187 protein-coding genes and 1 pseudogene (1 of these 188 cut by a window edge) are annotated in these 230,686 nt (G+C 64.0%); 92 read left to right on the plus strand and 96 right to left on the minus strand.

The annotated features are described in order from the left end of the window. The first annotated feature begins 1,256 nt into the window (after positions 1 to 1,256). The gene (locus QXZ85_RS12340) at positions 1,257 to 2,747 is read left to right on the plus strand and encodes a hypothetical protein (protein ID WP_315741869.1); all 1,491 of its coding nucleotides are present in this window, start codon (positions 1,257 to 1,259) and stop codon (positions 2,745 to 2,747) included. 706 nt (positions 2,748 to 3,453) lie between these two features. Here the strand turns inward: QXZ85_RS12340 and QXZ85_RS12345 are convergent. From QXZ85_RS12345 to QXZ85_RS12365, 5 genes are all read right to left on the minus strand, one after another. Further along, positions 3,454 to 4,260 carry an FkbM family methyltransferase gene (locus QXZ85_RS12345; protein WP_315727774.1) on the minus strand — a complete coding sequence of 269 codons (807 nt, stop codon included), beginning with the start codon at positions 4,258 to 4,260 and terminating at the stop codon, positions 3,454 to 3,456. Positions 4,261 to 4,515: 255 nt separating this feature from the next. Beyond that, positions 4,516 to 5,934 carry a pyruvate kinase gene (gene pyk / locus QXZ85_RS12350; RefSeq protein ID WP_315704319.1) on the minus strand — a complete coding sequence of 473 codons (1,419 nt, stop codon included), beginning with the start codon at positions 5,932 to 5,934 and terminating at the stop codon, positions 4,516 to 4,518. Then, positions 5,912 to 7,228, minus strand: coding sequence for a glycerate kinase (locus QXZ85_RS12355; protein ID WP_316174244.1), 1,317 nt, complete (start codon positions 7,226 to 7,228; stop codon positions 5,912 to 5,914). The genes pyk and QXZ85_RS12355 overlap by 23 nt, the downstream gene beginning before the upstream one ends. Positions 7,229 to 7,239: 11 nt before the next feature. Further along, a complete protein-coding gene (locus tag QXZ85_RS12360; protein ID WP_315727772.1) occupies positions 7,240 to 8,313 on the minus strand; it encodes a tartrate dehydrogenase in 1,074 nt (357 codons plus the stop codon). A 23-nt stretch (positions 8,314 to 8,336) separates the two neighbouring features. After that, a complete protein-coding gene (locus tag QXZ85_RS12365) occupies positions 8,337 to 9,635 on the minus strand; it encodes an MFS transporter (RefSeq protein WP_315704322.1) in 1,299 nt (432 codons plus the stop codon). Between the two features lie 144 nt (positions 9,636 to 9,779). Between QXZ85_RS12365 and QXZ85_RS12370 the strand changes: the two genes are divergently transcribed. From QXZ85_RS12370 to QXZ85_RS12390, 5 genes are all read left to right on the plus strand, one after another. Further along, complete coding sequence (locus tag QXZ85_RS12370) at positions 9,780 to 10,697, plus strand: LysR family transcriptional regulator (protein ID WP_315704323.1); 918 nt, start codon at positions 9,780 to 9,782, stop codon at positions 10,695 to 10,697. A gap of 113 nt (positions 10,698 to 10,810) precedes the next feature. After that, a complete protein-coding gene (locus QXZ85_RS12375; RefSeq protein ID WP_409977716.1) occupies positions 10,811 to 11,590 on the plus strand; it encodes a formate/nitrite transporter family protein in 780 nt (259 codons plus the stop codon). Positions 11,591 to 11,904: 314 nt separating this feature from the next. Then, the gene (locus tag QXZ85_RS12380) at positions 11,905 to 13,737 is read left to right on the plus strand and encodes an adenylate/guanylate cyclase domain-containing protein (protein ID WP_315727770.1); all 1,833 of its coding nucleotides are present in this window, start codon (positions 11,905 to 11,907) and stop codon (positions 13,735 to 13,737) included. Between the two features lie 27 nt (positions 13,738 to 13,764). Further along, a complete protein-coding gene (locus QXZ85_RS12385; RefSeq protein WP_315729567.1) occupies positions 13,765 to 14,739 on the plus strand; it encodes a hypothetical protein in 975 nt (324 codons plus the stop codon). 2 nt (positions 14,740 to 14,741) lie between these two features. After that, positions 14,742 to 16,151: a S8 family serine peptidase gene (locus QXZ85_RS12390; protein ID WP_315727768.1), complete on the plus strand. Its 1,410-nt coding sequence runs from the start codon at positions 14,742 to 14,744 to the stop codon at positions 16,149 to 16,151. A gap of 49 nt (positions 16,152 to 16,200) precedes the next feature. Here the strand turns inward: QXZ85_RS12390 and QXZ85_RS12395 are convergent, their stop codons facing one another. Further along, positions 16,201 to 17,136 carry a helix-turn-helix domain-containing protein gene (locus tag QXZ85_RS12395; protein ID WP_315727766.1) on the minus strand — a complete coding sequence of 312 codons (936 nt, stop codon included), beginning with the start codon at positions 17,134 to 17,136 and terminating at the stop codon, positions 16,201 to 16,203. Positions 17,137 to 17,312: 176 nt separating this feature from the next. Here QXZ85_RS12395 and QXZ85_RS12400 point away from each other — a divergent pair, with 176 nt between their 5' ends. The 5 genes from QXZ85_RS12400 to QXZ85_RS12420 are packed head-to-tail and all read left to right on the plus strand — an operon-like array spanning position 17,313 to position 23,332. Continuing rightward, complete coding sequence (locus QXZ85_RS12400) at positions 17,313 to 18,533, plus strand: amino acid ABC transporter substrate-binding protein (protein ID WP_315704328.1); 1,221 nt, start codon at positions 17,313 to 17,315, stop codon at positions 18,531 to 18,533. Between the two features lie 57 nt (positions 18,534 to 18,590). Continuing rightward, positions 18,591 to 19,466: a branched-chain amino acid ABC transporter permease gene (locus QXZ85_RS12405; RefSeq protein ID WP_315704329.1), complete on the plus strand. Its 876-nt coding sequence runs from the start codon at positions 18,591 to 18,593 to the stop codon at positions 19,464 to 19,466. Then, positions 19,463 to 21,130: a branched-chain amino acid ABC transporter ATP-binding protein/permease gene (locus tag QXZ85_RS12410; protein ID WP_315704330.1), complete on the plus strand. Its 1,668-nt coding sequence runs from the start codon at positions 19,463 to 19,465 to the stop codon at positions 21,128 to 21,130. The genes QXZ85_RS12405 and QXZ85_RS12410 overlap by 4 nt, the downstream gene beginning before the upstream one ends. Continuing rightward, the gene (locus tag QXZ85_RS12415; RefSeq protein ID WP_315704331.1) at positions 21,123 to 21,857 is read left to right on the plus strand and encodes an ABC transporter ATP-binding protein; all 735 of its coding nucleotides are present in this window, start codon (positions 21,123 to 21,125) and stop codon (positions 21,855 to 21,857) included. The genes QXZ85_RS12410 and QXZ85_RS12415 overlap by 8 nt, the downstream gene beginning before the upstream one ends. Positions 21,858 to 21,880: 23 nt before the next feature. Beyond that, entirely contained in the window at positions 21,881 to 23,332 is a 1,452-nt protein-coding gene (locus tag QXZ85_RS12420; protein ID WP_315704332.1) for an aldehyde dehydrogenase, read from the plus strand. Positions 23,333 to 23,460: 128 nt separating this feature from the next. Here the strand turns inward: QXZ85_RS12420 and glgX are convergent, their stop codons facing one another. From glgX to QXZ85_RS12505, 17 genes are all read right to left on the minus strand, one after another. Next, positions 23,461 to 25,698 (minus strand): glycogen debranching protein GlgX, encoded by a 2,238-nt coding sequence (glgX, locus tag QXZ85_RS12425; protein WP_316174247.1) that lies wholly within the window; start codon positions 25,696 to 25,698, stop codon positions 23,461 to 23,463. A gap of 28 nt (positions 25,699 to 25,726) precedes the next feature. Next, positions 25,727 to 26,011 (minus strand): DUF3606 domain-containing protein, encoded by a 285-nt coding sequence (locus QXZ85_RS12430; protein ID WP_315727760.1) that lies wholly within the window; start codon positions 26,009 to 26,011, stop codon positions 25,727 to 25,729. A gap of 54 nt (positions 26,012 to 26,065) precedes the next feature. Beyond that, positions 26,066 to 26,896, minus strand: coding sequence for a carbohydrate ABC transporter permease (locus QXZ85_RS12435; protein ID WP_315768500.1), 831 nt, complete (start codon positions 26,894 to 26,896; stop codon positions 26,066 to 26,068). After that, positions 26,893 to 27,786 carry a sugar ABC transporter permease gene (locus QXZ85_RS12440; protein WP_316168895.1) on the minus strand — a complete coding sequence of 298 codons (894 nt, stop codon included), beginning with the start codon at positions 27,784 to 27,786 and terminating at the stop codon, positions 26,893 to 26,895. The genes QXZ85_RS12435 and QXZ85_RS12440 overlap by 4 nt, the downstream gene beginning before the upstream one ends. Before the next feature lie 106 nt (positions 27,787 to 27,892). Next, a complete protein-coding gene (locus QXZ85_RS12445; RefSeq protein ID WP_316168865.1) occupies positions 27,893 to 29,179 on the minus strand; it encodes an ABC transporter substrate-binding protein in 1,287 nt (428 codons plus the stop codon). Further along, on the minus strand, positions 29,176 to 30,297 hold the full coding sequence (locus tag QXZ85_RS12450; RefSeq protein ID WP_315806693.1) for an ABC transporter ATP-binding protein: 1,122 nt from the start codon (positions 30,295 to 30,297) through the stop codon (positions 29,176 to 29,178). The genes QXZ85_RS12445 and QXZ85_RS12450 overlap by 4 nt, the downstream gene beginning before the upstream one ends. Positions 30,298 to 30,440: 143 nt before the next feature. Further along, on the minus strand, positions 30,441 to 31,136 hold the full coding sequence (locus QXZ85_RS12455; protein WP_315727755.1) for a VIT1/CCC1 transporter family protein: 696 nt from the start codon (positions 31,134 to 31,136) through the stop codon (positions 30,441 to 30,443). Between the two features lie 80 nt (positions 31,137 to 31,216). Then, the gene (locus QXZ85_RS12460; RefSeq protein ID WP_315704339.1) at positions 31,217 to 31,780 is read right to left on the minus strand and encodes a cytochrome b; all 564 of its coding nucleotides are present in this window, start codon (positions 31,778 to 31,780) and stop codon (positions 31,217 to 31,219) included. A 138-nt stretch (positions 31,781 to 31,918) separates the two neighbouring features. Then, positions 31,919 to 33,322, minus strand: a complete 1,404-nt coding sequence (locus tag QXZ85_RS12465; RefSeq protein ID WP_315806694.1) for a HAMP domain-containing sensor histidine kinase — start codon at positions 33,320 to 33,322, stop codon at positions 31,919 to 31,921. Next, positions 33,319 to 33,984: a response regulator transcription factor gene (locus QXZ85_RS12470; RefSeq protein ID WP_315768507.1), complete on the minus strand. Its 666-nt coding sequence runs from the start codon at positions 33,982 to 33,984 to the stop codon at positions 33,319 to 33,321. The genes QXZ85_RS12465 and QXZ85_RS12470 overlap by 4 nt, the downstream gene beginning before the upstream one ends. After that, positions 33,984 to 34,430: a PepSY domain-containing protein gene (locus tag QXZ85_RS12475; RefSeq protein WP_315704342.1), complete on the minus strand. Its 447-nt coding sequence runs from the start codon at positions 34,428 to 34,430 to the stop codon at positions 33,984 to 33,986. The genes QXZ85_RS12470 and QXZ85_RS12475 overlap by 1 nt, the downstream gene beginning before the upstream one ends. 22 nt (positions 34,431 to 34,452) lie before the next feature. After that, positions 34,453 to 34,854 (minus strand): arsenate reductase (glutaredoxin), encoded by a 402-nt coding sequence (gene arsC, locus QXZ85_RS12480; RefSeq protein ID WP_315704343.1) that lies wholly within the window; start codon positions 34,852 to 34,854, stop codon positions 34,453 to 34,455. Next, positions 34,851 to 35,906: an ACR3 family arsenite efflux transporter gene (gene arsB / locus QXZ85_RS12485; protein WP_315704344.1), complete on the minus strand. Its 1,056-nt coding sequence runs from the start codon at positions 35,904 to 35,906 to the stop codon at positions 34,851 to 34,853. The genes arsC and arsB overlap by 4 nt, the downstream gene beginning before the upstream one ends. Positions 35,907 to 35,909: 3 nt before the next feature. Next, positions 35,910 to 36,437, minus strand: coding sequence for an arsenate reductase ArsC (locus tag QXZ85_RS12490; protein ID WP_315704345.1), 528 nt, complete (start codon positions 36,435 to 36,437; stop codon positions 35,910 to 35,912). Beyond that, positions 36,430 to 36,792 carry a metalloregulator ArsR/SmtB family transcription factor gene (locus QXZ85_RS12495; RefSeq protein ID WP_315704346.1) on the minus strand — a complete coding sequence of 121 codons (363 nt, stop codon included), beginning with the start codon at positions 36,790 to 36,792 and terminating at the stop codon, positions 36,430 to 36,432. The genes QXZ85_RS12490 and QXZ85_RS12495 overlap by 8 nt, the downstream gene beginning before the upstream one ends. Before the next feature lie 183 nt (positions 36,793 to 36,975). Continuing rightward, the gene (locus tag QXZ85_RS12500) at positions 36,976 to 37,320 is read right to left on the minus strand and encodes a cytochrome c (RefSeq protein ID WP_315704347.1); all 345 of its coding nucleotides are present in this window, start codon (positions 37,318 to 37,320) and stop codon (positions 36,976 to 36,978) included. Between the two features lie 10 nt (positions 37,321 to 37,330). Beyond that, positions 37,331 to 38,563 carry a molybdopterin-dependent oxidoreductase gene (locus QXZ85_RS12505; RefSeq protein WP_315741877.1) on the minus strand — a complete coding sequence of 411 codons (1,233 nt, stop codon included), beginning with the start codon at positions 38,561 to 38,563 and terminating at the stop codon, positions 37,331 to 37,333. 258 nt (positions 38,564 to 38,821) lie between these two features. Between QXZ85_RS12505 and QXZ85_RS12510 the strand changes: the two genes are divergently transcribed. The 4 genes from QXZ85_RS12510 (at position 38,822) to QXZ85_RS12525 (ending at position 42,676) form a co-directional block, all read left to right on the plus strand. Continuing rightward, complete coding sequence (locus QXZ85_RS12510) at positions 38,822 to 39,139, plus strand: metalloregulator ArsR/SmtB family transcription factor (RefSeq protein ID WP_315704349.1); 318 nt, start codon at positions 38,822 to 38,824, stop codon at positions 39,137 to 39,139. Between the two features lie 47 nt (positions 39,140 to 39,186). Further along, the gene (locus QXZ85_RS12515; protein ID WP_315741878.1) at positions 39,187 to 40,557 is read left to right on the plus strand and encodes an NAD(P)-binding domain-containing protein; all 1,371 of its coding nucleotides are present in this window, start codon (positions 39,187 to 39,189) and stop codon (positions 40,555 to 40,557) included. A gap of 15 nt (positions 40,558 to 40,572) precedes the next feature. Further along, on the plus strand, positions 40,573 to 41,760 hold the full coding sequence (locus QXZ85_RS12520) for an MFS transporter (RefSeq protein WP_315741879.1): 1,188 nt from the start codon (positions 40,573 to 40,575) through the stop codon (positions 41,758 to 41,760). 259 nt (positions 41,761 to 42,019) lie between these two features. Next, the gene (locus QXZ85_RS12525; RefSeq protein ID WP_315704352.1) at positions 42,020 to 42,676 is read left to right on the plus strand and encodes a TetR/AcrR family transcriptional regulator; all 657 of its coding nucleotides are present in this window, start codon (positions 42,020 to 42,022) and stop codon (positions 42,674 to 42,676) included. An 11-nt stretch (positions 42,677 to 42,687) separates the two neighbouring features. Here the strand turns inward: QXZ85_RS12525 and QXZ85_RS12530 are convergent, their stop codons facing one another. Next, complete coding sequence (locus QXZ85_RS12530) at positions 42,688 to 43,410, minus strand: GntR family transcriptional regulator (protein WP_315768511.1); 723 nt, start codon at positions 43,408 to 43,410, stop codon at positions 42,688 to 42,690. Between the two features lie 191 nt (positions 43,411 to 43,601). Here QXZ85_RS12530 and QXZ85_RS12535 point away from each other — a divergent pair, with 191 nt between their 5' ends. From QXZ85_RS12535 to QXZ85_RS12550, 4 genes are read left to right on the plus strand one after another with little or no spacing between them, the layout of a single operon-like run. Beyond that, a complete protein-coding gene (locus QXZ85_RS12535; protein ID WP_316174251.1) occupies positions 43,602 to 44,495 on the plus strand; it encodes a VOC family protein in 894 nt (297 codons plus the stop codon). A 42-nt stretch (positions 44,496 to 44,537) separates the two neighbouring features. Next, the gene (locus QXZ85_RS12540; protein WP_315704355.1) at positions 44,538 to 46,088 is read left to right on the plus strand and encodes a bifunctional 3-(3-hydroxy-phenyl)propionate/3-hydroxycinnamic acid hydroxylase; all 1,551 of its coding nucleotides are present in this window, start codon (positions 44,538 to 44,540) and stop codon (positions 46,086 to 46,088) included. A 31-nt stretch (positions 46,089 to 46,119) separates the two neighbouring features. Further along, on the plus strand, positions 46,120 to 47,445 hold the full coding sequence (locus tag QXZ85_RS12545; RefSeq protein WP_315741881.1) for an MFS transporter: 1,326 nt from the start codon (positions 46,120 to 46,122) through the stop codon (positions 47,443 to 47,445). A gap of 31 nt (positions 47,446 to 47,476) precedes the next feature. After that, on the plus strand, positions 47,477 to 48,328 hold the full coding sequence (locus QXZ85_RS12550; protein ID WP_315704357.1) for a fumarylacetoacetate hydrolase family protein: 852 nt from the start codon (positions 47,477 to 47,479) through the stop codon (positions 48,326 to 48,328). 65 nt (positions 48,329 to 48,393) lie between these two features. Here the strand turns inward: QXZ85_RS12550 and QXZ85_RS12555 are convergent, their stop codons facing one another. From QXZ85_RS12555 to thiD, 4 genes are all read right to left on the minus strand, one after another. Continuing rightward, complete coding sequence (locus tag QXZ85_RS12555; RefSeq protein WP_315704358.1) at positions 48,394 to 49,989, minus strand: DHA2 family efflux MFS transporter permease subunit; 1,596 nt, start codon at positions 49,987 to 49,989, stop codon at positions 48,394 to 48,396. After that, the gene (locus QXZ85_RS12560) at positions 49,986 to 51,275 is read right to left on the minus strand and encodes an HlyD family secretion protein (RefSeq protein ID WP_315741882.1); all 1,290 of its coding nucleotides are present in this window, start codon (positions 51,273 to 51,275) and stop codon (positions 49,986 to 49,988) included. Before QXZ85_RS12560 ends, QXZ85_RS12555 begins: the two co-directional genes overlap by 4 nt. 244 nt (positions 51,276 to 51,519) lie before the next feature. Then, positions 51,520 to 51,975, minus strand: coding sequence for an ester cyclase (locus tag QXZ85_RS12565; RefSeq protein ID WP_315704360.1), 456 nt, complete (start codon positions 51,973 to 51,975; stop codon positions 51,520 to 51,522). Positions 51,976 to 52,075: 100 nt separating this feature from the next. Further along, positions 52,076 to 52,876: a bifunctional hydroxymethylpyrimidine kinase/phosphomethylpyrimidine kinase gene (thiD, locus tag QXZ85_RS12570; protein WP_315729571.1), complete on the minus strand. Its 801-nt coding sequence runs from the start codon at positions 52,874 to 52,876 to the stop codon at positions 52,076 to 52,078. A 119-nt stretch (positions 52,877 to 52,995) separates the two neighbouring features. Between thiD and QXZ85_RS12575 the strand changes: the two genes are divergently transcribed. Continuing rightward, complete coding sequence (locus tag QXZ85_RS12575) at positions 52,996 to 53,241, plus strand: Lrp/AsnC ligand binding domain-containing protein (RefSeq protein WP_315704362.1); 246 nt, start codon at positions 52,996 to 52,998, stop codon at positions 53,239 to 53,241. Between the two features lie 541 nt (positions 53,242 to 53,782). Continuing rightward, entirely contained in the window at positions 53,783 to 54,895 is a 1,113-nt protein-coding gene (locus tag QXZ85_RS12580) for a helix-turn-helix domain-containing protein (RefSeq protein ID WP_315704363.1), read from the plus strand. On the opposite strand, the gene QXZ85_RS12585 is transcribed toward QXZ85_RS12580, so the two are convergent. Beyond that, positions 54,852 to 57,344, minus strand: coding sequence for an EAL domain-containing protein (locus QXZ85_RS12585; RefSeq protein ID WP_315742000.1), 2,493 nt, complete (start codon positions 57,342 to 57,344; stop codon positions 54,852 to 54,854). The genes QXZ85_RS12580 and QXZ85_RS12585 overlap by 44 nt on opposite strands. Before the next feature lie 264 nt (positions 57,345 to 57,608). Between QXZ85_RS12585 and QXZ85_RS12590 the strand changes: the two genes are divergently transcribed. After that, positions 57,609 to 58,775: an ABC transporter substrate-binding protein gene (locus QXZ85_RS12590; RefSeq protein WP_409977717.1), complete on the plus strand. Its 1,167-nt coding sequence runs from the start codon at positions 57,609 to 57,611 to the stop codon at positions 58,773 to 58,775. Between the two features lie 27 nt (positions 58,776 to 58,802). On the opposite strand, the gene QXZ85_RS12595 is transcribed toward QXZ85_RS12590, so the two are convergent. From QXZ85_RS12595 to QXZ85_RS12640, 10 genes are all read right to left on the minus strand, one after another. After that, the gene (locus QXZ85_RS12595; protein WP_315741883.1) at positions 58,803 to 59,723 is read right to left on the minus strand and encodes a cytochrome c; all 921 of its coding nucleotides are present in this window, start codon (positions 59,721 to 59,723) and stop codon (positions 58,803 to 58,805) included. A gap of 135 nt (positions 59,724 to 59,858) precedes the next feature. Then, on the minus strand, positions 59,859 to 60,308 hold the full coding sequence (locus QXZ85_RS12600) for a c-type cytochrome (protein WP_315704365.1): 450 nt from the start codon (positions 60,306 to 60,308) through the stop codon (positions 59,859 to 59,861). Between the two features lie 117 nt (positions 60,309 to 60,425). Further along, the gene (locus QXZ85_RS12605; protein ID WP_315704366.1) at positions 60,426 to 62,735 is read right to left on the minus strand and encodes a xanthine dehydrogenase family protein molybdopterin-binding subunit; all 2,310 of its coding nucleotides are present in this window, start codon (positions 62,733 to 62,735) and stop codon (positions 60,426 to 60,428) included. 151 nt (positions 62,736 to 62,886) lie between these two features. Continuing rightward, a complete protein-coding gene (locus QXZ85_RS12610; protein ID WP_315741884.1) occupies positions 62,887 to 63,870 on the minus strand; it encodes a DUF1775 domain-containing protein in 984 nt (327 codons plus the stop codon). 13 nt (positions 63,871 to 63,883) lie between these two features. Then, entirely contained in the window at positions 63,884 to 64,306 is a 423-nt protein-coding gene (locus QXZ85_RS12615; protein WP_315729572.1) for a copper uptake system-associated protein, read from the minus strand. 2 nt (positions 64,307 to 64,308) lie between these two features. After that, complete coding sequence (locus QXZ85_RS12620; protein ID WP_315768598.1) at positions 64,309 to 66,498, minus strand: TonB-dependent receptor family protein; 2,190 nt, start codon at positions 66,496 to 66,498, stop codon at positions 64,309 to 64,311. A gap of 38 nt (positions 66,499 to 66,536) precedes the next feature. Next, positions 66,537 to 66,917, minus strand: coding sequence for a hypothetical protein (locus QXZ85_RS12625; RefSeq protein ID WP_315729574.1), 381 nt, complete (start codon positions 66,915 to 66,917; stop codon positions 66,537 to 66,539). A gap of 182 nt (positions 66,918 to 67,099) precedes the next feature. After that, on the minus strand, positions 67,100 to 68,632 hold the full coding sequence (gene murJ, locus QXZ85_RS12630; protein ID WP_315768513.1) for a murein biosynthesis integral membrane protein MurJ: 1,533 nt from the start codon (positions 68,630 to 68,632) through the stop codon (positions 67,100 to 67,102). Positions 68,633 to 68,721: 89 nt separating this feature from the next. Further along, entirely contained in the window at positions 68,722 to 69,873 is a 1,152-nt protein-coding gene (locus QXZ85_RS12635; protein ID WP_315729576.1) for a DegT/DnrJ/EryC1/StrS family aminotransferase, read from the minus strand. Positions 69,874 to 69,925: 52 nt separating this feature from the next. After that, positions 69,926 to 70,936 (minus strand): Gfo/Idh/MocA family oxidoreductase, encoded by a 1,011-nt coding sequence (locus tag QXZ85_RS12640; RefSeq protein WP_315704373.1) that lies wholly within the window; start codon positions 70,934 to 70,936, stop codon positions 69,926 to 69,928. 402 nt (positions 70,937 to 71,338) lie between these two features. Here QXZ85_RS12640 and QXZ85_RS12645 point away from each other — a divergent pair, with 402 nt between their 5' ends. The 6 genes from QXZ85_RS12645 (at position 71,339) to QXZ85_RS12670 (ending at position 76,542) form a co-directional block, all read left to right on the plus strand. Further along, positions 71,339 to 72,472, plus strand: a complete 1,134-nt coding sequence (locus tag QXZ85_RS12645; protein WP_316174255.1) for an 8-amino-7-oxononanoate synthase — start codon at positions 71,339 to 71,341, stop codon at positions 72,470 to 72,472. Further along, positions 72,469 to 73,107, plus strand: coding sequence for a dethiobiotin synthase (bioD, locus tag QXZ85_RS12650; protein ID WP_316174258.1), 639 nt, complete (start codon positions 72,469 to 72,471; stop codon positions 73,105 to 73,107). The genes QXZ85_RS12645 and bioD overlap by 4 nt, the downstream gene beginning before the upstream one ends. After that, positions 73,104 to 74,354: an adenosylmethionine--8-amino-7-oxononanoate transaminase gene (locus QXZ85_RS12655; RefSeq protein ID WP_316174260.1), complete on the plus strand. Its 1,251-nt coding sequence runs from the start codon at positions 73,104 to 73,106 to the stop codon at positions 74,352 to 74,354. The genes bioD and QXZ85_RS12655 overlap by 4 nt, the downstream gene beginning before the upstream one ends. 114 nt (positions 74,355 to 74,468) lie before the next feature. Next, a complete protein-coding gene (locus tag QXZ85_RS12660) occupies positions 74,469 to 75,155 on the plus strand; it encodes a DUF1223 domain-containing protein (protein ID WP_316174262.1) in 687 nt (228 codons plus the stop codon). An 800-nt stretch (positions 75,156 to 75,955) separates the two neighbouring features. Continuing rightward, complete coding sequence (locus QXZ85_RS12665; protein WP_315704378.1) at positions 75,956 to 76,258, plus strand: CopG family ribbon-helix-helix protein; 303 nt, start codon at positions 75,956 to 75,958, stop codon at positions 76,256 to 76,258. Then, a complete protein-coding gene (locus tag QXZ85_RS12670) occupies positions 76,255 to 76,542 on the plus strand; it encodes a type II toxin-antitoxin system RelE/ParE family toxin (protein ID WP_315704379.1) in 288 nt (95 codons plus the stop codon). Before QXZ85_RS12665 ends, QXZ85_RS12670 begins: the two co-directional genes overlap by 4 nt. Positions 76,543 to 76,773: 231 nt before the next feature. On the opposite strand, the gene QXZ85_RS12675 is transcribed toward QXZ85_RS12670, so the two are convergent. The 6 genes from QXZ85_RS12675 to QXZ85_RS12700 all read right to left on the minus strand — a co-directional run bounded on the left by QXZ85_RS12675 (position 76,774) and on the right by QXZ85_RS12700 (position 87,546). Continuing rightward, positions 76,774 to 78,999 (minus strand): tetratricopeptide repeat protein, encoded by a 2,226-nt coding sequence (locus QXZ85_RS12675; RefSeq protein ID WP_315704380.1) that lies wholly within the window; start codon positions 78,997 to 78,999, stop codon positions 76,774 to 76,776. Between the two features lie 56 nt (positions 79,000 to 79,055). Further along, a complete protein-coding gene (locus tag QXZ85_RS12680; protein ID WP_315741889.1) occupies positions 79,056 to 81,281 on the minus strand; it encodes a tetratricopeptide repeat protein in 2,226 nt (741 codons plus the stop codon). Positions 81,282 to 81,384: 103 nt separating this feature from the next. Beyond that, complete coding sequence (locus QXZ85_RS12685; protein WP_315741890.1) at positions 81,385 to 83,607, minus strand: tetratricopeptide repeat protein; 2,223 nt, start codon at positions 83,605 to 83,607, stop codon at positions 81,385 to 81,387. A gap of 72 nt (positions 83,608 to 83,679) precedes the next feature. Further along, entirely contained in the window at positions 83,680 to 85,092 is a 1,413-nt protein-coding gene (locus tag QXZ85_RS12690) for a mannose-1-phosphate guanylyltransferase/mannose-6-phosphate isomerase (RefSeq protein ID WP_315729583.1), read from the minus strand. A 27-nt stretch (positions 85,093 to 85,119) separates the two neighbouring features. Further along, positions 85,120 to 86,136, minus strand: coding sequence for an NAD-dependent epimerase (locus tag QXZ85_RS12695; protein WP_315704384.1), 1,017 nt, complete (start codon positions 86,134 to 86,136; stop codon positions 85,120 to 85,122). 126 nt (positions 86,137 to 86,262) lie between these two features. Further along, positions 86,263 to 87,546, minus strand: a complete 1,284-nt coding sequence (locus QXZ85_RS12700; RefSeq protein WP_315729584.1) for a nucleotide sugar dehydrogenase — start codon at positions 87,544 to 87,546, stop codon at positions 86,263 to 86,265. Between the two features lie 209 nt (positions 87,547 to 87,755). On the opposite strand from QXZ85_RS12700, the gene QXZ85_RS12705 reads away from it, so the two are divergent. Continuing rightward, entirely contained in the window at positions 87,756 to 88,718 is a 963-nt protein-coding gene (locus QXZ85_RS12705; RefSeq protein ID WP_315704386.1) for a lysylphosphatidylglycerol synthase transmembrane domain-containing protein, read from the plus strand. Between the two features lie 19 nt (positions 88,719 to 88,737). Here the strand turns inward: QXZ85_RS12705 and asnB are convergent, their stop codons facing one another. The 3 genes from asnB to QXZ85_RS12720 all read right to left on the minus strand — a co-directional run bounded on the left by asnB (position 88,738) and on the right by QXZ85_RS12720 (position 94,199). Further along, entirely contained in the window at positions 88,738 to 90,708 is a 1,971-nt protein-coding gene (asnB, locus tag QXZ85_RS12710) for an asparagine synthase (glutamine-hydrolyzing) (protein ID WP_315704387.1), read from the minus strand. Positions 90,709 to 90,746: 38 nt separating this feature from the next. After that, the gene (locus tag QXZ85_RS12715; protein WP_315704388.1) at positions 90,747 to 92,711 is read right to left on the minus strand and encodes a TIGR04372 family glycosyltransferase; all 1,965 of its coding nucleotides are present in this window, start codon (positions 92,709 to 92,711) and stop codon (positions 90,747 to 90,749) included. Positions 92,712 to 93,131: 420 nt separating this feature from the next. After that, the gene (locus QXZ85_RS12720) at positions 93,132 to 94,199 is read right to left on the minus strand and encodes a hypothetical protein (RefSeq protein ID WP_315704389.1); all 1,068 of its coding nucleotides are present in this window, start codon (positions 94,197 to 94,199) and stop codon (positions 93,132 to 93,134) included. A gap of 595 nt (positions 94,200 to 94,794) precedes the next feature. Here QXZ85_RS12720 and QXZ85_RS12725 point away from each other — a divergent pair. Beyond that, positions 94,795 to 96,297, plus strand: a complete 1,503-nt coding sequence (locus QXZ85_RS12725; RefSeq protein ID WP_315704390.1) for an MBOAT family protein — start codon at positions 94,795 to 94,797, stop codon at positions 96,295 to 96,297. Between the two features lie 356 nt (positions 96,298 to 96,653). After that, positions 96,654 to 97,790: a hypothetical protein gene (locus tag QXZ85_RS12730; RefSeq protein ID WP_315704391.1), complete on the plus strand. Its 1,137-nt coding sequence runs from the start codon at positions 96,654 to 96,656 to the stop codon at positions 97,788 to 97,790. Between the two features lie 49 nt (positions 97,791 to 97,839). On the opposite strand, the gene QXZ85_RS12735 is transcribed toward QXZ85_RS12730, so the two are convergent. Then, positions 97,840 to 98,949 carry a hypothetical protein gene (locus QXZ85_RS12735; protein WP_315704392.1) on the minus strand — a complete coding sequence of 370 codons (1,110 nt, stop codon included), beginning with the start codon at positions 98,947 to 98,949 and terminating at the stop codon, positions 97,840 to 97,842. Next, positions 98,871 to 100,073 carry an acyltransferase gene (locus QXZ85_RS12740; RefSeq protein WP_315704393.1) on the minus strand — a complete coding sequence of 401 codons (1,203 nt, stop codon included), beginning with the start codon at positions 100,071 to 100,073 and terminating at the stop codon, positions 98,871 to 98,873. The genes QXZ85_RS12735 and QXZ85_RS12740 overlap by 79 nt, the downstream gene beginning before the upstream one ends. A 308-nt stretch (positions 100,074 to 100,381) precedes the next feature. Here QXZ85_RS12740 and QXZ85_RS12745 point away from each other — a divergent pair, with 308 nt between their 5' ends. The 17 genes from QXZ85_RS12745 to QXZ85_RS12825 all read left to right on the plus strand — a co-directional run bounded on the left by QXZ85_RS12745 (position 100,382) and on the right by QXZ85_RS12825 (position 116,694). After that, positions 100,382 to 101,923, plus strand: coding sequence for a PfkB family carbohydrate kinase (locus QXZ85_RS12745; RefSeq protein ID WP_409977718.1), 1,542 nt, complete (start codon positions 100,382 to 100,384; stop codon positions 101,921 to 101,923). Between the two features lie 11 nt (positions 101,924 to 101,934). Further along, positions 101,935 to 102,657, plus strand: a complete 723-nt coding sequence (locus QXZ85_RS12750; protein WP_315704395.1) for a nucleotidyltransferase family protein — start codon at positions 101,935 to 101,937, stop codon at positions 102,655 to 102,657. Positions 102,658 to 102,761: 104 nt separating this feature from the next. Continuing rightward, complete coding sequence (locus QXZ85_RS12755; protein WP_315704396.1) at positions 102,762 to 103,700, plus strand: SDR family oxidoreductase; 939 nt, start codon at positions 102,762 to 102,764, stop codon at positions 103,698 to 103,700. Further along, the gene (locus QXZ85_RS12760; protein ID WP_315704397.1) at positions 103,697 to 104,305 is read left to right on the plus strand and encodes an SIS domain-containing protein; all 609 of its coding nucleotides are present in this window, start codon (positions 103,697 to 103,699) and stop codon (positions 104,303 to 104,305) included. Before QXZ85_RS12755 ends, QXZ85_RS12760 begins: the two co-directional genes overlap by 4 nt. An 11-nt stretch (positions 104,306 to 104,316) precedes the next feature. After that, the gene (locus QXZ85_RS12765; RefSeq protein ID WP_315704398.1) at positions 104,317 to 105,315 is read left to right on the plus strand and encodes an NAD-dependent epimerase/dehydratase family protein; all 999 of its coding nucleotides are present in this window, start codon (positions 104,317 to 104,319) and stop codon (positions 105,313 to 105,315) included. 50 nt (positions 105,316 to 105,365) lie between these two features. Further along, positions 105,366 to 106,214: a transketolase gene (locus QXZ85_RS12770; protein WP_315727746.1), complete on the plus strand. Its 849-nt coding sequence runs from the start codon at positions 105,366 to 105,368 to the stop codon at positions 106,212 to 106,214. Continuing rightward, complete coding sequence (locus QXZ85_RS12775; RefSeq protein WP_315704400.1) at positions 106,211 to 107,134, plus strand: transketolase family protein; 924 nt, start codon at positions 106,211 to 106,213, stop codon at positions 107,132 to 107,134. The genes QXZ85_RS12770 and QXZ85_RS12775 overlap by 4 nt, the downstream gene beginning before the upstream one ends. An 8-nt stretch (positions 107,135 to 107,142) precedes the next feature. Further along, positions 107,143 to 108,180 carry a zinc-binding dehydrogenase gene (locus tag QXZ85_RS12780; protein ID WP_315768526.1) on the plus strand — a complete coding sequence of 346 codons (1,038 nt, stop codon included), beginning with the start codon at positions 107,143 to 107,145 and terminating at the stop codon, positions 108,178 to 108,180. A 9-nt stretch (positions 108,181 to 108,189) separates the two neighbouring features. Then, positions 108,190 to 108,807, plus strand: a complete 618-nt coding sequence (locus tag QXZ85_RS12785) for a hypothetical protein (RefSeq protein WP_315704402.1) — start codon at positions 108,190 to 108,192, stop codon at positions 108,805 to 108,807. Further along, positions 108,794 to 109,840 carry an aminoglycoside phosphotransferase family protein gene (locus QXZ85_RS12790; protein WP_315704403.1) on the plus strand — a complete coding sequence of 349 codons (1,047 nt, stop codon included), beginning with the start codon at positions 108,794 to 108,796 and terminating at the stop codon, positions 109,838 to 109,840. Before QXZ85_RS12785 ends, QXZ85_RS12790 begins: the two co-directional genes overlap by 14 nt. A 30-nt stretch (positions 109,841 to 109,870) precedes the next feature. Then, positions 109,871 to 110,533, plus strand: coding sequence for a class I SAM-dependent methyltransferase (locus tag QXZ85_RS12795; RefSeq protein ID WP_315704404.1), 663 nt, complete (start codon positions 109,871 to 109,873; stop codon positions 110,531 to 110,533). Positions 110,534 to 110,846: 313 nt separating this feature from the next. Then, complete coding sequence (locus QXZ85_RS12800) at positions 110,847 to 111,113, plus strand: hypothetical protein (RefSeq protein WP_315732584.1); 267 nt, start codon at positions 110,847 to 110,849, stop codon at positions 111,111 to 111,113. 455 nt (positions 111,114 to 111,568) lie between these two features. Beyond that, complete coding sequence (locus QXZ85_RS12805; protein ID WP_315704406.1) at positions 111,569 to 112,528, plus strand: TylF/MycF/NovP-related O-methyltransferase; 960 nt, start codon at positions 111,569 to 111,571, stop codon at positions 112,526 to 112,528. Positions 112,529 to 112,588: 60 nt separating this feature from the next. Then, positions 112,589 to 113,674 carry a GSCFA domain-containing protein gene (locus QXZ85_RS12810; RefSeq protein ID WP_315704407.1) on the plus strand — a complete coding sequence of 362 codons (1,086 nt, stop codon included), beginning with the start codon at positions 112,589 to 112,591 and terminating at the stop codon, positions 113,672 to 113,674. A 39-nt stretch (positions 113,675 to 113,713) separates the two neighbouring features. After that, positions 113,714 to 114,607 carry a hypothetical protein gene (locus tag QXZ85_RS12815; RefSeq protein WP_315704408.1) on the plus strand — a complete coding sequence of 298 codons (894 nt, stop codon included), beginning with the start codon at positions 113,714 to 113,716 and terminating at the stop codon, positions 114,605 to 114,607. A 12-nt stretch (positions 114,608 to 114,619) separates the two neighbouring features. Then, positions 114,620 to 115,600, plus strand: coding sequence for a hypothetical protein (locus tag QXZ85_RS12820; protein ID WP_315704409.1), 981 nt, complete (start codon positions 114,620 to 114,622; stop codon positions 115,598 to 115,600). A 128-nt stretch (positions 115,601 to 115,728) separates the two neighbouring features. After that, on the plus strand, positions 115,729 to 116,694 hold the full coding sequence (locus QXZ85_RS12825; RefSeq protein ID WP_315704410.1) for a TylF/MycF/NovP-related O-methyltransferase: 966 nt from the start codon (positions 115,729 to 115,731) through the stop codon (positions 116,692 to 116,694). Here the strand turns inward: QXZ85_RS12825 and QXZ85_RS12830 are convergent. The 4 genes from QXZ85_RS12830 to QXZ85_RS12845 all read right to left on the minus strand — a co-directional run bounded on the left by QXZ85_RS12830 (position 116,664) and on the right by QXZ85_RS12845 (position 124,009). Beyond that, positions 116,664 to 118,661: an acyltransferase family protein gene (locus QXZ85_RS12830; RefSeq protein ID WP_315704411.1), complete on the minus strand. Its 1,998-nt coding sequence runs from the start codon at positions 118,659 to 118,661 to the stop codon at positions 116,664 to 116,666. The genes QXZ85_RS12825 and QXZ85_RS12830 overlap by 31 nt on opposite strands. After that, on the minus strand, positions 118,645 to 119,592 hold the full coding sequence (locus QXZ85_RS12835; protein ID WP_315727742.1) for a hypothetical protein: 948 nt from the start codon (positions 119,590 to 119,592) through the stop codon (positions 118,645 to 118,647). Before QXZ85_RS12835 ends, QXZ85_RS12830 begins: the two co-directional genes overlap by 17 nt. Before the next feature lie 341 nt (positions 119,593 to 119,933). After that, positions 119,934 to 121,892, minus strand: coding sequence for an acyltransferase family protein (locus QXZ85_RS12840; protein ID WP_316174267.1), 1,959 nt, complete (start codon positions 121,890 to 121,892; stop codon positions 119,934 to 119,936). Between the two features lie 14 nt (positions 121,893 to 121,906). Continuing rightward, positions 121,907 to 124,009: a TIGR04372 family glycosyltransferase gene (locus QXZ85_RS12845; RefSeq protein ID WP_315704414.1), complete on the minus strand. Its 2,103-nt coding sequence runs from the start codon at positions 124,007 to 124,009 to the stop codon at positions 121,907 to 121,909. A gap of 752 nt (positions 124,010 to 124,761) precedes the next feature. Here QXZ85_RS12845 and QXZ85_RS12850 point away from each other — a divergent pair. Beyond that, entirely contained in the window at positions 124,762 to 126,804 is a 2,043-nt protein-coding gene (locus QXZ85_RS12850) for a TIGR04372 family glycosyltransferase (protein ID WP_315704415.1), read from the plus strand. Between the two features lie 140 nt (positions 126,805 to 126,944). On the opposite strand, the gene QXZ85_RS12855 is transcribed toward QXZ85_RS12850, so the two are convergent. Both QXZ85_RS12855 and QXZ85_RS12860 read right to left on the minus strand, forming a co-directional pair. Beyond that, entirely contained in the window at positions 126,945 to 128,999 is a 2,055-nt protein-coding gene (locus QXZ85_RS12855) for a TIGR04372 family glycosyltransferase (protein ID WP_315729590.1), read from the minus strand. Positions 129,000 to 129,187: 188 nt separating this feature from the next. Further along, positions 129,188 to 129,418 carry a hypothetical protein gene (locus tag QXZ85_RS12860; RefSeq protein ID WP_315704417.1) on the minus strand — a complete coding sequence of 77 codons (231 nt, stop codon included), beginning with the start codon at positions 129,416 to 129,418 and terminating at the stop codon, positions 129,188 to 129,190. A gap of 610 nt (positions 129,419 to 130,028) precedes the next feature. Between QXZ85_RS12860 and QXZ85_RS12865 the strand changes: the two genes are divergently transcribed. The 11 genes from QXZ85_RS12865 (at position 130,029) to QXZ85_RS12915 (ending at position 144,014) form a co-directional block, all read left to right on the plus strand. Then, positions 130,029 to 131,234 carry a class I SAM-dependent methyltransferase gene (locus QXZ85_RS12865; RefSeq protein WP_315704418.1) on the plus strand — a complete coding sequence of 402 codons (1,206 nt, stop codon included), beginning with the start codon at positions 130,029 to 130,031 and terminating at the stop codon, positions 131,232 to 131,234. Next, entirely contained in the window at positions 131,231 to 131,767 is a 537-nt protein-coding gene (locus QXZ85_RS12870; protein WP_315704419.1) for a WbuC family cupin fold metalloprotein, read from the plus strand. Before QXZ85_RS12865 ends, QXZ85_RS12870 begins: the two co-directional genes overlap by 4 nt. Further along, the gene (locus tag QXZ85_RS12875; protein ID WP_315704420.1) at positions 131,764 to 132,504 is read left to right on the plus strand and encodes an SDR family oxidoreductase; all 741 of its coding nucleotides are present in this window, start codon (positions 131,764 to 131,766) and stop codon (positions 132,502 to 132,504) included. The genes QXZ85_RS12870 and QXZ85_RS12875 overlap by 4 nt, the downstream gene beginning before the upstream one ends. A 69-nt stretch (positions 132,505 to 132,573) precedes the next feature. After that, entirely contained in the window at positions 132,574 to 133,839 is a 1,266-nt protein-coding gene (locus QXZ85_RS12880; protein WP_315704421.1) for a class I SAM-dependent methyltransferase, read from the plus strand. A gap of 178 nt (positions 133,840 to 134,017) precedes the next feature. Then, complete coding sequence (locus QXZ85_RS12885) at positions 134,018 to 134,860, plus strand: ABC transporter permease (RefSeq protein WP_315704422.1); 843 nt, start codon at positions 134,018 to 134,020, stop codon at positions 134,858 to 134,860. Positions 134,861 to 134,892: 32 nt separating this feature from the next. Continuing rightward, positions 134,893 to 135,642: an ABC transporter ATP-binding protein gene (locus QXZ85_RS12890; protein WP_315704423.1), complete on the plus strand. Its 750-nt coding sequence runs from the start codon at positions 134,893 to 134,895 to the stop codon at positions 135,640 to 135,642. A gap of 39 nt (positions 135,643 to 135,681) precedes the next feature. Next, complete coding sequence (locus QXZ85_RS12895; protein WP_315768528.1) at positions 135,682 to 136,749, plus strand: glycosyltransferase family A protein; 1,068 nt, start codon at positions 135,682 to 135,684, stop codon at positions 136,747 to 136,749. Between the two features lie 242 nt (positions 136,750 to 136,991). Further along, complete coding sequence (locus QXZ85_RS12900) at positions 136,992 to 138,875, plus strand: TIGR04372 family glycosyltransferase (RefSeq protein WP_316174270.1); 1,884 nt, start codon at positions 136,992 to 136,994, stop codon at positions 138,873 to 138,875. 179 nt (positions 138,876 to 139,054) lie between these two features. Continuing rightward, positions 139,055 to 141,763, plus strand: coding sequence for an NF038122 family metalloprotease (locus QXZ85_RS12905; RefSeq protein WP_315704426.1), 2,709 nt, complete (start codon positions 139,055 to 139,057; stop codon positions 141,761 to 141,763). 74 nt (positions 141,764 to 141,837) lie between these two features. After that, positions 141,838 to 142,995 (plus strand): glycosyltransferase family 4 protein, encoded by a 1,158-nt coding sequence (locus tag QXZ85_RS12910; protein WP_315704427.1) that lies wholly within the window; start codon positions 141,838 to 141,840, stop codon positions 142,993 to 142,995. Next, positions 142,992 to 144,014, plus strand: coding sequence for a glycosyltransferase family 4 protein (locus QXZ85_RS12915; protein ID WP_316174272.1), 1,023 nt, complete (start codon positions 142,992 to 142,994; stop codon positions 144,012 to 144,014). Before QXZ85_RS12910 ends, QXZ85_RS12915 begins: the two co-directional genes overlap by 4 nt. Here QXZ85_RS12915 and QXZ85_RS12920 read toward each other — a convergent pair. The 4 genes from QXZ85_RS12920 to rfaD are packed head-to-tail and all read right to left on the minus strand — an operon-like array spanning position 144,000 to position 149,699. Then, a complete protein-coding gene (locus QXZ85_RS12920; protein ID WP_316174273.1) occupies positions 144,000 to 145,913 on the minus strand; it encodes an SDR family NAD(P)-dependent oxidoreductase in 1,914 nt (637 codons plus the stop codon). The two genes, QXZ85_RS12915 and QXZ85_RS12920, sit on opposite strands and share 15 nt — an antisense overlap. A gap of 31 nt (positions 145,914 to 145,944) precedes the next feature. Continuing rightward, the gene (locus QXZ85_RS12925) at positions 145,945 to 147,225 is read right to left on the minus strand and encodes an O-antigen ligase family protein (protein WP_315704430.1); all 1,281 of its coding nucleotides are present in this window, start codon (positions 147,223 to 147,225) and stop codon (positions 145,945 to 145,947) included. Continuing rightward, positions 147,222 to 148,694 (minus strand): D-glycero-beta-D-manno-heptose-7-phosphate kinase, encoded by a 1,473-nt coding sequence (rfaE1, locus tag QXZ85_RS12930; RefSeq protein ID WP_316174275.1) that lies wholly within the window; start codon positions 148,692 to 148,694, stop codon positions 147,222 to 147,224. Before rfaE1 ends, QXZ85_RS12925 begins: the two co-directional genes overlap by 4 nt. Before the next feature lie 24 nt (positions 148,695 to 148,718). After that, a complete protein-coding gene (rfaD, locus tag QXZ85_RS12935; protein WP_315704432.1) occupies positions 148,719 to 149,699 on the minus strand; it encodes an ADP-glyceromanno-heptose 6-epimerase in 981 nt (326 codons plus the stop codon). Positions 149,700 to 149,843: 144 nt separating this feature from the next. Here rfaD and waaF point away from each other — a divergent pair, with 144 nt between their 5' ends. Further along, positions 149,844 to 150,914, plus strand: a complete 1,071-nt coding sequence (gene waaF / locus QXZ85_RS12940; RefSeq protein WP_315763308.1) for a lipopolysaccharide heptosyltransferase II — start codon at positions 149,844 to 149,846, stop codon at positions 150,912 to 150,914. A gap of 36 nt (positions 150,915 to 150,950) precedes the next feature. Beyond that, on the plus strand, positions 150,951 to 151,484 hold the full coding sequence (locus tag QXZ85_RS12945) for an HAD family hydrolase (protein ID WP_315704434.1): 534 nt from the start codon (positions 150,951 to 150,953) through the stop codon (positions 151,482 to 151,484). On the opposite strand, the gene QXZ85_RS12950 is transcribed toward QXZ85_RS12945, so the two are convergent. Beyond that, a complete protein-coding gene (locus QXZ85_RS12950) occupies positions 151,466 to 152,512 on the minus strand; it encodes a glycosyltransferase family 4 protein (RefSeq protein ID WP_315704435.1) in 1,047 nt (348 codons plus the stop codon). The genes QXZ85_RS12945 and QXZ85_RS12950 overlap by 19 nt on opposite strands. 128 nt (positions 152,513 to 152,640) lie before the next feature. Here QXZ85_RS12950 and galE point away from each other — a divergent pair, with 128 nt between their 5' ends. The 3 genes from galE to QXZ85_RS12965 all read left to right on the plus strand — a co-directional run bounded on the left by galE (position 152,641) and on the right by QXZ85_RS12965 (position 156,294). Beyond that, the gene (galE, locus tag QXZ85_RS12955) at positions 152,641 to 153,654 is read left to right on the plus strand and encodes a UDP-glucose 4-epimerase GalE (protein ID WP_315704436.1); all 1,014 of its coding nucleotides are present in this window, start codon (positions 152,641 to 152,643) and stop codon (positions 153,652 to 153,654) included. A gap of 105 nt (positions 153,655 to 153,759) precedes the next feature. After that, positions 153,760 to 155,565, plus strand: coding sequence for an ABC transporter ATP-binding protein (locus QXZ85_RS12960; RefSeq protein ID WP_315704437.1), 1,806 nt, complete (start codon positions 153,760 to 153,762; stop codon positions 155,563 to 155,565). A gap of 30 nt (positions 155,566 to 155,595) precedes the next feature. After that, positions 155,596 to 156,294: a fumarylacetoacetate hydrolase family protein gene (locus QXZ85_RS12965; RefSeq protein WP_315704438.1), complete on the plus strand. Its 699-nt coding sequence runs from the start codon at positions 155,596 to 155,598 to the stop codon at positions 156,292 to 156,294. Between the two features lie 75 nt (positions 156,295 to 156,369). On the opposite strand, the gene QXZ85_RS12970 is transcribed toward QXZ85_RS12965, so the two are convergent. From QXZ85_RS12970 to QXZ85_RS12980, 3 genes are all read right to left on the minus strand, one after another. Continuing rightward, a complete protein-coding gene (locus tag QXZ85_RS12970; RefSeq protein WP_315704439.1) occupies positions 156,370 to 157,299 on the minus strand; it encodes an aspartyl/asparaginyl beta-hydroxylase domain-containing protein in 930 nt (309 codons plus the stop codon). A gap of 220 nt (positions 157,300 to 157,519) precedes the next feature. After that, the gene (locus QXZ85_RS12975; protein WP_315704440.1) at positions 157,520 to 157,675 is read right to left on the minus strand and encodes a hypothetical protein; all 156 of its coding nucleotides are present in this window, start codon (positions 157,673 to 157,675) and stop codon (positions 157,520 to 157,522) included. Positions 157,676 to 157,769: 94 nt separating this feature from the next. Then, a complete protein-coding gene (locus QXZ85_RS12980) occupies positions 157,770 to 158,459 on the minus strand; it encodes a PilZ domain-containing protein (RefSeq protein ID WP_315704946.1) in 690 nt (229 codons plus the stop codon). Between the two features lie 680 nt (positions 158,460 to 159,139). On the opposite strand from QXZ85_RS12980, the gene cpaB reads away from it, so the two are divergent. From cpaB to QXZ85_RS13000, 4 genes are read left to right on the plus strand one after another with little or no spacing between them, the layout of a single operon-like run. Then, positions 159,140 to 159,934: a Flp pilus assembly protein CpaB gene (gene cpaB / locus QXZ85_RS12985; protein ID WP_315704441.1), complete on the plus strand. Its 795-nt coding sequence runs from the start codon at positions 159,140 to 159,142 to the stop codon at positions 159,932 to 159,934. 17 nt (positions 159,935 to 159,951) lie between these two features. Then, on the plus strand, positions 159,952 to 161,421 hold the full coding sequence (locus tag QXZ85_RS12990) for a type II and III secretion system protein family protein (protein ID WP_315704442.1): 1,470 nt from the start codon (positions 159,952 to 159,954) through the stop codon (positions 161,419 to 161,421). Between the two features lie 32 nt (positions 161,422 to 161,453). Then, entirely contained in the window at positions 161,454 to 162,191 is a 738-nt protein-coding gene (locus tag QXZ85_RS12995) for a CpaD family pilus assembly protein (protein ID WP_315704443.1), read from the plus strand. Further along, positions 162,188 to 163,456, plus strand: coding sequence for a CpaE family protein (locus QXZ85_RS13000; protein WP_315704444.1), 1,269 nt, complete (start codon positions 162,188 to 162,190; stop codon positions 163,454 to 163,456). Before QXZ85_RS12995 ends, QXZ85_RS13000 begins: the two co-directional genes overlap by 4 nt. A gap of 1 nt (position 163,457) precedes the next feature. Here the strand turns inward: QXZ85_RS13000 and QXZ85_RS13005 are convergent, their stop codons facing one another. The 3 genes from QXZ85_RS13005 to QXZ85_RS13015 all read right to left on the minus strand — a co-directional run bounded on the left by QXZ85_RS13005 (position 163,458) and on the right by QXZ85_RS13015 (position 166,702). After that, positions 163,458 to 164,309 (minus strand): tetratricopeptide repeat protein, encoded by an 852-nt coding sequence (locus QXZ85_RS13005; protein WP_315704445.1) that lies wholly within the window; start codon positions 164,307 to 164,309, stop codon positions 163,458 to 163,460. A gap of 95 nt (positions 164,310 to 164,404) precedes the next feature. Further along, positions 164,405 to 164,650, minus strand: coding sequence for a PilZ domain-containing protein (locus QXZ85_RS13010; protein WP_315704446.1), 246 nt, complete (start codon positions 164,648 to 164,650; stop codon positions 164,405 to 164,407). Between the two features lie 138 nt (positions 164,651 to 164,788). After that, positions 164,789 to 166,702, minus strand: coding sequence for an FAD-binding monooxygenase (locus tag QXZ85_RS13015; RefSeq protein ID WP_315729593.1), 1,914 nt, complete (start codon positions 166,700 to 166,702; stop codon positions 164,789 to 164,791). Between the two features lie 99 nt (positions 166,703 to 166,801). Between QXZ85_RS13015 and QXZ85_RS13020 the strand changes: the two genes are divergently transcribed. Then, entirely contained in the window at positions 166,802 to 167,257 is a 456-nt protein-coding gene (locus QXZ85_RS13020) for a MarR family winged helix-turn-helix transcriptional regulator (RefSeq protein WP_409977584.1), read from the plus strand. 51 nt (positions 167,258 to 167,308) lie between these two features. Here QXZ85_RS13020 and QXZ85_RS13025 read toward each other — a convergent pair whose 3' ends face one another. Then, the gene (locus QXZ85_RS13025; RefSeq protein WP_315729594.1) at positions 167,309 to 168,769 is read right to left on the minus strand and encodes an NAD(P)/FAD-dependent oxidoreductase; all 1,461 of its coding nucleotides are present in this window, start codon (positions 168,767 to 168,769) and stop codon (positions 167,309 to 167,311) included. A gap of 176 nt (positions 168,770 to 168,945) precedes the next feature. On the opposite strand from QXZ85_RS13025, the gene QXZ85_RS13030 reads away from it, so the two are divergent. Further along, complete coding sequence (locus tag QXZ85_RS13030; RefSeq protein ID WP_315704450.1) at positions 168,946 to 169,668, plus strand: hypothetical protein; 723 nt, start codon at positions 168,946 to 168,948, stop codon at positions 169,666 to 169,668. A gap of 140 nt (positions 169,669 to 169,808) precedes the next feature. Here the strand turns inward: QXZ85_RS13030 and QXZ85_RS13035 are convergent, their stop codons facing one another. Next, positions 169,809 to 170,690, minus strand: a complete 882-nt coding sequence (locus tag QXZ85_RS13035) for an AraC family transcriptional regulator (RefSeq protein ID WP_315729595.1) — start codon at positions 170,688 to 170,690, stop codon at positions 169,809 to 169,811. 710 nt (positions 170,691 to 171,400) lie between these two features. Between QXZ85_RS13035 and QXZ85_RS13040 the strand changes: the two genes are divergently transcribed. Next, positions 171,401 to 172,414 carry a hypothetical protein gene (locus QXZ85_RS13040; RefSeq protein WP_315704947.1) on the plus strand — a complete coding sequence of 338 codons (1,014 nt, stop codon included), beginning with the start codon at positions 171,401 to 171,403 and terminating at the stop codon, positions 172,412 to 172,414. Positions 172,415 to 172,435: 21 nt separating this feature from the next. Here the strand turns inward: QXZ85_RS13040 and QXZ85_RS13045 are convergent, their stop codons facing one another. Together QXZ85_RS13045 and QXZ85_RS13050 are read right to left on the minus strand one after the other, a co-directional pair. Further along, positions 172,436 to 173,701, minus strand: a complete 1,266-nt coding sequence (locus QXZ85_RS13045; RefSeq protein ID WP_315729596.1) for a glycosyltransferase family 87 protein — start codon at positions 173,699 to 173,701, stop codon at positions 172,436 to 172,438. A 111-nt stretch (positions 173,702 to 173,812) separates the two neighbouring features. Beyond that, positions 173,813 to 175,129: a trypsin-like serine protease gene (locus QXZ85_RS13050; protein ID WP_315729597.1), complete on the minus strand. Its 1,317-nt coding sequence runs from the start codon at positions 175,127 to 175,129 to the stop codon at positions 173,813 to 173,815. A 598-nt stretch (positions 175,130 to 175,727) separates the two neighbouring features. Between QXZ85_RS13050 and QXZ85_RS13055 the strand changes: the two genes are divergently transcribed. Together QXZ85_RS13055 and QXZ85_RS13060 are read left to right on the plus strand one after the other, a co-directional pair. After that, on the plus strand, positions 175,728 to 176,060 hold the full coding sequence (locus QXZ85_RS13055; RefSeq protein ID WP_315704454.1) for a DUF2946 family protein: 333 nt from the start codon (positions 175,728 to 175,730) through the stop codon (positions 176,058 to 176,060). 182 nt (positions 176,061 to 176,242) lie between these two features. After that, positions 176,243 to 178,753 (plus strand): TonB-dependent receptor, encoded by a 2,511-nt coding sequence (locus QXZ85_RS13060; protein ID WP_315704455.1) that lies wholly within the window; start codon positions 176,243 to 176,245, stop codon positions 178,751 to 178,753. A gap of 150 nt (positions 178,754 to 178,903) precedes the next feature. Here QXZ85_RS13060 and ahcY read toward each other — a convergent pair whose 3' ends face one another. From ahcY to QXZ85_RS13105, 9 genes are all read right to left on the minus strand, one after another. Then, positions 178,904 to 180,310 (minus strand): adenosylhomocysteinase, encoded by a 1,407-nt coding sequence (gene ahcY, locus QXZ85_RS13065; RefSeq protein WP_315727725.1) that lies wholly within the window; start codon positions 180,308 to 180,310, stop codon positions 178,904 to 178,906. 241 nt (positions 180,311 to 180,551) lie between these two features. Next, complete coding sequence (gene metK / locus QXZ85_RS13070; RefSeq protein WP_315704457.1) at positions 180,552 to 181,748, minus strand: methionine adenosyltransferase; 1,197 nt, start codon at positions 181,746 to 181,748, stop codon at positions 180,552 to 180,554. Between the two features lie 54 nt (positions 181,749 to 181,802). Further along, positions 181,803 to 183,152, minus strand: a complete 1,350-nt coding sequence (locus QXZ85_RS13075) for a hypothetical protein (RefSeq protein WP_315704458.1) — start codon at positions 183,150 to 183,152, stop codon at positions 181,803 to 181,805. A 251-nt stretch (positions 183,153 to 183,403) separates the two neighbouring features. Beyond that, positions 183,404 to 184,522: a cobalamin-independent methionine synthase II family protein gene (locus tag QXZ85_RS13080; protein ID WP_315704459.1), complete on the minus strand. Its 1,119-nt coding sequence runs from the start codon at positions 184,520 to 184,522 to the stop codon at positions 183,404 to 183,406. Positions 184,523 to 184,880: 358 nt separating this feature from the next. Next, the gene (locus QXZ85_RS13085; RefSeq protein ID WP_315704460.1) at positions 184,881 to 185,597 is read right to left on the minus strand and encodes an ABC transporter ATP-binding protein; all 717 of its coding nucleotides are present in this window, start codon (positions 185,595 to 185,597) and stop codon (positions 184,881 to 184,883) included. Then, a complete protein-coding gene (locus QXZ85_RS13090) occupies positions 185,598 to 186,344 on the minus strand; it encodes an ABC transporter ATP-binding protein (RefSeq protein ID WP_315704461.1) in 747 nt (248 codons plus the stop codon). Continuing rightward, on the minus strand, positions 186,341 to 187,372 hold the full coding sequence (locus QXZ85_RS13095; protein ID WP_315704462.1) for a branched-chain amino acid ABC transporter permease: 1,032 nt from the start codon (positions 187,370 to 187,372) through the stop codon (positions 186,341 to 186,343). Before QXZ85_RS13095 ends, QXZ85_RS13090 begins: the two co-directional genes overlap by 4 nt. A 6-nt stretch (positions 187,373 to 187,378) precedes the next feature. Next, entirely contained in the window at positions 187,379 to 188,248 is an 870-nt protein-coding gene (locus tag QXZ85_RS13100; RefSeq protein ID WP_315729601.1) for a branched-chain amino acid ABC transporter permease, read from the minus strand. A gap of 237 nt (positions 188,249 to 188,485) precedes the next feature. Next, positions 188,486 to 189,664 (minus strand): ABC transporter substrate-binding protein, encoded by a 1,179-nt coding sequence (locus QXZ85_RS13105; RefSeq protein WP_315704464.1) that lies wholly within the window; start codon positions 189,662 to 189,664, stop codon positions 188,486 to 188,488. Between the two features lie 280 nt (positions 189,665 to 189,944). Here QXZ85_RS13105 and QXZ85_RS13110 point away from each other — a divergent pair, with 280 nt between their 5' ends. Next, on the plus strand, positions 189,945 to 190,229 hold the full coding sequence (locus QXZ85_RS13110) for a hypothetical protein (RefSeq protein WP_315704465.1): 285 nt from the start codon (positions 189,945 to 189,947) through the stop codon (positions 190,227 to 190,229). Positions 190,230 to 190,422: 193 nt separating this feature from the next. Then, entirely contained in the window at positions 190,423 to 191,205 is a 783-nt protein-coding gene (locus tag QXZ85_RS13115) for an NAD-dependent epimerase/dehydratase family protein (protein WP_315768543.1), read from the plus strand. Here QXZ85_RS13115 and purU read toward each other — a convergent pair. Further along, positions 191,202 to 192,065 (minus strand): formyltetrahydrofolate deformylase, encoded by an 864-nt coding sequence (purU, locus tag QXZ85_RS13120; RefSeq protein ID WP_315704467.1) that lies wholly within the window; start codon positions 192,063 to 192,065, stop codon positions 191,202 to 191,204. The genes QXZ85_RS13115 and purU overlap by 4 nt on opposite strands. 151 nt (positions 192,066 to 192,216) lie before the next feature. Between purU and QXZ85_RS13125 the strand changes: the two genes are divergently transcribed. Continuing rightward, the gene (locus QXZ85_RS13125) at positions 192,217 to 193,062 is read left to right on the plus strand and encodes a uroporphyrinogen-III synthase (protein WP_315747648.1); all 846 of its coding nucleotides are present in this window, start codon (positions 192,217 to 192,219) and stop codon (positions 193,060 to 193,062) included. An 86-nt stretch (positions 193,063 to 193,148) separates the two neighbouring features. Here the strand turns inward: QXZ85_RS13125 and QXZ85_RS13130 are convergent, their stop codons facing one another. The 3 genes from QXZ85_RS13130 to QXZ85_RS13140 form a co-directional block, all read right to left on the minus strand. Continuing rightward, on the minus strand, positions 193,149 to 194,105 hold the full coding sequence (locus tag QXZ85_RS13130) for a GDP-L-fucose synthase (protein WP_315747647.1): 957 nt from the start codon (positions 194,103 to 194,105) through the stop codon (positions 193,149 to 193,151). Next, positions 194,086 to 195,183: a GDP-mannose 4,6-dehydratase gene (gmd, locus tag QXZ85_RS13135; protein WP_315729605.1), complete on the minus strand. Its 1,098-nt coding sequence runs from the start codon at positions 195,181 to 195,183 to the stop codon at positions 194,086 to 194,088. Before gmd ends, QXZ85_RS13130 begins: the two co-directional genes overlap by 20 nt. Before the next feature lie 133 nt (positions 195,184 to 195,316). Further along, entirely contained in the window at positions 195,317 to 195,991 is a 675-nt protein-coding gene (locus QXZ85_RS13140) for a Crp/Fnr family transcriptional regulator (RefSeq protein WP_315704471.1), read from the minus strand. Positions 195,992 to 196,265: 274 nt separating this feature from the next. Here QXZ85_RS13140 and QXZ85_RS13145 point away from each other — a divergent pair, with 274 nt between their 5' ends. The 9 genes from QXZ85_RS13145 (at position 196,266) to QXZ85_RS13185 (ending at position 206,583) form a co-directional block, all read left to right on the plus strand. Beyond that, the gene (locus tag QXZ85_RS13145; protein ID WP_315729606.1) at positions 196,266 to 197,087 is read left to right on the plus strand and encodes an ABC transporter ATP-binding protein; all 822 of its coding nucleotides are present in this window, start codon (positions 196,266 to 196,268) and stop codon (positions 197,085 to 197,087) included. Beyond that, positions 197,084 to 199,015, plus strand: a complete 1,932-nt coding sequence (locus QXZ85_RS13150; protein ID WP_315729607.1) for a long-chain fatty acid--CoA ligase — start codon at positions 197,084 to 197,086, stop codon at positions 199,013 to 199,015. The genes QXZ85_RS13145 and QXZ85_RS13150 overlap by 4 nt, the downstream gene beginning before the upstream one ends. 202 nt (positions 199,016 to 199,217) lie before the next feature. Next, on the plus strand, positions 199,218 to 200,111 hold the full coding sequence (locus QXZ85_RS13155) for a branched-chain amino acid ABC transporter permease (RefSeq protein ID WP_315704474.1): 894 nt from the start codon (positions 199,218 to 199,220) through the stop codon (positions 200,109 to 200,111). A gap of 3 nt (positions 200,112 to 200,114) precedes the next feature. Beyond that, entirely contained in the window at positions 200,115 to 201,188 is a 1,074-nt protein-coding gene (locus QXZ85_RS13160) for a branched-chain amino acid ABC transporter permease (RefSeq protein WP_315704475.1), read from the plus strand. A 45-nt stretch (positions 201,189 to 201,233) separates the two neighbouring features. After that, positions 201,234 to 202,526: an ABC transporter substrate-binding protein gene (locus QXZ85_RS13165; protein ID WP_315768546.1), complete on the plus strand. Its 1,293-nt coding sequence runs from the start codon at positions 201,234 to 201,236 to the stop codon at positions 202,524 to 202,526. 158 nt (positions 202,527 to 202,684) lie between these two features. Then, positions 202,685 to 203,521, plus strand: a complete 837-nt coding sequence (locus QXZ85_RS13170; protein ID WP_315729608.1) for an ABC transporter ATP-binding protein — start codon at positions 202,685 to 202,687, stop codon at positions 203,519 to 203,521. 124 nt (positions 203,522 to 203,645) lie between these two features. Next, positions 203,646 to 204,869: a phenylacetate--CoA ligase family protein gene (locus QXZ85_RS13175; protein ID WP_316174281.1), complete on the plus strand. Its 1,224-nt coding sequence runs from the start codon at positions 203,646 to 203,648 to the stop codon at positions 204,867 to 204,869. A gap of 199 nt (positions 204,870 to 205,068) precedes the next feature. Then, positions 205,069 to 206,259 carry a CoA transferase gene (locus QXZ85_RS13180; RefSeq protein WP_315704479.1) on the plus strand — a complete coding sequence of 397 codons (1,191 nt, stop codon included), beginning with the start codon at positions 205,069 to 205,071 and terminating at the stop codon, positions 206,257 to 206,259. A 168-nt stretch (positions 206,260 to 206,427) separates the two neighbouring features. Then, entirely contained in the window at positions 206,428 to 206,583 is a 156-nt protein-coding gene (locus QXZ85_RS13185) for a hypothetical protein (RefSeq protein ID WP_315704480.1), read from the plus strand. Between the two features lie 57 nt (positions 206,584 to 206,640). On the opposite strand, the gene QXZ85_RS13190 is transcribed toward QXZ85_RS13185, so the two are convergent. The 7 genes from QXZ85_RS13190 to QXZ85_RS13220 form a co-directional block, all read right to left on the minus strand. Continuing rightward, a complete protein-coding gene (locus QXZ85_RS13190; protein ID WP_316174283.1) occupies positions 206,641 to 208,158 on the minus strand; it encodes a tripartite tricarboxylate transporter permease in 1,518 nt (505 codons plus the stop codon). A 120-nt stretch (positions 208,159 to 208,278) separates the two neighbouring features. Beyond that, the gene (locus tag QXZ85_RS13195) at positions 208,279 to 208,827 is read right to left on the minus strand and encodes a tripartite tricarboxylate transporter TctB family protein (protein ID WP_315704482.1); all 549 of its coding nucleotides are present in this window, start codon (positions 208,825 to 208,827) and stop codon (positions 208,279 to 208,281) included. 49 nt (positions 208,828 to 208,876) lie between these two features. Next, positions 208,877 to 209,872, minus strand: coding sequence for a Bug family tripartite tricarboxylate transporter substrate binding protein (locus QXZ85_RS13200; RefSeq protein WP_316174285.1), 996 nt, complete (start codon positions 209,870 to 209,872; stop codon positions 208,877 to 208,879). 119 nt (positions 209,873 to 209,991) lie between these two features. After that, on the minus strand, positions 209,992 to 210,789 hold the full coding sequence (locus QXZ85_RS13205) for an enoyl-CoA hydratase/isomerase family protein (protein ID WP_315729611.1): 798 nt from the start codon (positions 210,787 to 210,789) through the stop codon (positions 209,992 to 209,994). A 94-nt stretch (positions 210,790 to 210,883) separates the two neighbouring features. Then, positions 210,884 to 212,077, minus strand: coding sequence for a pyridoxal-phosphate-dependent aminotransferase family protein (locus QXZ85_RS13210; RefSeq protein ID WP_315727718.1), 1,194 nt, complete (start codon positions 212,075 to 212,077; stop codon positions 210,884 to 210,886). A 124-nt stretch (positions 212,078 to 212,201) separates the two neighbouring features. Then, positions 212,202 to 213,485, minus strand: coding sequence for an MFS transporter (locus tag QXZ85_RS13215; protein ID WP_315727716.1), 1,284 nt, complete (start codon positions 213,483 to 213,485; stop codon positions 212,202 to 212,204). An 80-nt stretch (positions 213,486 to 213,565) separates the two neighbouring features. After that, complete coding sequence (locus QXZ85_RS13220) at positions 213,566 to 214,774, minus strand: alanine--glyoxylate aminotransferase family protein (RefSeq protein WP_315727714.1); 1,209 nt, start codon at positions 214,772 to 214,774, stop codon at positions 213,566 to 213,568. A 128-nt stretch (positions 214,775 to 214,902) separates the two neighbouring features. On the opposite strand from QXZ85_RS13220, the gene QXZ85_RS13225 reads away from it, so the two are divergent. From QXZ85_RS13225 to QXZ85_RS13245, 5 genes are all read left to right on the plus strand, one after another. Then, entirely contained in the window at positions 214,903 to 215,676 is a 774-nt protein-coding gene (locus tag QXZ85_RS13225) for a GntR family transcriptional regulator (RefSeq protein WP_315704487.1), read from the plus strand. A gap of 132 nt (positions 215,677 to 215,808) precedes the next feature. Beyond that, entirely contained in the window at positions 215,809 to 218,763 is a 2,955-nt protein-coding gene (locus QXZ85_RS13230) for an FAD-binding and (Fe-S)-binding domain-containing protein (protein WP_316174287.1), read from the plus strand. A 161-nt stretch (positions 218,764 to 218,924) separates the two neighbouring features. After that, positions 218,925 to 219,353: a GlcG/HbpS family heme-binding protein gene (locus QXZ85_RS13235; protein WP_315704489.1), complete on the plus strand. Its 429-nt coding sequence runs from the start codon at positions 218,925 to 218,927 to the stop codon at positions 219,351 to 219,353. Between the two features lie 82 nt (positions 219,354 to 219,435). Then, positions 219,436 to 219,606, plus strand: a complete 171-nt coding sequence (locus QXZ85_RS13240; RefSeq protein WP_315704490.1) for a hypothetical protein — start codon at positions 219,436 to 219,438, stop codon at positions 219,604 to 219,606. A gap of 194 nt (positions 219,607 to 219,800) precedes the next feature. Continuing rightward, entirely contained in the window at positions 219,801 to 220,865 is a 1,065-nt protein-coding gene (locus tag QXZ85_RS13245; protein WP_315768550.1) for an SDR family oxidoreductase, read from the plus strand. Here the strand turns inward: QXZ85_RS13245 and QXZ85_RS13250 are convergent. Both QXZ85_RS13250 and QXZ85_RS13255 read right to left on the minus strand, forming a co-directional pair. Beyond that, positions 220,843 to 221,661 (minus strand): GNAT family N-acetyltransferase, encoded by an 819-nt coding sequence (locus tag QXZ85_RS13250; RefSeq protein ID WP_315768600.1) that lies wholly within the window; start codon positions 221,659 to 221,661, stop codon positions 220,843 to 220,845. The two genes, QXZ85_RS13245 and QXZ85_RS13250, sit on opposite strands and share 23 nt — an antisense overlap. Positions 221,662 to 221,769: 108 nt before the next feature. After that, a complete protein-coding gene (locus tag QXZ85_RS13255) occupies positions 221,770 to 225,093 on the minus strand; it encodes an autotransporter domain-containing protein (RefSeq protein ID WP_316174289.1) in 3,324 nt (1,107 codons plus the stop codon). Between the two features lie 295 nt (positions 225,094 to 225,388). Between QXZ85_RS13255 and QXZ85_RS13260 the strand changes: the two genes are divergently transcribed. Then, complete coding sequence (locus tag QXZ85_RS13260; RefSeq protein ID WP_315729617.1) at positions 225,389 to 226,426, plus strand: TIGR03032 family protein; 1,038 nt, start codon at positions 225,389 to 225,391, stop codon at positions 226,424 to 226,426. 745 nt (positions 226,427 to 227,171) lie between these two features. Here the strand turns inward: QXZ85_RS13260 and QXZ85_RS13265 are convergent. The 3 genes and pseudogenes from QXZ85_RS13265 to QXZ85_RS13275 form a co-directional block, all read right to left on the minus strand. Beyond that, positions 227,172 to 227,954 carry an enoyl-CoA hydratase/isomerase family protein gene (locus QXZ85_RS13265; RefSeq protein ID WP_315741911.1) on the minus strand — a complete coding sequence of 261 codons (783 nt, stop codon included), beginning with the start codon at positions 227,952 to 227,954 and terminating at the stop codon, positions 227,172 to 227,174. A gap of 76 nt (positions 227,955 to 228,030) precedes the next feature. Continuing rightward, a pseudogene (locus QXZ85_RS13270) lies at positions 228,031 to 228,765 on the minus strand (esterase/lipase family protein); the annotation flags it as partial. 8 nt (positions 228,766 to 228,773) lie between these two features. Then, positions 228,774 to 230,686: the 3' portion of an acyl-[ACP]--phospholipid O-acyltransferase gene (locus tag QXZ85_RS13275; protein ID WP_316174292.1), read on the minus strand. Its footprint extends 1,507 nt past the window's final position; the window shows 1,913 of its 3,420 coding nt (coding positions 1,508-3,420); its start codon lies off the right edge, out of view — the gene reads right to left on this strand; its stop codon occupies positions 228,774 to 228,776.

The raw sequence follows: 230,686 nt of genomic DNA on the forward strand, positions 1-230,686 counted from the left end.
ACCACACCGCGCCAATTCGTCCTCGAAACAGCTGGCGTTCACGACGAAACTACTGCCGACTTTTTCAACGGAATCGGTCACGCTCGGAAGAACTCAGGTTGAGCATATGGAATCCGCTTCACCCCCAAGGAGCCGACACCTTGCAGACATGCCGGGTCAGCCGCTTGGGCCCAGAAGCAAACATCCTGCTGGTGCGCTGCGAGGCACACGTTAGTGGCGAGGCGCCGGATATTGGTGCTCTGACCTGCCGCCCCAACATGAGCAAAGGAATCCCGCCGCTGCGCCGGGCAAGCTTCCAAGGAAGAGCCCGGGATCGTGAAGACCAAAGGGCAGCGGCCAAAGCTGAAACGCCACCGTCGAGAGCAGGCCTCCGACAAATAGACATCCTAAAGTTCTTGCGTGGAAGGGCACCAATCGTTTGATCAACGCCTGATCAGCGCGGTATGTAACGACTGCAATGGGCAATCCAAATAGATAGACAAATGGCCACCCGAAGAACGGGCCGACTATCAATAGACCGCCTTCTCTTTCCATCACGCAAAAGACCACGAAACCGATCCACGGTCCCGCAAAGGCAAAAATGTACTGTCGGCGGACCTGCGCAGCTTCCATGTATCGACTGTGGTCTTATGGAATTTATATTGTATTAGCAGTCGCCGAAGTCTTTATCTGATAAAAATCAACTGGGTTGCGCTTGGTCGCTTCGGGTCAACAGGCGCCCTTTCGTTCGGGGTGCGCTGACTTCCGGTCGAACCCGGCGAGCGGACATCTTCGGCGCAGACCGGAAGGTCGCAGACGGACCAATAGCGAAAGTCGTCGCTTCGATTCTCACGATCCGTACCGCGCCATGCCTTGCCGGCATAGCTGCGGGTGACATTGGAAAGCTCGCGTTCGAAGGTACCGGCGGGGGAAACAGCGGATCAAGGAAATCTGCGCGACGTCCGTACAGCTCCCGGCGCGTTCATGTGCTGTTGCGCCGTGAAGCCTGGGCGGGCTTTGCTATGTAGGCAAGGAATCCGCTACTGCTCCTTGCACGATCAAGTAGAGTTGGCATTGACATTAATCAAAAGACGTCCACCCCGTCGGAGCTTTTTTTGTTCGTGCGCGAGCGCACGCTGGCTTGAAACCTGAAAAATTCTCTTCACCTACATAGTTCGTTCTATTGTCGATCGCTGGGCGCCGCCTTCGCGGCCAGGAGGTAACTTAGGCGAGGTCCGGAGCTTGGCGCATCGATTTGCGCAAAGGAGGACCTCATCATGAAAATCAATCGTATAGCGCCTCTTACGAGGACAGAAAGCTCCATCATCTCGGCATCTATCGCCGAGGAACATAGGTCGAGCTTCATCGGTGGAAAAATCTCTACAGGTCCGCCGGATTCCCGCTTCAACATAATCGACCAAGAGGAGTTCGGCTTTGAGACCCGAAGCGAGCAGCTTCGGACAGCCGCGCCGGCTCATGAAACCACAATCGTACCGCGGCGAGGAAACGGCTGGCGACCGTTGTTATACTGGTTGGCTGCGTTTGCCGCGATCGCAGCTCCGGTACCGGCCGTTGGTCAATCCGACGCGCAACCGGGATCGAGACTGGTCGGCACTGGCGCGGTTGGCCCCAGCGAGCAGGGCTGGTCTGTAGCACTGTCCGCCGATGGCAACACCGCCATTGTAGGGGGTAGTGTCGACAACAAGCTCACCGGCGCAGCGTGGGTCTTCACGCGCAGCGACGATGTCTGGACCCAACAGGGCAGCAAGCTGGTGGGCACCAGCGTGGTCGGACAAGCTGGACAAGGCGTCTCCGTCGCGCTGTCCGCTGACGGTGACACCGCCTTGGTCGGTGGGCCTTATGACAACTCACGCACCGGGGCGGCGTGGGTGTTCACGCGCAGCGGCGGTGCCTGGACCCAACAAGGTAGCAAGCTGATCGGAGCTGGCGCGGTTGGAAATGCCGCTCAAGGCGCCGCCATCGCGCTGTCAGCCGACGGCAACACCGCCATTGTGGGTGGGAGTCAGGACAGCTTGAGGGCCGGCGCGGCGTGGGTCTTCACGCGCAGCGGCGGTATTTGGACCCAACAGGGTAGCAAGCTGGTTGGCACCGGCGCGGTTGGAAACGCCGCTCAAGGCGCCGCTGTCGCGCTGTCCGCCGACGGCAACACCGCCATCGTGGGTGGCCCCCTGGACGACTCCTACGCCGGGGCAGCCTGGGTCTTTGCCCGCAGCGACGGCGTCTGGAAGCAACTCGGCAGCAAGCTGATTGGCACCGGCGCAGTCGGAAAGGCTGGACAAGGATTCTCCGTTGCGTTGTCCGCTGACGGCAACACCGCAATCGTAGGAGGACTCGGCGACAACAAATACACCGGTGCGGCGTGGGTCTACAGCCGCAGCGGAGCTACGTGGAGCCAGCAGGGCAGCAAGCTGGTCGGCAGCCGCGCGGTTGGAGAAGCCAGGCAAGGCCACTCGGTAGCGATGTCCGCCGATGGCAACACCGCAATCGTAGGAGGGCTCGGCGACAACTCATACAGTGGGGCCGCGTGGATCTACAGCCGCAGCGGAGCTACGTGGAGCCAGCAGGGCGATAAGCTGGTTGGCGTTGGCGCAATGGGACACGCCGAGCAGGGTTTTTCCGCTGCGCTGTCCGCCGACGGCAACACCGCCGTCGTAGGCGGCATTGCCGACAACCGGGTCACCGGTGCGGCGTGGATCCACAACCGCCGCAAAGGTACCTGGACCCAAGGACCATTCCTTGGGTACTGAGCATCATTCGGCCGCTGGCGCCTGGAATGGGTCCAGGCGCCCGGTCTTTCGCCTGGATAGAAAACCAGTGAACTCCGGAACGGCCCAAGGGCAGACCTTGCAGGAGGTCTGCCCTGGGTCAAACGCTACAGGCTAAGTTCAATCGCAGCGCGGGGCGCGGCCTCACCAACCATGATGATGGCCTCGCCCCCGTCCATGACCCCATCCATAATGATGCCCTCGACCACCGCGATGGCCCCAACTTGGGTGGCCGCCGCCGTGCCCGTAGCCCCTTACTTGGATGATTGAGCTGTCAGTATCGGTAAGTGCATGGGAGCTTGCGACCGGCATTGCCGACGCAGACAGGATCGGAGCAAGCGCAAAAGTGCAGGCTGCAAATCCTGTTAACAAAAGCCGTTTCATAACGTACTTGCTCCTTGGATCGCGTCATCGCGAAAATGAATAACGTGTCGTCACGCGGATTGTTCCATAGTGGAACGCGAGCAGATCGCGCGATTTGCTGGAGCCTATGTCGCAGATGGCTCAAAAAGCGGCGATCAGGCGCCGCGCTGTGAAAGTCTGCATTACCGCCGGCAGTGGACGGCGGAGCAAGTGTCGCAGTCGAAAATGGCCGATGCACAAAAGACCAAAGAGCGGCTTTGGTCTGAGCGATTCCCCGATACGCTTGCTTCGCGCAGGTCGCACCCGCACCGTGCCTCGCGGCGCCTCAGCCCGGCGTGAAGATGAAGTTGTTGCAGTAGTCCTTGCGCTTCCAGAACCACTCGCCGTCGCGCCGCTGATGGATGGCCACGTCGAACGCCGACAACGGCACGAGGCCCGTGGGCGAGACGAAGCTGCCGCGATACCCGAGCGCAGCGAGATAGGCGAAGACGTCGTCGATTGTCCGGCCGACCATATGCCGGGCTTCGCATTCGAAGACCAGCGCCGGCATGTCCCTTTCGAGCATCCGCCTCGCGCCATGAAAGACATTCAGCTCGCCGCCCTCGACGTCGACCTTGAGGAGAGCCACGCGCTCGTGCGGCTTGAAATAGTCGTCTAAGGCGACCACCGGGACCGTCACTCTGTCGGACCTGCCTGCCGACGACGACGGATTGAGCGAGGCGCCCGGCGCATGCCCGATCGGAATGTGGAGCTCACGCCGGCCCGACGAGGCGTCAACAGCCTTCGCTTCAACGGTCACATTGCGCAATCCGGCCGCGGCGCAGACGGCGGCCAATCGAGCCGCCAGTTCTCGCTGCGGCTCGAACGCGACGACGCGCCCCTGCTCGCCGCACCAGCGCGAAAGCCAGGAGGTGAAGCTGCCCTTGTTGGCGCCGATGTCACACACGATGTCGCCCGGCCGCAGCCGGTGCCTGATCGCGGCAAACTCCGTCTTGTGATCGCGGAAACGCGCCTTCAGGGAGCGAATGTGAAAGCGGGCTATTTCACTGACCGAGACGGCCCCCTGATCGCGGCTTCGGCTCGCCTGCGATCGACCGAGTTCTTCGCCAACTGCAATGTCGCCGTCGTGCATCCGCAAGAGTCTCCGTCCGGCCGTTCGGCTGGTTGAGGGAGATGATCTCACCCGAGATTTGCGACCGCGGTGGGGCGGCAAAAGATGCAGACGATCGTCTCGGCGACAAAATGCGGCGCCATTGCGCGATCACGATGACCGGAGAACGGATCGACTGGCGCCGATCGACAGCGACACGCCACGCGAACAGTCGCGCGGAGTGACGGCGACGCGCAGTCTCTCCACCGCCAGTCCGGGGCCTATTCGCATCCGCTCTCAGCGCGGTATCGCCACCACGCGCAGGTTGTTGGTGGTGCCGGCCTGCGCGAAGGGGATGCCGGCGACCACGACCAGAAGATCGCCGCCTTGCGCGAACTCCTCGGAGACCGCGATCGTGGTGGCGCGATCGACCATCTCCTCGTAGCTGCCGACATCCGGCGAGAGCACGCTGTGCGCGCCCCACAACAGGCACATGCGGCGAGAGGTGTCCTCGCTCGGGGTGATGGCCAGGATCGGCAGGCTCGGCCGCTTGCGCGCGACGCGCGAGGCCGTGGTGCCGCTCGAGGTATAGGCCACGATGGTCTTGGCGTGGATCGCGGACGCCAGATCGGCGGCGGCGGTGGCCACCGCATGCGGCGGGGTCTGCTCCTCGCCGGGCTGCGTCGCCTCGATGATCGAGCGGTACATCTTGTGGCCTTCGGTCGCCTTGATGATGCTGTCCATCATCGCGACCGCCTCGCGCGGATATTGTCCGCTCGCCGATTCCGCCGACAGCATCACCGCGTCGGCGCCGTCATAGATCGCGGTGGCGACGTCGGAGACCTCGGCACGGGTCGGCGTCGGCGCCGCCACCATCGAATCCAGCATCTGCGTCGCCACGATCACCGGCTTCACCGCGAGGCGGCAGGCGCGCACCAGCTCCTTCTGCCTGCCCGGCACGTCCTCATGCGGGATTTCCACGCCGAGATCGCCGCGCGCCACCATGATGGCGTCGCAGAGCTGGATGATGTCGTCGATCCGCTCCAGCGCCGCCGGCTTCTCGATCTTGGCCATCACGCCGGCGCGGCCGTTGATCAGGCCCCGCGCCTCGATCACGTCGGAGGGCTTCTGCACGAACGACAGCGCCACCCAATCGACGCCGAGCTTGAGGCCGAAATCGAGATCGGAGCGGTCCTTCGCCGTCAGCGGCGACAGGTCCAGGACCGTGCCCGGCAGGTTGACGCCCTTGTGATTGGAGATCGCGCCGGCGACGATCACCTTGGCCTCGATCCAATCGTCGCCGAGCCCGACGACACGGACCCGAACGCGGCCGTCATCGATCAAGAGATCGTGTCCCGGGGCGACCGCGGCGAAAATCTCCGGATGCGGCAGCGGGATCGACGATTTGTCGCCTTCGGTGCCGTTCAGGACGAAGCGAATGGTCTCGCCGGTCTCGACCGTGATCTTCTTGTCGCGCAAGGTACCGACGCGGATCTTCGGGCCCTGCAGATCCATCAGGATGCCGATCGGACGTCCGACTTCCTTCTCCAGCGCGCGGATGGCGGCATGGACCTTGGCGTGATCGGCCTGCGTGCCGTGGCTGAAATTGAGGCGGAACGTGTCGACGCCGGCCAGGAACAGAGTTTTCAGCATCTCCGGCGAGTTGCTGGCGGGGCCGACGGTCGCGACGATCTTAGCTCGACGATGACGACGCATGAATATGTTGCCCTTTCCGTCCCCCGATCAGGATCGCCCTGATATCGTTGACATTGGTCAGCGTCGGTCCTGTGACAAGGAGATCGCCGACTCGCGCGAACAACGAATAACTGTCGTGCGCGGCAATGCAAGCCAGAGCATCCATGCCACAATCACGGGCACGCGACAGCGTGTCCGTACCGATCACGGCGCCGGCGGCATCTTCGGTTCCATCGATACCGTCGCTGTCGCCGGCGAGCGCCCATATAGCCGCATGACCCGACAATGCAACCGCCAGCGCCAGCAGAAATTCGGTGTTGCGCCCGCCGCGTCCCGCAGCACCGCGCCCGATCGTGACCGTCGTTTCACCGCCCGAGAGCAGCACGGCCGGCGGCGCAACGGGATGACCATGTGCCGCGACAGAGCGGGCGATGCCGGCCATCACGGTGCCGAGCTCGCGCGCTTCGCCCTCGAGCGCATCGCCGAGAATGAGCGGCGTCAGCCCCTCCTCGCGCGCGACCTTCGCCGCGGCTTCCAGCGCAAGTTGCGGGGTTGCGACCAGGCGGACATCGGCCTCGAACTCACCCGGCTTCGGGGTCTCGTCCGCGCTCGCCAGCACAGTCTGCGCCGCGGCCGGCAACGCGATCGCATGGCGCGCAGCGACGGCGCGCGCTTCGGCCAAGCTGCTCGAATCCGGCAAGGTGGGACCGGAGGCGATCGCGGCCGGATCGTCGCCCGGAATGTCCGAGATAACCAGCGTGACGACACGCGCCGGCCGTGCGGCGCGCGCGAGCCGCCCGCCCTTGATCGCCGACAGATGCTTGCGGACGACGTTCATCTCCGCAATCGTCGCACCGCTCGCCAGCAACGCGCGATTCACCGCCTGCTTGTCCGCAAGCGTCATCGGCGGGGCGGGCGCGACCATCAGCGATGAGCCGCCGCCCGACATCAGCGCGATGACGAGATCGTCGGCCGTGAGCCCCTGCACGGCCTGCAGCATGCGCTGCGCGGCGGCCTCGCTGCGAGCGTCCGGCACCGGATGCGACGCCTCCAACACGTCGATCCGGCCGGCCGGCACGGCATGACCGTCGCGCGTGACCACCACGCCGGAGAGCGCGACATCGGGCCAAGCGGCATCGAGGCCGGCCGCCATCGCCGCCGACGCCTTGCCGGCGCCGACGACGATGCAGCGCCCCTTCGGCCTGTCGGGAAGCACGCGCATGATCGAGCGCCGCGGATCGGCGCTCGCCACGGCCGCGTCAAATATCCGCCGCAAGGCGGCGCGCGCTCGCCCGTCGGTCCATTCGGCGGTCATGGCCCGGGGGATCAGACGTTGGAGCCGTGGATCGCCTCGATCACGGCATCGGTCACCTCCTTGGTGGTGGCCTTGCCGCCGACATCGGGCGTGAGAATGCCGGCCGCGCAGACCTTCTCCACCGCCGCCATCAACCGTGCCGCGGCGTCCTTCTCGCCGAGATGATCCAGCATCTGCGCACCGGTCCAGAAGGTCGCGACGGGATTGGCGATGCCCTTGCCGGTGATGTCGAAGGCCGAGCCATGGATCGGCTCGAACATCGACGGGAAGCGGCGCTGCGGATCGATGTTGGCGGTCGGCGCCACGCCGAGACTGCCGGCCAGCGCGCCGGCGAGATCGGAGAGGATGTCGGCGTGCAGATTGGTCGCCACGATGGTGTCGAGGCTCTTCGGGTGCAGCGTCATCCGCACCGTCATCGCGTCGACCAGCATCTTGTCCCAGGTGACATCGGGGAATTCGGCGGCCACCTCGGCGGCAATCTCGTCCCACATCACCATGCCGTGGCGTTGCGCGTTCGACTTGGTCACCACGGTGAGGAATTTGCGCGGCCGCGACTGCGCGAGCTGAAAGGCAAAGCGCATGATTCTGACGACGCCGACGCGGGTGAAGATCGCCACTTCGGTGCCGACCTCCTCCGGCAGGCCCTTATGCACGCGACCGCCGCAGCCGGCATATTCGCCTTCGGAGTTCTCGCGCACGATCACCCAGTCGAGATCGCCGACGCCGACATTGCGCAGCGGCGAGGCCACGCCGGGCAGGATCTTGGTCGGACGCACATTGGCATATTGATCGAACCCCTGGCAGATCGGCAGCCGCAGGCCCCACAGCGTGATGTGATCGGGCACGTCGGGCGCGCCGACCGCACCGAAATAGATCGCGTCGAATGTCTTCAGCTCGGTGAGGCCGTCCGCCGGCATCATCACGCCGTGCTTCTTGTAATAGTCCGAGCCCCAGTCGAAAGTCTTGACGTTGAAGCTGATGTCGCCGCTGCGCTTGGCCAGCGCCTCCAGGACACGGACGCCGGCCGAGATCACCTCGGGCCCGATCCCGTCAGCGGGAATGGCGGCGATGGAATAGTTGCGCATGAGAAAACTCCGTTGACGAGGGATCAGTGGGTTTGCGGGGCCGGCTCGGCCTTCGCACGCTGTGAACGGGACAGCAGCAAGGTGAGCACTGCGGAGATGACGAGCAGCCCCGCGACGAAATAAAGCCCGCCATCGAAGCTGCCGGTCCGATCCTTGATCCAACCGATCACCGCCGGGCCGACGAAGCCGCCAAGATTGCCGATCGAATTGATGGTGGCAATCCCGGCCGCCGCCGCCGAGCCTGACAGGAACATCGTGGGCATGCTCCACAGTGGCGGCTTCGAGGAGGAAATGCCGACGTTGACCAGTGTGAGGGCGGCCAGCACGGCAATCACGCCGGTTGCGAGGCCGGCAAACGCAAGACCCGCGGCTGACAACAGGCAGGCCAGCACCACGTGCCAGGTGCGCTCGCCGGTGCGGTCGGAATGCCGCGCCCACAGGATCATGACGACGACTGCAACGGTCGCTGGCACCGCATTGAGGAAGCCGACCGCGAACGAAGACAGGCCGAACTGCTTGATGATCTGCGGCGCCCACACCCCGAGCGTATAGAGCCCGGCCGAGGTGCCGAAATAGACCAGTGACAGCGCCAGCACCCGGATGTCGGCGAGACCGCGCCAGATGCTGTGGCTGGCGACCGCCGCCTTGCCGGTCCTCTCGGCATTCATCGCCTGCACCAGCCAGTTGCGCTCCTCATCGGCCAGCCAGCGCGCCTGCTCCGGCCGGTCGGTCATATAGCCGAGCACGACGAATCCGAGCAGCACCGCCGGCAAGGCTTCGACCAGGAACAGCCACTGCCACCCCTTCAGGCCGAGCAAACCGTGCATCTGCAGCAAGGCGCCGGAGACCGGCGAGCCCAGCACGGTCGAGAGCGGCGCCGCCGCCATGAACAGCGCCGTGACGGCGGCGCGCTGCCGCGCCGGAAACCAGTAGGACAGGTAGAGGATGATGCCGGGGAAGAACCCGGCCTCGGCGACGCCGAGCAGGAAACGCAGCGCATAGAAGCTGACGGCCCCCTGCACGAACGCCATCGCGCCGGACACGAGGCCCCAGGAGATCATGACCCGCGCGATCCAGATCCGCGCCCCGAATCTGTCGAGCGCGAGGTTGGACGGCACCTCGAACAGGAAATAGCCCCAAAAGAAGATGCCGGCGCCGAAACCGAACACGGAGGGCGACAGGCCGAGATCCTTGTTCATGGTCAGCGCCGCGAAGCCGATATTGACGCGGTCGATGAAGGCCACGAAGTACAGCAGCATGATAAAGGGGACGATGCGCAAGGCGACCTTGCGCAACACACGCGTTTCGAGCTCCGCCGCCATCGTCACCTCCCTGCCCGGTCTTGTTGGTTGTCGGGCAACGCTATGCGGCCGGCGCGCGGCGGGTTCAATGGACCACCATTTATACAAAAAATCGATATAATCCGCGCGCCTCGTCACAGGGATCGCCTCACAGGATCTGCCCCCATGGAATTGCACCAGCTCCGCTGCTTCGTCGCCGCCGCCGAGGAGCTGCATTTCGGCAAGGCCGCGCAACGCCTGCAGATGCTGCCCTCGGCGCTCGGCCGCCACATCAAGCTGCTGGAAGAGGACCTGGCGACACAGCTGTTCGCCCGGACGACGCGCGCGGTCTCGCTCACCGAGCAAGGCGCGGCCCTGCTGCGCGACGCCCGGGCGATCCTGTCCCGGATCGAGGCGGTGGAGGAGAGCTTCCGCCGCCGCACGCGCACCGCCACGGCGCGGCGGCTGCGGGTCGGCGCGATCGACAGTGCGGCAGCCGGATTGCTGCCGGCGCTGCTGCACGATTTTCGTCGCCGGCATCCCGGCATCGCGGTGCAGCTTTCGGAAGAGAAGACGATCCGGCTGTTGCCGAAGATTTTGTCCGGCGCACTCGACCTCGCATTCGTGCGGCCGCCGGAGCGGACCGACAAGCGGCTCGAATTCCGTCCCCTGCTCGATGAGAGCGCGGTGGTGGCGCTGCCGCAGCGGCATGCACTGGCCAGGCGCAAGCTGATTTCGCTCGCGGAGCTAGCCGACCAGCCGCTGATCGTGCCGGACCGCCGCTCGCGGCCGCACAGCCACGACCTCACGATGAAGCTGTTCGAGCAGGCCGGCCTCACGCCGCGCGTGGCCCAGCTCGCCGACGAGAAGCAGACGATCGTCAATCTGGTCGCAGCCCGTCTTGGCATTGCCATCGTGCCGCGCTGGACCTCGAGGCTCGCGATCTCGGGCGTGCGCTTCGTCCCGCTCAAGCTGAAACGTGACAGTGCGGTCGGCCGGTTGCCGCTCGCTGCGGTCTGGCTGCGCGGCTCGCGCGATCCGGCGCGCGAGGCCATGCTCGCCGTCCTCGACGCCAGACTCGGCGCTTACGCGCGAGGGGCATGAGCCGATCCCCACGCCGGCTCAGCTTTGGTCCCTCTGAAGCAGAGGAACCCTTGAACGTCCTTGCGGTTGGCTGTCGAAGCGGCCGGCTGGCGCGGCCCGCAGGAATGCATCGCGTGGACAGCAAGAGCGACAGCCCTACCTTCAACCCGGCCTCGGAGGTCGCCGGCCTGTCTGACCAACAACGGCGCGAGATCCAGTCCCAGAGCCGGCCGAGCGCCGCGCTGATCCACGAGACCATACGCGCCGAAGGCGTGAGCGAGCTCGAGCGGCGCTGGTGGGCGATCCTGATTTCCGCCTTCGCGCCGCTGGGCTACACGGCCGGCTTCCTGGTGGTAGTGCTGGGACGGCAGCAGCTCTTCACAGAGAACACCTTGACGCCGATCCTGCCGCTGCTGCACCACCGCGATCTCGCCACCTTGCTTCGCGTCCTGCGGCTGTGGTCGCTGGTGCTCGTGGCCAATGTCGTCGGCACCTGGGCCGTCGCCTCCGTATTGGCCCACACCGAGATCTTCGAGCCGCGGATCGTCGATGCCTTCCTCGAGCTCAGCCATCGCACCATCGAGGGCAGCTTCGCCTCGACATTCGTGCGGGCGGTGTTCGCCGGCTGGATCATCGCGCTGATGATGTGGTTGTTGCCGGCGCTCAGGGGCGCGGGAGCACATATCATCGTGGCGATGACCTATCTGGTCGCGCTCGGCGAGTTCTCGCATATCATCGCCGACTCGGTGGATTGCGCGTTCCTGATCCAGAGCGGCAAGGCGTCGCTGCAGGACTATGTCGGGACCTTTTTCGTGCCGACGCTGCTCGGCAATGTCGTCGGCGGCACCACCCTGGTCGCGCTGCTCAACTATGGCCAGGTCGCCGCCGAGCTCGAAGGCGGCGGTGCACCATAACGTCACCGGCGCGCCCGGCTCCGGCGTGGAGCGGAACCCGCCTGCGTGCCCAGGAACTGCACCGCCGGATTGCGGGAATGTGATCGGCGATCATCGATTTGCGTGAACTACGCCGACATCCGCCGACACTCAACGATGAAGACGTCGAGGGATACGTCGCGCCGGTCGACGACCCCTGCCCTGCGCCTGGTACCGCGGACTAATCAGCGACGAGGGCGCAACGAGCGCATGCCGTCTTGACGCAACCGGTTGCCCGGTTGGGTGAAAGCTGTCAGTCTACAAGCGGTTGGTGTGCTCGTATGGCCGGAGCAGTAATGTCGCTTCTGGGGTCGGCGCAACAAGAGGTAACAGCGTCCTCCGACCTACTGTTTCGACGGCGCGACGGCGCCGCTCGAACCGGTCGGCGGCTTGCAGCGGTCGCATTTCTCGACATCGTTGGCTACACCACCCTGATGGCGAGCGATGAGACTCGCACTCACCGCCGCTGGATGAAGATCCTTGACGAGATCGTGCAGCCTCGCACGACGGAGTATCATGGCCGGATCGTCAAGTTCACCGGAGATGGCATCCTCGCCGAGTTTACCTGCGCGCTCGACGCGGTGGAATGGGCGCAGGACATTCAGCGAATGGTGCCGTCTGCCCAGGTCGAGGACGGCGAAACATCCCCGACGATCGCGCTGCGGATTGCCATCAATCTCGGCGATATTATTGCAACCGAATTCGACATCTTCGGACATGGCGTCAATGTCGCGGCGCGACTGCAGGAGCACGCGGAGCCAGGCGGCGTGCTGCTGTCGGAATCGGTATACGACGTCGTGCGCGGCGCCCTCGGAAAACTCGTGCGAGAGCTCGGCTACTTCCAGCTCAAGAATGTCGATAAGCCGGTCCGGGCCTATTCCTTGAGCGCCGACGTTCCGGTCGCGGTGGCGCCAAGCGCCGCGCATCGCGAGCGACTGCCCTCCATCGCCGTGCTCCCGCTGCAGAATTTGGGCGGCGATCCGGCCGACGATTATTTTGCGGACGGGATCGTCGAAGACATCATTGTCTCCCTCGCCGGACTACGTGAGCTCTTCGTCATCTCGCGCGCATCGACGATCAAGTACCGCGATCGCTCGCCCGATCCGGCCGAGGTTGGGCGCGCGCTCGGCGCACGGTACGTCGTGTTCGGCACGGTGCGCAGATCCAGTCGCCTGGCGCGAGTATCGACACAGGCATGCGATTCCGAGACCGGCGAGATCCTTTGGGCCGATGCCGTCGAGGTCGCCCCGGGCGAACTGTTCGACCTTCAAGACGAGATCGTTCGAAAGATCGTCACAGGCATTGCGCCCAATGTTCGAAAGTCAGAGCTGCGCGAAGCCCTGAGGAAACGACCCGACAGTTTTACCGCCTATGATCACACCTTGAGGGCGATTCAGCTCATCAACAGTCTCGACAAGCACATCTTTCTGCAGGCCCGCGACTTTCTGAACAGGGCGATGGCGGAGGACCCGAACTTCGCCATGCCGGTGGCATGGGCAGCGCGTTGGCACAGCCTCTATGTGGGTCAGGGCTGGTCTGCCAACCCGAGCGAAGATGCCGTCCGCGCCGTCGAGTTCGCGTCCAGGGCGATCGAGCTCGACGGTCAGAACGCACTTGCACTGGCGACCTTCGGTCATCTCAAGTCGTTTCTGTTTCACGAGTATGACGGCGCTCTGATCTATTTCGATCGTGCGCTCTCGGCCTGCCCCAATCATTCGCTTGCCTGGCTGCTTTCCAGCGCCACCTTGAGCTACATCGGGGATACCGAGCAGGCGGTCAGCAGAGCCGAACACGCCCTCCGCCTGTCGCCTTTCGACCAGAGCCTTTTCAGCTACTACATGTTTCTCAACCTCGCCTACTACGCCAAGGGCGACTATGAGCGCGCGGTGAAATGGGGACGGATGTCCGCAGGCGAGAACGCTCTCTACACGGCAAACCATAGGATCTTGATTGCAGGCCTCGCGGCACTGGGACGTTTCAACGAAGCCCGGGACGTCGCTGCCAAGATGATGAAGCTCGAGCCCGAATTTCGACTGGAAGCCTATGAGCGGACCCGGCAGCCGTTTCGGCATCCGGAGATCCGAGACCGGTACATGAAGCATTTGAGGTTGGCCGGCCTTCCGGAATAGACGCGGAAGCATTCCGGCCTGGGGGCAGTGTCTGTTATTGCCAAAGGGAGGATTGCCATGAGTGGTTTTGGTCTGGCGGACGGAGCAGATGGTGCTGACGGGGCAGATGGCGCAGACGGCGCCGATGGTGCAGCAACCTCGGGAGTAGTCGCCGGCCGCATTTCGCCATTGATCCGGCCGATCGGTATCTCTCCAGCCCTGGAAAAACGTACCAACGAGGATTGGTTCAGGGGTACGCGATGGCCGCCGTTCGATGTTTCGGCAGGCTTTCCCAGGACCACATGCAACAGCTTTCCCGATGGTGCATGGAGCTCATACCACTTCTCGATCGTGGTGCTCGGTGAGTTCGTGAAGGTGCAGGGCTGGGACACGATCGATCTGCAGGCCGTGGCACCTATACCCACGGGCGCCGGCCTAAAGGCAGAACTCGACGAACTGCAGGAACTGGTGGACTACCGAGCCGGCGTCATGGCCGAGGCGCTTGCTCAGATGAACAAGATCGATCTCTATTTCAGCGGCCTTTTGATGTTCAACAGGTCATCGCATCCCGCCACTTACCGTCTCGTCCAGAGCGCGCTCCGCGTCGCCCAGTTTGTGGCCATGCATTACAAGTTCAATCCGGGGCGACAACCCGGTTCAACGTCGCCGATGCCCCCGCGGCCGCGCGCTTCGCAGCTCTCACTCGCACTGATGCCGCCGATCGACGTACCAGGGCATGCGTCATACCCGAGCGGCCATTCCACCGAAGCTAACATGCTTGCAAGCATACTTGCGCAGGTGATGCCGCAGGCTGCTTCGACACCGATCGATGCCGCCGATCCCGAGAGCACGCCGCTGCGGCGTGTCGCGCAAAGGATCGCGCGCAACCGTGAAGTGCTCGGCCTCCATTATCCTTCCGACAGCAAGGCCGGGAAGCACCTGGGCGAGACCGCGGCCACGCTTCTGCTTCCATGCCCGACCGTGACCAAGCTCGTCGCGGCGGCAAAGAGCGAATGGAGCTGAGGATGATTAGACAGTTGATCGTCATGCAGTCCGAAGGGGCTGGCGACATCAGCGACGGACCTCGCCTCCCGACAGCGGGTTTGACCGCCATAGAGGCCCGTCTGCGCGCGTTGCTCGCGGAAGACGATGCGGGCCGATGGCGTGTGCTCAGCGTCCCGGACGAGAGCTGGCGCGTCCGTCTGACACAAAGGCTGCCCGAGCCTCCGCCTCCATTGAATGAACTGGTCGTCTCGATCGAATGCACCGACAGCGCCGATGTGGAGTTGTTCCGCCGCGCAGTCGATCATGCGAACGCCCGTGCGAGGGCGCAAGACAAGACCCAGCCGTTCAAGGCGGTCGGCGCCGACATTGCGCTTTCCCAGTCCGAGTTCTTTTGCCCCACCAATCCGGACCAGCTCTTGTTCGGCGACCGGGATATTGCGAGACGGCTGACGGGTGCCGACGCACTCGGTGAGCAAGGGCTGACCGGACGCGGTGTCAATGTCGTCGTCATCGACCAGGGCTTTGATGCGAGGTTGGTCAAGAATTTCGGCGGCGGCCTTGCCAACGGCGACGTTGAGCCCGGCAGCACGAGGCGAGGTCACGGACCGATGATGGTTCGCAACATCGCCGATGCGGCTCCCGACGCGATGTTCTACGACGTCCCACTGCTCCCAGCCCGCATTGGCGACGTCACGGGCTTCATCAGCACCGCCCTTCATGTATTCTATCTTCTCGATGCCTTGATTGCTTACCTGCGGCAGCTTCCTGTGCCGCAGTGGAAAGGCCCCTGGGTCTTGGTCAATGCGTGGTCGATCTTTGATCGTTCAAGCGAGCACCCGCGCGGCGACTACACCGAACGGCGCGATCATCCGCTCAACGCAATCGTAGGGACCATCGGGGCGGCAGCCGACATCGTTTTCGCCGCCGGCAATTGCGGCCAGTTCTGTCCCGATCGCCGCTGCGGGAAAGCCGACGTGGGACCAGGCAGCAGCATCTTCGGCGCCAATTCGCACCCGGACGTCCTGACCGTAGGAGCGGTCAGAACCGACGCGCGTTGGGCAGGCCGTTCGTCGCAAGGTCCGGGCCAACCACAGCTCTCGAGACACAAGCCAGATCTATGCGCACCCAGCTATTTCCGGGAGGTCGGCGCCGATGCCTTCGCCGGTAATGTCGACGGCGCCTTCCTGAGCAACGACGGCCCACCCTACCTTGCGAGCACGGGAACGTCGGCTGCATGCGGACTCGCGGCGGGCATAGTCGCGGCCATCCGCAGCGGATGCGATCAGACATCGGTGTCACCCGGCCAATTGCGACAGCTCCTGAACGATCACGCCCGCAAGGTGGAGGGCCCGAGTTGGAATGGGCAGCTCGGCCACGGCATCATCAATGTCGAGGATGCGCTTGCAGCGTTGAGCGATACAAGCGCATGAGCAGAGCAGACACGCGTTCGCTTGCGCGCAGGACGAGTCCGACGCGGTTTCACGGCCAGTCGGCGAAATCGAGCGACGGCCGCAGCCGGCCGCTCCGGGCGCGCGCCGCGACGCTGCGCCGCCACGCCCCGGGCGCCTCGCCGGTGTGCCTGGTGAAGAAGCGGCTGAAATAGGCGGTGTCCTTGAAGCCGAGCGCAAAGGCGATCTGTTTCACGGTTGCGCTGCTGGTCTCCAGTCGGCGCGCCGCCTCCTGCACGATGCGCTGCTGGATCAGCTCACTCGGCGAGCGCTGCAAGGCGCGGCTGCACAGCGCATGCAGCCGGTCCGGCGTGACGCCCAACAGCTGCGCATAATCGGCGACGCGCAACTGCTGATGATGCCGCTCCTCCACCAGCCTGCGGAAACGGCGCAGAACGTCGGCGCTGTTGCCTGGCGCAGCGCCATCGGCCTCATCGGCAAACAGCCGCCAGAAGCGCAGCACGCAGAGCGAGAGCTCAGCCGACAGGATCGCAGCGCTCGCGCTGCGCGCGGGAGCGGCGAGCTCGGCGGCGATCGAGGCGATCGAGCGTCCAACCGCTGCAGCCAGATCGGCGTCGACCGGAAAGGCAAGGATGCCGGCCACGCCGGCCAGGTCGAGATAGGCGGTTTCCGCCGATGGCGGCAAATAGCGATGCCAGCTGTCCGCGCGCAACCGCAACAGATGCGCACGCGCTCCCGCCGAAATCTCGAGCCGCTCCGCCGATCCGGCCGGCAACCAGATCAGCGCCGGTCCGGACCAATCGCTGACCTCGCCATTCTCGTGTGCCGCTGCCCTGCCCGAAGCGAGCGACAACAGGTGGATCGAAGGCTGCGCGGCCCGCGAAGTCAGTGCCCATTGCCGCTCGGCTAAATGGGAGGCGATCGCTTCGGCGGCGACGGGATGGACAACCTCGGGGGCGAGCGGCGGCCGCTCCCGGCGGCCCGGGCCGGGCTCCGCAAGGGGCAACCGGGCGCCGGATAAGTGCAATTTTTTGCCGGATCGGTCCATTGCGGGAGGGAACCCCACAGTGCTTGCTTGGTCAAGACCCGGCGGCCGCGACGACAATGCGGACAAGGAGACCGGGAAAGGGAAACGCACATCGGCACGCGGCAAGCCCGCCTGCCCAAGGGAGGAGGCTCGACATGGTTTCGGCACAGCGTCGGACATGGCTGCGCATGGCCAGCCTGACAGCATTGGCCGCGGCACTGGGGACGTTCGCATCCCCTGCCGCCGCGCAGGACAAGATCCGCATCGGCTACACGATCTCGAAGACCGGGCCCTATGCCGGCGGCGCCGGGATCACGACCTTGCCCAACTACCAGCTCTGGGTGAAGGACGTGAACGCGGCGGGCGGCATCAAGCTCGGCGACAAGCGGCTTCCGGTCGAGATCGTCGAATATGACGACCGCAGCTCATCCGAAGAGGCCGTGAAGGCGATCGAGCGCCTGGCCAATCAGGACAAGGTCGATTTCATCCTGCCGCCCTGGGGCACCGGCCTCAATCTCGCGGTCGGCCCGACCTTGAACCGGCTCGGCTATCCGCACCTCGCGGTCACCTCGGTGACCGACAAGGCGCCGGAGCTTGCCAAGCGCTGGTCCAATGCCACCTTCTGGCTCGGGACCTCGGCGCAGATCTCGCAAGGCCTGGCCGACCTGCTCGGCAAGCTGAAGAGCGAGGGCAAGATCGAGGGCACCGTCGCGATGGTCAGCGTGGCCGACCAGTTCGGCATCGAGCTCGCCGCCGCCGGCCGCAACGCCTTCAAGAAGGCCGGCTTGAAGATCGCCTATGACAAGACCTATCCGCTCGGCTCGCAGGACATCCAGCCGCTGCTCAAGGATGCGATCGCTTCCAACGCCGACACCTTCGTCGCCTTCAGCTATCCGCCGGATACGCTGGCGCTGACCGAGCAGGCGCAGCTCCTGAAGTTCAACCCGAAGGTCTTCTATGTCGGCGTCGGCACCGCGTTTCCGCTGTTCAAGGACAAGTTCGCCGGCAACGCCGACGGCGTCATCGGGATCGGTGGCTGGGACGCGGATTCACCGCTGCTGAAGGACTACCTCGCCCGCCACAAGGCCGCGACCGGCCAGGAGCCGGACCGCTGGGCCAGCCCGATCACCTATGCGAGCCTTCAGGTGCTGCAGCAAGCGATCGAAAAGGTCGGCAAGGTCGATCGCGCGGCGGTCGCCAAGGAAATCCGCACCGGCACCTTCGACACGATCATCGGCAAGATCAAACTGAAGGACGGGCTGCTGCAGGAGGTCTGGGCCGTCGGCCAATGGCAGAACGGCGAGTTCTATGGGCTCGCGCCGGCGACGCTGGCCGGCGCCCGCGCCGCCGTGGTTCCGAAGCCCGCGTGGAAGTAAGAGGCGGCTAGGCAGGCGGCCACCGGCCGCCTGCTCCGCCGGCGATGAGGCGCCGCCATGTTGCTGTTCGACATTCTCCTGCCCGGCCTTGTGCTTGGCGGCATGTATGCGCTCATCGCGCTCGGGCTGACGCTGCAATATGGCGTGGCGCGCATCATGAACCTCTCCTATGGCGAGGCGCTGGTGGCCGCGAGCTTTGTAGCGTTCGCGCTCTACAGCGGGCTGTCGCTGAGCCCGCTGCTCGCGCTGCTGCTCGCCGTGCCTGTCGCAGCGGTGCTGAACTGGCTGCTCTACCGGCTGCTGCTGGTGCGGCTGATCCGCCGCAACAAGGACGCCGGCGCCCAGGAGATCGACAGCATCCTCGTCACTTTCGGCGTGCTGTTCGTGATCCAGGGCCTGATGCTGGTCGCGTTCGGCGGCCAATATTACAGCTACAGCTATCTCTCGATCCCGGTCGTCATTCTCGGCTCGACACTGGCGGTGAACCGGCTGGTGGCGCTGGCGTTCGCGGCCGTGATCGGCACCGCCGTCTATCTCGCGCTCACGCGCACGCGGCTCGGCACGGCGATGCGCGCGGTTGCGGTCGATGCCAGAGCGGCCAGCCTGGTCGGCATCGACGTCGCTGCGCTCGCAGGACTCGCCTTCGCCTTCGGCGGCGGACTGGTCGCTGCCGGCGGCGTGCTGGTCAGCATGTTCCTGACCTTCAACGCCGCCATGGGCGTCGTCTTCACCATGAAGGCGCTGGTGGTCGTGATCATGGGCGGCGTCGGCAACGTCATGGGCGCCTTGATCGCGGGCCTGCTGCTCGGCATCGTCGAGACCGCGGTGGCGCGTCTGGTCGATCCGGGTCTCACTCTGGCTGCCACCTATGCGCTGTTCCTCGCCGTGCTGCTGGTGCGGCCGACCGGCCTGTTCGGAAAGGCCGCGCGATGACCGGCCGCAACGCGATCCTCATTGTCGTCGGCCTGCTGACCGGCGCTGCGATCCTCGCCTTCCCGCTCTATGCCAACGGCTATTATCTCGCACTCGGCATCAGCATCCTCTATTTCACGGTGCTTGCGACCGCCTGGGCGATGTTCTCCGGCCCGACCCGCTACATCTCGCTTGCCACTGCTGCATTCTTCGGCATCGGCGCCTACAGCGCGGCTGTTACAGCGGACACCCTGTCCTGGCCGCTGCAGCTCGTGGTCGCAGCCGCCGCCGGCGCGGTGGTCGCCGCGGTCACCGGGCTGTCGACCCTGCGCCTGTCCGGCATCTACTTCGTGATCTTCTCCTTCGGCCTCGCCGAGCTGATCCGGCAGCTCGTGATCTGGTATGAGGTCAACATCTCCAAATCGGTGGGGCGCTATCTGTTCAGCGACATCACCCAGGAGATGCTGTACTGGCAGCTCCTCGCACTTGCCGCCGCCGTCCTGCTCACCGGTTATCTGCTCAGCCGCTCGCGCTATGGACTGGCGATGCGCGCGATCGGGGCGGACGAGACCGCGGCGCGGCACGCCGGCATCAACGCGACGCGCGTGAAGCTCGGGGTCTTCGTAATAAGCGCCGTGTTCATGTCGGTGACCGGCGCGATGATGGCGCCGCGCTGGACCTATATCGATCCGGCGATCGCCTTCAACCCGATGATCTCGTTCCAGGTCGTGATCATGGCCCTGCTCGGCGGCGCCGGCCATCTGCTCGGCCCGCTGCTCGGCGTCGTGCCGCTGGTGCTGCTGTTCGAGGTGCTGACCGCCACACTGCCGAACCATTTCAGCATCGTGGTCGGCCTGATCTTCATCGCGATCGTGATGGCGCTGCCGCAAGGCGTGATCGGGCTGATCGCGCCGCTGCTGCCGCGCTCGCATCCCAAACCGAAAACGGCGCCCCCGATCGTCGATGGCGAGCTGCTTGCGGTCGAGGCCGTGAGCAAATCCTTCGGCGGCCTGCGCGCCGTCGACGCCGTGAGCCTCACCGTCCGGCCGGGCGACATCCTCGGCGTGATCGGTCCGAACGGATCGGGCAAGACCACCCTGCTCAACATGCTCTCGGGCGCGCTGGCCCCCACCGCCGGCACGATCCGGCTCGGTGGTACGGTCATCACCGGCCTGCCCGCGCATAAAATCGCGCGGCTCGGTCTGGCCCGCACCTTCCAGCTCGTGCGGGTGATGCCGGAGCTCTCGATCGCGGAGAATGTTGCCGCGGCCGCGCTGTTCCGTGCCGGTGCAAGCGCGGGCGGCGTGACGGAGATCCACGATCTGCTGCAGCTGGTCGGGCTCGACCGGCCCTCGGACACGCCCGCGGGCGAGCTGACCTATATCGATCAGAAGCGGCTGGAGCTCGCCCGCGCACTCGCACTGAACCCACGGGTCCTCTTGCTCGACGAATGGCTGGCCGGGCTCAATCCAAGCGAACTCGAGACCGGCATCGCACTGATCGCGCGCTTGCGCGATCGCGGAGTGACGATCGTCATGGTGGAGCATGTGATGGACGCGATCCGCGCCCTCTGCAATCGCTGCCTGGTGATGAGCGCGGGCAAGGCGATTGCCAGCGGCACGCCCGCCGACGTGCTCGCCGATCGTGCCGTCATCGCGGCCTATCTGGGAGAAGCCGATGCTTGAGGTCTCGCGTCTGTCGCATTCCTACGGCAAGCATCAGGCGCTCGCCGATATCGCCCTTCGGATCGAGCGTGGCGAAATCGTCGCCATTCTCGGCGCCAACGGCGCCGGCAAGTCGACCTTGCTTCAGGCCATCACCGGGCTGATCAAGCCTGCCGCAGGCTCAGCCATCCAGTTCGACGGCGCGGACATCGCAGGCCTGCCGCCGTATGTGATCGTCGAGCGCGGCATTGCGCTGGTGCCGGAGGGACGCGGCGTGTTCGGCGAGCTGACGGTGGCCGAAAACCTGCAGCTCGGCGCCTTCCCGGCGCGCGCCCGCGAGGGCGAAGCGCAGCGGCGCGCGCATGTCATGCAGTTGTTTCCGCGGCTGGCCGAACGCATGGGCCAGGTGGTGCGGACCATGAGCGGCGGCGAGCAGCAGATGGTCGCAATCGGCCGCGCCCTGATGTCCAATCCGGCGCTCTTGCTGCTCGATGAGCCGTCGCTCGGGCTGTCGCCGCTGCTGAGCCGCGAGGTGTTTCGCGCGCTGGAGCGCATCCGCGCCGACGGTGTCGCCATTCTCCTGGTCGAGCAGAATGCCCGCGCGAGCCTCGACATCGCCGATCGGGTCTATCTGATCGAATCCGGCCGCAACGCCGGACACGGCCCGGCGAACGACATGAAGAACAATCCCGACGTCCAGCGCGCCTATCTCGGCGGAGCGCGCACGGCGTCCGCTGCCCCCCTTTGAATCATGAAACGATGGAGAGACCGATGAATGCGATCAACCTTCTGATCGGCGGCAAGGATCAGGCCGCAGCCAACCAGCGCACCTATCAGCGCCTCAATCCGATCAGCGGTGAGATCGCGAGCATCGTCGCGGCGGCCTCGGTCGAGGACGCGGTGCGCGCAGCCGATGCCGCAGCCGCCGCCTTTCCGGCCTGGTCGCAGCTTGGACCCGGCGAGCGCCGCAAGCGCCTCAGTGCCGCCGCCGACGCGCTGGCCCGCCATGCCGCCGAGTTCACCGCACTGATGATGGCAGAGACCGGCGCGACCGCCGGCTGGGCCGGCTTCAACGTGCATCTCGCCGAAGCCATGCTGCGCGAAGCCGCCGCCATGACCACGCAAATCGCGGGCGAAGTGATCCCGACCGATGTGCCGGACAACCTCGCGCTCGCCTTCCGGCAACCGGTCGGCGTGGTGCTCGGCATCGCACCATGGAACGCGCCGGTCATTCTCGGCGTGCGCTCGGTGGCAATGCCGCTCGCCTGCGGCAACACCGTCGTGCTCAAGGCCTCCGAGATGAGCCCGGGCGTGCACCGCCTGATCGGCAGCTGCCTGGCGGAGGCCGGCCTCGGCGATGGCGTGGTCAATGTCGTCACCAACGCGCCGGAAGATGCGGAAGCCGTGGTCGAGGCGCTGATCGCGCACCCCGCGGTGCGCCGGGTCAACTTCACCGGCTCGACCCGCGTCGGCCGGCTGATTGCGGTTGCCTGCGCCAAGCATCTGAAACGTGCGCTGCTCGAGCTCGGCGGCAAGGCGCCGCTCGTCATTCTTGATGATGCCGATCTCGATGCCGCGGTGGATGCGGCCGCCTTCGGCGCCTTCATGAACCAGGGCCAGATCTGCATGTCGACCGAGCGCATCGTGGTCGACGACAAGGTAGCGGATGCGTTCGTCGCGAAGTTCGCGGCCAAGGCCAACAGCCTGCCCTACGGCGATCCCCGCACGGGCAATGTCGTACTCGGCTCGCTGGTGTCAGGCGCGGCCTGCGACCGGGTCGGTGCGCTGATCGATGACGCGCTCGCCAAGGGCGCGACGCTGGCCGCCGGCGGCCGCGGCACCGGAACGATCATGCCGGCGACCATCGTCGATCACGTCACGCCGGCGATGCGTATCTATGGCGAAGAGAGCTTCGGCCCCGTCGTCACGGTGGTGCGCGTCAGCGGTGTCGACGAAGCCGTACGCGTCGCCAACGACACCGAATACGGGCTCTCCTCCGCCGTGTTCGGCCGCGACATCGCCCGCGCGCTGGGCGTGGCCAAGCGGATCGAGGCAGGCATCTGCCACATCAATGCGCCGACGGTACATGACGAACCGCAGGTTCCGTTCGGCGGCGTCAAGGCGTCGGGTTATGGCCGCTTCGGCGGCAAGGCTGCGATCGACGAATTCACCGAACTGCGCTGGATCACGGTGCAGACCGGCCCCCGGCATTATCCGTTTTGAGAATGAGATCATGATGCGATTGGAAGGAATCGGATCATGATCCCATCATTGATTGAGCATGATCTCCGCGCAAACGCCTATGGCGTTTGTCGCGAGGGAAAAACGGTTCCACTTTTCCGGATCATGCTCTAAGGCGGCAGCGGTGTCTCGGCGATGTCGAGCAGCGCGCCGAGACCGTGGCGCAGGCTGCGCATCCGCACCTGCTCCGAGGACAGGCCGAACGCCAGCAGCGAGCGGCCCGTCGCCTCATAGACATGGCCGAACGGGAACGACGGCAGCGTCGCGTCCGGCTGGTTGGTGTCGATCAGGCCGAGCCAGTTGCGCCCCTCCGGCACCTCCGGCAGCGTGAAGTTCACGACGTCATAATGGGCGTTGTAGATCAGCAGAAGCGTCGCGTCCGAGCCGCGGCGCTTGACGCCGGTCTCCTGCGCCCGGCCGTCGAGCAGCATGCCGAAGCAGCGCGCATTGCCGTCGGTCCACTGCTCCACCGTCATCTCCTCGCCTGATGGCGACAGCCAGGTGACGTCCTTGACGCCGAGCTCCTCGTTGAGCGAACCGACCAGGAAGCGGCTGCGATAGAGGATCGGAAACGCCTTGCGCATCGCGATCAGCTTGCGGGTGAACTCGCGCAAGCTGCGTCCCTGCGGCGTGATCGCCATCCAGTCGAGCCAGGTGGTCGCGTTGTCCTGGGCATAGGCATTGTTGCTGCCGTGCTGGGTGTGGCCGAACTCGTCGCCGGCGAGCAGCATCGGCGTGCCGTGCGCCAGCAGAAGCGTCGCCAGCAGATTGCGCTTCTGCCGCTCGCGCAGTTCGATGATCCCGGGATCGTCGGTCGGCCCCTCGGCACCGCAATTCCAAGAATGATTGTTATCGTGGCCGTCGCGATTGTCCTCCCCATTCGCCTCATTGTGCTTGTCGTTGTAGGAGACGAGGTCGTTCAAGTTGAAGCCGTCATGGGCGGTGATGAAGTTCACGCTCGCCCACGGCCGGCGGCCGCGCTTATTGAAGAGATCGCCCGAGCCCGAGATGCGCTTGGCGAAATCGGCCAAGGTGCCTGGATTGCCCTTCCAGAACGCGCGCACGGTGTCGCGGAACTTATCATTCCACTCGGCCCAACCCGGCGGAAACTGCCCGACCTGATAACCGCCGGGACCGATGTCCCAGGGCTCGGCGATCAGCTTGACGCTGGAGAGCACGGGATCCTGCCGGCAGGCATCGAGGAAGCTGCCGCCCTCGTCGAAGCCGTAGGGCTCGCGCGCCAGGATGGTGGCGAGGTCGAAACGGAAGCCGTCGACCCGCATCTCGGTCGCCCAATAGCGGAGCGAATCCGCAACCAGCTGCAGCACACGCTGATGCGACAGGTTCACGGTGTTGCCGGTACCGGTGTCGTTGATGTAGTAGCGCTTGTCGTCGGGCAGCAGCCGGTAATAGCTCGCGTTGTCGATGCCCTTGAACGACAGCGTCGGCCCGAGCTCGTTGCCTTCGGCGGTGTGGTTGTAGACCACGTCGAGGATCACCTCGATGCCGTTGGCATGGAACTGGTTGACCATGGTCTTGAATTCGGTCGCGAGGGGCGTCTTCAGGTAGCGCGGCTCGGGCGCGAAGAAGCCGATCGTGTTGTAGCCCCAGTAATTGCGCAGGCCCTTCTCGACCAGATAGCTGTCGTCGATGAAGGCGTGGATCGGCAACAGCTCGGCGGAGGTGATGCCGAGCGAGCGCAGATAGGCCGGGATGTCGTGACGGGCGAGGCCGGCAAAGGTGCCGCGATCGGCGTCCGGCACCATCGGATGCAGCTTGGTGAAGCCCTTCACATGCATCTCATAAGTGACGGTGCGCTCCCACGGAATCTCCGCCTTGCGCGGCACGCCCCAGGTGAAGGCCGGATCGATTACGCGGCACTTCAGCATCAAGGGCGCGCTGTCACGCTCGTCGAAGGAGAGATCCTTGTCGGGATGGTCGAGCTGATGGCCGAACAATTCCGGTCCCCAGCGCAAGCTGCCGACCAGCTGCTTGGCATAGGGATCGATGACGAGCTTGTTCGGATTGAACCTGTGGCCGGCGTCGGGCTCATACGGACCGTACACCCGATAGCCATACACCGTACCGGGACGCGCGGTCGGCAGATAGCCGTGCCAGACTTCGTCAGTATATTCGGGCAGCTCGATGCGCTCGAGCTCGGTTTCGCCGCCGTCGTCGAACAGGCAGAGCTCCACCTTGGTCGCGTGCGCGGAGAAGATCGCAAAATTGACGCCGAGCCCATCCCAGGTGGCGCCGAGCGGAAACGGCCTGCCTTCGCTGATCGGGGCTCTTCTCAAGGTGAACACAGCCTGAGCCAGAGCATCGCTCGGCGCGGTCGGTTGATCCATGATCGCCCCTGCCCGGTTTGGGTCGTCGTTAAGATGATGCCTCAGCCGGCGTGATGACCTCCGCCGCCACGCTCTCGGTCGCGGTGACCGATGCAATCACGGCGGCCGGCGGCACGTCTGCGGGCGCCGACAGCTTGCCGGTGCGCTGCGAATGCACTTCCTTGGAAATAGCAGCGAGGGAATTGCCGATCCGGCCGACCATCTCGGTCAATTCGGCCTGCGATAACCCGAGCCGTCGTGTCACGATACGGACCTGGACCGGATCGGCAAGATCGAGCTTGTTGCGGATCGGTTGGATTTTGGGACGGCGCATCGGTTTCCTCCTGCGGGAAGCTAACCGCCGGTTGTGCGATTGGTTCCCCGCCGGCTATCTGATCCCGGCACGCAGAAAGCTCTGGATGAAGGCGCGCTGGAAGACGAGGAAGGCGAGCATCAGCGGCGCCGACGTCATCAGCGCAGCGGCCGAGATCACCGACCAGTCGACGCCCTGGTCCACCGAGGCGAACACCTGCAGGCCCACCGTCAAAGGCCGCGTCTCGACCGAATTGGTCACGATCAAGGGCCACAGGAAGTTGTTCCAGTGATAGCTGACTGAGACGAGGCCATAGGCGACATAGACCGGCCGCGCCAGCGGCAGGTAGACCCGCCAGATCGTCTGCAGCGTGGTCGCGCCTTCCATGCGCGCGGCATCGTCGAGCTCTTTCGGGATCGACTTGAAGGTCTGGCGCAACAGGAAGATGCCGAACGCCGACGCCACATAGGGCAGCCCGATGCCGGTCAGGGTATCGATCAGGCCGAGCGTCTGCAGGCTGCGATAGTTCTCCATGATCAGCACGTCCGGCGTGACCATGAGCTGCACCAGGATCAGGCCGAACAGCACCTCGCTTCCGACGAAGCGCCAGCGCGCCAGCCCGAAAGCCGCCAGCGTGCAGATCACGAACTGCGCGGCCATGATGCCGAGCACCAGCACCACCGTGTTGAGGAAATAGCGGGCGAACGGCGCAGCGACCCAGGCGTGGCTAAAATTCTCCCACGTCAGCGGCGCGAGCGGATCGAAATGCGTGGCGAAGGCGGAGGGATGGATCGCGGCCCAGATCGCGTAAAGCAAGGGCAGCGCCCAGATCAGGCCGAACAGCCAGGCGGCCGCGATCATACCCGATCTGATCAGCCGCGCGGAGGATGCCGGCCCTTGCGTCATCGGTAATGGATCCTGCGATCGAGGGCAAAGACCTGCACCAGCGCGACCAGCGCCAAGGCGGCGAGCAGCACCACCGTGAGCGCGGCCGCATAGCCGGTGTCCCAGAAACTGAACGCGACCTGATAGATGTAGAACAGGAGCATCGTGCTGGCGTTGTTGGGTCCGCCGCCGGTCATCGCGATCACCTGATCGACGACGCGGAAGGCGTTGATCAGCGCGTTGACCGCGACGAATAACGTGGTGGGCATCACCAGCGGCCAGGTGATCCGGCGAAACACCAGCCAAGCGCTGGCATTCTCCATCCGTGCCGCCTCATAGAGCACCGGCGGCACCTGCTGCAGCGCCGCCAGATAGAAGATCATGAAGAAGCCGGCCTCCTTCCACACCGTCACCGCCATCAGGGCCGGCAGCGCGGTGGCGGGATCGCCGAGGAAATTGACGCTGGAGAGCCCAAGCCCGTGCAGGAACTGGTTCAGCAGGCCGTAATCCGGCGTGTAGAAGAACAGCCAGATGTTGGCGGCGGCGACCATCGGCAGGATGGTCGGGGTGAAGAAAGCGAGCCGCAATGCTGCACGGCCCGCGATGCGTTCCTTGATCCAGAGTGCCATGGCAAGCGCGAGCGCAATCGACAGTGGCACCGTGATCAGCGCGTAGATCAGATTGTTCTTCAGCGCGAACCAGAAGATCGGATCGTCCAGCATGTGCCGGTACTGATCGAAGCCGAGAAAGGCCGGCGGCCGCTTGCCGCGGGGCGTCGCGTAGAAACTGTCGACGATGGTGAGCACCGCCGGCACGTGGGTGAAGGCGGCGAGCAGCACGACGGCCGGCAGGGCCAAGAGCCAGCCTTGCACGTGGATGTTGAAATGCGGTGTGCGGCGCTGCTGCTTCATCGACCAGACCGTAGGGCGGGCAAAGGCGCCCAGCGCCGTGCCCACCATCTTTTCTCTACGACGAGCGGTGGGCACGCTTCGCTTTGCCCACCCTACGCTCTAACGATCAGTGCTTATAGGCGGCGAGGATGCGGTCGGCCTCGGCCTGGGCCTGGTCGAACGCGGGCTTGGCCTCCTTGGCTCCGGTCAGGACTGCCTGCAGCGCATCATTGAGCGCCTTGGTGACGCGCTGATTGTCGTGGGTGGAGAGTTCGGCCACGGCATCCTTGAGCTGATCGCGGGCCACCGCAGCGGCCGGGAATTCCGCGACATACTTCTTCATCGCCTCGGTCTCCCAGGCGTCAGGCCGCGTCGCGACATAGCCGGTGGCGATGCCCCAGTCCGCGGCGCGCTCGGGCGTCGACAGGAAGCGGGCAAACTCCAGCGCCGCGGCCTGCTTGGCCTTGTCCGAGGTCTTGAAGATGTAGATGTTGCCGCCGCCGGTCGGCGAGCCGCCGCGCACCTTCGACGGCATCGGCGCCACGCCGAAGGCGAACTTGGCGTTGTTGCGGACGTTGGTCAGGTTGCCGGTGGTGGTCCACATCATCGCCGTCTTGCCTTCGAAGAAGTCCTTCGGCGTCGTGCCCCAATCGATAATGCCCTTCGGCATCACCTCGTCCTTGCGGCTGAGATCGGCGAAGAACTGCGCGGCCTCGATCACCTTGGGATCGTTATAGGCAACCTTGGTGCCGTCCTGGTTGGCGAGGATGGCACCGTTCTGCGTGGTCAGGGCCTGGAACAGCCAATAGGGAAAGCCGGAGGACGGAATCTCGAGACCCCATTGCGTCGTCGTGCCGGAGGCATCGCGCTTGGTCAGCTTCTTGGCCATGGCGACCATCTCGTCCCAGGTCTTGGGCGGCGTCTCGGGATCGAGGCCGGCGGCCTTGAACGCATCCTTGTTCCAGTACTGCACGATCGTGGAGCGCTGGAACGGAATGCCCCAGGTGTGACCGCCCGACTGGCTGTTCTCCATGAAGGCCGGGTAGAACGACTTGAGCCAGGCCGCATCGGCCGCCGACGTCGCGATCGCGTCGTACGGTTCGATCATGTCGTCGTCGATCAAGGTGAACATGTCGGTCGAGAGCAGCACGGCCACATCAGGCGCGTTGCCGGCCTTGGCTGCGGTGATCGCCTTGACGATCGAATCCTGGTAGCTGCCAGTGTAGACCGGCTTCACCGTGATGTCCGGATGCGCCTTGTGGAAGTCCGCGGCATAGCCGTCGACGATCTTGGTGATCGGGCCGCCGACTGCAATCGGATAATAGAACGTGATCTCGGTAGCGGACGCAGATGCGGCGCCGAGAAGAGCGGCCGACAGCATGGCAGCGCTGGTGAGCCGTGCGACAAAATTCATGAAATCCCCCGGTTAGACAAAGCTCGATGAGGTGGTGAAAGCGGTTCGACAATGGGTTCAAGTGCGAGACGATCGCCCGTCGTTGCGTCGAAGACGTGGGCGGCCGAGTTCTCCCAGGCGAGGCCGACGGCCGCGCCAAGTCCCGGCACCTGATCGCCGCGCGTGCGGGCGACGAGCGGGCGTTCGCCGATCATGCAGGTGACGAGCGCTTCGGCGCCGAGATATTCGACCGCGGTGACAGGTGCATGAAAATGACCGCGGCCGTCTGACGCATCCAGGGCAATGTCCTCCGGACGCAATCCAAGCACCCGCCCTCGCCCTGTGCCGGCGAACAGCGCCGGCCCGGCAGTGCCCGCAATCACGGCCGCACCGTTCGGGCCGTCGTCGAGATCGAGGAAATTCATCTGCGCACCGCCGATGAAGCGCGCGGCGAACAATGTCGCTGGCCGCTGATAGAGATCGGCGGGCCGGCCGTTCTGCTCGATCCGACCCTGGCGCATGAGGATCACCCGATCGGCCATGCTCATGGCCTCGGTCTGGTCATGCGTCACATAGATCATGGTGATGCCGAGCCGCTGCTGCAGGGCGCGGATCTCGCGGCGCAGTTCCTGACGAAGCTGCGCATCCAGATTCGACAGCGGCTCGTCGAGCAGGCAGACCGGAGCATGAGCGATCAAGGCGCGACCGAGTGCGACGCGCTGCTGCTGGCCGCCGGACAGCTGCGCCGGCTTGCGCTTGAGCAACGGCTCCAGACCCAGCAATGCCGCGACCTCACCGAGGCGCCGGGCCCGCTCCTCCTTCGCGACGCCTCGCACCGAGAGCCCGAAGGTAATATTGTCGGCGACCGAAAGGTGCGGAAACAGCGCGTAGGACTGGAACACCATCGCGACGCCACGCGCCGCTCCGGCAAGGCCGCGCACGTCGCGGCCATCGATCAGGATCGCTCCCGCCGTCGGTTCGTCGAGGCCGGCGATCAGCCGCAGCATGGTCGACTTGCCGCAGCCGGATGGCCCGAGCAGCACGACGAGATCGCCCTGCGCGACCGCAAAGGAAACATCGTCGAGCGCGACGGCGTCGCCAAACGCCCTGCTCACCGCGCGCACGTCGACACTGGTCATGATGCTAGGCGTCCAAAAGCTCCGGAACATGCGGCTTATGCCGCGTGGTCCCGCTTAAGAAGCTCTGATGAAGGTTATATGACACGCGCTCCGGCTGCAATCGGCCCGCCATGCGCCGCCGAAGCCGGAGGGAGCCCTATCGGCTAGCCGAACAAATGCGCGAGCCAGAATGCTGCACCGGCGGCGAGGCCACCGACCAGCAGCGTCTGCAGCGCCGACTTGATCTTATTGACGCCGGTGAAATGGCCCTTGATCGCGCCGAACGCGACCAGGGCAACGCCGGTCGAGACCACGGAAATACGCAACGCCGTGGTGATGTCGTGAGCCAGCATGTAGGGGATCAAGGGAATCAATCCGCCGACGATATAGGAGCCGCCGATGGTCGCTGCGCTGATCGGCGCGCGCTTCGGATCCGGGCGTTCGAGACCGAGCTCAAAGCGCATCATGAAATCGACCCAGCGCTTGCGATCGGAGGCGATGGCATTGACGACGGAGGTCAAGGTGTCGCCCTGAAGGCCATAGTCCCGGAAGATCGCCGCGACCTCCGCGATCTCCCGCTCGCGCAGATGCTCGATCTCGGCATGTTCGCGCGTCTCTTCCGCCGCATAGTGCTCGGCATCGGTCCGGGCCGCGAGAAAGCCGCCGAGGCCCATCGCGATCGCACCCGCGACGACCTCGGCGAGGCCGGCGGTGACGATCACGTCGGTACTGACGACCGCGGCGGACAAGCCTGCGGCAAGGGCAAACGGCACCGTCAAGCCATCGGCCATGCCGATCACGACGTCACGAACGCTCTCCGATGCCGTGAAATGCTTTTCGATATGCGGCGTCGCGGGCATGCGAACCTCCAGCTCTGATTGAGCGCGGCTTTCGAGTTTGAAGTTCCTGACGAGGTTCTATTCCGCCTGCATGACAATAACTAGGACTGCGCGCCCGGCATCATCCGGAGCAGAGTGCGATCGCGCAGCACGTAGTGATGCACCAGTGCGGCGGCCGCATGCAGGCCGACGATGACCATCAATCCGTTGGCGAGCGTCTCATGCAGCTCCTTCATGTTATGCATGAAGGCGCGATCGCCGATCCAGGGCGATGGGATCTCGAACAGCCCGAATACCGGCAAGGGAAAGCCGCGCGCGAATTGGGTCACGATGCCGAGCACGGGAATGGCGAACATCAGCGCGTAAGTCAGGAGATGGACCATCTCGACGACGCGTCCGGCCCAAGCTCCGAATCGTCCACCGAGCTTGCTCGGTTCGAGCGCCGGCGGCGGATCGAAGAGACGCCAGCCGAGGCGCACGAAAGCCGTGCCAAACAGCGCAAGCCCGAGCGAGATGTGAATGAACAGGCCGACCTCATGGGAGGCGCGTGGCATGGAATCGCCGAGCTCGCCGGTGAACCAGGCCGCGAGCACCAGCACGGCCACCAGCCAATGCAGCGCGATTGCGACCGCGCCATAGCCCTTGGCAGAGTTCCGCATGCGCACCGCCAATCCCCCCTTTTGCCAATGTCGATGTATGAGCCGGTGCACGCAGCGATGCAGCTCAAGCATTCCCAGCCGGATAGGCTGCCGGGATAATACGAAGCCCGCGTCGGGGGGCTGACGGCCGATGTCAGCGAATTGTCAGGATATCGGGCGCTGCCGCGAACCAATGCCCACCCCTCCCCCGGGCCGAGGGCATTTCTCGGCAGGCGCGATCTCCACCCTCGCGCCGCCAAGCTCGGAGCGGCCGATCCGAAGCTGCCAGCCATAGGCTTCGAGAACGTCTTGTACGATGGCGAGCCCCAATCCGCTGCCCGGCGCCTGCTGGTCGAGCCGGCCCCCCCGTTCCAGGACGCGAGCGATCTTTCGTTCCGGAATGCCCTGGCCGTCATCCTCGACGATGACGGCCAACGGAGCTGCGCTCGCCACGATGCGCACGGTGCTCTCGGCATGACGCGCGGCGTTCTCCAGCAGATTGCCGAGCACCTCCGCCAGATCGGTGCGGTCCATCGCGATCATCACCTCGTCGCGCACCTGGCTCTCGAAGGCGACACGCCCACCCGCCGGCGTCCGTGCCAACGTCGCGATCAGTGAAGCCAGCAGCGGCCTCAATTCGGTCGTGGGATTACCGGTCGCGCGTGCCGTGCCGCGCAGGCGCGCCAGCGCGAGTTCACGGTCGACCTGGCGGCTCATGGCTTCGGCAACCGCCTCGATATTCTCTGCAAGCTCCGTTTGGCCGAGCTCCTTCAGGCGCGTCGCATCGGCCGCGAGCGCGGTGAGCGGCGTCTTGAAGCCATGGGCGAGATCGGCGGCGCGGCTCCGCGAGCGCACCATCTCCCGCTCCTGCGCGTCGAGCAGCGCATTGACCTCCTCGACCAAAGGCGCGACTTCCGTCGGCACCGCGACCGGCAGATGTCTGCGCTTTCCGGCGCGGATCTCCGCGATGCCGCGCTGGAGCACCGCCAAGGGGCGCAGGCCGAGGCTGACCTGAACCGATGTCGCCAGCGCCAGGACCAGCGCGAGCACGGCCAGCGCAATCGACAAATCCTTGGCGAAGGCCCGGACCGCATCGGTGGAGCGCGCCAGATCCGAGGCAACGGCCGCGCGCACGCGGATGCGGCTCTCGGGATTCATCACCACGCTGCGTTCGGCGACCAGCACGCGGGCGTCGCCGGGGCCGACGATTTCGTGCTGGTGCACTTCGCTCGGTCCTGGCTGGTCGACCGGCAGGACAAGGATCGTGTCCCAGAGCGACCGTGAGCGCAGGAACTGACCGCGATCGTCGCTCACCTGCCAATACAGGCCGGACAGCGGCTCGGCGAAGCGGGGATCCGCCGGCGGCCGTGCCACGATGATGCGGCCGTCAGAGCCGACTTCGAGACCGGTCAACAATTGCCGCAGATGGACGTCCAGGTCGGCCGCAAGCGTGCGCGCGACATGGCGCTGGAACAGCACCACCAAGCCGGCGCCGGCGACACCCAGCGCGAGCAGAATGGCGACCGTGCCGGCGGTCACCAGCCGCAGCCGCAGCGAGCCCCATCTCATTCCGATGGCCCCTGGATCAGGTAGCCGAAGCCGCGCCGGGTCTCGATGATCTCGCTGCCGAGCTTCTTGCGAACACGGCGGACCAGCACCTCGAGCGCGTTGGAATCATGCTCGTGCCCCAGCCCATAGACGTTCTCCTCGAGTTCGTGCTGGGGCACCACGCGGCCGCTCTGCCGCAACAGATACGCGACCAGACGGTATTCGAGCTGCGACAGCGCCACCGGCACGCCGCGCATGGTGACTTTCATCTGGCGTTCGTCCAACGCCAGATCGCCCGAGGTCAGCACCGACGAGGCATGGCCGGAGGAGCGACGCACGATCGCCCGTAGCCGCGCAAGCAGCTCCTCGTTGCGGAACGGTTTTGGCAGATAGTCATCGGCGCCCGCATCGATGCCGTCGACGCGCTCGGCCCAGCTCGCCCGCGCCGTCAGGATCAGCACCGGCATATGCCGGCCGGCGCTGCGCCAGCGCTTGAGCACCGAAAGCCCATCCATTCCAGGCAGGCCGAGATCGAGGATGACGGCGCCATAGTCTTCGGTATCTCCGCGAAACCAAGCCTCCTCGCCGTCAGCGACGGTTTCGACCAGGTAGCCGGCAGCCTGCAGCGTTCGCGTCACATCGGACGCCAGCCGCGAATCGTCCTCGACCAGCATCACACGCATCACTTTTCCACAATCCACTCGATCTCGCCGCTATGCGGATCGACATGAACCGCAAGCACGCGACCATCACGACCGATGACCCGGAATTCATAGACCCACCGGCCGCGCTCATGCTCGATGTCGATGCCGGTCACGTCGCCGCCCAACCGGCCGCGCAGCTTCGACAGAATCTGCGCCAACGGCAAGGCATCGCCGGACTCGACGGCGCGGCGCATGGCGTCCCAGCGCTCGCGATCGCCGTCGCGCGGAGCGGCCGACGCCACGCTCGCAAGCGAGATCAGCGCGACAAGCAGCGCTGGACGCGTGAGACGTAAAAGACAATGCAGGCGCATGATCATCCCAGCCAGATTAGCACAATGCCAAATCCCGGCTGACAGATCGCTGACAGGGATCAAACCGCGCCCGAAACCAGTGCGGTGGCGGTCTACCTCGCCCGGCCGAAGCATCGCCGCGCTGAGGCGAGCAGCGTTAACGAGGTTCCACCACCTCGCCGTCTTCCTTGACGAAGCGGCCGACCGGCCTGTCCAGGAGATCGATGACCAGCTCCGACGGCCGGCAGAGCCGTACGCCTTTCGGCGTCACCACAATCGGCCGATTGATCAGGATCGGATGCTGCATCATGAACGCTATCAGTTCGTCGTCGGTCCATTTGGGATCGTCCAGCCCGAGCTCCTTGAACGGCGTGCCCTTCTCGCGCAGCAGGGCCCGGACCGGAATGCCCATCGCCGTGATCAACTCGCGCAGCCGCTCCGATGACGGCGGAGTTTTCAGATATTCGATGACGGTCGGTTCGACCCCGCTCTGGCGGATCATCGCCAGCGTATTGCGCGAAGTACCGCAATTGGGGTTGTGATAGATCGTGACGGTCATTGCCGCGCCTCCATGGCCGGTTTCGACTCGGCCGCTCCGGCTTCGTACCAGGCGCGCGTCGCCTTGACGATGCGGACCACTGACAGCATCACCGGCACCTCCACCAAGACCCCCACGACGGTCGCAAGCGCCGCGCCGGACTCGAGGCCGAACAGGCTGATCGCGGCGGCCACCGCAAGTTCGAAGAAATTGCTGGCCCCGATCAGCGCAGCCGGAGCCGCAACGCACCACGCCACACCGAAACGCCGGCTCAGCCAGTAGGCCAGGCCTGCATTGAGGTAGACCTGGATGAGGATCGGCACGGCAAGGATCGCGATGACGGCCGGCTGCCTGACAATCTGCTCGCCTTGGAAGCCGAACAGGAGCACCAAGGTCGCAAGCAGCGCGACGAGAGAGAGCGGTTGTAGCGTCCGCATCGTCCGCTCGAAGGCGCCGCCGCCGGCGTGGAGCAGCATGCTTCGCCAGACCTGAGCCACCGCCACCGGCACCACGATGTACAGGACCACCGAGAGCAGCAGAGTATCCCAGGGAACGGTGATCGAGGCCACGCCGAGCAGGAGGCCCACCAGCGGGGCGAACAAAAACACCATGATGACGTCGTTCAGTGCGACCTGGCTCAGCGTGTAGTGAGGCTCGCCTTCGCAGAGATTGGACCACACAAAGACCATCGCGGTGCAAGGCGCTGCTGCAAGCAGGATCAAGCCGGCGATGTAGGAGGAGATCTGCCCTGCGGGGAGCATCGGCGCGAAGACATGGCCGATGAAGAACGATCCGAGCAGCGCCATCGAGAACGGCTTGACCGCCCAATTGATAAAGAGCGTCACGCCGACGCCGCGCCAGTGTTCGCGCACCTGGCCCAGCGCTCCGAAGTCGATCTTGAGCAGCATCGGCACGATCATGAGCCAGATCAAGACCGCGACCGGCAGATTGACCTTGGCGACCTCGGCCGCAGCGATCGCGCCGAAAAAGCCGGGCATGACGTGCCCCAGCGCGACACCTGCCACGATGCAAAGTGCGACCCAAAGAGTAAGATAACGTTCAAAAATGCTCATGATTCAAGCCACGTCGTTACGGGAAGATGTCGCTCCTTCGGAGCGGCCGATCTCGCGCAGCCTGGTTCCTAGCGCGAGCTTGTCGATGCTCCTGAGCGGCAGGCTGGCGAAGCTGCCGATCCGATTCTTCAGATAGCGGAACGCGGTCGCAAACGCCGCCTGCTTTTCCAGCTCCGTGCCTTGGACTGCGGCCGGATCCTCGATGCCCCAATGTGCCGTCATCGGCTGACCTGGCCAGACAGGACAGGCCTCGCCCGCTGCGTTGTCACAGACGGTAAAGACAAAATCCATCATCGGCGCATCAGCAGCGGCAAACTCCAGCCAGCTCTTCGAACGCAAGCCATCGGTCGGATATTCCAGGCTTTTGAGGGTGTGCAATGTCAACGGATGCACCGTCCCTTTCGGCGCGCTGCCCGCAGAAAAGACTCGGAATCGGCCGGCTCCATCCTTTCGCAGGATCGATTCCGCCAGGATCGAGCGGGCCGAGTTGCCCGTGCACAAGAACAGAACGTTGTAGACATGCTCAGCCACGGCTTCGCTCCCTTCGCTTCGGCGGACAGCAAGGTTGCAAGCTCTCGACGACAGGCGCGCAGACCTCCGGTTTTCCGCCGCAGCAGTCCTGCAGCAGAAACAGCGCGACCTTCTGGAATTCCGCGAGATTGACGCGATAGACGATCGAGCGGCTGCGCCGCTCCGACACGACCAGGGCAGCGCGCGCAAGCACCGCCAGATGGGAGGACAGGGTGTTTTGCGGCACTTCGAGCAGGCGCGCGAGCTCGCCGGCCGGCAGCCCTTCGGGTTCGTGCTGCACGAGGGTGCGAAATGCCTGCAGGCGGGTCGGCTGCGCCAGCGCAGCCAGTGCCAGGACGGCGTCTTCGTTTTCCATATATCCAGAATTATGGATATACTGATCGATGTCAAGCGCTTCCGCGCCTCTCGACCCGAAAGCAGGTTGTCTGCAAGCAGGGAATTCAGGCGCCCGGGATCACGGCGGACCTGACGTTCGCTTCAGCATCGCCGCGATGCGCGGAAGCGAACATCAAGCTCAAGACGCCATCGGGAGACCGCCCTATTCGTGCTCCGTCCCCTTGGTGTGCACGAGATAGTCGACGATCGAGGCGACATCTGCGTCTGCCACCGGTGCCTTGTAAGCGTTCCGCATCTTGTCGACGATGGCGGTCCAGGCCTTGCGCGACATCGGCGGCTGCCGCAGCACCATCCCGACCGAATGGCAGGCCAGGCAATTGTTGTTGATCGCGTCCGCGCTCGCACCGCCGGGGAACGTACGATCCCCGAACGGCAGATCGACGGTCACCGACTTGAACGCCATCCCCGGCGAGGCCGCATCGATGGACGACGTAAGGGCCAGGATGGCGACCGGCGCGACCATGGCGACGATGAAGGATTTCGACATGGCTTGTTCCTCAGACCGCGTTGATACGGATGGTTTCTATGACGTTGCGCATGAAGCCGGAGCCGTTCCAATAGCTCTCCGTCGGCTGCACCTCGCCTTTCTCACTGGTGCAGCGCGCCATGATCCGATGCTGCCCCCGCCCGGGAGTGAATGATGTTGTCCAGCGGCGGAAGCTGTATCTGCCTTCGTCCTTGCCGAGCACTGCAGGCTGCCAGGTCACGCCATCATCGGCGGAGACCTCGACGCTGCGCACGCCGGCATCACCACCGAACGCGATCCCTCGCAATTCGAACGGCGCACCCGCGGCCACCTGCTCGCCATCGCGACGATTGGTGACGAACGAGCGCGGCAGCATGCGGTTGATCGGAATGGACTTGTAGCCGCTCTCGCCGGGCTTCACGGCCGCAAACGGCGTGTCGGGAATGAGATAGGCCTTGGTCATCCAGAAGCCGTCATCGGGCTGCGCCAGCACCTCGATGTCGTTCAGCATCTTGACCCAATAGGTCGAGTACCAGCCGGGCACGATGAGCCGCAGCGGGAAGCCGTTGAGGAGCGGGAGCTGCTCGCCGTTCATCGCATAGGCGATCATCACCTCGCCGTCCCGGGCGTGATCGATGCTGAGCGATTTCATGAAATCCGGCGCTTCCGGCACGACCTGCTGATCGAGGCCATTGAAGCGGACCGACACCGCGCCGGCCTTGACGCCGGTACGATCAAGTACGTCCTTCAACCGGACGCCGGTCCAGCGGGCATTGCCCATCGCGCCGTTTCCCCACTGCGCGCCTGCCACCCGCGGCTGAAACAGGCCGCGCGAATTGCCCGAGCATTGGTTCACCGCGATGATCTCGTAGGGCGGCATCGCCAATAGATCGTTCAGCGACAGGTCGAGGCCAGTAGTGACCTCGCCACGAACCTTGAGGCGGAACGCCGCCGCGTCGATCTCGGTCGGGATATTGGCCCAGTGCCAGCGCACGAAGAACCTGTCGTTGGGCGTCAGCACGCCCTGATCGAACACCTCGAACGGCGTTTCGAGCAGCGGCGGCCGCGTGCGCTGCAGGATCATCCTGCCCTTTTGCGGAAATGCGGCGGTCAGGCTGCGCTCGCCGCCGCCGCCGGGCAGGCCGAGATCGACGCTCTCCTCGGCCAGGGCCGGTGCCGCAAGCAGGGCAAGCCCGGCCGCGCCGATGCCGCTCATGAACTGCCGGCGGCTCTTGAGCATCGGTGTGCGATATTGAACGGACATGGTCATTCCTCCTGAATGTCCTTTTTGGGCTTCAAGAGGGAAGACGCCGGGCATCCGAACCTATTCCATCGTCGCGGCCGATCGATCCGATCGGCCCTGCCGAACAGCATCTGCATGGCAGAACAAAAGGCGCAGTACGCAGCTTCAAAAGGGACGAGGACCCGAACGCATTCGGCGGGCGCCAGCGCGTCCTTATATTTCGAATGTTTTCGAATTAGTGTTGACATCGCTGCTCCGCGAGCGCATCGTACTCCCGCCATGAAAATCGATGACGCCGCCGCCCGACTGGAAGCCCTCGGCAACACCACCCGGCTGAAGATCTACCGGTCGCTGGTGCGCGCCGGGCAAGCCGGCATGCCGGTCGGCCGCCTGCAGGAACGGCTCAAGATCCCCGCCTCGACCCTCTCGCATCACGTCAAGACGCTGGTCGCCGTCGGACTGATCTCGCAGCAGCGCGAAGGCACAAGTCTGGTCTGTCATGCGGAATACGACACGATGCGGGGGCTGGTGGATTTCCTGGTCGCGGAATGTTGCGCCGACGAGACCGGATGTGGAAACGCCAAGACCGCGGCGTAACCTATTTGGCCATTAATTCGATTATTCTAGAATAATAGGAGAAAACAATGTCAACCAACAAGACTGTCGCAATCATCGGCGCCGGCCCCGTCGGACTCGCCGCGGCGGCGCACGTTCTGGAGCGCGGGATGACGCCGATCGTGCTGGAGGCAGGACCTGAAGCAGCACACGCGGTCCGGCAATGGCAGCACGTGCAGCTGTTCTCGCCCTGGCGCTATAACATCGACCGCGCGGCCGCGCGGTTGCTGGCCGACACTGGCTGGAATTCACCGGATCCGGACGTCTATCCGACCGGCGGCGAGCTGATCGAACATTATCTCGACCCGCTCGCGACCAAGACGAAGCTATCCGGCGTCATCCGCGCCGACAATCGCGTCACCGCGATCAGCAGGCGTGGCGTCGACAAGGCCAAGTCGCGAGGACGCGAGCGCGCGCCGTTCGAGATCAGATATCGCAACGGCAAAGGCGAGGAGACATTGCATGCCGATGCCGTGATCGACATCTCCGGCACATGGTTCTCGCCCAACCCGGCCGGCAGCAACGGCCTGCCGGCGCTCGGTGAACAGGCATTTGCCGACCGCATTGCCTACGCCATGCCGGACGTGCGCGGCAGCCGGCGCAGCCGCTATGCCGGCAAGACCGTCGCCGTGCTCGGCGCCGGTCACTCCGCGGTCGGCACGCTGATCGACCTCGTCGCACTTGCCAAGGACGTGCCGGCGACCCAGGCGATCTGGCTGTTGCGCGGCAACGACCCGGCAAGAGCCTTCGGCGGCGGCAGCAGCGACCAGCTTGCCGCGCGCGGCGAGCTCGGCCTCGCCTTTGCTGCGCTGGTGCGTTCCGGACAGATCCGGGTGGAGGCGGAATTCGGCGTAGCGCAGATCACGGAGGCCGATGGCCGTCTTCGGATCAGCACCGGCTCTTCGCCGGATCGCCACGTCATCGCAGATGAGCTGATCGTCGCAACCGGCTTCCGGCCGGACCTGTCTTTCCTGCGCGAGGTCCGGCTGCAGCTCGATCCGGCCATCGAAGCGCCGGTCGCGCTGGCGCCGCTGATCGATCCCAACGAGCACTCCTGCGGCACGGTGCGCCCGCACGGTGCGCGCGAACTCGCGCAAGCCCACGAGCCCGGCTTCTATCTCGCGGGCATGAAGAGCTATGGTCGCGCGCCGACCTTCCTGATGATGACCGGCTATGAGCAGGTACGCTCGATTGCGGCCGATATCGCCGGCGACAAAGAGGCTGCGGCACGGGTCGAGCTGGAGCTGCCCGAGACCGGCGTATGTACGCGTGGCGGTGTGGAGAGCATTGCTGCCCTGCCCGGCTGCTGTGGCGGTCCGGCGCCTGCGCGCGTAGACAGTTGCTGTGCCGATGACGCGAACGCGAAGGCGGCCGGCAAGCCAGGCTGCGGATGTGCGTGAAGGAGATAACGGGGAATGCAGGCCAGGAGACTGGGCGTCGTCGTCGCCCTGGGGACAGCCCAGACGCTGGCTTGGGGATCGAGCTATTATCTTCCCGCCATCCTCGCCGACCCGATCGCGCATGATCTTGGCCTGTCCCGCAACTGGTTCTTCGCGGCATTCTCCGCATCGCTCGTGATCTCCGGCCTGCTCGGTCCTCGGATCGGCCGGCAGATCGACCGCGTCGGTGGTCGCCAGGTGCTCTGCGCCTCCAATCTGGTGCTGGCCGGCGGCCTTGCTACGCTTGGCGCATCGCATTCGCTTTGGATGATGGCGCTGGCCTGGCTGCTGCTCGGCGTCGGCATGGGATTGGGGCTCTACGATGCAGCTTTCGGCGCGCTCGGCCGCATCTACGGCCGCGACGCCCGCGGCGCGATCACCGGCATCACCCTGCTCGCGGGTTTTGCCAGCACCGTCGGCTGGCCGCTGAGTTCGTGGGGATTGGAGACGATCGGCTGGCGCGACACCTGCTTGGCCTGGGCACTCGCGCATCTCGTGATCGGTCTGCCGCTGAACCTCTCGCTGCCGCGCGCGGCGCAGGGCAACGTCGGCGACACCACCGCGGCGAAACCATCGATCCCAATGGATCGTACCATGATGCTGCTCGCCTTCGCGCTGGCGGCCGCCTGGACGGTGACGGCGGCGATGGCCGCGCACCTGCCCCGTATCGTGGAGGCGTTCGGCGCGACGCCGGCGCAGGCCGTATTTGCCGGCATGATGATCGGTCCGGCGCAGGTGGCCGCGCGGGTGTTCGAGGCCGGCTTCCTGAGCCGCTTTCATCCCCTCACCTCGGCGCGGCTCGCCTGCATCACGCATCCGCTCGGCGCCTGCGCCATCGGCCTGTTCGGCGGCGGCGCGGCCGCAGCGTTCGCGCTGCTGCACGGCGCCGGCAACGGCATCCTGACGATCGCGCGCGGCACCTTGCCGCTCGCGATCTTCGGGCCGGACAACTACGCCTATCGCCTCGGGCTGCTCGGCGCTCCCTCGCGGATCTGCCAGGCCATGGCGCCGCTCGCCTTCGGGCTTCTGATCGATTCGCTCGGGCGCGGCGTCGTCATCGTGTCCGCCGGGCTCAGCCTGTCGGCGCTGATCGCGCTGCTGCTGATCTCGGCCTCGTCCGCGGCCGAGCGCGTCAAGAAAGCGCCTGCCAGCGAAGCGGCTTGAGGTCGTCACATTTCGCTAGCGACAACGGCATCGCAGCCGCAACACCGATCAGGGCCAGATATTCAGGCCTCCAGGACAAGTTTCTTTGATCGTTTTTCACAAATCGACGGACACCGAATAAAGGCAGGTATTCCCGGAGATCGCACTGCGACCAACAAACAGTTCTGTCGGTTGTATTGATTGAAGACTCGCGGCCGCTGTGCCAAACAGGTACGAATATGGTTAGTCGCGTTCTCATTTCAAAAACATGGCTGGTCGAATGGTTGCTTCCAAGACAGCGCGCGGCAAGGTCGGCAGACCTCCCCTGGAGCGGGCCGGCGAGGTCGAAGAGCGGATCCTGGACGCAGCGAAGAAGATCTTTCTCGCGCAGGGCTTTGAAGGCGCCAGCGTCGACGAAATCGCGCAACAGGCACGGGCCGGCAAGCCGACGATCTATGCGCGCTTTCCAAACAAGGCTGCCTTGTTTGCCGCGGTGATTGGCCGGCAAGCCGCACGGAATACGCAGTACGAGAACCTCGTCCCCGAGGGCCGCAGCTTTCGCGCCAAGTTGATCAGCGTCGGAACAGCCCTGATCGAGCGCGCTTTTGCCCAGGAGACCGTCGGCCTGATGCGGACCACCATCGCCGAAAGCCCGCGCTTTCCGGAGCTGACGCGCGAGATCAGCGACAAGGCGCGCAAGCGCGCGGCGTTCAACCTGACAAAGATCATGGTCGAACTCGCAAGCCTGGAAGGCCTCGCCGGCGAGGGCGCCTTCAGCCCCGACAGGATCGAGGACACCGCGCAGATATTCCTCGACATGATCCTGTTCCCGATGCTGGTGCGCTGCCTGCTCGGCGAGGATCTCCGCACGCTGAAGAAGGAGCTTCCCGAACACGTCGAGAAGCGAGTCGATTTCTTTATCGACGCGACCACCTGAGCCGGCGCGCGCTACTCGTGCACGGCGTTCGCGTGCCGCAACTCCGGAAAGATCGTCTCGTCCTGCAGGATCACGTCCGCGGTCCGCTGATAATGCGCGGTCAGCAGCTTCACCGCGAGCTCGACATCACCGTTCAGGACAGCCGTCACGATCATGGCGTGCTCATCGCCAACCGCGCGCGACGGAAACGCCTTGCGGATCGAGAGTCGGCGGTAGCGATAAAGCTGGTCGGCGAGCTGTCCGCAGAACCCGATCAAGGATTGCGAGCCGCAGTTCGAAATCAGGACCCGATGATAGATCCGGTGCAGCCGCTCCCACTCCGGATTGTCCTCGAAGGTGGTGGCATTCAGCGAACGCGGCGCGCGGCTCAGCCGGTGCTGCGCCAGCACCAGCTGTTCCTCCCATTGCGGCGTTGCCGCCGCCATTGACTCGCGCAACGCCAGCGCCTCCACCCAACACCGCGTCTTGGTCAGTTCGGCGAGTTCGGCCCGACTGATATCCTTCACGTAGAAGCCGCGCTGCTCGCGCACCTCGACCAGTCCATCGGCCGTCAGGCGGTTGAGCGCCTCTCGGAGCGGCGTCTGCCCGGTCTGATAGGCCTCGGTCAGGAAGCGCATCTGCAGCTTGCGCGACGGCGCAAGCCGGCCGGACAGCAGGTCCTCGCGCAGCCGGTCATAGACATGGCTGGCCTGAGTCGAAGGACCCTGTCCCTCGGCCTCCGTCGATGCATCCACTTCCAATCCCCTCAGAATCTCTGGGAAGTAAATATAGACCACAGCAATGAAATCCAATAATTTATAAATTATGTTTGATATTCTGTATTTTTGTAATAAGAGACCGACAGCCGGTCTGGACGCCGGCATCAAAAACGATGCGCTGTCTCCTTCCCTGCCACCGGGATCGAGAGCGGCTGGAGGATGCGTTCATGACCCGGTTCCCGGTTACAGCTCTGCGCAGTGTCGATCTCGGCACGCCGGATCTCGCCCGTTCAGAGGCGTTTTATTGCGAGACCTGGGGCCTGGAGCGCGTCAGCATGGCCGATGGCGTCGTCTATCTGCGCGCGACCGGCAGCGATCATCACGTCGTCGCGCTGCACCGTAGCGAACGCACCGAGCTGAAGGCGGTGACCTTCCGCCTCGCGAGCAGCGACGATTTCGACGCGATCTCCCGAAATGCCATCCGCGAGGGCGCCGTGCTGCTCTCCGCACCTGGGCCAAACATGGCGCCCGACGGCGGCGTGATGATGAGCCTACACGGCCCCGAAGGCGGAGTGCTGCGCTTCGTTCATGGCGACGCGCGTCACGTGCCGAAGCCGCCACGACCGGCCCTTCCTGAGCGCCTCGCCCATGTCAACCTCAACAGCACCGACGTCGACCGCTCCGCCGCCTTCTATGAGAAGGCGCTCGGCTTCCGCCTGACGGACCGCTCCGCAGCGATGGCCTTCGTCCGTTGCAACAGCGACCACCACGCGGTCGTGATCGCCGATGCCAAGGTCAATGGCCTGAACCACGTCGCCTTTCTGATGCCGACCTGGGAAGGCGTGATGCGCGGCGCCGGACGGATGATCGACGCCGGCTATCCGATCGCCTGGGGCGTTGGGCGCCACGGCCCTGGCGACAACGTCTTCGCCTACTTCATCGATCCAGTGGGCACCGTCATCGAATACACGGCCGAGGTGCTGCAGGTCGACGACAGCTATGTCGTGCACGGTCCTGATCATTGGGTCTGGCCGCCCGGCCGCACCGATCAGTGGGGCATCGCGCCACCGAAGGCCGATCACGTGAAAGCCGCGCAGCTCGCGGTCCGCTACGCCGCCTGACCGACTGCAGTTTCTTTGTTCCACAAGCGGGTTTCGACATCCATGTCCGGCAGATCTGGCGCAAACGAATTCGAGGTCGTGGTCATCGGCTTTGGGCCGACCGGCGCAGTCGCAGCGAGCCTGCTCGGAGCACATGGGATCGCGACGCTTGCGATCGACCGTGCGCGCGAGATCTACGACAAGCCGCGCGCGATCGCGCTCGACCACGAGATCATGCGGCTGTTCGACAATCTCGGGATCGCCGACCAGGTCAGTCGCTACGTCGCCCCATTTCCCGCCTCCGAACATTTCGGCGCGCAAGGCCAATTGATCCGCCGCATCGACATGGTGCCCGAGCCCTACCCGCTCGGCTACACGCCGAGCATGGTGTTCACGCAGCCCCCGGTGGAAGAGGTGCTGCGGACCCATGTCCACACCTACCCATCAGTCACGGTCGAGCTCGGCACCACGCTGGTCGACATATGGCAGGACGCCTCGACGGTAACCCTCGTCCTCGCGCGCGAGGATGGCACCACACGCGAGGTCACGGCCGATCATGTGATCGCCTGTGACGGCGCCTCGAGCACGGTACGTCAGCGGCTCGGCATCGCATTCGAGGATCTGGAATTCGACGAGCCGTGGCTCGTCGTCGACCTCCTCGTCAACGAGGCCGCCGCGACGAAACTGCCGGCTACCGCGGCACAGTTCTGCGATCCCGCACGTCCGACGACCTACATCATCGGCCCGGGCAACCACCGCCGTTTCGAGATCATGCTGCGGCCATCCGAAGATCCGCGCGCCATGGAAGAGCCCCAGCAGGTCTGGCGGCTGCTTGCCCCCTGGCTCGCGCCGGACGAAGCCACGCTGTGGCGGGCGGCGAGCTACCGCTTCCACGCGCTGGTCGCGAGCCGCTGGCGGGAGGGGCGCGTTTTCCTGGCCGGTGATGCCGCGCATCAGCAGCCGCCCTTCATCGGCCAAGGCATGTGTCAGGGGCTGCGCGACGCCTGCAATCTGACCTGGAAACTCGTGCGCGTACTGCGTGGACAATCCGGCGAGCGGTTGCTCGACAGCTACGACATCGAGCGCAGCACTCATGTCCGTGAACTCACGACGCGCATCAAGGCGATCGGCCGCGTCATCTGCGAGCAGAACCCGGACGCAGCGTCAGTACGAGATGCCCGGATTCTCGCCGAAGGCGGCGGCGCACCGCGAACCATCACGCGCCAGGAGATCGTGCCGCCGCTCACGCAGGGCCTGCTCGCCGCCCAACCCAGCGACGCAAAGGGCACGTTGTTTCCTCAACCATGGATCCTGCGCGCCGGCGAGCGCGTGCTGCTCGATAGAGCCGCCGGCACGGGATGGCGGCTGGTGCTCGACGGAAGCGGCCCGCCCATTGCGGAGCCGACCGAGGCCCGCGCGCGCGAGGCCGGGATCAGCGTGATCCGAATCGGCGGCGATGGCTGGCACGAGGAAAGCGGGGTCGTTGCGCGCTGGTTCGAGCGACACGGCTGCAGCGCAGCTCTCGTCCGGCCCGATCACTACGTTTACGGCGTCGCCCGCGACGAGACCGAACTCGCGGCGCTACTGTCAGAGCTGAACGAACGACTGCAATAACCACAACAACAACATTCACGGGGAAAACGCCATGCCAACTTCGTCGGCCGAGACGAGCAGGAATGCAGGAGCCCGCGCCATCGCGGTTCTGATTATGCTGTTCCTGTTCCAGACGCTCAACTTCTTCGACAAGCTGGTGTTCGGCCTGTCGGCCGTACCGATGATGAAAGAGCTGGCCTTGAGCCCGAAGGATTTCGGACTGATCGGCAGCAGCTTCTTCCTGTTGTTCTCGCTGTCGGGCATGGCGGTCGGCATGTTCGTGGTCGGCCGCTTTCCGGTAAAATGGCTGCTGCTCATCTTGGCAGGCATCTGGTCGGCGACGCAGATCCCGATCTTCTTCTCCAGCTCGGTCGCGGTGCTCGTCCTCTGTCGCATCATCCTCGGCGCCGGCGAGGGACCGGGGCTGCCGACCGCGCTGCATGCCTGCTACAACTGGTTTCCGGCCGACAAGCGCAGCGTGCCGAGCGCGGTCGTGCTGCAGGGCATCAGTGTCGGGCTTCTCGCCGGTGGCCCGATCCTGACAGCCGTCATCGTCAATTATGGCTGGCGCACCGGCTTCCTCGCCTGCGGCCTGCTCGGCCTGGCCTGGATGCTGGCCTGGGCCGTGATCGGCGCCGAGGGGCCGTACGCCGCAACTCATCAGCCCGATGATGCAACGTCGGCAAGCAGGCTCTTGCCTGTGCGCGTGTTGTGGGGCGATCCGACCGTGGTCGGCGTCATCATCATGTCGACCGCGTCCTACTGGATCGTCGGGATGTCCGCGACATGGCTGCCGCCCTTTCTCCAGCTCGGGCTCGGCTACAGGCAGGTCGACGTCGGCTGGATCATCTCGGGCATCTATCTGTTCCAGTCGCCGCTGCTGCTCGGCGGCTCGTGGCTGACGCAATCTCTGCAGCGCCGCGGCTTCAGCCTGCGCGCCTGTCTCGGCCACGCTTCGGGGCTTGCCCTGCTCGCGGCCGGCAGCGCGCTGCTGCTGAGCATCGTGACCTCAGGCCCTCTTCAGCTCGCCTGCGTCGCGATCGCGTTCGCCGCACCGAGCCTCACCACGATCTTCGGGCCGGTCGCTCTCGGCGCGGTTGCGCCTGCGGCCCAGCGCGGCCGCCTGATCGTCGTGATCTATTCCGCAAACGCGGCGTCCGCACTGGTGTCGAACGCGCTCACCGGATGGATCGTGGGCGAGGCTGGCAGCAACGTCCCGCTGGGCTATGCGCACGCGATGACCTTCACGGCCGGCGTGCTGATCGCCGGCGCCGTCTCGGCCTTTGCCATGATCTTCCCTGAACGCACGATCGCGCGCTTCGCGAAATCAGCGCCAGAACAAGCCTCTCCTTCCGCCGTGCCGGCGGTCTCGACCTGACCAGCCGGCTCTTCCTGCTCGAGGACATCAGATGAAATTTGCAAGCTTCACGATCGACAACACGCCGTCCTGGGGACTGGTCGAGGGCGACGGTGTCGCCGATCTCGGGGCCGTCCTGCACGACCGCTTCCCCGACCTGAAATCGGCGATCGCCGCCGACGCGCTGAAGCAGGCGGCCGCTGCTGCGCCCGGCGCGCCGCGGCATCCGCTTGCCGCGATCGGCTTTCTGCCGGTCATTCCCAATCCGGACAAGATCCTCTGCATCGGGCTCAACTACGAGACGCACCGCAAGGAGACCGGCCGCACGGAAGTCGAGAACCCGACCGTGTTCGGACGGTTTGCCAACAGCCAGACGGGACACCTCACGAACATCGTCCGCCCGCGGGTCTCGACCGACCTCGACTTCGAGGGTGAGCTCGCCGTCATCATCGGAAAGCCCGGACGTTACATCACACGCGAAGATGCGTGGCAGCACATCGCAGGCTACGCCTGCTACAATGAAGGCAGCGTGCGCGACTTCCAGCGCCATACCCATCAATTCACGCCGGGCAAGAATTTTCCCGCGACGGGCGCTTTCGGTCCGTGGCTCGTGACATCAGACGAAATCGATGATCTCGGTCCGCTCAAGCTGCAGACCCGGCTCAACGGCCAGATCGTGCAGGAGGCGACGATCAGCCAGATGATCTTCGACATTCCGCGTCAGATCGAATACTGCTCGTCGTTCACGCGGTTGGAGCCTGGCGATGTGATCGCGACGGGTACACCGGGCGGCGTCGGGTCGCGCCGCACGCCCCCGCTCTGGATGAAGCCCGGCGACATTGTCGAGGTCGAGATCGACCGCATCGGGTTGTTGTGCAACGGCATCGCGGACGAGGCGATTTAGCCTAGCGGCTGCGTTCGGCCAGACATCGACGGCGCAGGCAAGCGCTCGCGCCGTCTTCATTCTGCTCAATGCGCCATCGGCGCGGCACCGCCGAGCTTGACGTTGCGAAGGACGAGCGCCAGCGGAATCGCTGCCAGCGAGATCAGCATCAAGGTCCAGTAGACGTCGATATAGGCGAGCAGCGAAGCCTGCGCCTGCACCGTCTGCCCGATCCAGGCGATCGCCTGCTGCTGCGCCTGCAACAGCGAGCTGCCATGGGCGCTGAAATAGTTGGTCACCTGATGCAACGTGTCCTGATAGACTGGGTTCGAAGGAATGGCGGTCTCGACCAGCCGGCTCTGGTGGAACTGCTCGCGATGCGCCAGCACGTTGGCCGCAAGCGAGACGCCGATCGAGCCGCCGGTGTTGCGGGCCGCGTTGATCAGGGCCGAGGCCTGGTCGGTCTTGTCGGGAGGAATGCCGTTATAGGAGGCGGCCGTGATCGACAGAAAGAGCAAGGGCAGGCCGACACCGAGCAGCATGCGTGAGCTTGCGAAGAACCAGAACCCGACATCGGCATAGACCCGCGTCAGATCATACATCGCGAACGCCACGATCGTGGCTCCCGCCATGATCATGTATTTCGGCTGCACCCGGCCGGACAGCCGGCCGACCACGAACATCATCACCATGGTGACGAGGCCGCCCGGCGACAGCACGAGGCCGGCCCAGGTCGCGGTGTAGCCGAAATCCTGCTGCACCATCTGCGGCAGCATCTGCGTGGTGCCGAGCAGGATCGCGCCGGTCGCCAGCATCACCAGGAAGCTGGCGCCGAATTGGCGCGTGCCCACCATCCGCACATCGATCGTCGGATTGCTCCGGCTCATCTCCCAGGGGATCATCAGCACGAACGCCGCGGCGCAGATCGTCGCCGTCGCCACGATGAAGCGGGAATCGAACCAGTCGTCCTCCAGGCCGCGATCCAGCATCAGTTCGAGCGAGCCGAGGAACGTCGCGACCAGCACGAAGCCCACGACATCGAAGCTGTGCCCCTGCGCAAGCAGCTTCCGCCGCTCCGCCACGGCCGAGGCCGGCTCGTGCAGGATCAGCCCGATCAACAGCATCGCCATCAGCCCGACCGGACCATTGATCAGGAAGCACCAGTGCCAGGAGAGGTTGTCGGACAGGTAGCCGCCGAGCGTCGGCCCGACCACTGGGGCAACGACGACCGCTACTCCGAACAGCGCGAAGGCCTGGCCGCGCTTGGCCGGCGGAAACGAGTCGGCCAGAATCGACTGGGACACCGGCACCATGCCGCCGCCACCGATCCCTTGCAGGATACGGAACAGCAGCAGCGATTGCAGATTCCATGCGAAGCCGCACAGCACCGAGCTCAAGGTGAACAGCCCCAGGCAAATCAGGAAGAAGGTCTTGCGGCCGAAGCGCTTGGCGAGAAAGCTCGAGGCGGTGAGGATGATGGCGTTCGAGACCAGATAGGTCGTCACCACCCAGGAGGACTCGTCCTGGCTCACGCCCATGCCGCCGGCAATGTACGGCAGGGCGACGTTGGCGATGGTGGTGTCGAGCACCTCCATGAAGGTCGCAAGCGCGACCAGGATGGCAATCAGCCACGGATTCGTGGCTGGCTGCGGCGCAGCTATGAGGGTGGAGGCATCGCTCATAGCACAGCCCTCAGGCGCTCATACAGCGAGGGATGCGGATCGATCCGCACAGTCGGCACCACCGACATGCCCGGACCGAGCGCGACATCGGCCGGCGGATCGTCCATCACGATCTTGACCGGCACGCGCTGTACGATCTTCACATAATTGCCGGTGGCATTCTGCGCCGGCAGCAGCGAAAAGGCCGTGCCTGAGCCGGGCTGCACGCTGGCCACATGGCCGCGGATCTCACGCTCGGGATAGGCGTCGATCTGCAGCGTCACCGGCTGGCCGGATCGCATGTGGTCGAGCTGGGTCTCCTTGAAGTTGGCGGCGACCCACACGTCGTCCGGCACGAACATGGTCAGCGCCGTGCCTTGCGCGGCGAACTGGCCCTCGGCCGCCCCGAGGTTCACGACACGGCCGGGCTGCGCTGCGGTCACGGTCGTGTAGGACAGGTTGAGCGTGGCCTGGTCGCGCTGCGCCTCGGCCTGCGCGAGATTGGCATCCGCGCTTTCACGTTGGGCCTTGAGCGATTCGAGTTGCCGCTGGGCGACCTGAAGATTGGCCTGCGCACTGGTGAGCGCCGCCTTCTGCTGGCGCAGTTGCGAGCTATATTGCTGCTCGTTCTGCACCGTGCCCGAGCCCATCCGGGCGAGATCCTGGTAGCGTTGGGCCTGCTGCTCGGCGAAGGTGAGTCCCGCCTGCGCCTGCTCGACCTGCGCCTGCCCCGCCGTGATCTGCGCCTGCTGCACCTCGACCTGGGCATCGATGTTGCGGATCGCAGCCTGCGCGGCCTTCACCTGCGCCTCGGCCTGCGCCAGCGCGATTCTATAATCGCGATCGTCGATGCGCGCGATCACGTCGCCGGCCTTGACATGCTGGTTGTCGGTGACAGGAACCGCGGTGATATAGCCTGAGACCTTCGGCGCGATGGAGAATTGCCGGGCCGCGATAAACGCGTCATCGGTGGTCTCGAAATGCGCGGCGGCGTCGTAATAGACGTAACCGGCGGCGCCCGCCGCCAGCAGCAAGGCGAGACCGACGGTTGCGCCGAGCGGGTGGCGCCGCAACAGCCCGCCGCGGGGCTTCTCCTTCGCTGGATCCTGCGGATCGGCGGGCGGCGCTTCCGGTTCCAAGGGGTGCGGAGCCCGCGCCAGATCTCCCCTCGCCTCATCGGAAGGCTGATCTCCGCGCCACTGCTTCAGCGCCCGCTCCCGGGCGGGAACGGACTGATCCGCGCCGCCCCGCGATGCGGGCGCCTCAGTGCCGGGCGCCTTTGTGGTGGTGAATGCTTGATTTGCCATAATCAGGGGTCCATATAAATAGAACGGAACCGTTTCGTTCCATACGTAAGCGGGCCGTGCTTGCGACGCAATGGCAGCGGCTGGACCTGAGACCTAAAATTTCTGTTATCGTGGGAGTTGGTGCCGCAGGCGGAATGGCGGCCCCGGTATTCAGCACCGGGATGCTACCCAGGGCAAATCGTTAACGTCATCTCGGGGCAGGCGCCGAAGCCGGTGCCCCCGGAGATATTCCGCGGCCGAAGCGTCAGAACATGCCGTTCTGATTGGCCGACTGTTCCGGGATCGGCTGCACCGAATCCCAGTGCTCTTCGATCTTGCCATCCTTCAGACGGAAGATGTCGACGATCGCATTGCCGCGGGTGCCGGGCTCGCGAATGGCGTGAACGCGGAGAATGACGAAATCGCCGTCGACCAGCACCTTCGTGATCTCGCTATGCGATTGCGGATACTTGGCCTTGAGGAATTCGATGAACTTGCGGAATCCCTCGGGGCCGTCCTCGGCGTTCGGATTATGCTGAACGTAGCTGCCGAGATATTTCGAGGCTGCCGCAAAGTCCTTGCGGTTCAGGCCCTGCTCATAGAAATCGAGCACGACCGCCTTGTTGCGCTCCTCCTGCGGCGAATAGGCCCGCTGCGCCAGCGCCGGGGCGGAAATCGTCACGACCATCGCCATCATCAGGGGGATCAGGGAGCGCCGCATTAGGTTACGTCCTTCTGCTGGAGGGATAGCGGTCATCACCATCTGCCCGCACTGCATGTCATGGATGTGTCGGCACCATCGTCAAACGCCGGCGATGCCGTCAATAGAACCGATACAGATGATGCACAGGACCGTGGCCGTGACCGACGGTGAAGCGGTCGGCAGCCGCGATGGCGTTGCTGATGAAGGCCTTGGCGTTGCGCACCGCTGTTTGGAGATCTTCTCCCTTCGCAAGCCCCGCCGCGACCGCCGAGGACAGCGAGCAGCCGGTGCCATGGGTATTGCGGGTCGCCGCGCGCGGCGCGGTCAGCCTGAGGCTCGCCTGCCCTGTGACGAGATAGTCCGTGCTCTCGGGTCCCTGGCCGTGGCCGCCCTTGATCAGCACGGCCGGACAGCCGAGCGCGAGCAACCGCCGGCCCTGGGCTTCGATCGCGGCCGCATCGGTCGCCACGGCCTCGTCCAGCAGCGCGGCCGCCTCCGGCAGGTTCGGCGTGATCAAGGTGACCAGCGGGATCAGGAGCCGCCGCAGCGCCGCGACGGCGTCTTCAGGCAGCAGCCGATCGCCCGAGGTTGCGACCATCACCGGGTCGAGCACGACATGGGCAGGCTTCCAGCGGCCCAGACTTGCGGCGATGGCCTCGACGACCGACGCCTGGGCCACCATCCCGATCTTGACCGCGGCAACGTCGAGATCGTCGAACACCGCATCGATCTGAGCGGTCACGAACTCCGGCGGCACCAGATGGACGCTGCTCACGCCGCGCGTATTCTGGGCCGTCAGCGCGGTCAGCACCGAGGCGCCGTAGACGCCGAGCGCGGCAAAGGTCTTCAGGTCGGCCTGGATGCCGGCCCCGCCTGAGGAATCCGAGCCGGCAATGGTGAGCACAACGGGCGTGGTCATAATCCGTCCTAGCGCGGGCTCCCCGCCCTCGGCAAGCGCCGCCGTGGTCCGGATTGCGTCTCGACTCCCCTGCAAAACCCTATATTTAGGTCCGACAAGCCTTTCGGAGACAGCCTGCGATGGTTCCTTTCTTCGTCCAGATCAAGTGCAAGCTCGGCCAGTCCTACGCGGTTGCGAACGCGCTCGCCGAAGCCGAGATCGCCTCCGAGATCTATTCGACCGCGGGCGACTACGACCTGCTGGTGAAGTTCTACGTCGACAGGGACACCGACATCGGCCACTTCATCAACGAGAAGGTCCAGGTGATCCCAGGCATTCAGGACACCCACACGATCATCACCTTCAAGGCCTTCGGCACCGTCTAAGCGGCGCGATGTTCGCAGCGGCCTCTCTCGCAGCCAAGTGCGGCGTCGGACATTTGCGCATCCTGCGCTGGGCGCGCATCCTGGCAGGTTGACGCCAATCCCGTGCGACCTGCTCTTATCGCCCAAATGTACCAGAGGCTCTTGCAAAAGCGCCCGCCGTTTCCGGCGGGCGCATCCTATTGAAAAGGTATGGACTGGATTTTGGTGCTAAAAAAACCGAACCGACACGCCCGCGTGTCCCGGCCGGGTCGCTTCGCGCGCGCCTGACGGCTGCCGAAGGACCCGGCCGTTTCCGGCAACTTGGGTATGAGCGTCTTTAGGCGGGCGCACGCGCCTCCGGTCAAGCCGATTGCGCATGACGGGACAGCCGATCAAGAGATTGAGACAGAAGCGCAAATAGGCTAGCGGTCGGACGCCAGAACTCGCATCCTGCCTGGGGAAAACCTTTGCGACGGCTGGCGCCGGAGCACCGCTCGCCAATTCGTGGTTGCTCGGGATTCTCTTAAGGGGCGGCTCGGAAATCGCACGATGGACGCGGCCCATGAAACGGAAGCGAATTTCGGAACCGCCGCAGCAGCAGGACGTCGTGGAGACTGAGATCAAGACGGTATCGTCGCTAGTGCCGAGCTTCGGCTTTTCGTCCGAGGGGATGGAGACCGAGGCGAACATCGCGGCCTGGCGCGCAGCCGTCTCCACCTTTTTCGAGGTCGACGAACTGGCGGCGAACGAGCCTGGCCCGTTTCGGGCCGACGTCCGCTCTTTCGCGATGGGCTCAGTGCTGTTCGGCCTTGCGCGGGCGAGCGGCCAGCATTTTCGCCGCGATACCCACACCATTGCCCGTAGCGGCGTCGACCACGTCATCATTCAGGCCTATGTCCGTGGCGGCTATCACGGCACGGCGGGCGAGCGCCCAATCCGCGTCACCGCGGGCGACATCTGCGTCCTCGACCTCGCCCAGACGTTCGAGACCTGGGCGAGCCCGTTCGAAAACCTTACCCTGGTGATACCGCGCCCGATGTTCGACGCGCGTCTGCTGCAGATGCAAGGGCTCCATGGCCTTGTGCTGGCCGCGAATAGCCCTCTGACAGCGCTGCTCGCAAGGCATCTCGAAGCCCTGCTCGACTACGCACCGCGCATGAGCTTCGAGGAGTGCCAAGCCGTCGTCGAAGGCACCGTTTCGCTGGTGTCGGCTTGCATCAGGGGCGAAATCGAGCGCCGGGACGCCGAGCGCATCGCGCCCGAGGAAACCTCCTTGTTTCGCATCCGGCAGTACATCGAGACGCAGCTCTCGAGCGCCGATCTCAACACCGAGTCCGTCGCAGCGCATTTTGGCCTGTCGCGCGCATCGCTCTACCGCCTGTTCGCGCCGCTCGGCGGCATCGCGGAATACATCCGCAGCCGCCGCCTGCATCGGGCCTTTTTCGATCTGGTCGGTTCGCGGAATACCCGGATCAGCGAAGTGGCACGGCGCTGGCAGCTCGGGACAGACGCGCATTTCGCGCGCTCATTCAAGGCTGCGTATGGGATCACGCCGCGCGCCGCACGCGAGGCCGCGCTGCTTGGCTCACAGCAACACGCATCCGAGCAGGCCGACGCAGGACTGTCCACCCTCACGCGCTGGATGCGCGGGATAGCGCCGCCACGCGAGGAATGAGCGTCACCACCGAACCGGCGCTGCTCGCTTCGGCGAATACGTCCGCGTCCTGGCCCGGCTCGGGCTGAGGCTCCTCGGCAGGCGGGCTGTCGATCGACCGCACGAATTGCAGATGGTCTTCGAGCTGACTGATCGGCATCGGACGCCCGAGCAGATAGCCTTGCGCAAAGTTGACGCCAAGCAGCTCCAGGCGCGCGAGCTGCTCCTCGGTTTCCACACCCTCGGCGGTGATCTGCATGCCGAGCCCACGCGCCAAGGTCACCACCGAGGAAATGACGGCGACGCTTTCATCGCCCTCGCTCAGTTTGGCAACAAATGATTTGTCGATCTTGATCTTGTCGAACGGGAAGGCCGTGAGCGAGCGCAGCGACGAATAACCAGTGCCGAAATCATCGAGTGCCAGAGAGATCCCGATCCCCTTGAGCTTGTCGATGAAGTTCTCGTTCTCGGCCGCACGCTCCAGGAGCACGGATTCGGTGATCTCGATTTCGAGCCGCTCGGCAGCAAGCCCGGTCCGCGCCAGCGCCGACTGGATGACATCGAACAGTTCCGCCTGCTTGAACTGCACAGGCGAAAGATTGACGGCGACCTTGACGTCATCGGGCCACGATGTCGCATCGTCACAGACACGGCCGATGATCCACTCGCCGAGCGGCACGATCAATCCGGTCGACTCCGCCAGCGGGATGAACTGATCGGGCGGCACGAGACCCTTGACCGGATGTCGCCAGCGGACCAGCGCCTCGACGCCGCATCGCTCGCGGGTCTCGACATCGTAGAAGGGTTGATAGTACACCTCGAACTGGCATTGGGCGATGGCGTCGCGCAGGTCGCCCTCGAGCGTATTGCGCGCCTCGAATTCGGCGTGCATCACGTCGTCATAGACGGTGAAGCAGCTCCGTCCGGCCGACTTCGAACGATAGAGCGCAAGGTCCGCCTTCCTCAGCAGATCTTCGTGGCCGCGGCCATGCTCCGGCGCCAGCGCAATGCCGATGCTGGTGCCGATCTCGACCCGTTGGCCGGACAGCTGGAACGGCTCGGCAATCAGCTTGGTGATGCGCTGCGCCAGGTCGGTCGCCGCGCCCCGCTGCTCGGAACAATTGGCCTGGATCAGCGCGAACTCGTCGCCGCCAAGCCGCGCCAGCACATCGTCGGCGCGCAGTTGCGATCTGAGCCGTTGCGCGACCTGCACGAGCAGGGCGTCGCCGGCCCCGTGGCCGAGCGAATCGTTGACGTTCTTGAAGCGATCGAGGTCGCACAGGAACACCGTGAACCGACCTCCGCTCGCCGCGTTGATGCGCTCCATCTGTTCCAGGAAGAACGCCCGGTTGGCGAGGCCCGTCAGCGCGTCCGTCTGCGCCAATTCCAGCACGCGGCGGTTGGCGAGCGCCAGCTGCAAGGCATTGCGGCTGGAGAGTGCGAGATAGACGGCGAGGAAGATCGTGGTGGCGATTCCGGCGGCATAGATCGCAAGCGCACGGTTGTGGGTTGCGATCAAGCCGCCGTTGCCGGCGGGAGCTGCCTGAAACGCCCAATCCGAATCGCCGATGCGCAACGTCGTCGACCATACGTTTGGGTCGGCCGGCCAGCGCTGCGGATCCACGCCCGACGATTCCAGGCCCTTCTCGGGCGGCAGCACGTTGATGGCGAGCGCCGGGCTGTTGGGGTTGTTCGCACGGATCGACTGCAGCAAGAGCGGCAGGTCGAACAGGCCGACGATGAAGCCGGTCAGATTGCGCCGTCGATCGGCGACCGTGGTCCGCGACGTGCCTTTGACATAAACCGGCACGGCAACCATGACCGCGGCGGAACGGCTGCTCGGTTGTTCCTCGAACAGGCGCGTGCGCAGCGCCGTGATCATGTCATAGTCGCGCGCCTGTTCCAGGACGAAGCGACGGTCGGGAAAGGTCCAGTAGTCGAGCCCGTAGACAATCGAGGTCTTGGGCTCGGTGGAGAAATACACCGGGAAGTACTCATCATGCTCCGGCGCAACCGCCCCATCGGGGTAGGATTTGATGCGATAAGCGGGCACGCCATCGGTGATGGCTGCGGCTTCGTATTCGCCGCGCTCCTTGCGATAGATCCGGGGGAGCCAAGCGATCCGCGTGATACCCGGATGGGCTTCGAACAGCCGGGCGCTGAAGGTCTGGTACTCGCTGCGAGTGATGTCGTCGTTCGCGGTCTCGAACCGCGTCCGCAGCGCGGTCAAGCGGCTCACATATTCGTTGAGGCCGTTCTGGATCAGAATGGCCTGCGCCTCGGCAACGCCTTCCAACTCGGCGCGCGCAAGACGGTTTTCCCAACGGCCAACCGCAACGGTGCCGACCAGCGACAGCACCGTGCCGAGACAGGCGGCTATCAGGGCCGGACGATAAAGACGGTATTTGGATGAGGCGCGCAAAGTCTCGCGCGCGCCGCCCGCACGATCATCGCCGGGCTTCTTCAGCATCCGTCCGCTGCGCACTTCCACCTGCAAATCCCGGCCCCCGTCCACACGGCTGTCCATGTTTACATGCGCTATCGGACACGCCACGGAGTTAAGGACGGTGAAAGAATGCCTGCGACTCCGCGGCGCAGCGGCGGCTTGGTTAACACGCGGCTTTCGCAGGTAGCGAAATACGTCATCATCCTTGCCCGGCCGTCTTAGCGCGGTCTTCACTCGGCCGACCTATGGTCGATGCGGACCATGCTGCAACTCATAAGACGAATGAAAATGGCGCTCTCGGGTTTGCGAACTCCCTTTTGTCTTGCCTTGCTCGGCTGCAGTCTATTCGCCGGCGTCGCAGACGCTGACGAACTGGGCGTGACCAACGACACCATCGTGTTCGGCCAGGTGGCCGCGCTCGAGGGGCCATCTGCCGCGATCGGACAGGCAACCCGGCAAGGCCTGCTCGCAGCCTTCAACGAGATCAACGACAAGGGTGGCGTGCATGGCCGCAAGCTCAAGTTGATCAGCCGCAACGACGGCTACGACCCGGACCGTTCCGTGGTCGAAACCGTGAAGCTGATCTATGAGGACAAGGTGTTCGCATTGATCGGAGCGGTCGGCACACCGACCGTGATGGCGACCGTGCCGATCGCCACCTCCAACGATGTGCCTTTCATCGGCCCGGTATCCGGCGCCGCGTCCTTGCGCGATACCGAGTTTCAGAACGTCATCAACATCCGCGCCAGCCACGCGGCAGAGGCCGAGGTCTGGATCAAATACCTGACCGAGAATCTACACCTGACCCGGATCGGCATCTTCTACCAGGATGATGCCTTCGGCCGCGATGTGCTGAATGGGGTCAAGACCTATCTGGACCGACGCGGGCTGGAGCTCGCCGCTGAAGGCACGTTCGAGCGCAACACGCGCGCGGTCGGCGTCGCGTTCAAGGTCATCAGGCGCGCTGAACCGGAGGCGGTCATCCTGGTCGGGACCTACGGCCCGTGCGCGGAATTCATCAAGATGGCGCACCGCAGCGGCTTCACCCCGACCTTCGTCGCGATATCCTTCGTCGGCGCCAACGCTCTCGCCAAGGAGCTCGGGCCCGACGGCCGCGGCGTGATCGTGTCAGAGGTCGTGCCGTTCCCATGGGACACGCAGAAGAAGCTCGTGGCCGATTATCAGATGGCGCAAAGGGCACTGGACCCGAACCAGCCGCCGGACTTCATCGCCCTCGAAGGCTACCTGACCGGACGACTGGTCGGACAAGCCCTGGAGATGGCCGGCCCCAATCCGACGCGAGCAGACCTGGTGCGGGTCATCAACGAGACCGGCCAGTTCGACATCGGCGGAACGGTCGTCGCATTCGGCGCCGCGCGCCGATCCAATCCGCCCCACGTATCGCTGACCGTCATTCAGGGCGACGGCAGCTTCCAGCTGATCGAAGGCTTCTGATTGAAGCCCGCGCTGACCGCCTGCCGTTCAGCCGGCCGGCTTCGCTGGCTTCGGCGGCCCCTCCACCGGCGGCAGTGACTTCAGATAGATCGCCATCGCGGCGCGATCTTCCGCACTGAGCTGCGAGGTGTTGCGGATCACACGCGTCATTGCGCCCCCGACGCTGTCGCCGTCGGGCAATTGTCCGCTTTCGAGGAAATAGCCGAAGTCGCTTTCGCTCCAGTCGGCCAGGCTTTTCTGAGTGATGTTCGGTACGAAGCCATGCCCTTCAGGATCCGGGCCGCCGGCAAAACGCTGCGCTGCGATGAGGCCGCCCAGCAGATTGCGCGGGCTGTGGCACTCGGCGCAATGACCGAACGTGTTGACAAGATAGGCGCCGCGATTCCACTGCGCCGAGCGTGATGGATCGGGCGTGAAGGGCTTGTCGTCGAAGAACAAGAGCTTCCAAACGCCGAGATTGCGGCCGAGGTTGAACGGAAAGGGAAGCTCGTGATCGCGCGATTTGCCGGACACCGGCGGCAGCGTCTTCATATAGGCGAAGAGATCGCGGACGTCCTCCACCTTGGCGTGCGCGTAGGACGTGTAGGGAAATGCCGGGAAATAGTGAGTGCCGGCGGGCGAGACGCCACGGAGCAGCGCATTGACAAAATCGGCTTCGCTCCAGCGCCCGATTCCGTCGGTCGGATCTGGCGAGATGTTCGGCGCATAGAAAGTGCCAAAGGGCGATGCGAGCGGCAGTCCGCCACCAAGCTTCAGCCGGTCGGGCTGGTTCGGCACCGCGTGACAGGACGTGCAACCGCCGGCGTTGAACACCTCCTGGCCATTGGCGAGATCAGGCGTGCGTGGCGCGAGTGCCAGCGACATGGCCCTTGGCAGCGTGAGCCACCAAAAGGCCATGAGCGCGGCAATACCGAGTGTACAGAGCGAAATGAGAACGCGTCGCAGCATCGCTGGTCCGTATTCAGCATGTCCTGGCAGCGTGGCCGCGAGGCGATGTCGGGGCGAGCCAGACCGGACATCGCCCCGACACGAGAAGATAGGCAGGCCGATGCAGATGCATCCGCCCGTCCTGCAGACTGCCCATCAGCTGTTCTTGAGACGGAAGGTCTCGTGGCAGCCGCCGCATTCCTTGCCGATCGCAGGCGCGACCGCCTTCAGGCTGTCGAGGTCTTTCACCTTGGCCTTGGCTTCGGTGACGACCTTGGCGAAGCTGTCGATCTTGGCTTGGAAGCCGGCCTTGTCTTCCCAGATCTTCGGCGAGGGGCTGTAATCGCCTCCGAATTTCGCCGCCTTCAGGCTGTCCGGAAACATCGTCGGCAGCTTCTTGGCGGTCTCGTCGAGCTGCGCGAGCGCGGCATTGACCGCGGTCTGGTCGTAAGGCTTCTCGCCCTTGACCATCGCGATCATCACGCCGCCAAGATTCTTCGCATTGGCTTTCATGGTCTCCTGGTCATGCTTGACCAGATCCTGCTGTGCCATCACAGCGCCTGCCCCCAGCAGCAATGCTGCAACGGCTACCACAGTCCGCTTCATCAATTCGCTCCATTGTTGTCGCAATCCCACCCAGCCTTCCTGGGCGGGGCAAACCTGTCGTTCAACCCCAGTGCCGGCGGCTTATTCCGGAATTGAGGCGGATGTCGGGGAAGCTACCTACAGACTATGACGCCGATGTTGCTCGCGAATGGCGATCCAGATCCGCTCGGGCGTGGCCGGCATATCGACATGGTCGACCTTGCACTCGCGCCACAGCGCATCGATGATCGCGTTGACCACCGCCGGACATGATCCGATCGCACCGGCTTCACCGGCGCCCTTCACCCCCATCGGGTTGGTCTTGCACGGGACGTTATGGGTCTCGAACACAAAATGCGGCGCATCGGCCGCACGCGGCAGCGCGTAATCCATGTAGCTGCCGGTGACCAGCTGCGCGTCCGCGGCGTTGTAGACCACCTGCTCCATCAGCGCCTGACCGATGCCCTGCACCGCACCCCCGTGCACCTGGCCGGCGAGCAGCAGCGGATTCAGCGTGACACCGAAATCGTCGACGATCACGTAGTTGACGATCCTGGTGATGCCGGTTGCGGGATCGATCTCGACCTCGGCAACATGGGTGCCGTTCGGATAGGTGCCGTCCGCGCTCGCGAAGGTTGCGCTGCCGCTGAGCTTGGCGGGATCGACGCCCGGGCGCTTGGCGAGATCGGCGAAACTGATGGCACGGTCGGTGCCAGCAACACGCACACGCCCTTCGGAAATTTCGAGATCGCCGACGCCGGCCTCGAGCGCTTCGGCCGCGACCTGCTTCAGCTTGTCGCCGAGTTCATGGGTCGCGCGCTGCACGCTGACGCCGCCCGAAGGAATCGAGGCCGAGCCGCCGGTGCCGAGGCCCGTCGCAACCTCATCGGTGTCGCCCTGATGGATGTGCACGCGCTCCGGCGGCAAGCCGAACTGCTCGGCCACGATCTGCGCATAGGCGGTCTGATGGCCCTGCCCGCTCGACTGGGTGCCGATCAGGATGGTGACGTCGCCATTGGGATCGAGGCGAACGTTGGCAGTCTCCTCGCCCATCGTGCCACAGACCTCGACATAGCTCGCAAGGCCGATGCCCCGGATCAGCTCATGCTTCTTCGCCGCCCTCGCGCGCTTGGGAAACTCCTTCCAGTCGGCGATCTCCATCGCGCGCTTGAGATGGGCGGCGAAGTCGCCGGAATCGTAGACCTTGCCGGTCGCGGTCTTGTAGGGCAGCGCGCGCGGCGGAATGAAGTTCTTCTTGCGGATCGCATCCACGCTCATATCGAGCTTGCGGGCGCAGGCATCGACCAGACGCTCGATCACATAGGCAGCCTCGGGCCGGCCGGCGCCGCGATAGGCGTCCACCGGAACGGTGTGGGTGAAGACGGTGCGGACGCGGCAGTGGAACGCCTGGATATCGTAGAGCCCCGGCAGCATGCCGGCACCGCCATGCGGGATATAGGGCGCAAAGGTCGAGAGGTAGGCGCCCATGTCGCCCATCAGGTCGACATCCATTCCCAAGAACTTGCCGTCCTCGGCAAGCGCCATCTTCGCGACGGTCACGTTGTCGCGCCCCTGCGCATCGCCCATGAAATGTTCGGCGCGGTCAGCGGCCCAGCGCACCGACTTGCGCAGGTGGCGAGCGGCGACCGCGAGCAGCGCATATTCCCGATAGGGAAACAGCTTCGTGCCGAAACCGCCGCCGACATCGGGGCAGATCACGCGCATCTTCTCGACCGGGATCTTCAGCACGTTCTGGCACAGGATATCGCGCAAGCGATGGCTGCCCTGGCTGCCGGCCGTGAGCGTCAGATGGTCGCGCTTGACGTCGTATTCGCAGACGGCAGCCCGCGTCTCCATGAAGCTTGCGACCACGCGCGGATTGACGATCCTGACCTCGGCTACAGCATGAGCCTTGGCGAACGCCGCGTCCGCTGCGCTCTTGTCGCCGATCGAGACGTCGAACAGAACATTGCCCGGATGATCGGGCCAGACCTGCGGTGCGCCGGGCTTGACCGCATTGGCGACGCCGGTGACCGCCGGCAAGGTGGTCCAGTTGACCTCGATCGCCTCCAACGCATCGCGGGCGTGATCGAGCGTATCGGCAACCACGAAGGCCACGGCGTCGCCGACATGGCGCACCTCGTCCTTGGCGAGGATCGGGTAAGGCGGCGCGGTGAAGGGGTCGGTTTCCAGATTGAACAGGCAGGGCAGTCCGCCGAGATCCGCGACATCGTCGGCCGTCAGAATCAGGGCTACACCGGGCAACAGCCGCGCCTGGCTGACATTAATCGTGAACTTGGCGTGCGCATGCGGCGAGCGCAGCACCAGCGCATGCAATGCAGCCGATGGCGCGAGATCATCGGTGTAGCGGCCTTTGCCACGGATCAGTGCGTCGTCCTCCTTACGGAGAACGCTCTGACCGACGCCGAATTTGATTGGAGCTGTCATCTTGTTCCACTTCCCGTTGCGTTCCTCGCAATATTGCCAGCATATTGCAGCGGATCGCCGGGCCACGCAAACGCTTCGCGGCATCCACGATTGATGCTGCGTCGCATCCGCGTGGCGGGAGGTGCCCCTCGCCGCCACGCGCACCCGACAATCAGTGCTGGTGCATCTGCTTCATCGCCGAATCGGAGGAAGCGGCCGCTCCCTCCTGCCCGACGGGACCTTGGGCCCCGACCGCGAGGATATCGAGCAGGGTCGCAACCTTGCCCGCGCGCTCGAACTCCAGCACCAAGACCGTCTCCTGTCCCTGCACCAGCGGTGCCTTGAGCCCATTCAACATCAAGTGAATCCCGCCGGGCGCGAGGGTCACCGTCTGTCCGGGAGCAATCGCAAGGCCCTGCTCCAATGATCTCATCGTCATGACGCCATCATGCGTGACCATCTCATGAATCTCGGCCCTCTCGGCGAGGTCTGAACTGACGGCAATCAGACGGTCCGGCTCGGGACCGGCATTGGTGATGGTCAGATAGCCCGCTCCGACCTTGGCACCGGCAGGTGTCGCCCGACACCAGGCCGAGGAGATCGCTATGGCGCCCTTTGAAACTCCAGCCAAGGGGCCGGCAGCCGAGAGACGCAGCAGCGGAGCCGGATATTTCAGCGTGTGCGGGTCCTGCCCGGTCGCAGCCAGCTCGACCCACTTCGTAACCCCGGTCTCGCAATCCTGGACGGCGGGAAAGGCCAGCACGTCGCCGGGCTTGAACGTGTCGGCGATGAAGCCGGAAAACGCAAACTCGTCGTAGAAGGAATCCTCCAGGCGGCCGCCGCTCCAGGTGATTTCCTTGACACCTTCGGCGAGCTGCTGGCCGTGCATGAACGGATAGGCCCGCGCGTAGGCGCCCTTCTTCACTTCGACCGTCCAGCCCGGCTTGGGCATCGGCTTCACCGCGATCATGCCCTCCAGCACCGACACGGTCAGACGAATGGTGGCCGATCCCTCGCAGCCATGCGGCACCGCCAGCACGGCCTTGAAGGATTTTCCGATCCGCGCCTCGGGCTTGTCGAGCACGACATGGGCCGAGGCGGGTTGGCCGACGATGATGGCAAGCAGACCGACTGCTGCAGCTGTGATCGATTTCAAGACATACCTCCGATCATTGACGTAATTCGCCGTCCATGCGGACGACACCTTCGAAGCTCGACAGCAACGCAAGGCGGTCGCGCGTCAGTTGCTGCTCGCTCGCGGCCAGTGCCGCCACGAGTTCGGCGGCGTCGGACGACGACACACCGGCGAGCCTGAGCGCCGCGGAATCCTTGATTCCGTCGCCGGCACACAGAACCAGGCGCCACCCGTTCGCGCCGTGCCTGAGCAGCGCGCGACCGCCGGTGGCGCCTTGTGTCCAATCCGCGATCGCGTGTCCGCCCGACACGACGACGGGATCGACCACAAGACGCGCCTCCGGCTTGTCGAAGGTGGCCATCAGCACGTCACGGACCGCGTCTTGATCCGCACCGGCAACAGCCGCATCGGCCCTCACCAACGAAGCCACGGCCATGAGGGCCTTCAGGATCGTCATCCTCATAGCCTCCACCTCATGCCTGCATAGACCGCCCGACCATTGCCGGGGTTGAACAGGGTCGAGGCCGCAGTAGCGCGGTCGATGATGCTGGTCGCCGCGATATAGGCTTTGTTGCCGAGGTTGCGGCCCTCGACATAGGCGGAAAAGTTCCTGCCGTCGTCATAGGCGGCCTTCAGGCCCCAGATCAGATAGGGCTCGGTCGTCAGCGTGTTGGCGCTGTCGACGTAATAGGCTTGCGGAATCCATTCGATGTTCGGACCGACGGAGAAGCCGCTCGGATGCTTGTAGAGCAATTCCGCGCGCAGGAAATGCGGTGGCGCGCCGGGCAGCCGGTTGTTGCCCCAGGTCGCATCGTTGACATAGCGGAAATCGCTGTAAGTGTAGGCTAGGTTGAGCCAGATCCTGTCGGGCGCGCCGGCATGGACCGCGAGTCCTTTGAACAGGCTGACGCCAAGCCCCGCTTCGACGCCCTGGTGCATCGTCCGATCGGCATTGGTGACGTTGCACGTCCCGAACGACGAATAGAAGCACTGCAGCTCGTTGCGGAGATCGGCATGGTACAACGCGAGATCCCAGGTCACGTCCGGTCGGCGGCCGCGGGTGCCGATCTCATAGGTCGTCGCCGTCTGCGCCTTGATGTCGAAGAACGGGATGGTCGGAAAGGTCGGATTGAGGAAGTTCGGCGCGACGCTTTCGCCGAAGCTGGGCGCCTCACCGCTGCGGGACACGTTGGCGAACACCTGCCAGGACGGATCGACATCCCAGAGAAGGCCCAGCTTGGGGCTAAAGATGTTGAAAGTGCTGGCGCCGGGCACGTCGCCATTGAGTGAGAAGTTGACCTGCTGCGCCCGGACTGCGTGCAGGAACTGTGCGCCCGCGATCAGCGAGACGCTCGGCACCACGTACCAGGCGTTCTCCGCGTAGAGCGTGTAGTTCTCCGGCTTCTGCAGCAGCGACGACAGCTGCGCACCCTTGTTGCCGCCGATATTGGCGAACTGATCGGCGTCGATGGTGCCGTTCAGGATGTTGAGGCCGACCGTGAAACGGTTGCGGTGCCCGCCGATGATCCGGTCGTCGACCGCGCGCACGAAGCCGCCATAGTCATGGTAGCGGTAGTCGAGCCACTGATAGATGGGATGCATCAGATGGCGCTCGACCGCGAACACGCCGAAATCGATCTCGGTGTTGTCGAGCCGGATCGTCGATTTGTTGGCGATCCGGACCGTATCGATGTTGCGCTGCCAGTCGTTGACGACGTTGGCGGTCGCGGCGGTCCTCGGCGAATTCAGCGCACTGTCCTTGGTGACCTCGCCCGGAATGCGCTGCCGGACCGTGTTGGCATTCAGATAGAAGCGGGTCTCGAACTCGGGCGAGAACTGATAGCCGAAATTGGCGCTGGCGCGCTCACCGTTGCCCCAGCCGTGATCGCGGTAGCCATCCTGACGCCAGGCCGATCCCGTCACGAAATAGTCGGCCGGACCGCTCGCGCCGCCGGAGGAGACCTGGCTACGCAGATAGCCGAAGGCGCCGGCATCGAGACGCGTGTCGAACCAGGATGCATCGCGTCCCGTCGGCATCACGAAGTTGATCGCGCCGCCGAGCGCATTGGCGCCGAACTGCAGGGCATTGGCGCCCTTGTAGACTTCGACATAACGGTAAGCCGTCGGATCGATTTCCTGGAAGTCGCCGTAACCGTCCGACGTGTTGATCGGGATGCCGTCCATATAGAGCTGGGTCCCGCGCAGGTGATAATTGCGCGACAGGCCCGAACCGCGGATCGCCAGACGGGTGTCGTCGCCCCATTTCGGCTGGGCGAACACGCCGGGAACGTAATCCAGCACGTCCTTGATGGTCTGCGCTGGCGCATTCTTGTAGGCGGTGTCCGGCACGAGGGCGACGGCGCCGGGCGTCTGCTCGATCGCGCGAGTGGCCCGCTGCGTGTCCGGCACGGTCAGGCTGGCGGAAGGCTGGGCGGGTGCGGTCGCCGGCTGGGACGCAGTCGGTTGTGGCGCGCGCCCTGCACGCCGGGCCTGCTCGGTGCTGGACCTCGCGGACCTCGCCTGTTGCGGCTGCGGCGGCTCGACATTGACCGGCGGCAGTTGTGAGCTCTGTTGCGCCTGAGCCGAGGCGTAGGATGACGACGTGACAAGGCACGTCGCCGCGCAAAGCGCGGTTACGAAACGAGACATCATGGGACCTCTGGAGAACGAAAACCTGCAAACGTCGGTTACGTGTTCTCTGGTGGTCCTTGCGAGGTGCGGGGATCGTGCAGACGGTCATCGCGCGCCGGCAGCGCCGCGGCGAGAACCTGATGGGCAGCCGCGGGGACGCGCCGGATGACGCCGGCTTCCGCCTGCGGCAGCGGCGAGGCGTGAGCTGCAAACGCGCAGATGGCGCAAAAGCCGCGATGAGGATCGGGTGACTTCGGCGCGTCGGACCCGTGGGAAATTCCGGTGTCCACGCACAGCGCTTGGGCGACGTCGAGAACCGGTGCCGACATCTGGGCCGAGACGAGGCTCGCCAGAACGACCTGCAAGGCAAAGATATAGGCGGCCGCAATGCTGACCGCCGTCCTCGCGATGCCCCGGATGTGAGTTTTCTTGATCACGCCCAATCCCCGCCTCGAACCTTATCGGCCGAACAGGTCAGGCGCAAGACAGCTCGTGTCCACAGCTCGTGTAGTTGTCCGGAAATTCGCGGAGGATGGGATAGTCCGAGCAGGTCCCATCCGTGCGTCAAAAAGGAAAGCGGGCAGCGCGCCGACTGAATTTCACAAAACCTTCGATTACGTCAGCTTCGCAGAACCAGCGCCTTGAGCCAGCGTAGGCCGAACAGGCCGAGCATCGCAGCGGCATAGATGATGGCGCCGACTACGATCAGCACGGCCAGCACAGCCTCGTCGCGGAAGCTACCGAGACCTGCGAATTGCACCTTGGCGACACCTGCGGTGAACCACAATGCTCCGGCAAGCAGGAGTCCCGTCACGGCAAAGCCGAGCAGCGAGCGGCGGAGCCGGCTATCAAACTCAAGATAGCCCTTGTGCACGGCGAAGCCGAGCACAAGAAGCAGATTGATCCAGGCGCCGATGGCGGTCGCCAGGGCGAGTCCGACTTGCGCCAAGGATCCCATCAGCAGCACCTTGAGCAGCATGTTGGCGGCAAGACCGGTCAAGGATGCCTTGACCGGGGTCGCGGTGTCCTTGCGCGCATAGAAGGTCGAGACCGCGCTGCGGATCAGCACGAACGGAATGAGGCCAACCGCGTAGGCTGCGAGCGTAGCGCCAGCCGCCGCGGCATCCCCCCGCGTGAAGGCTCCGCGCGCGAACATCGCGCGCGTGATGACATCGGGCACCGCGAGGAAGGCGGCAACGAACGGCACCGAGAACAGGAGCGTGAAATCAAAAGCGCGGCGCTGGCTCTCCATCGCCCCCTGGTGGTCATTGGCGGTGAGCCGCCGCGACATTTCCGGCAGCAGCACGGTGCCGACAGCGATCCCGATCACCCCGATCGGCAGCTGATTGAGGCGGTCGGCGTAATACAGCGCCGACAGCGCACCGGCCGGCAGAAAGGTCGCGATGATCGTATCGGCGAACATCGCAACCTGCGTGCCCATTGACCCCAAGGTCGCAGGTCCCAGGGCGCGGAAGAAGGCGCGGATGTCTTCATCGAGCTTCAGCGGCGCAAAGCGCGGCAGGCCGCCATGCCGGGCCAGATCGCCCGCCAGCAGGAAATATTGCAGAAAACCGGAGATCAACACGCCCCAGGCCGCGGCATGGCCGGCGGTCGGGAAAAACGCGACCAGCGCCAAGGTCGCCATCATCGCGAGATTGAGGAAGATGGAGGCGGCTGCGGCGCTCGCGAAGCGCTGCATCACGTTGAGCATGCCGCCGTAAAGCGTCACCAGCGTGATCAGAAGCAAATAAGGGAACGTGATGCGCGTGAGCTCGATGGCGAGTTCACGCTGGGCCGGATCTTCGGTGAAGCCGGGCGCCAGGATCGTCATCGCCTGCGGCATGAACAGCCAGGCGAGGATCAGCAGCACGACCTGCGAGGCAAACAGCAAGGTGAAGATGCGGTCGGCGAACAGGCTGGCCGAGGCCTCCCCCTTCTCGCCGTGCACATGCGCATAGGCCGGCACGAAGGCGGCGTTGAAGGCGCCCTCGGCGAAGATCGCGCGGAAATGGTTCGGCAGGCGGAAGGCGACGAAGAAGGCGTCCGCCACCGGGCCGGCACCAAGGATCGCGGCCAGCATGATGTCGCGGGCGAAACCGGTGAGGCGCGACAGCAGCGTGTAACCGCCGACGGTGAAGATGCGTCCGAGCATGCGCCGCTTCTAAAGCATCGACGGACCACTTTGAAGCGGAGAACGCGAGAGCGTCCCCTCCCCCGCTGCCGGCGGAGGGACGCCCTCGATCAGGCCGACACGGCGCCGTGCACCGCCTCGATGATCCGATCCTGCGTGGCCTCGTCGAGATAGGCGTGCATCGGCAGGCTGATCACGTCGTTCGACAGCCGCTCGCTGACCGGCAGGCCGCCGTCCGCCACCGGGAAGACCCGATACGCGGTCTGCTGATGCATCGACTTCGGATAATAGATGACCGTCGGAATACCCTGCGCCTTCAAGGCGCCCTGGAACTGATCGCGGTCGACGCCCTTCGGCAGGCGGATCGTATATTGCGCCCAGACGGAGGTGCAGCCCTCCGCCAGCTCCGGCACCTTCACGACATCGGCGAGGCCGTTGGAATAGCGCTCCGCGACCTTGTTGCGCGCCGCGATCTCGTCCTCGAAGATCTTCAGCTTCTCGAGCAGGATCGCAGCCTGGATCGTATCCAGCCGCGCGGTCAGCCCGAGCCGTACGTTGTCGTATTTGTCGCTGCCCCCACCGTGGACACGGACGCTGCGCAGCTTCTCCAGGAGCTCCGCATCGTTGGTGAAGATCGCACCACCGTCGCCGAAGGCGCCGAGCGGCTTGGCCGGATAGAAGCTCGTTGCTGTCGCAAGGCCGAAGGTGCCGATGCGACGGCCCTTGTAGCTGGCGCCAAAGCCCTGGGCGGCGTCGTCGAGCACGAACAGGCCTTCGTCCCGCGCCACCGCGGCGATCACATCGTGATCGGCGCTCTGGCCGAACAGGTCGACGGGGATCACCGCTTTCGGCTTGAGCCCGAGCAGCCTGGCGGTCGCGATGCCACGACGGAGCGAGGCCGGATCGATATTGAAGGTCTCTTCCAGCACGTCGACGAACACCGGGGTCGCGCCGGTCAGCGCGACGGCTTCGCCGGTGGCGCAGAAGGTGAAGGACGGGCACAGCACCGCATCGCCAGGACCGATGCCCTGCGCCATCAGCACCATCAGCAGCGCATCGGTGCCGCTCGAGCAGCTCACCGCATATTTGGCGCCACAGAAAGCGGCGAGCTCGGACTCGAGCTGCGCGATTTCGCCACCGCCGAGGAATTGGCAATGGGCCAGCACCCGCGCAACGGCCTCATCGATCGCCGTACCGAGCCGCTGACGTTGTGCAGCGGTGTCGATGAAGGGAATGGGCTGTTGACGCAAATGCTGGTTCATGGCTGCCGTTACGATATGAGAAACACGATTGGACTGAAGAATGCCGCGGCGACTAGCCGGCTGCACGCAGCTGCTTGCGGGCGGCGGCTTCGGCCGGACGATGGCTCGACCGCTCGAGGCATTGCGTCGCGATCTCGAGGCTCGCAACGCCTTCGTCGCCGGTGACGGCCGGCCCGGTGCCGGAGCGCACCGCGTGCAGGAATGCGAGCAGTTCGGCGCGCAACGGCTCGTCATGGCCGACCGGCAGATGGCGCATCGAGTAGCTGCCGTCCGGCTTGAAGCCGAAGCACTCGGTGACCTGGCGGGTCAACAGATCGCCCATGATGTATTTGCCGCGCGTCGCCACCGTGACGTTGCGCGCCTTGAAGGGCGTCAGCCAATTGGTGTTGATGTGGGCCAGCACGCCCGAGGCGGTGCGGAATTGCAGCAGCGCGATATCCTCGCGCTCCGCCACCGCGCTCGAGAGTTGCGGCTGCACTTCAATAATGTCGGATTCGGTGAACCATCGGATGAGGTCGATGTCGTGCACGGCAAGGTCGATCACGACCCCGACATTCGACATCCGCGGCGGAAACGGACCGACGCGGGTGATCGCGATCGACAGCAGGTCCTCGCCCGCGATCGCCTTCTTGATCGCGGCGACCGCCGGGTTGAAGCGCTCGACATGGCCGATCATCAGCGTGACGTCGGCGCGATGCGCGGCGGCGACGATGTCACGTCCCTCCTCGACGCTGGAGGCGATCGGCTTCTCAACCAAAAGATGCACCTTGCGCGCAATGCAGGCGAGCGCGATCTCGTGATGCAGATGGGTGGGCGCTGCGACGGTTACCGCATCGACACCCTCCGCGACCAGCTGGTCGAGGGTTTCGAAAGTCGCGCAATTCGCAAGATCGGTGACGCGGGCGCGGTGTGCCGGAACAGGATCGACGACGCCGACAAGATGGATATTCGGCAGGCCGGCCAGCACGCGTGCGTGATTGCTTCCCATCACGCCGGCTCCGATCACGCCGACGCGCAGCGCCTGCCTCGGTTCGGCCTTGTGGCCCGCCCCCTTCAAACTCATGTCAACGACCCCATTGATGTCCCCGATCGGCTGGCTTGCAGTGAATCCGCCGCAAATCAGCCGGGCGAAGGCTGTCTAGCACGTCGTCCCAGACGAGGCGAACGCGGAAAAACCTTTCAGGACACGATTTGATTCAAAAAGTTACATCCCGGATGCAAGAAAAACCCAGCAATGTGAAGGGGCTGCGGCAACTCGCTCACCTGATGCGGGCAAGACCTCATCCCCCTCACCAAGGGCGCCGCGGCGGTGTCCTGCGGCGCCCGCCCCGGATCGCCTGTTCCATGCACGAGCTGTTCCATACACAGAGATGTTAGGGCCATGCGGTTGCAATGATGGCGGTGGCGGGCCATCAAGCCGCGCAACCGACTGCAGCTGAGAGCAGACTGCAGCTTGAGACGATTGATGCCTTACCCTGAGTTTGAGACCCAGCTCGGCGAATTGAATGAGCGGGGCCGGTTCCGTCAGCTCCGCGCCCGCGCAGGCATCGACTTCACCTCGAACGATTATCTCGGCCTCGCCGAATCCGAGGAGCTGCAGCGGGCCGCGACCGAGGCGATCGCGCGCGGCGTGCCGGTCGGCGCCGGCGGGTCCCGGCTCCTGCGCGGCAATCATGCCGAGCATGAGGCGCTGGAGGCCGAGGCCGCACGCCATTTCGGGGCGGAGACCGCGCTCTATTTCGGTGCCGGCTACACCGCCAACCATGCGCTCTTCTCGACGCTCCCCCAGCGCGGCGACATCGTGCTGTACGATGCGCTGGTGCATGCCAGCGTGCACGAGGGCCTGCGCCATTGCCGCGCGGCACATGAGAGCGTCCCGCATAATGATGCGAGCGCCTTCGATGCGAGGCTCACGCAGTGGCGCAAGGCTGGCGGCCGGGGACGGCCATGGATCGCGGTCGAAAGCGTCTACAGCATGGACGGCGACAGTCCCGATCTCGCCGATTTCATGGCTGTCGCCGACCGTCACGATGCGACCCTCGTCATCGACGAGGCGCATGCGACCGGCGTGCTCGGTCCGGACGGACGCGGTCTCGCCGCACGGCTCGAGGGCCGGGACAATGTCATAACGCTCCACACCTGCGGCAAGGCGCTCGGCACCTCCGGCGGCTTCGTGCTCGCGCCTCGAATCGTGCGCGACTTCCTGGTGAACCGCGCCCGGCCCTTCATCTTCGCGACCGCCCCCTCGCCACTGATCGCTGCCGTCACGCGTGCCGCGCTGGCGCTGTCGCGCGAGCAGCCGGATCGCCGAGAGCGACTGGCGCAGCTCGTAGTCCATGCGGCGCGCGAGCTGAAAGCACACTGCGGCCTCGACGCATCGCCGTCCCACATCCTGCCGATCATCATCGGCCCGGACGACAAGGCCGTAGCAGTCGCAGCGGCGCTGCAGGCGCAGGGCTTCGACATCCGTGCAATCCGACCGCCGACCGTGCCCGAAGGCACCGCAAGGCTGCGCATCGCGCTCACGGCCAATCTCAGCGAGGATGTGATCTCCAAGCTGTTCGACGCGACGGCGCAAGCCTTGAGGCAGCGGTCTTGACGCAGTGCCTCATCGTCACCGGCACGGATACCGGCATCGGCAAGACCGTATTCTCGGCCGGCCTCGCCGGTGCGCTTCATGGCTATTACTGGAAGCCGGTGCAATCGGGCCTCGACGGTGAAACCGATTCCGATACCGTCCGCCGCCTGTCCGGACTTGCCGCGGAACGGATCCTGCCCGAGCGCTACCGGCTGCTCACACCGGCTTCGCCGCATCTCGCCGCTGAGATCGACGGCGTCACCATCGATCCCGACCGGCTGGAGCCGCCGGCAGCGCCCGCGCCTCTCGTGATCGAAGGCGCCGGCGGCCTGATGGTGCCGCTGACGCGCGGACTTACTTACATCGATCTGTTCGCCCACTGGCGCGCGCCTTTGGTGCTGTGCGCCCGCACCACGCTCGGCACCATCAATCATACGCTGCTGTCGATCGAGGCCATCCGCGCCCGCAACATCGGCCTGATTGGCGTCGCCTTCATCGGCGACGAGAACGCGGATTCCGAGCAGACCATCGTCGCGATGGGCCGCACCCGGCATCTCGGCCGTCTGCCCCATCTGCCGCATCTCACCGCCGAGACATTGCGCACCGCCTTCGCCGCACATGTCGATGTCGGCAGCATGCTGGAGCATGTCGCATGAGATCAGCTTCACCGGTCTGGCACCCTTTCACCCAGCACGCGGTGCAGGGCGAGATCCCGACCATCGTCCGCACCGAAGGCGCGTGGCTGCAGGCTGAAGACGGACGCCGCATCTTCGATGCGATCTCGTCCTGGTGGGTGGTGACGCATGGCCATCGCTATCCGCCGATCATGGCCGCGATCAGGGCCGAGACCGAGCGGCTCGACCAGGTGATCTTCGCCGGCTTCACGCATCCTCCGGCGGAAGCGCTCGCCCGCGAGCTGGTCGCGATCACGGCGCCGGAGCTGACGCATGTGTTCTACTCCGACAGCGGCTCGACCGCGGTCGAGGTCGCGCTGAAGATGACGCTCGGCTTCTGGCTGCATTCGGGCGAGAGCCGCCGCCGCATCCTGGCGCTCGAAGGCGCCTATCACGGCGACACCATCGGCGGCATGTCGGTGGGCGAACGCGGCGTCTTCAACGCGCCTTACGAACCGCTGCTGTTCGATGTCGGCCGCCTGCCCTTCCCGCATCAGGGCCGCGAGCAGCAGACGCTGGACGCGCTCGAAGCGGCCTGCCGCGACCACGCCGTCGCAGCGCTGATCGTCGAGCCGCTGATCCTCGGCGCCGGCGGCATGCTGATCTACGCACCGGCCGTGCTTGCCGAGATGGCGCGCATCTGCCGGCGTCATGGCGTGCTCCTGATCGCCGACGAGGTGATGACCGGCTGGGGACGCACCGGAACGCTGTTTGCCTGCGACCAGGCCGGAATCGCCTCCGACATCGCCTGCACGTCCAAGGGACTGACCGGCGGCGTGATGCCGCTCGCGGTCACGTTGTGCAGCGATCCGATCTTTGCAGCTCATTACGACGAGGACCGGCGCAAGACGTTCTTCCACTCGTCCTCCTACACCGCCAATCCGATCGCCTGTGCCGCTGCGCTCGCGAACGTGCAGACGTGGCAGCGCGAGCCGGTGATGCAGCGGATCGCGGCGCTCGCTGCTGTCCATGCCGGGGCGCTCGATCGCTTCCGCGACGACAGGCGGTTTGCGAATATCCGCCAGCTCGGCACCATCGCCGCGCTCGATCTGGTCGTGCCCGACGCCGGCTATCTCGCCGATATCGGCCCCCGCCTCTACCGCCACTTCCTCGCGCGCGACCTTCTGGTCCGCCCGCTCGGGAACACGATCTACCTGATGCCGCCCTATTGCAGCACCGAGGCCGAGATCGGGCGCGTCTACGACGCGATCGCCGCGATCGATCTCTGAACGCGGGCGCGCGTCCGCGGCACCACGGCTCACGAAACCGTGTGCGCGCGTCAGCGTAACGCCTCGGCCGCTTGCGCGAAACGACTGCAGTGAGATTTCACTCAGGAGCATCCCATGCTGTCGCGCGCGTCCGTTCTGTTCACCCTCGCTTTCGGCCTTGCGCCGCTTGCCGCAGAAGCGGCCGACCGGCCGGTCGTGGTCGAGCTCTTCACCTCGCAGGGCTGCTCGTCCTGCCCGCCGGCCAACGCCTACCTCAACGACCTCGCGCGCGACCGCCACGACGTGCTGCCGCTCGCGTTCCACGTCACCTATTGGGACCGGCTCGGCTGGAAAGACCCGTTCTCCCTGGAAGCTGCCACCGACCGCCAGGCGCGCTATGGCAACCGCTTCGGCGACGGCTCCTACACGCCGGAGATCGTCGTCGACGGCGTCTCGGGTCACGTCGGCTCTCGCCGGAGCGAAGTCGGTGCGGCGATCGATCGCGCCAAGGCTGCGAACCAGACCGCGACAGACGTGCGTCTCAGCCGCAACTCCGGCAAGCTGCAGATCGAGATCGGCCATGGCGACGGCCGCGGCCGTGTGCTGCTGGTCGGCTTCGATCACTACCACAAGACCGCCATCCGCCGCGGCGAGAACGACGGCCGCACCTTCGAGGAGCTCAACGTGGTGCGCTCGGTGCGTCCGGTCGGCGATTGGCAGGGCGCGCCACTGCGTCTCACCGAGCAATTGCCCGAGGGCGAAGATGCCGCGGTGATCGTGGAGGCGCCGGATGGCCGCATCGTCGGTGCGGCCAGGCTCTAAGTTCAGCACCATCTCAACACCGATTGAGGCGTGAGGTCTGAAGCATGAGGTCTGCCGACACCCACTGCGCTGTCGTCCCGGCCTTGCGCCTGGGTCAAGCCCGGGACGACACCGAATTTGCTGAACGATTTTTCCAAACAATAGACTACGTTCCCGCGACGCATGAGGCGCCCGAGTTGTACAGATCGCGTGCCCTCGAAAAACGAGAGGGCGCAGGGAAGGCCGGACCTCGGCTGAGGTCCGTGGCCCGCCTGCTAAAAAAATGCAGGCGGCAGGTACCACGGGTTCAGCCGGACGACCCGGCCTCCCCTGCGCGATGGTTTTAACGGCTGCTTCGCGATCTCCCCGGTGCACGGGCTTTTTGGCCACCGCCGCGCGAGGCAAAGCCTCATGCGCGGGACACCAGCGTCGGGGTATCTGGACGACGCGACTTGACCGTCCGCATCGAGCTTGCTCGCCGGCCTGCAAGTGCAGACCCCAAGCCTGATGCGTCCACCGCTCCCCGCCGCTAACGCCTCGTGACGATCGGCCGAAACGCCCCTCTTCATCGCCGCGGGATAAACGAGATCATCGTTGTGATTTGCCCGACATGGCAACGCTAGAGGCGTGCGGCAAACTGGCACGACGGGCAGTTCGGACATGAGGGGGATGCTGGGACTGCCCGTCGGGTGGGGCGTGGCGTCGAGGCCGCGAGCACGCCGGCTTGCTCCAATGACGTCGCGAAGTCCCGTCCTCTCCAATTGCGCGCCGCTCACGCCAAGCTTATATTGCTCACACGTCCATTGCAGATGGATCATTCCATGAGATCGACCACCTTGACCCTGCGTGTCGATACCAGCGTGAACGAACGGCTGGAACGTTTGGCCAAGAGCACGGGTCGTAGTCGTGCGGTTCTCGCCGCCGAAGCGATCAACGAATATCTCGACCTCAATGAATCGCAGGTGAGCGGCATCAAGCGCGCCATTGCGTCGCTCGATCGCGGCGAGGCGATCCCGCACGACGAGGTCAGGGATTGGGTTGCCTCCTGGGGGAGCGCGGGCGAGAAGCCTGCTCCCGAGCGCACGTCCAAGAACGGCTCGAAAAGCTCCCCCAAGGGTTCGTGACCCCCGTCTGGTCTCCCGAGGCGATTGCCGACCTCGTCGCTTTGCGGGCTTACATCGCGCAGGACAATCCGACCGCAGCACGACGGGTCGCGCTTCATATTATCCGGAACATCGAGACATTGCTGCCAAGTCGCCCTGAAATGGGACGGCCCGGGCGCGTTCCAGGAACCCGTGAGCTCGTGATTCCGCGAACGCCGTACATCGTGCCGTATCGGCTGGTCGACGACACGATTCAGATTCTCCGCGTCTTCCACAGTGCACGGCAATGGCCTCAGTCCTTATGAGACGGGATCGAACATAGGTCCCAGCCGATCGAGCTTGGTCGAAGAGGTCCCAGTCCTGAGTGCTATGCACTCGTGGTCGATGCAACTCGCGCGTCTCCTAAAGTTCATACAACTACAAAGGTTGTTGTTTGAGAGATTGAATGACTAACCGGGCAGCATGACATCCGCAAACATGGCTGCAATGGGCTTGAGCTTCTTGGTCATTGCGCCCCTTCTCATGATGGTGCGCGATCAGCCCGAAGCCACGGCACAGTACCGACGCCAGAAGGCGCGGTAGCCTTGCTCGACCTTGCGCGTGTAGAGCGCACCATCGCCGGCTGGCGAGCCTGCCACCATCTGCGGCAATTCGGCGCGCAGCTTGGCCAAGGCCTCCGGCTGGGCTGCGAAGTTGAGCGCGGTCGCGATGTAACCGTCGTCATCGGCCCCCACCCAGTCACCAAGGCCCACCGCGGTGACGATGCCGGCCGCGGCGCGCGAGGCCGAGCTGTTGCCGAGCTTTGCGACGACAGGCACGCCCGCCTGCAGCGATTCCCAGGTGCTGACGCCGCCATTCTGCGGGAATGGATCGAGCGAGATGTCGATATTGGCGAACTGCGCAAGGTGCTGATCGCGCGAGGAAAGACCGAGACAGGTGACGCGCTCCGCGGCGACCCCGTGGGCCACGAAGCGGCTGACCAGGCCGTCGCGCAGGAAGGAATCCTCGAGCGCACCGTGCTTGATGACGATCCTGGAGTCCGGCAGCTCCTGCATAAGCTTCGACCACACCGCCAGAGCCGGATCGGAGATCTTGTCGATCCGGTTGAACACGCCGAAGGTCACGTAGCCGTTGCGCAGCATCGGCAGCGGTGTCGGCTGCAGGCCCTGCAGCGGCTCGGTGGTGATGACGGCAGGCAGATCATGGACCTGCTCGGCGAACAGATGGCGCACCTCCGCCGGCACGGTGACCGGATCGGCGAAGAAGTAGTCGATGGTCGGCAGGCCCGTCCCGGTCCCGCTGCCCCAGGCCGTGACCTGAACCGGCGCCGGCTTGCGCGCAAACACGGTGAGGCGGTTGCCCGCTGAATGACCGGACAGATCGACCAGGATATCGACCTGGTCGGCCTCGATGCGCGCGGCAAGCTCTTCGTCCGACATCTGCCAGGCGTCGACCCAGATATCGGCCAGGGATCTGCACTGCGCCGTCATGCCGTCCTGTGTCGGCGAGCACGAATAACAGGCGAGCCGGAATTGTTGCCGGTCATGATTCCGCAGCACGGGCAGAAAGGTCAGCGCGGCCGAATGCGCCCTGAAGTCAGAGGAGACATAGCCGATGGTGAGGCGCCGTTCCGGATCCAGATCACGCAGCGGCCGAGGCCGCTGCTGAATGTGGCTGCCGATCCGCCGCCACCATTCGCGTCTCACCGCCTGGTGCTGGGCGAAGTCGCTGTCGGGCATGAAATCCAGCGCGAAGATCTTTGCGGTGATCGCATCGCCGTAGTCCGGCTTGATCTCGAGGGCCCGCTCGAAATGCCGCAGCGATGTGGCGATGTCACCCTGTTTGGCAAAACACTCGCCGAGCCAGGTCCAGGCGGCCTCGGAGACCGGGTTCTGCTCCAGCACCTTGCGCAGCGCCTCCATGGCGGGGGCGACATTGTCCTTCATCACATGGATCTGGGCCCGCCCGAGCAGCGCCACCTCCTGCAGCGGCTCGATCGCCAGCGCAGCGTCGTAATCCGCCGCCGCCGGATCGAGCCGTCCGACCTGCTGATGCAGGCGGCCGCGATGTGCCAGCACCAGAGCGACAGCTGGCTTGAGCGCGAGCGCGGCATCGAAGGCGGCCAGCGCGGCGTCGTAATGGCGCAGGTTGATGCTGACGAGCCCCTTGCCGAACAGAGCCGCGGCCTGCCGCGGATTGAGGGCGAGCGCGCGGTCGAAGCTCTCGATGGCTTCGACATTGCGGTTGAGCAGGAGTTCTGTCATGCCGCGATTGCAATAGGCGTCCGCGTAGTTCGGCCTGGCCGCGAGCGCGCGATCATGCGCCTGCAACGCCTCTTCCAGCAGGCCCATCTTCATCAGCGTGTTGCCGAGCCCGGTCAGTGCGGCCGCGAAATTGGGCCTGGCCGCGATGGCGCGCTCCTGCACGGCCCGCGCTTCCTGGTAGCGCTTGCGGCCGAACAGAGCGAGTCCAAGATTGGCCAGCGCCTCGGCGTGGCGCGGCTCGGCCGCGATCGCCTGGGTCAGCGCCTGCTCCGCGAGATCAGGCTGGCCGCTTTCCAGCGCCGAGACGCCGAGCAGATGCAGCGCATCGAAATGATCGGGCACCAGCGCCAGCGCCTGGGCACAGACCGCCTGCGCCTCGGCGTGCCGCCCGGCGCGATAGGCCGCGACCGCCTGGGGCAGCAGTGCGTCGGCCTGCTTGCGGTTCTTCTTATTGAGCCGCGCATTCTGGAAGGCGCGCGAACCGACATTGCTGGCCAAGCATGATCTCCAAAGAGGTCAACAGCTGACGCGGGGAACGCGGCGGATGCGGGTCGTCATCGGCAGTTCTCGGCGCAATAGCGCCGCCAGAAGCTGCGATAGCCCTCTTCCACCTTGCGCGTGTAGATCTCGACATTGCCGGCGGCGGAGGCCCCAACCCGCTGCGGGAGTTCAGCGCGCACCGCCGCGAGTGCGGCGGGATCGACCGCGAAACGCCGCGCGATCGCGATGTAGCCCGCATCATCCTCGGCGACCCAATCATCGAGGCCGACCGCCGTGACGATGGCGCCGGCGGCACGGGAGGCCGCGCTCATCCCGAGCTTGGCGATCACGGGCACACCGGCCTGCAACGATTCCCAGGTGCTGACGCCGCCGTTCTGCGGGAACGGATCGAGCGAGATGTCGATCTTGGCAAACTCCGCCAGATGCTGGTCGCGCGCCGAGGCGCCGAGGCAGGTGATCCGCTCCGGCGCCACGCCGTGGGCAGCGAAACGCCCGATGAGCCCGTCGCGGAGGAAGGCGTCGTCGAGCGCGGCGTTCTTGATCACGATTCTCGAGTCCGGCAGCTCCTGCAGCAACCGCGCCCAGAGGGCCAGCGCCGGGTCGGAGAGCTTGTCGATCCGGTTGAACACGCCGAAGGTCACATAGCCGTTGCGCAGCATCGGCAGCGGGCTCGGTGCCAGTCCCGGCAACGGCTCTGTCGTGATCACGGAGGGGAGATCATAGATCTGCTCGGCAAACAGCGGACGCACCGATTGCGGCATCGTGACGGGATCGCCGAAGAAGTAGTCGATGGTCGGCAGGCCCGTGCCCGTGCCGTTGCCCCAGCCCGAGACCTGAACGGGCGCCGGCTTGCGGGCGAACACTGCGAGGCGGTTGCCGACCGAATGGCCGGACAGATCGACCAGGATATCGACCTGATCGGCGTCGATGCGCGCCGCCAGTTCGTCGTCGGACATTTGCGAGGCTTCGACCCAGACATCGGCGGCCGACCGGCACAGGGCGGTCACGCTGTCCTGCTGCGCAAAGCAGGAGTAGCAGTTCACCTGGAACAGGCTGTGGTCGTGATGGCGGAGCACCGGCAGGAAGGCGAACGCCGCGGAGTGGTTGCGAAAATCCGACGACACGTAGCCGACGACGATCCGCCGGTCCGGATCGCGCTGCCGCGGCGACAGGTCGAAACGCGGAATCCTGGCCCCGATCCGCTGCCACCATTCGCGGCGCGTGGCCTGCTGAATGGCGAAATCGGCCTCAGGCAGGAAATCGAGCGTGAAGATCTTGGCGATGAGCGCATCGCTATAATCCGGCTTGATCTCGATCGCCCGGTCGAAGTGCTGGAGCGCGGTGGCGATGTCGCCCTGCTGGGCAAAGCAGGCGCCGAGCCACATCCAGGCGGCTTCGGATACCGGATTCTGCTCCAGCACCTTGCGGCAGGCTTCCATGGCCGGCGCGACGTTGTGCTTGAGCACGCCGATATGCGCCTTGCCGAGCAAGGCGGGCTCGAGGCGCGGATCGCGCGCGAGCGCCGCATCGAAATCGGCGGCCGCCTGATCCAGCCTGCCGGCCTGCAGATGGAGGCGGCCGCGCTGGGCCATGACCACAGCCGCATCCGGCTTGACCGCGAGCGCGGCGTTGAAGGCGGCGAGCGCCGCATCGAAACGGCGGAGGTTAAGGCCGACGAGCCCCTTGCCGAACAGCGCCTGCATGTGACGGGGATCGAAGGACAGCGCGCGATCGAAGCTCTGATCCGCCTCCGCGTTGCGGTCGAGCAGCAGCTGCACCACGCCGCGATTGCAATAGGCGTCGGCATAATCGGGCTTCAGGGCGATCGCCCGGTCGTGCGCCGCGATCGCCTGCTCGAACTCGGACAGCCGCCACAGCGTGTTGCCGAGCGCGGTGATCGCGGCTGCGAAGGTCGGCTTCAGCGCGACCGCGCGCTCCTGGTACTTGCGGGCCTCCTCGAAACGGCCGAGGTTGAACAGTGCGCCGCCGAGGTTGGCCTGCGCATCCACGTCTCGCGGCTCGATCGCGACCGCGCGCGTCAGCGCCGCTTCAGCATCGGCAAAGCGTCCGGTGTCCAGTGCGGACCTGCCGAGCAGTTGGAGTGCCTCGACATGATCCGGCAGCAAGGCAAGAATGTCCCGGCAGAGCGCCTGGGTGTCGGCATGGCGGCCCTGACGATAGGCCGCTGCGGCCGTCGCCAGCAGCGCGTCGGCTTGCTTGCGATGCTTCTTCTGAAGGCGCGCGTTCTGAAAGGCGCGCGAACCGACACTGCCTGCCAAGGATCGTCTCCACCGAGGTGCGATTGCGAAAACCTAACACACATGCCTGATTCGCGCGGCCAGCCCGCAGCCGCAAGCTGCGCCGCCAACGGCCCGTAGCAGCTCAGGTGCCGGCCGCGCAGAAGCGGCGCCAGAAGGTGCGATAGCCCTCCTCGACTTTGCGCGTGTAGAGCTCGACATTGCCGGCGGCCGAACTGAGGACCTGTTGCGGCAGCGTGGCCCGCAGCTGCGCGAGCGCGGCGGGGTCGGCCGCGTGACGGCGCGCGATCGCGATGTAGCCCGCATCGTCCTCGGCCACCCAATCGCTCAAGCCCACCGCCGTCACGATCGCAGCCGCCGCGCGCGAGGCCGAGCTCGAACCGAGCTTGGCGACGACAGGCACGCCCGCCTGCAGCGACTCCCAGGTGCTCACGCCGCCATTCTGCGGGAACGGATCGAGCGAGATATCGACATCGGCGAAGGCGGCAATATGCTCATGACGGATCGAGGCGCCGAGACAGGTGATACGACTCTCGGCGATGCCATGGGCCACGAAGCGCGCGATCAGCCCGTCGCGCAGCAAGGCCTGATCGAGCGCGCCGTTCTTGATCACGATCCGCGCCTCCGGCATCTGGCGCATCAGTTCCGACCACACCACCAGCACCTGATCCGAGATCTTGTCGATCCGGTTGAACACGCCGAAGGTCACATAGCCGTTGCGCAGCATCGGCAGCGGCGTCGGCTGCGCATCAGCCACCGGATCGGTGGTGATCAGGGCCGGCAGGTCATAGACCTCCTCCGCAAACAACGGACGCGCGCTCTGCGGCACCGTCACCGGATCGGCGAAGAAATAGTCGATGGTCGGCAGCCCCGTCCCGGTCGCATTGCCCCAGGCGGTGACCTGGATCGGCGCCGGCTTGCGCGCGAACAGCGACAGCCGGTGGCCGCCCGAATGGCCCGAGAGATCGACCAGGATGTCGACCTGATCGCCCTGGATGCGGTCGGCGAGTTCATCATCCGACATCTGCGAGGCATCGACCCAGATGTCGGCCGCGGCGCGGCATTGCTCGGTGACCTGATCCTTGAGCGGCGAGCAGGAGTAGCAAGCGACCTTGAAGGCTTGGCGATCCTGATGGGTCAGTACCGGCAGGAAGGTCAGCGCCGCCGAATGGCTGCGAAAATCCGAGGAGACATAGCCGATCATGAGCCGCCGCTCCGGATCCAGGTTGGATGGGGCGAGCTGCCGGCGCGCGACGCGCGCGCCGATCCGCTCCCACCACTCCCGCCGCACCGCTTGATGCATGGCGAAGTCGGAACCGGGAAAGAAGTCGAGCGCGAAGATCTTCTTGGTGATCGCCTCCTCGAAGTCAGGCTTGATCTCGAGCGCGCGATCGAAAAGCTGGATCGCACCGGCGATGTCGCCCTGCTCGGCGAGGCAGGCCCCGAGCCAGATCAGCGCCACTTCCGATAACGGGTTCTGCTGCAACACCTTGTTGCAAGCAGCCATGGCCGGGGCGACGTCGCCGTTGAGGACGTTGACATGAGCCTTGCCGAGCAGCGCGGCCTCGAGCATCGGGTCGGCAGCCAGCGCGGCATCGAAGTCGGCCTCGGCCTGATCGAAATGCCCCATCTGCAGGTGCAGGCGGCCGCGCTGCGCCAGGATCGCCGCGTTACGGGGGCTCAGCGCCAGCGCGGCGTTGAAGGAGGTCAGCGCCTGCTCGCAGTGGCGCAGATTGACGGCGACGAGGCCGAGGCCGAACGTCGCCTGCATGTGCCTGGGGTTGAGCGACAGCGCACGGTTGAAGCTCTCATAGGCGTCCTGGTGCCGCTGCATCAGCAGCTGCGTCATGCCACGGTTGCAATAGGCGTCGGCATATTCGGGCTTGGCCGCGATCGCGCGCTGGTGCGCCTCCAGCGCCTGATCGAACAGCCGCATGTTCATCAGCGTGTTGCCGAGCGTGGTGAACGCCACCGGGAAGATCGGCTTCACCGCGGTCGCCCGCTCCTGCACTTTTCGCGCTTCCTCGTAGCGCTTCTGGCTAAAGAACACGAGGCCGAGATTGATGAGCGCTTCGGCATGGCGCGGCTCGATCGCGACGGCCTGCGTCAACGCCTGCTCGGCGACATCGAGGCGACCGCAATCGAGCGCGGAGATGCCGAGCAGGTGGAGCGCCGGGAAATAATCCGGCAGCAGCTCCAGTACCTGCCTGCAGATCGCCTGGGCCTCGGCATGGCGGCCGGCACGATAGGCCGCAACGGCTGTGGGCAGCAGCGCGTCGGCCTGCTTGCGGTTTTTCTTCTGCAGACGCGCATTCTGGAATGCGCGCGAACCAATCGTGCTTTGCAAGGATGCCCCTCCGCCAGAATCTTCTGGCGAATCTAGCACGCGGCGCCTGATTCGAGAGCGGTAACCAAGCCCCTACTCGCGCCGGTAGTCATCCTCGATGCGGATGATATCATCCTCGCCGAGATAAGAGCCGGTCTGGACCTCGATCAGCTCGAGCAAGATCTTGCCGGGATTGTCCAGCCGGTGCACCGCGCCCATCGGGATGTAGATCGATTCGTTCTCGTGCACCATCGTCACCGCTTCGTTCACGGTCACGCGTGCGGTCCCGCGCACCACGATCCAATGTTCGGAGCGATGGTAATGCTTCTGCAATGACAGGCGCTGACCGGGCTTGACCACGATGCGCTTGACCTGGTGACGCTCGCCATTGTCGACCGACTGATAGCTGCCCCAGGGACGATGCACCTTGATGTGCGCCTCGGTCACCTCCGGCGCCACGGTCTTCAGCTTCGCCACCAGCCGCTTCAAGCCGTTGGCGTCCTTCTGGCGCGAGACCAGCACGGCGTCCTGGGTGGCCACCACGACGAGATCGTCCACCCCTTCGAGCGCCACCAGCGCCTTGTCGGTCACCACGTTGCAATTGCGGGAGTCCTCGAACACCGTGCTGCCGCGCGCGGCATTGCCCTGCGCGTCCTTCTCCGACAACTCCCAAACCGCGTGCCAGGAGCCGACATCGGACCAGCCACAGGAGACGGGCACGACGGCGGCCCGCCCCGTCTTCTCCATTACGGCATAGTCGATCGAAATCGGCTTGGCCGCAGCAAACCCATCCGCATCGAGGATGATGAAGCCGAGGTCGTGCCCGGCCTTGGCGACGGAGTCCGTGACCGCCTGCACGCTCGCAGCGTCGAACTTCCTGTATTCGTCGAGCAGCAAGGCGGCGCGAAACATGAAGTTGCCGCTGTTCCAGAGATAGCCATCCCTGATGTACTGCTCGGCGGTCGGCTGATCCGGCTTCTCGACAAATTTCTTCACCGCGCGCACCTGGCCCGACACGATCTCGCCGGGGCAGATATAGCCATATTCGGTGGCGGCGCGCTCGGGCGTGACACCGAAGGTGACGATCCGGCCGCTCTCGGCCGCCGCCAGGCCCTCGCGACAGGCCGCGAGAAACGCCGCAGTGTCCCGCACCACGTGATCGGCGGCGAGCGCCAGCACGATCGCTTCGCTGTCGCGCGCCCGTGCGAATGCGGCGCCGGCCGCGATCGCCGGGCCGGAGTCGCGGCGCATCGGCTCCAGCAACACGTCGGCCTCGATACCGATCTCGGCCAATTGCTCCAGCACCATGAAACGATAGGCAGCGTTGGTGATAATGATCGGCCGCTCGAACAGAGCTGCATCCGAGACCCGCAACAGCGTTTCCTGGAAGGTCGAGCGCGTGCCGAACAGCGGCAGGAACTGCTTGGGGCGTACCTCGCGCGACGCCGGCCAAAGCCGCGTGCCGGCACCGCCGCACATGATGAGAGGGATGATGCGCCTGGCCATGAAATTGCCTATCAGAAAATTTGCCCGTCAGATCCGATGATAATCACGATACCATTTGGCGAAGCGGGCAATGCCCTCTTCGATCGGCGTCGCAGGCCGGAAGCCGATGTCGCGCTCGAGGTCGGCCACATCGGCGTAGGTCGCCTCGACGTCGCCCGGCTGCATCGGAAGCATCTCCTTGATCGCCGGCCGTCCAAACTCCTTTTCCAGGAGTGATATCACGTGGGTGAGCTCTTCGGGGTGATTGTTGCCGATATTGTAAATCATCCAGGGCGCCCTGGAGCTTGCGGGATCGGGCCGGTTCCCATCCCAGTCCGGATTACCTTTCGGCGGCCGGCCGACCAGGCGGACGATCGCCTGGACCACATCGTCGACATAGGTGAAATCGCGCCGCATCCGGCCATGGTTGAACAGCCTGACCGGTTGCCCTGCCAGGATCGCCTTGGCGAAGATGAACATCGCCATGTCCGGCCGGCCCCACGGACCGTAGACCGTGAAGAAGCGCAAGCCGGTCGCCGGCAGCCCGTAGAGATGGCTGTAGGAATGCGCCATCAGCTCATTGGCCTTCTTGGTCGCGGCATACAGGCTGATCGGGTGATCGACGTTGTCCTTGACGGAGAACGGCAGCTTGGTGTTGGCGCCGTAGACCGATGAGGACGAGGCGAACAAGAGATGTTCGCAGCCATGGTGCCTGCAGCCCTCGAGGATATTGATGAAGCCTTCGAGATTGGCGTCGACATAAGCGTGCGGGTTTTCCAGCGAGTAGCGGACGCCCGCCTGCGCCGCGAGGTGAATAACGGCCGGGAAGCGATGCTGCGCGAACAGCGCCTTGATCCCAGCGCGGTCGGCCAGATCGAGCTTGACGAAGCTGAATCCGCGCTGAGTTCTGAGGATCTCGAGCCGCGCCTCCTTCAGGCGCGGATCGTAGTAGCTGTTGACGTTATCGATGCCGACAACCCGTCGGCCGTCGGCGAGCAGGCGCTGCGCGACGTGGAAACCGATGAAGCCGGCCACTCCGGTCACAAGGACGATGTCGTCTGCCATTGTCGCTCCATCATGTGCTCCGTTCCGAAGAGCACCGGCAAGTGTCTAACTATCGTGCGGCTTTCGATCTGGCCTTCGCCCAGACAACTCGCGGCGATACTGATCGAATTGTCAGGGCCACAGTCCTTACGGCCGCCACAGCTCGATCACGGCCGGCTTGGCGGAACGATCGAGCCTCATCTTGACGTCGAGGACAAGCCCGCTGCCGTCGCGCAACAGCCGCTGCACCAGCGCCCAACCGTCGCCAATATAAGCATCATGCGCCACCGCCAGCACCACGGCATCGGCCGGGCGCAGCTTGTCGAGCGCCGTCAGCGCCACGCCATATTCGTCTTCGACCGTCCGTTCATCGGCCAACGGATCGGCGATCTGCACGTCGACGCCGAACGACTGCAATTCCCTGACGATATCGATGACCCGCGAATTCCGGATGTCGGGCACGTTCTCCTTGAACGTCATGCCGAGAATCGTCACCGTGCCGCTCTGGCCCTTGCGACGTAACAGCCCGCGGATGCATTCGCGCGCGATCCGCCGTCCCATCTCATCGTTGATGCGGCGTCCGGCCAATATCACTTCGGGATGATAGCCGGCCTTCTCGGCGCGATAGGTGAGATAATAGGGATCGACACCGATACAGTGGCCGCCGACCAGCCCCGGTGAGAACGGCAGGAAATTCCATTTGGTGGCGGCGGCCGCCAGCACATCACCGGTATCGATCTCGAGCGCCTGGAAGATCAGCGACAGCTCGTTCATGAAGGCGATGTTGAGGTCACGCTGGGTGTTCTCGATCACCTTGGCCGCTTCCGCCACCTTGATCGACGGCGCGCGATGGATGCCGGCCGTGACCACCGAGCCATAGACGCCGGCGACGATGTCGAGCGTCGCGGCGTTCTGCGCCGAGACCACCTTGGTGATGGTTTCGAAGCGATGCGTCTTGTCGCCGGGATTGATGCGTTCGGGCGAGTAGCCGACATTGAAATCCACGCCCGCTTTCAGGCCGGAGCCGCCTTCGAGGATCGGGACGCAATCCTCCTCGACTGCGCCGGGATAGACGGTTGACTCATAGACCACGATGTCGCCGCGCTTGAGCACCGCGCCGACCGTGCGCGTCGCCGCGAGCATCGCCGACAGATCCGGCCGGCTGGCTTCATCGATCGGGGTCGGCACGGTGACAATGAAGAAGTCCGCGCCACGCAGGTCGCTCGGCTCGCTGGTGAAGCTCAAGCCCGGCCGTTTGAGATCGGCGCTTTCGACCTCGCGCGTGCGATCGAAGCCGTCGCGCAGCTCCGCGACACGGCCGGCGTCGATGTCAAAGCCGGTGACCGGGCAGCCCCCGCGCGCAAAGGCTGCGGCGACCGGAAGGCCCACATAACCGAGGCCAATCACCGCAATCTTCCGGCCATGAGACATAAATTGATTTTCCAGACGTTTTCGAGGCCATTGACGCCACCCCGGCGACTGTTTAGCCACCGTAGCAACGGGACCGCAAGGGGTGCACCGCTGGAACGGTGAAAGCCTCTCGTGACGGGTCCGATAACCACACTCCGAGAGCCACGCCGAGACGAATTGGGCGTCTCACCCGGCTTGGACGGACCGAATCAGGGGCAAAGCCGGCCTGAATGCGTGCCTTTCTCATCCTTTTGCTTCGGATCGCGGTATCCCTGGCCCTGCTCTATCTTGCCCTGCGCGGGATCAATTTCGCCGCCATCCGGGAGCGACTGAGCCAGATCAGCCTCGGCTGGATCGTGCTCGCCGTTCTCATCACCTTGGTGCAGATCTTCATCGGCGCGCTCCGGTGGCGGGAGATTTCCGCGCTTTGCGGCGCGCCGCTGACCGATCTGCAGGCGTTCCGCTACAACATGATCGGCGCGTTCTTCAACCAGACCCTGCCGTCGTCGATCGGGGGCGATGCCGTGCGGTTGTGGCTGATCGGCCGCACCGGCGCCGGCTGGCGCGCGGCGAGCTATTCGATCCTCACCGACCGTGCGGTTGGGTTCATCGCGCTGGCGCTGATCATCGTCGCGAGCCTGCCTTGGAGCTATGGCATGATCGCGGACGAGAAGGGCCGCCTCGCATTGGTCCTAGTCGACATGGCGGCCCTGGCCGCCGGTGCAGGCTTCCTGATCTTCGGATATCTGCCGGGTGCCTGGATCAAGGCATGGTGGCCGACCCGGCACGTTCATGCCTGCTCCGTGATCACCAACAAGGTGATCTTCGGCAAGACGACGGGCGTGAAGGTCGCGGTGCTCTCCTTGTCGATCCACGTGCTTGCGGTCGTGATCGCCTGGTGCGCGGTGCGCTCGATCGCAGCACCTGCCGACTTCGAGCAGTTGTTCATGCTGACGCCGCCGATCATGCTGATCACGATGCTGCCGATCTCGATTGCCGGCTGGGGCGTACGCGAGGCAACGATGATGGTCGCGTTCGGCTACGCCGGGCTGGCTCCGGCCGACGGCACCGTGGTCTCGATCCTGTTCGGGGCCGTCTATTTCATCGTCGGCGGCATGGGCGGACTGGTCTGGATCTTCAGCGCGGAGAAAGGCGCGGGCGCGATGAGCATTCCGGCCGCCGCCCAGGACTGAACCGTCCGTATCGAACCGGCTAGCGCGCCGTCACCCAGGCGTCGTGCCAAGCTTCGGCCATCAGCACGTTCCACAGCCAGTAGGCATGATTGTGCCGGCCGCTGAGGTGTTCGCCGAACATGCGCGACACCCGCTTGGGCTCAAACAAGCCCTGCCGCTGCAGCCGCGCCGGCGACAAGAGATCGCCGGCCCAGGATTTGAGCGGCCCGCGTAGCCACGCATCGAGCGGAATGCTGAAACCTGTCTTGGGACGATCGATCAGCTCGGAGGGAACGTGGCGGTACAGCACCTGCCGGAGCAGCCATTTGCCGCGTCCCTCCCGCACCTTCATGCTCGGCAGAACCCGCGCAGCGAATTCGACGACATCCTTGTCCAGGAACGGCACCCGGGTCTCGAGCGCCACCGCCATTGCGGCGCGATCGACCTTCTGCAGGACATCGTCGCTGAGATAGCTCAAGGAATCGGCCAGCGTCATCCGATCGAGCGGATCGAGCGGCGCATCGATCCGCATCATCTCTTCCGCCGCCCAGCTTGCCCTCTCCTCGCCGTGCAGAACGCTCACAGCCGGCTCGCCATCGATCGAACACAGCGAGCGATACATCTCGTCGAACGAGTCGGCCGCGATGATGCGGGCGAGCTTGGCGACCTGATCGCCGGCGTGGCGCACGTTCAACCGCGCCGGCAAAAGCGGCTGCAGCAGCTTCAGGATCGTATCAGCCGGCTCCGGCGCAACGGCGCCGAGTAGCGTACCAGCCGCTCGGCGCAAGGTCACCGGCAGGCGGCCCAAGCGCGCCTGCAGCGCCCCGCCCCAGACATGCCGGTTGTATCCGCCGAACAGTTCGTCGCCAGCGTCTCCCGATAGCGCCACCGTCACATGCCGGCGTGTCATCTGAGACACCAGATGGGTCGGAATCTGGGAGGAGTCCGCGAACGGCTCGTCATACATGCGCGGCAAACCGGGGATCACGTCCATCGCGGTCTTCGCATCAACGTAGATCTCAGTATGCGCGGTGCCGAGATGGGCTGCGACCTTGCGGGCATCCTCCGCCTCGTTATAGGCACCTTCGGCAAAGCCGATGCTGAACGTGCGGACCGGCTGGCTGGCCTGGGCCTGCATCAGGGCGACGACGGTCGAGGAATCGATGCCGCCGGACAGGAACGCGCCCAGTGGCACGTCGGATAGGCATTGCCGCTTGACCGCAATGGACAACAACCGTTCGAGTTCGTCGATCGCCTCGCGCTCGTCGATCAGGCGCCGGCGCTGCGCGGCCATGACCTGATCACGCAGCGACCAATAGGCTTGCGGCTGCGGCAAGCTGCCGGACCTTGCATCGGCCGCGAAGGTAACAAAGGATGCCGGCGGCAGCTTTCGGATTCCATTCCAGATCGAAGCCGGTGTAGGCACATAGGAATAGCGCATGAAAGCGGTGAGCGCCGAACGATCCAGCACGGGCGCCCAATCCGGGTGCGCCGCGAGCGCCTTCAATTCGGAGCCGAAGACGAGATCCGCGCCGCTCCAGCCATAATAGAGCGGCTTTTCGCCAAAGCGGTCACGGGCCAAGGTCAGCGTACGCGCATCGGCATCCCAGAGCCCGAACGCGAACATCCCGATCATCCGTTGCAGCGTTGCCGGGATGCCCCATTGCCTCACGGCCGCGAGCAGCGTTTCGGTGTCCGAATGGCCGCGCCAGTTGGGCGCGGCGCCGGCTACCTCCAACTCCGCACGAATGTCGAGATGATTGTAGATCTCGCCGTTGAAGGTCACCGTGAAGCGGCCGCATGCGCTGCGCATCGGCTGCGCGCCGGCCTCGGACAGGTCGAGGATCGACAACCGCCGATGCCCGAACGCAACGCCCGCCTCTGCCTGGGTCCAGAGTCCCGAGGCATCGGGGCCGCGATGCGCCAGCGCTTCGGTCATCCGGCCGGCATAACCGGCTAACAGGTTTTCATCACCACCGCCGGGGCGGAGCAGGCCTGCTATGCCGCACATGGCGTACCACCCAAGCTGCGTGCACTGCGCCGCATCGTTCAGCCTTCCGTCGGTGGGCCGGCCAGGAACTCGTCGCGGTATCGGGCGAGAAAGTCGAGGCTCGGCCGGCTGGTGCCATAATAATACGCTGAGCTCAGCTGACTTTGCCAGCGCGACAACAGCGCCTCCGTGTCATATCCGGCCTCGAATTCCGCGGCGCGTCCGCTTGCCAACTCCACCACCTCCTTGGCGGTCTGCAGGATCTCCTCCGTCGAATTATTCCCGGGGTGTGCGCCGCTGCGGCCGAGCACAGCCGCATCGAACACGCGCCAGCGCCAGGGCGAGGATGTGAGCTGGCGCTGGGTGAGCATGGTCCCATCGCGCAAGCGAACCGGTTTCAGCGCGAACCGAACATTCTTGTTCCAGAGCTGCGCGTCTGTCGTGATCGCATTGACGATGGCGCAGGGCACCCCGAAGCTGATCGCGACATTGGTCAATCCGGAGGTCGTCCCGATGAACGCCCGCGCGTGCCGGATCAGATGGATGTCCATCAGTTCCGAGCGGAAATCGCTCAATGCATAGTCGATGGTCCGTTCCAGGGGCGGCAGCTTCGGCGAGTTCGGACCGCCGAGTTTGATGACCCAGCCGCCTTGAGCCGTGACGTACCGGATCGCATCCAAGGACGTCTCGATCGGCGCGTTCCGATGGCTCTGCCCGGTACCGTTGAACTCCAGATAATGGGCGGCGTCACGGGTATGCAGGCACACATACCAATCCTCGGGCCCCATGCCCCAAGCCTGGCGCATCTGCCGAAAGGCTGCGTCTGCAGTGCCCGCTGAGCCGTAAACGCGATCATAGGCCTCGCGCAACGGATGCCCGCGCCCCTGCCGCTCCCACTCGGCAATCGCAAGCGCGCCGGCGTCCTGCCAAGGCACGACGCGTCCATCCGGCAGACGGAAGGCATTGAAATTCAGCCCGTACCAGCGCTGCAGCGAAAGCAGCTCCTCGCCGAGCTGTTCAGACACGGTCTCTCCGATCACGACCACCTTGCCGAGCTCTTCGAACAGGCGAAAGAAGGCCGGATTGGCAATCAGCTCGGGACGCGCCACCAGCACCGCCCTGCCCGACCACCATCCGAGCTCACGCATCCGAAACAGGATGTCGAGCATTCCGAGATGGCCGATCTGGGTCGACCACTCCTCCGGAATCAACCAGAACTCGCCAAGCGAAACCCCGAGTTTCGCGAGCTGAGTCTCCAGCGCCGACGACAGCTGCGGCGGCATCTGCCCCTGCAGCTCGGATTGCGCATCCAAAGCGCGTTCATAGAGCCGCACACCGACCTCGCCGCGGCCGACATGGGTGACGCGCTGACCGGCGAAGTTGCAAAGATCGAACAGTCGCCCGGGCTCGCGGCAAAGAAAATCGAGAGGATTCGGAAGATATGTATTTGATGGGCGTGCCGCGATGTTCTGATGCGGGCGCAGCAAGGACAGATCGTTGCGGCATGCCCAGAACATGCTCTCGAGCGCCGCAGCCTCGTCGCCGACAATCATGTCAAATGCAGCCTTCAGAAACGCCAGTCTCGCCAGGGACTGCACGTGTTCCTGCTTGATCTGCGGCACGATCTCGCGGGCTTTTTCAAACTCGCCAAGCTCAAATATCGATCGAAGCAGCGCATAAGAGAGATCCGCCGAAACCGAAACGAGCCCGGCCGCGATGATCCGCTCGTACGCTTCCGCATAGGCCCCGATTCCAACGAGCACCCGGCCCGCCGATTTGCTGAAGGGACGGCAAGGTGCGCTCCAAAACCGAAAGTCGGGGCGATCGGCGAGATAAGATACGACATAGGGAAAATAGGCCTGACACAGACGCCCGCGCCCCCGAAGCTGCAAGGCATCGCATCCCACGAGGATCAGAAAGACGGCACGATGAGGTAGCAGATTGAGCAGCTTTCCGACGATCAGGAAAGCCAGATAAATCGAACGCCGGGACCGCAGGCCACCGACCGCTTTTCGGAATGCCATGCCGCTATGCCTTCCAAATCGACGAATCCATCGTGCCCGCCTCTCTTCCGACGGGCGAAGAACCGACCGTGCGCTCACTGCTCATGTCAGATGAAACGCTGGCTCCGGCTCCCAGGTTTAAAAAATCGATGCTGCCAAGAGCGGTTCGGCCGCCTCAGCCCGCAGACCAATACTGAGAATTGATCACCTTCAGTTGAAGCAACTATCATAGAGCGTGGCTCGATCAAAGCGGAAGATGTTGAGTTCGTTGCAGATGGCCAAGTAACAACCAACGTGCCGCATATCCGCGCAGATGTGTAGATGGCCATTGAATAGAGACCCAGATATCCGGCACAGGCCCAGGCATCATTGATCACAACTGGGCCACAAGAATTCGATTGCCGGTTACCTTGAGCGACCGATGGCCGGCCAAGGCAGGCGTTAGCGACTCGCTCGAGGCTGCCGCGAACTGATGTCGCCGAATGCCTGCTTGAACGCTTCGGTCTTGACGAGCTCCGCCGCAAGGCGCTTGGTAAACTTCTCGGCTCCTTTTTTATCGAGATGACCGCCTCCGTCGACGGTCGTAAGACCATCAAATGACGGCGAGATGAACTCGACATTCAACGCCTTGGCCAATTGCACCGCCTGCTGCACGCAAGCCTGGCTATGCGGCACCAGCATGAAGACCACGTGGCCGCCGACCTCCCGCAGAAAAACCCTCGCGTAGTTGACGATCTCAGGCGTCGTCTGACAATTCGGATCGCGAGCCAAAAGCATCGGCTTGTTACCGTCGGCAACATAGGCCGGATTGGCATCCAGCGTCATGTCTCCATTCGAGACATTGCGATACAGGCCCGTCGGCGCAAACTGGCCATTCTGCCAGGCCGCAACGATATCCTCGATGCGCCATCGCGTGTTGCGGCCGACGACGGTGCGATAGCCGGTTATTCGATTACGCCTGACGGCCTCGACCGGTATCTTCTCGGGTCCCAAGGTCACATTGAGATCGCTGCTGAAGAAATGCACAAACTGATCATCGACATTGATCACCCAGAGCGGGACCCGGATGTTCCAGCGATTGATCACCTGTCGGGAAAACTCGCCGCCACGGATACCGACGAAGCCCATGTTATAGATCTTCAGCCGGTCCAGCAGAGGAGCAGACTGCAATGTCCCGCGGTCGATCGCGTAATTTACGAAAGACGGCCCTAAAAACACGATATCCGAGGCCTTCACCGCGGCGACCGAAGAGCCGACATTGCTATAAAAAACATCTTGATCCTGAATTTGGGGAATTTTTCTGCCCCCGAAATCGCGATACCAGTTCGCGTCCGCGGGGCGCGCGATTTGAGAGAAGTAGTCCGGAACGGCTCCGCCGCTGGACGGCAATATAAAGCCCGAGAAAATGAACCCCACGACGAGGAACGGGCAGACCAAAATGCCCAGATATCTCCGCGCGGCACGCTTGAACGTGAAGCTTTGAGGCGTCAATTCAGCGCTTTTGATCATGAGCAACCGAGATTAAGGGCAAGGAGGACGGCCCGTCTGAGTTGTGCCCCCCGCAGAAACCTGATGTCCGTGGAACACGGGACGCGAGCTCTTGCTCGCAACTTGATTGCCCTTCGACGAAGCGATCTGCAGATCGGCCGCGCCTCATATCGTCGACCACGACGACGGTACGGCCCGATTCGCACCTGAAACCGAATCCAGACTGGGTGACATCACAGGCGCGAAGGTGGCCATGTCGGAACGGCTCGATCTCTGAACGACATGGATTGCAGCAGCAGCGATCAGACGTGGAGGAGTCAGAAGCTAATGGGTTGGAATGAGGAAGACCGACAGAGAAGACCGACAGACAAGGGTTCCGCAACGGGCTGCGCAGGCCCTCAACCTGTCCATACGTAGCTATAACAGAGCGGCTGTGAGGCGCAAGACGAGAACCTGCGGGTTTCCTCTGGAATCTTGATGACCGATATGTCCACGCGTCCAACCACAATTTCACCCCCGCGCGTGTCGGCCGACGAGAAGATTCCACCCAAACTTGGCAGACGTGCCAATCATTGATAAATCGCAGTCACATTAAGCAACGCGGGGAAACACTCACATGCTCTTCACGCAGTTTGAGTTTTTGTTCCTGTTTCTCCCTGCAACCTTGGCGGGTTATTTTCTTCTGGCCCGGTTCGTCGAGGCGCCCGTTGCGCGGCTGAGCTGGCTCGCCCTCGCCTCCCTGACCTTCTACGGCTACTGGGATGTGCACTTCGTTCCGATCATCGTGGTGTCCATCGTCTTCAACTACGCGATGGGGCTGCTGATCGCGCAGCAAAAGGGTAAGCCCCGCGGCTGGCTGTTCGCGGTCGCGATCGCCGCCAATCTCGGCGCGCTCGCCTTCTACAAATACACCAATTTCGGCATCCAGATCTTCAACGCGATTACCGCATCCAAACATCCTGCGCTTGCGATCGTGTTGCCGCTCGGCATCTCGTTTTTTACGTTCACACAGATCGCCTATCTGGCTGACGTCTATGGCGGCTATCCGCACGAAGGAAGCTTCGTGAAATACGGCCTGTTCGTCACCTATTTTCCCCACCTGATCGCCGGGCCGATCCTGCATCACCGCGAGATGATGCCCCAGTTCGGGTCCGACGAAAGCCGCAGAATATCGGCCGAGAAGATCGCGATCGGCCTCACCATCCTGACGATCGGGCTGTTCAAGAAGTCCTTCATCGCCGACAGCTTCGGCCTGATGGCCAGTCCTGTGTTCCAGGCCGCCAACTCGAATCACCTGCAGATGGCCGACGCCTGGGGTGGAGCGCTGGCGTATTCGCTGCAGATCTATTTCGATTTCTCCGGCTATTCCGACATGGCGATCGGCATCTCCACCATGTTCGGTATCAGGCTGCCGTTCAATTTCGATTCGCCCTACAAGTCGCAAAGCATCATCGAGTTCTGGCGCCGTTGGCACATCTCCCTGTCCCGCTTCTTGCGCGACTATCTCTACATTCCATTGGGAGGAAACCGCCACGGCGAGCAGCGCCGCTACTGGAATCTGTTCTTGACGATGCTGCTCGGCGGCCTCTGGCACGGCGCGGGCTTCACCTTCGTGATCTGGGGCGCGCTGCACGGACTGTTCCTGATCATCAACCATCGCTGGACCGCGCTGACGCAGAAGCGTCCCGCGCTCGAACGCTTGAGCCGTTCCTTCTGGTACCCTGTTGCAAGCCTCTGCCTCACCCAGATCGCGGTCGTCCTCGCCTGGGTGTTCTTCCGTGCCGACAATCCGAATGCCGCGATCCGGGTGATCAAGGGCATGATCGGACTGTCCAACCCGCAAAAGATCGGCCCGACGTCACTGGTCGATCACCGGGAGATGCTGATGATCTTGGCGGGCTATCTCGCCTGTCTCGCGCTCCCGAACGTGAACGCCATGTTCGCGCAGTGGAAGGTCGGTATCGAGACCTACCACAATCCCCGCCCGTGGAGCCTGCTGAACGTGAGCTGGCGCCCATCCGTCGTCTGGGCGGTGGGAACATCGCTTGGCCTCGTCGCGGCCATTTTGATGAACATCATCGCCGGGGATAACTCGCAGTTCCTGTATTTCCAGTTCTAATGCCTGGCCAGGTCGCGCGGAGCCCGAGCTAGTAGCACTCACCAATCAACATCGCAGCTCCAAGCTCGCGGTGTTGGGAGCTCATTCCGCACGCACCTTCGGAGCCATAGTATCGCAACACGCACATGATACCCACGAGACCCGCCGCCAACGCGAACACGGCGGCCCCCACCAAAATTGTCCTCAGCATTCCAGCACTCGATACAAATCGGGTTCCATAATACCGGAACCGTGGTGCAATACCAGCGGGTTCCCGACCGCAGTTGTCCCCAACCCCGAAATTACACGGATTGTGGAACCATTAGCCTCCTAGATAGTTGCCTTGCGCCTTCGCAACTTGCGGGAGAATCATACCGTTGCTGCCCTATTCCGCTGTTGTCTTGGCGCTATACGCCGTCCTGTTCCTTCCGCTGGTTGGTACGCTCGAATGGGCCGGCTGGCGCCTGGGCGCCACAGTTCCACTTTCGACCATTGCCGGGGAACAGCAGGCCGACCACAAGGTGCTGTGGCTCGGTAACTTCAAGGACTACGCCCCCTATAAGCTCGAGCGGATCAAGCTGGTCCGGCCCGAGGTGCTCCTGGTCGGAAGCTCGCGTTGCGGCCAAGCCCGTGCGCAGATGTTTCGTCCCTATAACGCGTATAATGCATGCCTGACGGCGTGGCCACTCGAGCATATCGTCGACTTCGTCGATCGGGCGACGTCGGATCGCAGGCCCCGTGTGGTGATCGTGGCGCTCGATTACTTCCTGTTCGGCGACTGGCTGGCCAGCGTCTGGCGCAAGGAGCGAACCATGGACTATCGCCAGGGCATCGACTCCTACCAGCGCAAGCTGCACGACGTAGTAGATTTCGGCGTGCGTACGAATTGGCGCTGGGACACCATCAAAGCCGCCGTTACCGGGGATGAGTACGAACCGATCGACCACAACCGACTGATCGGAACCGAGGCCATCCGTGGTCAGTTCGGCTTCCGTGACGACGGATCGATCTTCGTTGCTCCAGGCTATCGGCTGACATCCTCCGAGACTCTGGCCAAGGGCGCCGAATACGTCACATCGTCATTCCCTGGTGCTCAGCATCTGAGCGATTTGCAGTTCCGGCAACTCGCGCGCCTCTCGGAGCTGGCGCGGCAACGCGACTTTAGCGTCGTGGCCGTCCAGTACCCCTTTCTGAAGAGCGCGACTGACTTCCTCGACAATGACGAAACCTACCGGCCCTATTCAGGCCTGTGGCGCGAGTTGCGGAGCGAAGCGACGGTCCAGCGGCTATCCGAGCTTGGCATTCGTTTCTTTGATATGAGCCGTGCGCCGTTCGCGGCGGATGCCGGCAATTTCTTCGATCCGGCCCATCCATCGGAACGTGGCATGCTCCGCACCTTCCTCGCCTTGCTCGATCATAAGGATTTCCAGGAACTCTTTCCCAAGATCGACAAGAAAGCCCTCGCGGCCGACCTCGAACGGTCCGCCGGCGAACCGTTCGATCTCTATCATTGAGAATTCGCCGCCCGCATCGGGAGCGATAGGTGCGGAGCAGTCCGACAATTCACATTGCCGGCCTTGCCCGCACAGCCTGCCTGAAGGCATTTGTCTTGATCAGTTGCGCGGCGAGTTCGCGTGTAAATCGCTGCGCTCCATTCCTGTCGAGGTGACCGCCGCCGTCGACAGTCGTCAGCCCGTCGAACGAGGGCGCGATGAATTCCACTCCGAGCGCGTCGGCCAGTTCACGTGCCTGCTGCACGCAGGCCTGGCTGTGCGGCACCAGCATCAGCACGGCACGACCGCCGATCTCACTCAGAAACCGCTTGCCGTAAGCAACGATATCCGCGTTGGTATGACAGTCCGGATCGCGCGCAAGCCGCATCGGCCCGTTACCGGCGGCGAGATAGGCGGGATTGACGTCAAGGGCCATATCGCCATTGGCGACGTTGCGATAGATCCCGATCGGCGAAAAATGGCCGGTCTCGAGGGCAGCGATCGCATCCTCGACCCGCCAGCGGAGATTGCGTCCCACCACCGTCATAAAGCCGCGGATCCGGTCACGTTGGACCGCCGCGATCGGCACCTTTTGCGGCCCAAGGGTGACATTCAGGTCATCGCTGAAGAAATGCACGAACTGATCGTCCACATTAATGACCCAGAGCGGCGCGCGGATCTTCCAGCGTTCGATGATCCGGCGAGAGAATTCGCCGCCACGCAGACCGACAAAAGCAAGATTGTAAATCTTGAGCCGATCGAGCTCCGGAGACGACTGGAGGGTTTGGCGATCGATGGCGTAGCTGACGAACGATGGGCCGAGGAATACGATATCCGCATTCTTGACCGACGCCACGGAAGATCCGATATTGCTGTAGAAGATATCCTGATCCTGAATCTGGGGTACGCTGCGCCCACCGAAATTGCGATACCAGTTGGCATCGCCGTCGCGTGCGATCTGCGAAATAAAATCGTGCGCGGTACCTCCATCGTAGGACAGCCACGACGCCGTAAGCGCGATAAGCAGCGCAACGGCGGAACAGCTCCCCGCCAATGCGACCAGGTAGACGCGTAGATTGCGGCTCCTGGGCGGGAGCTCATTCAGGGTGCGAGCGGTAGTCGCCATCTTGCAGGTAGGACCTCCCGCGGCGCGCTGGTGCCGAGCGCGCTCCGCAGCCAAGCGCGACAGGGTGCTTCGATCATCGTGTATGTCACCCACGCCACTGCGGTTATGATCGCGACATACAGGCCGAGGCGCAACACAAATTCTACAACCGACGGTGTGTCCGGGTTTCCGATCATCGCGGGCCGAATGAGAAATGGATGCAGAAGATAGATCGAATAGCTGCATTCCCCGCCGACAACCACGGCCCGCGTCGCGAGAAAGCCGGCATGGCCATATCGGCTCGCCGCAACGAGAATGACCGAGAAGCAGATGACCTCGACGAGCCGCACGGAGATTTCGATCCAGACCGCGAAGTCGCCCCATCCGGGTTGGAGGAACAACGCCACCGGCACGGCTAGCAGCCCGGCCACGGCCAACCAGAACAAGACAGCGACGACGGCCTGCTCTCGTTCGCCGATCTTCCTCGTTTCCAGCTGCATATAAGCCATTGCCGCAAAGCAGCCCGCCAGAAACTGAGAGATGTGCAGATACGGTGAATAATAGGTCAGCCACTGCATCCCGCCATCGCCGAGACTCGGGGCGATCGCTCTCAGCAAAGCTGTCCCATGACTAAAGGACGCCCAGATCGCGACCGCAAAGACCAGAAGATTGAGCAGCGCAAGCAATGCGATCATCGGCGGCCGATCGACCCTCCGGAGGCCAAAGCACGCTAACGGGAATAAAAGATAGAAGAAGAGTTCGACGCTGATCGACCAGAGGTGCTGCAGCGAGGCGACCACGGCGACCATCATGGTTCCTCCGAGCGCCGGAAACCAAGCCTGGGTCATCGTCAGGATGAATCCGAGCGAGCGAAGGTCGACACCGCGCGACACCATGAAGTAGCCGACGATGCCGAGTACGACGACCGCATACATCGGATAAAGGCGCGCAAACCTCGCCACGGCAAACTCGCGCAATGCGCCGCTGAGCGGCATCGTTCGGAAGCTCGCCGCATAATTCAACCACAGCACGAACCCGCTCAGCACGAAAAACAGCGTCATGCCGACGCTGCTGATTTGCGCCACCAATTGCGACAGCCAGTCCTGCCGCAGCGACAGTGCCCCGTGCCCCACCGCCACCGTCGCCGCCGCAACAAAACGCAGGCCGGTCAATGAGCCGATGAATTGTCTTCCCCCCACTCCCACTCCGGACCCCTCGAATTGGATCTTCGCCAATCGTTCATAGCGGCATGTTTAAGGCTTCGCGCCAGGATTGTGTCGAACGCAAGACCAAGTTATGTGTTGGTCGGCACCTGCCACCATAGACGCGTCGACATTGCGAACGGAACCATTGATGGTGCGATCCGGAGGACTTCCCTTGATTTCTCAGGCTGGAGCGGAAACCGGGGATTCGCCTCATAAACGCGCTTCTCTGAACCGATCAGTTGAGGTATCGGTCCGGCCTCGCCGTCGAATCGGCGGGACTGATAGCACGCTTGCCGGCTATTATGCGTCGGAATTCGAGTAAGCCGGAGACGAAACCCTTGGACCACCTGATCGATACATCACGTGCGGACCAGGTCTGTCAGACGATCCGCGCCTCGTGCGAGCCCGACCAGACCATTGCGTTCGTCTCGGGTAATTTCAACGTCGTCCACCCCGGGCATCTGCGGCTTCTGAAGTTTGCCGCCGAGCAGGCCGACGTCCTGGTGGTCGGCGTCAATCCGGATTCCACGCCCGGCGTGACCCTGACGCAGGATATGCGGCTCGACAATGTGCGCTCGATCTCTTTCGTGCACCACGCGGTTCGCCTGGAGGATTCCGCGGCAGCCTTCATCCGCCGGCTTCAGCCGACAATCGTGGTCAAGGGGAAGGAGTTCGAGGATCGCGCCAATCCCGAGCAGGAGGCGGTGGACGCCTACGGCGGCAGGCTGCTGTTCTCCTCCGGCGAGTTGCGGTTCACCTCGCTGGCGCTTTTGGAACGCGATGCCAATATCGACATCTCCACGGTCAGGAAGCCGCTCGAATTTCCCAAGCGCCACGGCTTCGACATCTCGCAGCTGAAGGGCCTGCTCGGTAAGCTCGCCGGCATGCGGGTTGCCGTAATCGGCGACCTGATCGTCGATGAATACGTCACCTGCGATGCCGTCGGCATGTCGCAGGAAGATCCGACCATCGTGGTGACCCCGCTGATGACGCGTACCTTCGTCGGGGGCGCCGGTGCCGTCGCGGCCCATGCGCACGGCCTCGGCGCCGACGTCAGCTTTTTCACGCTGGTCGGCGAGGATGAAGCCGCACATTTTGCCCGCAGTACGCTCGAACAGCACGGCGTCAATTTCCAACATTTCACCGATCAGAGCCGTCCGACCACGCGCAAACAGCGTTTTCGCGCACTGAACAAGACGCTGCTACGGGTCAATCATCTGCGCCAGCATGCGGCCGATGCCGACATCCAGAAGCAGATGCTGACCGCCGTGGAGCGGGCGCTCAAGACCAGCGATCTGTTGCTGTTCTCCTGCTTCAATTACGGCTGCCTGCCGCAGGATTTGGTGGATGCGATCGCCGACCTGGCACGGGCGAAGGGGGTCATGATGGCGGCCGACAGCCAGGTCTCCTCGCAAACCGGCGATGTATCGCGCTTCAAGGGCATGACCCTGCTGACGCCGACCGAACGCGAGGCCCGCGTCGCACTCAACGACTTCATCTCCGGACTTGCGGTCATCAGCGAGCGGCTGGTCGAGCGCGCGCGAACCAAGAATCTCGTGATTACGCTCGGCGCGGAAGGCGCACTGATCAACACGATGGCAGACGGTACATTCACCTCCGATCGCCTGCCCGCCTTCAATCCCTCGCCCAAGGATGTCTCCGGCGCCGGCGATAGTTTCTTCATGGCCTCCTCGATGGGCTTGCGCGCCGGCGCCGATGTCTGGCAGGCTTCCTATCTCGGCTCGCTCGCGGCGGCGTTGCAGGTGTCGCGGGTCGGCAATCTGCCGCTGACCACCGCGGAGCTGGTCAGGGAAATCGACGAGACCGGCTTCAGCCAAGAGTAACGGATGCTTTGATGCGCGCGCTGCTTCTCGCGGCTGGAATTGGCAGTCGGTTGCGCCCGCTGACCGATACGACGCCGAAATGCCTGGTCCATATCCATGGTCGCCCGCTGCTGGATTACTGGCTGGACCTGGTGTTCGAGGGCGGCGTCGAACGCGCCTTGCTGAACACCCATTGGCTTGCCGATCAAGTGCGCGCCCACGTGGCGCAATCCCCTTGGCGCTCCCGCATCGACCTCGTTCATGAGGATGAATTGCTGGGGACCGGCGGCACCGTCCTCGCCAACCGAGACTGGTTTGGTCGCGAGCCGTTCCTCGTCGCCCATGCCGACAACCTGACCGACTTCGATGTGGCCGCCCTGATCGCCGCTCATCGCGGGCGACCGGCCGGGTGCATCATGACGATGCTCGCGTTCCGCACCGACGATCCGAGTTCATGCGGCATCCTGGAATTGGATCGTGAAAACAGGGTCATCGCCTTTCATGAGAAGGTCCAGAACCCGCCCGGGAACCTCGCCAACGGCGCCGTCTACATTTTCGAACCGGAGGTGATCGAGGACGTTGCGGCGCTCGGAAAGCCGATCGTCGATCTCTCCACCGAAATCATCCCGAACTATTTGGGACGAATTTTATGCGTGGAAACTGCAGGTTATCATCGGGATATCGGCAACCCGGAAAGCTTGCGCCGGGCGCATTTGGAGTTTAAGCACAAGCCGCGCCATGGTGGGGGCGCTTGAGGGCGGCTAACGTCGCTGGGGCTGATCGCGTTTTCCTGCCATAATTGATAGGGTGCGCCCGACCGAGGTCGGGAGGCGGCAGCGAGCGACGGGGAAATCGGCAAATGAAGATATTCGTGACCGGTGCATGCGGCTACAAGGGGAGCGTGCTGGTTCCCAAGCTCCTGAAAGCCGGCCATCAGGTGGTCGCCTTCGACATCATGTGGTTCGGCAACTTCCTCGATCCGCATCCCGACCTTACGGTTGTCCAAGGGGACGTTCGCAACCCCGATCAGATCGATCTCAACGGCGTTGATGCGATCATTCACCTGTCCAGCGTCGCGAACGACCCTTGCGGCGATCTCGATCCCAAGCTGACATGGGAGATCTCCTGCCTCGCCACGATGCAGCTCGCCGACCGTGCCTACCGCCACGGCATCAAGCGTTTCATCTACGCATCGTCGGGCAGCGTGTATGGCGTGAAGGAAGAAGAGCAGGTCACCGAGGATCTCGAACTGCTGCCGATCTCCGAATACAACAAGACCAAGATGTGCGGTGAGCGTATCGTGCTGTCCTACAAGGACGACATGGTCGTGCAGATCGTGCGCCCCGCCACGGTCTGCGGCTACTCCCCCCGGCAGCGCCTGGACGTCTCGGTCAATATGCTGACGATGCAGGCCTTGATGAACGGCCGCATCACCGTATTCGGCGGCGATCAGACCCGGCCCAACATCCACATCGACGATATCACCGACCTCTATCTCTTCCTGCTCGATCACCCAGAGCACACCGGCGTCTACAATGCCGGGTTCGAGAACATTTCGATCCTCGACATCGCCAGGCTCGTCACCAAGCACGTGCCGGCGGAGGTCGTGGTGACGCCGTCCAACGACCCTCGCAGCTACCGCGTCAATTCCGACCGCCTCCTGGCAACCGGCTTCCGCCCGAAAAAAACGGTGGAAGACGCGATCAAGGAGATCATCGGGATGTACTCGCAAGGTCAGCTCAAGAACGATGATCGCTGGTACAATCTCAAATGGATGGAAAAGGAAGTCGTGAAATGAACGTCCTCGCTTTCCAGACACCCGGCAAGCTGTTCGCTGACTACACCAGCCGTTTCAGCACCGTTCTGCAGGACTTCGACTGGAGCCCGGTCGAGCGTCTCGCCTATGAGCTACGCGATTGCTGGCAGACCGGCCGCCAAGTGTTCTTCTGCGGCAATGGCGGCAGCGGCGGCAACGCCAACCACCTCGCCAACGATTATCTCTATGCGCTGTCGAAGACGCCCGGTTCGGGCCTGCGCGTGCACTCGCTGGCGGCCAATCCTTCCGTCATCACCTGCCTCGCCAATGACGAAGGCTATGACCAAGTGTTCTCGCTGCAGCTCGCGGTGCTCGCGCGCAAGGGCGACGTGCTGATCACCTTCTCCGGCTCCGGGAATTCGCCGAATATTCTGAAGGCCCTGGAAGAGGCGAAGAAGCTCGGCATGACCAGCTATGCCGTGCTCGGTTTCTCCGGCGGGAAGGCCAAGGCGCTCGCCGACGTGCCGATCCACTTCGCCGTCAACGATATGCAGATCGCCGAGGACGCCCAGATGGTGATCGGCCACATGATCATGCAATGGCTGTACGCCCAGCGTGGCGACATCACCCCTGCACGTGAGGGCTGACGGACCAAACGATGGCGGGACACGAAAAGTATCTGATCCTGGGCTCGAACTCGTTCTCGGGCGCGACCTTCGTCGACTTCCTCGCGGCAGCCGGTCACGACGTGATCGCGACCAGCCGCTCCGACGAGCCGCACGACGCTTTCCTGCCGTACAAATGGCAGAAGCGGCCGGGCAGTGTGCGATTCAAGCGGATCGACCTCAACCATGATCTCGACGCGCTGAAGGCGCTGCTGGCGGCCGAGCGGCCGACCCACGTGGTGAATTTTGCAGCACAGAGCATGGTCGGCGAGAGCTGGCTCTATCCCGACCATTGGATGATGACCAACGTCGTCTCTGCGGTGCGGCTGCACGACCTGCTGCGCAACTATGACGGGCTCGAGCGCTACGTTCACGTCACCACGCCCGAGGTCTACGGCTCGACCGAGGGCTGGGTGCGCGAGGACGCGCCGTTCAACCCCTCGACCCCCTATGCGGTGTCGCGCGCCGCTGGCGACATGAGCCTGCGCACCTATTTCGCCAACTACCAGTTCCCGGTGGTGTTCACCCGCGCGGCCAATGTCTATGGCCCGGGGCAACAGCTCTACCGGATCGTGCCCCGCACCATCGTGGCGGCGATGACCGGCCAGAAGCTGCGCCTCGACGGCGGCGGCAAGTCGGTGCGCGTGTTCATCCACATGACCGACGTGTCGGACGCTACCGTGAAGATCGGGCGCAAGGGCACGCTCGGCGAGACCTATCACATCTCCGGCTATGAGCTGGTCTCGATCCGCACCCTGGTCGAGATGATCCTGGCTCGCCTCGGCAAGAAGTTCGAGGACTGTGTCGAGATCGGACCGGAGCGTCCCGGCAAGGACACCGCCTACACGCTCGACAGCTTCAAGCTGCGCACCGAGCTCGGCTGGCGCGACACGTTCTCGCTTGAACAAGGCATCGACGACGTAATCGCCTGGGCACGCCGGTTCGAGGCCGATATGGCCAAGCTGCCGACCAAGTACGACCACAAACCCTGACGCCCCCGACGACCCCGCGCTTCGTTTGCGAAGCGCCACTGGAGAGCACGATGAACGTTGCAGTCCGGAGCACCGCGAGCAGTCCTGATACGGCTGCGCTGAAGGCGCAGGCCGCCAGGCTGCGCGGCAAGATCATCGAGATGTCGCACAAGGCGCAAGCCGCCCATCTCGCCTCGTCGCTGTCCTGCGCCGACGTCCTGACCGCGGCCTATTGGCACGTGCTCAACATCGATCCCGCCAAGCCGAGCGATCCCTTGCGCGACCGCTTCATCCTCTCGAAGGGCCACGCCGCCGCGGCGCTGTTCGCGACCCTGGCGATTAAGGGTTACTTCCCGATCGAAGAGCTCGATACCTATTGCCAGGACGGCGGCCGGCTGGCCGAACATCCGCCCGCGAACCTGTTGCCCGGCGTCGAGGCCGCCACCGGCTCGCTCGGCCACGGCCTGCCGCTCGGCTGCGGCATGGCGCTGGCCGGCCGGATCAAGGGCGAGACCTACCGCGTGTTCGCGCTGCTGTCGGACGGCGAGAACAACGAGGGCTCGGTGTGGGAAGCGGCGATGTTCGCCGCCGCCCAGAAGCTCGAAAACGTCTGCGTCGTCGTCGACTACAACAAGTGGCAGGCGACCGCGCGCTCCAACGAGACGCTGATGCTGGCGCCTTTGCGCGACAAATGGGCCGCCTTCGGCTGGGATGCCCATGAGATCGACGGCCACGACGTCGGCGCACTGGCGGAAGCCATGCAGAACATCCCGAACGGCTCCGGCAAGCCGGTGGCGCTGATCGCGCATACCGTGAAGGGCAAGGGCGTGTCGTTCATGGAGGACGACAACAACTGGCATTATCGCGCGCCGACTGCGGACGAGGTGGTGAAGGCGTTCAAGGAGCTTGGCCTGTCATGAGAAACGCATTCGCTGACGAACTGACCAAGCTCGGCAACGAGGACAGCCGCGTCGTCATGCTGTCGGGCGACATCGGCAACCGCCTGTTCGACAAGTTCAAGGACAAGCACCCGTCGCGTTTCTTCAACTGCGGCGTGGCCGAAGCGAACATGATGGGCGTTGCCGCCGGCATGGCGATGAACGGCCTGCGCCCGGTCGCCTACACCATCACCCCGTTCGTGACGACGCGCTGCCTGGAGCAGATCCGCACCGACGTCTGCTATCACGAAGTACCGGTGACGATCGTTGCGGTCGGCGCCGGCCTCGCCTATTCCGGCCTGGGCCCGACCCATCACGCCTGCGAGGACATCTCGTTCCTGCGCTCGATCCCGAACATGGTCGTGATCTGCCCGGGCGACGCCTTCGAAGTACGCGGCGCGCTGCGCGCGGCCATGCAGCAGGACCGCCCGGTCTATATCCGCATGGGCAAGAAGGGTGAGCCGGTCGTTCACAAGGGCCCCATTGCGGATTTCAAGATCGGCAAGGCCATCACGATCGAGGAAGGCTCCGACGTCTGCCTGCTCTCGACGGGCAACATGTTGCCCGAGGCGATCGAGGCCGCGCACAAGCTGAAGGATAAGGGCATCTCGGCCGAGGTCGTCAGCTTCCACACCGTCAAGCCGCTGGACGACGAGAAGCTCAAGCAAGCCTTCGCCCGCTTCAAGCTGGTCGCGACCATCGAGGAGCATTCGCTGATCGGCGGCTTCGGCGCCGCCGTGTCCGAGTGGCTCGCCGACAGCGAAACGCAGCACAAGAAGTTCCTGCGCTTCGGCACGCCCGACGCCTTCTTCAAGAAGTCCGGCGAGCAGGAATATGCCCGCGAGGTGCTCGGGCTCACCGGCCACCAGATCGCCGACAAGATCGCCCACGCGTTGAACTGAGAAATGTCATGAAGACCCAAGCTGCGCTCCTGGTCCAGACCGGCCAACCCTTGGTCCTGGCCGACATCGAGACCCCGGCCTTGAAGCCCGGGCAGGTGTTGGTCGAGATCGCCTATTCCGGTGCCTGCGGCACCCAGGTGATGGAATGGCGCGGCGACAAGGGCGAGGACAAATGGGTCCCGCACTGCCTGGGCCACGAAGGCACCGGCACGGTGCTCGATATCGGCAGCGCCGTCACCAAGGTCAAGGTCGGCGACAAGGTCGTGCTGTCCTGGATCAAGGGCAGCGGCATCGAGGCCGGCGGCGCCGTCTATGACTGGGACGGCAAGAAGGTCAACGCTGGCGGCGTCACCACCTTCCAGCGCCATTCGGTCGTCAGCGAGAACCGCCTGACCCTGCTGCCGCCGGACCTGCCGATGGATGTCGCCGTGCTGCTCGGCTGCGCGGCGCCGACCGGCATGGGCGCGGTCTACAACGTGCTCAAGGTCCAGCCCGGCGATGCGGTGGCCGTGTTCGGCACCGGCGGCATCGGCCTGAACGCGCTGATGGCGGCGGCGCTCGCCGGCGCCATGCCGGTGATCGGCATCGACCCCAACCCGACACGCCGGGCCTTGGCCCAGCTCTATGGCGCGACCCATGTGATCGACGCCTCCGGCGACGTGCTCTCCGAGATCAAAAAGATCGTGCCGCAGGGTGTTGATCTCGCGGTCGAATCCTCCGGCATCCCCGCCGTCATGGAGCAGGCGATCAATTCGACCCGCCAGCAGGGCGGCCGCGCGGTGGTGATCGGCAATGCCAAGCATGGCGCGGTGCTGCCGCTCAATCCCGGCGTTTTCAACCAGGGCAAGAGCCTGCTGGGCACCTGGGGCGGCGACAGCGTCCCGGATCGCGATTACGGCCGCTACGGACGGCTTCTGAGCTCCGGCCGCTTCCCGGTGCGGGATCTCCTGTCCAAGCCCTACAGCCTCGCCCAGGCCGACCAGGCGCTGCAGGACCTTGCCGCCGGCAAGGTCGGCCGGCCGCTGATCGACATGTCGCTGGCTTAAGTCCAGGCCATGCGGATCGGGATCGACTTCGACAACACGATCGCCTGCTACGACGGCGTGTTCCACGCCGCCGCGCTGGAGCGCGGCCTGATCCCGGCCGACCTCGGCCGAGACAAGAACAGCGTGCGCGACCACCTCAACGGCTCCGGCCGCAAGGACGACTTCACGGAGCTGCAGGGCTATGTCTACGGCGCCCGCATGGACCTGGTGTCGCCCTACCCCGGCTTCGCCGAGTTCGTCGCCGCGGCCCGGGCCGCGGGCCATGACCTGTTCATCGTCAGTCACAAGACCAGGCACCCCATTCTCGGGCCGAAGCACGACATGCACGCCGCCGCGCGCGGCTTCCTGACCGATCGCGGCCTGATGGGCTCGGGGGCGGCGCAGATCGATCCGGCGCGAGTATTCTTCGAGCTGACCAAGGACGACAAGGTCGCCCGCGCGCATGCGCTCTCCTGCGAGGTGTTCGTCGACGACCTGCCGGAAATCCTGGGCATGAGCGGCTTTCCGGACGGTACGCGCAAGATCCTGTTCGATCCGGAAGGCCAGTTCGCAAGCCAGGCCACGCCGTATGAGCGCCGCGGCTCCTGGGCGGAAATCGCGGCGGATTTCGCCCGTGAACGCGCCTGAGGCGGTCAACGAAACCGATGCCGCGCTGCTGGCGCTCGCGCAGCGCCTGACGGCGCAGGCCGGCCGGCCTGCCCCCAAGGCGCTGACCCGGCTTGCCGGCGGCCGCAACAACCAGGTCTACCGTCTCGAGGCCGACGACGGCCCGCTGGTGCTGAAGCGCTATTTCACCGACGCCCGCGACAGCCGCGACCGGCTCGGCGCCGAATGGAGCTTCATCAGCCACGCCTGGTCGCGCGGCATCCGCGCCGTGCCCGAGCCGCTGGCCTGCGACCGTGCCGAGCAGGCCGGGCTGTACAGTTTTATCGAAGGGCGCAAGCTCACCGCAGCCGAGCTGACGCCTGGTCATGTCGAGGCCGCGATCGAATTCGTGCTCGCGGTGAATGCCCGGCCCCGCCCCGCTTTGGCGCCGGGATCGGAGGCGTGCTTCTCGCTCGCCGAGCACATTGCGACCGTTGAGCGGCGCGTGGCGCGACTCGCGACGCTCGATTCCGAGGTGCCGCATGTCGCGGAGGCCCGGCAGTTGGTGTCGGCGCAGCTGCAGCCGACCTGGGCGGCCGTGAAGGCGGGCATTCTGAGCGGCGCCTCCGCCGAAGGGCTTGCCTTGGACGCAGCCATTTCCGCCGATCAAAACTGCCTCTCGCCGTCCGATTTCGGCTTCCACAACGCGCTGATCGACGATGCCGGCAAGCTCACCTTCCTCGATTTCGAATATGCCGGCCGCGACGATCCGGCCAAGCTGGTCTCGGACTTCTTTTGCCAGCCGGAGGTGCCGGTGCCGCTTGCAGTGCACGAGCATTTCATAGAGCGCCTGACCCAGGGACTCGGGCTCGATGCCGCGAGTGTGGCGCGCTGCCGCCTGCTGCTCGATGCCTACCAGATCAAGTGGACCTGCATCATCCTCAACGACTTCCTACCGCTCGGCGCGGCCCGCCGCGCCTTCGCTGACACCGGCGCCTGGGCCGAGCGCTGTGCCGCGCAGCTCGCCAAGGCGGAGGCGAAGCTCGAGCTGGTCGGCGCCGACGACACCCCGTAATCGAACATCCCCACCTCTCCGGAGAAATTCATGGCCTATCGCGAGTTCGTCAGTCTCGTCCACAAATCGACCAAGCGCGATTACCTCGCCCGCGTCACCCAGCGCGACAAGGCGGACGTCGCGGAAATGGCGATCAAGTACGACTACGACTATTGGGACGGCAGCCGCGAGACCGGCTATGGCGGCTACAAATATGACGGCCGCTGGCGCAAGGTGGCCGATGCGATGATCGCGACCTACGGCATCAAGCCTGGCATGCGCGTGCTCGACGTCGGCTCCGGCAAGGGCTTCATCCTGCACGATTTCCGCGAGGCCATTCCGGATCTCGAGGTCGCCGGCATCGACGTCTCCTCCTATGGCGTCGAGCACACGATGGAAAGCGTGAAGCCGTTCTGCCAGGTCGGCACCGCGGCCAAGCTGCCGTTTCCCGACAAGCATTTCGACCTCGTCATCTCGATCAACACGCTGCACAATCTCTACAACTACGATCTCGACGCAGCGCTGCGCGAGATGGAGCGCGTCAGCCGCGGCGCCAAATATCTCTGCGTCGAGGGCTACCGCAACGAGCGCGAGAAGGTGAACCTGATGTACTGGCAGCTCACCTGCCGCATCTTCCACACCCCCGAGGAATGGGCCTTCGAGTTCAAGCGCTCCGGCTACACCGGCGACCACGAGTTTATCTTCTTCGAATGAGCTGAGGTACAGACGTCAGCCGGCCTTCTCGCGGCGCATTCGGCGCCCGAGTTCTGCGACCGTACTCCCCTCTCGATCGAGAGGGCGCAGGAAAGGCCGGGAGCTGGCCGCCCCCATGGCCCCCGTGCAGACAAGAATGCACGGGGCAGGAACCACAGGTTCAGCCGAAACATCCCGGCCTTCCCTGCGCGGTGGGTTGACGGCTTACTTCGCGCTCTCCCTGGTGCACCGGGCTTTTTGGCCACCATATCGCGACAACGCGCTGACGCGCGTTGCGCTGGACACCAGCGTCGGGGTGTCAGGACCACGCGACTTGACCGTGCGTCTCGCCGTTGTCGTCTGCATGATGATCATGCTCAACGCCGATCCGCCCACCGCCGCCCACCTCCACGTTCGTGACGATCGCGATCCGCCCCTCTTCATGAGGTGGGTTGCGCAAGAGAATGCTGGTGATTTGCCCGACACGCCAAGCGAAATCTTTTTGCGCGACATCTGGACAGAGGTGATCGTTTTGAACGTGCTGGCGAAATCGCTTTTTGGGCGCAGTATGCACTCAAGAGATTGCTTGAGCCGTTGGTGATGAGCCTCCAAGGCTGCCATGCAACTCCGGGTAAGCAACACGAATTCGGCCTGTGGCCGTGATCCACCTGTAGCGTCCCTCTACGAAGGGGTCCGGTTCGGATCCGGACCACGTCAACCTGGAGCCCGGGCTGCAGCGTTCCACCATTGCAGCGAGTGGTTGATCAACGGTCAATTGCAGGATATGGCTGGCCTATCTGCGAAGCGGCATCGTCGGAATCGACATCTTCTTCGTTGTCTCGGGTGACCTGATCACATCGATCATCGTCATGAAATACATGCGCGACGAGCGTCTCGATCTGCCCCACTCGCACTCACAATAGGACGCCCTGAGGCAACGTAGGAGAGAGGGAGCGGCCAAAAAGAAAGCTACAAAACATCCGGCCGATTTTGCGAATTTCGCAAAAAAACTCTATAGAGAGCGGGCGCTTGCGACAAGGGTGGAGGGGACAACCGATGACCAAATCGTTGAAGGTGGCGATCGCCGAGGGCCTGCCGCCCCAGACCCTCTTCCGCCTGCGTTCCATCAAGCGCGCACTGATGGGCCAAGCGCCGCTGGAGCCGCCTCAAGCCGGTCCCAGTCGCCAGCCTGAACCGACACCACCGAAGCCTGAGCCGGGACCGCCGGCCGTCGAACTTCCGCCCCAGCCCGAGCCACGCACCAAGCAGACCGAGGCGCTCGAGCGGCTCGACGCGCACAAGATCAGCGCCCCCTATCTATTTTTCGACGTTGACGACGTGCTGATCCTGCCGGCCAAGGAGATCGCGCGCACGCTGACCCTGAGCGTGATGTACATCAATAGTGCCGACGTGAGGGGCGACATCGCTGAGTTTGGCACCATGGGCGGCTTCACAGCGCGTACGCTCGCCAATGCGATGGTCTTTGACCCGCGCTACCAGCCAAATCAACCGCTACGGAAACTTCGTCTCTTCGACAGTTTCGAAGGCCTGCCGGAAATCACCGCGACGGTCGACCTCGAGTCGCAGCACGTGAAGTCCGGAACCTGGTCCAGGGGCGGCTGCCGGATCCTTAGTGCCGCCGAGTTGCAAACGATGGTCGAGGCGATCATTCCGCCGAGCCGGGTCCAGATCTACGAGGGTTGGTTTGCCGATACCGTCAAGACGCTGCCCGACGACACTCGACTTGCCTTGATCCACTTCGACGGCGATCTCTACTCGTCGACCATGGATGCGCTGGTTCCTTGTTTCGAGCGCGGCTTTGTCTCCAAGGGAGCAGTGATCTGCTTCGATGACTGGAATTGCAACGAGGCCGATCCGGAAGCCGGTGAACGGAAGGCTTGGGCAGACCTCGTCAACCGGTTCAAGATCGTCGCCAGCCACTCCGGCGACTATTCGATCCAGGGCACGAAGTTCATTATTCATTCCTACCGCGGGATGAAGCCACGGTCGGCTTGATCGTTCGGCTTGAGTTCGCGACCTACTTGCAGACACCAGCGCTCCCGGGGCCAGAACGAGATGAGCTGTCCGTATTACGCGCTTCCGCCGACCAGCTTTTGGCGTCAGGCCGTCGCCGATCGCTCGAGCTCGGATCTAAATCCTCATTTGGAGTCCACCTTTCGGTTCGAGCACGACGCGCGCATTGCGTCGGCAGGCAGTTGCTTTGCACAACACATTTCTCGTGCGCTGCAGGACCGCGACTACAATTACTATGTGACCGAAAAAGCGCCCGGATACCTGACGCCCGAGCAGGAGGAGCGCTTCGGTTTTGGCGTGTTCTCTGCTCGTTACGGCAACATCTACACGACATTGCAGCTTCTGCAGCTGCTCCAGCGAGCGTTCGGCGCATTCAAGCCGGCAGATCAATTCTGGACCAACAGCGAGGGTCGCGTCTTCGATCTGCTACGGCCCCGCATTGCCCCCAAGGGGTTCGCCTCGATGATCGAGGCGGAGGCGGATCTCAAGCAGCACCTCAAAGCGGTGCGTCAGCTGATCGAGACTGCCGACGTCTTTATCTTCACGCTCGGATTGACGGAATGCTGGGTATCCAGAGTGGACGGCACCGCGTATCCGACCTGCCCGGGTTGTGGCAGCGCGGGCGACTACGACGATTCAAAATACGCGTTTACAAACCTCTCTGTCGCTGAGACCACGGCCTATCTTACCGAAGCCGTCAACCTGATGACGGCGGCCAATCCCAAGCTGCAGATCATCCTCACCGTGTCACCGGTGCCGCTCGTGGCGACGATGGAGCCGCGCCACGTTCTGCAAGCGACGACCTATTCCAAGAGCGTGCTTCGTGTGACCGCGGAGGAGATGGTGCGGCGCCACGAAAATGTGCACTATTTCGCGTCTTATGAGATCATCACGACGGCAAAGAACGCCAGCGTATATTTTGCCGAAGATGCACGCTCGATAACCGCGGACGGCGTGGCACGCGCGATGCAGGTGTTTTTCGCACAATTTGCCGCTGAGCGCGACAAAACGGTGCCTTCCGGGCGTACCGTAGACTTCCGCGAGGCAGCATCACATGGGCCACCCTCTCATATCGTTTGCGACGAAGACGATTTTTACCGTGCTCTTGCGGCCAGCCAGTCGCGTTGAGACAGGGGCCCTTCAGGACCGATAGAAGGAAGCTGCAGCGTGGAAACCGAAATCGAGACCGTTCTACCGGTCTACATCGTGGGGGACAGCCACTCGCTTCCATACCGCAACATGGTCTTCCGCGAGAGATGGACCGGTTCATGGGTGATGGCCCGAACGCGATATGTTCCGGGCCTGACCGCCCACGACTTCTTCAATCCGGCGACCGGAGAGTTTCATCCGGAATTCATCGCATTCCTGGAATATGAAGGGCTCGTACGCGCGGGCCGCGCCACTCACCTGTCCACGGACGAGGTCGATTTCGCCATCGCAAAGGCTGCAGGACAGCCCATGCGCCCGCCCTTGATCATGATCACGCTCGGCGAGATCGACGTGAGGGGGCCGATCCTGCAGCTGTTGAAGGATACGCACGACTTTGTGCCTCCTTTCCCGACGACGATGCCCTTGCTGGATAAGCCGCTTGTTCCCTGGGACCTTATCGAGGAAGCGATTGAAGCGCGCCTCGGGCCCTTTATTGCCGGGCTGCAGCAACTTGTCGCGGCCGGCTTCAGGCGCGTCTATGTCCAAAGCGTCGTTCCTCCGACGCGCCAGGAAGCGCGGGTCAGGCAGTTGCAGAGCTACGATTGCCCGGTCACCGTCCGCACCAAGCTGGTCCAGGCATTCAACTGGAAGCTCGGTTCGAAAGTGAGATCACTCAACCTCGTCATGCTGGATCGCTGGTCCGACCTGACGGAAAATGATCTGCTGCGTCCCGAATACGATTTCGACGGGGTGCATCTGCCTCCCAAAGGCGCACGCCTCCTACTCGAGGCGCTGATCGATGATGCTATCGACAGCCGAGGCCTGCTCGCCAATCATCCGCGTTATGAGCTTTACTACCGAATGGCGTGCGGACTCGACCCTTTTGCCTCGAACACCCCGGACGCCGCGTAAGGATATCTGGCTATGACTTCGATGATCAGCGTCGCCAAGCAGAGGCTCAAAGGCGGTCTCAACCAGGCTCTTAGCAGCCTCGGCTACAGACTGGTACGCGCCGAAACACTTGACCGTCTGACGGCCGCCCACTCCCCTTCCGAGGAAGCACGAGAGGTGCAGCCGGTCATCAAAGCCGCGGCAGATGCGCGCAGGCTGACGCTGCTCCCGGCAGCCAACAAGCCGCCGGCCATGTGTACTGCGCTCGCTCCCAAATTCGATCCGCAGAGGACACCCAGTCAACTCGCGGACAAGGTGCTTGCCTTCCAGCAGGATGGGGTGACGGTGATCAGCACCAACCCGGAAAAGGCAGCCAATTTTCGTGAAACCGAACGCTTCGACAGGGGAGTGGGCAACCTCCATTCGTCGTGGGACTGGGCCGGCAACAGCGTTGCTCCGTATACCACCGACCTGCAAACAGGCCTGCCCTCCCCGGCGCTTCTCGACTATCTCCACTCTCTGTTCAGTGGCGGCGATTTCGAGTCGTTTTTCCGGGGCGTCCTCGGGTGCCCGGCAAAGGTCGCCAACGTCCGTCTGGTGCGCTCTCTGCCGCACCTGACCGATGGGGTGGGTCCGCAGGAATGGCATAGCGACGGCTGTCCGGCCGGCGTCATTCGCGGCGTTCTCTATCTCTGTGACGTCGACGAGCAGACCGGGCCGTTCCAGTATAAGGATGCGGCCGGCCGAGAGCACACGGTGCTGGGGAAAACCGGCGACCTTCTCGTGTTCGATGCGACCCGCTTGATGCACCGCGGCAGTCCGCCGAAGCACAAGACCCGTTCGGCAATCGATCTGGTGTTCATGCCACGGATGCCCGACGAGGAGATGAAGGTCATGGTCGTCGGCATGAACCACTGGCCCGCGGATCCGTTCTTCTACAAGATGCCGAAAGAGCGGACGCAGGACCCCGGTAATACCGGTCCCGATCAGCGCAAGATCGCCAGCCTATATTGACCGCGCCCGCTTGCCGAGCTTCCCTCGGACCGTTAAGCGGATGGTCATGACGCGGATTGGGCGGCTCGACCACCACGACGGGCGTCTACTTGAGTTTGACTGAGTTGCACCGCGTCGGAGAATTACGCATGCTCACTTCCTTCAAATCAGCGCTTGCAAATACGCTTCCACCGGAAGCGCTCTACTGGCTGCGATCGGTCAAACGCGCCGTCATGTCCGAGCCGCCGCTGCCCTGGCCGTATGTGACGACCACGGAGATCACCAAGGTCGAGACGGTGGCACCTCCGCCTCCGCCTCCGCCTGTCGACGATGGACGGCCGATCCAGGACATCGCGCTCGAGAAGTACAGAGCCAGACAACTACCTTCGCCGGCGTCCTACTATACTTATGAGGACGTTCTTATCCTTCCCGCGAAGGAGATCGCGAAGACTCTGACCCTTTGCGTGCAATACATCAATAGCTCCCATGTCAACGGCGACGTTGCCGAATTCGGCACCATGGGAGGCTTCAGCGCGAGGGCGCTTGCCACATCGATGGTCTTCGATCTTCAACGGCAGCCGCTTGCCAAGAGCGCGTCCGGCGAAAACCCCTTCCGCGTGCTGCGGCTGTTCGACAGCTTCGAAGGCCTGCCGGAAATCACCTCTCCTATCGACCAGGTCTCGCCGCATGTCGTCTCCGGCGCTTGGGCCAAAGGCGGCTGCAAGGTGCTCGCCGCGCCCGAGCTCCGTGCCGTCATCGGCAAGATTCTCCCGCCGCATCGCTTCGAACTCTACGAGGGCTGGTTTGCCGACACCGTCAAGACGCTGCCGCCGGAGACTCGCTTCGCGATGATCCATTTCGATGGCGATCTTTATCAGTCCACCATGGATGCGCTGGTGCCGCTGTTCGAGCGAGGAATGATCTCGACCGGTGCGGTTCTCTGTTTCGACGATTGGAACGCCAATCGCGCGCTTCCCAACGTCGGCGAACGACAGGCGTGGAAGGAACTGGTCGAGATGTTCAATATCGAGGCCACCAGCGGCGGCGATTACTCAGTCGGAGGAACGAGGTTCATCATCCATTCCTATCGCGGCGTGCCGGTCGACCCGGTCTGAGGACGCCCTCCATCAGGGCCGAGGATGCGGTCCAGCGACCGAGACGCCAGGAAGATCGCGCCGGGCACCGTCAGGTGCCCGGGATCGAACGCAGTCAATTCCGAGTCGTTCGGGCCGATCCGGGTCAGACAACCGTCGTTGTTGCAGAAGACGTCCCGGACGGAAATGTACTCGATGCCGAGTTCTCGTGACATCTCCTGCAGCAGCCGATCGCGCCCCCGCGTCCATTCGTCGGTCGAGCGATAGAAGCTTCGGGCCGGCAGTACCTCGCCAGTCTGCCGGTAATAGTCGAGGACGTTGCGCGACAAGCCTGCGCCCTGCCAGCTTGGCGGAGGTCCCATCAGCACGATCCTGCCGACGCTCAGGGCTTTGAGCATCGCCACGGTACGCGGCAAGTCCTCGCGCAGCACGGGCTCCGCGTGCCCCCAGGTCGCATCAAGAACGACCACATCGGGCCGCAGACGGCCAATGCGTGACAAAACGTCATCATTGATGCTCTTGCAGAACGGCCGCTCCGGCAGACTGTAACCGATCAGAGGCGGACAGGCCGAGGCCGTATACTGGGCGACCTCATAGCCGCGCTCGGCGGCGAAATGGAGCAAGCCGGGATAAAGGGCCGCGCCATAGGAATCGCCCCAGACCAGTACCAGCGGGTGACCACCATGCCCTGCGCATTCCGAGGCGAACTCCGAGGCAGGCTGAAGCAGCAAGAGGCATTTGGCACGGCGCCAATGCACGGAGGTTTCGGTGCCCGATAGCATCAAGCCTTGGATCTGCCGAGGGAAGCGCATCGGAAGGCCTCGGGTATCCACAGCGGTCATTCCGACCAGCCAGATTGCCGCCATGGCCGCAACCAGTGGAGCAACTCGCCACCCCGCCGGCGCCGATCCAAACCTGATCGGCCGCTCGATAAAACGGTAGGTCAACCACGCCAGCGAGACGCTCACGGCCAGAAGGCTGAACGTCAACGATATCGGCAGCGGCCCGTCCCACTGCAACTTCGCGAATGCAATCAGTGGAAAATGCCAGAGGTACAACGGATAGCTGATCAGTCCCACAAAGACGAACCAACGCGCCGACAACAGCCGATGTACAGGCGTATCGTCCGTCCCAAGCAAAGCCGCCGTTGCAAGGACGGGAAGCATCATCCGGATGCCCGGCCAGGGTGAGCGGGCGCCAAACATCCAGAACGTGAGTATGATCGCGGCCACCCCGGCGATCGCAAGCGGCGATCGAATCCTTCTCGTCGCGCCGACGGATCTCGCCGGGACCCACAAGGCCAATCCAGATCCGACGAGAAGCTCCCATCCTCTGGTCGTCGGCGAATAGAATGCCCAGGCGGCGTCGCTCGCGGGCGTCCAGAGACAAGCCGCAAACGAGCAGACACCCAATAGGATCACGATCTTTAGCCGTTGTGTCGGCCAAGCCGAGATCAGCAGCAGGGTGAGCGGCCATACGATGTAGTATTGCTCCTCGATCCCGAGCGACCAAAGATGGAGCAGCGGCAGGCGCTCCGCGCCAGGGTCGAAATATCCGACGATCTGGCCATACAGGACGAAGTTTTCAATGAAGACCGCAGCGCCCTTAACGTTTGCGCCGAGCGCTTCCATCTCGTTGACCGGAAGCAGGAACCAGCCCGCCGCGAAGGTGGCGATCACCACGATCATCAGCGCCGGAAAGATCCGCAGAACACGGCGAGCATAGAACTCCAGGATACTGAAGCGTTTCGCGCGCAGTTGCCGGTCGATGATCCCGGTGATCAGATAACCGGAGATGACAAAGAAGATGTCGACACCGGCAAAGCCGCCCGGCGCCAGCTTCGGAAAGGCGTGATAGATGACCACCGCGATCACCGCGAGCGCGCGCAGCCCATCGATGTCCGGCCGATAGGCCACACCGTGCATCGGGTTGGCGCCGAGCGAATGATCGGCCCGCAAGGCCAGCTTCGGATCAGCGTGGTTGAGCATCGTGCGTACTCAGCCCCTGAAACGCGCTGGTCCTTTCCAAAGCGCCAACGAGGTCGCGCGTGAAGTCGGTCGCACCGTTGCGATCGAGATGACCGCCGCCGTCCCAGCTCGAATAATTCGTTCTTGGCGGCAACGCGGTCTCGACCCCGATGGCCTGCGCGATCTCTTTCACCTGGGTCAGGCAACCGTGGAAGTTCGGCACCAAGGTCAGAACGACCGGCGCTCCCAACGACGCAACGAAGGCCCGCGCGTTGGCAATGACATCGGGCGTGGTGTGACAATCGGGATCCCGGGTCATCTTCACGCCGGGATTGCCATCAGCAAGAAAGCGCGGAAACGAGCTCATGTCGGCGGCGCCCGTCTCGTCGCTACGATCGAATTTCGGGATCACGCTCGCTTTGGGCGGGACGAGCTCGCGGCGCAATTCTGCCGTGGCACGCTCAAACCTCCAGCGCAGGTCCCGGCGTATGACCTGATGGTACGCCTCGAAATAGCTGAGCCGGGTCGCCGGGATCGGCCGAACATCCGCGCCGAAGGCGCGCGTCAGGTTGCGGCTGAAGAAATTACCCCCGCCCCCACCATCATCGGCATTGAGAATCCATAACCTTGGATGAAGACCGTACTTTTGAATGATCTGCCGCGAGAACTCGCCGCTCGCGACTCCGACAAACGCCATGTTGTAGAACTTCAAACCATGGGGCTTTTCAAGGCGCTCGCGAACGACGTCCCCGTCCAGCGCGAAAGATACCAGCGACGACCCTAGGATCACGACATCCGCCTGGCGGACATGCTCGATCGAGCCGCCGATGTCATGAAAGAAAAGATCCTGGTCCTGGATCTCCGTGACGTACTCGCCCGCAAGGTTCTGGTACCAGCCCGGCTTGCCGGTCGGGCTGATCGCCGCGAAATGATCGCCGGGTTGAGCAGCCAAATATAGGCAGCTTCCACCCGCGATGAGGCCGATCAAGGCCAGGACGCAGATGACGTAGAGCGCAAAGCTTCTAGCCGAGACGTGAGTACTCGCTTTCCGAAGTTCGTGAATCACCCCAGCCCCCACCTTTCACGAACCTCGGAAAGCCACGGGTACTAACAGCAATATGATCTCAATACCGTCTTTCGATCTGAAGTCCCTCAGACGAATTTGCCGCCCATGATGCAGAGGCTTCAGATCGGCGGTAAGGGGAGCCAGAACCGGACCGCGCAAACCATCCAAAACTATCGCGCCTTTCCTTGCTCGATGCACGCACAGCTCCATCGCGAGCCGCAAGACACCTAGCGTCCGAGATCCGGCAAGGCATCCAGCACCTGCCGGGCGACGAAGATCGAAGCGGGATAGGTCAGATGCCCCGAATCGAACGTTGTGATCTCGGACGCGTTCGGCCCGATCCGAGTCAGGCAGCCGTTCTCGTTGCACATCAGCCCGCGAACCGAAACATAGTCAGCCCCCAATCGTCTTGCCTGCGCAGCGAGGAATGCATCGAACGGCTTCGTCCATTCATCGACGGTGCGAAACCAGGTCCGCTCCGGAAGAATGGTCCGGGTCAGGAAATAATAGTCCAGCAGGTTCGCGGGCAGCCCGTCGCCCTGCCAAGTCGGCGGTGGCCCCACGATCACGATGGTCGACACCCCCGCCTCCCTCACGAGCGGAATGGTGCGCTCCAGACCGAGACGGACATCGTCGTCGCTGGCCCTCCATGTGCCATAGAAAATCACCACGTCGGGCTTCAACTCGGTCAGATGCCGCAACACCGCATCGTTCGCGGGCTTGCAGAGCGGCCGTTGGGCATTGACGTAGCCGATCAGCGGGGCGCAGGCCGAGATGGCGAACTCGGCGACGTCGAAGCCGCGCTCGGCGCCGAAATGAGCCAGTCCGGGATATAGCGAGGCGGCATAAGAATCGCCCCACACCGCGACCAGCGGGCGGCGGCCTGCGCCCATGCATTCCGGAGCGAACTCGCTCTGATCGGCCATCAGCAGGCACTTGCCGTTCCGCCAGCGGAACGCAGTCTCGCTGCCGTCGAGCATGAATCCGCGAACTTCGGCCGGGATACGCGCTGGCAAGCCATTGGTCCTGTCGGCCACCACGCCGACGACCCCCAGCGCGATCATGCCGCCAACCAGGCCGCCGACCTTGAGCGGCACCAGCCGTCGCCCGAAACGAATCGGTCGCTCAATGAGCTGGTAGGTGAGCCATGCCAGCATCACGCTGCCGATCAGTATGCTCCACATCACCAAGGGAGCGACACCATCGACGAAGTGGATGCGGGCATAAGCCATCAAGGGGTAATGCCAGAGGTAAAGCGGGTAGCTGATCAGACCGATGAAGACGACCGGCGCGGCCGAGAGGATGTAGCGGTGCGTGTGCGTGCCACTGGTTGCGATCAACGCCGCGGCAGCCAGGACCGGCGCCAACGTGTACCAGCCCGGATGCGGGATCTGGCGGTTATAAAGCCAGAATGCGGCCAGAAGCGTCAGCAAAGCCGCAGGGGCGATCAGCTCCCGCCCGAGCCTGGCCGGGAACGCCGTGGAGAACCCGGCGGTCGCCTGCCGTCCATTGATCCACAACGCGAGCCCCGATCCGACGAGCAGTTCCCAGGCCCGGGTCACCGGCAGATAGAAGGCGTAGTCGGGCGAATATCGTCGCACGATCACGCACGCCAGGAACGATGCCGCAGCAAGTGTGACGGTGATCAGCAAGCTTCTGCTCCGCCGCGAGCCGATCAACATCAGCAGCAACGGCCAGACGATGTAGTACTGCTCCTCGATGCCGAGCGACCACAGATGCAGCAGCGGCTTCTTCTCGGCGGCGAGATCGAAATAGCCGACCTGCCCGAGCAGGACGAAATTCTGCGCGAATATGGCGCCGCCTGCGATGTTGGTGCCCAGTGACTTCAATTCGCGCGGCGGCAGGATGTACCAGGCGATCAGGAAGGTGACCAAGACCACTGTGATCAGTGCCGGAAAGATGCGTCGGATACGACGGGCATAGAAATCGGCAATGCTGAACGTCTTCGACAGCATCTGCTTATGGATGATGCCGGTGATCAGGTAGCCGGAGATCACGAAGAAGATGTCGACGCCGTAGAATCCGCCCGGAACCGAGCCGGGGAAGGCGTGATACAGCAGGACCGGCAGCACCGCTATCGCGCGAAGGCCATCGATGTCCCGGCGATAGCGAAGCGGCGTGGCGTGGGCCTCGTCGGAGGCAAGGATCGAAGGCACGATATTCATCGGCGCGCGAACTCTTAGGAATCAGCCAGCAGCGAAGCGGAATATTTTTCCAGGAAGTAGCGCGAGGGACGCGAACTGCCGAAGAATCCCGGAACATGTACCCGCGTTTCCCAGGCATCATCGACAGGCTGAATGGCCGGACGCCCGGACGAGAGATCGAGAACCTCCTTGGTCGTCTCGAGAATCTCATCGGAGCTGCTTTCGCTTACCGTGAGGCCTGCGCTCCTGACCGTCTCGTAGGTCGGGAATGTCCATCGCCACTGCTCTGACGTGACGTCGCTCAACGACAACATCCGCCCCTCCGCGGTATGGACCGGCTTCAAGGCAAAGCGTGTGTCCTTCGACCATAGCAGCCCGACCGAACTCAGCGCATTGACCATCGCGGTCGGAATCCCGAAGCTGGATGCCACATAGGCAAAGCCGGACGTCGTTCCGATGAACATGCGCGCACGCCGCATCAGGTGGATATCAATTTCCGGCACCTGATCTTCGGAGCGGGCATAGTCGATCACCCGCGGCATTTCGGGCATCGGCGGCGCTTTACGACCGCCCATGCGGATGACCCAACCGCCGATCGACGTGATGTAGCGGACGGTATCGAAATAATTGCCGATGTTCGAACTGCGGATCGATTCACCGACGCCGAGCGTTTCTCCGCGCGCTTCGGCATCACGCATATGCAGACAAACGAACCAATCGTCGGGAGCAAGCCCCCATTTCTCGCGGAGCGATTGATATAGAATCTCGATCCGATCATCAGCCTGCATACGCGCGTCGTAGATGTCACGAAGCGGGAATCCCCTGCCTTCGCGCTCCCATTTCTGAAGGGCCATCGCGCCTGCATCGTTCCAATACACGCAGCGGCCGTCCTGGAATTCGAAGGCCTGATGGGAGTCGCCCAGGAACGGTGTCAAACTCGCAAGCTCGAACCAGACACCGGCAGATACGTTTTCGCCGAGCGTAAGCGTTGGACAGATCTCCGAAAACAAGGAGAGGAACGGCTTGTTGGCAATCCTGTCCTTGTAGGCGAGCAGGACCGGCTGTCCTTTCCACCATCCCATGCTCCGCATCATCAGGTGCACGTTGAGGTGACCGTTATGACCGATCAGTGCGCTCCAGTCCGGGGATAGCAATCTCACATCGCCGAGCTCCGCTCCGATCCCGTCCAGCACGCGCTTCAATTCGGGGGATGGCTTGGGAAGATGACGGCGAAGGCGACGTTGGGTGTCCAGACCACGCCGGTACACAAGGGGCACCTTATCCCCTTCCCCATTGTGGTAGGTTCTGAGCAGGAGTTCGCGATAGGCATAGAACAGATAGACATCGAGACAGAGGGCGCGATCCGGAAAATACGCAGGAAAATGCTCCCAATACTGTCCAGCCTCGTCCAACTTTCCGAGCACGCCGGCCGTATCGGAAAGACCAAGGTCCTTCATCAGACGCTCGATCACCTCCCGGTCGCGAAAGAAATAAGGAATGAATTGCTCGACCGGAACGTCCCTCGGAACTTGATCGAATTCGACGTGCCCCCGAAAAGCGCGCTCCTCGTATTGGAAGTTGCGATGCTCCAACATCAGCCGAACGAATGTACGCAACGAATGCGACCTCTCGGCGGCCCGAGGCCAATCCAAAAAATGCATCTGCGTCAGCAGATCCATCGAGTAACCATCCCCGACCGCACCCGTGGCTTGCAGTGCGATTTCGGCGATCGAATCATCGCTGTCCCACTTCAGCCGGCGGAAAAGGGGCAGCGCTTCTCTCCGGTAGCCGGAGAGCAGGAGATAGAAGGCAACCTCGTTCGGGTATCGTTTCCAAACACGACTGCGAAAGATCCAACTCAGACGGCTGCCGAGAAAGGGACCGCAGAAAAAGACGAAATGCCGGTCCAATGCCGGATGCTGGAAGAAGTGACGAAACAGCATCGTCAGACGAAATCGGGCCCCGAAAGGCAAGAGCGTAAAAGCCAGATTACGCAAAAAATGCCGGGCCGGAACCCGCCTGAGAAGGCCGAGCAGAATGGGATAAAGTCTGCCGAATGTTCGTTCCGCGGGCGTCCGACGGAGGACCAGGGAGCTGTCGACGGACAGGCTCTCGGTCGAGATTGTATCGAGCGGCAATCGCACCTCCAGCGCGTTCACAGAACAGCGAGCAACGATTACTGTGAAGCCCCCACCCGATCAACCCGAATCCGCCCAATATGCCATCGCTCCCGTGTCTGAGAGCCGCCGCCTTTGATAAATGCCTCACGTAACATGAGTTGCGCTTGTATCGAGAACAACGTAACATAGTGACCTGAGATTTCCCTCAGTTTTGCAGAAGCAGCCAGTTTGGGGCGTGCCGCAAGTCCATCCGACTTCAATGAATTCGCTCGCCGGTGTCGTGGGCCTTTCCACGACATTCCGATGTCGCCGCCTTTGCTTGTGTAGCGGTTTCGGCAACAGCGGACAGGCTGACGGCTTGTTCAAGCGCGATGTCATCGAGTGCAATGCCTGCCAATTGGTTCAATTGAGCGAAGCACCGCCGCCGGACTTGCTTGCGCCCCAGGTGCCCCGGATCCGCCACAGCGAGCCGTGGCACAGGACCGTTCGCATCCCCTTTCCTGTTACGGCTGCAAGCGCCCGGACTGGCAGCAGACGCAGTCGCGCTCTATGCTCCTGCCAGGCTCGGGCGCTATCCCCATCCGGAAGCCCGACGGGCCTGTCTCAATGCGAGGCGGTTGGCTACAGAAGCAGCGCTGCACGGAACCTTCGATATCGTCAGGGGCCCTAGAATGTTCTCCGAGTCCATTCATCCCAATCCGCCCGGGCGTTCCGCGCCACGCCTGCGTGATCTCCGACGATCGTTGAAATCGAACCTGGCCGCGCATGCTGTGAAGGCAATCGGCAGGTTTCTCAATGCAGCCGGTCGGGAACGGGCGGAATCTTTGAAGGACCTGATCTTTGCCCTGATGACGTTCAAACAGGCATTCATGGTCACACTCATTTTTCACCGCTATGCGCACCGGAATGAATTTGACCGGCAGTTTCGGTATTTCTGCGGTCCCGACCTGGATAAGGAGATGCAATGGGTGCTCGCCAGCGGCCGCTCGGATCTGTACAGCAATGAGCTGATCCTCTTCCTCCTCATGTGCGAGAAGGAGAAACGCGTTCTGGAGCTGTTTCCCAACATCGATTGGGATCGGGTCGACGACGAGTTCATGGACGCGATCGGCAAGCTGACGAAGAAGCTGACGTCCGGCTATTTCATGGAATTGCTGGCGCAGGCCCACACGATCAATTGGACTGTGCTCCGACCGCAGCACCTCCGCCTGTTTGCCGAGCTGATCAAGATCATGCTGGAGCATCGAACCTTCCGTTTCGAGCAGATGTCCTTCGAAGGAAGGCAACGCGATGCACGCAGAGACGGTGATCCCGAGCTGTTCGAAGCTCCCCTCGACCGCTATGTCCCGGAATTCTTCTGCGACAAAGAACTGATCGAGACCCTCGTCATTCAGCTCGGCCTTCCCAGGCACGACGATATTCTCACCGCACGCGAGGACCGCGGCCAATATTGGGAGCGTTTTCCCGCCGACCATCCGCAGCGGAAGGTGTTGTCGGAAATCAACCTCTTCTACGCCTATCGCAATCTTCTGCTGACAACATATCACAGCGGGGAGGGTTTCCACGTACCGCAGGTCTATATCAAGCTGAGGGAGACGCAGCAGCGGCTGCGCCGTCATCTTCCGGCTCCCAGCCCTCAGCTCAAGGCCATTCTGAAGAAGCTCGACACCGATTTGTCGGACGTCAAGCTTCTCTCTCCGGACTGGAGCGCGTTGATCGGCCACAACGGCCACCTCAACGTTCATCTGATGATGCGGGAGATGGGGTGGTGGCAAGGCCAGCCGATGCTCCTGGCCTACAAGGACCGGATCGCCAACAAGCCGTTCCTATCGTTGTTCTCGGATATCTGTCCAACGCTGACCTTGGGCGAGAACGTCAGCGCCGGAGTGTGGCACGAACTCGCCAGCCTCACGCCGTTCATCGGCGATTCCCATCAGGCATTCCAGTTCGAGGACGGACGGGCCGTGTACTGGAACGATGCCGGATCACTTGCCCTCCAGCAATGGGAAAGCCGGCAACGGACCTTTCCGCTGCGCGACATCTACGATCGCCGCCTGCTCGCCGACGATCGCGTCGAGCAGACTTACCAGGAATATCGGCGCAGATGGGGTATGGCCGACGGCGACTGGTTCGTCTGCCTGCACGTGCGGGATGCCCAGGCGCGGAACGATACCGAGGGTGTCGGCGAATCCATCCGCAACGCCTCGCTCGCGACTTATCTCGATGCGGTACGCCACATCACCGAGTGCGGTGGCTGGGTCGTGCGGATGGGCGGTCGCAGGGTGCCACCATTTCCCATGATGGACCGGGTGATCGACTACGCCCGCAGCGACGATCAGTTTCCGGAAATGGACATCCATCTGATGCGTCGCGCCCGCATGTTCATCGGCACGACCTCCGGCTTTGCCTATGTGGCAAGTAGCTTTGGCATCCCGACGGCTATGGTGAATGCGTTGAGCTCGATCGGTCTGTTGTGGTCGAGGGACACCCGCTTTGCGCTGAAGCCGGTGCACAGGGCGGACGGAACCATGCTTTCGCTAAGCGAGTGGACGTCGGAGCAATATCGCTGGGCTTACCCGACACATGAATCCATGGCGCGTGCTAGACTCGCCGTGGGCGAGAGCAGTTCGGACGAGATTCTGGAAACCGTGCGCGAGGTCCTCGACATCTCCGATCCCCGGCGGAAAGGACCTCCCCCCGGCGTCGACGGCAGCTGGGAGCGTCACGTTCAAGTGCCGGGCTTCTTCGGCAGCTCGCGGCCGAGCAAGTATTTCTTGGAAAAGCATGCACAAAACCTGCTGAGAGAGTCCTGAGGAACAGCGCGATGTATGAAGAACGTCGCGAGGCCGCTCACCATGGCCAACGCCGCTGTGGATAGGCTTGATACGCGCCCCTGCCGGCCCATTCTCCACTATCGACCTTGACGATCAAGGAACGCAGATGGCCGCTGTCGCTATCGAGCTAATGGTCGTGGTATGGCCGCCCGAGGAACATTTGTCGGCGGCGAGGTCAGTCCAGGCGCCAAGAAGGCGTCTTCGTACTTGCAGAGATAGTAATAGCTGATCGTACTCGCGCCATAATAATGTGGCATCGTGAGTTGCTCGTCCCAACGCGACAGGAGACGTTGCGAGTCAGCCTTCGTCGCATGTCTGGATGCCGGATTGACGACCTCCTCGGTGACCGCGCGGATTTCATCGGACGTGTTGTTGAGCGGCTGCGCTCCGTTGCGACGGAGAACGCAGGCGTCGAACAAGCGCCAGCGCCAGGGAGTCGACGTGAGCTGCGCTTGTGTCAGCATCGTTCCGTCCGCCAGGCGCACCGGTTTCAGCGCAAACCGAACGCGGCTGTTCCACAACTGCGCATCCGTCGTGATACAATTGACGAGGGCGCTTGGGATCCCGAAGCTGATCGCGACATTCGTCAATCCCGAGGTCGTGCCAATGAACGCCCTGGCGTTCCGGATAAGACAAATGTCCATCAAATCGGATCGGAAGTCGCTCAACGCATAGTCGATTGCACGGTCGAGCGAGGGAAGTCTGGGTGAATTCGGACCGCCGAGCTTGATCACCCAGCCGCCCCTCCCGGTGATCGCGCGGATCGCATCCAAATAGGTATTGATCGTCGAATTGCGATGCGTCTGGCCGGTCCCATCGACCTCGGAATAATGGGAAGCATCGCGGGCGTGCAGGCACACGTACCAGTCGTCCGGATTCATGCCCCAGGATTCGCGCATCCGCCGAAAATCGTCCTGCACTTTCGGCATCGCTCCGAAGATGCGGTCATACTCGTCGCGCAAGGGATGGCCCCGGACCTCCTTCTCCCATTGCACGATGGCAAGCGCCCCAGCTTCCTGCCACGGCACGATCTCGCCGTTCGGCAGTTGGAACACATTGAAATTCATGCCGTACCAGCGCTGCAGAGACAGGAGTTCTTCGCCGACCGCCTGGGACACGGTTTCCCCGATCACGACGACATCGGCAAAGCGTTCGAACAGCCGAAAAAACGTCCTGTTGGCCACCAGGTTCGGTCGCGCGACGATCAGCGGCTTTCCCGCCCACCACCCCAGGTCACGCATCCGGAACAGGATGTCGAGCATGCCGAGATGACCGATCTGGGCCGTCCATTCCTCCGGAAGGATCCGCAATTGGTCCAGCGGGATCCCCAACCTGCCTAACAAGTGACTGACTTCTGCGGACACGGCCGGCGTTGCCTTGCGCAGTTCCGACTGCGCCGCAAGCGCTCTCGCGAACAGGCGGATGCCGAGATCGCCCCGGCCGACATGGGTCACGCGCTGGCCCGTGAAGTTGCAGAGATCGAATAGCCTGCCCGCGGAGCCGCAAGCGAAGTCGAGAGGATTAGGACGGTAGTTCTGCGCCGGACGCGACGCCATGTTTTGGTGAGGACGCATGTAATCGGGGACACCACGACACGCGACTGACATGCTTTCGATCGCGCCGGCTTCGCTGCCCGCTATGATCTCGATCATGCCTTTGAGAAAGACGAGATGACACTCCAGTTCCGAACCTGATCTCAGAGACAATTGCGAGGTCAGCCGATACGCCTTGTCGAACTCTCCAAGCTCGAAGAGCGAGCGAACCATCATGTTCGCCAAGTCCGGCGAACGGGCTGCCAGCCGATCCTGCACGACCAGATCATAGGCTTCCCGATTGGCCCCAATCCGGACCAAGAGCTCCGCCGACTGCACCGGAAAGCACCATCTCAGTGATCCCGCGAAATGCTGGTCTGGCTTCTTCGCCAGCAGAGAGGCCACATGGACCTGATAGGCTCTTTCGAGCAGGCGACGGCCGCGAAGTTGTCCGATCTCGAAGGAGAATAGGATCAGGAAGGCCAGGCGAGGCGGCAGAAGGTTCAGAAGGCTGGCAGCCCAAGCGTTCAGGATGCGCGCCCATCGCTGCGCCTGCAGCAGGGCCAGCTCTCTCGAACGCACAAGTCCGGCCGGCAAATCCTCTGGTGCGGGGAACAGCTCGACGATTCCGCGTCTACGCATTAGGCCCAGCAGATCAAACGACGCTTTGAAGCGCTGCATCGATACCCCAACTCCGCCTCACACGGCGCCATGTCCGCGTTCTGAAACCCACGCGGCCTGCGACAGACCAGGAGAAAGGCTATGCTGTTCGTATCCAGAACCTCTCGAATTGACGGCCAGCAACACAGGCGGCCTATCTGTTAGAACCGTCAAGTCAACCCACGACCAATGATCGTGATGACCCCATGAACCCATTCGGCGATCGGCAAGAGCCCTGCCTTGTCGACAATCAGCAGAATTGTGGACCACAAAGCCAGCCACTCGAGCACGATCCGGCCAAGCCCCACCGAACTGAAGACGAAAGCCGTAAATCCCGCCAGCACGGAGTTGAGGAACCCTGCGCCGGCCGCAAGAAGAACAAAGAAGAAGACCGTACTCACGCAGATGATGCGCAAGATCGACCTTAGGACTTGAACCATATCTTTCACACCGGTGCCCCCCTCTTACCAACGTCAAATTATGTAACGAAACAGTTGTCGGTAAACGCTCCCAAGTATCGTGTGCAGCATCTCACCTAAACGGATGTACGATCTGAATCGGGAAAGCTCCGAGTCGCCGGTCCGATTCGGGACAAGCTCATGCGAGCGTGATTTTCGCATCGGGCCATTACGGTGCAACCCAAAAGTGAGTTCCTTCGTGCAGCGAATTCGACGTCCGCGTCCCCTCGCCGCGGCACTTCTATCCGCTCATTTCGATCCGAAGCTGCACCAGCTGCTGTTCCCAGGCCGCCAACATTCGCCGAATGGCATTCCAGAAGGGGCAAATCTTGGCTATCAGCGAGCACTCGCGCGAAGTTCATAGACAACGCGGATTTCTGTCCTACCTACACACCCGTTCGCGTCTGTTGCAGGCCGAATATTTTACGTTGTATTGTTCCCAAGTACACTGCTATTGCGGTTGCCTGCGGATGGCAACATCCTTTGCGCGGCCGGCGCCCTGGATACAGTGGCGACCGAGCCAGTCTTTTTGTTCGAGCAATCCAGCTGAACCATGCCCACCCGATCATCGTCCAGCTGCCGACTGTGCGGTCAGCCGATCACCACGCAGGCGCTTTCGTTCAGCGCCCTCCCAGTCTGCAACCGGTTCACGCCTGACGGCCGCGTCGAACACCGGATGACACTCGACATCGTCGAATGCGACACCTGCCGGCTCGTCCAGCTCCGCGAGGCCCCGCCCTCAGATACGCTGGTCCCGACGGTTCCCTGGATCCGATACCGCGAGCCGGAAGGCCATCTCGATGTATTGGCCGGCGAACTGCTCGCGCTGCGGCCTGAGGCCCGCAACGTCCTCGGCACCGGTCCGTTCGAGCAACCCCTGTTGTCGCGGCTCGGTGCACGCGGTCTCGCCGCAAGCGCGCTGGCGCTCGACCTTCCCGCCGTCGAAGGCCGTTTTCCTTATCTGGAAAGCTGGCAGGCCATGCTCAACGGTTCCGACCTCGCAGCTCGCGCGGCGCAGCTCGGCACCTTCGACATCGTCTCCTGCCGCTACATCCTCGAACACGCGCCGGAACCGGTTCGCGCACTCCAGGCGCTGAAGCAGCTGCTTTCCAACAATGGGCTGCTGCTGATCGAAGTCCCGGACAGCAGCAAGTTCGTGGCCGCTCGCGACTACTGCTTCCTGTGGGAAGAGCACAGCAGCTATTTCGTCGAGGAAACTCTGCGCGACCTGGCCGCGGTCAGCGGCTATCGGGTGGCGGCCCTGCTGCGCTACCCGGGGGTGCTGGAGGATGCCTTGGTGGCCGTCCTGGAGAGAGCGGATACGGCCGCCCTGCCGCCAGCAGCCCGCGGCCCCTCCGCCCTGTTTCAGGTCTACCGTGACAATTTTGCAACCACCCGGGCGCAGCTGCGCAGCAGGCTGTCCGCCTTTGCTGGTCCGGACCGGACCGGCATCGCCCTGTTCGGCATCGGCCATCACGCCATCATGTTCGTCAACGCCTTCGGCCTCGCCGACCTGATCGCGCTGGCGGTCGACGATGATGCGGATAAGTCCGGCTTTTTCCCCCCAGGCTTCCACAGGCCTGTGGTAGGCTCCGAACGGCTGCTGGCCGACGAACGGATCAAGCTGTGCCTGTTTGCGGTCGCTCCGCATATCGAAGGCAAGGTGCGCGACAAGCTCGCCCCTCTTGCCGCCAGGGGCGTGCAATTCCGCTCGATCTACGCCGCGCTCGACAATTCGATCCTGAAGGACCCCGCATGACGCTCGTCCAGAAATCCCCCGAGGTCTTCCTCGCCGAGGGCCCGATTGCCGCCGTGGGGCCGGCCGAGATCGAGACGCTGAAGGCCGCAGTCAAGGCCAGCCCGAAGCGGCGGGCGCGGATCAATGCGCACCCGGACGGCGAAGACACGCTGCATGAGATGATCATCGCGATCGACGCCAGCTCCTACATCCGGCCGCACAAGCACCCCGGCAAGAGCGAGGCCTTCCACATCGTGGAGGGCGAGGTCGACATCGTCGTATTCCGCGACGACGGCGAGATCGACCGCGTCGTCGAACTCGGCGCCCCCGGTGGCCGCCGGCCGTTCTATTACCGGATGTCGAATGCGTTCTTCCACACCCTGATCATCCGCAGCGATCTTCTGGTCGTGCACGAGATCACCAACGGTCCGTTCCGCCCTGGCGCGTCGGTGTTCGCCGATTTCGCGCCCGAAGACAGAGACACCGCCAAGGCTGCGACCTATCAGGCCGAGCTGGTCCGGCGGGTCGCGGCCCTGCAGGACGCCGCGGCATGACCCCGCATGCCGTCGTCGTCGGCGGCACCCGGGGTCTTGGCCGGGTGGTGGTCGAACGTTTCTTGGCCCGCGGCTGCGCGGTCAGCGTGGTGTCGCGGCAGCGCCCCGCGGACTTTCCCGATCAGGCCGGACTGCGCCACTTCCCTGCCGACCTGGAACGCAGCGAGGGCTTCGCCGGGTTGTGGGACCGGGTCGCCGAGGCCGGTGGCCCCATTCGCTATCTGGTGTTGAGCCAGCGCTTCCGCGGCCAGGGCGACCCCTGGGCCGGCGAGATCCAGGTCGGCCTCACCGCATCGCGCGACCTGATCGAGGGCTTCGCCAGGCATTTTGCCGATGCGGGAGACCGCGGAATCGGCGTGGTCAGCTCGGTCTATGCCGAATTCGTCGGCAGCTCGCAGCCGGTCGGCTACCACGTGGTGAAGGGCGGCCTCAATGCGATGGTCCGCCATTATGCCGCAACCCTCGGCCGGCGCGGCATCCGCGTCAACGCCATCATGCCGCTGACCTATCTGAAGCGCGAATCGCGGGTATTTTACGAGCAGAACGAAAAGCTGATGGACACCTATCGCCGGCTGGTGCCGCTCGGCCGGCTCGGCACGGCCGAAGAATGCGCCGATGCGCTCGATTTCCTCTGCAGCGAGCGCGCCTCCTTTATCAACGGGCAAAGCCTGTTTCTGGACGGCGGGGTCTCCACAGTCTGGCAAGAAGAGGTCGCCAAGAGCTTCGCGGGCCTGTAAAAGCGGCCGCGATTTTGCTTCGGCCGACCGTCCCTTGCCTCTCAAGGGATCGCCAACCAAGGACACGACATGCAGCACGTCAAGCACAAGACCGATTGCCGCCTGTGCGGCTCGACCCAGCTCGAACATGTGCTGCCGATCAGGCCCTCAGCGATCGGCGACGCCTTCGTCACCGCCGAACGGCTGAGCGAGAAGCAGGATCTGTATCCGCTCGACTGCTACCTCTGCCTCGACTGCGGCCACCTGCAGAATCTCGACGTCGTCGATCCCGACATCCTGTTCCGCGACTACACTTATCGCACTTCGGTCTCGTTGGGCCTGGTCGAGCATTTCAAGCGCTATGCGCAATCGGTGGTTTCGACACTCGGCATCCCCAAGGGCAGCCTCGTGGCCGAGATGGGCAGCAATGACGGCTCGCTCCTGAAAGCGTTCAAGAACGAAGGCATGCGGGTCCAGGGCGTGGACCCCGCGCGCGACATCGCCGCGGCCGCCACCGCCGACGGCATCCCGACGATTCCCGACTTCTTCACCAGCGCACTGGCTGCCAAGATCAAGTCCGACCAGGGCGAGGCTAAGCTGTTCTGCGCCAACAACGTATTCGCGCATATCGACAACATGTCGGATGTGGTGAAGGGCATCCGCCTGCTGCTTGCCGACGACGGCGCCTTCGTGTTCGAGGTCTCCTACATCGTCGACATGATCGACAACATGGTGTTCGACACCATCTATCACGAGCACGTCTCCCATCACGCGCTGATCCCGCTCGAGACCTTCCTGAACAAGCACGACATGACGCTGTTCCAAGTCGAGCGTACCGCGACCAAGGGCGGTTCGATCCGCGCCTTCGCGCAGCCGAAATCGACCGGCAAGCGCCCGCGCTCGGCGGAGCTGTCGAAGCTGATCGCCGAGGAAGAGCGGCGCGGCATCACCAAGCCCAAGATCTACCAGGACTGGTTTGCGGCGATCGAGCAGTGCAAGCGCAGGACGCTGGCCTATCTCGACAAGGCGATCGCCGAGGGCAAGCTGGTCGCAGCCTATGGCGCCTCGACCACCACGACCACCCTGCTCTACCACTTCGAGCTGGAAAGCCGCGTCAAGTTCATCGTCGACGACAATCCGCTCAAGCAGGGCCGCTACAGCCCGGGCGCCCATATTCCAGTGCTGCCTTCGACAGAGCTTGCGACCAGAAAGCCCGACATCGTCGTCATTCTCGCCTGGATCTACGCCGACCCGATCCTGAAGCGGAACCAGGCCTATCTGGAGGCCGGCGGCCGTTTCCTGGTGCCCCTGCCGGAGCCGCGGGTCGTCGAGGCATCCGGCTCGGTCGCGATCTGAACCGCTTGGCAAGCGCTGCGCCGCCCGGGCCGCCGCGCTTGCACACGCTTCGCGGAACGGTTGACAGTCTCTCCGGAACATGGTGCAGCAAGCGCCGTGGCAGCGCCGCCGGCGAGACTCCGGTTTGGCATTTTCGCCTGGCCAGCCAAAGACTTACGACACTTGACGAGGTAGCAGGATGACCTCCGTGACCGATGGACAGGTCGAACGGTTTGTGGTCGCGGAAAGGCCGCGCTTTTCCTGGGCGCGCTGCCGCGCCGATATTGCCCCTATCGTGACCCGTCACGTCACCTGGCGGGCGCTCGCCATGGGCGACATCCGCTCCAAATACCGCCGAACCCTGCTGGGACCGTGGTGGATCACAGCCACCAACGCGATCACGGCGCTGATCATGGGCACGGTCGCCGGCCGCTTCCTCGGCGCTGACATGAAGACCTACCTTCCGCACTTCATGATCAGCATCACCATCTGGAATTTCATTTCCTCCTCGCTCAGCGAGGCCTGCTACACGATGATCAATGCCGGCGGCATGATCAAGGCAGTGGATATGCCGATCGTGATCCACGTGATGCGCATGGTTCAGCGCAACCTGATCATCTTCCTGCACAACATCGCCATCATCCCATTCATTTGGCTCGTCTTCCCGTGGTCGATCGGCTTTGCGAGCCTGCTCAGCGTGTTCGGGTTGGCGCTGGTCTACGTCTTCATCGTCAGCGCATCGATCATCGTTTCCATGATCTGCGTGCGCTATCGCGATGTGCCCCCGGTGATGGCCGCCGTGCTGCAACTTCTGTTCTTCATCTCACCGATCATCTGGGAGCCATCGCGAATCCAAGGCGGCGATCTGATCGTCGGGATCAACCCAATCGCCTACCTGCTGGCGATCACCCGCGATCCCCTGATGGGCACCGTCCCGAGCCTGACCAGCTGGGCCGGCGCCGTTGGATTCATCGCTGTACTGACCGGTGCCATGGTCTACATCTACACGCGCTATCGCGCGCGCGTCGTCTACTGGGCCTGACCCGCCCGCGAGGATTGTTGGACTCGTCTATCATGACTTTGATTGAAGCCAAGAATATCGGCATCGAGTTTCCGGTGGCACCGCCGAACGCGCGCTCGTTCCGCCACCTCGCCATCAAGGCCGCCTCGCGGGTCGGCGGCAAGGTGTCGAAGAACGAAGGTTCGTTCCAGTTCGTGCAGGCCCTCGACGACATCAGCTTTACCTTGAAGCAGGGCGATCGTCTCGGGCTGGTCGGCCATAACGGCGCCGGCAAGACCACCCTGATCCGGGTGCTGGCCGGCATCTATGAGCCGACGCGAGGATCGTTACGCGTCGTCGGCCGCAATGTCCCGATGTTCGATATCGGGCTCGGCATGGACGAGGAGGCATCCGGCTACGAAAACATTCGCACTCGCGGGCTCATCCTCGGCCTCAGCCCGGAAGAGATCGAAGAGCGCGTGCCGGAGATCGTCGAATTTGCGGAGCTCGGCGACTATCTCGAACTGCCGATTCGCACCTATTCCTCCGGCATGCTGCTGCGGCTGGTCTTTTCGATCGCCGTCTCCATCCACGGCGATATCATCCTGATGGATGAGTGGATCGCAGTGGGCGATGCGCAGTTCCGGAAGAAGACGCATGAGCGGCTGCAGGACATGACGATGCGCTCCGGCATTGTGGTACTGGCTTCGCACGATCACAGCCTGTTGCGCGACACCTGCAATCTCGGCCTCTATCTCGAGGGCGGACGGCCGCGCGCCTTCGGGGCACTCGAAGACGTGTTGAAGGAGCTGCCGGCTGCCTGAGCAGTCCAACGCCTGAACGATGCGGCGGGATGTGACGTGATGACCACCAGGACTGCATCGCTGTCGCCCCCGCGCGTCACGCTCGTCGTTCCAAATTACAATCACGCGCGATATCTGCCGGAATCCCTCGGCAGCGTCGCCAGACAGACCCGGGCTCCCGATCGCGTCCTGATTATCGACGACTGTTCGACCGATGACAGCATCGCCGTCATCTCGCGATTCCTGGTGGACAATCCGACCTGGCAGCTCATTCGGCACCAGACGAATCAGGGTGTGGTGCGTGGCCAGAACGAAGCCCTGGCCATTGCGGATACCGACTGGATCGGTTTTCTCGGCGCCGATGATGCCCTGCATCCGACCTATCTGGAGAAAGCGCTGGCGCAGGCAACGCGCTTCCCCGAGGCCGGCCTGATCTGCGCCTGCTGCGAAATCATCGGGCCTACAGGAGCGTCGGATGCCCGCATGCTGCGGCCGATCATGCTGCCGGCGCCGCAATCGACGATGCTGCAGCCGGCTGACGTCCGGCACATTCTGCTCGCGGGTGATAATTACTTCTCCGGCACCGTGTCGCTCTACCGGCGCGAGGCGCTGCAAGCACTCGGCGGCTTCGACGTCAGCCTCGGCTCCTTCTCCGACGCATTCCTCGCGCGCCGGCTCGCCCTCACCTATGGGTTCTATTTCATCGCGGAGATCCTCGGCTACTGGCGGATCCACGGCCAGAACTACTCGACGGCCACCGCAACCGACCCGACTGCTCTGGAAACCAAGCTGGCCGAGATCAGCGCCCGCATCTCCGACAGCATTCTGTTCCCGCCCGGCTACGGCGCGCTGTTCGCGCGCCGCAATCGCTTTGGCGCGGTACGGATGGTGCTGGGGACGGATGCGCCTGCGTCTGCCAAGGCGGCGCATGCGGCCGCCCTGCTCGATGGCGGCCCGTTTGATGCGCATCTGCTACGGCTTCTGCTCCGCTTCGGCGCTGCCGGCCGCCTCGCCGCGCTGGCTTGGGCCACGCTCCGGACGCGACCGATGTCGCTGATGCGCCTGCTCGCCCAACGCGCGAGGCGCGGTGCGATCGTCGCGGCAACGCCGGCCTATCGTGCCCCATGACCGCGCGGGCCCCCATCGGCACTCTCCGGCATCGCCTGACCAGGCTCCAAACGAGCCACGCCACGGCCGAGCCACGCCCGGTCACGCCAAGTTCACCGGCTCAGACCGACGAGAGACAAGGCAGACGATCGACCAAAGCTTGGCTGACGGGGCTTGCCTTTCGCTTCTACGGCTTTCTGAGCGCACGCCGGCGCCAATTGCTGCCGCTCACGATTCGTGCGGCCAACTTCATCGATCGCAGGATGATCGCGGCACCTGCAGGCCCAGCCCTTTTGCGCTTCACGGAGCACAGGCTGGCGCGTGGCTCACGCATCGGCGCGATCGCCGCACGGCTGATTCTCATAGCGCTGGCGGGCGCGGCCCAGATGCACCTTGCGGCCAGCCGCAAGCCGAGCGCGCTGCGCGCGGCACGGCTGCTCAACGTGATCTTCCGCGCCCAGGTCCGCGCGCGACGCGGCCTCGGCCCGCAGGCCTATTTCACGACGCTTGCGCTCTGCAGCGCCTACGACCGCATCGTTCGCGAGGTCCCGCATACGGAGGAGATCGACAGCTTTGCGATCAATTTCGCGGTCGGCGTCGCCCACATGTACCGCGGCAATTATCCGGTCGCGGAGCATTTCCTGAAGCGAGCGGCGGCCTCGGGCGACAGCAACGCCCTGCGCAAGCTCGGCTGCGTCCATGTGCTAATGCACGATCATGCGAGCGCGGCCGAATGCTTCGCCGCGTCGGTGAAGCGCGATCCCCACTCGGTCATGGCGCATCAAAACTATGCGGGCGGCTATGATCCATCGGCTTACAGGCCGAGCGCCTGGGAGCTACAGCACGCCGGCGAGCTCCTGATCTATGACAATCTGATCCAGCTCGGCGAAAACTTCTATCATCAGGGCCGCTACGAGGACACCTTCCGCTGCTATCAAGCCGCGCTCGACCATCAGGATGCGCTAGCGCAGAGATGGTCGATTCCGGACGAACTCCTGGAGCGGATCAAGGGCGTAAGCATCAACTTCAAGCCCAACCTGCCGGTGCGACTGCTCGGCTACGAGTGGGTGACCTTGATCGGCCATATCGGCTTCATCGACTGCCATCTGCGTATGGCCGAGCTCGGCATCGTGCCGGCAGCCAATTACGTGCTGCTGGCGCCTCCGGCGAAAGTCATCAATCAAGCGTTCCTAAACCTGTTCGCCCCGCATCTGACGATCATCGAAGATCCCGCGCTGGTCGATGACCTGCTTCCCTATCAGCGTCTGGTCGGCGATCAGTTCATCGCAGTGCGGGGCGAAGATGGTCTCGCCGAGCCTTGGGCGCATGCGGCGGCGCGTGCTCAGGTCGCCTGGGCGGAACAGCGGCGCGCTCCAATTGTCACAGTCCCGCAACAGCTTCGCGAGGCAGGTCGTGCCAAGCTGCGCAGCGCCGGTGTCACCGCCGACTGGTTCGTTGCGATGCACATCCGCGAGGGCGGCTATCACGGCGACGGACCGGGCACCACACGACAGCATCGTTCAGCCAATGTCGGCGATTATCTGGAGGCCATCGGCCACATCACCTCGCGCGGTGGTGCGGTGGTCAGACTCGGCGACCGCAGCATGACACCGCTGCGCGGCCTGCCCGGCGTGTTCGACTATGCCCATAGCGACATCAAATCGGCCGAGATGGATCTTTTCCTCTGTGCGGAGGCACGCCTGTTCGTCGGGACCACCTCAGGCCTCACCACTGCTGTGCAGGCGCTCGGCACACCGATGCTGCTCGTCAACTGCATCTCCAATGACTGCCAGTTCTGGCACGAGAAGACGGATTTCACCCTGCGGCCGGTCTACGACCGCCGGGCGCGACGTTATCTCTCGCTGCGCGAGACCTATCGTCAACCGTTGCAGGCGCTCCTGATCGATACGGGTGTGCTGGCACGGCACGGGCTTGAGATCCACGCCAACCGACCCGAGGACATCACCGCCGCCGTCCGTTACAAGCTTGATTGTCTGGACGGAAGCACGCGGCCCTTGCGCGAGGGCGGCGCGCTGCTCGATCGGTATCTCGTTACACTTGCCGACAATCCCTACAATTTCGGCGCTGCACTTCCGGTGCCGGCCTTCCTCGCGCGGATACCGGAGTTGCTGGACCCAATCGGCTAAATCCGCATAATCGGCCGGGTGGGGATCAGGGGTGAGAACCAGACTTTAATTTCTCGAAAAGACTCTCCCTTTGGTAGGTAAGGGCACGACGGTGCGATTTATTTTGCTTCACCCGTGATCGTCGGGCGCAAATGCGCCCTCATCATGCGTGAGCTTTGCGAGCATCTGGAACCAGAGCGATGACGGGGCTGACTTCTGCAGACAACAGCACGGCCGACATGCCTCCAAGCACGCCGGTCAACCTTCCGGAAGAGGCCGTCCAGGCTCAGCCTGCGCAAGGCAGTTTCGGCGGTATCGGTTCCGTGGTTGCCGTCACATCCGGCGGATTGACCATCAATCTGCTTTTCGATGCGGCCGCGATGGCTGCTCCTGCCGCGTTCCGCGCCGGAATCCAGCAGGCGGCCGCGATCCTGAGTTCAACCATTTCCGACCACATCACGGTCAATCTCAAGATCGATTACAGCGGCACTGGTGGCGGCGCGGGTGCGACCCCAGACGTCGGGCAGTGGCAGACCTATTCGAACGTCCGAGCCAATCTAATCAATAATGCAAGTCTCGGAGATACGACGTTCAACGCACTGCCATCAGGATCGACCTTCCAAGGGCAATCCTACGTTGCAGTTTGGAACTCGCAGCTGAAGCTGTGGGGAGTTCTTGGCGCCAACGACACAACGACGGACGACGGCAGCGCCACCTTCGCCACCGATATTGATCCGAACCTTCTCGTCGGCGTCGCACTGCATGAGCTGACCCATGCGTTCGGCCGCGTGCCCTACGGATCGCAGCCTGACATTTTCGATTTCTATCGGTTTTCGAGCCCAGGCGTGGCGCTGCTCACGGGCGGCGCAACCGCTTCGCCGGCCTATTTTTCCCTCGACGGCGGCTACACCAAGCTTGCCGACTATGGTCAGAACTCCGACGCGAGCGACTTCCTCAACAGTGGCGTGCAGGGCCCAAACGACCCGTTCAACGAGTTCTACACGGGCAGCACCCTGCAGATGCTGACCGCGGTCGACCTGAAGCAATTGGACGCGCTGGGATTTCATCTCACCTCCGCTACGCCGGTGACGATCGAATCCTTCGGGTCAACCAGCTTGCTGCAGTCCAGCTTTGGCTATTTCCTCAATCCTGTCGCCGGCGGCACCGGACCTCAGCTTAAGTTCGGCGGCAGTGCCTTGGCCCCAGGGCAACTGGGTGGTTGGACACCGATCGGCGCGGAAATTACGGGCAGCGGCTACCAGATCGCATGGAAGATGGCCGGCGCCGACCTTTATACGATCTGGAATACCGACAGTAATGGCAACTACACGGGCAATGCGATTGGCGCAGTTGCGGGTGGCAGCGCTGCTCTGGAAGGATTCGAGACCAGCCTCCATCAGGATCTAAACGGTGACGGCATCATTGGCGTTACGACGACCGTGATCGAATCCTTGGGGTCGACGAGTCTCGTTCAAGTGGCCAATGGCTATTTCCTCGATCCGGTCGCCGGTGGCGCCGGACCGCAGTTGAAATTCGGCGGGGCCAACTTGGTGGTCGGCCAGCTTGGTGGCTGGACTCCGATCGCCGCCGAGACGACGGGTAGCGGCTATCAGATTGCATGGAAGATGGCCGGCGCCGATCTCTATACGGTCTGGAACACCGACTCCAACGGCAATTACATCGGCAATGCGATAGGTGCTGTCCCGGGCGGCGACAGTGGGCTCGAGGCGCTGGAGACGACGTTTCATCAAGACCTCAATGGCGACGGCACCATCGGGGTAGTCAGCACCGTGATCGAGGCTCTGGGCTCAACAAGCTTGGTACAGGCGGGCTCGAACTATCTTCTTGACCCGGTCGGCGGCGGCAGCGGTCCGCAGATCAAGTTCGGCGGGTCCGTGCTCTTGGCTGGGCAGCTAGGTGGATGGATGCCCATCGGCGCCGAGATCACAAGCAGCGGCTACGAGGTCGCCTGGAAATTTCAGGGCTCGGATCTTTATACCGTCTGGAACACAGATAGCAGCGGCGCATACACCGGCAATGCGATCGGCGCTGTCAGTGGAAGCAACGCGTCTTTAGAGGCGTTGGAAATCAGCTTCCATCAGGATCTGAATGGCGATGGCGTTATTGGCATTCCAACCACCGTCATCGAAAGCCTTGGTGCAACGAGCCTCGTCCAATCAGGCACGACATATTTTCTGAACCCCGTCGGCGGCGGCACCGGCCCGCAGATCAAATTTGGCGGTTCTGCCGTGGTCGTTGGCCAAATGGGCGGCTGGATGCCGATCGGCGCAGAAGCTGCTGGCAGCGGCTATCAAGTCGCTTGGAAGATGACGGGCGCAGATCTGTATACCGTCTGGAACACGGACAGCAGCGGAAATTACGTTAGCAACGCCATCGGCGCAGTGCCCGGAGGCACCGCTTCGCTGGAAACGCTGGAGACGAGCTTCCAGCAAGATCTCAATGGCGACGGCACGATCGGGATCCCCGCCCATACTGTCATGGCCGCCGTGCAATCGGCAGCAGCTGCTTCCCCTGGCGCCGCACTGCCGTTCGTGCAACCTGTCGCTCAGGATAATTTCCATTTCGCAGGCGATGGCGCAAGCGGCGCGCTTGAATACGGGACAGCAGCATCCGGGCCGACGATCAGCGGCAGTGCTCCCCAGAACTCCATCTCTGCAGCAGTGTTTGCATCCCTTCCGACTCCCGCGCATTTCGGCCAGATCGCCGAATTTAATTTTGCCTCCACGGGCAATCCGACCATGTCAGCGACTCAGCCGGCCCCACTTCCGACCCTTAGCCACGACATGGCGATCGCGGTGATATCGCATGCGGTGCATGACGCGATCACGATCGAACCGATGACGACAGCAGAACTGCTCGCGCATTTCTCGAATTTCCATTTGCTCTGAGCGGGCCGATCCCCCTCGCCGAACGCGCCGGCTTGCCGTATATGGCGCCTCCGAGCACCGTTATCGTGAACCGAATGCCCCCGCCCACCCCTATCCCGCCGCGACGGCTCCTCTATGTCGCGAACGAGGATTACGCGTTTCTGATGCATCGCCTGCCGATGGCGCGCGCCGCGCGCGACGCCGGCTACGAGGTGCATGTCGCCACCAATGTCAACGCCGGCGCGGGCGCGATCGAGGCCGAGCGCTTCGTCCTGCATCCGATCCCGTTCCAGCGCGGCGGCCTGTCGCCCTCGGCCGCACTTCCGACGGTCCGGGCGATCCGGGCGGTTGCGACAAGGGTCAAGCCCGATGTCGTTCACCACTCCGGCCTGCAGGCGAGCGTGCTCGGCTCGCTGGCGGCGCTCGGCAGCTCTACCCCCGCGGTCAATGCCATCACCGGGCTGGGCTATGTCTTCACCTCGACCACATTGCGCTCGCGGCTGATGAAGCAGGCCATGGTGGCGTTGCTGCCTCGCCTGATGAACCGGGCATCCAGCGTCGTGCTGGTGCAGAACCCGGACGATCGCGATGCCTTGCGCGCACTCGGAGTCCGGACGGACAAGATCACCCTGATCCCGGGTTCCGGCGTCGATACCGATCGCTTTCAGCCGCTGCCCGAGCCGGAGGGACCGATCAGCTTCGGCTTTGCCGGACGCCTTCTGACCGACAAGGGTGTCCGCGCCCTGGTCGCGGCGCATAGGCTCCTGCACTCCGAAGGCCTCGATTTCAACCTCCTGATCGCCGGCAGCCCCGACCCGGCCAATCCAGCCTCGGTCTCGCCCCAAGAGATCGAGCAATGGCAGCGAGAGCCTGGGATCACGCTGCTCGGCCATGTCAACGACATCGCCACATTATGGCGGCGCTGCCATATCGCCGTGCTGCCCTCGCACCGCGAGGGCCTGCCGGTGAGCCTGCTGGAGGCGGCTGCCTGCGGCCGGCCGCTGGTCTCGACCGATGCGCCCGGCTGCCGTGAGATCGCGATCAATGGCGAGACAGGATTATCCGTGCCGATCGAGAATCCGGCCGCGCTGGCGCAAGCAATGAAACAGCTGGCGCAATCGCCGGAGCTGCGGGCGCGCTATGGCCAGGCTGCGCGGCAGTTGGTCGAAGACAAGCTTTCAGCCAAGATCATCGGCCGCTCGGTCGTCGCACTCTACGACCGGCTGACGTCCCGCTCACCGGTTGCATCATGACAGCCGGTCTTCCTGCCCTTCTCGTCGTCGCGCTGAGCGCAGCCGCGATCTGTGCGGCCCTGATCGTCCTGCTGCGCCCGCTGCTCCAGCGTTACGCGCTTGCCCGGCCGAACGCCCGCTCCTCACACAAGGTGCCGACGCCGCAAGGTGCCGGAATCGCCGTGATCGCGGCCACGCTTCTGATCGGAGGTGGCTACGCATGGACGACCGGCGCCGCTCCGCCCGTACTGCTGCTTGCCGCCACGCCGCTGATCGCCCTGGTCGGGCTGGTCGACGACGTCAGGCCGATCCCCGTACTGCCGCGCTTGCTGTTACAGGCAATCGCAGTGGGCCTCGTCGTTCTTACGGCTCCGGGCGAGCTCAGGCTCGTGCCCCCCTTGCCGCTCGCACTGGAGCGCGCACTTCTGCTGATCGCCGGGCTGTGGTTCGTCAACCTCGTCAATTTCATGGATGGGCTGGACCTGATGACGGCAGCCGAGGCGGTGCCGATCACGGCGGCACTGACGGCACTCGGCGTGTTCGGCCTGTTGCCATTGTCAGTCACGCTCATCGCGGCTGCGCTGTGTGGCGCCCTGCTCGGATTTGCGCCGTTCAACCGGCCGGTGGCAAAGGTGTTTCTTGGCGATGTCGGCAGCCTCCCGATCGGGCTTCTGCTCGGCTGGTGCCTGCTGGAGCTCGCCTGGCGCGGTCATATCGCGGCTGCACTGTTGCTGCCGCTCTATTACCTCGCGGATGCGACCCTCACATTGCTGCGGCGGATGCTGCGAGGCGAGCCATTCTGGGCGGCGCACCGCACGCATTTCTACCAACGCGCGACCGACAACGGCTTTACGGTCGCTCGCGTGGTCAGCGACGTCTTCGCGCTCAACCTCGTGCTCGCTGCTCTCGCGGGCCTATCGGTGGCGCTTACATCAGGGACGGCAGACGTGATGCTGCTGATCCTCGGAGCCGGTGCGGTCGCCTTCGCGCTGCACCGGTTCGCGCGACCACGGGCGATGGAAGCCTCACGCCGCGGTTGACCCGAACTCCGGCACGGCGTCCTTCAGGATCGCCTTGATCGCCACAGGATCATGCTGACCGATCGCCTGATCCAGGCTCGCGATCCACGCCTTCAGCACCTGCATCGGCGGCTCGTTCGGTTTGGCGGCCATGATGCCGGCCACGCCGATCTCGACCGGCGGCTCCTCGCTCGCGAACAGGATTTCGTTCAGGCGCTCGCCGGGCCTGATCCCGGTGAAGACGACCTCGATGTCATAGCCGGGCTGCAAGCCCGAGAGCCGGATCATGCGTTCGGCGAGTTCGACGATCCGCACCGGCTGGCCCATGTTGAGGACGTAAACCGAGACGCCCGGCCGCTCCGGCGCGAGCGCATGCGAAGCCGCGGTGATCACGAGATCGCAGGCTTCGCGGATCGTCATGAAATAGCGCACCATGTCCGGATGGGTGACCGTCACCGGGCCGCCGGCCTCGATCTGCGCCTTGAATTTCGGCACCACCGAGCCGTTCGATGCCAGCACGTTGCCGAAGCGGACCGAGATCAGCCGCATCGGCGACCTGCCGCCGTGCCGCTCGGCCAACTCGCGGTCCAGCGCCTGGCAATACATTTCGGCAAAGCGCTTGGTGAGCCCCAACATCGACACCGGCTCGATCGCCTTGTCGGTCGAAATCATCACCATCGCTTCGGCGCCGGCCGCCACCGCCGCATCGGCGACGTTGATCGAGCCGAAAATGTTGGTCTTGACGCCCTCGCTCCAATCGCGCTCGAGGATCGGCACGTGTTTCAGCGCCGCGGCGTGGAAGACGAGTTCCGGCTTGAACTCGGAGATCAGGCGGAAGACCCGTTCGCGGTCGCGGATATCGGCGATGCGCCCTTCAACGGCGGCTGCGCCCTCGTTCGCCGCCGCGAGCGCCTCGGTGATCGCATAGAGCGCCGGCTCGGAGTTCTCCAGGATCAAGAGCCGCGCCGCGCCGAAGGTGACGGCACGATGGCAGATCTCCGAGCCGATCGAGCCGCCGCCGCCGGTGACGACGACAGCCTTGCCTCTCACCAGCGCTTCCAGCCGCGCATAGTCGATCTTCTCGCTCGGACGCAGCAGGAGATCCTCGACCGCCACTGGCGCGAGCCGCGGCGCATCGCCGCTTTCGAGCGAGGGCAGCCGGCTCACGATCAATCCAAGCCGGCGCGCCCGCATCAGAAAGGTTTCCGGGTGCAGTTCCGGCTCGAACGCGGACGGTGCCATCAGGGCGCGTGCGATCGGCTTGCCGCGCCGGGCGAAATCGGCCGCAACATCCTCGATGTCGTCGATCCCGCCCAATACCGGAACGTTGCGGATGATCTGGCCGCGATCGGAAACCGCCGGCGACAAGATCCCGATCGGCCAGATTCGCTTGACTGCGCCGCTTTCGATGCCGCGCAGAACCACCTCGGCATCTGCCGTGCGCCCGACCAGGAGCGCGGGCGCGGCATCGTCGGTCCTGGCGTGATGGCGCACACGCGTGTAGCGGAAATAGCGATAGGCAAAGCGCAACGCGCTGAGGGCAAAAATCTCCAGAAACCAAAACAGGATGATGGTGAGCTTGCCGAGGAAGAACGTGCCGCGCACGTTCGGCGCGACAATGACGTAGTCGAGCACCAGGAGCGCAAGCGTCAGCACGGTGGCGACACGGACGATGTTGAGCGCATCGGGCAGCGAGATGAACCGCCATTTGGTGGTCATCAGCCTGGAAACATAGAAGACGATGAAGCTGAAGACGACGAAATAGGGTACGATCTGCAGAAGCAGCGGAGCCCGGTCCCAGAACGCGCTGGCGCCCTCGAAGCGGATGTAGAATGCAGCGAACAACGCCGCCACGCTGGCCAACAGGTCATGCGCCGCAATCAGGATGTTGCGATACGTCAGATGGGACAGACGTGTCATGCCGTGACCGACCCGTGAATCAAACCCTGCGTCATGCCGCGGCACTCTTCGATGACGTATCCTGCAGCCGGGCTTTCAGCATCATGCCGCCGGCAACCCCCACCCCCATGACATACATCCAGCCCTCGTGGAAATCGAAGATGTGCGAGTTGAACAGCGAGGTGAAGACGTTCTGCACCACGACCAGAAGACCGATCCAGGCGACGAGCCCGTCGCCCCGGAACAGCAGCAGATGCGACAGCCACATCGCATAGAGGATAATGATGCCTAGCAGGCCCCATTGCACGGCGACGTTGAGGGTCTGATTGTGCGGATTGCTGATCACCTGCCCCGAGGCGAGATCGGAGCGCCCGCTGGCCGCCAGCTCGAACAGATGCCGCGTCGATCCGCTGCCGTGGCCGATCACCGGGGCCTCCGCAAAGAAGTGCAGCGACTTGCGCCAGAACTCGAGGCGCTCGCCGATCGAGGTGGTGGCACGGTCTTCCTTATAGGCCTGGTATTCGCTCGTGAAGGTCGCGACCTTCTGCCTGAGCTGCGGTGAAACCGTCCAGGCGGCAGCGCCGAGCGCAACCGCTCCCAGCAGGATCAAAAGGTTTGCTCGCCACCTCAGATGCATGAGGCCGAAGACCGCGAGCATGATCGGAATCGTCACCAGCGCGGTGCGTGAGGTGACGACGAAGAGCATGTTGGCGAGGAAGGCCAGCATGAGCACGAGCATCAGCAAGGCAAGGAGCCAGCGCTTCTCGCCGACGAAACGCGCCATCGGATAGGCCAGTGCCACCGCGCAGAGCGAGAATTCCTGGCTTTGATCGATATAATTCTTCACGAAGATGCCACGATCCGCGTTCGGCTTCAGCGCCAGTGCCGGATCGAACGCGACCGCGGTCGACATCACGACCATCAGCGCGCAGGAGCCCAGGAAGGCGACAAAGACCCAGACGCCGCGCTCCGACCGTTCGAAATGATAGAACAGCGCCGGCAACACCAGGAGCTTGGCCGCGGGGCCTACCGCATAGAGGCGCGCCCCCCAGGGGACGTCCGACCACAAGGTCCCGACCAGCGCGAGCCCGAACAATGCAAGAGGTGCGATCGAGATCGGCCGCCGCAGCGAGCGCCAGAAGGCGTCGCGATCGAGATGCGGCAGCATCGTGATCACCATGACGACGCCAAGGATGGACACCAGCGAGGTCGACCAGGGCAGCGCGGCCGCGAGCAGGACCGCGACCACATCCACCGTGGTCCGCCAGGCGGCGGGATCGCGCCAGCGCCGCAAGGGCAACACGGCTGCGGAATGGCTGGTCAGCGCCGTCATCGCTTGGTGCCCCGGGCGCGATCGACCAGAGCGGTCGTCGAAAAACCTCTGACGATATCGACCAGCATGACGTGGCCGCCCGCGGCCTCGACGATTTCGTGCCCGACCACCTGCTCGCGGGTGTAGTCGCCACCCTTGACCAGGACGCCCGGCTTCACCAGCTCGATCAGGCGGATCGGCGTGTCCTCACCGAAGATCGCCACCGCATCCACCGCCTCCAAAGCCGCCAGCACTTCGGCGCGCGCACGTTCATCCTGCACCGGGCGGTCCTCGCCCTTCAGCCGCTTCACCGACGCATCGCTGTTCAGGCCGACGACGAGACAGTCGCAGGCGGCGCGCGCGGCCGCGAGCACCTTGACGTGACCGGGATGCAGAATGTCGAAACAGCCATTGGTGAAGCCGACCCGCAGGCCCTGCGCCCGCCACGCCGCAAGGCGCCTCTCCAGATCACTGTCGTCGCGAACGATCTTCTCCTCGGCAGCGAGATAGGCATGCGGCAAGACCTTTCGCCGGAGTTCGGCAGCCGTCACACTGGCTGTGCCCTGCTTGCTCACCGCAACCGCTGCTGCGGCGCTCGCCATCCGCAGGGCGTCCTCCCATTCAGCCCCCGCCGCGAGCGTTGCGGCCAGCACCGCAACCACCGTGTCGCCCGCGCCCGAGACGTCGCACACTTTCACCGGATAGGCCGGCACGTGCACGGGCGCGCCGTCGCGCGGCACCAGGGTCATGCCGCGCTCGCTCTGGGTGACCAGGATCGCTTCACAATCTGCGAGCCGGATCGCATCCTGTGCCGCAGAGGCGATCTCCTGCTCGGTGTCGGCGCGGCTGCGCGTCGCTTCCGAGAACTCCTTGCGGTTCGGCGTCAGCAGGCTGACGCCGCGATAGATCGCGAAGTTCGCGCTCTTGGGATCGACGATCACGCGCTTGCCGGCTTTGCGCGCCGCGTCGATCGCGTGGCGGATCACGCGCGCGGTCAGCACCCCTTTGGCATAATCGGACAGCAGCACGATATCGGCACGCTCGATCAGCGGCAGGATCGCATCGATCAGCTGCTGTTCGATCGCGGCGGACGCTGGCGCCGCGCGCTCCCAATCCGCACGCAGCATATGGGTCGAGAAATGTTCGGACACGAAGCGCACCTTGCGCGTGGTCGGCCGCGACCGATCGGCGACCAGCACGCTCTCGATGCCGGCTTCCCGCGCCAGCTCGGCCCGGAGCTGCTGACCGGCCTCGTCGTCACCGATCAGCCCGACGAAGATGCAGCGCGCGCCGAGCGAGGCGATGTTGCGCGCGACATTGCCGGCCCCTCCGATATTGATCTCGCTGCGCTCGACAGCGATGACGGGCGCCGGCGCTTCCGGCGAAATCCGCGACACCTCGCCGTAGACGAATTCGTCCAGCATCAGGTCGCCGACGCAGAGCACGGTCTGGCGGGCGATCGCTTGCGACAGGGCATCGAAATCGAACATTGCTTGGCGTCTTCTGTACCGGAATCAGCGGAAGCGATCAGTCGCGTCGAGGTAGCCTTTGACGTAATGGCCAACGGCATCTTCGAGCGGCGTGAAGCCGCCGTTATAGCCGGCCGCAAGCAGCCGATCGACCTCGCTCTGGGTGAAATACTGGTAGCTATCGCGAATCGCCTCGGGCATGTCGATGTATTCGATATTGGCCGTGGTGCCGAGCGCCGCATAGGCCGAGAGCATGAGGTCCTTGAAGCTGCGCGCTTGGCCGGTCCCCACATTGAACAGGCCGGACACCGAGGGCGTGGCGAGCAGCCACACGATCACCCGGACGACGTCGTCGACATAGATGAAGTCGCGCCGCTGGTCGCCATCGGCGATGCCCTCGCGATGCGACTTGAACAGCTGCACGGGCCGGCCAGCCTTGATGTCGTCGAAACGACGGGCCAGCACGCTCATCATCGAGCCCTTGTGGTATTCATTGGGCCCGAACACGTTGAAGAATTTCAACCCGACATGCTGCGGCGGCAGTTTTTCGTGCCGCTCGGTACGGGCGGCGATCACCATGTCGAACAGGTGCTTGCTCCAGCCGTAGAGATTCATCGGGCGCAGGGGCTTGAGCGCGTCAAGCGACGGTTCGTCTTTAAAGCCCTGCGCGCCATCACCATAAGTGGCGGCCGAGGAGGCGTAGATGAACGGCGTTGCGTTGGCGGTGCACCAGTCGAGCAGCCGCAGCGAGAAGCGGAAATTGGTCTCGATCACCAGATCGCCATCGATCGCGGTGGTCTCGGAGATCGCGCCCATGTGCAGGACGGCGTCGAGCCGCCGCCCCTTCAGCCATTCCGGCAGGTCGGCCGGCGGAATGAAATCGGCGAGCTGCCGCTTGGCCAGATTGCGCCACTTGCCCTCTTGGCCGAGCCGGTCGCACACAACGACGTCGGTCCGTCCGGCATCGTTGAGCGCGGCGACCAGATTTGACCCGATAAACCCCGCCCCGCCGGTCACCAGCAACATTCTTCACCCGTCCCGCAGTCAATGTCCCTTGTAAGGCCCCTTGCCGTAGCGCATGCGTGGGCAAAGTGTAAGCGGTTTGCGCGACGGCTTTACCTTGCGCAGCCGAGCGGCTACCAGCGCAGCCGGAGCGCAAGCGAACAAAGAATGAATCTCAATTCTAAAGAGATGAACATTGCAACGGAACCGGGCGAGACCGGCCCGATCCTCATCATTCCCTACATGTGGATCGGCGATTTCGTCCGTGGCCATACCGTCGTGCGGGTGTTGAAGGAGCGCTGGCCGAATCGGCCGGTGGATTTCCTGACCACCTCGCTTTGCGCACCGCTCATCGATTACATGCCCGGCGTGCGCGCCGGGGTTGTCTGGAACCTGCCGCGCAGCCGGCTGGCATTGGCGCAGCAATGGCGACTCGCCGCCATCCTGCGGGAGCGACGCTACCAAACCGTCCTGATCATGCCGCGTACCTGGAAGTCGGCGATCGCACCCGCGCTGGCCGGTATCCCGGAACGGGTGGGCTTTGTCGGCGAATTCCGCTTCGGGCTGCTCAATCGCTGGCGCTGGGGTGAAAGAGCCCTGCCCCGCCTGATCGACAAGAACGCCGCCCTGGCGCTGCCCGAGGGCGCGCCGCGGCCACCGGAATGGCCGGTGCCGCAACTGCGCGTTCCGCCCGAGGAGGTCGAGCGCTGGCGGCAGGCCAATGGCGTCGGCAACGGCCCCGCCGTCGCGCTGGCGCCCGGCTCCGTCGGTTCGGGCAAGCGCTGGCCCTATTATGGCGAGGCGGCCCGCCTGCTGGCGGAGCAAGGGCTCGACGTCTGGGTGGTCGGCGGCCCCGGCGAAAAGGGGCTGGCCAACGAGATCGTGGCGACCGGGGGCCCGCGGGTGCGCGACCTGACCGGGACGGACCTGCGCAACGGCGTGTTGGCGCTGGCGGCCGCACGCGTCGCGATTTCCAACGATTCGGGGCTGATGCATGTCGCCGCGGCCTTGGGCACGCCGACCATGGGGATTTTCGGTCCGACCAGCCCGCAGCTCTGGGCGCCGCTCAATGAGCTTGCGGCGATCGTGCAAACCAAGACCCACGTGCCCTGCCAGCCCTGCCATCGCCCGGTCTGCCGCATGAACGATCATCGCTGCATGCGCGATATTCCGGCCGCCGAGGTCGCGGAAATCGCCACGCGCGTGCTGTCGGAAGTTGGCGCGCGCGCCGCGCGCTGAAAAGGTCGAGCATGTACGGACGAGAGAGCCAAGAGCATGGGTGAGATCAGCGCGACGCACAAACCCGCCGCGTTTCTCGATCGCGATGGCGTCATCAACTACGACGACGATTATATCGGCACGCGCGAACGCATCCGCTGGATGCCGAACGTCGCCAAGGCGATCCGGCGGCTCAACGCGTCGGGCTATCACGTCTTTCTCTTCACCAACCAGTCCGGCGTCGCCCGCGGCCTGTTCACCGAAGACGACGTCGTGACCCTGCACGACTGGATGTGCGCCGAGCTCGCCGCGCAAGGCGCTGTGATCGACGACATCCGCTACTGCCCGCATCACACCGAGGGCACGGTCGAGCGCTATCTGCAGCCGCATCCCTGGCGGAAGCCGTCGCCGGGCATGATCCTGGACCTGATGGCGCATTGGCCGGTGCGGCACGAGGGCAGCTTTGTGATCGGTGATCGCGCCTCCGACATGCAAGCCGCACAGGCGGCCGGATTACCTGGCTTCCTATTCGCAGGCGGCGATCTCGACGCTTTCGTCGCCGACGTCATCGCTCAAACCAGCGTACGGTAGACGGCTGCGATCTTGTCGGCTTCAGCCTCAAGGCTGAACCGCGCGACCACGCGCGCGCGGGCGCGCTCGCCCATCGCCTGCGCTGCGGCGGGATCGCGCATCAGCGGCTCGAGCGCGGCCACGAGCGCGTCGACGTCGCCCGGCGGGACCAGCACGCCCGTGACGCCATCTTCGACCACGATCTCCGCCGCACCGGCACGTGATGCCACCAGCGCCGCACCGACCGCCATCGCCTCGATCAGCGTGAGGCCAAAGCCCTCGTTGCGCGAGGTGAAGGCATAGATCGTGAGGCGCTGATACCAGCGTTGCACCTCGGCGATCTCGAGCTCGCCGGTGATGACGATGCGTTCGTTAAGGCCCGCTGCGACGATCTTCTTCTTCAACTCGTTTGCAAACGGCATCTGCTCCGGCGTCACCGCGCCCACGAGGACGGCTGAGAAGTCGGGATAATGCGGCAGCAGCCGGCACATCGCCTCCACGAAGACGTCGCTGCCCTTCTGCGCGCGGACCCTGCCAAAACATCCGATCGCGTAAGCGCCCGGCAACCCACTCTCGGCAAAAGCCGCCGCACGATCAGTCGGCGGCGCATAGACGTCGGTGTCGACGCCATGCGTGATCACGGTCGCCTCGCGCTTGAGGTAAGAGGCGGAGATGTCGCTGGTCGCGATGATCGCGTCCATCTGCCGGATCAGCCAGCGCGTGATCCAGGTGTGGTGGCGCTGCGCGGCCGAGGTGAAAACGAGCTTGAGCGGCCACCCCAACGCGCGCAACAGCACGCCCACGATCATCTCGTTGTTGCGCCTCGCATGCCAGATCAGCGGCCGCCGGCGGCCCCACAGCCGCAGCAGATCCGCCAAGCCCATGCGCGCGATGCCCTCGGGCGCATGGGAACCAAACCACGCCGCACTGCAGCGCATCGCCAGTTTCGGTGCAACCATGCGATTGGTCGCCGTGACTCCGGAATAACGCCTGTGCAGATTTGGCACGATGACGTCGACATCAGCCGACGAAACGGGTTTTGCGGGCACGTTGAGCTCCAATTCGGCAAGGCCCTATACGCAAGATTAAGCATAGAAGCCAGTTCGCGGCTCTCGAAACCCCTCCTTCACCGCGCAAGCGTTAGTTTGCGGCAAAACAACAGGGATCGGGTCAAACAATGACCGTGCTCGTGACTGGCGGCGCCGGCTATATCGGCAGCCACACGGTGCTCGCGCTGGTGGAAGCCGGCGAAAGCGTCGTGGTGATTGATAATCTCTCCACCGGCTTTTCCAACTTCGTCCCGGACGGGGTGCCGCTGTTCATCGGCGATTGCAGCGACGAGAATCTCGTCGATGGCGTGATCGGCCAGCATGGCATCAGCAGCATCATCCACTGCGCGGGGTCGGTCGTGGTGCCGGAATCGGTGCGCGACCCGCTGCTCTATTATCGCAACAACACGATGACGACACGCAGCTTGCTCAACGCCGCCGTGCGGCGCGGCGTCGGCCGTTTTGTCTTTTCGTCAACGGCCGCGGTTTACGGCGATCCGGACCAGGTGCCGGTTCCGGAGACGGCACGGACGCGCCCGACGTCGCCTTATGGATCGTCTAAATTGATGGCGGAGATCATGCTGCACGACGCGGCCGCCGCGTATGAGTTGAGTTACGTCGTGCTGCGCTACTTCAATGTGGCCGGCGCCGATCCGATGGGCCGGATCGGCCTCGCCACGGTGGGCGCGACGCATCTGTTGAAGGCTGCGGTGGAGGTGGCCACCGGTCAGCGGGCGAAGATCGACGTCTATGGGACGGACTACCCGACTCCCGACGGCACCTGCATCCGCGACTTCATCCATGTGGCCGATCTTGCGGATGCGCATCGTGCGGCGCTGGCTTATTTGCGCGGCGGTGGCGGCTCAGTGACGATGAACTGCGGCTATGGCCGCGGCTATTCCGTGCTGGAAACCATCGAGGCCGTCAGGAGGGTCTCGGGCCGCAACATCCCGCTTCAATACGCATCGCGCCGCCCCGGTGACGTCATGACCATGGTTGCCGATCCCAGCCAGATGCGGCAGCACTTGGACTGGGCCCCGCGTTACGACAATCTGGACACGATTGCGGCCCATGCCCTCGCCTGGGAGGAGAAACTGCTCCGCGAGCGCAACGGCGAGGTCCAGCATCTGGTCTCCGCGTAAATTGACCGCCCGCGCAAGCCCTTATTGGGCTTGAAAAAGCCGTCCCAAGCGGGCATGCAGCCCGTTGCTGCCCCGGCGATTTGCCCGGGGCAGCGAGGGACCAGAATGGCCGAATTTCCGAAGAAGATCACCGACGATCCCTATGGCGCCGCGATCCTGATCCGCCGGCTGATCATGGAACAAGGCGTCGCCTATTGGCGGCGTTATCTGGCTGCCTTCTCGCTGATGGCGATCTCGGCCGGCGCGAGCGCGGGCGCCGCCTACATCCTGGGACAGGTGATCAACAAGGCCTATGTCGACAAGAGCATTCCCGGTATCGCCGTGCTCTCCGGCGTTACCGTACTTCTGCTGTTCGTCAAGGGCGTGACGACCTACGGCTACGCGGTCATCCTGTCCAAGATCTCCAACGCCATCCTCGCCAACAATCAGCGGCGGCTGTTCGGCAAGCTGATGAACGAGAGCATCGGATTCTTTTCGGAGCGGCATTCGTCCGAATTCCTGGCCCGGCTGACGGCTGGCGCGAAATCGATCACCGACGTGCTCAACATGCTGATCAACGCGATCGGCCGCGATCTTTTGCTCCTGATCAGCATGATCGCCGTGATGGTGGCGCAAGACCCGCTGATGTCGTTTTTGGGATTGGTCGCGGTGCCGCCGGCCATGCTGGTGCTGCGCAAGCTGGTCAAGCGCATCAAGGGGCTGGCCTATCACCAGTTCACGGGCACCGCCGACATTCTCGAGACCATGCAGGAATCGCTGCAGGGCATCCGCACCGTCAAGGCATTCACCCTGGAAGAGACGATGCGCGCGCGCATCGACGAGAACATCGCCGTCGTCGAGCGTAACGCGAACAAGATGGCGCGGGTGTCCAACCGCTCCAATCCGCTGATGGAGATGCTCGGCGGCTTCGCAGTGGCCGGTTGCCTGATGTATGGAGGTTATGCGGTCGTGGCGCTGAACGCCACACCGGGCCAGTTCTTCTCCTTCATGACGGCATTCCTGATGGCGACCGAGCCGGCCAAGCGGCTTGCCCGGCTCAACATCGATCTCAACAGCCAGTTGGTCGGCGCCCGCATGCTGCTCGAGGTGGTCGACAGTCCCGCGACCGAGCAGCCCGACGACGACAAGCCGGTGCTGAAACTGACGGAAGCCCGGATCGAGCTGCGCGACGTCAGCTTCGCCTATCGCAATAAGGAGCCCGTGCTCAACCGCATGAGTTTCGTTGCCGAGCCGGGCAAGGTCACGGCCCTGGTCGGCCCATCCGGCGGCGGCAAATCCACCGTGCTGGCGCTGTTGTTGCGCTTCTACGACGTGGCCGAAGGCGAGATCCTAATCGACGGGCAGTCGATCTCGCAGGTATCGCGTCGCTCGCTGCGCGAGCAGGCTGCCTATGTCGGTCAGGACGTCTATCTGTTCCGCGACACCATTCGCGCCAATATCGCCTTCGGCAAGCCTGGCGCGACCGAAGCCGAGATCATCGAGGCGGCGAAGGCGGCCTGCGCCCATGACTTCATCATGGGCTTCCCGCTCGGCTACAACACGCCGGTCGGCGAACTCGGCACCCAGCTCTCCGGCGGCCAGCGCCAGCGCATCGCGGTGGCGCGGGCGCTGATCCGCAACGCGCCGATCATCCTGCTCGACGAGGCCACGGCGGCGCTCGATTCGGAATCCGAACGTCAGGTGCAGGAAGCGATCGAGCATCTCTGCCGGAACCGCACCACGATCGTCATCGCCCATCGGCTGCACACGATCATGCATGCCGATGCCATCCTGGTGGTCGAGGCCGGCGAAATCGTCGAGCGGGGCCGGCATGACGACCTGTTGCGCCGGGGTGGCCGCTATGCTTCGTTCTTCCGCCTGCAGCAGCGCGACATGGGACCGAACGTGATCCCGTTGAGCGCGACCTCCTGATCGTCCGTTCCACCGCACCGAGATACTCCCATGAGCGCCACGTATGTCATCCCGGCTCTGCCGCAGCCGTCCCTCTCTGTCGCCGGCGAGACCGGCGCGTTTCCTGTGCGCCGCATCTGGTGCGTCGGCCGCAACTATCTCGAGCACATCCGCGAGATGGGCAATGACGAGCGCGACCCGCCCTTCTTCTTCGCCAAGCATGCGGACATGCTGGCGCCCGACGGCGCCGTGATTCCCTACCCGCCTCTGACCAAGGACCTGCATCACGAGGTCGAACTCGTGGTCGCCTTGAAGAGCGGTGGCCTCAACATTCCGGCCGAGAAGGCGCTCGATCACGTCTATGGTTACGCCGTCGGCATCGACCTGACCCGGCGCGACCTGCAGCTCGCCGCGCGCAAGAAGGAGCGTCCCTGGGAGGTCGGCAAGTCTTTCGACCACTCCGCGCCCTGCTCGGCCGTGCTGCCTGCCGCGAAGATCGGCCATCCCGCCAAGGGCAAGATCTGGCTCTCGGTCAACGGCACCGAGCGGCAGAAGGGCGACCTCACCGAATTGATCTGGAGCGTGCCGGAGATCATCTGGAAGCTGTCGCAGCAGGTCGAACTCGGCGCCGGCGACATCATCATGACGGGCACGCCGGCCGGCGTTGCGGCCGTGGTGCCGGGCGACAAGATCGAGTGCGGCGTCGACGGCGTCGGCACGCTCAAGGTGTCGATCGGCGAGCCAGCCTGAGCGGCAGACGGACTCAAACAAAAGGGCCGCGCGGATACCGCGCGGCCCTTTTGCTTTGATCGGTTCGCTGCGAGGTCAGCGAAACGCCGACGCCACGATCAGCCCGACGATCGCCACCGTCAGCGTGTACTTCACGGCGTAGTAGACCGTCCGATTCCATTCCTTCGCCTTGCGGGTGGCGAGGTGGAATTCGTAGAGCTTGCCGAACACCTTGTTCAGCACACCGACATGCTCGCCATCGACATTCTGCGTCGCCGAGGCCTTGACGATGTGATGGCTGACCCAGCGGTTGATCGCGGTCATGAAACCATATTTCATCGGACGCTCGACGTCGCAGAACAGGATGATCCGGTTCTGGTCGGTCGCGTTCTCGGCGCTGTGGATGAAGGTCTCGTCGAACATGAAGGCTTCGCCGTCGCGCCAGACGCAAGGCACGCCGTCGACCAGGATCCGGCACTTGTCCGAATTGGGCGTCACCAGTCCGAGGTGATAGCGCAGCGAGCCGGCGAATGGATCGCGGTGGGCGCCAAGCTTGCCGCCCGGCGGCAGCATCGCGAACATCGCGCCGTGTACGCTCGGGATCGAATTCAACAGTTCAACCGTCTTCGGACAGAGCGTGCGCGCCGACGGAAGAAAGTCGTCGTACCATTTGAGATAAAAGCGTTTCCAGCCACTCTTGAAGAACGAGTAGAAGCCCCAATCATTGTTCTTGGCCGCCGCGCGGATGAAGCCCTCGTCGAACAGGCGCACCGCCTCCTCGCGAATCGTCTCCCAATTGTCGGTCAGCTTCTGCAGCTCCGGAAACTGCTGGACCGAGATGACGGGCTCGTTCGGCACGGCGGAACCGGCATACATCAGCACGTTGTAGGGCGCGAGGTAGGTCGAATGGTCGCCGAGCTGGCGGGCGAAGCGCAGCCGCTGCTTGCCCCGGAAATGTACATAGATCGTCGAGCCGATGAGGATGTAGAGGGCTATGAGCTGTGGCGCGAAAAGTTGTTTCAGCATGTCCGGTTCCATCAACCGGCCGGCTCAGAGCGAGGAGCAGGACCCAATCCGCTCCAAACGGGGGTGATCTGATGCTGGCCGCGAGGCGCAACATAGCCGGAAGCGCGGAGTCCTGCACCCCCTGGGGAGCGTCTTGTGATCACGGAAGCCACGCAAAACTCGCAGCGCGTGCTCTCAGGGCAACAGCTCGCCCCTCGATTGACGCTGCCCCGCACGTCGCTTAGCCGCGCGCCAGTTCCTGCAGGCCCCTGAAAGTGAGTCGCTTGGGGTCCCTGACACCGGCCAGATACAGCCGGCGAATGAAAGCGGCGACCGCCTCGCGTTCGCAACCGGTCAACGCGACGACGGCATCCACCGCGGTCTTCTGAGCGTCCATCGCAGTTCTCCTGCCGTGGGCACCCGGCAGGCCAAGGTTTCACGATTCGCTTAATGCGGCGTTAACCATGTGCATGAGGCTCCCCACCTCGGCGTCAGAGCGTGCGGAACTCTTCGGCACGTCCCGTCGGCTCGTGATCCGCGACATACAGCTTCGACCGTCTCGGACGCCACGGTGGCGTGATCACCCGCCGCTCGAGATCACCCATGTTGCCCATGCGCTCCGCGAACCTGACGGCAAATCCGTCCGGAAACACGCGAGTGACACGCCCCACGCAGCTGCCCACCGCAAGCGGGGTTCCGATCGGAGGCTGCAATTCGGAGGACACTGCGGCACCCGATAGCGAGGCATCGATCACGAAACACGGCACACTGCTGCCATCGGCCAGCGTCAATGCGGAGTGCGGCGAGTTCGGCACAAAGCGCGCGTGCCTGCGCGCGTCTTGGATCGTCGGGTCCTTCTGCTTCTTCTCCAGCCAGACCAGCTTCTCGGCGAACTTGGCGCGCTGAGCGCGCGTCATCTCCAGTTCGAGCAGGAAGCCGCCATGAATGGTGTCGCTGATCTCGCCGTCGAATTTTCCGAAATCGCGGAAATACGAACTCAAGCGATCGCCGATCTTGCCGACCACGGGAGCATCGAGCAGCATGCGAAACGGCGACACGCGCGTGGTACGACAGGCGAAGCTCCGCGGCTTCCCTTGCGGATCATACCAGTTTCCCAATGTGTAGGAGCCTGCAGCCTGAAGCCTGACTGCACGCTGTTTAAGGAATCGGGCAACCGACATTGCGCCCCCTCGCCTCGCGAAGAACTGGAATGGTTTCCTTCCGTCAACGCGCTGTCGCTTGCTGCTTGCGGGATGGCTTGCTGCGCGATGGCGACCACGGCCCGCGCCGAAGACATTCGGGATGGGACTGCATTGACGCGCAGATGCTGCGCGCAAAATACTAACGTACGCTGAAAATGAAGATTCAGATTTGCCCCATGGGATCATACGTTCGATCCCTTTCCATTTCCTGAAAATCAGGCTCCGTTCAACTACGGATTCGCGAACTTTGGCGATCTGCAATCCGTCTCGCCAGGAAATGGCGTCACATCCCTGAACGCTGCACAGGCCGGCACCGCACATCGATAAGCGCTGCTTGCGTCGATAGCGCCGGACTCATTCTCTCGTTGAGTATCTGCACTGAGATGAGAACGCCACAACCTATGAAGCGCTCGCGCCGGCGCATCACCTACCTAGACGCGCAGTTACAAATTAGAACAACTAATAACACGCTCACATGGCTGTACGTGCTCTCAGAAATAACGCCACGTTCACCATCGCTGCAATCGCCATGAGCGGCGACCTCGGTCGGTCCAGGATTGCAAGTTCGCTTATACTATTGGCCCTTAGTCCTACGAGAAGGGGGCCGTCAGCCGGCTTGGTCGCATCCCCGGCGCAATGAGTTAAGAGTAGTAACGCGTATGATGACCGCACGCATCGTGGTGCTGACCATCGCCCTCGGCGCGGGCGGCATAGCGGCTTACCTCGTCAGTAGTGCCGATAAGCAGCAGGAGCCGCCGGCCGCACCCGTCGTGCAACTGCCGACCGTAGAAGTACTGGTCGCAAAGGCCGATATCGGATTAGGCCAGGCGATCAAGCCCGGCGACCTGGTCTGGCAGACCTGGCCGGAAGCCGCGAGCAACATCTTCATCCGGCGCAGCGACCGTCCCGATGCGGCCAACCAATTGGTCGGCGCGCTTGCGCGCACCCCGTTCCTCACGGGCGAGCCCATCCGTGAGCAGAAACTGGTGAGGGCCGATGGCTCCGGCTTCATGGCCGCGATCCTGCCCGCCGGCATGCGCGCGATCTCGACCGAGATATCGCCCGAGACCGGCGCGGGCGGCTTCATCCTGCCGAACGACCGCGTCGACGTCATCCTGTCCAGGCGCGACCGGACCCCAGACCGTCCCGGGGCCGAGTCGGTCAGCTCAGAAATCATCCTCTCCAACGTCCGCGTGCTCGCGATCGACCAGGCGCCGAAGGAAAAAGACGGCCAGAACACGGTCGTCGGCAAGACCGTCACGCTCGAATTGAAGCCTGACCAGGCAGAAACGCTCGCCCGCGCGCGCCAGTCCGGCACGCTGGCGCTGGCGCTGCGCAGCATCGCCGACGTCAACGCGACCGACGTCGGCCCAGACACCAAGGCACCGCGCCGCGGCGCAAGCATCGAGATCGTGCGTTACGGCATCCCAAGCTCGCAAACGGCACAGAAGTGACCGAAAGGAAGCAACAGATGAACTGCGGGCAAATTCCCTCGAAGCTGCGGGCCGCAATCGCCCGCGCTCTCGCCGCCTCCGCCATCGTCGGCTTGACCCTCAACCCGGCGCTCACGCCGGCCATCGCTGCGGACGAGCATGCGGATGCGCCGGTCGTTTCGGCGGGATCGTCGAAGGTGCGCTTCCTGTCACTCGGGATCGGCAAGTCGATCGTGATCGATTTTCCGCAGGACGTGAAGGATGTGCTGGTCGCCGATCCGAAGATCGCGAATGCGGTCGTACGCTCGGCACGGCGCGCCTACATCATCGGCGCCGCGGTCGGCCAGACCAACGTCGTGTTCTTCGACGCCGACGGCCAGCAGGTCGCCGGCTACGATATCGCGATCAAGCGCGACCTCAACGGTGTACGCCAGGCGCTCAGTCAGAGCGTGCCGGGCGTCAAGATCGACGGCGTCGGTGACGGCGTGATCCTGACCGGCTCGGTGGCGAGCCCGGTGGAGGCGCAGCAGGCCGGCGACATCGCCGCAAGGCTGGTCGGCGGCGCCGACAAGGTCGTCAACTCGATCGTCGTGCGCGGCCGCGACCAGGTCATGCTGAAGGTCAACGTCGCCGAAGTCCGCCGCGAGATCGTCAAGCAGCTCGGCATCGATCTCAGCGCCAGCATGACCTACGGCACCGCGGTCGTGAATTTCAATAACAGCAATCCGTTCACCGCCTACGGCAAGTCGCTGGTCAATGGGAATGGCTTGAACGTCGCCGGCGGAGGCCTGTCCTCGGTCAGCGCGACCATGCGCGCCATGGAGACGGCCGGCGTGGTCAGGACATTGGCCGAGCCGAACCTGACCGCAATCTCCGGCGAGTCCGCGACCTTCATCGCCGGCGGCGAATTCCCGGTTCCGGGCGGCTATGCCTGCGACCCCAACACCCGCGTCTGCACGACGCAGGTCACCTACAAGAAGTTCGGCATCTCGCTGAATTTCACGCCGGTCGTGCTCAGCGAGGGCCGGATCAGCCTGCGCGTGATGACGGAAGTCTCCGAACTGTCGAACGACAATGCGATCACCGTCTCCTATGCGCTGACCCCGAGCCAGACGTCGTCAGTGACGATCCCCGCCCTTCGCACCCGGCGCGCTGAAACGACGCTCGAGATTCCGTCAGGCGGCTCGATGGCGATGGCCGGCCTGATCCAAAACCAGACCAAGCAGGCCATCAATGGCCTGCCGGGCGTCGATCAGCTGCCGGTGCTGGGTCAGCTGTTCCGCAGCCAGGACTATGTCAACGACGAGACGGAGCTGATGGTGCTGGTGACGCCCTATGTGGTGCGCGCCGTCGCCCAGAACGAACTGTCGCGTCCCGACGACGGTTTTGCGCCGGCGACCGACTCGGAGTCGGCGCTGCTCGGCCGGCTCAACCGCCTCTACGGCGTCGCCGCGCGGATCGAGCCGGTCTCCGGCCGCACCGCCGGCTTCGGCTTCATCATCGATTGAGATTGACGGCTTGAGGGGACGGGGGATCCACCATGTCGAAACCAGCAGCAAGCACAGGCCATAGGACCTTGCGCCTGGCCGGCAGCCTTGGCGCAATTGCTCTCGCGCTCGGCGCCTGCACCTATACGGGCAATGAGGTCGTCGCGACGATCCCGGATGACTACAAGATGCGGCATCCGATCGCGATCGAAGAAGGCCAGCATGCGATGGTCGTGTTCGTCGGGAGCGGCCGCGGCGGGCTGACCGCACCGCAGCGCAACGACATTGCGGGCCTCGCGCGCTCCTGGCGCCGCGAGGGCACCGGCGCCATCGTCGCCGATGTTCCGGTCGATACGCCCAACGCGCGCGCCGCCGCTGACACCTATCGTGAAATCCACGCGATGCTCGCGGCCGGCGGCGTTCCCGCCCACGCCATCAAGCTGCACCACTATCAACCTGACGACCCACGCCTGCTCGCGGCGATCAGGTTGAGCTATCCGAAGATCCGGGCGGTTGCCGGCCCGTGCGGATTGTGGCCCGACGATCTCGGGCCGAACTTCAACAATCCCGGCTACAGCGACAACCTGCATTATCAGAATTTCGGCTGCGCCACGCAGCGCAATCTCGCCGCGATGATCGACAACCCGGCTGATCTCGAACAGCCGCGTTCCGAGAGCGCCGCCTATACGCCGCGGCGCTCGGCTGCGTTCGAGAAATATCGCAAGGGCGAGCCGACCGGGATCACCTATCCGGATGCCGAAAAGGCAAAGCTGAGCGACGTAGGCAAATGATCAACGCTTCCCATCAAAGCCAGGATGAGCGGCCCGGCTCGGCCCATCCGGCCGCCGACGATCACATCGCACCGGTCCCGCGCGTCTCCGTGCAGGCCTTCTGCGAGACCGAGCAGACCTCGGCCGCAGTTCAGGCCGCAAGCCAGGATCGCCGGCTCGGCAAGGCCCATATCACGATCAAGATGGGCGGCATCGCCCGGGCCATCGAGACCTATCACTCGCAACCGACACCGAACGTGATCGTGTTGGAGACCCGAACAGGCGGCGACATTCTCGGCGGCCTCGACGAGCTCGCCGGCGTTTGCGACCCCGGCACCCGTGTCGTGGTGATCGGCGGCCCCGACGATACAGTCGCCTATCGGGAGCTGGTCCGTCGCGGCGTCAACGATTATGTGGTCGGGCCGGTCGAGACGCTCGACATCATTCGCTCGATCTGCAGCCTGTTCTCGGCCTCCGAAGCCGTGATCACCGGCCGCATCGTCGCCGTGGTCGGCGCCAAGGGCGGCGTCGGCGCCTCGACGGTCGCGCACAATTTGGCATGGACGATGGCGCACAATCTCGCGCTCGATTCGGTCGTGATCGATCTCGACATGGCGTTCGGCACCGCGGGGCTGGATTACAACCAGGACCCGTTGCAAGGCATCGCCAACGCGGTGTTCCAGCCCGATCGGCCGGACACCGCGCTGATGGAACGGCTGCTCGCCAAATGCACCGAACGTCTGAGCCTGCTTGCGGCACCAGCGACGCTCGAGCGTGTCTATGATTTCGGCGCCGAGGCGTTCGATGCGATCTTCGACACGCTGCGCATGACCCAGCAATGCATCGTGCTCGACGTCCCGCATCAATGGTCGGCCTGGACGCGTCACGCGCTCATCAACGCCGATGACATCCTGGTGGTCGCCGAGCCTGATCTGGCCAATCTGCGCAACGCCAAGAATCTCTTGAGCGTGCTCCAGGCCTCGCGCCCGAATGACCGGCCGCCGCTTTATTGCTTGAACCAGGTCGGCATGCCGAAGCGCCCGGAGATCGACCTCAAGCGCTTTGCCAAGACGGTCGAAGCCGAACCGGTGGCGACCATTCCGTTCGACTGCAAGCTGTTCGGGACCGCCGCCAACAACGGCCAGATGATCGCGGAAATCGCGGCGCTCAGCCGCACGCCGAAACTGTTTCTCGGCATCGCCAACCGTCTGACCGGCCGTGTCGATCCGAGGCCGGCACGTGGCTCGCTGCTCGCGCCGATCGCAAAATTGCTCGGCGCCAAATAGCTCAGTCGGTACGACTGAGCATCTTGGCCAGCTCCTTGTCGGGCTGGCTCGCCACAGGCCCCTTCGCGACCGCCTTCTGCGCCGTCTGCTTGCGGGCGAGCAGTCGCTTCAGATAAGTCACATTGGCGTTCGCCTGCTCGGCCGGTACGCCGGCCCGCATGATGTCTTCAGCTTCGCTGACCCGCCCCTGCAGGCCGACCACCACGGCGAGGTTGGTCCTGACCCGCTGATCGGCGTCCGGGCGAGCGTAGGCCTTGCGCAGAGTCTCCTCCGCCCTCGGCAAATCGTTGGAGAGCGCATAGGAAAGGCCAAGATTGGATAGCACGGACGGATCGCCGGGCGCGATCTTCAACGCGGTCTCATAGTATTGCCGCGCTTCCTCCTGCCGCCCGAGCTGATCCAGCACGGCGCCCTGCGCCGACAGGATGCGCCAGTCCGGATCATCAGGCGAATGCGCCCGGCTCAACACGTCGAAGGCCTGTTGGAAGTCGCCGTTGTCGGCGAGCGCGCGGCCATAACCCGCGAGCAGCGCCTTGTTGGCGGGATTGGCAAGGGTCGCCTGCTCCAGCACCGCGACCGCCTGCGAGCGCTGGCCGGTGGCACGCAAGGCACTGCCATATTTCAGCGCGATCTCAGGATCGCGCGGATTGCTGCGGTAACGCTCGCGATAGAGCTCGACGTCGGCCCGCGGATCGGAGCTGCTACTCTTTTCTGCATTGCCTCCGAGCGATCCCGTCACCTCGCCGAGATCGACCGTCTGGCAGGAGGCAAGACCCAGCAGCACGACCGCGAACGCCGTCGCAAAGACGGCCGGTCTGACCAGATGTTCGGAGCGGAGCGGCCGTGAGCGCATGCGACTGATCAATCGAGGACGACAGGTCAGGCACGCTCACATATTAACCCTAAGGGCTCGTTAAGATGTTCCGGGATGGCCAGCCCATCCCGGGTCTAATCGATGAACTCGGCCCCGAACTCGCAGCCGATCCGCCACGCCAGCCGGCATTTGCGCGAATGATCCGGCCCGAAGATGATCGTAAACTGCGGCGGCACCTCGACGAATTCGGCGATGACCTTGACGCCGCCGTTCGAAATGTCGGTGATGGTGCAATCGCGCGGCAGATTGCCCGTCCCCCAATGGATCTTCGCAAGCCTTCTGCATAGACGGCGTTCGCTCCTGCGACGGTTCGCCAACATCTCGATCTCTCACCCGCTCACCAGTCCATCCGATGACGACAGTTTTAGGAGCGAAACGTTGGGATCTCGCTAGCGTGATGTCGCGGAATGTAGCCATCGGCTTCGTATCTTGTTTAGCATCGTGATCGGCTAGTCACCTCATTGCATGAAGCGGTCGAAATAGGCGGCGAGCTCATGGTGAGCGTCGAGCGGCAGCACGTGGGCGACATACTGGTCCGGCCGGACCACCACCATGCATCCCGCCTGCCGCGCGATACCGCGCATCGCGAAAATATCCTGGCCGCTCTTGAGGTCGGGGCAGAACATCTTCTCGTAGTCGCGTAAGCCGTAGCGGCCCTTGCGCGGCAGCAGCAGCGCCGGCATCGCCTCGATCGCGAGCTCGCGATGGCCTTGCTGGAACACAGCGCGAAGATCGATTACGGCATCAATGTCGGTACCAGCCGGCGTGTATCTCTTGATCGGCGACTCCGGGCTCTCGCTCAGGAACGCGCACAGCGCACGGATCGCCGAATTGGGCGCGGTCGGATCCTCCGCGCCGGCAAAGGCGAAGATGCGGAAGCGCCCGTCGGCTTCGACGACATGGCCAAGCTGCACCGGCTTGGCGTCACCGAGCCGGATCACCGGCGCGGAATGGAAACGCTTGCCGATCACAAATCCTTCGGCGAGGCGCTGATAGGTCGCCTCACCCGTGAGCAGTGAAGGTCGATAATGCGTCGCGGTGCCGGCCGTATAGCGCCCATGACGTACGAAATAGCTCTGGGTCTGCGCCGGGTCGAACCCGCCGCCCTTGGCGGCCGAGGCGAGAATTCCCGCCCATTCGCGGTCAAAATCGATCAGCTCCTTTGCGATCGCCTGACGTTCGGCGGAATAGCTGTGCAAGAGCTCCGGCTTGGCACGCTTGCGCAGCACGGCAGCCAGCTTCCAGCCGAGATTGAAGGTGTCCTGCATCGAGACGTTCATCCCCTGCCCCGCCTTTGGACTATGCGTGTGGCAGGCATCGCCGGCGATGAAGACCCGCGGAAGCCTGGTCCCAACCTCCGCATCCGGCACGTCGTCGAACTTGTCGCACAGGCGCTGGCCGATCTCATAGACCGACCACCAGGCCACCTCCTTCACCTCCAGCGTATAAGGCTTGAGAATCCGCTGCGCCTTTGCGATCAGATCCTCGACGGTGATGTTGCGGTTGGCAACGCGTTCGCCGACGTCGAGCTTGGCCAATTCAACATAGAGGCGGACCAGATAACCGCCCTCCCGTGGAATCACCAGCAGGCTGCCGTCCTTGGCCGACTGGATCAGCGACTTGAATCTGATATCCGGGAAGTCGGTGACGACAAGCACATCCATCACGCCCCAGGCGTGATTGGCGGAATCGCCATGCAGCTCACGCCCGATCGATTTGCGCACCGTGCTGCGCGCCCCGTCGCAGCCGACCACATAGCGCGCCATCACCGTCTCGCTCTCGCCCTCATGGGCGGGATCGATCCGCTCGAGCCGAACGGTGACGGCATGGTCGTCCAGGCCGGTGGCCCGGTCGGTGGAAAGATCGGCGAGCCGCCTGGAGTAGTAGGGTTCGAGCTTGGCCGCCGAGCGGCGCATCACCTCGAGGAAGAAGTCGTGCACGCGAGCCTGGTTCAAGACCACATGCGGCATCTCCGACAGCCCGTCCTCGACGTCCTGGACCCGGCCGCTGCGGGCGATGTGCTCGCTGCGCGCCTCGTCCGGCTTCCAGAACGTGGTCTCGTTGATCCAGCAGGCTTCCTTGAGCACCCGCTCGGCAAAACCATGGGCCTGGAACATCTCCATGGTGCGGCAGGCGATGCCGTCGGCCTGGCCGAGCTGCAAAGGACCGGCCTTCTGCTCAACGATGCAGGTCTTGATGTCCGGAAACGCCGCGAGCTGGGCGGCCAGATTCAATCCTGCCGGCCCGCAGCCGATGATCAGCACGTCGACCTCGTCGGGGACCGCGCCGGCTGCGCCGGGCGCTGGAATACGCGCCGCGGGATCGGCAATTTCCGGGTCGCCCGGCTGGAATCCATTGAGATGAAACTGCATGAGACGTTCCTCCCCGCCTTCTGATATTGATCAGTATGCTGATCATCAGTATACAAGTCAACCAGCTCCTGGAGAGATCAGGTGACAGACACAAACGACATGCCCGGCCACCTGGCCCGCCGCTTCCAGCAGATCGCGGTGGCGGTGTTCCTGAACGAGGTCGAGCACGCCGGCTTCGACCTCACCCCGGTGCAATATGCGGCGCTGGCCGCGATCCATGCCAATCCGGGCATCGACCAGATCACCCTGGCCGGCCTGATCGCCTATGACCGCACCACGATTACCGGGGTCATCGACCGCCTGGTGCAAAAGGGACTGGTACTGCGGCAGGCGTCCAGCCGCGACCGTCGTGCACGCGAGCTCAAGATAACCGACCAGGGTGCGCGGACCTTTCGCGCCATCACGCCGGCGGTCGAAACCGCGCAGCAGATCATGGTGCGCGGACTGACCGGGGCGGAAGCCAAGGAACTGGTCCGCCTGCTGCAGAAGGCGATTGCCGCCGGCAACGAGCTCAGCCGCGCGCCGCTGCGGGAGGGATCGGGAGAACAGAGCTGACCGGGCTGCGCCAGAAGCTCGAGTTCCAGGTGACGGTATCTGGAGCGAACGTCACGAATACCGCATCACGCCGTCATCGACCTTGCCGAAACGCAGGGAAACGATGTCGAGCGCGTAATTCTGATAGAGCCGCCACGGCCGTTTCGAGCCCTGCTTCGGCAGCTTCGCGATCGAGCGCTGCACATAGCCGGAAGTGAAATTCAGCGACGGCATCGGCTCCACGGTGGGATCGTCATTGTGCGGCCGGCACTGCTTGTAACCGTGACGATCCATGTAGTTGATGAGGCGACAGACATAGTCGCAGGTCAGGTCGCATTTCAGCGTCCAGGATGCGTTGGTATAGCCGAGGGCGGCGGCGAAGTTTGGCACATCGGAATACATCATGCCCTTGTAGTTCAGCGTATCAGCGAAATCGACCTTGTGCCCGTCGACCACGACCTCGATGCCGCCCAGCACCTGCAGCACCAAACCGGTCGCGGTGACGATGATGTCGGCCTCGAGCTCGCTTCCGTCCTGCAGCCGGACGCCCTTCTCGGTGAAGCCATCGATCTCGGCCGTGACGACAGAGGCCCGCTTGTCCCGGATCGCCCTGAACAGATCGCCGTCCGGCACCAGGCAGAGCCGCTGATCCCAGGGATTGTAACGCGGCGTGAAATGGGTGGCGATGTCGTAGTCGGGCCCGAGCGCGGCGCGCACGCCGCCCAGGATCAGCTCCTTCACCTGGTGCGGCTTGCGCCGGCTGAGCTGGAAGAAATACATCGAGAACAGCACGTTGCGCCAGCGGATCAGGTGGTAGGCGAGGCTCGCCGGGAGATTGCGGCGCAATCTGTTGGCGAGCGGGTCCTGTGCCGGGCGCGACACCACATAAGTCGGCGAGCGCTGCAGCATGGTGACGTGGGCGGCCGTTTTCGCCATCGCCGGGACCAGCGTCACCGCGGTCGCGCCTGAGCCGATCACGATCACGCGCTTTCCGGCGTAATCGAGATCCTCCGGCCATTGCTGCGGATGCACGAGGCGGCCTTTGAAGTCCACAGTGCCTTTGAACTCCGGCAGATAGCCGGCCTCATATTTGTAATATCCGGCACACATGAACAGGAAATTGCAGGTGAAACGCACAATCTCCGGAGCGCCCTCCCCTGCACTGCGCTCCGCCTCGACGGTCCAGCGCGCCTCCTCCGACAACCAGGTCGCGCGCGTGACGCGATGATTGAAACGGATCTTCCGGTCGGCGCCGGTCTCGGTCGCGGTTTCGCGGATATAGTTCAATATCTGCGGGCCGTCGGCGATCGCCTTTGACTCTTTCCAGGGCTTGAACGAATAGCCCAGCGTGAACATGTCGCTGTCGGACCGGATACCGGGATAGCGAAACAGGTCCCAGGTGCCGCCGATTGCGCCGCGCCCTTCCAGGATCACGAAGCTCTTGGCCGGGCATTTGTGCGTGAGGTGATAAGCAGCACCGATGCCGGACAGGCCGGCGCCGACGATCAGCACGTCGAAGTGCTCTGCGGACATGGGTTTTCCTTTGGGGTTTCCTTCAGGTTTCAGGCTGTTTTGCCCTTGTTTGCCGTCAGACTGACGATACGCATCCGTCCTGTCAAATCGGCGAGCGAGGCCATTCGTATTCGGTCAACCCTCCTGATCTATGGATGGCGTGTCCGATGGCTTTGCGCAGGACTGGATCTGAGATCGTGACGAATGAGGCTGATCGGCCCGAGAAAGCACGCGAGGCTCGCGAGCGCGAGCTTGCACGGTCGCAGCGGCTTGCTGCCGGATCGACGGTCGCAGCGATCCTGATCGCGCTGGCCTCGCTGTTCGGACCGCAGCCCGATGGCATTCTGCTTGCGCTCCTGGTCGCGCTGCCCCTGATCGCAGCGCTGCTCGTGGTCGCATGGCGCGACCGGTTCCGGATCGGGCTCGGCACCGGCTCCGCACAGGCCAACCTGGCCGGGGCCTGTGCCGTAGCGGCCGGCGCCCTGTTCGCCCGCACCTGGCTCGATCTCAATCTGGTGAGCTGGCTGCCGCTGATCGCCTTTGCATTCGCGGTCGCGGTGATCTTCCTGCTCGCCGCCGCTCGCTTCGAGCCCAACCTGGCACGGCGCTGGTGGCGCCTCATCGCCGCCGCGGCCTTCGTGGCGGCCTACGCCTTCGGCATGCTCGGGCAATTCAATCAGCGGCTCGACCGCTCGCCGCAATCGGTGTTGCGCAGCCAGGTGCAGGGCAAGCATCTCGGCCATGGCCGGATGGCGACCTATCATCTCACGCTGGCGCCTTGGGGACCTTTCACCAAGCCGAGTGACGCTACGGTGTCGCAGGATCTCTACGCGCGGCTGCAAATCGGGGATTCCGTCTGCATCAGGGAACGCGACGGCGCGTTCGGGATCGCGTGGCTCACGGTCAGCGCGTGCCGCTAGGCGCAATTGGAGAGGAGCTTTCGATCAACGAGACTCCACGATAGCGCCAGCCTGGCCGCGAACCCGCCGAGGCCGGTTCGGATGAACAGCGGCCGGTCCGCCTCCTGCGATCGGAAGGAACGGACCGCCGTCAGAGAGTCCTATTTCAGCGGCAAGAACAACTCCGCGACCGTCTCATGCTCAGGCACCTCCGGGAAGAAGCTCAGCCGCTGACAGTAGATCGGGAAGTCGCGTGCTTCCTCGCCGCTAGCCGGAAGCCAATCGCGATAGAGGTAGAGCGCGGCGGGCTCCAGATTGTCGGTGTTACCAACGACGCGCAACACCGCGCAGCGTCCGCCAGGAATCTCGCCCGCCTTGATGGGCTCGCCGTTCGCTTCGATTGTTTGATCCGTCCCCACGCAAAGATCCACGCTATAATCGGCAGGCGACGCCGGACGCCGCTCGGAACGCCAGACATTGAAGGTCGGGTGGCTCTTTGGATGCAGGCCAGCGGCTATACGCCACGCGATGAACCGCTGGATGGTGGCGCCGAGCATCGCCGGGTCGCCCCGATGTTCCATGATCGCGACCGGCGTCGTAGGCACATCGCGAATCGTCACATCGTCAGCGGTAAACGTCTTCTGCATGAGCTTGCTCCTTGCATTGTCGAGAGGCCCGAAGGCGGCAAGCCACGGCTCCCAGTCGGGAGACTTCCGGAACGATGAAGGCGATTGCCCGAACCTTTGCCGGAAGGCGCGGGCGAAGGCGTCCGGCGCGTCGTAGCCGGCATCCATCGCGATGTCCGTGACGCTTTCGGCATCCCTATAGGCCAGCCGATATGAAGCGCGCTTCAGGCGGGCGAGCTGGATGTAGCGATGCACGGACAGTCCGAAGGTTGCCGTGAACTGCCGGTGGAAGTGATACTTCGAGTAGGCAGCGACGCTGCTCAGCGCGTCCAGGTCCAGATCGTCATCCAGATGCCGGTCGATGTGATCGAGCACCCGCTGCATCCGAGCATGGTAGTCTTGAAGCGCCGCCTTCATCGTCCATCCTCCGTGGCAGCACCAGCTAAGCGGATGCAGACATGACGCGCCCGACCGATCTTGCGGTTTTGTCATTGCGGTCGCAGGCCGTCACCAGGGGTGTTTGCGGGCCGGTGCCTTCATATCGTTCCGGACAAGGAGAATGACCGCCGAGCCGAGTCGTGCAGAGCTGCGATCAGGCGTTGCATTTCGGCAACGGTTCCCCGAAAACGCCGGCTGGGGCTAGCCTGTGCTATTGCGCCCCCCTTCCGTGATCCAAACAATCGACCCGCATCGCAGGCTCGGCTTGCGAGTCTGGCCCATGTAGCCCTCAGGAGGCTGGGATCATGAACGCACGATTTGCGGCGGTTGCGTTGACGTCTTGCCTGTCGGTCCTGCTCGTTAGCCAACTTTTTCCGTTGCCGACCTTGATGAGCTTGATGGACGCCAGCGAGGGAGGCGAGACACCGATCCCCGGCCGCAGCACATCGGCACTGGACGGTGCGGCCACGTTTGCTCCGGCGCTGCAAGCCAACGCCGCGCCGCAGGCGAGCGAGGCACCCCAACTCATCGAACCACTGCGGGCCACCGATACACCGAGGGCTGTCGATGCTCCGCGCTCCGCAGCAGCACTGCAATCGGTCGGCGTAGCGACCGCCGCCGCAGCACCGCAGATCGTGGCCGCAGAGGTCGGCGAGATCGCGTCAGCAACCGTGACGCCCCCGCTTGTCATGGACGCCGCCCGCCATGCCGGCACAACATCCGCGGCAGCACCGGTCGCCGCGGCTGCGGATGCAGATAACACAGCCACCGCAGAGCAAGGACGAACGCCCGAGCCCGCAGGATCGCTCCGAATGGCCTCCGCCGATCCGAGTGAGACGCTGCCAGCCGAGACCGCGGCGAAGCCGGACACGCCCGCCAGCGTGCGGGACCACACGCCCGAGACCCCGACGGCTGACGACCGCACAGCAAGCGTAAGCGCGACCGAAGCCGCCGACGAGTGCTTCGTCATCGAGACCTGTGTCGATCGCTATCTGTGGACGCTGTATCAGCGCGCGCCCAAGGAGGATTCGATCAAGGTGCACGAGCGCCGCAGCGTGACGGTGAAGCGGAAGGGCCGGTTGGTCTCCGTCGCCAGAACCTTCATCAGGCTGGTTGACGAAGACTTCACGTGGAAGGATCCCAAGGCGGCGGACAAGGCCAGCCTGTCGCTGATGGACTACGTGATCGGCGGCATGGACCGGGGCTTCAAGCTGAAACTGTTCTACACGCTGCACGCCGCGGAGGCCGCTGGCCTCTCGCCCGGCATCACCAGCGCATTCCGTGACGACTACCGGCAATCGATCGCCAGCGGGCTGAAGGCGGCCTCCGACAGGTCCTATCATGGCGGCAGCTTCCGTGGCGGCTATGGCCATGGACTCGCGGCGGATATCGTCAGCGTCAAGGGCGCCACGCGCGCAGAGCGCTGGACTTCGACCGAACAGCTCTGGAAGTGGATCGACGTGCACGGGCAGGAATTCGGCATCGGCCGGCCCTATCTCGATCGCGATCCGCCCCATGTCGCCCCGATCGACGGCCAGGAATATGCCTCGCATCGCGGACCGGCCGTTCGGCACGTTGTCGCCGAGGCGAATAGACGCAAACATCTCGCCGCGCGTCGCGAGCACGGTGCAGGTAAGCACGTCAGAGCGGCAAGAGCGACCGCCATCCGATCCGCGCGGGCGGCGCGCTCTCGCGCGACCTAGTGTCCCGCGCCGGCAGTCGTATCAGTTTGCGGCCGGCTCATTTGCGAATGTCAGTGCCTTGCCCGCCTGCCGTTGCGCGCGATCGTACCCCACGGCCAAGCGGACCAGCAGCGCGAACACCGGGATCAGAAATGGCGGGCCGAAGGTCAGGTCGGTGTTCTTGCCGATCGAAGCTGCGACCAGCGGCAGCAGCAGCACCGCGGCCATGGCCGCCCTGATCCAGGCTACCGGCGCCTGCGGCCGCCTCTCCTCCGTGTGCAGCCAGACCACGACGAAGGCGCCGACCACCAGATCGTAGTGCTGCAGATAGGGAATCGCGAGCCAGGTGCCGACGATCAGCAGGGCGTAGCGGATATGCCGCGGATGGTCGCGCCACCATGACCATGCCACGACGCTTGTCGCGATGATGGCGGAGACGGCCTGACAGCCGTAGGCGAGTTCGAGGCTTGCGCCGAAGCGGCGCGCGAAGACAAACACCGAGACCATCAGGCGCCAGATGTCGGTGCTGTCCTCCAGGATTGCGACGCGCAGGATCGGCAGGTTCCTGAGATAGTCGGTCCACGGTTCCAATCCGAATGCGATCACGCTCGCGGCAACGAGCATCAGCACGGTGACGCCGCTGGACACGAGCGCGCGCCATTGCCGACCAGCAAGCAGCGCCACCGGCAGCATCAGCGCCAAATGCGGCTTGAAGGCGAGCAGGCCGAACAGCATGCCCGCCAGGACCGGCCGGCGCTCGAGCAGCACCAGCCCGCCACCCAGCAGCGCGGCGGTCAGGGCGCCGTTCTGCCCGAGCATCGCGTTGATGAATACCGCGGGCGTCGCCAACGCCAGCAGCAGCACGCCCTCGCCGCTCGCGGCCTTGAGCGCGCGATAGAATGCGTACCAGGTGCCGATCAGCCACAGGCCCAGCGCCGGCACGTAAGGCAGCAGCGCCAGCGGCAAGGTCAGCAGCAACATCACCGGCGGATAGGAATAATGATAGAGGTCGAGCGTGGGCCCCACCACGGACTGCTCGAAGGCATGGAAGCCCAGGAAATCGTAAGCCCTGGCCGCATGGCCTTGCAGCGCCACCGCCGCACCGGACCAGTAATTGATGAAATCGTCGCCTAACGGGCGCTGCACGCCGTCGGTCAGACCGAGGCGTGTTTGCCGCAACAGGTCGACGACATAGACGACGCTGGCCGCAGCGATCCATACGCGCGCGAGGCGGCGCAGCCGGTTGAGATCGCCCAAGGCTCCAGCGGCCTGCGGCGCCCCGTGAGCCGAATAGTCGAGCGAACTCATGGCCGTACTCCCGAGCGATTGACGCTGAGGAGCCATGCTAGCGTGAGGGTTTTAGGAGTCCCTTAACTTGGTGGGCGAAGGCGTGGCGCGCGAACGCCGACACGCCACCGATCAACGCGCCGGCACCGCTTCGGCCGAGATCTGATCCCTGACCGCAGCCTCGAACCGGCTGGCGGAGGGGGCAAACGTCACGCGTGTCTCTTCGTGGAACGAGGAGAAGATGCCGATCACTGCAATGGTTCCGTCGATATCGGCCAGGATTGGCGAGCCGGAATAGCCATGGTTCGCCAGGCAGTGGAGGATCAACAGCCGCTCGTCATTAGTGATGTCGGCGCGGCAATTGCGCTGCTCGGTCGGCGAGTAACGCCGTTCCTCGCCGTAGCCGATCTCCGAAATCCTCCCGGCCTCGGCCACGGTGCGCAGCTGCTCTCGCGTCAGCGCCTTCACGGCAATGGGCCGCGACGGCAGCGCCTGTTTGAGAACGATCAACGCCCAATCCGCCGGGGCTCGATCCAATGTCCACTGGTCCAGCGGGGTCGGAACGAAATCCCTTGCGACGATCAGCCGCTCTGCCGCCGCCGACGCGGCCGGCGTCCCCTTGTCCATGCCGAGAAGAAAATGGACGTTGCCGGGACTGACCGGCGCGGTGCCGTTGAACAGGCAGTGCGCGGCCGTCAGCACCAGCCGGGGCGCCACCAGCGTGCCGGTGCACCAGGCGCCGTTCGAATAACGGGCCACCGTGACGACGCCGATCGCGGATGCCGGCCAGGCGGTGGGATCGACGATCGCGCCGAGATGCCGGTCTAGGCCGAGCAGATCCTCACTGCGCGGACTGGCGATGCTCGCGACGCTCGATTCGAGCTTCGGCTTCCATTGCGTCATGATGTCCTGGGCCTGCGCGCGCTCGGCTTCGGTCAAGGCGAGCCGCTGTACCGCGCGGCCGGCCGTGCGCACCCCGGCCTGGCCCGCCATGACGACATAGGCATAGCCATGGACCACATCCTTGGACACGCCGCGGCCATCCAACAGCATCAGACCGAGCATGTATTGCGATTGGGCAAATCCCTGTGCGGCCGCGCGTGCGAACCAGCGCGCAGCTTCCGCGTCATCGATCCGCACGCCTTCGCCGTTCACATAAGCCAGGCCAAGGAAATGCTGGGCGATGGCAAGCCCCTGCTCCGCGGCCTTGCGATACCAGCCGGCCGCCACGGTCGGATCGCGCGGTAGGCCCCAGCCATTGGCCTGCATGAAGCCAAGATCGAACTGCGCGCGCGCATCACCCTTTTCGGCCAGCGCCGACAGGACTTTCAGCGCGGGCGCATAGTCGCCGCCGTGGGCCGCAGCCACGGCAACGTCGAGCTCGGCGGCGTGCACTGGTCCGACGAGGCCGAGAAACAAGATGAGGAGTGCGAGAGCCCTGTTCTTCATATTGCCTACCAGCCGAACACACACCTTTCTCGGCACCGAGATTGACCAGTTCATGTCAATGCGAGGCGACTTGCAATCGATCGGAGGAGATTATGTGAATCCGGGTACCAAGGACACCGACACGGCGGCGCAGCGGCGCCACCGCCCCGCCTATCGCGCCCCGCCGCCCCGGCCGCATTGCGCATGTCATCGGCCGATAGCTCTGCTCGCCGGGATGGAGCTGCGCCAGCCAGCCGCGCGTCATTCCACGGCCGCAGCTACATCGCGATTGCGACTTATTTGCAATCGTCCCATGACGCTCAGCTTCACTGGGTTTGCACATGAGGTGAAGCTACCTTCACTGTGGCAGAATTGATCCACCGGCACAGGAGTCCACGAAGCCTCGCGTGCTCCATTGCCAATTCGATGCGCGCTCCTGTAGGAAAATTCGAAGGGGGAGCGTCAGTCAGTGGCTCGACGGGGGCGTCAACTACACAGGATCGAAACAGTGAGGCGCAAGGCACGCTTGCGCACGCTGTGGCGTCGCGAGTTGGTCGCGTCCGCTCTCGCGCATATTTCGATCCTACGAACGGCGCGATCGCGGCTGTGCAGTTCACTCGTGTGGTTCGCGGCATGGGCGCTGATCTTCCAGTCGACCCTGGCGTTCTGCGCGATGGGCGCGGCCGTTTCGGGCCCCGACGTCACCGCCGCAATCATTTGCCAGAGCAGCGCTGATCATTCGGCGGCCGACGATAGCGATGCAGCCGCCAAGCAATGTGCGAGCTGTCCGTTTTGTGCGCTCGGACGCAGCGTCACGCTCCCTCAAGCCTCGATCATCGCTCTGCCGATCCCGGTTGTGGTGGCGATTCTGGTCGGGCGCATCGATGTCATATCGCCGCTCCCGCCTGCGCATGACCTGCCTGTCGCCCGCGGGCCGCCGGCGACCGCCTAGGCTGTCTCTTCCACACATCTGAACGCGTGACGATGCGGCCGGCATCAGCCGGACGAGCTGACTGCTGCTGTCTCGCGGCAAGCTCGGCCATGCCTGCAGCCGCGATGTCGCGACCACTTTTCACGAAGGCCACAACGCGCCTGCCGCCCTGCGCCTTCCTATCCGGAATCCGAGATCCCATCATGCACCACCGTTCCACACCCGCCCGGCGCCGATTGCTCCGTTCGACCGCCGTGCTGACATCGCCGGCACTGCTGGCCTTCACCATGCCGGACCTCGTGCTTGCGCAAGACGAAGCGCGGGGTCGCGCAGCCGCGACACTGCCCCAAGTGATCGTCACAATGCCCCAGCACGGCCCGGCCCGCCGACCGGCGATCCGCCGCCGGGGCGCGCATGCCACAGCAGCAAACCCGGCGAGCCAGCCCAATCCGACACCGCCGCCCGCGGTCTCGCCCGACGGCATCGCCACCCCACCCGGCAGCACCTCGGTTGAAGCGGGCGACATCCTGGCGAAGCGCGCCACGACGAACGACACCGCCGCCCTGTTCGCGGACGTCCCGGGCGTCAGCCTGTACTCGGCAGGCGGCGTATCGAGCCTGCCCGCGATCCATGGCCTCGCCGACGACCGCCTGCGCATCAAGGTCGACGGCATGGACACCATCGCCTCGTGCCCCAATCACATGAATCCGGCGCTGTCCTACATCGATCCCAGCCAGATCGCCGCGGCCAAGGTCTGGGCAGGCGTCACGCCGGTAAGCGTCGGCGGCGACTCGATCGGCGGCACCGTGGCCGTCACGTCCCTGGGGCCAACGTTCGCCGCGCCCGGTCAAAGCCTGCTGACCAAGGGCAATATCGGCACGTTCTACCGCAGCAACGGCAATGTGCGCGGCGCCAACCTGTCGGCGACCATGGCGACGGAGAACTACAGCGTCAGCTACAGCGGCGCGGCCGTCAAAGCGGACAACTACACGGCCGGCGGCAACTTCAAGAACTTCGTTCTGAGGAGCGCCATCACGCCCGTGCTCCCTCTCGACCAGGTCGGCTCATCCGCCTACGAGACCCGGAATCACCTGCTGGGGATCGCCTGGAACAAAGACGGTCAGCTGATCGAGTTCAAGGCCGGCATTCAGGAGGTCCCCTACCAGCTCTATCCGAACCAGCGCATGGATATGCTCGGCAACGACGCCTACAGCTTCAACCTGCGCCATCTCGGCAGGTTCGACTGGGGCGAGCTGGAGACCCGGATCTATCATCAGTCCGTCCATCACTACATGGATTTCGGCGGAGACCGGCTGTTCTCGTACGGCACGCTAACGCCGCCGAACACGACCGGCGCGTCCTACCCGGTCAATGGCATGCCGATGTACACGCGGACCAAGACCAACGGCGCATCGTCCAAAGCCGATATCGAGCTGTCGCCCCGCGACGTGCTCCGGGTCGGCGTCGATCTGCAGACCTATCGTCTCGACGACTGGTGGCCGCCGGCACCCGATTGCGGCGTGGGCAACTGCATCGGCGGGATGGCGCCGCTGACGTTCTGGAACATCAATAACGGCAAGCGGGACCGCGCCGGTGTCTTCAGCGAGTGGGAGGCCAGATGGAACCCGGCCTGGCTCTCGCTGCTGGGCGTGCGGTTCGAGCGGGTCGAAACCGACACCGGCCCCATCGTCGGCTACAATACCAGCACCACGCCGCTGACATCGGGCTTCATGTCCGGCATGTATGAGACGAGCTCGGTCGGCTCGCGCGCGGCGTTCAACGCCATGGATCGTGCCCACAAGGACAACAATGTCGATCTGACGGCTTTGCTTCGGAACACGCCGAACGCCAATCTCACCTTCGAGTTCGGCGCGATGCAGAAGACGCGTTCGCCGAACCTCTATGAGCGCTATTCGTGGTCGCGCAACGTGATGGCGCTGGAGATGAACAACTTCGTCGGCGATGGCAACGGTTATCTCGGCAATCCCTATTTGAGGCCGGAGGTCGCCCACACCGTGAGCTTCACCGGCGCCTGGCACAGCGCCGACCACGAGGCCGAGATCCGGTTCACGCCTTACTACACCCATGTGCGCGACTACATCGACGCTGTACAATGGAGAGCCGCGACGAACACCGCCGCCGTCCCTGCCGTCGCCAACCAGTTCGTGATCATGAAATACATGAACCAGCAGGCGCGCCTGTACGGATTCGATCTGTCCGGCAAGCTTCCGCTCGGCCGGACTGAGATCGGCGAGTTCGGTCTGAAGGGGGTCCTCAGCTACACGAACGGCAGGAACCTCGATACCGGAAGCGGCCTCTACAACATCATGCCGCTCAACAGCAAGCTGACGCTCACGCACCGGCTCGACGGCTGGGACAACGGTGTCGAGCTCGTGATGGTGAGCAGCAAGTCCGACGTGTCCGCCGCCCGCAACGAGCTCAAGACCCCGGGCTACAGCCTGGTCAACCTGCGCAGCAACTACACCTGGCAGAAGCTGCGCATCAGCTTCGGCGTCGAGAACCTATTCAACAAGCTCTACTACCTGCCGCTCGGCGGCGCTTATCTGGGCGAAGGCGCGTCGATGTCGTTCAACAGGGAGGCCGGGACCGTCGGCCCGGTCGGCAGCGGCGCATCGGGCACCGCGAGCATGTGGGGCACCGCCGTTCCCGGTCCAGGTCGCTCGTTCTATCTGGGTGCGAACCTGGAATTCTGACCGGCCCATTCGGACCAATCCGGACCGTTACCGTCCCGGACCTGACAGAACCGAATGAGATCGGCAAAAACGCCGATGGCCGGGACGAGCCCGGCCATCGTGAGAAATCGTTCCGGGGTCGCTTCGCGCCCCGGAACGACGATCACCTGATCAGTAGCGATAATGGTCCGACTTGAACGGGCCTTCCTGCTTGACGCCGATATAAGCCGCCTGGTCGGGGCGCAGCTCGGTGAGCTTGACGCCGATCTTGGCGAGATGCAGCCGCGCCACCTTCTCGTCGAGCGTCTTCGGCAGCACGTAGACCTTCTTCTCGTACTTGCCCTGGTTGCAGAACAATTCGATCTGCGCCAGCGTCTGGTTGGTGAAGGAGGCCGACATCACGAAGGACGGATGGCCCATGGCGTTGCCGAGGTTTACGAGGCGGCCTTCGGACAACAGGATCATGCGCTTGCCGTCGGGGAAGGTGATCTCGTCGACCTGCGGCTTGATGTTGGTCCACTTCAGGTTCTTCAGCGAGGCGACCTGGATCTCGTTGTCGAAATGGCCGATGTTGCAGACGACGGCGCGATCCTTCATCGCGCGCATATGCTCGATGGTGATGATGTCCTTGTTGCCGGTCGCGGTGACGAAGATGTCGGCGCGCGGCGCGGCGTCTTCCATCGTCACGACCTCATAGCCTTCCATCGCCGCCTGCAGCGCGCAGATCGGATCGACCTCAGAGACCAGCACGCGGCAACCGGCCTGGCGCAGCGAAGCGGCCGAACCCTTGCCGACGTCGCCGAAGCCCGCGACCATCGCGACCTTACCCGACATCATGACGTCGGTGCCGCGGCGGATGCCGTCGACCAGCGATTCGCGGCAGCCATAGAGATTGTCGAACTTCGACTTGGTGACGCTGTCGTTGACGTTGATCGCCGGGAACAAGAGCGTGCCGGCCTTCTCCATTTCATAGAGGCGATGCACGCCCGTGGTGGTCTCCTCGGAGACGCCCTTGATGTTCTTGGCGATCTCGGCGAACCAGCCCTTCGGCTTTTCCTTCAGGAGCCGCTTGATCAGCGCGTAGAAGATCTCTTCTTCTTCTGAGCCCGGCTTGTCGAGGAAGGCGGTGTCGCCCTTCTCGGCGCGCAGGCCGGCATGCACCAGCATGGTGGCGTCGCCGCCGTCATCGAGGATCATGTTGGGCGTGCCGCCGCCGTGCCAGTCGAACAGCTTGGCGGTGTAGTCCCAATATTCGGTGAGCGTTTCGCCCTTGACCGCGAACACCGGAATGCCGCGTGCGGCGATCGCTGCCGCGGCGTGATCCTGCGTCGAATAGATGTTGCAGGAAACCCAGCGGATGTCGGCGCCGAGCGCTGCCAGCGTCTCGATCAGCACCGCAGTCTGGATGGTCATGTGCAGCGAGCCCGCGATGCGCGCGCCCTTGAGCGGCTGCTTCGGGCCGTATTCTTCCCGCGTCGCCATCAGACCGGGCATTTCGGTCTCGGCGAGCGAAATCTCCTTGCGGCCGAATTCGGCGAGCGAAATGTCCTTGACGATGTAGTCGGTGAAGGCGGTCATGTGGGTTCCCTATATTCTTCCGAGCGGCTCTTGCTGCGCGACCGGACTGCAATCCGTTCTCGTCATGCCCGGCCTTGTGCCGGGCATCCGCGTCTTGGCTGCAACAGAAGAAAGACGTGGATGGCCGGGACAAGCCCGGCCATGACGGCTTAGGTGTGTTGCAGCGGTCTTCTCAAACGACAAAGTCACAACTGCGCTTCCTGCAACCCTCCCCACCGGGGAAGGGTCGCAGCGCGAAGACTTACACCGCGCGCTTGAACGGCTCGACGAGGTCGGTCTTCTCCCAGGAGAAGCCGCCCTCATTGTCGGGCGTGCGGCCGAAATGGCCGTAGGACGAGGTGCGCGCGTAGATCGGACGGTTGAGATCGAGATGGCTGCGAATGCCGCGCGGCGTCAGATCCATCACCTGCGCAGCCGCCTTCTCGAGCTGATCCTCGGAGACCTTACCGGTGCCGTGGGTGTCGATATAGATCGACAGCGGCCGCGCCACGCCGATCGCGTAAGCGAGCTGCAGGGTGCAGCGTTCGGCAAGCCCGGCGGCGACGATGTTCTTGGCGAGATAGCGCGCGGCATAGGCCGCGGAGCGGTCGACCTTGGTCGGGTCCTTGCCGGAGAAGGCGCCGCCACCATGCGGGGCCGCACCGCCATAGGTGTCGACGATGATCTTGCGGCCGGTGAGGCCGGTGTCGCCGTCGGGACCGCCGATGAAGAACTTGCCGGTCGGGTTGATGTGCCAGATCGTGTCCTTCGTGATCCAGTCCTTCGGCAGCGCCTCGCGAACGTAAGGTTCGACGCGCTCACGCACCTGCGCCGAGGTCATGTCCTCGACCAGATGCTGGTGCGACACCACGATCTCGCGCACGCCGACGGGCTTGCCGTTCTCGTAGCGCACCGTGACCTGGCTCTTGGAGTCCGGCCCCAACACCTTCTCAACTCCGGAGTGACGCGCTTCGGAGATCAGGCGCAGGATCTTGTGGGCGTAGAAGATCGGCGCCGGCATCAGATCCGGCGTCTCGTTGCAGGCATAGCCGAACATGATGCCCTGGTCGCCGGCGCCCTCTTCCTTGGCTGCGCCCGGCTGCAGCGCGTCGACGCCCTGCGCGATGTCGGCCGACTGCGGATGCAGGAGGATCTCGATATCGCAGGTGGCGTGATGGAAACCTTCCTGCTCGTAGCCGATGTCCTTGATCGCCGCGCGCACCACGCCCTCGATCTGCTCGTTGGTGACGGACGCAGGCCCGCGCGTTTCACCCGCGATCACGACCTTGTTGGTGGTGGCGAGCGTCTCGCAGGCGGCGCGGATCTGCCACGGATCGATGCCGGCCTTCGGCCCCTCGCGGTAGAACAGGTCCACGATCTCGTCGGAAATCCGGTCGCAGACCTTGTCCGGATGGCCCTCGGAAACCGACTCCGAGGTGAACAGATATGACGCGCGCATCAAGCAACCCCTTCTTCGCCGCCCACGGCGGTCATTGATATTGATCCCGAACCGTCAGTCGCGACGCCGCGAGATGACGTAGGACTCGTCGTAGAACCACAACCCGTTATGCTTCCGCAGCACCTCCCTGGCGGCATCGAGCGCACGCGCGCTATTGGCGATCTCCGTCAGGCGGTCTTCCTCGATCTGGGCGACATACACCGCCGCGTTCCAGGCTGCAAAGGCCGTCGAGGTTCCGATGGCGCCGGTGACCTCGTTGGGCAGAGCTTCCATCTCATACCTGAAAATCGAGCGATTGTCCGCATAGGCATTAAAATTTAAGTCTCGCCCACTGGACCCCAGCTCGTATTTGACCGCCCGCAGCAGTTCATGGCGGCTGACCGAGAAAGGATTTTCTCCGGGCCACACCGCCTGGATGATTTCCAGGCCCGGATCCTGGCCATGGGAGTGGATTCCGATCAGCCGGCCGCCCGGTTTCAAGGCACGCGCCAAGGGGGCGATGATCCTTTTGGCGCGGAAGTTCACCGAGGACCGGGCGCGATAAGGCTGCGAGGCGATGACGAGGTCGAAATTGGCCTCGACCCGGCCGGCGCGCGGGACGATGGCATCGAGCAGGAAGCGATGGTCCTCGCGATAGAGCACCAGCGCCACCGGGCGCTCATAGATCGGCATGCCGGTGCGCGGCGACACCGAGGCGCGCCAATTCTGCTCTAGAAACGGCTTCAGCGCCGCGATCTGGGCTTCGAATTCGCCTGACGAATCGCCCTGCAGCACGACTTCATGCCAGATCATGCTGGCTGCCATCGCCGGCGACTTCGGGGTCAGCCACGGCGCCTCGGCGTAGTTCATGTTGGTGAACACGAACACGCTGGCGGGATGCTCGTACAACCGGTCCGGCACCTTCTCCAGCGTCAGCCGGACATCCTCCAGGCTGAGCTCCTTGCCGGCGACATAGAATGGAATGTGCGGAAAGCGGCCATGCATGGTCCGCAGCACCTTGGACAGCACGGTGCCGTCGCCGACGCCGGCGTCGAACACCCGCAAAGCCGGCGGCCGCGGGTGGATGCTGGCAAGCTCGAGCCCGACCCGCTCGGCCACCACCCGCTTCTCGCTGCAGGTATGGACGAACAGCAGGTATTTCTGCCGGTTCTCGAAGAAGCGGAAATTGCTACGCGGATCGCGCTTCTCGGCCACGACCTCGAGCCGCGGTGGCGGCAAAGTGCCGGTCGAGGCTGCAATATAGGCCTGGATGCGATCCAGCGTGTCGATGGTGATGCGCTTGCCCTCGCGCAGGCGATGCACCAGCTTGCCATCGTTCACCGCGCGCCGGCCGAACGTCGATTCCGCCATGTCGGACTGGCGGCAGAACTCCGAAATCTGGGCGAGCAGCTGGTCGTTCTTCATCGGCCGGAGGCGTGGGATTGGAGAGTGGGCAACGCCCGATCAAGTCTGCGTCCTAGCACCTTCTGCCCACCGAGGGAATGGCTGATTCCGACCCATCCAGTCCTGCAGACAGCCCCCTTAGGGAGACACTAGGGCGCGGCTTGGGCCGCCCTCCAAACAAAAGCGGGACCGGAGAAATTCCGGTCCCGCTCGGGTCTCAGATGCGGTCGGGTGATCAACGCGGGTTTACCCGCCGATCACTTCCCTGCCGATCACTTGCCCCAGATTTCCTCGGCAAGCTCGACGCAGAGGCGCAGCTTCGCCCACTGCTCTTCCTCGGAGAGGATATTGCCTTCCTCGGTCGAGGCGAAGCCGCATTGCGGCGACAGCGCGAGCTGCTCGAGCGGCACGAACTTGGCCGCCTCTTCCATGCGGCGCTTGATGTCGTCCTTTTTCTCGAGCTCGCCGACCTTCGACGTGACGAGACCGACCACGACCACCTTGTTGCCCTTGGGCAGGAAGCGCAGCGGCTCGAAGCCGCCGGCGCGCTCGCTGTCGTATTCCAGGAAGTAGCCGTCGTAATTGGTGTTGGCGAGCATGGTCTCGGCCACCGGCTCGTAGCCGCCGGAGGAGATCCAGGTCGAGCGGAAATTGCCGCGGCAGACATGGGTCGTGATCACCATGTCGGCGGGCCGCTCGGCGATCGCGTAGTTGATGATGCGCGAATAGATCTGCTGCAGGCCGTCCGGATTGTCGCCGCGCTCGCGGGCCTTCTTCAGCTCGTCCTGCGAGCACAGATAGGCCCATACCGTGTCGTCGAACTGCAGATAGCGGCAGCCGGCGTCGTAGAACGCCTTCACCGCCTTGCGATAGGTCTTGCCGAGATCCTCGTAGAACGCGTCGAGATCGGGATAGACATCCTTGGAGATCGACTTGCGGCCGCCGCGGAAATGCAGCACCGCCGGGGAAGGAATCGTCATCTTCGCCGTCACATGCGCAGTGTCGGCGTGCTTCTTCAGGAAGCGGAAGTGGTCGAGCATCGGATGATCGGCCGGGAAGTCGAGCTTGCCGATCACACGCACCGCGTCGTGCCGGGTCTGGACGCCCGTGAACTGGATGCCGGCATCGGGGTGGAACAGCTCGCAACCCGTCAGCTTGGCGAGGAAGTCGAAATGCCACCAGGAGCGGCGGAATTCACCGTCGGTCGCCAGCTTCAGGCCGGTCGAGGCCTGGCGGTGCACGACCTTTTCGATCTCCATGTCCTCGATCTTGCGCAGCTCGTCGGCGGTGATTTCGCCCTTCTCGAGCTTGGCGCGGGCGTCCTTGATCTTCTGCGGGCGCAAGAGGCTGCCGACCTCGTCGGCGCGGAATGGGGGCTTTGTGCGTTGCATTTGCTCACTCCTTGGAAAGGTCGACGCATTGATATGATTATTGGATCGGCCGACTGATCTGTCTTTGATCCATGTTGACGTTGCGTCCCCAGGTCCGGCCGCCGGCCATCCCCGGGCTGCGCCATCACCTACCGCGTATCCGTTCGGTATACAATTCCGTTGAGAGAGAATGGCCAAGCGGCTCCGGCATACCGAAGGCCCCATTGGGCGCGGTGGGTGATTCCGCCAATTCTGCTGCAGGTTCGACCATTGCGACGCTCCCTGCCTGACCCAGCGACCGGTGAGAGAGCCCTCACCTAGCCCGCGACAATGATCGCCTGAATACCGAATGCGGCAAGTTGCGTCGACACCGGCGCAATCAATGCACGGCGGCGCCGGCCACGCCGAGATGCCGCTCCAGCGGCGCCGGGTCGGCCTTCAGCGCGCTCGATGGCGCATCATGCACGATCATGCCGCGCTCCAATATCACGACGCGGTCGGCGAGCCCCAGAATCTTCTGCGCATGCTGCTCGACGATGATCGAGCACAGTCCGCCGGCGCGGCTGATGGTGCCGATGGCGGCCAACAGCTCCTCGACGATGATCGGCGCCAGCCCTTCGGTCGGCTCGTCCAGCAGCAGCACTTTCGGATTGAGCGTCAGTGCGCGCCCGATCGCCAGCATCTGCTGCTCGCCGCCGGAGAGCTGGTTGCCGTAATTGCTGCGCCGTTCCTTGAGCCGCGGGAACATCCCGTAGACCCTCTCGACCGTCCAAGGTCCCGGCTGCGCCACGGCGGTCATGTTCTCCTCCACCGTCAACGAGTGGAAGATATTGCGCTCCTGCGGCACCCAGCCGATGCCGCCGCGGGCGCGCTGGTCGGCGCGCAGACTAGTGATGTCTCGGCCGGCGAGCGCGATTCGGCCCGAAAAGCGCCGGGTAACGCCGACGATGGAATTGATCAGCGTGGTCTTGCCGGTGCCGTTGCGCCCGAGCAGCGCGAGCACCTGGCCTTCCGGCAGCTTCAGCGACATGTTCGGCAGCACCACGGCCTGGCCGTAGCCGGCGCGCAGATTCTCGATGGCAAGCAGATCACTCATTCACGCGGCCTCGCCGAGATAGACCGCCTTCACCTGCGGATCGCGCGCGACCTCATCCGGCGGGCCCTCGACCAGCAACGCGCCCGAGACCAGCACTGAGATGCGGTCGGCAAAGGAGAACACCAGGTCCATGTCGTGTTCGATCAAAAGTACGGTGACGTCGCGCGGCAGCGCCGCGACCGCGGCCAGGATGTCCTTGCGTTCGCCCTCGGGCACGCCGGCGGCGGGCTCGTCGAGCAGCAAGACGCGCGGCTTGGCCGCGATCGCGACCGCGATCTCGAGCAACCGCTGCTTGCCGTAAGGCAGGGTCGAAGTCTTGTCGTTCATGACGTCGAGCAGGCGAAAACGCCCCAGGGTCTCGGCGATCTCGGCCGTGACGTCGTCGCGCGTTCCCATCCGCCGCCACCAGTCGCCGCCGCGGCCGAGCCGTTCGGACACCGCAAGCCCGATCGTCTCGAGCGGCGTCAGGTCGGGATAGAGCTGATTGATCTGGAATGTCCGGGACAGACCGCGCAGCACGCGCTTGTGCACCGGCAGGTCGGTGATATCGGCGCCCTCCAGCAGGATGCGCCCCGAGGTCGGCTGCAACACGCCGGTGAGCTGGTTGATGACAGTGGTCTTGCCGGCGCCGTTCGGCCCGATCAACGCATGGCGGGCGCCGGTTGCGATTCGGAGCGACAGATCGCGGGTGACCCGCAAGCCTCCGAAATTCTTCTCCAGATTCCTGGTTTCCAGCGCGATGGTCATGGCGCCTCGTTGTCGGACAGAGCGACCACGGCCTTACGGCCAGCGAGCTGCTTGAGCACCAGATTCGGCACATATAGCGCGGCAGCATGAATGCGCTGGCGTCCGACCAGCACGATCACCACCAGCACGAGCCCGATCCAGAACATCCAATATTGCGGCGTGATGGTCTGGAACACCTCCTGCAGGATCCTGAACACGACCGCGCCGATCAACCCGCCATAGAGATAGCCGGCGCCGCCGATCACCAGCACCAGCATCAGATCCGCCGACTTCTCGAATGCGAACACGTCGAGCGAAGCGATCGCAGTGGTTTGGGTAAACAGGGCACCTGCAACGCCGGCATAGAACGCCGCGACCGTGTAGATCGCGATCAGCCGGCGATTGACGGGAATGCCGACCGCCGCAGCCCGCAACGGATTGTTCTTGATCGCGCGCAGCGACAGGCCGAACGGCGAATGTACGATCCGCCGCGCGAGCAGAAACAGCACGAACAGCACGGCCAGCGCATAGAAGAAGCCGGTCCTGCCGAACATGTCGAACTCGAACAGGCCGAGCAGCGGCTTGATGTCGATGCCCTGCAGACCATCGGTGCCGCCGGTGACGTTGGAGAAGCGCTCGGCCAGCGCCTCCAGGAGCAGCGCGATGCCGAGCGTGACCATCAGCCGGGTCAGGTCGGCGCCGCGGATCACCAGGAAGCTGGTGACGAATCCCAGCAGCATCGTGACGAGCCCCGCGACGATCAATGCGAGCAGTGGCTCATCGATCAGGCCGTGGGCCGACAAGAGGCCGGCGCAGTAGGCGCCGACGCCGAAGAACGCCGCGTGTCCAAGCGAGACGATGCCGGCATAGCCGAGGATCAAGTCGAGCGAGAGCGCGAACAGCGCGAGCCGTACGACCTCGGTCATGATCAGGTAGCGCGACGGAAAGGCCAAGGCGCAGGCCAGCACGACGACCCAGAACGCAACTTCGCTCCAGTGCCAGCGGCCATGCTGGCGCGCGTGATAGGCGACATCGGTCTGTGCGGTCATTTCAAATCACCGCGCAGCGGTGCGGCCGAACAATCCGTTCGGGCGCCAGATCAGAATCACGATCATCATGGTGTAGATGACGAAGGGGCCCATCTTGGGCACGTAATATTTGCCGGCAACGTCGCCGATGCCGAGCAGCAGCGAGGCCAGGAACGGGCCTGTGATCGAGGAGGAGCCGCCGACGGTGACCACGATCAAGAAGTAGATCATGAATTTCAGCGGGAAATACGGATCGAGCCCGAGAACCTCGGCGCTGAGGGCGCCGCCCAGGCCAGCGAGCCCGCAGCCGAAAGCGAAGGTGAAAGCGAACACCTGCGGCACGTTGATGCCGAGCCCGCTTGCGGCGCGCGGGTCATCGACCGCGGCGCGCAGGCGGCTGCCGAAGCGGGTCTTGGCCAGAACGAGTTGCAGGAGCACCGTGAGCAGACCGCAGATCAGGACGATCATCAGCCGGTAGCGGCCGATGCCGACGCCGAACACGTCGAACTGGCCTTCCAGCACCTCCGGCAGTTTGATGAAGATGCGGGACGACCCCATGATGTAGTCGACCGCGGCGACCGACATGAACACGAGCCCGATCGAGAACAGTACCTGGTCGAGATGGCTGCGCGTATAGAGATGGCGATAGAGCGTGCGCTCCAGTGCCGCGCCGATCACCGCACTCGCGACGAATGCCAGCGGCAGCGCGGCGAAGAACGGCCAGCCGGTCTGGTTGACCAACACCGCGCAGACATAGCCGCCGGCCATCGCAAAGGCGCCGTGGGCCAGATTGACGAAGTTCATCAGGCCGAGCGTCACGGCGAGGCCGCAGGCCAGCACGAACAGCAGCATGCCGTAGGCGACGCCATCGAACAGATTGGTGAGAACAGCGGTCATGGCGTCTAAATTCGGTCCCCGGTCTCACCCCTTCCTCTGAAGGGCGCGCATACCATGCTTGCTCGGTCCAGCCTCCCCCGCCTGCGGGGAAGGTCGCATCGTATCGAAGATTCGATGCGGGTGGGGGAAGTCTCTCCACCCGGGCAGCGTGCCGTGTGGCGCCCCCACCCCAGCCCTCCCCCGCAAGCGGGGGAGGGAGCGCACCGTCCGTGCGCCCCGGGATGACGCCCTTCGGCGTCACTTCTTCGCTTTACCCGGATCCTTGACCGCGTTGAAGGTCTCGAACTCGACGTTATAGAGCTGGCCGTTCACCTTCTCGACCTTGCGGACATAGACGTTCTGGATGATGTCACGCGTCTCCGGATCGATCGAGATCGGGCCGCGCGGGCTCTCCCAGGCCATGCCCTTCATCGCCGCGAGCAGCGAATCGCCGTCGGTCTTGCCGCCGTCCTTCTTCAAGGCCTCGTAGATCAGGTGGATGCCGTCGTAGCCGCCGACCGCCATGAAGCCCGGACGGCTGCCAAACGCCTTTTCATAGGCCGCGACGAACTCCTTGTTCTTCTCCGAGGGATGCGCCGCCGAATAGATGTGCGCGGTGACGGCACCGAGCACGGCATCGCCCATGTCCTTGAGCAGGTCGTCGTCGGTGACGTCGCCCGGTCCGATCACCTTGATGCCGCTCTTGTCGAGCCCACGCTCGGCATATTGCTTCATGAAGTTGCCGCCCTGTCCGGCCGGCACGAACACGAAGATCGCGTCGGGCTTGGCATCCTTCATGCGCTGCAGAAACGGTGCGAAGTCCGGATTGGCGAGCGGCACCTTGACTTCCTCGACGATCTGGCCGCCGCCGGCAGTGAAGTGCTCCTTGAACGAGGCCAGCGCGTCATTGCCCGGCGCGTAGTCCGAGGTCAGGGTCGCGACCTTCTTGATGCCGTTCTTCGCCGCCCAATCGCCGATGATGGTAGAGGACTGCGGCAGGGTGAAGCTGGTGCGCACGATATACGGCGACTTCTCGGTGATAACGGAGGTGCCGGCCGCCATCACCACTTCCGGGATCTTGCCCTGAGTAGCCAAGGGCGCCGCCGCAAAAGCCGCAGGTGTCACGCCGAAACCGGCGATCACATTGACCTTGTCGTTGACGATCAATTCCTGCGCCAGCCGCTTGGTGTTGTCGGGCAGCGCGGCGTCATCCTTGAGGATGATCTGGATCTTCTTGCCGGCGACCGTATCGCCGTTCTGCTGCATGTAGAGCTTGATCGCATTGTCGATCTGCTTGCCGGTCGACGCCTGGCCGCCGGTCATCGGCACGATCAGCCCAATCTTGAAGACGTCCTCGGCCCGCGCGGCGCCGCAGGCGACCGCCGTCCCGACCAAGGCCGCACTCGCCATCGCCAGTAATTTGCCTCTCACAAACATACCCAATTCCTCCCTGGGTCGTTCAGGACCCAACGGTCCCCGGCCATTCTTGTCTGCTCACCTTGACACCACGCACGATGTCGGGCGCATCGCTGCGGAATAGCCGCGACATTGTCAATGGCGACAATAGGGGAAGCCTGCGACCAAGTGGGGCACAGCGCCGAGGCCTTGCCAAATAGTGGTAAATCGTTACCAAACTCACGAAGCGGCGAATTGACCGATCAAGGCGGAGCCTCCAGGGTTCGGCGCGCAACCCGCCACGCGAAGGATTCTCGACTGCATGCCGGCCCGTCTTCAGTTCGTTGCCAAGCTGTTCGCATCCGCACTGCTCGCGGCGAGCGTCGCCGGCTGCGCCTCCGTCAACGAGAAGGTCTCGGCCGGCATGGGCGATTACATTCCGCAATGGGCCGGCGGCCTGCCGCGCGATGCCCCACCGCGCCCGGGAACCCCGGAATACGATCAATTCATCAAGGAGCGCGAGCGGCGCCGGCAGACTCCGGCCGCCGAACGAGACAAGGAGACGCAGTCAAACCCCAACGCGCAGACCGCAACACCCGCGCGGTAACACAACCCGTACTGCACTTCCCTCCAGAATGCTCTCATTATTGGCTTCAATGGGAACACCCGTTCGCCTTCGCGCCTTGACTTCGCCCGGCTCGGAAGCCACGCAAGGTCCTGTGGAAAGACACATCGAGCAACAACAGAGAAGCCTGGTCATCGGCGGCAGCGGCCTTGTCGGCAATTATTTGCTCGACCAGTTGATCGCGCGCGGCGAGCGTCCGTTGACGCTCATGCGCTCTGCCCCCGCCAGATCCGATGTCGGTTACCTGCCCTATGATCTGGAACGGCCGGCACAGGCCGAACCGCCGCCATTCGACACGCTCTATTGCACCGCGCGCGCGACATTGCTGGCTCCGGCACTGCCCCATTTCATACGTCCCGGCCTGCAACGGCTGGTCGTGCTGAGTTCGACCAGTATCTTCACCAAAGCGGACAGCGAAGAGCAGAGCGAGCGCGACGGCTGGCGCTCACTCATGGAAGCCGAGCGCCAGATCGCCGCGACCTGCACGCAGAGCGGGATCGGTTGGACCATCCTGCGCCCGACGCTGATCTACAGCGAAGGCCGGGACAAGAATATCACGCCGTTGTCGAGGCTTATCCGGCGATTCGGCGTAATGCCGCTGGTCGGTGGCGGGAGGGGCCTGCGCCAGCCGGTCCATGCCGAGGACCTTGCAAGCGGTATGATTGCAGCTGCGGCGGCGCCCGCCGCAACCGACAAGATCTACGCGGTGCCCGGCGGCGAAACCCTGACCTACCGGGAAATGATCGGCCGCATCTTCGATGGGCTCGGAGTGCCCCGGCGCACCCCGTCCGTCCCCGCCCCGCTCTGGCGCACGATGTTCCCGCTGCTCAAGCCGCTCTTTCCCGGCGCGAATGTCGCGATGGGCCTGCGCATGATGCAGGACATGGCGTTCGACGCCACGCCGGCGATCAGGGATTTCGGCTGGAGCGCACGCGACTTCCGCCCACTGTTCGATTAATCCACGAACACCACGGTCTTGCGGCCGTTCAGGATGACACGATCGTCGAGATGATAGCGGATGGCGCGCGCCAGCACGCGCCGCTCGATGTCGCGGCCCTTGCGGACCAGATCATCCGGCGTGTCGCGATGGCTGATGCGCTCGACGTCCTGATCGATGATCGGACCTTCGTCGAGATCGCGCGTGACGTAATGGGCGGTGGCGCCGATCAGCTTCACCCCGCGCTCATAGGCCTGGTGATAAGGCTTTGCGCCCTTGAAGCCCGGCAAGAAGGAATGATGGATGTTGATGCAGCGGCCTGAGAGGCTCGCCGACATCTCATCGGAGAGAATCTGCATGTAGCGCGCCAGCACCACGAGGTCCGTCTTGGTCTCCTCGACCAGCTTGAGGATCGCCTGCTCCTGCTCGCGCTTGGTCTCCCTGGTGACCGGCATGTGGTGGAAAGGGATATCGCCGAAGTCGATACCGGCGTAGGTCTCACGGGGGTGGTTGGAGACGATTGCGGTCGGGACCATCGGAAGATCACCGGTGCGCCAGCGATAAAGGATATCGACCAGGCAGTGGTCGAATTTCGACACCAGAAGCATCACCCGCCGCTTTGCGGCGCGATCGCGCAGCTGCCAGTCCATGTTGAACCGCTCGGCGATCGCGGCAAAGCCGGTCTGCAGCGCCGGCAGGTTGACGGCGAGATCGGCGGCGGTGAACACCACGCGCATGAAGAAATGACCGGTCTCGAGATCACCGAACTGCTGGGCGTCGAGGATGTTCTGGCCGTTATGGGCGAGGAAGGTGGAGACGGCCGAGACGATGCCCGGGCGATCCGGGCAAGACAGGGTCAGGACATATTGATGGTCGGGCATGGCGACGGGGTGACCAGGATGACGTGAGGGATCAGGCAAGGGCGGCACCCTCGCTTTCGCGCCCTGCTCTATCACCGACCCTGCCCTTGCGCCAACGCCCCAACAGGGGTCAAGATGAACAAACCGTGCTGCATTTTGTTCGAGCTCCATCATGGCTGACAGGCTCACCGGCTACCGCATCCTGATCCTCGAAACCCGCGAGGAGGCGCAGTTCTCCCGGCTGCTCGCCGAACAGGGCGCCGAGGTGCTGCAATGTCCGATGTTCACGATCCATGACGCGCCGGATCCGGCGCCGATCGAAGCCTGGATCCACCGCTTCATCGCCAAGCCCTGCGACGATCTGGTGCTGATGACCGGCGAAGGACTGCGCCGGCTGATGACTGTGGTGCGGCGGCTCCAGGTCGAGCCGGCCTTCGTTGCCGCGCTTGGCGGCGCCCGCAAATTCACTCGCGGCCCCAAACCTGGCCGCGCCTTGCGCGAGCTCGGGCTCGAGCCGCAGGTCACGACCGAGAAGCCGACCTCCGAAGGCGTCGCAGAGCTGCTGTCAGGCTACGACTTGAAGGGCCATCGTGTCGGCCTGCAGCTTTATCCCGACAAGGACCACAGCGCGCTGATCGGCGCCATTACGGCGCGCGGCGCCGAGGTCGATGCCGTGCTGCCTTATGTTTACGACGCCAAAGCGGCGGATGCCAATATTCTCACCGCCGTGGAGGAGATGGCCGCGGGACGGATCGACGCGATCGCACTGACCAGTTCCGGCCAGCCGCGCCGGCTGTTCGATGTCGCCAAGGCGCATGGCGTCGAAGACCGCTTGCGCGAGGGACTGAAGCGGACGCCCGTCGCATCGGTCGGCCCTGTCGTCACCGAGGAGCTCCTGGCGCATGGCGTCAGCCCGACGATCACACCGGCCGGCGAGGCCTACTTCATGAAGCCGCTGATCTCGGCCATGGCGGCGGCGCTAGGCGCGAAGCCGCCGCGCAACGCGACCTCGACATAACTGCCGTCATTGCGAATAAAAGCAATCCAGACCGCCAGCGAAGACCGGACTGCTTCCACGCCGACGCGCCTCGCAATGACGTTGCCCTACTCCGCCGCCCGTCGCGTCTCCCGCAAATAGGCCTGATACGCGCGCCTGATCCCGTCCTCCAGCGCGGTCGACGCGCGCCAGCCAAGGCTTGTCAGCCGCGAGACATCGAGCAGCTTGCGCGGCGTGCCGTCCGGCCGCGACGGATCGAACGCAATGGCCCCGGTATAGCCGACCGCTGCCGCTACGACGCGGGCGAAGTCGGCGATGCTGATGTCCTCGCCGGTGCCGATATTGACCAGCTGTGGATCGGAATAGGTCTTCATCAGATGGACGCAGGCGTCAGCCATGTCATCGACATAAAGGAATTCGCGCCGCGGCGTGCCGGTACCCCAGACCACCACTTGCGGCGCGCCCGCCACTTTGGCTTCGTGAAAGCGCCGGATCAGCGCCGCCACCACGTGGCTGTATTCGGGATGATAATTGTCACCGGGACCGTAGAGATTGGTCGGCATCACGTTGATGAAGTCGCAAGCGTACTGGCTGCGATAGGCCTCGACCATCTTGATGCCGGCGATCTTGGCGATCGCGTAAGGCTCGTTGGTCGGCTCCAGCGGTCCGGTCAGCATCGCATCCTCGCGCAGCGGCTGGGCCGCGAGCTTCGGATAGATGCAGGAGGAGCCGAGAAACATCAGCTTCTCGACGCCGTTGAGATGCGCGGCGTGGATCACGTTGGCGGCGATCGCGAGATTGTCATAGATGAACTCGGCACGCAGCGTGTTGTTGGCGACGATGCCGCCGACCTTGGCGGCGGCCAGAAACACCACCTGCGGCTTCATCCTGGCGAACCAGGCGAACACGGCGGCCTGGTCGCGCAGATCCAGCTCACTGCGGCCGGCCGTGATCAGTTCAACATCCTCGCGCGAAAGCCGCCTGGCCAGCGCACTGCCGACCATGCCGCGATGGCCGGCGACGAACACCGTCTTGCCGGTGAGCTCAAATGGTATTGCTGCCATAGCTCATGCTGCCAAGGGCCACCTCTCGCCGGGCGGCTGCCAGATCGCTCGCCACCATTTCCCTGACCAAGTCGGTGAAGCTCATCTTCGGCTTCCAGCCGAGCTTGTCGCGCGCCTTGCTACAGTCACCGATCAGCAAATCGACCTCGGTCGGACGGAAATAAGTCGGATCGATCCGCACTACCGTCTTGCCGGATTTACGATCGATCCCGATCTCCTCGACGCCCTCGCCGCGCCAATCGATGCAGCGATCCACCTCGGCGAAGGCGAGCTCGACCAACTCGCGCACTGAATGCGCCTCGCCGGTGGCCAGCACGAAATCGTCGGGCGCATCAGCCTGCAGGATCCGATGCATGCCCTCGACATAGTCGCGGGCATGGCCCCAATCGCGCTTGGCCTCGAGATTGCCGAGATAAATGCTCTCTTCGAGCCCGACCTCGATGCGGGCGACGCCGCGGGTGATCTTGCGCGTCACGAAAGTCTCGCCGCGGATCGGGCTCTCATGGTTGAACAGGATGCCGTTGGAGGCGAACATGCCATAGGCCTCGCGGTAGTTCACCGTGATCCAATAGCCGTAGAGCTTCGCACAACCGTAAGGCGAGCGCGGATAGAATGGCGTGGTCTCCCGCTGCGGGACCTCCTGCACGAGCCCGTAAAGCTCCGAGGTCGAGGCCTGGTAGAACCGCGTCTCCTTCTCCATGCCAAGGATGCGGATCGCCTCCAGCAGCCGGAGCACGCCGAGGCCATCGGCATTGGCGGTGTATTCCGGGCTTTCGAAGCTGACGCCGACATGGCTTTGCGCCGCGAGATTGTAGATCTCGGTCGGACGGATCTGCTGCACCAAGCGGATCAGATTGCTCGAATCCGTCATGTCGCCGTAATGCAGCAGGAATGGCACATTGTCTTCGTGCGGGTCCTGGTAGAGGTGATCGACCCGGGCCGTGTTGAAAGATGACGACCGCCGCTTGATACCGTGAACGGTATAGCCGAGGCCGAGGAGATATTCGGCGAGATAGGCGCCGTCCTGCCCGGTCACCCCGGTGATCAGCGCAACACGTCCCTTGCACTCAATCGCCATGCCCTCTCCAACCGCTTGTGCCGGCACCTCCGCCGGTCGCTCTTGGGACCGCCCCTTAGCATCCGGAGCCCGCCAAGCGTAACCTCGAACTTATCAGTATCAGCGCTTTAGGTATCGGAATAGAGGCTGATTGTTACTCACCGTAACCGCGCAGCCGGTTCAGATCCAGGATCGTGACGCCGCCATATTCAAGCCGCAACAGGCCTTCCCGCTCCAGCATTTTCAGGCATTGGTTGGCATTCTGCCGGGATAGGCCGGAGAGCGCGCCGACCTCCTCCTGCGTGATCTCCAGATGCCGGGTCGTGTTGGGGTAAAGGATCGGGTTGAACAGCGAGGCGATGCTGCGCGCCAGCCGCGCCGTGGCATCCAGCGTGCGGCCATATTCGACGAGGCCGATGAACTGGCCAAGCCGCTCGTTGAGCTGGGTGACCAGGAACCGGTTGAAGCCGACACTGTTCTCGAACAGGCGCATGAAAGTGCCGCGGTCCATCAGCGCAAGCCGGGTGTCGCGCAGGGCCACCACGTCGTAACGGCGCGGCTCATTCTTGAGCATGCTGCCCTCACCGAACCAAGCCCCCGCGGTCATGCCCGTGAAAGTCGTCGCCTTGCCGCCGCGGGACACGATGCTCATCCGCGCGAGCCCGGAGACGATGCCGGTCCAATAATCGAAATGGTCGCCGCGCAGGAAGATGTGTTCGTTGGCCGCGAACGAGCGCTCGACGATGCCGCCGCAAGCGGCCTCGATCTCCTCTGGCTTCAGATATCGCGACCACGGCGCGATGCGCTCAAGATAGTCCTGACCAATCAAACCTTCATCTCGTCAATTCGGAGCCTGTTTGACCATCTTGCTGCAACGCAGCAGGGCTGCGGCGATTTTCACCAGGCAATTGTCGGGCGCAAGACATTTCCCAGCCGCGCTTTCCTCTATTCACGACCGTGTGCGTCGTTGATGCGGATCAGCGCGCGGCCGATCCTTCGTCGGATAGCGTTCGACCGGCGGCCGGGCTAGGATCACCGGCAACGCGAGAAGAGCACAAGGACCCAAGAGCGCGGCAAGCGCCGGGGAGCCTCGGGAGGAAAGATTGGACTATACGTTGGAAGCGCGCGCGGTGTCGCTGCGGTTCGGCGGCGTACGGGCGCTGACCGATGTCAGCTTCGGCGTGCGCGAGGGCGAGCTGTTCTCCATCATCGGCCCGAACGGCGCCGGCAAGACCTCGATCGTCAATTGCATCTCCGGCCGCTACAGACCGACCGAGGGCCGGCTGTTCCATCGCGGCCGCGACATCACCTCGCTGCCGCCAAATGCGCGGGCGACGCTCGGCATCGGCCGCACCTTCCAGAACCTAGCTTTATTCCACCACATGAGCGTGCTCGACAACATCATGGTGGGCCGTCATCACCTCTTGAAGAACAACTTCCTCACGGGATCGCTGTACTGGCTGACCGGCGCGCGGCGCGAGGAGCTCAAGCACCGCGAGAAGGTCGAGGAGATCATCGACTTCCTCGACCTGCAATCGGTTCGCAAAGCCACCGCCGGCACCCTCTCCTACGGCCTGCGCAAGCGCGTCGAACTCGCCCGCGCCATGGCGCTGGAGCCGCATCTGATCCTCCTCGACGAGCCGATGGCCGGCATGAACTTCGAGGAGAAGGAGGACATGGCGCGCTACATCGTCGACCTCAACGAGGAATACGGCATGACGGTCGTCATGATCGAGCACGACATGGGCGTCGTCATGGACATCTCCCATCGCGTCATGGTGCTCGATTTCGGCCGCAAGATCGCCGACGGCGATCCGGCCGCGGTGCTCGCCGATCCCCATGTCAAACGCGCCTATCTCGGCGAAGAGGACGAGCTCCTGGTCGATCCCGACGACGTCGCCGAAGTCGCGGAGAACGCGGCATGATGGATTATGCTGCCAGGGTCGCACAGGCCGACACCTATCCCAAACTGCTGCGGCTCAATGCGCGCGAGCACGGCAAGGCGGTCGCGCTGCGCGAGAAGGATCTCGGGCTGTGGCGCGTCTTCACCTGGGCGGACTACCAGAGGCGCGTGCGCGACTTCGCGCTCGGCATGGTCGAGCTCGGGCTCGGCAAGGACGACGTGATCGGCATCATCGGCGACAACCGGCCGGACTGGGTCGCGGCCGAGATCGCCACTCACGCGATCCGGGGCTTGAGCCTCGGACTGTATCGCGACGTGCTGGACGAGGAAGCTGCCTATCTCCTCAACTATGGCGAAGCGCGGCTGGTGTTTGCCGAGGACGAGGAGCAGGTCGACAAGCTGTTGAACCTCGCCGACCGCGCGCCGAAGCTGAAGCATATCGTCTATTCCGATCCGCGCGGGATGCGGAAATACGACGATCCCAGGCTGATGCCGGCCGCCAAGCTTGCCGAGCTTGGCCGTAGCAGGGCAGCGCGTGACCCCGATCTCTACGACCGCCTGGTGGATGCGACCGATGGCGAGGATTGCGCGATCCTCTGCACGACGTCGGGCACCACCTCGCACCCCAAGCTTGCGATGCTCGCGGCTGGCCGTGTGCTGCGGCATTGCGCGACCTATCTCAGCTTCGATCCCAAGGGGCCGGACGACGAATATGTCTCGGTGCTGCCGCTGCCCTGGATCATGGAGCAGGTCTATGTGCTCGGCAAAGGACTGCTCTGTCGGATGAAGGTCAACTTCGTCGAAGAGCCCGAGACGATGATGAACGATTTCCGCGAGATCGCGCCCACCTTCGTGCTGTTCGCACCGCGGGTCTGGGAGCAGATCGCGGCCGACGTCCGCGCCGGCGTGATGGACGCGACGCCCCTCAAGCAGCGGCTGTATCATCTCGGCATGTCGACGGGACTCGCGGCGCTTGAAAAGGGCCAGCATTCGCGCTTTGCCGATCTCGTGCTATTCCGGAGCTTGCGCGACCGGCTCGGCTTCACGCGGCTGCGCTCGGCGGCAACCGGCGGTGCCGCGCTCGGCCCTGACACCTTCAAGTTCTTTCGCGCCATGGGCGTGCCGCTGCGCACGCTCTATGGCCAGACCGAGCTGCTTGGCGCCTACACGCTGCATCCGGACGACAAGGTCGATCCCGACACCACCGGCGTGCCGATGGCGGCGGACATCGAGATCAAAATCAATGCGCCCGACAGCCAGGGCATCGGCGAGATCGTGGTGCGCCATCCCAACATGTTCCTGGGGTACTACAAGAGCCCGGACGCCTCGGCTGCGGATATCAAGGACGGCTGGATGCATTCCGGCGACGCCGGCTATTTCAATGCCGCCGGGCAGCTCGTCGTGATCGACCGCATCAAGGATCTCGCGGAAACCTCGCGCGGCGAGCGCTTCTCGCCGCAATATATCGAGAACAAGCTGAAATTCTCGCCCTATATCGCCGAAGCCGTCGTGCTCGGCGCGGGCCGCGACCAGCTCGCGGCGATGATCTGCATCCGCTATTCGATCATCTCGAAATGGGCGGAGAAGAACCGCATCGCCTTCACCACCTACTCCGATCTCGCCTCGCGCAACGAAGTCTATGCGCTGCTGCAGAAGGAAGTGGAAACGGTCAATACGACGCTGCCGCCGGCGCAGCGCATCGCGCGCTTCCTCTTGCTCTACAAGGAGCTCGATGCCGATGACGGCGAGTTGACCCGCACCCGCAAGGTGCGCCGCAGCGTCATCAACGAGAAATACGCCGGGATCATCGACGCAATCTATCGCGGCGAACCGCGAATTCCGGTCGATACCGTGATCCGCTTCCAGGACGGCACCACCCAGCGCATCCGCACCACGTTGCGGGTAGTCGACATGTCGGGCTACGGAACAATCGCGGAGGCCGCGGAGTGAGATTGCATCAACAAAGCAAGGTGCGCTTTGCTGCGCCCTCCCCCCTTGTGGGAGAGGGCAGCTCCGCTGCCTACCCCAAGCTTGGTCGGGTGAGGGGTCTCCATCCTCTTGCTCGCCAGCCGAGAGAACCCCTCACCCGGCTGCGCTCCGCGCAGCCACCCTCTCCCACAAGGGGAGAGGGCTGCAGCGCGCCCGCACGATCATGAACACTTCCTTCCTCATCCAGCTTCTCGTCAACGGCCTCGTGGTCGGCACGCTCTACGGCGTGGTCGCGATGTCCTTCGTGCTGATCTACAAGGCGACGCAGGTCGTCAATTTCGCGCAGGGCGAATTACTGCTGGTCGGCGCCTGGGTGTGCTGGGCACTGCTGACCAAATTCCAGGTGCCGTTCTGGGTCGGTATGCCGCTGACGCTCGTCTTCATGTTCGTGTTCGGCATCGCGATCCAGGTCGTCATCCTCCGGCCGATGATCGGCGAGCCGATCATTTCCGTCATCATGGTCACGATCGGGCTTTCCACCGTATTCCAGGCCGCGCTGAAATGGATGTTCGGCGTCAACCCGCAGCCGTTCCCGCCGGTGTTCGCGAGCACGGCGATCGACATTTTCGGCCTGCAGATCCAGACCGTCTATGTGATGAGCCTTGTCGTGTCGCTCCTGATGATGCTCGGCATGGCCTGGTTCTTCCGTGCCTCCAAATACGGCCTCGCCATGCGCGCCACCGCCTTCAACCAGCAGGTCGCACAATCGCTCGGCATCTCCGTGAAGAACGTGTTCGCGATGGCCTGGGCGATCTCGGCCACCGTCTCCGCGGTCGCCGGCGTCGTCGTCGCGGTCGTCAACGGCGTCTCGTCGGGGCTGTCCGCCTATGGCATCAAGGTGTTTCCCGCGGCGATCCTCGGCGGGCTCGATTCGATCGGCGGCGCCGTGCTCGGCGGCATCATCATCGGGCTTCTGGAAAACGTCGCCCAATATGTCGACAGCCAGTATCTGCACTGGGGCAATCTGTACGAGATTGCGCCGTTCTACGTGCTGATCATCATCCTGATGATCAAGCCCTACGGCCTGTTCGGCACCCATGACATCGAGCGGATCTGACTCATGGTAGTTCGTTCAACGATCCCCGCCGGTGACTACCGCACCTCCTACGCGGCGGACACCACCATTTTTCCCACCCGGACCAGCCGCAATTTCGCGATTGCGGGCGTGGCGCTGCTGTGTTTCGCGCCGCAATTGTTCTCCGAATACTGGCTCTCGATCTCGATCCAGATCGGGATTTTCGCGATCGCGGCGCTCGGCCTCAACATCCTGGTCGGCTTCACCGGGCAGATCTCGATCGGGCACGCCGCCTTCTTCCTGCTCGGCGCCTTCACCTCGGCCTATATCAACAACACCTATGCGATCCCGGTGTTCTTCGCGATTCCGCTCGCCGGTGTCGTCACCGCGTTGGTCGGGCTGATCTTCGGCATTCCGGCGGCACGGCTGAAAGGTCTTTATCTCGTCATCGCCACGCTTGCCGCCCAATACATCCTGCTCGACTTCTTCTCCCGCGCCGAGTGGTTCTCCGGCGGCTCGGTGCCCGCCTCGGCCAACCCGTTCTCGATGTTCGGCTACACGCTGCGCGGCGACCGGCAATATTTCTATGTCGTGCTCGCCTATCTCCTGGCCAGCTACATCCTGGTCACCAATCTGATGCGCACGCGCGACGGCCGCGCGCTGGTCGCGATCCGCGACCACTATCTCTCCGCCGAGATCATGGGCATCAACCTCACCAAATACCGCACGCTGTCGTTCGGTCTTGCGGCCTTCTTTGCTGGCATCGCCGGGGCGCTTTACGCCCATTACCAGCTCGTGATCTCGCAGGAGGGCTTCGGCATCGAGCGCTCGATCCTGTTTCTCGCCATGATCATCATCGGCGGGGCCGGCTCGATCATGGGCACCCTGATGGGCACCGCCTTCGTGGTGCTGTTGCCGGAATCGATGGAGTGGATCAGCCTGCTGCTGAAGGGCAGCGCCATCGATCATGCGCTGGCGCTGAACAACAACATCACTTTCCTGCGCGAGATCGCGATCGGCCTCATCATCATCGGCTTTCTGATGTTCGAGCCGGACGGGCTCGCGCATCGCTGGCGGCAGATCAAGGCCTATTGGAAGCTCTACCCGTTCTCACACTAACAAGGGACCGGCGACAATCCGGCCCGCATATCAGGAGGAAGCGATATGACGATTAAATCTCTATTGAGCTCGGCGGCGCTCGTGCTTCTGGCAGGTACGTTCGCATCGCAGGCGCAGGCCGAAAGCGGGCAGATCGCGATCGGCCATCTCGAGGATCTCTCGGGCGGCACCTCGGACGTCGGCACGCCCTACGGCCAGGGCGTTGCCGATACCTTCGCCTGGATCAACAAGAATGGCGGCATCGGCGGCAAGCAGGTCGCGGTCGACAGCAACGATTATGGCTACCAGGTGCCGCGTGCGATCGCGCTGTACAAGAAATGGTCGGCGCCGGACAACAAGGTCGCGGCGATCATGGGCTGGGGCACCGCCGACACCGAGGCGCTGACCGGCTTCCTCGCCAACGACAAGATCCCGGACATGTCCGGCTCCTATGCCGCGGCGCTTACCGATCCCGAAGGCGCCAGCGGCAAGGCCAAGCCCGCGCCGTATAATTTCTTCTATGGCCCGAGCTATTCGGATGCGCTGCGCGCCGAGCTGACCTGGGCCGCCGAGGATTGGAAGGCCAAGGGCAAGCCCGGCAAGCCGAAGTTCGTGCATATGGGCGCCAACCATCCCTACCCGAACGCCCCGAAAGCGGCGGGCGAAGCGATGGCGATCGAGCTCGGCTTCGAGGTCCTGCCTCCGCTGGTGTTTGCGCTCTCGCCCGGCGATTACAGCGCGCAATGCCTGAGCCTGAAAAGCTCCGGCGCCAACTACGCCTATCTCGGCAACACCGCCGCCTCCAACATCTCGGTGATGAAGGCCTGCAAGAACGCCGGCGTCGACGTGCAATTCCTGTCCAACGTCTGGGGCATGGATGAGAACGCGGCCAAGACCGCGGGCGATGCCGCCGACGGCGTGATCTTCCCCTTGCGCACCGCGGTCGGCTGGGGCGGCGATGCACCCGGCATGAAGACGGTGATGGAGATCTCGAAGATGTCCGATCCGTCGGGCAAGATTTATCGTCCCGTGCACTATGTCGCTGCGGTCTGCTCCGCGCTCTACATGAAGGAAGCCATCGACTGGGCGGCGAAGAACGGCGGCGCCACCGGCGAGAACGTCGCCAAGGGCTTCTATCAGAAGAAGGATTGGGTCCCCGCAGGAATGGCGGGCGTCTGCAATCCCTCGACCTGGACCGAGAAGGACCACCGCGGCACGCTGAAGGTCGATCTGTATCGCGCCAAGGTGACCGGGCCGACCGACGGCGACCTCAACGACCTGATGGCCAAGGGCACGATCAAGCTCGAGAAGGTCAAGACCGTCGAGCTGCCGCGCAAGCCGGAATGGCTGGGGTGGTAGTTTGCGACTGAGTTGGCTCAGTGCTGACCACAACAAAAGTCGTCATCCCCCGCGCATACGGGGGATCCAGTACGCCGCGGCTTCTCAGGCGATCCCCGGCGTCTCTGGAATACTGGATCGCCCGCCTTCGCGGGCGATGACAGCGAGAATCATCGGACATGGTTGAAACCCTCGACAGGCCCAACGCAACACCGCCCTCTGCCGCGGCGCCGCTCCTTTCCGTCCGCAACATCGAGGTCGTCTATGACGACGTCATCCTGGTGCTGCGCGGCTTGAGCCTCGACGTGCCGAAGGGAGCCATTGTCGCGCTGCTGGGCGCCAACGGCGCCGGCAAGTCGACCACGCTGAAGGCGATCTCGGGCCTGCTCAAGACCGAGGACGGCGAGGTCACGCGCGGCGAGATCATATTCGACGGCGCGCGCATCGACGGCATCGATCCCGAAAAGATCGTCCGCCGCGGCATCTTCCAGGTCATGGAAGGGCGCCGCATCATCGCCGACATGACCTCGCTCGAGAACCTCAAGCTCGGCGCTTTCACCCGCAGCGATCGCGAGGTCGCCTCCGACATCGAGATGGTGTTCAACTATTTCCCGCGGCTGAGGGAGCGCACCGGGCTCGCCGGCTATCTCTCGGGCGGCGAGCAGCAGATGCTGGCGATCGGCCGCGCACTGATGGCGCGGCCGAAGATGATCTTGATGGACGAGCCGTCGATGGGGCTGTCGCCCCTGCTGGTGAAAGAAGTCTTCGCCATCATCAAGGAGATCAACCGCGACCTCGGCGTGACCATTCTCCTGGTCGAGCAGAATGCGCGCGCGGCGCTGTCCGTGGCAAGCCACGGCTACATCATGGAACAGGGCAAGGTGGTGCTCGACGGCACCGCGGATAGCCTGCGCGACAATGAGGACGTCAAGGAGTTCTACCTCGGCGGCGCCGGCGACCAGCGCAAGAGCTTCAAGAACCTGAAAAGCTTCAAGCGGCGGAAGCGATGGCTGTGAACGAGATGTCTCAACATCGTCATGGCCGGGCTTGACCCGGCCATCCACGCCTTGAAGCACGCAGGACAGACGTGGATGCCCGGGACAAGCCCGGGCATGACGGCACAATATCTGAGGACCGGATATGCCCCCCCATTACGACGCCCTCGAAACCCGCGATCCCGACGTGCGCGAGCAGGACCTGTTCACGCGCCTGCCCGCAGTGCTGCGCGCGGCGATGCAGGCGCCCGCCTATGCCGAGCGGCTCAAGGGGATCGATCCCACCGAAATCACGGACCGCGCCGCACTGGCGCTGCTGCCGGTGCTGCGCAAATCCGAGCTGCCGGCCCTGCACAAGGCAGCGCCGCCCTTCGGCGGTTTTGTCGCGCCGGCGCCCGGAAGCTTCGCGCGCCTGTTCACCTCGCCTGGTCCGATCTTCGAGCCGGAAACGAACCAGTGCGATCCCTGGCGCGGGGCACGTGCGCTCTACGCCACCGGCTTTCGCCGCGGCGACGTCGTGCTCAATACGTTCAGCTATCATCTGACGCCCGGCGGCTTCATCTTCGATGCGTCCGCGCGCGCGCTCGGCTGCGCGGTGATCCCGGCCGGCCCGGGCAATACCGAGGCGCAGTTCGAGCTGATCGAGGCCTACCGCCCGATCGGCTATAGCGGCACGCCGGACTTCTTGAAGATTCTCCTCGACGCGGCCCAGAGCGCCGGTCGTGACGCCTCCTCGATCAAGCGTGCGCTGGTCTCCGGCGCGGCGTTTCCGCCGTCGCTGCAGGCCGAGATCAAGGCGCGCGGCATCGACGCCTATCAGGCATTCGGCACCGCCGATCTCGGCATCGTCGCCTACGAGACCGCGGCGCGCGACGGCCTGGTGGTGAACGAGGATCTGATCGTCGAGATCGTGCGTCCCGGCACCGGGGATCCCGTGGCCCAAGGCGAGGTCGGCGAGATCGTCGTTACCTCGCTCATATCAGAACATCCCTGGATTCGGCTGGCGCTCGGCGATCTCACCGCCGAGCTGTCCGGCCTCAGCGCCTGCGGACGCACCAATATGCGGATCAAGGGCTGGATGGGTCGCGCCGATCAGACCACCAAGGTCAAGGGCATGTTCGTGCGGCCGGAGCAGGTTGCCGAGATCGCCAAACGCCATCCGGAGCTTGGACGTCTCCGCCTGGTGGTGACGCGCAGCGGCGAGACCGATCTGATGACGCTGAAGGCGGAATGTTCCACGCCGAGCGAGGCGTTGCAGACCGAACTCACCGCGACGTTGCGCACCGTAACGAAGCTCGGTGGAACCGCCGAGCTGGTCGCGAGCGGCTCGCTGCCCAACGACGGCAAGGTCATCGCCGACGAGCGGTGAGTGAACTCGCGCGGCGCACTCCCTTTCCTCGCACGCGGCGCGAGGTTGAACCGAATTCGCAGGAACCTATTAGGAACGCTCGCTGCCCAGCCCTGCACCAGCAACATAGGCGTTCGCGCAGGCATCGCTCCCCGGCAATTGCCGAGCCCGATACCCTCTCCTATACAATCCGGTCTCGCGTCTTCCGGAGTCCTCGTCCATGGCTTTCCCGCGCGCCTCGCAGGCCCTGTCCCGCTTCACCGTGCTCGACCTGACCCGGGTCCGCGCCGGCCCGACCTGCGCACGCCAGTTCGCCGACTGGGGCGCCAATGTCATCAAGATCGACGCGATGATGGAGAATGGCGGCGAGTCCATGGGCGGTCCGCGCCAAGGTGCCGATTTCCAGAACCTGCACCGCAACAAGCGGGCGATGACGCTGAACCTGAAAGATCCTCGCGGGGTCGAGGTGTTCATGCGCCTTGCGGCGAAAGCCGACGTCGTGATCGAGAACTACCGGCCCGACGTGAAGACCAAGCTCGGCATCGATTACGAGAGTGTACGCAAGGTCAATCCGCGCATCGTCTATGGCAGCATCTCCGGCTTCGGCCAGGACGGCCCTTATCACAAGCGGCCGGGCTTCGATCAGATCGCGCAAGGCATGGGTGGGCTGATGTCGATCACCGGCGCCCCGGGCCAAGGCCCGATGCGCGTCGGCATTCCCGTGGCCGACCTCACGGCCGGGCTGTCCTGCGCGATGGGCATCCTCACCGCGCTGCTCGAGCGCGATGTCTCCGGCGAAGGTCAATGGGTGCAGACCTCGCTGCTGCAGGCGCAGATCTTCATGCTGGATTTCCAGGCCGCGCGCTGGCTGATGGAAAAGGACGTCGCGCAGCAGGCCGGCAACAACCACCCGACCAGCATCCCGACCGGCGTGTTCAGGACCTCCGACGGCTACATCAATATCGCCACCACGGGCGGCCGGATCTGGGAGCGCTTCTGCCAGACCCTCGGCGCGCCGGAGTGGATCGACAATCCCGATTTCGCCACCGCGCCCGCGCGCTCGAAGAATCGCGACGCGCTGAACGCTGCGATCGATCAGCACACGGTGACGAAATCCACCGAGCAATGGGTGAGCGAACTCAATGCCGCCGGCGTCCCCTGCGGCCCGATCTACTCCATCGATCAGGTGTTCGAGGACGCACAGGTGAAGCACCTCGGCATGGCGCAGCCTGTGCCGAATGAGGAGGGCCGCGACATTACTTTGGTCGCGCAGCCCTTCACGCTGTCGCGCACGCCGAGCCGGATGGCCGCTCGCCCGCCGGAATTCGGCGAGCAGACCGAAGACGTCCTCTCGGAATTCGGCTTCACCGATGGCGAGATCGCCGACCTCAGACTGCATCGGGTGGTCTGAGCGGCTGCAATGTGACGAAAAGCGGGCCCGCTTCCCGCTGTGGCCCGAATGTCACCACGCCCGAACTTCAGAGTTGGCCAGATTGAGGTCGTTCCGGGACCGCGATATGCTCTTTTCGTCAATGGAGCCGGCCACAATCGATGGCTGGCTCCGCCCGGGAGCCGGTCCATGAGCGCAACAGAACTGAAGGATTTTCTCGCGGCAATGGACGCGGCCCGTCAGGCCAACATGGCTGCGCTGGAAGCTGCCGGCGGACTTCTTGAAGATAACTTCGACGAGGACGTCAGCCCTGCTATTTTCTGCCGGCCCGCGACCATCCACTAGGCCTGGGCCGAGCCGCCTTACGGCGGCTGCTTTGCCCCTCGACAATTCTACGACGAATTACGCTTCAACCTTCGCCGCCGGATTCCGCATCTTGAGGCCGGCGACCAGGCGATCGATCAGCGGCCAGAACAGCAGCAGGATCGCGAGCGTCGTGATGGTGCCGACCAGCCCGTTCGACCAGAACACGCGCATGTCACCGCTGGAGATGATCATCGATTGCCGGAACGCGTCCTCGGCGCGGCTGCCGAGCACCAGCGCCAGCGTGAACGGCGCCAGCGGAATCTTGATCTTCTTGAAGACATAGCCGACCACGCCGAAGCCGAGCATCAACCAGACATCGAACATCGCGTTCTGGATCGCATAGGCGCCGATCGCGCAGGACACCACGATCATCGGCGCCACGGCCGCGAACGGCACCCGCAGGATCGAGGCGAAAATCGGCACCGTGGTCAGCACCAGCGCCAGGCCGACGACATTGCCGAGATACATCGAGGCGATCAGGCCCCAGACGAAATCCTTGTGCTCGACGAACAGCAGCGGTCCGGGATTGAGGCCCCAGACCATCAACCCGCCGAGCAGGATCGCGGCCGTGCCGGAGCCGGGAATGCCGAGCGCGAGCATCGGCAGCAGCGCCGAGGTGCCGGACGCGTGCGCGGCGGTTTCAGGCGCAAACACGCCCTCGATGCGGCCTTTGCCGAAGCTTGCCTGATCCTTTGAGAAACGCTTGGCGAGATTGTAGCCCATGAACGACGCGGCAATCGCGCCGCCCGGCGTGATACCGAGCCAGCAGCCGATCACCGACGAGCGCAGCAGCGTCATCCAATATTTCGGCAGATCCTTCCACACCGACAGCACCGTGCGCAGCGAGATCGAGGCGGCATGGCCATGCAGCGCCAGCCGCTCCTCCATCGTGAGCAGGATCTCGCTGATGCCAAACAGGCCGATCACCGCGACCAGGAAGTTGATGCCGCGGAGCAGATCAGTCGAGCCGAACGTCATCCGCAGCTGTCCGGACACGGTGTCCATGCCGATGCCGGCGAGCAACAGTCCGAGCGACATCGAGATCACCGTCTTGTGCTTGTCCTCGCGGCCGAGGCCGACGAAGGAGCAGAAGGTGAGCAGATAGACCGCGAAGAACTCGGGTGGCCCGAAGCGCAGCGCAAAGGAGGAGATCCACGGCGCCAGGAAGGTGATCAGCAGCACCGCGACCAGCGAGCCGATGAACGACGAGGTGAAGGCTGCCGTCAGCGCTTCCGCCGCCCGGCCCTGCTGCGCCATCGGATAGCCGTCGAAGGTGGTCGCCACCGACCAGGCTTCACCGGGGATATTGAACAGGATCGAGGTGATGGCGCCGCCGAACAGCGCGCCCCAGTAGATGCAGGACAGCATTACGATGGCCGAGGTCGGATCCATCGTGAAGGTCAGCGGCAACAGGATCGCAACACCGTTGGGTCCACCGAGCCCCGGCAGCACGCCGACAAAGATGCCGAGCACGAGCCCGACCATCATCAAGAGAAGCGTCTTCCAGGTCAGGAGGACGGCGAACCCATGCAGCAGCAGGCCTAAGGCTTCCATTCAGAATTTCCACTTGCCCCGTCATTGCGAGGAGCGAAGCGACGAAGCAATCCAGGAGTTGTTCGCCTCATTTCTGGATTGCTTCGCTTCGCTCGCAATGACGGTTGGTGAGAGTATTGGTTAATACCCGAACATCGCTTCCAGCGGTCCCTTCGGCATGATCACGTCAAATACAACATCGAACGTCACGAACATCACCGCGCTGAAGACGAAGGCCGTGAGCAGCGACTTCCACCAGGCGATCTTGCCGACCAGCCGCATGAAGCCCGCTATCAAGAGGAAGCTCGCGACATAGAGCCCGAGATACTGCATCGCGATGCAAAACAGGAGCGTCGGCACGAACACCGCCAGCACGCGCCGCAGCTGGGCCCGGGTGACGAAGGTCTCGCCCGCTTCCTTGCGCGACAGCACGGCGGCAACGATTCCATACAGGCTGGCGCCGCCGAGGATCACCGAGAGATAGAACGGGAAATAGCCGGGCTCCGGCCCCGTTGCGTCCCAGGACGCGCCGGTGCGCCAATTGTCGTAACCGAGCGTGATCGCAAGCGCGAGCAGCAGCAGCGACACGCCGATGTCGACGGACCGGTTCGAGGTGACGGCAGGCGAGCCCTCCTCCGGCGCGGTCGGATCGTCGACGTCGATTTCAATGTCGATCTCGGTGTCAGACATTGATCAACTCACACGGTCATCGTCCGCCACCGGGTGGCGCTCCGGAGCATCACTTGGCGACAAAGCCGGCTTCCGTCATCAGTTGCTTGTTGAGCGCACCGTCGTCCTCCAGGAACTGCAGCATATCCTTGCCGGTGAGGAACACCGGCTTCAGCGCCTGCTTCTCCATGTAGTCCCTGTATTCCGGCGTCTGGACCAGCTTGTGGAACAGGTCGACATAGAACGCCTGCTGCTCCGCGGTGACTTTGCCCGGCAGGAACATCGCGCGCAGCATCAGATACTGCACGTCCAGCCCCTCTTCCTTGCAGGTCGGTATGTCGTGCCAGGACTGCGTCTCCGTGACCTTGGCGGTGTAGGAGATGCGCTCCTTGTCGAATACGCAGAGCGGGCGCACCTGACCGGCCCGCCAGACTTCCAGGTTCTCGGAGGGATTGTTGACGTTGGATTCGGTGTGCTCGCCGACCAGCTGCGTGGCCGCCTCCCCGCCCGACTTGTAGGGAAGATAGGCGAACTTGGCGCCGGTCTTCTGCTCGACGAACATCGTCAGCACATGATCCTCGCGCTTGGAGCCGGTGCCACCCATCTTGAACGGCGTGCTCGAGGCCTTCGCGGCGGCGATGAACTCCTTGACCGTCTTCGGACCGGAGACATTGTCCCACAGCACGAACTGGTCCAGCGCGATCACGGCGACCGGGGTGAGTTCATGCCAGTCGAACGGCAGCTTCGCCGACAGCGGCAGCATGTAGATAAGCGAATAGGCGATGATGATCTTGTTCGGATCGCCCTCGCTCGACTTCATGTACATCAGCGCTTCGGCCCCGGAGGCGCCGCCCTTCAGCGACACCACGACCGGCTGCTTCATCAGATTGTTCTTCTGGATCGCGGCCTGCATCATCCGCGCCATCTGGTCGGAGGCGCCGCCCGCACCGGCGGCGACCACGATCTCGACCGGCTTGGTCGGCTCCCAGCCGGCCGAAGCCGGCACAGTTGCGAACAATACGGCGCTCAACGCCGCGATCGTGACGATCTTGCGCAAATGTTTCATCCCCGGTTCGAGTCCGCTTGCACCCTGCTCGGATACTGCGGACTTATTTTGATTAGTTCAAGCCGGCTTGCGATCTGCAACCTCGCGACTTTCGCATAAGGTTGCAGACCGCCTTTGTACTACTTCCCTTTCCAGTTCGGCGTCCGCTTGTTGAGGAATGCGTCCATACCTTCGCGGAAATCCTCGCTCATATAGGCGCGCAGGATCAGGTCCTCGCCTTCGTCACGCGACAGGGTGCGGCGGATGCGGCGCACCGCCTCCTTGGTCACTTCGAGCGTGATCGGCGCATGGCCTGCAACCAGCCGCGCGGTTTCCAGCGCGCGCCGCTGCAGCGTCTCGACATCGGGCACGATCTCGTTGAGCAGGCCGAGCGCAAGCGCCTCCGGAGCCTCAACCAGCCGCGCCTTGAAGATCAGGTCCTTGGTGCGGGCGGGACCGATCAGCGAGACGACGCGCGAGATGTTCGACATCGACAGGCAATTGCCGAGCGTGCGCGCGATCGGAAACCCCATCCGCGTGCTTTCCGTGCCGATGCGAAGATCGCAGCACGCGGCGATACCGGCGCCGCCGCCGGTGCAGGCGCCCGCGATCGCCGCGATCACGGGCACGCGGCACTGCTCCAGCGTGCCTAGCACGCGATCGATCCGCGCCTCATAGTCGAGCGCATCCTGCGCGGTCTTGAAGGCGCGAAATTGGGAGATGTCGGTGCCGGACGCGAACGCCTTGTCGCCGGCGCCGGTCAGGATCAGCGCCTTGATCGACCGGTCGCCGTTGATGCTTTCGCAGATCGAGGCCAGCTGCTCGTACATCGCGAACGTCATCGCGTTGCGCGCCTGCGGCCGGTTGAAGGTGATCTTGGCGATGCCGTCCTCGACGGCGTAAAGCAGATCCTCGGTGGCAGTGACGGGAGCGTTCATCTCAAGACTTCCTGCTGTGATGCGGAGCAGAACGGCTTTAGGATGGATCGCCGCTCCGTTCCACGTCGATGTTCGGGCATCTGCTTTGCGCGGATTACGCGACCTTCGGAATCGCCGTGACCTCGCGCTTCTTCAACACATCCATCGCAGCCAATACGCCGCCGGCGCGATGCGGCACCTTGGCAAGCTCGAGTCCCATCTCGACCCCCGAAAGCGTCCCCATCAGCATCAGATCGTTGAAATGGCCGATATGGCCGATCCGGAACACCTTGCCCTTGATCTTGTTCAGCCCGGTGCCGAGCGACATGTCGAAATTCTCCAGCACCACCTTGCGGAAATGATCCGCATCGTGCCCCTCGGGCATCACGACGCCGGTCAGCGCCGGCGAATGCGCCTGCGGATCCTTGCACTGGGTGTCCAGCCCCCACACCTTGGTCGCGGCGCGGGTAGCCTCACCATGCCGGCGATGGCGGGCGAACACGTTTTCATGCCCCTCCTCCTCCAGCATCTTGAGGGCCTCATTGAGGCCCATCAGGAGATTGCAGGCCGGTGTGTACGGGAAGGTGCCGAGCTTGTTGAAGTTGATGATCTCCTGCCAGTCCCAATAGGAGCGCATGCCGGCATTGGCCTTGGCCGCGGCGAGCGCCTTTTCCGAGACCGCGTTGAAGCCGAGCCCCGGCGGCAGCATCAGGCCCTTCTGGGAGCCGGCAACCGAAACGTCGATGCCCCAGGCGTCGTGCTCATATTCCATCGAGCCGAGCCCTGAGATGGTGTCGACCATCAGCAGCGCCGGATGGCCCGCGCGGTCCAGCGCCCTGCGCGCCTCGAGCGGCGGCGTGACGCAGCCGGTCGAAGTCTCGTTATGGACGATGCAGACCGCCTTGATCTGGTGCGCCTTGTCGGCAGCAAGCCGCTGTTCGATGGCCGCGATGTCGGCGCCATGGCGCCAGTCACCGGGGATGAAATCGATGTCGAGCTTGAACTTGTCGGCGATGCCGCGCCACAGCACCGCGAACTGGCCGGTCTCGGCCATCAGCACCTTGTCGCCGGGCTGAAGCGTGTTGACGATCGCCGCCTCCCAGGCGCCGGTGCCGGACGACGGGTAGATGATGACGGGCTGCCTGGTCTTGAACATCCGCTGCATCGCGGCCAGTACGGCAAAGCCGAGTTCGGCGAATTCCGGGCCGCGATGGTCGAGGGTCGGCATGTCCATCGCGCGCAACACGCGGTCCGGCACGTTGGTCGGCCCCGGAATCTGAAGAAAATGCCGTCCCGTATGCAGAGTCATAGGCGTCCTTCCCGGTCTTTGATTTGATTGGGCGGCTGGCATACCACCATTCGCCCTGCTTGTCCTCCGCCTTGGCGGCGGCGTCAACCCAAAGACCGGGCGGGATGACCGTTTCAATTCCTCCTCACTCCGCCGGAACCGGACTCGGCGCGCCGACCGCATGGTCGGCTTCCGCGAACCTCTCCTCAGGCCGCATGAAGAAGGCCGATACGCCGCCGATCAGAAGCACCCCCATCAGCATCAGGAACGGCAGGCCCCAATTGCCGGTGAGATCGATCACCCAGCCCGCCACCAGCGGCGAGGCGATCGCAGCTCCGGCCGAGCCCATGTTCATGATCCCGGACGCCGTGCCGGAATATCGCGGCGCAATATCCATCGGCACCGACCACATCGGCCCGATCACCAGCTCGGCGAAGAAGAAGCCGCTCGACAGGCACAGCGCGACCAAGGTGAGATCGTGGATGAACAGAATCGGCAGGAGCGAGGCGAGCGCACCGGCAAAGCCGGCCACCGTCACCGACAGCCGCGCCAATCGGACGTTGCCGCTGCGCTTCAGAATGGCGTCGGAGAGCACGCCACCGGCACTGTCGCCGATCACGCCGGCAAAGAACACGCCGGCAGAAAACAGCGCCGAGTTCTTCAGATCCAGGTGGAAGTTGTTCTTGAAGAACAGCGGCAGCCAGTTGAGGTAAAGCCACAGGCCCCAGCCGTAACAGAAATAGGTCAGGGTCACCGGCCACATCCGCTTAAGCAGCGGCCCCCACGGCACCGGCGGCTTGGCGCCGCTCGGCCGCGGTGGCAGCGCGGCAAGCTCGGCCTCGGTGATGTGGCGATGGTCCCGCGGCTCGTTGCGGAAGTAGCAGACCCAGACGACGCCCCAGAGCAGGCTGACGATTCCGAGCACCACGAAGGAGCCACGCCAGGTCAGCCACACCGTCAACGCCGCGACCATCGGCGGCGTGATCGCGTTGCCGAGCCGGGCAAAGGCATGGGTCAACCCTTGAGCAAAGCCGCGGCTGGTCGCCGGCGTCCAATATTGCATCGCGCGCGTCGCGGTCGGGAATGTCGCCCCCTCGCCGAAGCCGAGCGCGAGCCGCGCCATGAACAGCGTGGTCAGGCTGGTGACGAAACCGGTCGAGATCGTCGCGAGCGCCCAGATCATGCCGCACCAGAACAATGTCTTGCGCGGCCCGAAATGATCGCCAACCCAGCCGCCGATCACCTGGAACATGAGGTAGGGATAGGCGAAGGCGGAGAACACGAGGCCGAGCTGGGTGTTCGAAAGCGACAGCTCCTTCTGGATCTCGCTTGCGGCCGTACCGATATTGACCCGGTCGATATAGGTGATGAAGTACATCACGCACAGCATTGCCAAGACGACATGTGTGGCCTTGAACCGCAGTCTCATGTTCTCTCCCGACTTGTTGATTGTATTTTTGAAGGCGCACTAGAAAAGCGGCGCCGGAGACCGGCGCCGCTGGAGTCCGGTCAGGTGCCGACGGCCTTGAGATGCGAGCCCGCATTGCCTTGGGGACGCTCTTCCAGCAGCTTCATCGCGGCATCGACGCCGCCGGAGCGGTGCGGCACGCCGGCGACGCGAAGCCCCATCTCGACGCCGGTCAGCGCCGCCATCAAGGTCAGCTCGTTGCATTCGCCGAGGTGCCCGATCCGGAACACCTTGCCGGCGACCTTCGACAGGCCCGAGCCGAGTGACATGTTGTAATTGTCGAGCACGACTTTCCGGAACTGGTCGGCGTCATAGCCCGGCGGCATCAACACCGCGGTCAGCACCGGGGAGAAATCCTTCGGCTCCTGGCACAGCACCTCCAGACCCCAATGGTTGACCGCGGCGCGGGTGGCGGCGGCGAGCCGCTGGTGCCGTGCGAACACCTGGTCGAGCCCCTCTTCAAGCAGCATCGCAATGGCTTCGCGCAGGCCGTAAAGCAGGTTGGTCGCGGGCGTATAGGGAAAGAAGCCGTTCGCATTCGGCTTCAGCATCTCCTCCCAGTCCCAGTAGGAGCGCGGCATCTTGTTGGTCTTGGCCGCGGCGCGCGCCTTGGCCGAGATCGCGTTGAAGCCGAGGCCGGGCGGCAGCATGAAGCCTTTCTGGGAGCAGCTAACCGCGACATCCACCTGCCATTCGTCGAAGCGGAAGTCGGCCGAGCCGAGGCCGGAGATGGTGTCGACCATCAGCAGCGCCGGATGCTTGGCCCGATCGATCGCCGCGCGCACCTCTCCGATCCGGCTGGTGGCGCCAGTCGAGGTCTCGTTGTGCACGACCATCACGGCCTTGAAGGCGTGCGCCTTGTCCTGAGTGAGCTTCTCTTCGATCATGGCCGGATCGACGCCGCGGCGCCAATCGCCGGGGATGAAGTCGACCTCGATGCCCCAGCGCGCCGCCATCTGCCGCCACAGCGTGGCGAAGTGGCCGGTCTCGACCATCAGCACCTTGTCGCCTGGGGACAGCGTGTTGACGATCGCGGCCTCCCAGGCCCCGGTCCCCGAGGACGGGAAAATGATGACGTCGCTGGAGGTCTTGAAGATCGCCTTCGACCCGTCCAGCACGGCCTTGCCGAGCGCGGCGAATTCCGCGCTGCGATGGTCGATCACGGGCATATCCATGGCCCGCAGCACTCGCTCCGGCACCGGGCTTGGACCCGGAATATTGAGGAAATGGCGGCCTTGATGACGGGTCACGGGCAAGTCTCCTGGGGTAGCGGCGTTCCGATACCCCAAGATTGCATTCATTTATTATCACTACAAGCCATGAATGAATTCATTTCAATGGTCGACGATGACCGGAACTGCCGCTAGAATTTTGGCCAATGAGCACCACGATTCCAGAAGATGCGGCACCGGCCGCCGCCGCGCCGGACCGGACCGACGCGCCTGCGCGCGACGAGATGTCCTTGCATGACGAGATCTTGTCACGGCTGCGCGATTACATCGTCGAAGGCCATATCGCCGATGGAGCCAGGATCTCGGAGCGGCAACTCTGCGAGATGCTGAAAGTGTCGCGCACCCCCCTGCGCGAGGCCCTGAAGGTGCTCGCTGCTGAAGGGTTGGTTGAGCTCCTGCCCAATCGCGGCGCACGGGTGCGGCCGCTCGGCGCCCACGACATCGCCGAATTGTTCGACCTGATGGGCGGGCTCGAGGGCCTTGCAGGCAGGCTTGCCTGCGAGAAGATTTCGGATGAAGAGATCGCAAAAATCGAGCAACTTCATCATGATATGTATGGCTTCTACATCCGCCAGGACATGCAGGGCTACTTCCGGATGAACCAGTTGATCCATCGCGCGATCGTGCAGGCCGCAGGCAATGCGATGCTGTCGGCGAGCTATGAGAACCTGGCCGGCCGGATCCGCCGCGTGCGCTACTCCGCCAATTTCGCCCGCAAGCGCGAGCGCTGGAGCGAGGCGATGCGCGAGCATGAGGCGATCCTGGACGCGCTGCGTCGGCGCGCCGGCAGCGAGCTTTCCGACATCCTCTTCCTGCATCTCCGCAACAAGGGCGCCGCCGCCATTGCCTATCTCAATGAGGCCGCCGCAGGCGCGGGCGCGGCAACCGGGGCGTCGACCAGACTCGCGCCAGCCGGATGATCCAGCCCTCCCGCGCTAGACTTGCATGCAATTTTTATTTACGTCTCGTCATAAATGAATGACATCGGGTTGGTGTCGGAGCCAGCCCGGACGAGACCAAACGACAAGGCCAGGGCCGACCAGGGACACCGCATGCCGCACGCGAAAGCCGGCCCATCGAAGCTCGAACAGAGGCTGCGCGCCGAAATCACCGGCGACGTCTTCTTCGATCGCTTCAACCGCGGCCGTTACGCCACCGACGCATCCTTCTACCAGGTAATGCCGGCCGGCGTGGTGGTGCCGCGCACGGTCGAGGAGGCGCTGCAAACCTTGGCGATTGCCCGTGACGAGGGGCATATCGTGACGCCGCGCGGCGGCGGCACCTCGCAATGCGGGCAAACCGTCAATAGCGGTATCGTCGTCGACTTCTCCAAGCACCTCAACCGGCTGCTCTCGCTCGACGTCGAGAACCGCACCTGCGTGGTCGAGCCCGGCATCGTGCTCGACGACCTCAATCGCCAGCTCAAGAAGCACGGGCTGTGGTTTCCGGTCGACGTCTCCACCGCCTCGCGCGCCACCATCGGCGGCATGGCCGGCAACAATTCCTGCGGCGGCCGTAGCTTGCGCTACGGCACCATGCGCGACAACACCATCGCCATCGATGCCGCGCTCGTCGACGGAACGCTACTGCATTTCGGCGAGGTCCAGCGCGATCTCTCCCAAGTCAGTTCGCCGGAGAGCGGCCTTGCGCTATTCCGCGACATGCTGGCGCTCGGCACGCGCGAGGCCGCCGAGATCGCCGACAAATTCCCCAAGGTGCAGCGCCGGGTCGGCGGCTACAATCTGGATGCGCTGACCCCGCGCAACGCCGCCAACAACATGGCGCATCTGTTGGTCGGCTCCGAAGGCACCCTCGCCTTCTCCACCCGGATCGAGCTGAAGCTGTGGCCCTTGATCCGCAACAAGGTGCTCGGCGTCTGCCATTTCGGCAGCTTCTATGAGGCGATGGATGCCGCCCAGCATCTGGTCAAGCTGAAGCCGATCGCGGTCGAGCTGGTCGACCGCACCATGATCGCGCTCGGCCGCGACATCGCGATGTTCCAGCCGATCATCTCTGCGGCCGTGCGCGGCGATCCCGATGCCATCCTGGTGGTCGAGTTCGCCGAAGAGACGCCGGAGGAGAATCTTGCCAAGCTGAAGCAGCTCACCGCGCTGATGGGCGATCTTGGCTTCTCCTGGGATCGCGAACCGCGCAAGTGGGGCGGCGTGGTCGAGATCGTCGAGCCGAGCTTGCAGACCGGCGTTGCCGAATTCCGCGCCGCCGGCCTCAACGTGATGATGTCGATGAAGGAAGCCGGCAAGCCGGTCTCCTTCGTCGAGGACTGCGCGGTGCCGCTGCCGCACCTCGCCGACTATACCGCGCGCCTGAACGAGGTGTTTGCCAGGCATGGCACCCGCGGCACCATGTATGCGCATGCTTCCGAGGGCTGCCTGCATGTCCGCCCCGTGCTGAACCTGAAGCTGGAAAAGGACGTGCGCGCGATGCGCGCCATCGCCGAGGAAGCCTTCGCCATGGTGCGCGACTACAAGGGCTCGCATTCCGGCGAGCATGGCGACGGCATCGTCCGCTCCGAATTCCATGAGCAGATGTTCGGCGCACGCATCGTCGCCGATTTCAAGGAGGTCAAGCAACGCTTCGACCCCGACGGCGTGCTCAACCCCGGTCGCATTGTCGATCCGCCCAAGATGGACGACCGCGCGCTGTTCCGTTATCCGCCGGACTATCGCGTCGGCGAGCTGAAGACGGTGCTGGACTGGTCGACCTATCCCGGCCAGGGCCGCGGCTTCCAGGGCGCGGTCGAGATGTGCAACAACAACGGCGCCTGCCGCAAGCTGGAAGGCGGCGTGATGTGCCCCTCCTACCGCGCCACCCGCGAGGAGAAGGACGTCACCCGCGGCCGCGCCAATACGCTGCGGCTCGCGATCTCCGGCCAGCTAGGCCCGGGCGCACTGTCTTCCGACCAGATGATGGAGACCTTGAAACTCTGCGTCTCCTGCAAGGCCTGCCGCCGCGAATGTCCTGTCGGCGTCGACATGGCCAAGATGAAGATCGAGGTGCTGGCGGCGCGCGCCACGACCCACGGCCTCACTCTGCGCGACCGCCTAGTCGCATTCCTGCCGCGCTATGCCGACCTCGCCGCGCGTTTTGCTCCGCTCGCCAATCTGCGCAACAACAGTGCGCTGCTGCGATCGGTGATGGAGCGCTTCGCCGGCATCAGCGCCAAGCGCAAGCTGCCGGCCTTCCGCGGCGACATCTTCCGCCGCGGCGTCGAAGCGATGGGACCAGAGTATGGCCGCGAGGTCGTACTGTTCACCGACACGTTCAACCGCATCTATGAGCGCGAAAATCTCGAGGCCGCGCTGCGGGTGCTGATCGCCGGCGGCTATCGCGTCTACATTCCCAAGCCGGCCGATGGCGGCCGGCCGCTGTGCTGCGGCCGCACCTTCCTCTCGGCGGGTCTGGTCGATCAGGCCAAAGGCGAGCTCGATCGCCTGGTCGAGACCTATGCCCCGTTTGCCGCGCGCGGCGTGCCGATCATCGGGCTCGAGCCGAGCTGCCTGTTGACCCTGCGCGACGAGCTGCTGTCGCTGCGCACCGATCCCACCGCAAAGACCATCAGCGCGCATGCGCTACTGCTCGAGGAATTCCTGGCGCGCGAGGCCGAGCACGGCCGGCTGCAATTGCCTCTCGGCCCCCTGCCGGGCAAGGCGCTATTGCATGGCCACTGCCACCAGAAATCCTTTGCCGCCTTCAAGCCGGTCGAGCAGGTGCTGCGACTGATCCCTGAGCTCGAGGTCGAAACCGTCGAATCCTCCTGCTGCGGCATGGCCGGCGCGTTCGGTTACGGCGCCGACACCTACGAGGTCTCGATGCAGATGGCCGAAGCCTCGCTGCTACCAGCCGTGCGCCAGGCGGATGCAGCGACCTACATCGTCGCCGACGGCACCTCCTGCCGCCACCAGATCCAGGACGGCACCGAGCGCGCTGCCATGCACGCCGCGCAACTTCTGGCGATGAGCTTGGATCGTGCGCAACCGCGTTCGTAGTTCACGAGTTTGAAAGCCGCGGAGCGCGATCTCAATGTTCGTCATTGCGAGGAGCGAAGCGACAAAGCAATCCAGAGTTTCTTGTTAACCCCTCGATTGCTTCGCTTGCAATGACGGGTAAGACCAACCTCATCATTCGTCGAAACACAAAGGACACCGACATGACCGACCTCCCCCTCGACACCGCCCGCAAGATCCTCGATGCCACGCTTGCGAAGGGCGTCGAAAAGAAGCTCAAGCCGCTGGCGGTGATGGTGCTCGACGCGCGCGGCTGCATCAAGGCTGCGGCCGCGCAGGACGGCACCAGCCTGATGCGGGGTGAAGTCGCACACGGCAAGGCCTACGGCGCGCTCGCGCTCGGCCTCGGCTCCCGCGCCCTGTTCCAGCGTGCGCAGGAACAGGCCTATTTCATCGATGCCGTGAACACGCTGGCCCAGGGCCGCCTCGTGCCCGTGCCCGGCGGCGTGCTGATCATGGATGGCGCGACGCTGCTCGGCGCCGTCGGCGTCTCCGGCGACAGCTCCGACAATGACGAGACCTGCGCCATCGCCGGCATTGAGGCCGCGGGCCTCAAGCCGAATGCTGGCTGACGCCGTTCATCTGACCGCAACAGCAACCTTTTTGCGTCTTGCGGCTTCCTCGGGGTTCATCATGCCCACGAGGAGGCCGCGCGTGAATCAGATCCCCCTGCCGGCATCGGCCGAGGCCGAGAACCGCGACGCCGATGCGGCGCGCGACGATGGCGTGCGCGAGATCGCCCCCCATGTCGCCTATCGCAGCTCGCGAGCGTCAACGTCGTCTGCTTCGGCCCGGCCGACGCCGGCGACGACCATTGGGTGCTGATCGACACCGCCGGAGCAGCCCGCGCGGGACTTCGACGACATCGCGGTTCCCAAAGCTGGCCGCTACGCACCGTCATAAGGCCTACGGCCTACGCCATCGGCACGAGCTTACCGAAGATTCAGCTGCGCCAGTCCGCGCGCGCGAAACATTGACGGCCGATCCACGTTTGTCGTCGGGGCGCTTGGAGACGAAACATGCCTCGAAATCGACCTCGCACCGTGATTATTACCGGCGCGTCCGCCGGCATCGGCCGCGCCATCGCCAAACGGTTCGGCCAGGCAGGCGATCGCATTGGACTCATCGCCCGAGACGAAGACGCGCTGAAGGATGTGCAGCGCGAGCTGCAAGGCTGCTTCGCACACGCAGAGTACGAAGCGGCCGATGTCGCCGACCCGGAGGCGCTGTTCGCCGCCGCTGAAAGGCTGCAGGAGCGGCTTGGCCCGGTCGACATCTGGATCAACGATGCGATGGAGACCGTGTTCTCGCTCGTGGCCGACATCACGCCGGACGAATTTCGCCGCGTCACCGAGGTTACCTATCTCGGCTTCGTCTATGGCACCATGGCGGCCCTGAAATCGATGCGTCCGCGCGGCGAGGGCCGCATTATCCAGATCGGCTCGGCACTCGCCTATCGGGGCATTCCCTTGCAGGCCGCCTATTGCGGCGCCAAGCACGCCATCCGCGGCTTCACCGACTCCTTGCGCACCGAGCTGCTCAACGAGCGCTCCGCCGTCTCGATCTGCATGGTCGACCTGCCCGCGGTGAACACGCCGCAATTCGACTGGGCCCGCGCCCATATTCCCCACACGCCACGGCCGATGGGCCAGCCGGTCGAACCGGAAGTGATCGCCGATGCGGTCTATCGCGTCGCCGATGGCGGCTTCCGCGAATATTGGATCGGCTGGCAGACCATGCTGACCATTCTCGGCAATGCGGTCGCGCCCGCCTATCTCGACCGCTATCTCGCCCGCAAGGCGGTGCGCGGACAGCAAACCGACGTGCCGCTGGTACCGGACCGCACCGACAATCTCGACCGTCCCGTGACGCGGCTGCATCGCACCCGCGGCTCCTTCAGCCGGGAATCCGCGCAGCATGCCATGCTCATCCCCGGCGACCTCGCGCGCGCCGCGACGGTTGCGCTCGGCGCCGCCGTCTTCTTCGCCCTTGGCGCGGCAACTCTGCGCGCCAGGCCACAACGCTCGCGAAGAGGTTCGTTTTCAATGCGGAACGCCCCGGTCAGCCGAGTTCGAAGCTGGTGACGCCAAACACCCGCTCCGTCCGCAACTCGCGGATCGCACCGGTGTACATGCGCGCGGTCTCGAACACAGGTGCGAGACCGAGACCTTCCGCGAAGGCAACCGCCTCGCGGTTGATCGCGGCCACATCGAGGAAGACTTCGACCTTGCCGATCTCTGCCAGCAAGGCCGACAGCACCGCCTCGGCGGCGGCGCGATTGTCGGCCACCAATGGGCCGATCTTATAACCTCGCCGGCATGGCCGGATCACGCCCCAGCCGGCGAGTTCGCCGTTCCGCATCAGCGCGCGGCAGACATGGCCGGATGCGTTGATCCAGGAACGCAGGAAGCTGCTGCGCGGCGCCGGAAACACGGTCGCGTCTGAGGCTTCGATCGCGCTGAAAGGCATAGTCGTCAGCGGGACGACGCCGGCTTGCGATACGGCCCTAGTCGTGACCGTGCCGCCGTAGCGAATATTGGCATAAGCATAGTGGAAGCCGGATTTTCTGTAATTGTCCTGCTGCGCGACTACACCGTCGAGCCCGACCACGCGGGCCCCCGCATGCGCCATCGCGGCGTTCCAGATGCGCAGGCCGTAGCCGTGGCCACGCAGATCCGGGCGCACGATGTAGAAGCCGAGAAAAGCGAAGCGCGCATCGTAGTTGACGCAGGAGACGGTCGCGACCGGCGCTCCATCGAGCTCGGCAATGATGAAACCCTCGGGATCGACCGTCCCGAAGCAGGCGGCATCGGCAAGCCCGGGATTCCACCCCTCGGCTGCCGCCCAGTCGATCGCGAGCTCGATCTCGTCCGGCCGCATCGGCCGGATGAGCAGGCGGTTAGCGTCAGGATGTTCGCTGGATCGCGTCACGGTCCCCTCGATCGGACTACGGCGTCACGCCTCGCGCGTGATCGTCGCAGATGCGTGCTAGAATTGAATTTTTATGTGCCCCTCGACAGAGTGATCCTGGGCGCTCGTCGAAAGATTGCCGCGATAGGATACTCCGATAACAGCATTCGCGCTTGTGCGGAGATCCAGTGCGGTCTGCACCAGGGCGGCGTCCCGGGCGAGTGCCAGCCCGGCGACGTCGAATCCAGCACCCGTGCTTCTGAAACGCAGGTCATCTTCCGGCTTGAGCTGGCCGAATCCGTGTTGCCAAGCAAGCGACGCTGAAGGCTTGAGCGCCATGCCGTTCGACAACGCGATCACCGCCGACGCGCGCGCTCCGATCGCGGAGTAGCCCACATCCTCCTCGCGGGACGAGCCGGAAAGTGCGGCAACGCCACCGACCTCATCGAAGCCATTGGCATGGAGATGAATCCATGACCAACCTGCGAATGGTTCCACAAGAGCATCCGCGAGATTTAGACCATACCCGATCTCACCAAATAATTGTGAGCTGAGCGCGCCATAGCGCCCGGTCGCCTGTTCGAGAAAACCCGGATAGCTGATCGCGCGAGCGCTCCCAATCGTGCTGAAGCTCAGAAGTGCCCCTGATCGGATCTTCCAGGCCCCCACGCCGAAACCTGAATAGACGCCCAGATATGCGCTATCCACATCGGCCGAGCTCGCACGGACATCGATGCTCGTCCTCGAATTGGTGTAGCCGACTGCGACGCCTGCCCGCCAGCTGTCGCCCAGCCTCCCGTCGACTCCGCTGAAGAAACCGCTCAGGCGTCGGCTCATACCAGCAGCATTCCCATCGCCGTGAAGCGCGCCCCAAGCCCCCACTCCCTGGGCCCACCAGGCAATGTCCCACGATGTGGACGCGTTGGCCAACGACGGAATGCTGTCGGCCCGGAAAACGCGCCTGCCCGTATCGGCGTAGGCCAGATCTTTCGACGAGGATGGATCGAGGTCGCCGTAGGCCACCGCCGGACCTTCGGAGCCGAAACTCGCAAACGGCCCAAAACGGTCCTCGAAGGAAGTTTGACGCAAGCGTCCGAGGACGGCGTCCCGGGCGTAATAACCGTCTTCGACAACGGACGTCCGTGCGCTGGCATGAAGTTCGCCCGACAGCGCGTCGAACGCCTGCTGCGCGCCGGCCGTCGTCTGGAAGATCACGCTGCCGAAAAGCGGGCTGTCCGGCGAACTTTGCTGGAGAGCCGTGGCTACGGCCATTTGGTTTGCCGTCCGCGCGACGCTCGGAAAGAACGTCGACTGGGTCAACGAAAGGAACACGTTGTTGGCATCATAACTCAGGCTGGGAAACAGGAACGCAAAATTGCTGCTCACCCCAGAGAAGGCACCACTGATGCCATTGGCTGCACTGAGGATGGTGTAGGTGGTACGGAAGGCATAGGTACCGGTTTGCGGCAGGACGACGACATTGCCATTGAGGCTTGCCGCGCCGGTCGCCACGATCCGATCTGCGACCCCGCTGGCGTTGGCCTCGACTTCGTAGGTGGAGCCCGAAGCAAAGGATACGTTGCCGGAGACATTGAGCGTTCCGATCGAGTTGCCTGGAGCAACGACTCCGCTGCTTGCGACACCGAGGCCACCGATCGTGCCACTGCCCATGAGCCGGGCCCCGGAGTTGACGAGCACGGACGATGCAAGCTCCCCCGTGACGTCCAATATCCCGCTGTTGACCAGCGTCGGACCGGTATAGCTACTGTGTCCGTTCAGGATCAGCGTCCCGCTGCCGTTTTGCTCGACGGCACCCGAGCCCGAGATCGATCCGCCGAAGGTGTAGTTGTCGGAACGATTGAAGGCCAAGATACCGTTGTCGGTCACGTCGCCGGCGATCGAGCCGCTTGTGCCGCCATTGCCGAGTTGCAGCGTGCCGGCACTGACGGTGGTGCCGCCCGTATAAGTGTTCGTGCCGGTGAAGATGGTCGTGCCGGAGCCAAGCTGTTGGAACGCTCCAGTCCCCGAAACGATACCGCCGAAGGTGTAGCTGTCGGAACGATTGATCGCAAAAATGCCGTTGTTGCTGACGCTGCCGCCGATCGAACCGCTGGTGCCGCCATTGCCGAGTTGCAGCGCGCCGCTATTCACGGTGAATGAGGCGTTTGGCATGTCACCATCGACCTCGAGCAGACCACCATTCACGCTGAAGCTGGAAATGAGAGAGTTAGTGCCGGTAAGGGTCCAGTGGCTGCTGCCCTCCTTGAGAAACGTCCCAAAGCCCTGATATTGCAGGCTGGAGCCGATCGCTGCGACGTTGAAGCTCGCGGTGCCGGTCCCGCCCAGCGCGAGGGTATCGCTGCCGCCGCCGAGAACGTTGCCGTTGATCACAGCGGTTGGATCAAGCTCTAACCTGTTCCCCGAACCGTGAAATCGAACTGCACCAGCAGCACCGCCATTAAGCGTACCAGCCACGGTCAGAGTGGTGGGGCTGACGACGAGACTCGACGTATCAATGGCGAAACTATTCGCCCCCGTACCATTGGAGGTCACGTGGCTTCCGGCATTGACCGTAATCGCAATCGATCCGCCTGTTCCACTTCTCGCATAGATGCCCCGGGCATTGCTTCCGGTCACGTCGCCGGCGACAGTAATGTCTACTGCGCCGTTGCCATCACTCTGCGCAAATATCCCGGTCTCCTGGCTGCTCACGATCGTTCCGGCGGCTGTCGTCACCGTGACATTTGCGTTCCCTCTCGCGAGGAGGGCGAAATCGGTGCCCGTCGTGCCGGCAGCCGTGACGTCGCCATTGGCCGTCACTGTCGTCGATCCAGTGCCGTAGTTGCGGCTCAGAATGCCGTATCGGGCGCCACTGACGCTGGAGCCTGCGCCGGTCGTCACGCTCAGATCGGTGCCGAAATTGATCGCCACGATTCCGCGCGAGACCGCGGTTGTACCCGTGCTGGCGACATCGCCATTGGTCGTGATGCTGAGCGCGCCGGTGCCCTGGTTGCGGCCCCGAATGCCGTAATTGAGGGCGGTGATATTGCCGTTGGTATTGACTGTGATGCTGCCCGGAACGCCGGCTGTCGTGGTCATATTGAGTCCGTTACCGTTGGTCGCGGTAAACGGAGAGAAGTTCGTATCGGTGTATGAAAGGTCGCCGGCGCCAGTGATCGTCAGGGCATTCGAGGAAACGGTCGTAATGCGGAAGCCCGACAGCGCAGTCACATGAGCGTTGGCGCCCGAAATCGTCTGGGCGGTGCTGGCCCCCGAACATTCCCAATTGGAGCCCCCCACGTTGGCGCAAGCAGAGTAGGCCCGGCGACTATAGCCGAAGACTGCGCCCATCAGCATCGAAGACGACAGCACGAACTGCCGGCATAGAGACCGATCGGACAAGCGCCGCCCTCCTCCTTTGGGGTGGGAAATTCAACCTTTATATGTCAAAACTAAATAGACAACCAGTAAACGATTCCATATCGACCAGAGGGTCTTGAGCGGTCCCGCCTTTTCGAGGCGCTCACCTTGGACGCGCTGAAGAGGCCCTATCTCTTGTCGGGGTTCACTGCCGTTTGGAGCAGCGTCCATGGGCCATCGTGACGACACACCGACATTCGAATCAAACGAGATTCTGCCCGCCGATCGCGCTCCCGCGGACCAGGGCCAAGCTGGCACGCAGGCAATTCGGTATTCCATGTCGCCCGGACTGCCCGACTTTCTCGGTTCTCACCGCATCGCCATCGCAGGTTCGTCCTATCAATCCGGCAAGTTCTATCTGCTTGGCCAGAACGCCGACGGCGGGCTCTTGGTCCATGAGCGCCTCTTTCACAAGGCCATGGGACTCTGCATCGCGGACAGAGACACGATCCTGCTCGCCACGATGTTCCAGATCTTGAAGTTCAAGAACGTACTTGCGCCCGGGCAACGGATCAACGATCTGCACGATGCCTGTTATGTCCCGCGCCAGATCTTCACCACCGGCGAGCTCGATGCTCATGACGTCGGGGTGCTGAGCGATGGCCGCATCGTCTTCGTCAACACGCTTTACAACTGTCTTGCCTCTACATCGGAACGGCACAGCTTCACGCCGATTTGGAAGCCTTCCTTCATTTCGAAGATCGTCAAGGAGGACCGATGTCACCTGAACGGACTTGCCATCGAAGACGGCGTCCCCCGCTACGTTACGGCGATCAGCAGGTCGGACACCGTCGATGGCTGGCGCGACCGCCGCGTCGATGGCGGCATCGTTGTCGACGTGCATTCCAATGAGATAGTGATCGGCGGTCTCTCGATGCCTCACTCTCCCCGCCTTTATCGCGGGAGGCTATGGGTGCTTAATTCGGGTACCGGCGAGATCGGATGGATCGAACGATCAGCAGCAGGCGCAAAGTTCCACGTCCTGGCGTTTTGTCCCGGCTTCGTGCGCGGGCTCGCGTTTTTCGGCGACTACGCCTTCGTTGGCTTATCGAAGCCTCGCTACGAGCGTTTCGAGGGTCTCGCACTGGATCGCAGGTTAGCCGAGACCGATTCCGAACCATGGTGCGGAATCCAATTGATCAATCTCGACACCGGTACCTGCGAGAACTGGTTTCGAATCGATGGGGCAGTAACCGAATTCTACGATCTAGGCGTGGTGCCGGACGTGGTACGACCAATGGCGATCGGCTTCGCCACCAATGAGATCCTCGACTTCATCACCCACGATCCGATTGATCCCGCTCAGCGCGCTTAACCCACCGCCGAAGCGACCGCTTGGGATTGGGTCCTCGCGCCACGCATCAAGTTGCGAGCCAGCCGGGAACGCGCGCTGGCCGAAGATGGCGCGCAATTTTGCCCGTCGTGCCAATGTGTCGCACGATTTTCGAGTTGCGTCGTCGGGCAAATCACCGGCAGATTCTCCTGCGTCTCGGCCCTTTCAAGAGGGGCGCATCGCGATCGTCACGAGTGTTGGGTCCGGGATGCGATGGCTGCCGTTTCATCAGGCGCATTTGCGCAAGACGACTGATGCGACGGCGGACGGCGAAATCGTGTGGTCCTGATACCCCGACGCTGGTATCCCGCCCAACGCGCCTCGCGCGTTGTCGCGGACGCGACGAAGCTTCGCTTCGCGCGGATATGGTGGCCAACAAGCCCGGCGCACCAGGGAGATCACGTATAAGCCGTAAGCCCATCGCGCAGGGAAGGCCGGAGCATCGGCTGAAACCTGTGGTGACCGCCGCGTGCATTTTCTTTCGCACGCGGGCCATGGGTATCAGCGGATACCCGGCCTTCCCTGCGCCCTCTTCATTTCAGAGGGCGATGACGACCAGCACGGCTCGGACATTTGTGTCGCGAGATCGTGGACGTGCGTCTGCTCGGCTGTTTGACAATTGAAATCGCAACATTGATTGCTCGTCAGCGCGAGGAGCGAAGCGACGAACAATCCAGATTATTTGCTCGGCCTCGATTGCTGCGCGTCGCCCGCAATGGTGATGTTCTCACTTCCCTGTCCACACCGGCTTGCGCTTCTCGGCGAAGGCCTTCAACCCTTCCCTGGCGTCCTCGGTCATCGCCAGCAGCGCGATCTGGCTTTCGGTGTAGGCGATCGCTTCGTCGAACGACATCGCGGCGATCGCGCGCATGGCATATTTTCCGCGGCGGATCGCGGTCGGCGACTTGTCGACGATGCGGGAAATCAGCCACTCGACCTTGGCATCGAGTTCAGCCGCAGGCACGACGTAATTGAGCAGCCCCGCGGCCTGCGCGGTCCTCGCATCGAACGGCTCGCCGGTCAGCGCCCATTCGTTGATCAGGCGCGGCGGCGCGATCCGCTGCAAAAGGCTCAAGACCTGCATCGGGAACACGCCGACCTTCACCTCGGGCAGGCCGAAGACGACGTTGTCGGCAGCCACCGCCATGTCGGTCATGCAGAGAAGACCCATGCCCCCGGCCATGCAGACGCCGCCGACCCGGGCGATCGCCGGCTTGGTCGCATTCTGCGACAGCCGCAAGAGGTCGGCGTAGTCGACATTGGGCCGGGAGAAATCCATCGCGAACGCCGCACCGGAGTTCTGCAGATCGGCGCCGGCGCAGAACGCCTTCTCGCCCGCGCCGGTCAGGACGATGATGCGGACGTCCGGATCGTCATGGGCCTGGCGATAGCCTTGCGCGATCCCGGCGATCACCTCGCCGTTGAGCGCGTTGCGCTTGTCCGGACGATTAATGGTGATCCAGAGAGCCTGTCCGCGCTTGTCGAGGATCACGCTTGGCGTGTCGGTCATGGCCTTGCCTATCTGCTGCTATCCGGAAGCGGAATTGTCGCCGGATAGCGACATCGAGCAAGGAAAACTTGCGCCAGGTCGCCGCGGGCCGACCGATCTCGCGCTGGCCGGCGCGCCAGGTCGGGCGGCCGCGTTCGAACCGGCCGTCGCGCAGGAACGCGATCGTCTGCCGGAGCGCGGCCGGGTGCAGCAGCAGGCCCATATGGGAGGCCTTGACCGTGGTGTGGTCGGCCATGTCGGCGAGCTTGCAGCTCTCCACCGACACCCGGCCGTCATTCGGCCAGGGCAGCAGGAACAAGGCCGAGATCGGATCGAGAAAACGGTTACCGGCGATGACGCCGACCTCGTAGTCGAGCGGCGGCAAGGAGGCCAGGGTCACGTGCTGGGTGGTCAGCAACTGCAGGCCGGCGGGGCCGAAATATCTGCGATAGAGCGCGATGTCCTTCAGACGATCGGCGATCTCGCTGCCGCCATTCGGAGTACCGAGCATGACCACGCGGCCGAGCCGCGCCGGCCGGTGCCTTGCGATGTAGACCCGCGCGAGCAGCCCGCCCATCGAATGGGTGACGAAATGAACGGGCCCGCGCAGGTTCGCCGCAAAGCCTGCGATCGCCGGATGGATGTCCTCGGCGAGCTCTTCGAGCGGCTTCTTGCGACTCTCATAATCCAGATTGAGTGTCGCAAAGCCCGCGCGCTGCAACGCTCTTTCCAGCCGTCGGAGCATCAAGGAGCGGCCGGCGATGCCATGCAGCAGGACCACCCCCGCGGTGCAGGGGCTCTCCTGTCGATCTCGTCGGCGCAATGATGCCATTGATGCCATCAGGCGACTTCCCGCTCCACCGGCTCAGGCGTAGCGCTGCCTGCAGCGGACTCCGCGAGCGCCTTCGCCGCAACATAGTCGGTCTTGCCGCTCCCAAGCAGCGGCACCTTGTCGACCACCATCACAGTTGCGGGAACGGCGAGCTCGGGCGCGCCTTGCGCCTTGGCCTGGCGTTGCATCGCGCTGCGCTCGGCTTGCTTCTCCGTGGTGAGCAGCACGATGCGCTCGCCCTTGCGCTCATCGGGAATCGACACCGCGACCGAGGTCGCCTGCGGCCACACCGTGGCAGCGATCTGCTCGACCACCGACAGCGACACCATTTCGCCCGCGATCTTGGCAAAGCGCTTGGCGCGGCCCTTGATGGTGATGAAGCCCTGCGCATCGATGGTGACGATGTCGCCGGTGTCGTGCCAGCCTTCGGGCAGAGCTTCCAGCACGCCGGGATTTTCGGCGCGCAAGTAACCGAGCATCACGTTCGGACCGCGCACCGACAGTCGGCCGCCCTCCTCGATCCCCGGCACCTTGTCCAGCCGGTATTCCATCAGCGGCGACAGCCGGCCGACGGTGCCGACGCGATTGGCCATCGGCGTGTTCATCGCCAGCACCGGCGCGGTCTCCGTGACACCATAGCCTTCGAGCACGCGAATGCCGTAGCGCTCCATATAGACCTGCCGGGTGCGGTCCTTGACCGGCTCGGCGCCGGCGATCACCAGCCGGAGCGTGCGGAAATCGTAGGAATGCGCCGAGCGCGCATAGCCGGTCAGGAACGTGTCGGTGCCGAACAGGATGGTGGCGCCGGTCTGATAGATCAGCTCGGGCACGATCCGGTAATGCAGCGGCGATGGGTACATATAGATCGGGATACCCGCCAAGATGGGCATCATCATGCCGCCGGTGAGGCCAAAAGAGTGGAACACGGGCAGCACGTTGAAGACGAGGTCGGTGGCGTTGGCATCGACGCGGGCGAGCGCCTGCGCCGCATTGGCCAGGATGTTGCGGTGGGACAGCACGACGCCCTTCGGCGTGCCCTCCGAGCCCGAGGTGAACAGGACCACGGCCGGATGGCTGGCATTGCGGGCGACGCGCGGATGAATGCCGTCGGCGAAACCCTTGATCTTGTCGAGGAGACCGACCGAAGCTCTGATGTCCTCCAGATAGACCAGCCGCGCCTGGCCTTCGATCGCGGCGATCAGCTTGTCGAGCTTGCCCTTCTCGATGAAGGCGCGCGAGGTCAGCACCGTCGTCACCTGCGCCGCCTTCATCGCGGCGAGCACGTTCACGGGGCCCGCCGAAAAGTTCAGCATCGCGGGCACCCGGCCGATCGATTGCAGCGCCATGAACACGACTGCAACGCCCGCCGAGTTCGGCAGCAGCACGCCGACATTTTCGCCGACGATCGTCCCCTGTTCCAGCTTCCGGCTCAGCACCTGGGCGCCGAGCAGCAGCTTGCGGTAGGTCAGCTTGGTGCCGAGCGGATCCTGGATCAGCACCTTGCCGGTGTCGCGGTCGCGATAGGCATGCGCCAGCGCCTCGAACAGCGTCTGGTCGAGCATCGCGTTCTTGACCATCGCATCGATCATGACGTCCTGCAGCGCAGCTCCTGCCGCATTGCGCCGGGTCTTTCCTTTGAGAGCCTCGTCGACCTCGAGCTTCACCGGCGGCAGGATCGTAACGGTCACCTTCGGGAACCAGGAGCGCTTGATCTGGCCGTGCTTGAGATAGCTGAGATGCGAGCGCTGCGCGCCCTCGATGCGCACCGGCACGACCACCGCATCCGCCTTGTCGGCGATCATCGCGGTGCCATCGTAGACCTTCATCAACGAACCGGACACGGTGATGCGCCCCTCTGGAAAGATCACCACCGGCTCGCTCGCTGCAACCAGCTTGATCAGATCGCGCGCGCCGAGCGGCT

Origin of the sequence: Bradyrhizobium sp. SZCCHNGR1005 (assembly GCF_032489995.1) — a bacterium.
GTDB lineage: Bacteria > Pseudomonadota > Alphaproteobacteria > Rhizobiales > Xanthobacteraceae > Bradyrhizobium.

What these genes read in the sequence shown, in the direction of transcription:
- QXZ85_RS12475 (WP_315704342.1), bottom strand. Translation starts at nt 34,430, where the DNA reads ATGCTTCGGCCGGGCGAGGTAGACCGCCACCGCACTGGTTTCGGGCGC.
- QXZ85_RS13215 (WP_315727716.1), bottom strand. Translation starts at nt 213,485, where the DNA reads ATGAGACTGCGGTTCAAGGCCACACATGTCGTCTTGGCAATGCTGTGC.
- QXZ85_RS13155 (WP_315704474.1), top strand. Translation starts at nt 199,218, where the DNA reads ATGAACACTTCCTTCCTCATCCAGCTTCTCGTCAACGGCCTCGTGGTC.
- QXZ85_RS12695 (WP_315704384.1), bottom strand. Translation starts at nt 86,136, where the DNA reads ATGGCAGACGACATCGTCCTTGTGACCGGAGTGGCCGGCTTCATCGGT.
- QXZ85_RS12550 (WP_315704357.1), top strand. Translation starts at nt 47,477, where the DNA reads ATGAAATTTGCAAGCTTCACGATCGACAACACGCCGTCCTGGGGACTG.
- QXZ85_RS13265 (WP_315741911.1), bottom strand. Translation starts at nt 227,954, where the DNA reads ATGACCGACACGCCAAGCGTGATCCTCGACAAGCGCGGACAGGCTCTC.
- QXZ85_RS12920 (WP_316174273.1), bottom strand. Translation starts at nt 145,913, where the DNA reads ATGACACGTCTGTCCCATCTGACGTATCGCAACATCCTGATTGCGGCG.
- QXZ85_RS12380 (WP_315727770.1), top strand. Translation starts at nt 11,905, where the DNA reads ATGTCGCTTCTGGGGTCGGCGCAACAAGAGGTAACAGCGTCCTCCGAC.
- QXZ85_RS13100 (WP_315729601.1), bottom strand. Translation starts at nt 188,248, where the DNA reads ATGACCGCTGTTCTCACCAATCTGTTCGATGGCGTCGCCTACGGCATG.
- QXZ85_RS12905 (WP_315704426.1), top strand. Translation starts at nt 139,055, where the DNA reads ATGACGGGGCTGACTTCTGCAGACAACAGCACGGCCGACATGCCTCCA.
- QXZ85_RS13085 (WP_315704460.1), bottom strand. Translation starts at nt 185,597, where the DNA reads ATGAGTGATCTGCTTGCCATCGAGAATCTGCGCGCCGGCTACGGCCAG.
- QXZ85_RS12455 (WP_315727755.1), bottom strand. Translation starts at nt 31,136, where the DNA reads ATGCCCGCGACGCCGCATATCGAAAAGCATTTCACGGCATCGGAGAGC.
- QXZ85_RS12720 (WP_315704389.1), bottom strand. Translation starts at nt 94,199, where the DNA reads ATGATCAAAAGCGCTGAATTGACGCCTCAAAGCTTCACGTTCAAGCGT.
- QXZ85_RS12910 (WP_315704427.1), top strand. Translation starts at nt 141,838, where the DNA reads ATGCCCCCGCCCACCCCTATCCCGCCGCGACGGCTCCTCTATGTCGCG.
- QXZ85_RS12545 (WP_315741881.1), top strand. Translation starts at nt 46,120, where the DNA reads ATGCCAACTTCGTCGGCCGAGACGAGCAGGAATGCAGGAGCCCGCGCC.
- QXZ85_RS12500 (WP_315704347.1), bottom strand. Translation starts at nt 37,320, where the DNA reads ATGTCGAAATCCTTCATCGTCGCCATGGTCGCGCCGGTCGCCATCCTG.
- QXZ85_RS12690 (WP_315729583.1), bottom strand. Translation starts at nt 85,092, where the DNA reads ATGGCCAGGCGCATCATCCCTCTCATCATGTGCGGCGGTGCCGGCACG.
- QXZ85_RS13060 (WP_315704455.1), top strand. Translation starts at nt 176,243, where the DNA reads ATGCACCACCGTTCCACACCCGCCCGGCGCCGATTGCTCCGTTCGACC.
- QXZ85_RS13200 (WP_316174285.1), bottom strand. Translation starts at nt 209,872, where the DNA reads ATGAAACATTTGCGCAAGATCGTCACGATCGCGGCGTTGAGCGCCGTA.
- QXZ85_RS13075 (WP_315704458.1), bottom strand. Translation starts at nt 183,152, where the DNA reads ATGAAGAACGACCAGCTGCTCGCCCAGATTTCGGAGTTCTGCCGCCAG.
- QXZ85_RS12855 (WP_315729590.1), bottom strand. Translation starts at nt 128,999, where the DNA reads ATGCGTAGACGCGGAATCGTCGAGCTGTTCCCCGCACCAGAGGATTTG.
- QXZ85_RS13170 (WP_315729608.1), top strand. Translation starts at nt 202,685, where the DNA reads ATGGTTGAAACCCTCGACAGGCCCAACGCAACACCGCCCTCTGCCGCG.
- QXZ85_RS12505 (WP_315741877.1), bottom strand. Translation starts at nt 38,563, where the DNA reads ATGTCCGTTCAATATCGCACACCGATGCTCAAGAGCCGCCGGCAGTTC.
- QXZ85_RS12340 (WP_315741869.1), top strand. Translation starts at nt 1,257, where the DNA reads ATGAAAATCAATCGTATAGCGCCTCTTACGAGGACAGAAAGCTCCATC.
- QXZ85_RS12805 (WP_315704406.1), top strand. Translation starts at nt 111,569, where the DNA reads ATGACCAAATCGTTGAAGGTGGCGATCGCCGAGGGCCTGCCGCCCCAG.
- galE (WP_315704436.1), top strand. Translation starts at nt 152,641, where the DNA reads ATGACCGTGCTCGTGACTGGCGGCGCCGGCTATATCGGCAGCCACACG.
- QXZ85_RS13095 (WP_315704462.1), bottom strand. Translation starts at nt 187,372, where the DNA reads ATGACCGCACAGACCGATGTCGCCTATCACGCGCGCCAGCATGGCCGC.
- QXZ85_RS12560 (WP_315741882.1), bottom strand. Translation starts at nt 51,275, where the DNA reads ATGGCAAATCAAGCATTCACCACCACAAAGGCGCCCGGCACTGAGGCG.
- QXZ85_RS12795 (WP_315704404.1), top strand. Translation starts at nt 109,871, where the DNA reads ATGGCCTATCGCGAGTTCGTCAGTCTCGTCCACAAATCGACCAAGCGC.
- QXZ85_RS12510 (WP_315704349.1), top strand. Translation starts at nt 38,822, where the DNA reads ATGAAAATCGATGACGCCGCCGCCCGACTGGAAGCCCTCGGCAACACC.
- QXZ85_RS12600 (WP_315704365.1), bottom strand. Translation starts at nt 60,308, where the DNA reads ATGAAGCGGACTGTGGTAGCCGTTGCAGCATTGCTGCTGGGGGCAGGC.
- QXZ85_RS12345 (WP_315727774.1), bottom strand. Translation starts at nt 4,260, where the DNA reads ATGCACGACGGCGACATTGCAGTTGGCGAAGAACTCGGTCGATCGCAG.
- QXZ85_RS12785 (WP_315704402.1), top strand. Translation starts at nt 108,190, where the DNA reads ATGCGGATCGGGATCGACTTCGACAACACGATCGCCTGCTACGACGGC.
- QXZ85_RS12945 (WP_315704434.1), top strand. Translation starts at nt 150,951, where the DNA reads ATGGGTGAGATCAGCGCGACGCACAAACCCGCCGCGTTTCTCGATCGC.
- QXZ85_RS12605 (WP_315704366.1), bottom strand. Translation starts at nt 62,735, where the DNA reads ATGACAGCTCCAATCAAATTCGGCGTCGGTCAGAGCGTTCTCCGTAAG.
- QXZ85_RS12755 (WP_315704396.1), top strand. Translation starts at nt 102,762, where the DNA reads ATGAAGATATTCGTGACCGGTGCATGCGGCTACAAGGGGAGCGTGCTG.
- QXZ85_RS13165 (WP_315768546.1), top strand. Translation starts at nt 201,234, where the DNA reads ATGACGATTAAATCTCTATTGAGCTCGGCGGCGCTCGTGCTTCTGGCA.
- QXZ85_RS13130 (WP_315747647.1), bottom strand. Translation starts at nt 194,105, where the DNA reads ATGGCAGCAATACCATTTGAGCTCACCGGCAAGACGGTGTTCGTCGCC.
- QXZ85_RS12975 (WP_315704440.1), bottom strand. Translation starts at nt 157,675, where the DNA reads ATGGACGCTCAGAAGACCGCGGTGGATGCCGTCGTCGCGTTGACCGGT.
- QXZ85_RS12525 (WP_315704352.1), top strand. Translation starts at nt 42,020, where the DNA reads ATGGTTGCTTCCAAGACAGCGCGCGGCAAGGTCGGCAGACCTCCCCTG.
- QXZ85_RS13225 (WP_315704487.1), top strand. Translation starts at nt 214,903, where the DNA reads ATGAGCACCACGATTCCAGAAGATGCGGCACCGGCCGCCGCCGCGCCG.
- gmd (WP_315729605.1), bottom strand. Translation starts at nt 195,183, where the DNA reads ATGGCGATTGAGTGCAAGGGACGTGTTGCGCTGATCACCGGGGTGACC.
- QXZ85_RS12960 (WP_315704437.1), top strand. Translation starts at nt 153,760, where the DNA reads ATGGCCGAATTTCCGAAGAAGATCACCGACGATCCCTATGGCGCCGCG.
- QXZ85_RS12765 (WP_315704398.1), top strand. Translation starts at nt 104,317, where the DNA reads ATGGCGGGACACGAAAAGTATCTGATCCTGGGCTCGAACTCGTTCTCG.
- QXZ85_RS12590 (WP_409977717.1), top strand. Translation starts at nt 57,609, where the DNA reads ATGGCGCTCTCGGGTTTGCGAACTCCCTTTTGTCTTGCCTTGCTCGGC.
- QXZ85_RS12575 (WP_315704362.1), top strand. Translation starts at nt 52,996, where the DNA reads ATGGTTCCTTTCTTCGTCCAGATCAAGTGCAAGCTCGGCCAGTCCTAC.
- QXZ85_RS13110 (WP_315704465.1), top strand. Translation starts at nt 189,945, where the DNA reads ATGCCGGCCCGTCTTCAGTTCGTTGCCAAGCTGTTCGCATCCGCACTG.
- metK (WP_315704457.1), bottom strand. Translation starts at nt 181,748, where the DNA reads ATGCGCGCGTCATATCTGTTCACCTCGGAGTCGGTTTCCGAGGGCCAT.
- QXZ85_RS13045 (WP_315729596.1), bottom strand. Translation starts at nt 173,701, where the DNA reads ATGAGTTCGCTCGACTATTCGGCTCACGGGGCGCCGCAGGCCGCTGGA.
- thiD (WP_315729571.1), bottom strand. Translation starts at nt 52,876, where the DNA reads ATGACCACGCCCGTTGTGCTCACCATTGCCGGCTCGGATTCCTCAGGC.
- QXZ85_RS12470 (WP_315768507.1), bottom strand. Translation starts at nt 33,984, where the DNA reads ATGCGTGTGATGCTGGTCGAGGACGATTCGCGGCTGGCGTCCGATGTG.
- QXZ85_RS12585 (WP_315742000.1), bottom strand. Translation starts at nt 57,344, where the DNA reads ATGCTGAAGAAGCCCGGCGATGATCGTGCGGGCGGCGCGCGCGAGACT.
- rfaD (WP_315704432.1), bottom strand. Translation starts at nt 149,699, where the DNA reads ATGTTGCTGGTGACCGGCGGGGCGGGGTTTATCGGGTCAAATCTGGTC.
- QXZ85_RS13035 (WP_315729595.1), bottom strand. Translation starts at nt 170,690, where the DNA reads ATGAAGGCGGCGCTTCAAGACTACCATGCTCGGATGCAGCGGGTGCTC.
- QXZ85_RS12515 (WP_315741878.1), top strand. Translation starts at nt 39,187, where the DNA reads ATGTCAACCAACAAGACTGTCGCAATCATCGGCGCCGGCCCCGTCGGA.
- QXZ85_RS12420 (WP_315704332.1), top strand. Translation starts at nt 21,881, where the DNA reads ATGAATGCGATCAACCTTCTGATCGGCGGCAAGGATCAGGCCGCAGCC.
- QXZ85_RS12965 (WP_315704438.1), top strand. Translation starts at nt 155,596, where the DNA reads ATGAGCGCCACGTATGTCATCCCGGCTCTGCCGCAGCCGTCCCTCTCT.
- asnB (WP_315704387.1), bottom strand. Translation starts at nt 90,708, where the DNA reads ATGTGCGGCATAGCAGGCCTGCTCCGCCCCGGCGGTGGTGATGAAAAC.
- cpaB (WP_315704441.1), top strand. Translation starts at nt 159,140, where the DNA reads ATGATGACCGCACGCATCGTGGTGCTGACCATCGCCCTCGGCGCGGGC.
- QXZ85_RS12885 (WP_315704422.1), top strand. Translation starts at nt 134,018, where the DNA reads ATGACCTCCGTGACCGATGGACAGGTCGAACGGTTTGTGGTCGCGGAA.
- QXZ85_RS12970 (WP_315704439.1), bottom strand. Translation starts at nt 157,299, where the DNA reads ATGCTGAAACAACTTTTCGCGCCACAGCTCATAGCCCTCTACATCCTC.
- QXZ85_RS12865 (WP_315704418.1), top strand. Translation starts at nt 130,029, where the DNA reads ATGCCCACCCGATCATCGTCCAGCTGCCGACTGTGCGGTCAGCCGATC.
- QXZ85_RS12640 (WP_315704373.1), bottom strand. Translation starts at nt 70,936, where the DNA reads ATGAGTTTGAAGGGGGCGGGCCACAAGGCCGAACCGAGGCAGGCGCTG.
- QXZ85_RS12445 (WP_316168865.1), bottom strand. Translation starts at nt 29,179, where the DNA reads ATGAATTTTGTCGCACGGCTCACCAGCGCTGCCATGCTGTCGGCCGCT.
- QXZ85_RS13000 (WP_315704444.1), top strand. Translation starts at nt 162,188, where the DNA reads ATGATCAACGCTTCCCATCAAAGCCAGGATGAGCGGCCCGGCTCGGCC.
- QXZ85_RS12825 (WP_315704410.1), top strand. Translation starts at nt 115,729, where the DNA reads ATGCTCACTTCCTTCAAATCAGCGCTTGCAAATACGCTTCCACCGGAA.
- QXZ85_RS13050 (WP_315729597.1), bottom strand. Translation starts at nt 175,129, where the DNA reads ATGAAGAACAGGGCTCTCGCACTCCTCATCTTGTTTCTCGGCCTCGTC.
- QXZ85_RS12750 (WP_315704395.1), top strand. Translation starts at nt 101,935, where the DNA reads ATGCGCGCGCTGCTTCTCGCGGCTGGAATTGGCAGTCGGTTGCGCCCG.
- QXZ85_RS12540 (WP_315704355.1), top strand. Translation starts at nt 44,538, where the DNA reads ATGTCCGGCAGATCTGGCGCAAACGAATTCGAGGTCGTGGTCATCGGC.
- QXZ85_RS13185 (WP_315704480.1), top strand. Translation starts at nt 206,428, where the DNA reads ATGAGCGCAACAGAACTGAAGGATTTTCTCGCGGCAATGGACGCGGCC.
- QXZ85_RS12715 (WP_315704388.1), bottom strand. Translation starts at nt 92,711, where the DNA reads ATGGCATTCCGAAAAGCGGTCGGTGGCCTGCGGTCCCGGCGTTCGATT.
- QXZ85_RS13020 (WP_409977584.1), top strand. Translation starts at nt 166,802, where the DNA reads ATGCCCGGCCACCTGGCCCGCCGCTTCCAGCAGATCGCGGTGGCGGTG.
- rfaE1 (WP_316174275.1), bottom strand. Translation starts at nt 148,694, where the DNA reads ATGTTCGATTTCGATGCCCTGTCGCAAGCGATCGCCCGCCAGACCGTG.
- QXZ85_RS12495 (WP_315704346.1), bottom strand. Translation starts at nt 36,792, where the DNA reads ATGGAAAACGAAGACGCCGTCCTGGCACTGGCTGCGCTGGCGCAGCCG.
- pyk (WP_315704319.1), bottom strand. Translation starts at nt 5,934, where the DNA reads ATGCGTCGTCATCGTCGAGCTAAGATCGTCGCGACCGTCGGCCCCGCC.
- QXZ85_RS13025 (WP_315729594.1), bottom strand. Translation starts at nt 168,769, where the DNA reads ATGTCCGCAGAGCACTTCGACGTGCTGATCGTCGGCGCCGGCCTGTCC.
- murJ (WP_315768513.1), bottom strand. Translation starts at nt 68,632, where the DNA reads ATGCTCGGACGCATCTTCACCGTCGGCGGTTACACGCTGCTGTCGCGC.
- QXZ85_RS12820 (WP_315704409.1), top strand. Translation starts at nt 114,620, where the DNA reads ATGACTTCGATGATCAGCGTCGCCAAGCAGAGGCTCAAAGGCGGTCTC.
- QXZ85_RS13175 (WP_316174281.1), top strand. Translation starts at nt 203,646, where the DNA reads ATGCCCCCCCATTACGACGCCCTCGAAACCCGCGATCCCGACGTGCGC.
- QXZ85_RS12880 (WP_315704421.1), top strand. Translation starts at nt 132,574, where the DNA reads ATGCAGCACGTCAAGCACAAGACCGATTGCCGCCTGTGCGGCTCGACC.
- QXZ85_RS12840 (WP_316174267.1), bottom strand. Translation starts at nt 121,892, where the DNA reads ATGAATATCGTGCCTTCGATCCTTGCCTCCGACGAGGCCCACGCCACG.
- QXZ85_RS13150 (WP_315729607.1), top strand. Translation starts at nt 197,084, where the DNA reads ATGATGGATTATGCTGCCAGGGTCGCACAGGCCGACACCTATCCCAAA.
- QXZ85_RS12830 (WP_315704411.1), bottom strand. Translation starts at nt 118,661, where the DNA reads ATGCTCAACCACGCTGATCCGAAGCTGGCCTTGCGGGCCGATCATTCG.
- QXZ85_RS13230 (WP_316174287.1), top strand. Translation starts at nt 215,809, where the DNA reads ATGCCGCACGCGAAAGCCGGCCCATCGAAGCTCGAACAGAGGCTGCGC.
- QXZ85_RS12400 (WP_315704328.1), top strand. Translation starts at nt 17,313, where the DNA reads ATGGTTTCGGCACAGCGTCGGACATGGCTGCGCATGGCCAGCCTGACA.
- QXZ85_RS13245 (WP_315768550.1), top strand. Translation starts at nt 219,801, where the DNA reads ATGCCTCGAAATCGACCTCGCACCGTGATTATTACCGGCGCGTCCGCC.
- QXZ85_RS12775 (WP_315704400.1), top strand. Translation starts at nt 106,211, where the DNA reads ATGAGAAACGCATTCGCTGACGAACTGACCAAGCTCGGCAACGAGGAC.
- QXZ85_RS12355 (WP_316174244.1), bottom strand. Translation starts at nt 7,228, where the DNA reads ATGACCGCCGAATGGACCGACGGGCGAGCGCGCGCCGCCTTGCGGCGG.
- QXZ85_RS13250 (WP_315768600.1), bottom strand. Translation starts at nt 221,661, where the DNA reads ATGCGGCCGGACGAGATCGAGCTCGCGATCGACTGGGCGGCAGCCGAG.
- QXZ85_RS12450 (WP_315806693.1), bottom strand. Translation starts at nt 30,297, where the DNA reads ATGACCAGTGTCGACGTGCGCGCGGTGAGCAGGGCGTTTGGCGACGCC.
- QXZ85_RS12990 (WP_315704442.1), top strand. Translation starts at nt 159,952, where the DNA reads ATGAACTGCGGGCAAATTCCCTCGAAGCTGCGGGCCGCAATCGCCCGC.
- QXZ85_RS12870 (WP_315704419.1), top strand. Translation starts at nt 131,231, where the DNA reads ATGACGCTCGTCCAGAAATCCCCCGAGGTCTTCCTCGCCGAGGGCCCG.
- QXZ85_RS12660 (WP_316174262.1), top strand. Translation starts at nt 74,469, where the DNA reads ATGCTGTCGCGCGCGTCCGTTCTGTTCACCCTCGCTTTCGGCCTTGCG.
- purU (WP_315704467.1), bottom strand. Translation starts at nt 192,065, where the DNA reads ATGCCCGACCATCAATATGTCCTGACCCTGTCTTGCCCGGATCGCCCG.
- QXZ85_RS12655 (WP_316174260.1), top strand. Translation starts at nt 73,104, where the DNA reads ATGAGATCAGCTTCACCGGTCTGGCACCCTTTCACCCAGCACGCGGTG.
- QXZ85_RS13195 (WP_315704482.1), bottom strand. Translation starts at nt 208,827, where the DNA reads ATGTCTGACACCGAGATCGACATTGAAATCGACGTCGACGATCCGACC.
- QXZ85_RS13205 (WP_315729611.1), bottom strand. Translation starts at nt 210,789, where the DNA reads ATGAACGCTCCCGTCACTGCCACCGAGGATCTGCTTTACGCCGTCGAG.
- QXZ85_RS12435 (WP_315768500.1), bottom strand. Translation starts at nt 26,896, where the DNA reads ATGACGCAAGGGCCGGCATCCTCCGCGCGGCTGATCAGATCGGGTATG.
- QXZ85_RS12770 (WP_315727746.1), top strand. Translation starts at nt 105,366, where the DNA reads ATGAACGTTGCAGTCCGGAGCACCGCGAGCAGTCCTGATACGGCTGCG.
- QXZ85_RS12520 (WP_315741879.1), top strand. Translation starts at nt 40,573, where the DNA reads ATGCAGGCCAGGAGACTGGGCGTCGTCGTCGCCCTGGGGACAGCCCAG.
- QXZ85_RS12810 (WP_315704407.1), top strand. Translation starts at nt 112,589, where the DNA reads ATGAGCTGTCCGTATTACGCGCTTCCGCCGACCAGCTTTTGGCGTCAG.
- QXZ85_RS13015 (WP_315729593.1), bottom strand. Translation starts at nt 166,702, where the DNA reads ATGCAGTTTCATCTCAATGGATTCCAGCCGGGCGACCCGGAAATTGCC.
- QXZ85_RS13105 (WP_315704464.1), bottom strand. Translation starts at nt 189,664, where the DNA reads ATGTTTGTGAGAGGCAAATTACTGGCGATGGCGAGTGCGGCCTTGGTC.
- QXZ85_RS12980 (WP_315704946.1), bottom strand. Translation starts at nt 158,459, where the DNA reads ATGTCGGTTGCCCGATTCCTTAAACAGCGTGCAGTCAGGCTTCAGGCT.
- QXZ85_RS12645 (WP_316174255.1), top strand. Translation starts at nt 71,339, where the DNA reads ATGCCTTACCCTGAGTTTGAGACCCAGCTCGGCGAATTGAATGAGCGG.
- QXZ85_RS12415 (WP_315704331.1), top strand. Translation starts at nt 21,123, where the DNA reads ATGCTTGAGGTCTCGCGTCTGTCGCATTCCTACGGCAAGCATCAGGCG.
- QXZ85_RS12620 (WP_315768598.1), bottom strand. Translation starts at nt 66,498, where the DNA reads ATGTCTCGTTTCGTAACCGCGCTTTGCGCGGCGACGTGCCTTGTCACG.
- QXZ85_RS12895 (WP_315768528.1), top strand. Translation starts at nt 135,682, where the DNA reads ATGACCACCAGGACTGCATCGCTGTCGCCCCCGCGCGTCACGCTCGTC.
- QXZ85_RS13090 (WP_315704461.1), bottom strand. Translation starts at nt 186,344, where the DNA reads ATGACCATCGCGCTGGAAACCAGGAATCTGGAGAAGAATTTCGGAGGC.
- QXZ85_RS13260 (WP_315729617.1), top strand. Translation starts at nt 225,389, where the DNA reads ATGTCGCCCGGACTGCCCGACTTTCTCGGTTCTCACCGCATCGCCATC.
- QXZ85_RS12405 (WP_315704329.1), top strand. Translation starts at nt 18,591, where the DNA reads ATGTTGCTGTTCGACATTCTCCTGCCCGGCCTTGTGCTTGGCGGCATG.
- QXZ85_RS12875 (WP_315704420.1), top strand. Translation starts at nt 131,764, where the DNA reads ATGACCCCGCATGCCGTCGTCGTCGGCGGCACCCGGGGTCTTGGCCGG.
- QXZ85_RS12995 (WP_315704443.1), top strand. Translation starts at nt 161,454, where the DNA reads ATGTCGAAACCAGCAGCAAGCACAGGCCATAGGACCTTGCGCCTGGCC.
- QXZ85_RS12635 (WP_315729576.1), bottom strand. Translation starts at nt 69,873, where the DNA reads ATGAACCAGCATTTGCGTCAACAGCCCATTCCCTTCATCGACACCGCT.
- QXZ85_RS13235 (WP_315704489.1), top strand. Translation starts at nt 218,925, where the DNA reads ATGACCGACCTCCCCCTCGACACCGCCCGCAAGATCCTCGATGCCACG.
- QXZ85_RS12890 (WP_315704423.1), top strand. Translation starts at nt 134,893, where the DNA reads ATGACTTTGATTGAAGCCAAGAATATCGGCATCGAGTTTCCGGTGGCA.
- QXZ85_RS12580 (WP_315704363.1), top strand. Translation starts at nt 53,783, where the DNA reads ATGAAACGGAAGCGAATTTCGGAACCGCCGCAGCAGCAGGACGTCGTG.
- QXZ85_RS13040 (WP_315704947.1), top strand. Translation starts at nt 171,401, where the DNA reads ATGGACGCCGCCCGCCATGCCGGCACAACATCCGCGGCAGCACCGGTC.
- QXZ85_RS13190 (WP_316174283.1), bottom strand. Translation starts at nt 208,158, where the DNA reads ATGGAAGCCTTAGGCCTGCTGCTGCATGGGTTCGCCGTCCTCCTGACC.
- QXZ85_RS12365 (WP_315704322.1), bottom strand. Translation starts at nt 9,635, where the DNA reads ATGGCGGCGGAGCTCGAAACGCGTGTGTTGCGCAAGGTCGCCTTGCGC.
- glgX (WP_316174247.1), bottom strand. Translation starts at nt 25,698, where the DNA reads ATGGATCAACCGACCGCGCCGAGCGATGCTCTGGCTCAGGCTGTGTTC.
- QXZ85_RS12595 (WP_315741883.1), bottom strand. Translation starts at nt 59,723, where the DNA reads ATGCTGCGACGCGTTCTCATTTCGCTCTGTACACTCGGTATTGCCGCG.
- QXZ85_RS13080 (WP_315704459.1), bottom strand. Translation starts at nt 184,522, where the DNA reads ATGCAACGCACAAAGCCCCCATTCCGCGCCGACGAGGTCGGCAGCCTC.
- QXZ85_RS12780 (WP_315768526.1), top strand. Translation starts at nt 107,143, where the DNA reads ATGAAGACCCAAGCTGCGCTCCTGGTCCAGACCGGCCAACCCTTGGTC.
- QXZ85_RS12370 (WP_315704323.1), top strand. Translation starts at nt 9,780, where the DNA reads ATGGAATTGCACCAGCTCCGCTGCTTCGTCGCCGCCGCCGAGGAGCTG.
- QXZ85_RS12915 (WP_316174272.1), top strand. Translation starts at nt 142,992, where the DNA reads ATGACAGCCGGTCTTCCTGCCCTTCTCGTCGTCGCGCTGAGCGCAGCC.
- QXZ85_RS12760 (WP_315704397.1), top strand. Translation starts at nt 103,697, where the DNA reads ATGAACGTCCTCGCTTTCCAGACACCCGGCAAGCTGTTCGCTGACTAC.
- arsB (WP_315704344.1), bottom strand. Translation starts at nt 35,906, where the DNA reads ATGAGCATTTTTGAACGTTATCTTACTCTTTGGGTCGCACTTTGCATC.
- QXZ85_RS12430 (WP_315727760.1), bottom strand. Translation starts at nt 26,011, where the DNA reads ATGCGCCGTCCCAAAATCCAACCGATCCGCAACAAGCTCGATCTTGCC.
- QXZ85_RS12390 (WP_315727768.1), top strand. Translation starts at nt 14,742, where the DNA reads ATGATTAGACAGTTGATCGTCATGCAGTCCGAAGGGGCTGGCGACATC.
- QXZ85_RS12360 (WP_315727772.1), bottom strand. Translation starts at nt 8,313, where the DNA reads ATGCGCAACTATTCCATCGCCGCCATTCCCGCTGACGGGATCGGGCCC.
- QXZ85_RS13125 (WP_315747648.1), top strand. Translation starts at nt 192,217, where the DNA reads ATGGCTGACAGGCTCACCGGCTACCGCATCCTGATCCTCGAAACCCGC.
- QXZ85_RS12705 (WP_315704386.1), top strand. Translation starts at nt 87,756, where the DNA reads ATGCGTGCCTTTCTCATCCTTTTGCTTCGGATCGCGGTATCCCTGGCC.
- QXZ85_RS12700 (WP_315729584.1), bottom strand. Translation starts at nt 87,546, where the DNA reads ATGTCTCATGGCCGGAAGATTGCGGTGATTGGCCTCGGTTATGTGGGC.
- waaF (WP_315763308.1), top strand. Translation starts at nt 149,844, where the DNA reads ATGAATCTCAATTCTAAAGAGATGAACATTGCAACGGAACCGGGCGAG.
- QXZ85_RS12665 (WP_315704378.1), top strand. Translation starts at nt 75,956, where the DNA reads ATGAGATCGACCACCTTGACCCTGCGTGTCGATACCAGCGTGAACGAA.
- QXZ85_RS12410 (WP_315704330.1), top strand. Translation starts at nt 19,463, where the DNA reads ATGACCGGCCGCAACGCGATCCTCATTGTCGTCGGCCTGCTGACCGGC.
- QXZ85_RS12615 (WP_315729572.1), bottom strand. Translation starts at nt 64,306, where the DNA reads ATGACGATCCTGAAGGCCCTCATGGCCGTGGCTTCGTTGGTGAGGGCC.
- QXZ85_RS12745 (WP_409977718.1), top strand. Translation starts at nt 100,382, where the DNA reads ATGCGTCGGAATTCGAGTAAGCCGGAGACGAAACCCTTGGACCACCTG.
- QXZ85_RS12535 (WP_316174251.1), top strand. Translation starts at nt 43,602, where the DNA reads ATGACCCGGTTCCCGGTTACAGCTCTGCGCAGTGTCGATCTCGGCACG.
- ahcY (WP_315727725.1), bottom strand. Translation starts at nt 180,310, where the DNA reads ATGACCGCCTTCACCGACTACATCGTCAAGGACATTTCGCTCGCCGAA.
- QXZ85_RS12565 (WP_315704360.1), bottom strand. Translation starts at nt 51,975, where the DNA reads ATGCGGCGCTCCCTGATCCCCCTGATGATGGCGATGGTCGTGACGATT.
- QXZ85_RS13180 (WP_315704479.1), top strand. Translation starts at nt 205,069, where the DNA reads ATGGCTTTCCCGCGCGCCTCGCAGGCCCTGTCCCGCTTCACCGTGCTC.
- QXZ85_RS13160 (WP_315704475.1), top strand. Translation starts at nt 200,115, where the DNA reads ATGGTAGTTCGTTCAACGATCCCCGCCGGTGACTACCGCACCTCCTAC.
- QXZ85_RS12555 (WP_315704358.1), bottom strand. Translation starts at nt 49,989, where the DNA reads ATGAGCGATGCCTCCACCCTCATAGCTGCGCCGCAGCCAGCCACGAAT.
- QXZ85_RS12440 (WP_316168895.1), bottom strand. Translation starts at nt 27,786, where the DNA reads ATGAAGCAGCAGCGCCGCACACCGCATTTCAACATCCACGTGCAAGGC.
- arsC (WP_315704343.1), bottom strand. Translation starts at nt 34,854, where the DNA reads ATGACCGTCACGATCTATCACAACCCCAATTGCGGTACTTCGCGCAAT.
- QXZ85_RS12725 (WP_315704390.1), top strand. Translation starts at nt 94,795, where the DNA reads ATGCTCTTCACGCAGTTTGAGTTTTTGTTCCTGTTTCTCCCTGCAACC.
- QXZ85_RS13010 (WP_315704446.1), bottom strand. Translation starts at nt 164,650, where the DNA reads ATGTTGGCGAACCGTCGCAGGAGCGAACGCCGTCTATGCAGAAGGCTT.
- QXZ85_RS13210 (WP_315727718.1), bottom strand. Translation starts at nt 212,077, where the DNA reads ATGACTCTGCATACGGGACGGCATTTTCTTCAGATTCCGGGGCCGACC.
- QXZ85_RS12900 (WP_316174270.1), top strand. Translation starts at nt 136,992, where the DNA reads ATGATCGCGGCACCTGCAGGCCCAGCCCTTTTGCGCTTCACGGAGCAC.
- QXZ85_RS12925 (WP_315704430.1), bottom strand. Translation starts at nt 147,225, where the DNA reads ATGACGGCGCTGACCAGCCATTCCGCAGCCGTGTTGCCCTTGCGGCGC.
- QXZ85_RS13005 (WP_315704445.1), bottom strand. Translation starts at nt 164,309, where the DNA reads ATGCGCTCACGGCCGCTCCGCTCCGAACATCTGGTCAGACCGGCCGTC.
- QXZ85_RS12465 (WP_315806694.1), bottom strand. Translation starts at nt 33,322, where the DNA reads ATGAGATGGGGCTCGCTGCGGCTGCGGCTGGTGACCGCCGGCACGGTC.